224 protein-coding genes, 2 tRNA genes and 7 pseudogenes (2 of these 233 running past the window's edge) are annotated in these 224,071 nt (G+C 69.0%); 121 read left to right on the top strand and 112 right to left on the bottom strand.

The genetic code is table 11. The annotated features are described in order from the left end of the window. The 6 genes from ACQPZP_RS41660 to ACQPZP_RS41635 form a co-directional block, all read right to left on the bottom strand. Window positions 1-1,145: the 5' portion of a (d)CMP kinase gene (locus ACQPZP_RS41660; protein WP_433475109.1), read on the bottom strand. Its footprint begins 154 nt before the window's first position; only the first 1,145 of its 1,299 coding nucleotides appear in the window; it begins with the start codon at window positions 1,143-1,145; the stop codon falls past the left edge of the window. Continuing rightward, window positions 1,142-1,771 (bottom strand): dTMP kinase, encoded by a 630-nt coding sequence (locus tag ACQPZP_RS41655; RefSeq protein ID WP_433475108.1) that lies wholly within the window; start codon window positions 1,769-1,771, stop codon window positions 1,142-1,144. Before ACQPZP_RS41655 ends, ACQPZP_RS41660 begins: the two co-directional genes overlap by 4 nt. Next, window positions 1,768-2,544, bottom strand: a complete 777-nt coding sequence (locus tag ACQPZP_RS41650) for a hypothetical protein (protein WP_433475107.1) — start codon at window positions 2,542-2,544, stop codon at window positions 1,768-1,770. Before ACQPZP_RS41650 ends, ACQPZP_RS41655 begins: the two co-directional genes overlap by 4 nt. Next, on the bottom strand, window positions 2,538-3,461 hold the full coding sequence (locus ACQPZP_RS41645) for an N-acetyltransferase family protein (RefSeq protein ID WP_433475106.1): 924 nt from the start codon (window positions 3,459-3,461) through the stop codon (window positions 2,538-2,540). Before ACQPZP_RS41645 ends, ACQPZP_RS41650 begins: the two co-directional genes overlap by 7 nt. Next, a complete protein-coding gene (locus ACQPZP_RS41640; RefSeq protein WP_433475105.1) occupies window positions 3,458-4,687 on the bottom strand; it encodes a nucleotidyltransferase family protein in 1,230 nt (409 codons plus the stop codon). The genes ACQPZP_RS41645 and ACQPZP_RS41640 overlap by 4 nt, the downstream gene beginning before the upstream one ends. Window positions 4,688-4,757: 70 nt before the next feature. Further along, window positions 4,758-5,228, bottom strand: coding sequence for a hypothetical protein (locus ACQPZP_RS41635; RefSeq protein ID WP_433475104.1), 471 nt, complete (start codon window positions 5,226-5,228; stop codon window positions 4,758-4,760). Window positions 5,229-5,366: 138 nt separating this feature from the next. Between ACQPZP_RS41635 and ACQPZP_RS41630 the strand changes: the two genes are divergently transcribed. Continuing rightward, window positions 5,367-6,134 carry a histidine phosphatase family protein gene (locus ACQPZP_RS41630; RefSeq protein ID WP_433475103.1) on the top strand — a complete coding sequence of 256 codons (768 nt, stop codon included), beginning with the start codon at window positions 5,367-5,369 and terminating at the stop codon, window positions 6,132-6,134. Here the strand turns inward: ACQPZP_RS41630 and ACQPZP_RS41625 are convergent. Next, window positions 6,084-6,791, bottom strand: a complete 708-nt coding sequence (locus ACQPZP_RS41625) for a class I SAM-dependent methyltransferase (protein ID WP_433475102.1) — start codon at window positions 6,789-6,791, stop codon at window positions 6,084-6,086. The genes ACQPZP_RS41630 and ACQPZP_RS41625 overlap by 51 nt on opposite strands. Window positions 6,792-7,309: 518 nt before the next feature. Between ACQPZP_RS41625 and ACQPZP_RS41620 the strand changes: the two genes are divergently transcribed. Then, complete coding sequence (locus ACQPZP_RS41620) at window positions 7,310-8,383, top strand: hypothetical protein (protein ID WP_433475101.1); 1,074 nt, start codon at window positions 7,310-7,312, stop codon at window positions 8,381-8,383. A 149-nt stretch (window positions 8,384-8,532) separates the two neighbouring features. On the opposite strand, the gene ACQPZP_RS41615 is transcribed toward ACQPZP_RS41620, so the two are convergent. Beyond that, window positions 8,533-9,114 (bottom strand): O-methyltransferase, encoded by a 582-nt coding sequence (locus ACQPZP_RS41615; protein ID WP_433475100.1) that lies wholly within the window; start codon window positions 9,112-9,114, stop codon window positions 8,533-8,535. A gap of 117 nt (window positions 9,115-9,231) precedes the next feature. On the opposite strand from ACQPZP_RS41615, the gene ACQPZP_RS41610 reads away from it, so the two are divergent. From ACQPZP_RS41610 to ACQPZP_RS41570, 9 genes are all read left to right on the top strand, one after another. Further along, entirely contained in the window at window positions 9,232-10,116 is an 885-nt protein-coding gene (locus ACQPZP_RS41610; protein WP_433475099.1) for an ABC transporter permease, read from the top strand. A 304-nt stretch (window positions 10,117-10,420) separates the two neighbouring features. Then, the gene (locus tag ACQPZP_RS41605; RefSeq protein ID WP_433465011.1) at window positions 10,421-10,591 is read left to right on the top strand and encodes a hypothetical protein; all 171 of its coding nucleotides are present in this window, start codon (window positions 10,421-10,423) and stop codon (window positions 10,589-10,591) included. 324 nt (window positions 10,592-10,915) lie between these two features. Further along, complete coding sequence (locus ACQPZP_RS41600; protein WP_433475098.1) at window positions 10,916-12,106, top strand: lanthionine synthetase C family protein; 1,191 nt, start codon at window positions 10,916-10,918, stop codon at window positions 12,104-12,106. Beyond that, window positions 12,103-15,252 carry a lantibiotic dehydratase gene (locus ACQPZP_RS41595; RefSeq protein ID WP_433475097.1) on the top strand — a complete coding sequence of 1,050 codons (3,150 nt, stop codon included), beginning with the start codon at window positions 12,103-12,105 and terminating at the stop codon, window positions 15,250-15,252. The genes ACQPZP_RS41600 and ACQPZP_RS41595 overlap by 4 nt, the downstream gene beginning before the upstream one ends. A gap of 174 nt (window positions 15,253-15,426) precedes the next feature. Next, a complete protein-coding gene (locus ACQPZP_RS41590; protein WP_433475096.1) occupies window positions 15,427-16,167 on the top strand; it encodes an SDR family oxidoreductase in 741 nt (246 codons plus the stop codon). Window positions 16,168-16,338: 171 nt separating this feature from the next. Then, entirely contained in the window at window positions 16,339-17,475 is a 1,137-nt protein-coding gene (locus ACQPZP_RS41585; protein WP_433475095.1) for a CapA family protein, read from the top strand. Between the two features lie 94 nt (window positions 17,476-17,569). After that, window positions 17,570-17,956, top strand: a complete 387-nt coding sequence (locus ACQPZP_RS41580; protein ID WP_433475094.1) for a DUF6597 domain-containing transcriptional factor — start codon at window positions 17,570-17,572, stop codon at window positions 17,954-17,956. A gap of 29 nt (window positions 17,957-17,985) precedes the next feature. Then, window positions 17,986-18,408, top strand: a complete 423-nt coding sequence (locus ACQPZP_RS41575) for a helix-turn-helix domain-containing protein (protein ID WP_433475093.1) — start codon at window positions 17,986-17,988, stop codon at window positions 18,406-18,408. A gap of 68 nt (window positions 18,409-18,476) precedes the next feature. Further along, on the top strand, window positions 18,477-19,058 hold the full coding sequence (locus ACQPZP_RS41570; protein ID WP_433475092.1) for a dihydrofolate reductase family protein: 582 nt from the start codon (window positions 18,477-18,479) through the stop codon (window positions 19,056-19,058). A 181-nt stretch (window positions 19,059-19,239) separates the two neighbouring features. On the opposite strand, the gene ACQPZP_RS41565 is transcribed toward ACQPZP_RS41570, so the two are convergent. Together ACQPZP_RS41565 and ACQPZP_RS41560 are read right to left on the bottom strand one after the other, a co-directional pair. Then, window positions 19,240-19,665, bottom strand: a complete 426-nt coding sequence (locus tag ACQPZP_RS41565; protein WP_433475091.1) for a hypothetical protein — start codon at window positions 19,663-19,665, stop codon at window positions 19,240-19,242. Window positions 19,666-19,910: 245 nt separating this feature from the next. Further along, window positions 19,911-20,381 (bottom strand): hypothetical protein, encoded by a 471-nt coding sequence (locus ACQPZP_RS41560; protein ID WP_433475090.1) that lies wholly within the window; start codon window positions 20,379-20,381, stop codon window positions 19,911-19,913. Between the two features lie 248 nt (window positions 20,382-20,629). On the opposite strand from ACQPZP_RS41560, the pseudogene ACQPZP_RS41555 reads away from it, so the two are divergent. Then, window positions 20,630-20,743: pseudogene (locus tag ACQPZP_RS41555) on the top strand (DUF1707 domain-containing protein); the annotation flags it as partial. After that, window positions 20,740-21,072: a hypothetical protein gene (locus tag ACQPZP_RS41550; RefSeq protein ID WP_433475089.1), complete on the top strand. Its 333-nt coding sequence runs from the start codon at window positions 20,740-20,742 to the stop codon at window positions 21,070-21,072. The pseudogene ACQPZP_RS41555 and the gene ACQPZP_RS41550, both read left to right, overlap by 4 nt. A gap of 22 nt (window positions 21,073-21,094) precedes the next feature. Here the strand turns inward: ACQPZP_RS41550 and ACQPZP_RS41545 are convergent, their stop codons facing one another. Then, on the bottom strand, window positions 21,095-21,856 hold the full coding sequence (locus ACQPZP_RS41545; protein WP_433475088.1) for a helix-turn-helix domain-containing protein: 762 nt from the start codon (window positions 21,854-21,856) through the stop codon (window positions 21,095-21,097). A 265-nt stretch (window positions 21,857-22,121) separates the two neighbouring features. On the opposite strand from ACQPZP_RS41545, the gene ACQPZP_RS41540 reads away from it, so the two are divergent. Genes ACQPZP_RS41540 through ACQPZP_RS41530 form a run of 3 tightly spaced genes read left to right on the top strand, consistent with a single transcriptional unit; the run spans window position 22,122 to window position 24,629 of the window. After that, window positions 22,122-22,787, top strand: coding sequence for a DUF4097 family beta strand repeat-containing protein (locus ACQPZP_RS41540; protein WP_433475087.1), 666 nt, complete (start codon window positions 22,122-22,124; stop codon window positions 22,785-22,787). A gap of 40 nt (window positions 22,788-22,827) precedes the next feature. Continuing rightward, entirely contained in the window at window positions 22,828-23,856 is a 1,029-nt protein-coding gene (locus tag ACQPZP_RS41535) for an ATP-binding cassette domain-containing protein (protein ID WP_433475086.1), read from the top strand. After that, window positions 23,856-24,629 carry an ABC transporter permease gene (locus tag ACQPZP_RS41530; protein WP_433475085.1) on the top strand — a complete coding sequence of 258 codons (774 nt, stop codon included), beginning with the start codon at window positions 23,856-23,858 and terminating at the stop codon, window positions 24,627-24,629. Before ACQPZP_RS41535 ends, ACQPZP_RS41530 begins: the two co-directional genes overlap by 1 nt. 672 nt (window positions 24,630-25,301) lie before the next feature. Here the strand turns inward: ACQPZP_RS41530 and ACQPZP_RS41525 are convergent. Continuing rightward, entirely contained in the window at window positions 25,302-26,012 is a 711-nt protein-coding gene (locus tag ACQPZP_RS41525; RefSeq protein WP_433475084.1) for a hypothetical protein, read from the bottom strand. Window positions 26,013-26,422: 410 nt separating this feature from the next. Between ACQPZP_RS41525 and ACQPZP_RS41520 the strand changes: the two genes are divergently transcribed. The 12 genes from ACQPZP_RS41520 to ACQPZP_RS41465 all read left to right on the top strand — a co-directional run bounded on the left by ACQPZP_RS41520 (window position 26,423) and on the right by ACQPZP_RS41465 (window position 38,201). After that, window positions 26,423-27,004 (top strand): hypothetical protein, encoded by a 582-nt coding sequence (locus ACQPZP_RS41520; protein WP_433475083.1) that lies wholly within the window; start codon window positions 26,423-26,425, stop codon window positions 27,002-27,004. Between the two features lie 76 nt (window positions 27,005-27,080). Further along, entirely contained in the window at window positions 27,081-27,170 is a 90-nt protein-coding gene (gene kdpF / locus ACQPZP_RS41515) for a K(+)-transporting ATPase subunit F (RefSeq protein WP_433475082.1), read from the top strand. Beyond that, window positions 27,171-28,841, top strand: a complete 1,671-nt coding sequence (gene kdpA, locus ACQPZP_RS41510; RefSeq protein WP_433475081.1) for a potassium-transporting ATPase subunit KdpA — start codon at window positions 27,171-27,173, stop codon at window positions 28,839-28,841. Next, the gene (gene kdpB / locus ACQPZP_RS41505) at window positions 28,838-31,015 is read left to right on the top strand and encodes a potassium-transporting ATPase subunit KdpB (protein WP_433475080.1); all 2,178 of its coding nucleotides are present in this window, start codon (window positions 28,838-28,840) and stop codon (window positions 31,013-31,015) included. The genes kdpA and kdpB overlap by 4 nt, the downstream gene beginning before the upstream one ends. 1 nt (window position 31,016) lies before the next feature. After that, complete coding sequence (locus ACQPZP_RS41500; protein ID WP_433475079.1) at window positions 31,017-31,934, top strand: potassium-transporting ATPase subunit C; 918 nt, start codon at window positions 31,017-31,019, stop codon at window positions 31,932-31,934. A gap of 84 nt (window positions 31,935-32,018) precedes the next feature. Beyond that, window positions 32,019-34,781, top strand: a complete 2,763-nt coding sequence (locus tag ACQPZP_RS41495; protein WP_433475078.1) for an ATP-binding protein — start codon at window positions 32,019-32,021, stop codon at window positions 34,779-34,781. 79 nt (window positions 34,782-34,860) lie between these two features. Continuing rightward, entirely contained in the window at window positions 34,861-35,082 is a 222-nt protein-coding gene (locus ACQPZP_RS41490) for a cold-shock protein (protein WP_433475077.1), read from the top strand. Between the two features lie 437 nt (window positions 35,083-35,519). After that, entirely contained in the window at window positions 35,520-35,810 is a 291-nt protein-coding gene (locus ACQPZP_RS41485) for a serine/threonine protein kinase (RefSeq protein WP_433475076.1), read from the top strand. Between the two features lie 257 nt (window positions 35,811-36,067). Beyond that, window positions 36,068-36,661, top strand: coding sequence for a hypothetical protein (locus ACQPZP_RS41480; RefSeq protein ID WP_433475075.1), 594 nt, complete (start codon window positions 36,068-36,070; stop codon window positions 36,659-36,661). A gap of 59 nt (window positions 36,662-36,720) precedes the next feature. Continuing rightward, window positions 36,721-37,398, top strand: a complete 678-nt coding sequence (locus ACQPZP_RS41475; RefSeq protein ID WP_433475074.1) for a response regulator — start codon at window positions 36,721-36,723, stop codon at window positions 37,396-37,398. 42 nt (window positions 37,399-37,440) lie between these two features. Then, on the top strand, window positions 37,441-37,641 hold the full coding sequence (locus tag ACQPZP_RS41470; RefSeq protein ID WP_433475073.1) for a hypothetical protein: 201 nt from the start codon (window positions 37,441-37,443) through the stop codon (window positions 37,639-37,641). Window positions 37,642-37,901: 260 nt separating this feature from the next. Then, window positions 37,902-38,201 (top strand): hypothetical protein, encoded by a 300-nt coding sequence (locus tag ACQPZP_RS41465; protein ID WP_433475072.1) that lies wholly within the window; start codon window positions 37,902-37,904, stop codon window positions 38,199-38,201. A 23-nt stretch (window positions 38,202-38,224) separates the two neighbouring features. Here the strand turns inward: ACQPZP_RS41465 and ACQPZP_RS41460 are convergent, their stop codons facing one another. Further along, on the bottom strand, window positions 38,225-38,695 hold the full coding sequence (locus ACQPZP_RS41460; protein WP_433479765.1) for a KUP/HAK/KT family potassium transporter: 471 nt from the start codon (window positions 38,693-38,695) through the stop codon (window positions 38,225-38,227). Continuing rightward, window positions 38,675-39,825: pseudogene (locus ACQPZP_RS41455) on the bottom strand (KUP/HAK/KT family potassium transporter); the annotation flags it as partial. The pseudogene ACQPZP_RS41455 and the gene ACQPZP_RS41460, both read right to left, overlap by 21 nt. A 253-nt stretch (window positions 39,826-40,078) precedes the next feature. Between ACQPZP_RS41455 and ACQPZP_RS41450 the strand changes: the two are divergent. After that, on the top strand, window positions 40,079-41,047 hold the full coding sequence (locus tag ACQPZP_RS41450; RefSeq protein WP_433475071.1) for a magnesium and cobalt transport protein CorA: 969 nt from the start codon (window positions 40,079-40,081) through the stop codon (window positions 41,045-41,047). A gap of 21 nt (window positions 41,048-41,068) precedes the next feature. Here ACQPZP_RS41450 and ACQPZP_RS41445 read toward each other — a convergent pair whose 3' ends face one another. Continuing rightward, window positions 41,069-41,767, bottom strand: coding sequence for a FadR/GntR family transcriptional regulator (locus ACQPZP_RS41445; protein WP_433475070.1), 699 nt, complete (start codon window positions 41,765-41,767; stop codon window positions 41,069-41,071). Window positions 41,768-41,899: 132 nt separating this feature from the next. On the opposite strand from ACQPZP_RS41445, the gene ACQPZP_RS41440 reads away from it, so the two are divergent. From ACQPZP_RS41440 to ACQPZP_RS41415, 6 genes are all read left to right on the top strand, one after another. Then, window positions 41,900-42,073 carry a hypothetical protein gene (locus ACQPZP_RS41440; protein ID WP_433475069.1) on the top strand — a complete coding sequence of 58 codons (174 nt, stop codon included), beginning with the start codon at window positions 41,900-41,902 and terminating at the stop codon, window positions 42,071-42,073. Next, window positions 42,070-42,819, top strand: a complete 750-nt coding sequence (locus ACQPZP_RS41435; protein WP_433475068.1) for an SDR family NAD(P)-dependent oxidoreductase — start codon at window positions 42,070-42,072, stop codon at window positions 42,817-42,819. Before ACQPZP_RS41440 ends, ACQPZP_RS41435 begins: the two co-directional genes overlap by 4 nt. Beyond that, window positions 42,816-43,961, top strand: a complete 1,146-nt coding sequence (gene dgoD, locus ACQPZP_RS41430) for a galactonate dehydratase (RefSeq protein WP_433475067.1) — start codon at window positions 42,816-42,818, stop codon at window positions 43,959-43,961. Before ACQPZP_RS41435 ends, dgoD begins: the two co-directional genes overlap by 4 nt. After that, on the top strand, window positions 43,955-44,596 hold the full coding sequence (locus tag ACQPZP_RS41425; RefSeq protein ID WP_433475066.1) for a bifunctional 4-hydroxy-2-oxoglutarate aldolase/2-dehydro-3-deoxy-phosphogluconate aldolase: 642 nt from the start codon (window positions 43,955-43,957) through the stop codon (window positions 44,594-44,596). Before dgoD ends, ACQPZP_RS41425 begins: the two co-directional genes overlap by 7 nt. After that, entirely contained in the window at window positions 44,593-45,531 is a 939-nt protein-coding gene (locus tag ACQPZP_RS41420) for a sugar kinase (protein ID WP_433475065.1), read from the top strand. The genes ACQPZP_RS41425 and ACQPZP_RS41420 overlap by 4 nt, the downstream gene beginning before the upstream one ends. A gap of 159 nt (window positions 45,532-45,690) precedes the next feature. Further along, window positions 45,691-45,924, top strand: coding sequence for a hypothetical protein (locus ACQPZP_RS41415; RefSeq protein ID WP_433475064.1), 234 nt, complete (start codon window positions 45,691-45,693; stop codon window positions 45,922-45,924). Between the two features lie 407 nt (window positions 45,925-46,331). Here the strand turns inward: ACQPZP_RS41415 and ACQPZP_RS41410 are convergent, their stop codons facing one another. Then, complete coding sequence (locus ACQPZP_RS41410; protein WP_433475063.1) at window positions 46,332-47,522, bottom strand: sialidase family protein; 1,191 nt, start codon at window positions 47,520-47,522, stop codon at window positions 46,332-46,334. Window positions 47,523-47,660: 138 nt separating this feature from the next. Here ACQPZP_RS41410 and ACQPZP_RS41405 point away from each other — a divergent pair, with 138 nt between their 5' ends. The 5 genes and pseudogenes from ACQPZP_RS41405 (at window position 47,661) to ACQPZP_RS41385 (ending at window position 53,023) form a co-directional block, all read left to right on the top strand. Further along, on the top strand, window positions 47,661-49,571 hold the full coding sequence (locus ACQPZP_RS41405) for an exo-alpha-sialidase (protein WP_433475062.1): 1,911 nt from the start codon (window positions 47,661-47,663) through the stop codon (window positions 49,569-49,571). Between the two features lie 425 nt (window positions 49,572-49,996). Continuing rightward, entirely contained in the window at window positions 49,997-50,254 is a 258-nt protein-coding gene (locus ACQPZP_RS41400) for a hypothetical protein (RefSeq protein WP_433475061.1), read from the top strand. A 267-nt stretch (window positions 50,255-50,521) separates the two neighbouring features. After that, window positions 50,522-51,352: a DUF2637 domain-containing protein gene (locus tag ACQPZP_RS41395; protein ID WP_433475060.1), complete on the top strand. Its 831-nt coding sequence runs from the start codon at window positions 50,522-50,524 to the stop codon at window positions 51,350-51,352. Between the two features lie 859 nt (window positions 51,353-52,211). Further along, window positions 52,212-52,484, top strand: a pseudogene (locus ACQPZP_RS41390) (CorA family divalent cation transporter); the annotation flags it as partial. Between the two features lie 77 nt (window positions 52,485-52,561). Continuing rightward, entirely contained in the window at window positions 52,562-53,023 is a 462-nt protein-coding gene (locus tag ACQPZP_RS41385; RefSeq protein WP_433475059.1) for a CorA family divalent cation transporter, read from the top strand. 110 nt (window positions 53,024-53,133) lie between these two features. Here ACQPZP_RS41385 and ACQPZP_RS41380 read toward each other — a convergent pair whose 3' ends face one another. From ACQPZP_RS41380 to eno, 4 genes are all read right to left on the bottom strand, one after another. Further along, window positions 53,134-54,243 carry an alcohol dehydrogenase catalytic domain-containing protein gene (locus tag ACQPZP_RS41380; protein ID WP_433475058.1) on the bottom strand — a complete coding sequence of 370 codons (1,110 nt, stop codon included), beginning with the start codon at window positions 54,241-54,243 and terminating at the stop codon, window positions 53,134-53,136. 90 nt (window positions 54,244-54,333) lie between these two features. Beyond that, window positions 54,334-54,876, bottom strand: coding sequence for a carboxymuconolactone decarboxylase family protein (locus tag ACQPZP_RS41375; protein ID WP_433475057.1), 543 nt, complete (start codon window positions 54,874-54,876; stop codon window positions 54,334-54,336). Window positions 54,877-54,902: 26 nt separating this feature from the next. Continuing rightward, window positions 54,903-55,892: a VOC family protein gene (locus ACQPZP_RS41370; RefSeq protein ID WP_433475056.1), complete on the bottom strand. Its 990-nt coding sequence runs from the start codon at window positions 55,890-55,892 to the stop codon at window positions 54,903-54,905. Window positions 55,893-55,966: 74 nt separating this feature from the next. Further along, window positions 55,967-57,277 carry a phosphopyruvate hydratase gene (eno, locus tag ACQPZP_RS41365; RefSeq protein WP_433475055.1) on the bottom strand — a complete coding sequence of 437 codons (1,311 nt, stop codon included), beginning with the start codon at window positions 57,275-57,277 and terminating at the stop codon, window positions 55,967-55,969. A gap of 416 nt (window positions 57,278-57,693) precedes the next feature. Between eno and ACQPZP_RS41360 the strand changes: the two genes are divergently transcribed. After that, complete coding sequence (locus tag ACQPZP_RS41360) at window positions 57,694-58,272, top strand: NADPH-dependent FMN reductase (RefSeq protein WP_433475054.1); 579 nt, start codon at window positions 57,694-57,696, stop codon at window positions 58,270-58,272. Between the two features lie 61 nt (window positions 58,273-58,333). On the opposite strand, the gene ACQPZP_RS41355 is transcribed toward ACQPZP_RS41360, so the two are convergent. Continuing rightward, window positions 58,334-59,371, bottom strand: coding sequence for a LacI family DNA-binding transcriptional regulator (locus ACQPZP_RS41355; RefSeq protein ID WP_433475053.1), 1,038 nt, complete (start codon window positions 59,369-59,371; stop codon window positions 58,334-58,336). 107 nt (window positions 59,372-59,478) lie between these two features. Here ACQPZP_RS41355 and ACQPZP_RS41350 point away from each other — a divergent pair, with 107 nt between their 5' ends. Further along, the gene (locus ACQPZP_RS41350) at window positions 59,479-60,258 is read left to right on the top strand and encodes a fumarylacetoacetate hydrolase family protein (protein WP_433475052.1); all 780 of its coding nucleotides are present in this window, start codon (window positions 59,479-59,481) and stop codon (window positions 60,256-60,258) included. Window positions 60,259-60,428: 170 nt separating this feature from the next. Here ACQPZP_RS41350 and ACQPZP_RS41345 read toward each other — a convergent pair whose 3' ends face one another. Continuing rightward, entirely contained in the window at window positions 60,429-61,697 is a 1,269-nt protein-coding gene (locus ACQPZP_RS41345) for an MFS transporter (protein ID WP_433475051.1), read from the bottom strand. 539 nt (window positions 61,698-62,236) lie between these two features. On the opposite strand from ACQPZP_RS41345, the gene ACQPZP_RS41340 reads away from it, so the two are divergent. The 3 genes from ACQPZP_RS41340 to ACQPZP_RS41330 all read left to right on the top strand — a co-directional run bounded on the left by ACQPZP_RS41340 (window position 62,237) and on the right by ACQPZP_RS41330 (window position 64,910). Beyond that, entirely contained in the window at window positions 62,237-63,244 is a 1,008-nt protein-coding gene (locus tag ACQPZP_RS41340) for a C-terminal binding protein (protein WP_433475050.1), read from the top strand. Next, window positions 63,241-64,287, top strand: a complete 1,047-nt coding sequence (locus ACQPZP_RS41335) for a phosphotransferase family protein (RefSeq protein ID WP_433475049.1) — start codon at window positions 63,241-63,243, stop codon at window positions 64,285-64,287. The genes ACQPZP_RS41340 and ACQPZP_RS41335 overlap by 4 nt, the downstream gene beginning before the upstream one ends. Window positions 64,288-64,379: 92 nt before the next feature. After that, entirely contained in the window at window positions 64,380-64,910 is a 531-nt protein-coding gene (locus tag ACQPZP_RS41330) for a cupin domain-containing protein (protein ID WP_433475048.1), read from the top strand. A gap of 95 nt (window positions 64,911-65,005) precedes the next feature. Here ACQPZP_RS41330 and ACQPZP_RS41325 read toward each other — a convergent pair whose 3' ends face one another. After that, window positions 65,006-65,674: a GntR family transcriptional regulator gene (locus ACQPZP_RS41325; protein WP_433475047.1), complete on the bottom strand. Its 669-nt coding sequence runs from the start codon at window positions 65,672-65,674 to the stop codon at window positions 65,006-65,008. After that, window positions 65,671-66,831: a CaiB/BaiF CoA transferase family protein gene (locus ACQPZP_RS41320; RefSeq protein ID WP_433475046.1), complete on the bottom strand. Its 1,161-nt coding sequence runs from the start codon at window positions 66,829-66,831 to the stop codon at window positions 65,671-65,673. Before ACQPZP_RS41320 ends, ACQPZP_RS41325 begins: the two co-directional genes overlap by 4 nt. 73 nt (window positions 66,832-66,904) lie before the next feature. Between ACQPZP_RS41320 and ACQPZP_RS41315 the strand changes: the two genes are divergently transcribed. Then, complete coding sequence (locus tag ACQPZP_RS41315) at window positions 66,905-68,080, top strand: acyl-CoA dehydrogenase family protein (protein ID WP_433475045.1); 1,176 nt, start codon at window positions 66,905-66,907, stop codon at window positions 68,078-68,080. 247 nt (window positions 68,081-68,327) lie between these two features. Here the strand turns inward: ACQPZP_RS41315 and ACQPZP_RS41310 are convergent, their stop codons facing one another. The 4 genes from ACQPZP_RS41310 to ACQPZP_RS41295 all read right to left on the bottom strand — a co-directional run bounded on the left by ACQPZP_RS41310 (window position 68,328) and on the right by ACQPZP_RS41295 (window position 73,219). Then, the gene (locus ACQPZP_RS41310; protein ID WP_433475044.1) at window positions 68,328-69,779 is read right to left on the bottom strand and encodes an SLC13 family permease; all 1,452 of its coding nucleotides are present in this window, start codon (window positions 69,777-69,779) and stop codon (window positions 68,328-68,330) included. Then, window positions 69,776-70,774: an NAD(P)-dependent oxidoreductase gene (locus ACQPZP_RS41305; protein ID WP_433475043.1), complete on the bottom strand. Its 999-nt coding sequence runs from the start codon at window positions 70,772-70,774 to the stop codon at window positions 69,776-69,778. Before ACQPZP_RS41305 ends, ACQPZP_RS41310 begins: the two co-directional genes overlap by 4 nt. After that, complete coding sequence (locus ACQPZP_RS41300; protein WP_433475042.1) at window positions 70,774-72,315, bottom strand: four-carbon acid sugar kinase family protein; 1,542 nt, start codon at window positions 72,313-72,315, stop codon at window positions 70,774-70,776. The genes ACQPZP_RS41305 and ACQPZP_RS41300 overlap by 1 nt, the downstream gene beginning before the upstream one ends. A 169-nt stretch (window positions 72,316-72,484) precedes the next feature. After that, window positions 72,485-73,219, bottom strand: coding sequence for a FadR/GntR family transcriptional regulator (locus ACQPZP_RS41295; RefSeq protein WP_433475041.1), 735 nt, complete (start codon window positions 73,217-73,219; stop codon window positions 72,485-72,487). A gap of 231 nt (window positions 73,220-73,450) precedes the next feature. Between ACQPZP_RS41295 and ACQPZP_RS41290 the strand changes: the two genes are divergently transcribed. Then, window positions 73,451-73,663: an Hsp20 family protein gene (locus ACQPZP_RS41290; RefSeq protein WP_433475040.1), complete on the top strand. Its 213-nt coding sequence runs from the start codon at window positions 73,451-73,453 to the stop codon at window positions 73,661-73,663. Between the two features lie 1,312 nt (window positions 73,664-74,975). Here ACQPZP_RS41290 and ACQPZP_RS41285 read toward each other — a convergent pair. Continuing rightward, window positions 74,976-75,734, bottom strand: a complete 759-nt coding sequence (locus ACQPZP_RS41285) for an SDR family NAD(P)-dependent oxidoreductase (RefSeq protein WP_433475039.1) — start codon at window positions 75,732-75,734, stop codon at window positions 74,976-74,978. 61 nt (window positions 75,735-75,795) lie between these two features. On the opposite strand from ACQPZP_RS41285, the gene ACQPZP_RS41280 reads away from it, so the two are divergent. Then, complete coding sequence (locus tag ACQPZP_RS41280; RefSeq protein WP_433475038.1) at window positions 75,796-76,257, top strand: MarR family winged helix-turn-helix transcriptional regulator; 462 nt, start codon at window positions 75,796-75,798, stop codon at window positions 76,255-76,257. A 184-nt stretch (window positions 76,258-76,441) separates the two neighbouring features. Here the strand turns inward: ACQPZP_RS41280 and ACQPZP_RS41275 are convergent, their stop codons facing one another. From ACQPZP_RS41275 to ACQPZP_RS41235, 9 genes are all read right to left on the bottom strand, one after another. Continuing rightward, window positions 76,442-77,158, bottom strand: coding sequence for a cation transporter (locus ACQPZP_RS41275; protein ID WP_433475037.1), 717 nt, complete (start codon window positions 77,156-77,158; stop codon window positions 76,442-76,444). Next, a complete protein-coding gene (locus ACQPZP_RS41270; RefSeq protein WP_433475036.1) occupies window positions 77,155-77,556 on the bottom strand; it encodes an ArsR/SmtB family transcription factor in 402 nt (133 codons plus the stop codon). Before ACQPZP_RS41270 ends, ACQPZP_RS41275 begins: the two co-directional genes overlap by 4 nt. Window positions 77,557-77,664: 108 nt before the next feature. Further along, complete coding sequence (locus tag ACQPZP_RS41265; RefSeq protein ID WP_433475035.1) at window positions 77,665-77,796, bottom strand: hypothetical protein; 132 nt, start codon at window positions 77,794-77,796, stop codon at window positions 77,665-77,667. A gap of 82 nt (window positions 77,797-77,878) precedes the next feature. Beyond that, window positions 77,879-79,384 (bottom strand): ATP-binding cassette domain-containing protein, encoded by a 1,506-nt coding sequence (locus ACQPZP_RS41260; protein WP_433475034.1) that lies wholly within the window; start codon window positions 79,382-79,384, stop codon window positions 77,879-77,881. Between the two features lie 65 nt (window positions 79,385-79,449). After that, entirely contained in the window at window positions 79,450-81,162 is a 1,713-nt protein-coding gene (locus tag ACQPZP_RS41255; protein ID WP_433475033.1) for an ABC transporter ATP-binding protein/permease, read from the bottom strand. Next, on the bottom strand, window positions 81,149-81,421 hold the full coding sequence (locus tag ACQPZP_RS41250; protein ID WP_433475032.1) for a hypothetical protein: 273 nt from the start codon (window positions 81,419-81,421) through the stop codon (window positions 81,149-81,151). The genes ACQPZP_RS41255 and ACQPZP_RS41250 overlap by 14 nt, the downstream gene beginning before the upstream one ends. Further along, complete coding sequence (locus ACQPZP_RS41245) at window positions 81,418-82,464, bottom strand: cytochrome d ubiquinol oxidase subunit II (RefSeq protein WP_433475031.1); 1,047 nt, start codon at window positions 82,462-82,464, stop codon at window positions 81,418-81,420. The genes ACQPZP_RS41250 and ACQPZP_RS41245 overlap by 4 nt, the downstream gene beginning before the upstream one ends. Further along, the gene (locus ACQPZP_RS41240; protein WP_433475030.1) at window positions 82,461-83,885 is read right to left on the bottom strand and encodes a cytochrome ubiquinol oxidase subunit I; all 1,425 of its coding nucleotides are present in this window, start codon (window positions 83,883-83,885) and stop codon (window positions 82,461-82,463) included. Before ACQPZP_RS41240 ends, ACQPZP_RS41245 begins: the two co-directional genes overlap by 4 nt. Window positions 83,886-83,958: 73 nt before the next feature. Continuing rightward, the gene (locus tag ACQPZP_RS41235; RefSeq protein ID WP_433475029.1) at window positions 83,959-85,434 is read right to left on the bottom strand and encodes an MFS transporter; all 1,476 of its coding nucleotides are present in this window, start codon (window positions 85,432-85,434) and stop codon (window positions 83,959-83,961) included. A 98-nt stretch (window positions 85,435-85,532) separates the two neighbouring features. Here ACQPZP_RS41235 and ACQPZP_RS41230 point away from each other — a divergent pair, with 98 nt between their 5' ends. After that, on the top strand, window positions 85,533-86,030 hold the full coding sequence (locus tag ACQPZP_RS41230) for a MarR family winged helix-turn-helix transcriptional regulator (RefSeq protein WP_433475028.1): 498 nt from the start codon (window positions 85,533-85,535) through the stop codon (window positions 86,028-86,030). A gap of 639 nt (window positions 86,031-86,669) precedes the next feature. Continuing rightward, window positions 86,670-88,013, top strand: coding sequence for a recombinase family protein (locus ACQPZP_RS41225; RefSeq protein ID WP_433475027.1), 1,344 nt, complete (start codon window positions 86,670-86,672; stop codon window positions 88,011-88,013). 169 nt (window positions 88,014-88,182) lie between these two features. Here ACQPZP_RS41225 and ACQPZP_RS41220 read toward each other — a convergent pair. Then, window positions 88,183-88,268 (bottom strand) — tRNA-Leu (locus ACQPZP_RS41220). Window positions 88,269-88,385: 117 nt separating this feature from the next. Between ACQPZP_RS41220 and ACQPZP_RS41215 the strand changes: the two genes are divergently transcribed. The 3 genes from ACQPZP_RS41215 (at window position 88,386) to ACQPZP_RS41205 (ending at window position 92,708) form a co-directional block, all read left to right on the top strand. After that, window positions 88,386-89,693: a M20/M25/M40 family metallo-hydrolase gene (locus ACQPZP_RS41215; protein WP_433475026.1), complete on the top strand. Its 1,308-nt coding sequence runs from the start codon at window positions 88,386-88,388 to the stop codon at window positions 89,691-89,693. Between the two features lie 79 nt (window positions 89,694-89,772). Beyond that, window positions 89,773-90,444: a hypothetical protein gene (locus ACQPZP_RS41210; protein WP_433475025.1), complete on the top strand. Its 672-nt coding sequence runs from the start codon at window positions 89,773-89,775 to the stop codon at window positions 90,442-90,444. 131 nt (window positions 90,445-90,575) lie between these two features. After that, window positions 90,576-92,708: a chaplin family protein gene (locus ACQPZP_RS41205; protein ID WP_433475024.1), complete on the top strand. Its 2,133-nt coding sequence runs from the start codon at window positions 90,576-90,578 to the stop codon at window positions 92,706-92,708. A gap of 189 nt (window positions 92,709-92,897) precedes the next feature. Here the strand turns inward: ACQPZP_RS41205 and ACQPZP_RS41200 are convergent, their stop codons facing one another. Then, complete coding sequence (locus ACQPZP_RS41200) at window positions 92,898-93,083, bottom strand: DUF5703 family protein (protein WP_021596264.1); 186 nt, start codon at window positions 93,081-93,083, stop codon at window positions 92,898-92,900. Between the two features lie 255 nt (window positions 93,084-93,338). Between ACQPZP_RS41200 and topA the strand changes: the two genes are divergently transcribed. The 15 genes from topA to ACQPZP_RS41125 all read left to right on the top strand — a co-directional run bounded on the left by topA (window position 93,339) and on the right by ACQPZP_RS41125 (window position 113,782). Further along, window positions 93,339-96,029, top strand: a complete 2,691-nt coding sequence (gene topA / locus ACQPZP_RS41195) for a type I DNA topoisomerase (RefSeq protein WP_433475023.1) — start codon at window positions 93,339-93,341, stop codon at window positions 96,027-96,029. A gap of 127 nt (window positions 96,030-96,156) precedes the next feature. Then, a complete protein-coding gene (tmk, locus tag ACQPZP_RS41190; protein WP_433479764.1) occupies window positions 96,157-98,127 on the top strand; it encodes a dTMP kinase in 1,971 nt (656 codons plus the stop codon). A gap of 19 nt (window positions 98,128-98,146) precedes the next feature. Then, window positions 98,147-99,283 carry a DNA polymerase III subunit delta' gene (locus tag ACQPZP_RS41185; protein WP_433475022.1) on the top strand — a complete coding sequence of 379 codons (1,137 nt, stop codon included), beginning with the start codon at window positions 98,147-98,149 and terminating at the stop codon, window positions 99,281-99,283. A 150-nt stretch (window positions 99,284-99,433) separates the two neighbouring features. After that, the gene (locus ACQPZP_RS41180) at window positions 99,434-101,146 is read left to right on the top strand and encodes a S8 family peptidase (protein WP_433475021.1); all 1,713 of its coding nucleotides are present in this window, start codon (window positions 99,434-99,436) and stop codon (window positions 101,144-101,146) included. Between the two features lie 141 nt (window positions 101,147-101,287). Then, on the top strand, window positions 101,288-101,800 hold the full coding sequence (locus ACQPZP_RS41175) for a permease-like cell division protein FtsX (RefSeq protein ID WP_433475020.1): 513 nt from the start codon (window positions 101,288-101,290) through the stop codon (window positions 101,798-101,800). A 7-nt stretch (window positions 101,801-101,807) separates the two neighbouring features. Continuing rightward, window positions 101,808-102,287 (top strand): low molecular weight protein-tyrosine-phosphatase, encoded by a 480-nt coding sequence (locus ACQPZP_RS41170; RefSeq protein WP_433475019.1) that lies wholly within the window; start codon window positions 101,808-101,810, stop codon window positions 102,285-102,287. After that, window positions 102,284-103,129 carry a fructosamine kinase family protein gene (locus ACQPZP_RS41165; protein ID WP_433479763.1) on the top strand — a complete coding sequence of 282 codons (846 nt, stop codon included), beginning with the start codon at window positions 102,284-102,286 and terminating at the stop codon, window positions 103,127-103,129. Before ACQPZP_RS41170 ends, ACQPZP_RS41165 begins: the two co-directional genes overlap by 4 nt. Window positions 103,130-103,246: 117 nt before the next feature. Next, window positions 103,247-104,230 carry a TolB family protein gene (locus tag ACQPZP_RS41160; protein ID WP_433475018.1) on the top strand — a complete coding sequence of 328 codons (984 nt, stop codon included), beginning with the start codon at window positions 103,247-103,249 and terminating at the stop codon, window positions 104,228-104,230. Window positions 104,231-104,280: 50 nt separating this feature from the next. Further along, complete coding sequence (locus ACQPZP_RS41155) at window positions 104,281-105,117, top strand: PSP1 domain-containing protein (RefSeq protein ID WP_433479762.1); 837 nt, start codon at window positions 104,281-104,283, stop codon at window positions 105,115-105,117. A gap of 625 nt (window positions 105,118-105,742) precedes the next feature. Continuing rightward, entirely contained in the window at window positions 105,743-109,237 is a 3,495-nt protein-coding gene (locus ACQPZP_RS41150; RefSeq protein WP_433475017.1) for a hypothetical protein, read from the top strand. Between the two features lie 81 nt (window positions 109,238-109,318). Continuing rightward, window positions 109,319-110,275: a hypothetical protein gene (locus ACQPZP_RS41145; protein WP_433475016.1), complete on the top strand. Its 957-nt coding sequence runs from the start codon at window positions 109,319-109,321 to the stop codon at window positions 110,273-110,275. Between the two features lie 403 nt (window positions 110,276-110,678). Then, window positions 110,679-111,188, top strand: a complete 510-nt coding sequence (locus ACQPZP_RS41140; protein ID WP_433475015.1) for a TIR domain-containing protein — start codon at window positions 110,679-110,681, stop codon at window positions 111,186-111,188. A 210-nt stretch (window positions 111,189-111,398) separates the two neighbouring features. After that, window positions 111,399-112,058, top strand: a complete 660-nt coding sequence (locus ACQPZP_RS41135) for a macro domain-containing protein (RefSeq protein ID WP_433475014.1) — start codon at window positions 111,399-111,401, stop codon at window positions 112,056-112,058. Further along, a complete protein-coding gene (locus ACQPZP_RS41130) occupies window positions 112,055-112,492 on the top strand; it encodes an HIT family protein (protein ID WP_433475013.1) in 438 nt (145 codons plus the stop codon). Before ACQPZP_RS41135 ends, ACQPZP_RS41130 begins: the two co-directional genes overlap by 4 nt. A gap of 330 nt (window positions 112,493-112,822) precedes the next feature. Further along, a complete protein-coding gene (locus ACQPZP_RS41125) occupies window positions 112,823-113,782 on the top strand; it encodes an ATP-binding protein (RefSeq protein ID WP_433475012.1) in 960 nt (319 codons plus the stop codon). A 750-nt stretch (window positions 113,783-114,532) separates the two neighbouring features. Here the strand turns inward: ACQPZP_RS41125 and ACQPZP_RS41120 are convergent. Next, complete coding sequence (locus tag ACQPZP_RS41120; RefSeq protein WP_433475011.1) at window positions 114,533-114,928, bottom strand: ATP-binding protein; 396 nt, start codon at window positions 114,926-114,928, stop codon at window positions 114,533-114,535. A 228-nt stretch (window positions 114,929-115,156) separates the two neighbouring features. Between ACQPZP_RS41120 and ACQPZP_RS41115 the strand changes: the two genes are divergently transcribed. The 4 genes and pseudogenes from ACQPZP_RS41115 (at window position 115,157) to ACQPZP_RS41100 (ending at window position 117,033) form a co-directional block, all read left to right on the top strand. Continuing rightward, entirely contained in the window at window positions 115,157-115,981 is an 825-nt protein-coding gene (locus tag ACQPZP_RS41115; protein ID WP_433475010.1) for a helix-turn-helix domain-containing protein, read from the top strand. Continuing rightward, window positions 115,978-116,190: a DUF397 domain-containing protein gene (locus tag ACQPZP_RS41110; RefSeq protein WP_433475009.1), complete on the top strand. Its 213-nt coding sequence runs from the start codon at window positions 115,978-115,980 to the stop codon at window positions 116,188-116,190. The genes ACQPZP_RS41115 and ACQPZP_RS41110 overlap by 4 nt, the downstream gene beginning before the upstream one ends. Before the next feature lie 83 nt (window positions 116,191-116,273). Continuing rightward, window positions 116,274-116,480: pseudogene (locus ACQPZP_RS41105) on the top strand (GntR family transcriptional regulator); the annotation flags it as partial. 364 nt (window positions 116,481-116,844) lie between these two features. Further along, on the top strand, window positions 116,845-117,033 hold the full coding sequence (locus ACQPZP_RS41100) for a UTRA domain-containing protein (protein WP_433475008.1): 189 nt from the start codon (window positions 116,845-116,847) through the stop codon (window positions 117,031-117,033). A 175-nt stretch (window positions 117,034-117,208) separates the two neighbouring features. On the opposite strand, the gene ACQPZP_RS41095 is transcribed toward ACQPZP_RS41100, so the two are convergent. Next, a complete protein-coding gene (locus ACQPZP_RS41095) occupies window positions 117,209-118,030 on the bottom strand; it encodes a GntR family transcriptional regulator (protein ID WP_433475007.1) in 822 nt (273 codons plus the stop codon). Between the two features lie 213 nt (window positions 118,031-118,243). Here ACQPZP_RS41095 and ACQPZP_RS41090 point away from each other — a divergent pair, with 213 nt between their 5' ends. The 6 genes from ACQPZP_RS41090 to ACQPZP_RS41065 all read left to right on the top strand — a co-directional run bounded on the left by ACQPZP_RS41090 (window position 118,244) and on the right by ACQPZP_RS41065 (window position 122,134). Next, on the top strand, window positions 118,244-118,591 hold the full coding sequence (locus ACQPZP_RS41090) for a hypothetical protein (RefSeq protein ID WP_433475006.1): 348 nt from the start codon (window positions 118,244-118,246) through the stop codon (window positions 118,589-118,591). A 3-nt stretch (window positions 118,592-118,594) separates the two neighbouring features. Then, the gene (locus tag ACQPZP_RS41085; RefSeq protein WP_433475005.1) at window positions 118,595-118,819 is read left to right on the top strand and encodes a hypothetical protein; all 225 of its coding nucleotides are present in this window, start codon (window positions 118,595-118,597) and stop codon (window positions 118,817-118,819) included. A gap of 146 nt (window positions 118,820-118,965) precedes the next feature. Then, the gene (locus ACQPZP_RS41080) at window positions 118,966-119,688 is read left to right on the top strand and encodes a DUF2637 domain-containing protein (RefSeq protein ID WP_433475004.1); all 723 of its coding nucleotides are present in this window, start codon (window positions 118,966-118,968) and stop codon (window positions 119,686-119,688) included. 52 nt (window positions 119,689-119,740) lie between these two features. After that, window positions 119,741-119,935 carry a hypothetical protein gene (locus ACQPZP_RS41075; RefSeq protein WP_433464389.1) on the top strand — a complete coding sequence of 65 codons (195 nt, stop codon included), beginning with the start codon at window positions 119,741-119,743 and terminating at the stop codon, window positions 119,933-119,935. 49 nt (window positions 119,936-119,984) lie between these two features. After that, window positions 119,985-120,320, top strand: coding sequence for a hypothetical protein (locus ACQPZP_RS41070; RefSeq protein WP_433475003.1), 336 nt, complete (start codon window positions 119,985-119,987; stop codon window positions 120,318-120,320). After that, entirely contained in the window at window positions 120,317-122,134 is a 1,818-nt protein-coding gene (locus tag ACQPZP_RS41065; protein WP_433475002.1) for an FtsK/SpoIIIE domain-containing protein, read from the top strand. Before ACQPZP_RS41070 ends, ACQPZP_RS41065 begins: the two co-directional genes overlap by 4 nt. A 303-nt stretch (window positions 122,135-122,437) precedes the next feature. Here ACQPZP_RS41065 and ACQPZP_RS41060 read toward each other — a convergent pair. Next, a pseudogene (locus ACQPZP_RS41060) lies at window positions 122,438-122,551 on the bottom strand (IS630 family transposase); the annotation flags it as partial. A 472-nt stretch (window positions 122,552-123,023) separates the two neighbouring features. Between ACQPZP_RS41060 and ACQPZP_RS41055 the strand changes: the two are divergent. Continuing rightward, window positions 123,024-123,347 (top strand): hypothetical protein, encoded by a 324-nt coding sequence (locus tag ACQPZP_RS41055; protein ID WP_433475001.1) that lies wholly within the window; start codon window positions 123,024-123,026, stop codon window positions 123,345-123,347. A 128-nt stretch (window positions 123,348-123,475) separates the two neighbouring features. Here the strand turns inward: ACQPZP_RS41055 and ACQPZP_RS41050 are convergent, their stop codons facing one another. The 4 genes from ACQPZP_RS41050 to ACQPZP_RS41035 form a co-directional block, all read right to left on the bottom strand. Further along, window positions 123,476-125,113, bottom strand: coding sequence for a recombinase family protein (locus tag ACQPZP_RS41050; RefSeq protein ID WP_433475000.1), 1,638 nt, complete (start codon window positions 125,111-125,113; stop codon window positions 123,476-123,478). Between the two features lie 326 nt (window positions 125,114-125,439). Then, window positions 125,440-126,009, bottom strand: coding sequence for a hypothetical protein (locus ACQPZP_RS41045; protein ID WP_433474999.1), 570 nt, complete (start codon window positions 126,007-126,009; stop codon window positions 125,440-125,442). Continuing rightward, on the bottom strand, window positions 126,009-126,554 hold the full coding sequence (locus tag ACQPZP_RS41040) for an RNA polymerase sigma factor (protein WP_433474998.1): 546 nt from the start codon (window positions 126,552-126,554) through the stop codon (window positions 126,009-126,011). Before ACQPZP_RS41040 ends, ACQPZP_RS41045 begins: the two co-directional genes overlap by 1 nt. 254 nt (window positions 126,555-126,808) lie before the next feature. After that, a complete protein-coding gene (locus ACQPZP_RS41035; RefSeq protein WP_433474997.1) occupies window positions 126,809-127,426 on the bottom strand; it encodes a TetR/AcrR family transcriptional regulator in 618 nt (205 codons plus the stop codon). A gap of 97 nt (window positions 127,427-127,523) precedes the next feature. Here ACQPZP_RS41035 and ACQPZP_RS41030 point away from each other — a divergent pair, with 97 nt between their 5' ends. The 3 genes from ACQPZP_RS41030 to ACQPZP_RS41020 all read left to right on the top strand — a co-directional run bounded on the left by ACQPZP_RS41030 (window position 127,524) and on the right by ACQPZP_RS41020 (window position 130,098). Beyond that, a complete protein-coding gene (locus ACQPZP_RS41030) occupies window positions 127,524-128,666 on the top strand; it encodes an FAD-dependent monooxygenase (protein WP_433474996.1) in 1,143 nt (380 codons plus the stop codon). Continuing rightward, on the top strand, window positions 128,615-128,863 hold the full coding sequence (locus ACQPZP_RS41025; RefSeq protein WP_433479761.1) for a DUF4387 family protein: 249 nt from the start codon (window positions 128,615-128,617) through the stop codon (window positions 128,861-128,863). Before ACQPZP_RS41030 ends, ACQPZP_RS41025 begins: the two co-directional genes overlap by 52 nt. Before the next feature lie 170 nt (window positions 128,864-129,033). Beyond that, window positions 129,034-130,098 (top strand): acetamidase/formamidase family protein, encoded by a 1,065-nt coding sequence (locus tag ACQPZP_RS41020; protein WP_433474995.1) that lies wholly within the window; start codon window positions 129,034-129,036, stop codon window positions 130,096-130,098. A gap of 107 nt (window positions 130,099-130,205) precedes the next feature. On the opposite strand, the gene ACQPZP_RS41015 is transcribed toward ACQPZP_RS41020, so the two are convergent. From ACQPZP_RS41015 to ACQPZP_RS41005, 3 genes are all read right to left on the bottom strand, one after another. Beyond that, window positions 130,206-131,240 carry a hypothetical protein gene (locus ACQPZP_RS41015; RefSeq protein WP_433474994.1) on the bottom strand — a complete coding sequence of 345 codons (1,035 nt, stop codon included), beginning with the start codon at window positions 131,238-131,240 and terminating at the stop codon, window positions 130,206-130,208. A 364-nt stretch (window positions 131,241-131,604) separates the two neighbouring features. Then, entirely contained in the window at window positions 131,605-132,996 is a 1,392-nt protein-coding gene (locus tag ACQPZP_RS41010) for an MFS transporter (protein WP_433474993.1), read from the bottom strand. A gap of 8 nt (window positions 132,997-133,004) precedes the next feature. Further along, entirely contained in the window at window positions 133,005-133,166 is a 162-nt protein-coding gene (locus tag ACQPZP_RS41005; RefSeq protein WP_433474992.1) for a hypothetical protein, read from the bottom strand. 72 nt (window positions 133,167-133,238) lie between these two features. Between ACQPZP_RS41005 and ACQPZP_RS41000 the strand changes: the two genes are divergently transcribed. Then, a complete protein-coding gene (locus ACQPZP_RS41000) occupies window positions 133,239-134,075 on the top strand; it encodes a GNAT family N-acetyltransferase (protein ID WP_433474991.1) in 837 nt (278 codons plus the stop codon). A 168-nt stretch (window positions 134,076-134,243) separates the two neighbouring features. Continuing rightward, window positions 134,244-135,047: an aminotransferase class IV family protein gene (locus ACQPZP_RS40995; RefSeq protein WP_433474990.1), complete on the top strand. Its 804-nt coding sequence runs from the start codon at window positions 134,244-134,246 to the stop codon at window positions 135,045-135,047. 26 nt (window positions 135,048-135,073) lie between these two features. On the opposite strand, the gene ACQPZP_RS40990 is transcribed toward ACQPZP_RS40995, so the two are convergent. Together ACQPZP_RS40990 and ACQPZP_RS40985 are read right to left on the bottom strand one after the other, a co-directional pair. Next, the gene (locus ACQPZP_RS40990) at window positions 135,074-135,685 is read right to left on the bottom strand and encodes a hypothetical protein (protein ID WP_433474989.1); all 612 of its coding nucleotides are present in this window, start codon (window positions 135,683-135,685) and stop codon (window positions 135,074-135,076) included. Window positions 135,686-135,778: 93 nt separating this feature from the next. Continuing rightward, complete coding sequence (locus tag ACQPZP_RS40985) at window positions 135,779-136,513, bottom strand: DUF427 domain-containing protein (RefSeq protein ID WP_433464965.1); 735 nt, start codon at window positions 136,511-136,513, stop codon at window positions 135,779-135,781. 92 nt (window positions 136,514-136,605) lie between these two features. Here ACQPZP_RS40985 and ACQPZP_RS40980 point away from each other — a divergent pair, with 92 nt between their 5' ends. The 4 genes from ACQPZP_RS40980 to ACQPZP_RS40965 all read left to right on the top strand — a co-directional run bounded on the left by ACQPZP_RS40980 (window position 136,606) and on the right by ACQPZP_RS40965 (window position 141,880). Then, the gene (locus ACQPZP_RS40980) at window positions 136,606-137,790 is read left to right on the top strand and encodes an efflux RND transporter periplasmic adaptor subunit (RefSeq protein ID WP_433474988.1); all 1,185 of its coding nucleotides are present in this window, start codon (window positions 136,606-136,608) and stop codon (window positions 137,788-137,790) included. Between the two features lie 485 nt (window positions 137,791-138,275). Continuing rightward, window positions 138,276-139,004: an ABC transporter ATP-binding protein gene (locus ACQPZP_RS40975; RefSeq protein WP_433474987.1), complete on the top strand. Its 729-nt coding sequence runs from the start codon at window positions 138,276-138,278 to the stop codon at window positions 139,002-139,004. Next, a complete protein-coding gene (locus ACQPZP_RS40970; protein WP_433474986.1) occupies window positions 139,001-140,260 on the top strand; it encodes an ABC transporter permease in 1,260 nt (419 codons plus the stop codon). The genes ACQPZP_RS40975 and ACQPZP_RS40970 overlap by 4 nt, the downstream gene beginning before the upstream one ends. A 1,014-nt stretch (window positions 140,261-141,274) precedes the next feature. Continuing rightward, window positions 141,275-141,880, top strand: coding sequence for a hypothetical protein (locus ACQPZP_RS40965; RefSeq protein WP_433474985.1), 606 nt, complete (start codon window positions 141,275-141,277; stop codon window positions 141,878-141,880). Between the two features lie 671 nt (window positions 141,881-142,551). Here the strand turns inward: ACQPZP_RS40965 and ACQPZP_RS40960 are convergent. After that, entirely contained in the window at window positions 142,552-144,039 is a 1,488-nt protein-coding gene (locus ACQPZP_RS40960; RefSeq protein ID WP_433474984.1) for an MDR family MFS transporter, read from the bottom strand. Between the two features lie 103 nt (window positions 144,040-144,142). On the opposite strand from ACQPZP_RS40960, the gene ACQPZP_RS40955 reads away from it, so the two are divergent. The 3 genes from ACQPZP_RS40955 (at window position 144,143) to ACQPZP_RS40945 (ending at window position 146,546) form a co-directional block, all read left to right on the top strand. Continuing rightward, the gene (locus ACQPZP_RS40955) at window positions 144,143-144,835 is read left to right on the top strand and encodes a TetR/AcrR family transcriptional regulator (RefSeq protein WP_433474983.1); all 693 of its coding nucleotides are present in this window, start codon (window positions 144,143-144,145) and stop codon (window positions 144,833-144,835) included. 91 nt (window positions 144,836-144,926) lie between these two features. Then, window positions 144,927-146,405 carry an alpha/beta hydrolase gene (locus tag ACQPZP_RS40950; protein WP_433474982.1) on the top strand — a complete coding sequence of 493 codons (1,479 nt, stop codon included), beginning with the start codon at window positions 144,927-144,929 and terminating at the stop codon, window positions 146,403-146,405. Between the two features lie 65 nt (window positions 146,406-146,470). After that, window positions 146,471-146,546: transfer RNA gene (locus ACQPZP_RS40945), tRNA-Thr, on the top strand. A 65-nt stretch (window positions 146,547-146,611) separates the two neighbouring features. On the opposite strand, the gene ACQPZP_RS40940 is transcribed toward ACQPZP_RS40945, so the two are convergent. The 5 genes from ACQPZP_RS40940 to ACQPZP_RS40920 form a co-directional block, all read right to left on the bottom strand. Continuing rightward, the gene (locus tag ACQPZP_RS40940; RefSeq protein ID WP_433474981.1) at window positions 146,612-147,700 is read right to left on the bottom strand and encodes a tyrosine-type recombinase/integrase; all 1,089 of its coding nucleotides are present in this window, start codon (window positions 147,698-147,700) and stop codon (window positions 146,612-146,614) included. A 122-nt stretch (window positions 147,701-147,822) separates the two neighbouring features. After that, a complete protein-coding gene (locus tag ACQPZP_RS40935; RefSeq protein ID WP_433474980.1) occupies window positions 147,823-148,410 on the bottom strand; it encodes a hypothetical protein in 588 nt (195 codons plus the stop codon). A gap of 8 nt (window positions 148,411-148,418) precedes the next feature. Beyond that, on the bottom strand, window positions 148,419-148,643 hold the full coding sequence (locus ACQPZP_RS40930) for a helix-turn-helix domain-containing protein (protein ID WP_433474979.1): 225 nt from the start codon (window positions 148,641-148,643) through the stop codon (window positions 148,419-148,421). A 90-nt stretch (window positions 148,644-148,733) separates the two neighbouring features. Next, window positions 148,734-149,834 (bottom strand): bifunctional DNA primase/polymerase, encoded by a 1,101-nt coding sequence (locus tag ACQPZP_RS40925; protein WP_433474978.1) that lies wholly within the window; start codon window positions 149,832-149,834, stop codon window positions 148,734-148,736. Between the two features lie 344 nt (window positions 149,835-150,178). Continuing rightward, window positions 150,179-152,173 carry a DUF927 domain-containing protein gene (locus tag ACQPZP_RS40920; protein WP_433474977.1) on the bottom strand — a complete coding sequence of 665 codons (1,995 nt, stop codon included), beginning with the start codon at window positions 152,171-152,173 and terminating at the stop codon, window positions 150,179-150,181. A gap of 704 nt (window positions 152,174-152,877) precedes the next feature. Here ACQPZP_RS40920 and ACQPZP_RS40915 point away from each other — a divergent pair. Both ACQPZP_RS40915 and ACQPZP_RS40910 read left to right on the top strand, forming a co-directional pair. Continuing rightward, the gene (locus ACQPZP_RS40915; RefSeq protein WP_433474976.1) at window positions 152,878-153,321 is read left to right on the top strand and encodes a hypothetical protein; all 444 of its coding nucleotides are present in this window, start codon (window positions 152,878-152,880) and stop codon (window positions 153,319-153,321) included. An 11-nt stretch (window positions 153,322-153,332) separates the two neighbouring features. After that, entirely contained in the window at window positions 153,333-154,838 is a 1,506-nt protein-coding gene (locus ACQPZP_RS40910) for a relaxase/mobilization nuclease domain-containing protein (RefSeq protein WP_433474975.1), read from the top strand. A 14-nt stretch (window positions 154,839-154,852) separates the two neighbouring features. On the opposite strand, the gene ACQPZP_RS40905 is transcribed toward ACQPZP_RS40910, so the two are convergent. The 35 genes and pseudogenes from ACQPZP_RS40905 to ACQPZP_RS40735 form a co-directional block, all read right to left on the bottom strand. Continuing rightward, window positions 154,853-155,323, bottom strand: coding sequence for a hypothetical protein (locus ACQPZP_RS40905; protein ID WP_433474974.1), 471 nt, complete (start codon window positions 155,321-155,323; stop codon window positions 154,853-154,855). Further along, the gene (locus tag ACQPZP_RS40900; RefSeq protein ID WP_433474973.1) at window positions 155,320-155,670 is read right to left on the bottom strand and encodes a hypothetical protein; all 351 of its coding nucleotides are present in this window, start codon (window positions 155,668-155,670) and stop codon (window positions 155,320-155,322) included. Before ACQPZP_RS40900 ends, ACQPZP_RS40905 begins: the two co-directional genes overlap by 4 nt. A gap of 149 nt (window positions 155,671-155,819) precedes the next feature. Beyond that, complete coding sequence (locus ACQPZP_RS40895) at window positions 155,820-156,176, bottom strand: hypothetical protein (protein ID WP_433474972.1); 357 nt, start codon at window positions 156,174-156,176, stop codon at window positions 155,820-155,822. Further along, window positions 156,173-156,412 carry a hypothetical protein gene (locus ACQPZP_RS40890; RefSeq protein WP_433474971.1) on the bottom strand — a complete coding sequence of 80 codons (240 nt, stop codon included), beginning with the start codon at window positions 156,410-156,412 and terminating at the stop codon, window positions 156,173-156,175. The genes ACQPZP_RS40895 and ACQPZP_RS40890 overlap by 4 nt, the downstream gene beginning before the upstream one ends. Continuing rightward, the gene (locus ACQPZP_RS40885; RefSeq protein WP_433474970.1) at window positions 156,405-156,764 is read right to left on the bottom strand and encodes a hypothetical protein; all 360 of its coding nucleotides are present in this window, start codon (window positions 156,762-156,764) and stop codon (window positions 156,405-156,407) included. The genes ACQPZP_RS40890 and ACQPZP_RS40885 overlap by 8 nt, the downstream gene beginning before the upstream one ends. A gap of 165 nt (window positions 156,765-156,929) precedes the next feature. Then, window positions 156,930-158,183, bottom strand: coding sequence for a DNA polymerase III subunit beta (dnaN, locus tag ACQPZP_RS40880; RefSeq protein ID WP_433474969.1), 1,254 nt, complete (start codon window positions 158,181-158,183; stop codon window positions 156,930-156,932). Window positions 158,184-158,186: 3 nt separating this feature from the next. Continuing rightward, window positions 158,187-158,402 carry a hypothetical protein gene (locus ACQPZP_RS40875; RefSeq protein WP_433474968.1) on the bottom strand — a complete coding sequence of 72 codons (216 nt, stop codon included), beginning with the start codon at window positions 158,400-158,402 and terminating at the stop codon, window positions 158,187-158,189. Window positions 158,403-158,541: 139 nt separating this feature from the next. Further along, a complete protein-coding gene (locus ACQPZP_RS40870; RefSeq protein ID WP_433474967.1) occupies window positions 158,542-158,703 on the bottom strand; it encodes a hypothetical protein in 162 nt (53 codons plus the stop codon). 106 nt (window positions 158,704-158,809) lie between these two features. Further along, the gene (locus tag ACQPZP_RS40865) at window positions 158,810-159,370 is read right to left on the bottom strand and encodes a C40 family peptidase (RefSeq protein ID WP_433474966.1); all 561 of its coding nucleotides are present in this window, start codon (window positions 159,368-159,370) and stop codon (window positions 158,810-158,812) included. A gap of 99 nt (window positions 159,371-159,469) precedes the next feature. Continuing rightward, window positions 159,470-161,371 carry a DNA translocase FtsK gene (locus ACQPZP_RS40860; RefSeq protein WP_433474965.1) on the bottom strand — a complete coding sequence of 634 codons (1,902 nt, stop codon included), beginning with the start codon at window positions 161,369-161,371 and terminating at the stop codon, window positions 159,470-159,472. Window positions 161,372-161,469: 98 nt separating this feature from the next. After that, window positions 161,470-161,922 carry a hypothetical protein gene (locus tag ACQPZP_RS40855; RefSeq protein ID WP_433474964.1) on the bottom strand — a complete coding sequence of 151 codons (453 nt, stop codon included), beginning with the start codon at window positions 161,920-161,922 and terminating at the stop codon, window positions 161,470-161,472. A 74-nt stretch (window positions 161,923-161,996) separates the two neighbouring features. Next, window positions 161,997-162,587, bottom strand: a complete 591-nt coding sequence (locus ACQPZP_RS40850) for a lytic transglycosylase domain-containing protein (RefSeq protein ID WP_433474963.1) — start codon at window positions 162,585-162,587, stop codon at window positions 161,997-161,999. Beyond that, window positions 162,511-163,230 carry a hypothetical protein gene (locus ACQPZP_RS40845; RefSeq protein ID WP_433474962.1) on the bottom strand — a complete coding sequence of 240 codons (720 nt, stop codon included), beginning with the start codon at window positions 163,228-163,230 and terminating at the stop codon, window positions 162,511-162,513. Before ACQPZP_RS40845 ends, ACQPZP_RS40850 begins: the two co-directional genes overlap by 77 nt. Window positions 163,231-163,264: 34 nt before the next feature. Next, the gene (locus tag ACQPZP_RS40840; RefSeq protein ID WP_433474961.1) at window positions 163,265-163,687 is read right to left on the bottom strand and encodes a hypothetical protein; all 423 of its coding nucleotides are present in this window, start codon (window positions 163,685-163,687) and stop codon (window positions 163,265-163,267) included. 75 nt (window positions 163,688-163,762) lie between these two features. Further along, on the bottom strand, window positions 163,763-163,936 hold the full coding sequence (locus tag ACQPZP_RS40835; RefSeq protein ID WP_433474960.1) for a hypothetical protein: 174 nt from the start codon (window positions 163,934-163,936) through the stop codon (window positions 163,763-163,765). Between the two features lie 226 nt (window positions 163,937-164,162). After that, the gene (locus ACQPZP_RS40830) at window positions 164,163-164,351 is read right to left on the bottom strand and encodes a hypothetical protein (protein ID WP_433474959.1); all 189 of its coding nucleotides are present in this window, start codon (window positions 164,349-164,351) and stop codon (window positions 164,163-164,165) included. Between the two features lie 80 nt (window positions 164,352-164,431). Further along, window positions 164,432-165,670: a hypothetical protein gene (locus ACQPZP_RS40825; protein WP_433474958.1), complete on the bottom strand. Its 1,239-nt coding sequence runs from the start codon at window positions 165,668-165,670 to the stop codon at window positions 164,432-164,434. Next, window positions 165,654-165,938 (bottom strand): hypothetical protein, encoded by a 285-nt coding sequence (locus tag ACQPZP_RS40820; RefSeq protein ID WP_433474957.1) that lies wholly within the window; start codon window positions 165,936-165,938, stop codon window positions 165,654-165,656. Before ACQPZP_RS40820 ends, ACQPZP_RS40825 begins: the two co-directional genes overlap by 17 nt. Window positions 165,939-166,148: 210 nt before the next feature. Further along, a complete protein-coding gene (locus tag ACQPZP_RS40815) occupies window positions 166,149-166,472 on the bottom strand; it encodes a WhiB family transcriptional regulator (RefSeq protein ID WP_433474956.1) in 324 nt (107 codons plus the stop codon). 123 nt (window positions 166,473-166,595) lie between these two features. Further along, window positions 166,596-166,730 (bottom strand): hypothetical protein, encoded by a 135-nt coding sequence (locus tag ACQPZP_RS40810; RefSeq protein WP_433474955.1) that lies wholly within the window; start codon window positions 166,728-166,730, stop codon window positions 166,596-166,598. After that, on the bottom strand, window positions 166,730-166,966 hold the full coding sequence (locus ACQPZP_RS40805; RefSeq protein ID WP_433474954.1) for a hypothetical protein: 237 nt from the start codon (window positions 166,964-166,966) through the stop codon (window positions 166,730-166,732). The genes ACQPZP_RS40810 and ACQPZP_RS40805 overlap by 1 nt, the downstream gene beginning before the upstream one ends. After that, window positions 166,963-167,268 carry a hypothetical protein gene (locus ACQPZP_RS40800; RefSeq protein ID WP_433474953.1) on the bottom strand — a complete coding sequence of 102 codons (306 nt, stop codon included), beginning with the start codon at window positions 167,266-167,268 and terminating at the stop codon, window positions 166,963-166,965. Before ACQPZP_RS40800 ends, ACQPZP_RS40805 begins: the two co-directional genes overlap by 4 nt. Window positions 167,269-167,464: 196 nt before the next feature. Then, window positions 167,465-167,980, bottom strand: a complete 516-nt coding sequence (locus tag ACQPZP_RS40795) for a DUF7221 family queuine tRNA-ribosyltransferase-like protein (protein WP_433474952.1) — start codon at window positions 167,978-167,980, stop codon at window positions 167,465-167,467. Between the two features lie 16 nt (window positions 167,981-167,996). Continuing rightward, complete coding sequence (locus tag ACQPZP_RS40790; protein WP_433474951.1) at window positions 167,997-168,287, bottom strand: DUF7221 family queuine tRNA-ribosyltransferase-like protein; 291 nt, start codon at window positions 168,285-168,287, stop codon at window positions 167,997-167,999. 391 nt (window positions 168,288-168,678) lie between these two features. Beyond that, complete coding sequence (locus tag ACQPZP_RS40785) at window positions 168,679-168,981, bottom strand: hypothetical protein (RefSeq protein WP_433474950.1); 303 nt, start codon at window positions 168,979-168,981, stop codon at window positions 168,679-168,681. Between the two features lie 102 nt (window positions 168,982-169,083). Continuing rightward, on the bottom strand, window positions 169,084-169,341 hold the full coding sequence (locus ACQPZP_RS40780; RefSeq protein ID WP_433474949.1) for a hypothetical protein: 258 nt from the start codon (window positions 169,339-169,341) through the stop codon (window positions 169,084-169,086). A 143-nt stretch (window positions 169,342-169,484) separates the two neighbouring features. Next, window positions 169,485-169,802, bottom strand: a complete 318-nt coding sequence (locus tag ACQPZP_RS40775; RefSeq protein WP_433474948.1) for a hypothetical protein — start codon at window positions 169,800-169,802, stop codon at window positions 169,485-169,487. Next, the gene (locus tag ACQPZP_RS40770; RefSeq protein ID WP_433474947.1) at window positions 169,799-170,083 is read right to left on the bottom strand and encodes a hypothetical protein; all 285 of its coding nucleotides are present in this window, start codon (window positions 170,081-170,083) and stop codon (window positions 169,799-169,801) included. The genes ACQPZP_RS40775 and ACQPZP_RS40770 overlap by 4 nt, the downstream gene beginning before the upstream one ends. Window positions 170,084-170,247: 164 nt before the next feature. Next, window positions 170,248-170,673 carry a hypothetical protein gene (locus tag ACQPZP_RS40765; protein ID WP_433474946.1) on the bottom strand — a complete coding sequence of 142 codons (426 nt, stop codon included), beginning with the start codon at window positions 170,671-170,673 and terminating at the stop codon, window positions 170,248-170,250. 6 nt (window positions 170,674-170,679) lie between these two features. Continuing rightward, window positions 170,680-171,009, bottom strand: a complete 330-nt coding sequence (locus tag ACQPZP_RS40760) for a hypothetical protein (protein ID WP_433474945.1) — start codon at window positions 171,007-171,009, stop codon at window positions 170,680-170,682. Between the two features lie 2 nt (window positions 171,010-171,011). Then, window positions 171,012-171,134 carry a hypothetical protein gene (locus ACQPZP_RS40755; RefSeq protein ID WP_433474944.1) on the bottom strand — a complete coding sequence of 41 codons (123 nt, stop codon included), beginning with the start codon at window positions 171,132-171,134 and terminating at the stop codon, window positions 171,012-171,014. 89 nt (window positions 171,135-171,223) lie between these two features. Then, window positions 171,224-171,424: a hypothetical protein gene (locus ACQPZP_RS40750; protein WP_433474943.1), complete on the bottom strand. Its 201-nt coding sequence runs from the start codon at window positions 171,422-171,424 to the stop codon at window positions 171,224-171,226. Next, a pseudogene (locus ACQPZP_RS40745) lies at window positions 171,421-172,058 on the bottom strand (bifunctional DNA primase/polymerase). Before ACQPZP_RS40745 ends, ACQPZP_RS40750 begins: the two are co-directional and overlap by 4 nt. Beyond that, window positions 172,058-172,270: a hypothetical protein gene (locus tag ACQPZP_RS40740; protein WP_433474942.1), complete on the bottom strand. Its 213-nt coding sequence runs from the start codon at window positions 172,268-172,270 to the stop codon at window positions 172,058-172,060. Before ACQPZP_RS40740 ends, ACQPZP_RS40745 begins: the two are co-directional and overlap by 1 nt. A 102-nt stretch (window positions 172,271-172,372) precedes the next feature. Then, window positions 172,373-172,753 (bottom strand): hypothetical protein, encoded by a 381-nt coding sequence (locus tag ACQPZP_RS40735; protein ID WP_433474941.1) that lies wholly within the window; start codon window positions 172,751-172,753, stop codon window positions 172,373-172,375. 390 nt (window positions 172,754-173,143) lie between these two features. Between ACQPZP_RS40735 and ACQPZP_RS40730 the strand changes: the two genes are divergently transcribed. Genes ACQPZP_RS40730 through ACQPZP_RS40720 form a run of 3 tightly spaced genes read left to right on the top strand, consistent with a single transcriptional unit; the run spans window position 173,144 to window position 175,134 of the window. Then, entirely contained in the window at window positions 173,144-173,947 is an 804-nt protein-coding gene (locus ACQPZP_RS40730; RefSeq protein WP_433474940.1) for a GntR family transcriptional regulator, read from the top strand. Between the two features lie 6 nt (window positions 173,948-173,953). Continuing rightward, complete coding sequence (locus ACQPZP_RS40725; RefSeq protein ID WP_433474939.1) at window positions 173,954-174,670, top strand: PP2C family protein-serine/threonine phosphatase; 717 nt, start codon at window positions 173,954-173,956, stop codon at window positions 174,668-174,670. Window positions 174,671-174,699: 29 nt separating this feature from the next. Beyond that, window positions 174,700-175,134: an NUDIX domain-containing protein gene (locus ACQPZP_RS40720; protein WP_433474938.1), complete on the top strand. Its 435-nt coding sequence runs from the start codon at window positions 174,700-174,702 to the stop codon at window positions 175,132-175,134. Between the two features lie 10 nt (window positions 175,135-175,144). Here ACQPZP_RS40720 and ACQPZP_RS40715 read toward each other — a convergent pair whose 3' ends face one another. Next, window positions 175,145-175,441 carry a hypothetical protein gene (locus tag ACQPZP_RS40715; protein ID WP_433474937.1) on the bottom strand — a complete coding sequence of 99 codons (297 nt, stop codon included), beginning with the start codon at window positions 175,439-175,441 and terminating at the stop codon, window positions 175,145-175,147. Between the two features lie 433 nt (window positions 175,442-175,874). Between ACQPZP_RS40715 and ACQPZP_RS40710 the strand changes: the two genes are divergently transcribed. Beyond that, on the top strand, window positions 175,875-177,173 hold the full coding sequence (locus tag ACQPZP_RS40710; protein ID WP_433474936.1) for an AlbA family DNA-binding domain-containing protein: 1,299 nt from the start codon (window positions 175,875-175,877) through the stop codon (window positions 177,171-177,173). Window positions 177,174-177,398: 225 nt separating this feature from the next. Here ACQPZP_RS40710 and ACQPZP_RS40705 read toward each other — a convergent pair whose 3' ends face one another. Further along, the gene (locus ACQPZP_RS40705) at window positions 177,399-180,755 is read right to left on the bottom strand and encodes a hypothetical protein (RefSeq protein WP_433474935.1); all 3,357 of its coding nucleotides are present in this window, start codon (window positions 180,753-180,755) and stop codon (window positions 177,399-177,401) included. 263 nt (window positions 180,756-181,018) lie between these two features. Here ACQPZP_RS40705 and ACQPZP_RS40700 point away from each other — a divergent pair, with 263 nt between their 5' ends. From ACQPZP_RS40700 to ACQPZP_RS40690, 3 genes are all read left to right on the top strand, one after another. After that, complete coding sequence (locus tag ACQPZP_RS40700) at window positions 181,019-181,144, top strand: hypothetical protein (protein WP_433474934.1); 126 nt, start codon at window positions 181,019-181,021, stop codon at window positions 181,142-181,144. Window positions 181,145-181,417: 273 nt separating this feature from the next. Further along, a complete protein-coding gene (locus tag ACQPZP_RS40695) occupies window positions 181,418-182,002 on the top strand; it encodes a recombinase family protein (protein ID WP_433474933.1) in 585 nt (194 codons plus the stop codon). Continuing rightward, window positions 181,999-183,171 (top strand): hypothetical protein, encoded by a 1,173-nt coding sequence (locus tag ACQPZP_RS40690; protein WP_433474932.1) that lies wholly within the window; start codon window positions 181,999-182,001, stop codon window positions 183,169-183,171. The genes ACQPZP_RS40695 and ACQPZP_RS40690 overlap by 4 nt, the downstream gene beginning before the upstream one ends. 174 nt (window positions 183,172-183,345) lie before the next feature. Here the strand turns inward: ACQPZP_RS40690 and ACQPZP_RS40685 are convergent, their stop codons facing one another. Then, entirely contained in the window at window positions 183,346-183,714 is a 369-nt protein-coding gene (locus tag ACQPZP_RS40685; RefSeq protein ID WP_433474931.1) for a hypothetical protein, read from the bottom strand. Next, a complete protein-coding gene (locus ACQPZP_RS40680; protein ID WP_433474930.1) occupies window positions 183,711-184,241 on the bottom strand; it encodes a hypothetical protein in 531 nt (176 codons plus the stop codon). Before ACQPZP_RS40680 ends, ACQPZP_RS40685 begins: the two co-directional genes overlap by 4 nt. 573 nt (window positions 184,242-184,814) lie before the next feature. Between ACQPZP_RS40680 and tcmP the strand changes: the two genes are divergently transcribed. After that, window positions 184,815-185,987, top strand: coding sequence for a three-Cys-motif partner protein TcmP (gene tcmP / locus ACQPZP_RS40675; protein ID WP_433474929.1), 1,173 nt, complete (start codon window positions 184,815-184,817; stop codon window positions 185,985-185,987). Between the two features lie 38 nt (window positions 185,988-186,025). Here the strand turns inward: tcmP and ACQPZP_RS40670 are convergent, their stop codons facing one another. Both ACQPZP_RS40670 and ACQPZP_RS40665 read right to left on the bottom strand, forming a co-directional pair. After that, complete coding sequence (locus ACQPZP_RS40670) at window positions 186,026-186,775, bottom strand: DUF5131 family protein (RefSeq protein WP_433474928.1); 750 nt, start codon at window positions 186,773-186,775, stop codon at window positions 186,026-186,028. Window positions 186,776-187,192: 417 nt separating this feature from the next. After that, on the bottom strand, window positions 187,193-187,357 hold the full coding sequence (locus ACQPZP_RS40665) for a hypothetical protein (protein ID WP_433474927.1): 165 nt from the start codon (window positions 187,355-187,357) through the stop codon (window positions 187,193-187,195). Between the two features lie 71 nt (window positions 187,358-187,428). Here ACQPZP_RS40665 and ACQPZP_RS40660 point away from each other — a divergent pair, with 71 nt between their 5' ends. Together ACQPZP_RS40660 and ACQPZP_RS40655 are read left to right on the top strand one after the other, a co-directional pair. Continuing rightward, entirely contained in the window at window positions 187,429-188,316 is an 888-nt protein-coding gene (locus tag ACQPZP_RS40660; protein WP_433474926.1) for a hypothetical protein, read from the top strand. Continuing rightward, on the top strand, window positions 188,303-189,466 hold the full coding sequence (locus tag ACQPZP_RS40655) for a hypothetical protein (protein ID WP_433474925.1): 1,164 nt from the start codon (window positions 188,303-188,305) through the stop codon (window positions 189,464-189,466). Before ACQPZP_RS40660 ends, ACQPZP_RS40655 begins: the two co-directional genes overlap by 14 nt. A gap of 568 nt (window positions 189,467-190,034) precedes the next feature. Here ACQPZP_RS40655 and ACQPZP_RS40650 read toward each other — a convergent pair. From ACQPZP_RS40650 to ACQPZP_RS40630, 5 genes are all read right to left on the bottom strand, one after another. Further along, complete coding sequence (locus tag ACQPZP_RS40650; RefSeq protein ID WP_433474924.1) at window positions 190,035-190,595, bottom strand: hypothetical protein; 561 nt, start codon at window positions 190,593-190,595, stop codon at window positions 190,035-190,037. A gap of 1,062 nt (window positions 190,596-191,657) precedes the next feature. Further along, the gene (locus tag ACQPZP_RS40645; RefSeq protein WP_433474923.1) at window positions 191,658-192,974 is read right to left on the bottom strand and encodes an aspartyl protease family protein; all 1,317 of its coding nucleotides are present in this window, start codon (window positions 192,972-192,974) and stop codon (window positions 191,658-191,660) included. Window positions 192,975-193,933: 959 nt separating this feature from the next. Further along, window positions 193,934-194,356 carry a hypothetical protein gene (locus tag ACQPZP_RS40640; RefSeq protein ID WP_433474922.1) on the bottom strand — a complete coding sequence of 141 codons (423 nt, stop codon included), beginning with the start codon at window positions 194,354-194,356 and terminating at the stop codon, window positions 193,934-193,936. 957 nt (window positions 194,357-195,313) lie between these two features. Further along, entirely contained in the window at window positions 195,314-196,369 is a 1,056-nt protein-coding gene (locus tag ACQPZP_RS40635; RefSeq protein ID WP_433474921.1) for a CU044_5270 family protein, read from the bottom strand. Next, window positions 196,362-196,961, bottom strand: a complete 600-nt coding sequence (locus ACQPZP_RS40630) for an RNA polymerase sigma factor (protein ID WP_433474920.1) — start codon at window positions 196,959-196,961, stop codon at window positions 196,362-196,364. Before ACQPZP_RS40630 ends, ACQPZP_RS40635 begins: the two co-directional genes overlap by 8 nt. A 213-nt stretch (window positions 196,962-197,174) precedes the next feature. Between ACQPZP_RS40630 and ACQPZP_RS40625 the strand changes: the two genes are divergently transcribed. Beyond that, window positions 197,175-197,357 carry a hypothetical protein gene (locus ACQPZP_RS40625; protein WP_433474919.1) on the top strand — a complete coding sequence of 61 codons (183 nt, stop codon included), beginning with the start codon at window positions 197,175-197,177 and terminating at the stop codon, window positions 197,355-197,357. 630 nt (window positions 197,358-197,987) lie between these two features. Here ACQPZP_RS40625 and ACQPZP_RS40620 read toward each other — a convergent pair. The 3 genes and pseudogenes from ACQPZP_RS40620 to ACQPZP_RS40610 all read right to left on the bottom strand — a co-directional run bounded on the left by ACQPZP_RS40620 (window position 197,988) and on the right by ACQPZP_RS40610 (window position 199,708). After that, entirely contained in the window at window positions 197,988-198,170 is a 183-nt protein-coding gene (locus tag ACQPZP_RS40620; protein WP_433479783.1) for a hypothetical protein, read from the bottom strand. A gap of 204 nt (window positions 198,171-198,374) precedes the next feature. Next, window positions 198,375-198,661 (bottom strand): annotated as a pseudogene (locus ACQPZP_RS40615) (helix-turn-helix domain-containing protein); the annotation flags it as partial. Between the two features lie 672 nt (window positions 198,662-199,333). Then, complete coding sequence (locus tag ACQPZP_RS40610; RefSeq protein WP_433464948.1) at window positions 199,334-199,708, bottom strand: MarR family winged helix-turn-helix transcriptional regulator; 375 nt, start codon at window positions 199,706-199,708, stop codon at window positions 199,334-199,336. 102 nt (window positions 199,709-199,810) lie between these two features. Here ACQPZP_RS40610 and ACQPZP_RS40605 point away from each other — a divergent pair, with 102 nt between their 5' ends. Then, window positions 199,811-201,262, top strand: a complete 1,452-nt coding sequence (locus ACQPZP_RS40605; protein WP_433474918.1) for an MFS transporter — start codon at window positions 199,811-199,813, stop codon at window positions 201,260-201,262. 130 nt (window positions 201,263-201,392) lie between these two features. On the opposite strand, the gene ACQPZP_RS40600 is transcribed toward ACQPZP_RS40605, so the two are convergent. The 3 genes from ACQPZP_RS40600 to ACQPZP_RS40590 all read right to left on the bottom strand — a co-directional run bounded on the left by ACQPZP_RS40600 (window position 201,393) and on the right by ACQPZP_RS40590 (window position 205,474). Then, a complete protein-coding gene (locus tag ACQPZP_RS40600; protein WP_433474917.1) occupies window positions 201,393-201,527 on the bottom strand; it encodes a hypothetical protein in 135 nt (44 codons plus the stop codon). Between the two features lie 540 nt (window positions 201,528-202,067). After that, the gene (locus ACQPZP_RS40595) at window positions 202,068-204,479 is read right to left on the bottom strand and encodes a VIT domain-containing protein (RefSeq protein WP_433474916.1); all 2,412 of its coding nucleotides are present in this window, start codon (window positions 204,477-204,479) and stop codon (window positions 202,068-202,070) included. Continuing rightward, a complete protein-coding gene (locus ACQPZP_RS40590) occupies window positions 204,476-205,474 on the bottom strand; it encodes a MerR family transcriptional regulator (protein WP_433474915.1) in 999 nt (332 codons plus the stop codon). The genes ACQPZP_RS40595 and ACQPZP_RS40590 overlap by 4 nt, the downstream gene beginning before the upstream one ends. Before the next feature lie 36 nt (window positions 205,475-205,510). Here ACQPZP_RS40590 and ACQPZP_RS40585 point away from each other — a divergent pair, with 36 nt between their 5' ends. The 3 genes from ACQPZP_RS40585 to ACQPZP_RS40575 all read left to right on the top strand — a co-directional run bounded on the left by ACQPZP_RS40585 (window position 205,511) and on the right by ACQPZP_RS40575 (window position 209,711). Further along, on the top strand, window positions 205,511-206,371 hold the full coding sequence (locus ACQPZP_RS40585) for a nuclease-related domain-containing protein (protein WP_433474914.1): 861 nt from the start codon (window positions 205,511-205,513) through the stop codon (window positions 206,369-206,371). A gap of 231 nt (window positions 206,372-206,602) precedes the next feature. Continuing rightward, on the top strand, window positions 206,603-208,351 hold the full coding sequence (locus ACQPZP_RS40580; RefSeq protein WP_433474913.1) for an RNA polymerase sigma factor: 1,749 nt from the start codon (window positions 206,603-206,605) through the stop codon (window positions 208,349-208,351). Window positions 208,352-208,448: 97 nt separating this feature from the next. Beyond that, complete coding sequence (locus tag ACQPZP_RS40575) at window positions 208,449-209,711, top strand: NlpC/P60 family protein (RefSeq protein WP_433474912.1); 1,263 nt, start codon at window positions 208,449-208,451, stop codon at window positions 209,709-209,711. A gap of 166 nt (window positions 209,712-209,877) precedes the next feature. Here the strand turns inward: ACQPZP_RS40575 and ACQPZP_RS40570 are convergent, their stop codons facing one another. After that, window positions 209,878-210,369: an inorganic diphosphatase gene (locus ACQPZP_RS40570; protein WP_433464941.1), complete on the bottom strand. Its 492-nt coding sequence runs from the start codon at window positions 210,367-210,369 to the stop codon at window positions 209,878-209,880. Between the two features lie 218 nt (window positions 210,370-210,587). On the opposite strand from ACQPZP_RS40570, the gene dacB reads away from it, so the two are divergent. The 11 genes from dacB (at window position 210,588) to ACQPZP_RS40515 (ending at window position 220,855) form a co-directional block, all read left to right on the top strand. Next, entirely contained in the window at window positions 210,588-211,907 is a 1,320-nt protein-coding gene (dacB, locus tag ACQPZP_RS40565; RefSeq protein ID WP_433474911.1) for a D-alanyl-D-alanine carboxypeptidase/D-alanyl-D-alanine endopeptidase, read from the top strand. A 237-nt stretch (window positions 211,908-212,144) separates the two neighbouring features. Then, window positions 212,145-213,254 (top strand): zinc-dependent metalloprotease, encoded by a 1,110-nt coding sequence (locus ACQPZP_RS40560; RefSeq protein ID WP_433479760.1) that lies wholly within the window; start codon window positions 212,145-212,147, stop codon window positions 213,252-213,254. Window positions 213,255-213,296: 42 nt separating this feature from the next. Continuing rightward, on the top strand, window positions 213,297-214,295 hold the full coding sequence (tilS, locus tag ACQPZP_RS40555) for a tRNA lysidine(34) synthetase TilS (protein WP_433474910.1): 999 nt from the start codon (window positions 213,297-213,299) through the stop codon (window positions 214,293-214,295). A 43-nt stretch (window positions 214,296-214,338) separates the two neighbouring features. Next, a complete protein-coding gene (hpt, locus tag ACQPZP_RS40550) occupies window positions 214,339-214,902 on the top strand; it encodes a hypoxanthine phosphoribosyltransferase (protein WP_433474909.1) in 564 nt (187 codons plus the stop codon). Window positions 214,903-215,263: 361 nt separating this feature from the next. Further along, window positions 215,264-217,267 carry an ATP-dependent zinc metalloprotease FtsH gene (ftsH, locus tag ACQPZP_RS40545; protein ID WP_433464937.1) on the top strand — a complete coding sequence of 668 codons (2,004 nt, stop codon included), beginning with the start codon at window positions 215,264-215,266 and terminating at the stop codon, window positions 217,265-217,267. Window positions 217,268-217,326: 59 nt separating this feature from the next. After that, window positions 217,327-217,908 (top strand): GTP cyclohydrolase I FolE, encoded by a 582-nt coding sequence (gene folE / locus ACQPZP_RS40540; protein WP_433479759.1) that lies wholly within the window; start codon window positions 217,327-217,329, stop codon window positions 217,906-217,908. Between the two features lie 155 nt (window positions 217,909-218,063). Continuing rightward, complete coding sequence (folP, locus tag ACQPZP_RS40535; RefSeq protein ID WP_433474908.1) at window positions 218,064-218,960, top strand: dihydropteroate synthase; 897 nt, start codon at window positions 218,064-218,066, stop codon at window positions 218,958-218,960. Further along, on the top strand, window positions 218,957-219,394 hold the full coding sequence (locus ACQPZP_RS40530; protein ID WP_433464935.1) for a nuclear transport factor 2 family protein: 438 nt from the start codon (window positions 218,957-218,959) through the stop codon (window positions 219,392-219,394). Before folP ends, ACQPZP_RS40530 begins: the two co-directional genes overlap by 4 nt. Continuing rightward, on the top strand, window positions 219,391-219,756 hold the full coding sequence (gene folB, locus ACQPZP_RS40525; RefSeq protein ID WP_433464934.1) for a dihydroneopterin aldolase: 366 nt from the start codon (window positions 219,391-219,393) through the stop codon (window positions 219,754-219,756). The genes ACQPZP_RS40530 and folB overlap by 4 nt, the downstream gene beginning before the upstream one ends. Beyond that, on the top strand, window positions 219,753-220,340 hold the full coding sequence (folK, locus tag ACQPZP_RS40520; protein WP_433474907.1) for a 2-amino-4-hydroxy-6-hydroxymethyldihydropteridine diphosphokinase: 588 nt from the start codon (window positions 219,753-219,755) through the stop codon (window positions 220,338-220,340). The genes folB and folK overlap by 4 nt, the downstream gene beginning before the upstream one ends. After that, on the top strand, window positions 220,337-220,855 hold the full coding sequence (locus ACQPZP_RS40515) for a DUF3180 domain-containing protein (protein WP_433474906.1): 519 nt from the start codon (window positions 220,337-220,339) through the stop codon (window positions 220,853-220,855). Before folK ends, ACQPZP_RS40515 begins: the two co-directional genes overlap by 4 nt. A 33-nt stretch (window positions 220,856-220,888) precedes the next feature. On the opposite strand, the gene ACQPZP_RS40510 is transcribed toward ACQPZP_RS40515, so the two are convergent. Continuing rightward, a complete protein-coding gene (locus ACQPZP_RS40510) occupies window positions 220,889-222,037 on the bottom strand; it encodes an NADH-quinone oxidoreductase subunit D (RefSeq protein ID WP_433474905.1) in 1,149 nt (382 codons plus the stop codon). A 358-nt stretch (window positions 222,038-222,395) separates the two neighbouring features. Here ACQPZP_RS40510 and ACQPZP_RS40505 point away from each other — a divergent pair, with 358 nt between their 5' ends. Further along, window positions 222,396-222,776 (top strand): PH domain-containing protein, encoded by a 381-nt coding sequence (locus tag ACQPZP_RS40505; protein WP_433474904.1) that lies wholly within the window; start codon window positions 222,396-222,398, stop codon window positions 222,774-222,776. Between the two features lie 164 nt (window positions 222,777-222,940). Continuing rightward, window positions 222,941-224,071: the 5' portion of a PH domain-containing protein gene (locus ACQPZP_RS40500; protein WP_433474903.1), read on the top strand. 201 nt of this gene lie beyond the right edge of the window; only the first 1,131 of its 1,332 coding nucleotides appear in the window; its start codon is at window positions 222,941-222,943; its stop codon lies beyond the right edge, outside the window.

Here is a 224,071-nt window from a genome sequence, read left to right as displayed (position 1 = left end):
GCGTCAGGGGTCCGCACCGCGGCTAGCATCTCCGCCGGGCCGTCCCAGCACGGCACCGCCACGTGGGCACCGGGCAGGGAGACGGCGGCGGCCGTGTTCGGGACCCAGCGGGCACCCTCCAGCATCTCCATCTGCTCCAAGGTGAGCGAGTCCGGATCGAAACACCTGAGCTTCGCCGACCCGACCACGTCGCCCGCGATCGCGAGGTGGCCGTGCCGCCCGAGCCAGCCGACCCGCAGCCATCGGCCGAGCGGCCAGGGCGCGGCCTCCAGCATCCGCTGCGTGGCGGTGGGGGCGGCGCCGGTCTGGACCGACCCGATGCTGATGAGATCGTTCCCCGCAAGGAGCACCGGCAGATGCGCGCGGACCACCTGCCCGACCTGGCCGGCGGGGGTGCTCGGAGGCAGGACCACCAGAGCGTCCACCCGTTCGCCGGCAGACCGGTCGACCAGGCGCAGCCCGCTTTCCGCGATCGCCTTCGCGGCGTCCGGCGGCGGGCCCTCCACCGCGACGGCCACCGGCTCGTCGCCGTTGAGCAGCCGCAGCCGGCGCGTCAGCCCGGTGACCGTCTGCTCCATGGTGTGCCGCGTGGAGTTCCACACGACCGTGCCCGGATGGATGCGCAGAGGTTCGCTGCTCCGGTTCGCGTCGCCCCGTTCCCGGACGGGATCGAGCGTCTCGCCGGTGACCGCGGCGCTCCGCCGGGCCCGCTCGGCGGGATCGGCCCAGAGGTAGACCGCCATCACCGCGTCGGGAAAGATCTCCCGGGTCGCGCGGCCCTCGGCCACCAGCCCGCCACCGGCGTACGCGCGCAGCGCGGCGTTGACGACGGCCTGCCGGCCGCGATCCCCGGCCAGGCGGGCCGCCTCCCGGCCGTACCGTTCCCCTGCGAGTTCGGATTCGCCGAACGTCCGCCCTTCCACCTCGACGAGAGGGTCGGCCACGCCGTCGGCCGCCGCGGCGGCGATGACGCGCGGCGCCGTGCCCGGCGGGGCGCCCACGGCCGCCAGCGCGCGGTAGACCATTCCGACCGACAGCCAGCGCCATCCGAGGCGACGTGCCAGTTCGCGCGCCACCGCGGTCTTGCCCACACCGTTGGGACCGTCGATGCCGATCACCGGGCCGGCCCGGTCCGGTACCGTCACGTCGCCTCCCTGGCGGCGGTGGACAGGTCGAGCGCGGCCACCGCCGCGGACAGCACATCCTCCGGTGGCGCGGTCCCGTCGAGGACGGTCACGGTGGCCTCCGACGCCTCCGACCTCATCAGCCGCGCGCAGCGCGACAGGAACGCCTCGCCGGCGCCGACGCCCGGATCGGTGCTCCGGCGGGCGATCCGCTCCCCCGCGATCCCGGCCGGCACGTCGATCAGGAAATGGACGTCGGGCCGGGGGACGGACGGCAGCAGCGTCCGCCACGGTTCGAGGTCCACACCGAAGGCGCCCTGGTTGGCGATGTGATCGAGCACCCAGCGATCGGCGAGCACCCACGCTCCCGCCTCCAGCGCCGGCCGGACGACGGTCGCGGCGTTGTCCAGCAGCACGAGGGTGAAGTAGCCGGCGATCCACTGCTCGACGGGCCCGCGCGAATCCGGGCCGACCGGGATCTGCTTGAGCCAGGGCAGCGGGGACGTGGCCGCGGGCTTGAGCGCGGCGACCGTGACGACACGGTGCCCACGGCCGCGCAGCACCGCGGCCAGCCCGTCCAGCAGCGTGCTCTTGCCGCTGCCGTCGATTCCGCTGACGGCGACCAGGCGCCCCGCGTGAACGGTCACCGGCGGACCTCCGTGCTCGGCATGCGCAGATACCGGACGAGCAGGTACTCCAGCCCTCGGCGGTCGGACTCCAGGCGCGTCAGCGGTTCCCGGCCGCAGACCAGCGTGTTCGCGGCGGGTCCGCGATCGCGGCCGGCCACCACGGCGACGTCCCAGGCCACGCCGTCCCGAAGGCGCCCCACGAGGCCGTCGACGGCGGCGGCCGGGACCCGGAGGCCGCGGACGAGATCGGGCTCCGCCCCGCAGGCCTCCCAGAAGGCCCGCTCCGATGCGTCCAGCGGCGAGCCGATCTCGATGACACCGCTCGCGCGGTCCCGCGACCACCAGCGCAGGTCCGCCCCGCTGGGCGGGAAGAGGGCGATCCGAAGTCCGCCGGTACCGACCTCGGCGCCGGCGCCGGCGTCGGCGAGCAGGGCCGCGTGCAAGCCGCGGGCGACGACGTGCACGGGGTCCGCTCCGTGCTCGCGAGCGGTGGCGATCGCGTCGTTCACCTGCCGCGCCCAGGCGGCCGGATCCTTCTCGTCCAGACTCTCGCCGTACCCGCTGAGGTCGAACCGGACGGCCGTGAGACCGGCCGCCGCCAGCGCGGTCGCGGCCTGCGCCTGCCAGTAGTTGTTGCCGGTCCGGTTCTCGCCCGGAGCGTGCAGCATGATCACCCACGGCCGGGCGGCCGCGCCGTCCGCGTCCTGACCCGGCGGACGGTGGACGACGAGCGGTTCCCGCGGCTGGTCGAGCAGGACGACCGCGGGGCCGGACCCGGTGGTGGTCACCATCCACGGCTCCAGCGGACCCGGTCCTCCGTCCAGCCCGCGGCGCGCAGCCCGGTACGGAGCCGATCGCTCACCGGCCCGAGCACGACGTCGCTCTCGACGACGCCGTACCCCGCCTCGTCCGCCGCGGCCAACAGCGCCGCGGTCGTCGCTGTGGAAAGACCGTTCCCGTGGTGTTCGGGCAGGACGAACACGTCGACGAGATAAAGAACGCGGTCGATGCCGTACCGGTCGGTGCGCGCATGGCCGAACCCGTGGCATGCCCTCCGGCCGTCGACCTCACCGACCAGGCAGAGGACACCGTCCCCCGTCAGCGCGTAGCGCTCCCGGGCGAAGGCATCGAGGTCGACCGCCGGCGCCTCGCCCGAGAGCCCCCGGCGAAGCGCCGTGGTGAGGCAGTCCGCGACGAAGTCGGCATCGTCGGCGCGTGCCCGGCGCAGCCGCAACTCCGGATGACCCGGTGCGGCGGGGGCACGATCGGCGTTCCCCGTGCCGTGTCGTGCGGTCAGGACGCTCTCGGTGAAGCCGTGGTCGGCGAGCCCGCCGTGACGGCAGTCCCGCCGAGCCTCCACCTCGACCGTGCACCGGGCGAGCGCGTCTTCCCCGGCGAGGCCGTCGAGCAGCACGTCCACCGCGTCGGAGGCCGTGCCGACGAAGCGGGAAAGTGTCACCTCCGGCCGCCCGGTCAGCGGGTGGTCGGCGCGGCCGACGGCACAGTACGCCGTCCCCTGGCCCGTCCGAGCGACGGCGGCCGGGCGGGTCGCGAGCGCGGTCAGGAGCCGATCCCGTACGACGGCGGGATCGCCGGGTGCCCGCCCCCGGTTCCGCTGCCGGGTCCGGGCGAGTTCCGCCGCCCACGTCCCCACCCATTCCGGCGGGGCGGCCGGGTCCACGGTGACCATCTCGAACCGACCGGTCATCGCTCCTGTCCCACCTCCGTCAGCGGCGGCGTGAACACTGCCTTGGAATAGCCGCGCGGCACCAGCGGGTAGACGCGGCCCCGCAGACCGGACAGACCCGCGGTCTGCCGTCCCGTCCCGCCGCGGAAGACGCCCGGATGCACCTGCGGCGGCGGGACCGGCAGCAGATAGACCGGCAGGCCCGCGGCGAACCAGGCGCGCGCGGGAGCCCTCTCCACCAGGTGGCGCGCGGCGCGGGGCGACACCCGCCGGACGGCCCTGACCAGCGCGTCGCTCGCCTCGACGACGGCGTCACGCCAGTACGGGAGCCTGGACGGCGCCCCGGGCAGCGGCCACCGGCCGGCCGGCCGGGAGACGGGCGGATCCGTGCCCAGCCCGGCCGCCGGAAGGCTGGACCGGGCCAGTTCCGCCACCCGCCCCAGCGCCTCGGCGGCGTCCGGAGCGCTCCGCAGGCGTGCGGCGACCTCGGGCCAACGGGCACCGCCACGGTGGAGCATGACGAGGTCGAGGGCGTCGCGCGGCTGGTACGCCCCGTCCCGCTCCACCATCTCCCCGGCGAAGACGACCGCCTGCCAGGTCGGATCCAGCACCGGGATCGGCGTGCCCGCCACCGTGACCTGCTCGCGCCGGCGCCAGGCGTCCTCCGGAAGAGTGAGCGACCGGGCACGGCTCAGCGCCGGCCCGAGCGTCGTCAGGTCCAGGTACATGGGATGGCCGAGATCGGAGACCTGCCTGTTCAGCGCCAGGCCCAGCCAGAGTCCCGTCCCGCTTCTCCGGCTGGCGATCGGCCGGGCGAGGTAGTAGCCGAGGCCGCGCAGGCGATCCAGTGCGGCGGGCAGGGAACGGTCGTCGCGCAGCAGGATGTCGACATCGTTGTACTGCCGCACCCAGCCGTCCGGGTAGAACCGGCTCAGGCCCACGGCCCGCAGCAGGACGTAGTCGGCGCCGCCGCGGTTCAACGTGGCACCCACGGTCGCGAGCTCCCGCTCCAGGATCGCGGTGCGGCGCCGCAGCCGGGAAAGCTCGGCCGACTGCTCGGCCGTGAGCGTGACATCCCACCGTTCGGCGAAGTGAAGTGCCAGGTAGGAGAGCTTCGCCCTTTCGGCGTCGGCAAGATCAGGAAGAGCCAGCAGAGAATGGATTTCGGCAGGTGGAGACGGCCTTTCCAGGCCCGTCTCCAGGAGATCGTCCAGCAGACGGCACAGAAGTCGATTCTGATCGAGCAAAAGCCCCTCCTCGATCTCGCGACCTCAGTGGGGGTGATCTTAACCCGCGATCAGATCCTCCGTAAGGGCCTCATTCCGGCATGACCGCTTTCAGTCGCACCGGTTCGGCCGCCCACCTGGGGTAATGGTGTTCCGCGGAGAACAAGGGACGGATCTGCGGCGGGGGAAAGGGCGCGCCACGATGCAGGTAGCGGTCGAGGAACCGCTGGGCCCCGGTGAGCGTGCGCCGCAACCCCTCGGGGGTCTGCGCGCCGGAGGACAGCGCCGTCCCGGCCTCGTCCAGATCGAGGATCCGGTAGGTGGGCCCCATTCCCTCGACGACGATGTCGACATGGCGGTCCTCGATATGAAAGCAAAGCGGATCCGCGCTCTCATCGCGGCGAATCGAGACCAGGTCGATGTACCATTCGTCGCGCCAGCCGAACGGCTCGTACACGAGCTGGACGCCCTCGTCAAGGAGCCAGAAATACCGTCGGGGGCCGTCGTGGCGAAAGTACAGCTGGTCGCTGTAGAGGACTCGTCCCGCGAGCATCGCGGTCACCGGACGATCGTAGATGCGATGCGTGACCGTGACCGGTATCGGAGGATCCGTTTCATGGCCCACAGCGGGCATTCGCCATCCCCTTTCACTTCTTCTTCGCCGCGCCCGGAGCCGTTCTCGTCGGCCGGCGCACCGGACATGATCCTTCTTATCAGGCACGGCCAGAGCGAACAGAACGCCGCGGCCGAGACTCCTGGCGCAGCCCGCGCGCCGTCGGGCCGGCGGCGGGACTGGGCCCTCACGGAGCGCGGGCGGCGGCAGGCGGAGGCCCGGGGACGATGGCTGCGGGCGACGGCCGGTGACGCCGCGGTCCTGCACAGCTCGCCGTATGCCAGGGCGCTCGCCACCGCGGAGGCGTTCGGCCTCGGATGGCCGGACCGGATGGAGGAACTCGCCGACCGTGACTGGGCCGCCTGGTTCGAGGGGGGCGAGGGGCCCGAAGAACGCGGCGCGCTCGCCCGGCGCCTGGCCTCGGACGATCCGTGGGGGTGGCGGCCGCCGGGCGGGGAGAGCCTGCTCGATCTGCGCGCCAGGATGAGCGTCTACCTCCGGTCCCTTTCGGCCACCGGGAGGCCGGACCGTCCGCCCATCGTGATCGCGGTGTCGCACGGCGAGCCGATCCTCGCCATGCGGGCGGTCATGGAAGGGATACCGCTGCGCGGGACGCTGCGGCGCCGCCAGGGCAAGAGCGGTCACGGCCTCCCCAACTGCGGCGTGCTGGCCTACTCGCGCGTGGACCCGGAGACTCCCGGCCGGCGGCTGCCCGCCTACCGCTGGCGCGGACACCTCGTCGACCCTGACCATGCGGCCACCGGCTGGAACGCCCTGAGCTGGACCGACCTGGGGGAGACCGCTTCATCCTCCGATGCGGGCGCGGATGACGGCGGCGCGCCGGGTGACGCGTAGCCGGCCGTCGAACGTCTCCAGCCTGTCGGCGATGCTCCGCGGCCGCACCTGGTTGGCCACGAACGCGTGAGCTTGGTCGTATCCGGTGAAGTTGACCGTTCCGACGACCGGTGTGATCTCGGCCTGGGCGCCGAACCTGCCGAGCGCGGCGCCCGCGTTCTCTTCCGAGAAGCTCAGCCGGTAACGGGCTCCGGGCAGGCGGGACCACAGTTCCGCCATATGCCGATCCGAATTGGTCGCCAGCACGAGCCAGCCGCCCGGACGCAGCACTCTGCACATCTCTCCGAGACCGGACGCGACCCGTGCGTCGTCCAGGTAGTGCAGCACCCACGCACCGACGACGCAGTCGAAACTGGCGTCCCGGAACGGCAGCTCCGGGAGAGCGGCCAGGAGCGTCGGCACCCCGCGGGCGCGGGTCAGTTCGCACATGCGGGCCGAGGCGTCCGTCGCGCCGACACGCCAGCCGTCGCCGTTGAGCCGCTGGGCCAGGGCCCCTTCGCCGCAGCCGACCTCCAGCAGGTCACCGCGGGGGAGTCCGGTCACCGTCGTCTCGAGCACGTCCCGAGCGTCAGGACCCGTGCCGTCGCGGTACACCGCCTGCTGGGACCGGTAGGCGTGCTCTGTGGCGAAGGCCTCGCTCCCACGTCGCGGGGCCATGAAGTCGAACCTCCTCCCCGCGGCGGGGATGTCTCCCAGCGCGGTCGAACGGCGGTGAGGGCCGGCGCACTCGCCGGCACCGCGGCCCATCAATACCTCACGCGACACGAGGTGACAACCCCCGTGGCCGCACCCGGCTACCTCCTTTCTCGCCTCCATGGGCTTACCTATTGTGTAAAACATTACGTTGATCAACTTCAAAAAAGACCTGCGGCAGCGGAAAGACCGACTTTCGGTTGACCCACATACCCAGGACGCAGCCTGGGGCACGGCCCGCTCGCGAACAGGTGCGCTCGCGAGGACGACACCTCGCAAACACAGCGCATTCGCATCATCCGAGCCTTGCCAAGCACGACGCCAGGGGAGTTCGTGTGCCAAGTCCCGATGAACGCATGTCAGTGAACAAGAGCCTCCCACTGCTCTCCGGAGCGGATATCCCTTTCGGACAGCCAGAATCCTTCATGCTCGACCCGATGCAGACGGACGCGGGTGATCTGGCACCTGAGTGGACGCGCCGAATGCCGGTTTCGGTGAACGACACCTACGGCGACCCTTTCATCATCGAGCAGGTGGGCAACACCGTCACCAAACTCACGTCGCTGGACAGGCATCGCGCGCCGATCGCCATCTTCACCAAGGCGGGGTACAGCGAAGAGGTGCTGGCCCAGCTGGAGACGGTGCCCGCACAGGTGGCCGCCAATGTCGTGGTCTTCTATTCGCTCACCGGCCTGGACGAAGGAGGCATCTCCTTCGACGAGCGCGTCCGGTTCATCCAGGCGTTACGGGAGATTTTCACGAACACCCTGGTGTTCACCCGCCCGATCATCCGGAACCGCAACGACGACCCGGCCATGCTGCGCCGGCTCGCCGAGGTCGCCGCGGAGCACACCGGCTATCTGGTGCTCGGCGGCCTGCACGATGCGAAGAAGCGGAAGACGATCGAGACGCCGGTCGAAGACCAGCTGATCACCTTCTGCGACGAGCTCGGCGTCCCCACCTTCCACAAGACGAGCTGCGCGGCCTCGTGGCTCCACGGAACCGAGTGCTGGGTCCACGACCTGGGCGCACCGCGGGATCTCGACAGTCTCGTCTCTCTCGGCTACCGGTTCGGCATCCGCGACGACATGGTGGTCCTCGACCGCGGCACGACGGGCGACATCAACTTCATCCGCATGCTGACGCGATCCGAGGTCTACCTGCGCGAAGTGATCAGCAACTACAACCTGCTCACCCTGCCGTCCGGAGAGCGCAAGCTGGAGGCGACCTCCTCGTGGTTCGCCTGGTCGGAGAACATCGACACCTGCCTGGACTGCAATTACTGCATCATCAAGCAGATCGAGTACCTGAAGAAGATGCGGGTCCGGATCGGCGTCCATCCGAGCCGGCTTCCGGAGATCGTGGCGAGCACCGGCCCGTCGCAGGATTTCTCGGCGTTCCGTCTCACCAAACTGCCCAAGGACCATGCCGGCCGCAACGTCTACGCCGATGTGCGGACCGTCAAGCCGTGCCGTGCGCGCCTCTATCCGCGACCCCTCCGGGTTGAGAGGACCACTGGGCAGGGCGCCACCGATGCGAGTTCGTCGCATCGCTGATCCGCACCCCCGAACGGACCGAGAGGAGGTGAACCCGCTGATGGACATCGCGATTGTGGTTGCCGAGGAGGAAGACTAAGCGCTCCCTTGTGTCAGCCGGGGCCTCGGCCCCGGCTGACACGCGCCGAACGGCTTCGCCGCGGCCCGGCTCAGACCAGACGGGTCACGATGAGCGCGGCGGACTCCGGCGTCATCAGCACCTCTGTCCCGACGAATCCGGGGCGCCGCAGCCACGACTCGCGCACTTCGTCACGGCTCTTCCCTGCACGGTCCGCGGGGCGGGGCAGCCATTCGGGCGTGAGGTCGTCGATGAGCACGATTCCGCCGACCGCGATGGCGTCGGCGAGCTCGTCGCCCAGTTCCTTGGCGTCGGCGCAGTCCGGAAAGACCAGAGCGAAGGGGCCGCGGTGAAGTACGGAGGACCAATCGCCGGTGAGTATCTCGACACCCGGGACGTCGCCGAGGGCGTCGTGGGCGACGGCTCCGTACCGGGCGTCGGCCTCGACGGTGACCAGCCGGGTGCCAGGACGCATGCCCGCCGCCATCCACGCGGTCCCGACCCCGCAGCCCGTACCGAGTTCGGCGATGGGCCCGCCGCTTCCCGCCGCCAGGACCCGTAGCAACCGCCCGACCTCGTCGGTGCACGAACGGGTGAATCCAGCCGCCCCGGCGGCCTTCTTGGCGGCTGCGACGATCTGCGGAAGCGCGCCGGACGTCGAGCGCTCTGTCATTGCGTTCCTTCCGTGTCAGGCGTTCGTACCGGCGCGTCCGGCGCACCACGGGCATGGCGAATGAACATATCGAATCGACGGCCGAGTCGGCCGGTGGACAGCTGGGGACGGCCGTTGATGGATGTCATGGAGTTCGGCCCACGGGTCGTCAAAGTCAGCACCGTCAAGCGTGGCCTAGGGCATGAAATGCGAGCCGTCAAGGTGGTCATGCATCGGGACCTGCTGAAATATCGCACCGACACCTACCGTATGGTGTCCCTGCTCGTCCAGCCCGTGCTGTATCTCTTCGTTCTCGGCGCCGGCCTGTCGGCGGTGGTGTCCGGCGGCGCTGCCTCCTCCTCGCAGGATCAGGTCGACTTCAAAATCATCGTCTTTCCGGGGGCCATGGTCCTCTCGGTCATGTTCACCGCGATGTTCTCCGCGGGCGGGATCGTCTGGGATCGCGAGGTCGGATTCTTTCGCGAGATGCTCGTGGCGCCCGTCAGCCGTACCTCGATCGTCTGCGGCAAGATATTGGGCGGCGCCGTCGTGGCCGTCCTGCAAGGCGGCGTGGTCCTCGCGTGCGCGGGTCTGGCAGGTCTTCCCTATGACCCGGTGATGCTCGGCTCCCTTCTGGCCGAGCTGTCGATCGGCGCATTCGCCGTCAGCGCCTTCGGCACCATGCTCGCCGCGCACGTCAAGGGGACGCAGACCTTCTTTGGAATCGTCCAGCTCGTCATGATGCCCATGCTCTTTCTCTCGGGCGCCTGGTATCCGCTCGCCGGCCTGCCGGGTTGGCTGGCGGCCCTGGCCAGGCTCAGCCCTCTCACCTACGTGGTCGACCCGTTGCGCCAGACGGTCTTCGACCAGGTCACGATGACCGCCGCGCAAGAATCGCGACTCGACCCGGGGGTCACGTGGTTCGGCCGGCGGCTGCCGGTCGCGCTGGAGTTGGCGCTCGTGGGAACGGCCGGCCTTGTCATGCTGGCCATGGCCGTCCGGCGGTTCCGCCGCACGGACTAGGTCCAAAAGATTTTGGCGCGTTCCACAAGGTCGTCGCGTTGTGACTCGGGAAGCGCAGGTCGTTGGGCCCCCGATGCCGTTGACCCCCTAGATGATCTTAGATAGATTCCCCTGCAATGGTGCGCTCGGCGATATGGCGATAAGGGTTCGTGGCCGGACCACTCCGATCTGAAAGGGGTTGTTGCACCGCCTCCCCGGGGATATTTTCCGGGTGTTTCGCGCAATTAATGCGATCGTCGGCGGCCTATCGGGGTGGCGCCGGAGATCCGGTGCCGATTTCGCTCCCACAGTGATCGGAGAACCGATGACGATCTCGCTCACCGACCAGGCGGGCGTCGACTCCCAGGACGAGTTCGACCTCGACGTCCGGGTCTCGGAGCTGTCCACGTCCGCCGAGATCCTCAGCTGCACCGACTCCTGTCCATGCTTCACCGCCCCCTGCCAGTCCACGCCGACCTGCCTGGAAGGCATCTGATCGGCCCGGTGCGCGGCGCCTGGCAAGGGTGATCCGGAGTAACGGCACCGGATCCCGCGCTGGACGTTCCCGGCCCCGCGCCTTTGGCGGATGACCGTCCGGCCGGAGCACCGGACCATTTTCATCCGATCGTCCCAAGATGGGCGCAGAACGAAAATGGTTCGCCCGACAGGGACCGGAGCTCCGCCGGACGGGCATTTGAGAAACGGCAGGACGATCTTGGGCGTGGATGGCAGACAATTGACCCCCAAAGAGGTCGCCGAGCTCGCTCGCCAAGTGGCCGATCGATTGGCCACCGCCCCTGCGGCCGGCGGGTGGGAGAATTTGGGAAGCGGAGATCTCGGAATTGCGCTCGCCCTTCTCCATGCGAGCGAGGCACTGGATGACGAGCGTTATCTCAAGGCCGGTCAAGCCGTTCTTCGCCGCGCCGCCGAGGCCACCGCGCGGGAACCTCTGGTGGCGGCGGGCCTGTTCACCGGCACAGCGGGCTTCGCATGGGTGCTGGCCGAGTTCGCGCGCCGTGATCCGCGTTATGGAAGATCGCTGCGCTCGGTGACCGACCGTCTGGCCGAGCGGTCGCCGGATCTGCCGGAGCGCGGCGGTGTCGCCCTGGGCGACTACGACGTGATCAATGGCGCGGCAGGGCAACTGGCCGCCATGCTGAAGGCCGCGGAGACCTTGGGTGCGGCCTCGGACAGCAAGCCGCGGGACGCCGCCGACAGGCTCGTCGCCTACCTCCTCAAGGTCACGGACCTCGACGCGGACGGTGCGCCGAACTGGTTCTGCCCACCCCGGCTGTACCCCAAGGCGGCGCCCTGGTTCCATGACCAGTTTCCGGACGGGATGTACAACCTGGGCTTCTCCCATGGGCTGCCGGGAATGCTGGCCGCGCTGACGCTGGCGGCGCTCGCGGGGATCAGGCGGCGGCAGGTGGAGGACCGTGTCGCCGAGCTCGCGGACCGGCTGGCGGAATGGCGCCTGGACGACGGCGGTGGCCCGAGCTGGCCCGGCGCCCTGCGGGCCGCCCCCGGATCCCGGCTCCCCGTCCGTACCGAGGACGACGCCCCGGCCCGTACGGCGTGGTGCTACGGCGCCCCCGGCGTCGCGGCCTCGCTGCTGTCGGCCGCCACGATCAGCGGAGGCACGTCCCTCGCGGTCGCGGCCCTCACCCGTGTGCGCGCCACCCCGCAATCCGAGCGCCGGACGTTCGCCCCCACCCTCTGCCACGGTGTGGCCGGGCTGCTCAGCGTGTACACGCGGGCCTACGCGCAGACCGGCGACCCCGCCTTCGAGGAGATGCGGAACGACACTCGCGCGCGGTTGTGCGCCATGGCGTCGGACGAGCATCCCTTCGTGTTCGCCGACATGCCCGAGCCGGACAGGCCGTCGCACGACACCGGGCTGCTCGAGGGCGCGGCAGGAGTGCTGCTCGCCCTGCTCGGCACGGTCTCTCCCGAAGCCTCCCGATGGGACGAGGTGCTGTTCTTGACACCGACGGCCGTGAGCCTGGCATGAAGCACACCGGCCCCTACAAGGAGAGCGGATTCTTCCTGCTCAGAGCGCCGGCGCTGCCGGTCCGCCCGATGCTGGACATCCTGGGGTCGTTCCCGGCCGCGGCGGGTGACGCCGAGGACGGCTGGCGGGACGACTACGCCCAGGCTCTGCTCAAGCTGTGGGGCATGCCGGGAGTGTCGGCCGCGATCCGGTCCGCGACGTCCGATCTCGCCGATGCCGTCGACCGCCTCGATGACCTGTCCCCCAAGGATCGGCACCGGGCCGTGCTGAGCCTCGGCCGCTACCTCAACAGGATGAGCTTCCGCGCGACCCCGTTCGGGCTCGTCGCCGGGGTCGCCGGCGGCTTCTTCGGCCGCCCCGGCGACCCAGCACACGCGCGGCTCGGCGACACCGCCATCGGCAGGGCGCGGGCCAGAGCCGACATGGGCTGGGTGATGCACTTGGCGAAGCGCCTCGCCAAGGATGCGGGCTTCGCCCCTGAGCTGCTGGTACGCCACAACGATCTGCTCTACGCGGGACGCGGCAGGGTGTGGCTGCAGTCCGCCGACGGCTACGGGACGAAAGAGAACCGCGCGGTCAGTGTTCGCCTGAACGGACCTGTCCTCGCCGTCCTCGAACACACGACGACGCCGAGGACCCTCGGCGACATACGCGCCCGCCTGGTGGCCGGCTACCCCGGTGTCGCGGCGGAGAAGATCGACGGCCTGCTCCGGGAGCTGCTCGAACTCGACATCCTCGTCACCGCCGAACGTCCCGGAATGCTGGCCGGCAGCGAGGGCACGCCGCTCCGCTCCCTGCTCCCGGCCATCGCGGACCCGGTGATGGCACAGGCCCTCGACGACGTCGAGGACGCGATCCAGGCGTTCAACCGGAACCGCGACGTGCACGGCGACCTGCGCGCGCACATCGAGTCACGGGCCAAGGCCGCCGCCGGGGACTACGAAGGCCAGGTCCTGCAGATCGACTCCGCGCTGGGTTTCGCGTCGCCCCCCGTCCTTCCTCAGGAGGTGGCCCGACTGGCGGAGGACGCGGCGCGGGTGCTGTCCGTCGTGGGATCCGATCAGTACCCGCCGCCACTGCGGGAGTACGCCGACGCTTTCGTCGAGCGTTACGGGCTCGGCGCTGAGGTCCCTGTGCTGGAGCTCCTCTCCGAGGAGTCCGGGCTCGGGCCTCCGGCGGGCTACCTGTGCCCGGAGCGGTCGTATCCGCTCGCCGGTGAGGAGGCCGACCCGCCGGCCTGGACCGAACGTGAGGCGCTGCTCGTACGGCTGGTGTCCACCGCGCTGGCCCGGCGCAGCATCAAGGTCTCCCTCGACGACCACCTCCTCGCCGAGTTCACCGACGCCGCGCACCTCGCAGACGACGACCGGCCTCGATGGCCCTCGATCGACGTCCACCTGCAGCTCACGCCCCCCGGAACCGGTGGCGAGGGCTGGCGCGGCTTCGTCTCGGGGGTCGGCGTCACCCTCGGCGGCCGGACCTTCGGACGGTTCCACGACCTGCTCGCGCCCGAGGTCCAGTCCGCGCTGCGGGACCTGGCCGCCGCCGAGGAGGAGCTCATCGGTGACGCGCTGACCGTCGAGCTGACCTACCTGCCCTCGGACGCCCGGGCCGCGAACGTGTCGATACGGCCACTGCTGCACGAGTGGGAACTGCCGGTCAACGTGGCGACCGACCGGCCCGCCGACCGGCTGATCGAGCTCGCGGACGTCTACGCCGGCGTCGACGGCGGACGGCTGTACCTCCGCAGCCCGCGGCTGGACCGCCGCCTGCACGTGACCCAGCGTTCGATGCTGAACCTGGGAAAGGCGCCGAACGTCTGCCGTTTCCTCGTCGAGATCTCGACCGCCCAGGCGCGGCGGGTCTCGCCCTTCGAGTGGGAGCGCCTCGCCGAAGCCACCCCGTTCCTGCCGCGGATCGAACGGGCCGGCCTCGTGCTGCGGCGAGCACGCTGGAGGCTGCGCGAGGACTCCATCGCCCGGGAGGCGGGGTGGGGGCACGCGGATCCGCTGGCCCCCTTCGCAGATGCCATGCGGGCTTGGAGGGAGACGTGGATGGTGCCGCGCCTCGTCCACATGATCCAGGCCGACAACTCCATCCTGCTCGACCTCACCAGCGCGCCGTCCCTGGCCGAGTTGCGCGCCGCGATGGCGCGAGCACGGGCACAGGGCGGCGACGTCCTGCTGGAGGAGGCGCTGCCCGGCCCGGACGAGGGGTTCCTCACTGACGCCTCCGGGGAGCGGTACGTCTCGGAGGTCGTGGTCCCGCTCGTGCGCGTCGACCCTGGTTCCGCCGAGAAGACGGCACCGCGGAGATCCGGGACGCGGCGCGCACCGTTGACGGAGCGCGTCAAGCCGGTCGGCAGCGACTGGCTGTACGTCAAGCTCTACGCCGAACCGGACGCGCACGACGCCTTGGTGACCGGCGACCTGGCCGCGTTCGCCGAGCGGCTGACCGCGAGGTACGGCGTCGCGGAACCGTTCTTCATCCGCTATGGCGACCCCGCGCCTCACCTCCGCGTCCGGTTCCACGTTCCGGACGAGGCGGTCCGAGAGAAGATCCTCGGTGAGACCGCGCAATGGGCGCGCGCGCTCACCACCAACGGCCGGGTCGTCGAGTTCACGTTCGCCGCCTACCACCGCGAGATCGACCGCTACGGGGGCACCGACCTGATCGGACACGCCGAACGCTGGTTCCAGCGGGACAGCACCGCGGCCACGCTGCTGCTCGGGCACCTGCGCCAGGCGCCCGCCGAAGATCGTGTCGCGATGACCGCGCTCAGCCTGGAGCACATGGGCCGGATGCTGCTCCCCTCGCTCGACGACCGCCGCCGCCTCGCGCGGTCGGCCGCCCCCGGGCATGTCGGAGGTGCCGAATATCGCGAGGCGGGACGCGCGCTCTGGGCGGACCTCACCGGCGACGGTGCCGGCGCCCCCGCGCTCGCCAAGGCCGAGGAGATCTGGCGGCCTGCCGCGGCGGCGCTCACACGGCGCACCGACGAACTCGGGACGGGCCGCATGAACATCGCCGGGAGCCTGCTGCACCTGCACTGCAACCGGATGGGCCTGCCCCGCGACAAGGAGGAGATCACGTTCGGCGTCTGGCGGCGCCTACTGGACAGGATCGCCAACACCTCGAACCACTGAGGAGTGACTCCCGGGCGCAGTGGGCGGCGAGGTCATGCCATACCGCCGCCTCGACGGCGGGGAATATGTCGCGTTTGACCCGGGCATAGGCGGCCGTCCGGTCGAACTACGCTGCCAGGACAACCAGCGGCCGGTGGGTTGCGAGCCCGCCGCCGCGACGGGGAGGGGATCTTCATGAGCGTTCACGGCAAGGTCGTCGCGATCACCGGCGCCAGCAGCGGAATCGGTGAAGCGACGGCTCGCCACCTCGCCTCGCTCGGTGCGGCCGTCGTCCTCGGCGCGCGCCGCACCGACCGGCTGGACCGGCTGGTCGCCGAGATCCTCGCCGCGGGCGGCGAGGCGGCCGCCACGCGCGTGGACGTCACCGATCCCGCCGACCTCCAGTCGCTGGTCGCCGTCGCCGTTGAGCGCTTCGGCCGGCTGGACGTCCTGGTGAGCAACGCCGGGATCAGCAGGATCAGCCCCATGGCGGACCTGGACGTCGACGGCTGGTCGGCGATGGTCGACGTGAACCTCAAGGGGGTCCTGCACGGGATCGCCGCGGCTCTGCCGGTGTTCCGCCGTCAGGGCAGTGGTCACCTTGTCACCGTCGTCTCGACCTCCGGCCTGAAGATCGTGCCCACCCAGGCTGTGTACGCCGGGACGAAGAACGCGGTACGCACCCTCCTGGAGGGCCTGCGGCAGGAGAGCACCGACGGGGTCCTGCGGACGACGTCGATCTCCCCGGGCTACGTCCGCACCGAGCTCATCGACACGGCCGTCGACGATCCGGCCGTGCGCGAGCAGGCCAGGCGGAACATGGCCGATCTCGGTATCGACCCCGCGGCGGTGGCCCGGGCGATCGCCTTCGCGATCGACCAACCCGACGACGTCGAAATCGGGGACCTGACCATCCGGCCAACTCGCCAGGGCTGAGTGAGGCAGGGTCCCGACAAAAGTATTGCCAGTAATGATCAATGTTCAAGCAAATGACCGTTTCGGGTGACATGAACTGCTCATGTACCAGATATGCGGACCTCGGCTTCAACGCCAAGATTCCCGAACGGACAACGGCCCATCATCGGCAGGCTCGCGACAAGCGCCCTGTTGATCGGTGCGCTCGGACTCGTCGCACTTCCGGGATGCGACGACGATGACCACCGTTCCGCCACTCTGCAGCGGGCGACCAAACCGGACGGCCCTAAGGCGAAACGTTTCACCATTGCGGCGACCGGTGACTTCCTTCTGCACCGAATCGTGATGGATCAGGCGGCCTCCGACGCGCGTAACGAAAAGCGGGACGGGTACGACTTCATGCCGATGCTCACCCGGCTCAATCCCCTGATCGGCCAAGCGGATCTGGGGGTCTGCCACATCGAGACGCCATTGGCCTCGCGATCGGGACCCTTCATCGGCTACCCGGTGTTCAACTCGCCACCGCAAATCGTGGACGCGATCCGCGAACTGGGCTACGACACCTGCTCCACCGCCTCCAACCACGCCATCGACCAGGGAGAACCGGGCGTGCGCCGGACGCTCGACACCCTGGACAAGGCGGGCATCAGGCATGCCGGTACGGCGCGCACCGCGGAAGAGGCGAAGAAGATCAACCTCCTGGACGTCAAAGGGGTGAAGATCGCACAGCTTTCCTATACGTACGGCACCAATGGCATGACGAAGCCCCCAGGAAAGCAATGGCTCGTGAACGACGGGCTGAACCCCGACAAGATCCTCGCGGAGGCGTCCAGGGCCAAGGAATCCGGCGCCGGCATCGTGATAGTCAGCCTCCATTGGGGCCAGGAATACCAGCACGAGGCCACGCCCGAGCAGCGGCGCCTGGCGGCGACCCTGCTGCACTCCCGCAATGTCGACCTGATCCTCGGCAACCACGTACACGTCGTTCAGCCTTTCGAGCAGATCAACGGAAAGTGGGTCGCGTACGGAATGGGCAATCAGGTCGCCAATCCGACGGAGAACACCCAGGCCACCCGCAAAGGGCTCGTCGCCCGGTTCACCTTCACCTGGGATTCCCGCGGACGGCGCTGGAAAGAGCAGCCCTCCTTCGTCCCGACCCTCGTCGAGCCCGGCCCGCCCATCAGGGTCCGGACTCTGATCCGCGGCGATTCGGCGGACCAGGCGGCAATTGACGACACGACGCGAGTGGTACGAAGCCTCGGATACGACGTTCCCGACGCTTCGGACCAGGTCACCTCGATGAACCTTCAACGCCCTGCGGGAAACTGACACCGCGACCACGCCCACCGGCACTGCTTGAGGCCGACATGCCGTGTTACGACGACCTGGCGGTTCCGTCCGTGCGTCGGAGATGCTGTGTCGCGTGAAGTACGTGTCGAGAGTGCCGCGACCGCCGCTGGACGGGCTGATCGACGACATCTACTTCCTGGAGGGCGCGCCGCCGTACCCCCGGCTGACGCTGCCGCCGATGCCGTCGGCGGTGCTCATCTTCAACCTCGGGGCGCCATTCCGCATCCGCACCGGCACCGGTACCGAGACGGCCGAGTACGCCGACGGCTGCGTGGTCACCATGCCCACCCGCGCCTTCGAGTTCGGCTACCCACCGGGAACCCGGTCGGTCGGCGTCCACTTCAAGCCGTGGGGGCTGGCGCCGTTCCTGCCGATACCCGCGGCCGAGCTGTGCGACCGGCCGGTGACGGTGGAGCAGTTGTGGGGCCGCCCCGCCGTCGCCGAGCTGCAGACCGGCTGACCAGGGCGGCCGGGCCGCACGAGATGCTGGTGTCGCTCGAAGACGAGCTGATGCGACGGCTCCGCGAGACCGCCGGCCTGCGGCTGGTCCGCCACACGAGCGGCGTCATCGCGGCGGCCATGGGAGCGGTGGTGATCGGTGACCTGAGCGTGGCGACCGGCGTCAGCAGCACCCATCTGGCACAGCGGTTCAAGGAGCTCGTCGGCGTCACGCCGAAGCGGCTCGCCCGGACCTACCGCTTCGCCGCCGCCGTGCGCGCGATCGACCCCGCCGGACCGGTCGACTGGGTCGACCTCGCCGGTCGCGCCGGCTACTTCGACCAGGCGCACTTCGGCCACGAGTTCCGGACGTTCACGGGTCTTACACCGACCCGGTACGTCGAGGTCCGCCGGCGGTTCCTGCGCGAACATCCCGGCCATGCGCTCGACGTCGGGCCGCTGCCGGCCGATTGATTTCTTACAAGAGCCGACGACTCACGACACGCCAGTATGGGCACTTTCCCGAGCGGAGGAGAGAGCCCGTGGGCAAGGTGGTCATGTACGGCACGGTGTCGGTGGACGGCTTCATCGCGGACGAGAACGACCAGGTCGGACCGCTGTTCGACTGGATGTCCAGCGGTGACGTCCCGTTGGACGAGACCGGGGAGGCGAAGGTGTCGCAGGCGTCCTACGACTACACCCGGCCGTACTGGGACCAGATCGGAGTGACGATCGTCGGCCGCCACGTCTTCGACATGACGAACGGCTGGGGCGGCTCGCCACCGGCCGGGATCGACCACGTGGTGGTCGTGTCGCACCGGCCGATGCCCGAGGGCTGGAGCGCGGAGGCGCCGTTCCACTTCGTCGACGGCGTCAGGGCCGCCATGGCCAAGGCGCAGGGCCTTGCGGGCGACCGCGTGGTCGAGGTCGCCGCCGGCGACGTCGGCGGCCAGATGCTGGCCGCAGGGCTCGTCGACGAAGTCGCCATGGACGTCGCGCCCGTGGTGTTCGGGTCCGGCAAGCGCTACTTCGGGTCGGTCGACGCACAGCACCTGTTGGAGGATCCTGACGTGGTGAGCCAGGGCGACCGCGTGCTCCACCTGCGCTACCGGATCCGGCGGTGATACCGCCACCGAACTCGACGAGACCCTGCTCGTCGACGTGCGCCGTGAAGTAGGTGCCCATGCCCTTGGTGACGGTGAAATGGCTCGGCATGGGCAGTTCGCGGTCGATGCAGTGCTGCCGGGGGCTTCGGACCCAAGTGAGGCGGCCGTCTCCGGGAGAACGCCGGCGCCGCCGACGGGCCTACTGGGGCGGCAGATCGGTCCACCGGGCGGCGATCACGGCGCCACCCGGGGCCGAGACCGACGCACCGTCAGCGGAGACGAAGAAGTCGGTGTCGGTTATCCGAGAGGTCTTCGGATCGAGGACCAGGTTCGCCTCCTTCTCTCCGCCGAAAGAGATCGACAGGCCTTGCCCGCCCTTCACCGGACCGAGGCTCTTGACGTTCGGATGGGAGGCGATCGCGCGGAACGCGGCAGCGCGGACCTTCGGCGGGGAGGGCGGCTGGGACACCAGGGAGACCAGCCCGTCGAAGACCAGCCGCTCCTGCGTCCTCGCGTCAGGCCGGCCGGCGCTGGTCCTGACGTCACCGCGCTTGAGAGCGTCGGTGATCCATGCCTTCAGCGCCTCCGGCTCGGCCGGCGGCTTCTGGAGCTGCTCGAAGCTCACCGGGGGGCCGCCCAGCCGGAACGGTGCAGGCGCCGCCCTTCGGATTGGTGTACGTGGTCTTGACGTACCAGTAGGCGCCAGAACCCGCCTGCGTCCGTTCCGCAGTGGTCGCGGCCACGAGCAGGACCTGCCGGCCGGACGGCGAGGCCGGCTGGCTCTCATCGCCGACAGGATCCGTCCTCTCCGTTGAACAGCCTCGTGGGCTACTCGGAGCGACTGCCCGCGCCGCTCTTTCGTGGGGAATGTCAGGCGGGGGCGGGGAGGAGTTCGGCTAGTTGGCGTCCGCTTTTTTGCAGGCCTAGAGGGAAGGGGGCGAAGGTCAGGCGGATTGCCTGGTCGGAGCCTGCGATCTCCAGCCTGAGCTTGTAGGTGATGAGGGCTCGGAGGGGGGCCGCTGTTACGGCTTCTCGGGGGAGGTCGGCCAGCAGGTCGCGGGGACCGGGCCTGTTGCGGTCGCCGCCGAAGACCAGGACCCTGCGGTCGGTCACGGCTACGTACGCGCGGCCCTTGTCGAACACGGCCACCATGGCCATACCCCCGCCGGTGACGGCCGCGACCGCTGCGCTGGCCGCGACCGAGGCGGCGATCGAGCCCATGTTCTTCTTGATCGGGACGGTGCCCACCTTCGCGTACAGGGCGTGGACGATCTGCTCACCGGGCGCGATCTGCTCGACCTTGGCCGTCAGTTGTGAGTAGCTCTTGTTCGACACGCCCATGGGGGTCCTCCGAGGGTCCGCGCGTCGGAACGGCTTCGCGATCGTAGCAGGGGCTGGCGCGGGCACCTGGCTGGCGACGGCCGGGGAATAACAACGGCTGCACCGCGTTCTGCGGCTTGGCACACCTACGAACTACCGCCGCAATCGTGACGGCGTTCACCGCGCCGCCCGCGGCATCGTCCTCCTGCGGCTTGGCGATGGTCGGCTGACCCAGCGAACCGGCCCGGGTTCCCGGGGGTGACGGCCGGCTCAGCGCGGAGGAACTTGAGACCCGGGTGGAGAGCGCGCTGAATGCCCGGACGCTCGGCGAGCTGGCCGTGCTCACCGCCGACCTGCCGACCGAGGCCAAAAGGTACTCGTGATCAGGCAGGGGGGCGGCAAGTACGTACAGGAGGGGCGCTGGCTGGTGCTGGCGCGCATCGAGCTTCGCACGCAACTGTGCCGAGTCACCCTCGACTTCACCCACGCGGTGATCACCTCGAACGTCCTGCGGATCGACGCGGACATGGTGCACGGCAAGCTGGTCATCGTCAGCTCGCCGGGCATGGTGATCGACACCGGAGGGCTCAACCGCACCTACTCCAAGCTCAAGGTCCACTCCAAGGATTTCGCCGCCGATGCTCGTCTCCACGTCGAGCTTGCCGGCACGCTCCTGCACGCGAAGGTCATCGAGCGGCGGCCGCGACGCTGAGCGGCGGCGTGATGCGTATGTCTCATGCCTCTCCGCGATCTGCACTCGCGGTGGCGGTGGCGTCTGTGGTCGTGTCGGTCGTGGCGTAGAGCACCTCGCGGGCCTGTTCGGCGGCGCGGGTGATGCTCTCACCGACGAAGTCGAGGAAGCGGGCGGCGTTCTCCAGGCGGACGGCGGCCGGGGTGCCGGCGCCCAGAACGGCGACGCCCTGGCGCGCGGTCTCGACGAACTGGTCATTGTCCCGGGCGCTGCGGATCATCGACTGGTACCACAGGTCGTCGTCGACGACGTAGCGGTCGCGGCGGCGCACGTCGCTTTCCCGGCGGACCAGTTCCATGCTCTCCAGGAAGGTGATCGCTTTGGAGATGGACGCCGGGCTGACCTGGAGGCGGTGGGCGAGTTCGGATGCGGTGAGGCTGCCGCTGTCGGTGGTGTAGAGGCAGGCCAGCACCCGGGCCATCATCTTGGGCAGGCCCGAGGTCATGAGGACGGTGGTGAGCGTCTCCCCGTATTCGGCCACGGCCTGGGCGTCGCGCCCGTAGGGCTGCGCCGCCGCCTGTAGCCCCCCGGGAATGGGCTGCCTGCGCCGGTGGGTGCGCTGCTGGGTGGCGCGGTGGGCCAGCTCTGCCCGGTAGCCGGTGGGGCCGCCGTTGCGCATGACCTCACGCGTGATCGTCGAGGTCGGGCGGTCGAGACGCCTGGCGATCTCGGCGTAGGCCAGGCCGTCGGCGAGCCCTGCCGCGATCTGCTGGCGCTCCTGCTGGGTGAGCCTGCCTCCCGGCATCACGACCCCCTTCCTCATGCCCACGGGCGCCCCCGTGGGTGCTGCTCGGTGTTGCTCGACACCTCGACCATAGCGTTCACCTGCAATGTATTGCAACGGAAGATGGTCTCGTTGTTGCGTTAAACGGCAGGCCGTTGCAATGATTCTGATGCGTTCACCTGCATAGATAGAGTTCTAGAGCAAAGATCTCGTTGTGGGAATCGTGAAAGCAACGTAGCGTTCACGTTGTCAGAAACAACGAGCCGCAAGTGCAAGGAGAACCACGATGAACACCTTCGCCACCCCCGCCCCGATCTCCGCCGTCCTGGACATCCCCGCCGGGCGCGTCCAGGTCATCGCCGCCGACCGGACCGACACCGCGGTCGAGGTCCTGCCCGCCAACGCCTCCAAGAGCCGCGATGTGAAGGCGGCCGAGCAGACCACGGTCGACTACGCCGACGGCGTCCTGCGGATCGCGGCCCCGGTGGGGAAGAACCAGGCCTTCGGCCCGTCGGGGTCCGTCGAGGTGACGGTCAAGCTGCCCGCCGGTTCCCGGGTCGAGGCCAAGACGGGGGCCGCCGAACTGCGGGCCGTCGGCCGCCTCGGCGAGGTCGCCTTCGACGGCGCGTACCGCCAGATCAAGATCGACGAGGCCGCGAGCGTCCGTCTCACCGCGACCGACGGCGACGTCGAGGTCGGCCGGCTGCGCGGCCCCGCGGAGATCAGCACCGCACGGGGCGACATCCGCATCGCCGAGGCCATGGGCGGCACGGTGGTGCTGCGCACCCAGTCCGGCGATATCTCGGTCGCCGCCGCCACCGGAGTCTCCGCCTCCCTGGACGCCGGCACCAGCTACGGCCGCATCACCAACAGCTTGAAGAACGACGGCGCCGCTCAGCTGGACATCCGCGCCACCACCTCCCAGGGCGACATCACCGCCCGCAGCCTCTGACCAGCAGGCCCTGCCCCCAGCCCCCCGAGGAGCATCCATCATGACGAACCTGGCCATCGCGGCGAACGGACTGCGCAAGTCCTACCGCGACAAGAACGGCGAAAAGGTCGTGCTCGACGGCATCGACCTGGCCGTCCCCGAAGGCACCGTCTTCTCCCTGCTCGGCCCCAACGGCGCCGGCAAGACCACCACCGTGCAGATCCTGTCCACGCTGATCCGCCCGGACGGCGGCACCGTCCAGGTCGCGGGGTTCGATCTGGCCCGGCAGGCCGATGATGTGCGCGGCGCGATCGGTGTCACCGGGCAGTACTCGGCCGTCGACAAGCTGCTCACCGGCGAGGAGAACCTGCTGCTGATGGCCGACCTTCGGCACTTGTCTCGCCGAGACGGTAAGCGCAGGGCGGCCGAACTGCTGGAGCGGTTCGACCTGGTGGAGGCGGCCGGCAAGACCGCCTCCACCTACTCCGGCGGCATGCAGCGCCGCCTGGACCTGGCGATGACCCTGGTCGGCGACCCCCGCCTGATCTTCCTGGACGAGCCCACCACCGGCCTGGACCCGCGCAGCCGCCGCTCCATGTACCAGATCATCCGCGACCTGGTCGCCGACGGCGTCACCATCTTCCTGACCACCCAATACCTGGAAGAAGCCGACGAACTCGCCGACCACATCGCCCTGCTGGACCACGGCACGCTGATCGCCCAAGGCACCCCCGAAGAACTCAAACGCCTCATCCCCGGCGGCCACATATCACTGCGGTTCACCGACGACGACTCGCTCAAGACCGCCCTCGACACACTCGGCCAGGGCTTCGTGGACCCCTCCGACGACGACCGGCTCACCCTGCAGATCCCCTCCGACGGCGGCGTCGCCTCACTGCGCGAACTCCTCGCCCGGCTGGACACCGCCGACATCGAACCGGCCGACCTGAGCATCCACACCCCCGACCTCGACGACGTCTTCCTCACCCTCACCGGCCAGCACACCGGCCAGCACACCGACCAGCACACCGACCAGCACACCGACCAGCACACCGGCCAGCACACCGACCAGAACGCCGAGGCCCTCTGATGAGCACCCTCACCCTCGCCGCACGCGACTCCTCCACCATGGTCCGGCGCCAGCTCAAACGCCTGATCCGCTACCCCTCCATGACCATCCAGCTGGTCATCACACCCGTCATCCTGCTGCTGCTGTTCGTCTACGTCTTCGGCGGCACCCTGGGCGCCGGCCTGGGCGGCGGCCGCGGCACCTACGTCAACTACGTCCTGCCCGGCATCCTGCTCATGGCCGTGGCCACAGCCGCCACCGGAACCGCCGTCATGGTCGCCACCGACATGACCGAAGGCATCATCGCCCGCTTCCGCACCATGCGGATCTCCCGCGCCTCGGTCCTGACCGGCCACGTCGTCGGCGCCGTGATCCAGCAACTGCTCGGCATCGCCGTCCTGACCGGTGTCGCCCTGGCCATCGGGTTCCGCCCCAACGCCACCGCCGTCGAATGGCTCGCCGCCGCCGGCCTGCTCACCCTGTTCGCCCTGGCCATCACCTGGCTCGCGGTCGCCCTCGGCCTCAAGGCCCAGACCCCCGAGTCCGCCAGCAACGCCCCCATGCCCCTGATCCTGCTGCCCTTCCTGGGCAGCGGCTTCGTCCCCACCGACTCCATGCCCACCGTGCTGCGCTGGTTCGCCGAATACCAGCCCTTCACCCCGATCATGCAGACCATCCGCGGCCTCCTGCTCGGCAACCCCATCGACAACAACGCCGCAATCGCCACCGCCTGGTGCACCGGCATCGCCATCGTGTCCTACCTCTGGGCCAAGAACACCTTCAACAAGGCCTGACCATGCGCCGGCCGAACAGGGCCGTCAGACCAACAGGTCTGACGGCCCTGAGCCTTTTCCGCCCATCGCACCGAAGACGGACGGGCTCGCGGTCCGGCCGCCGAGCACCACACGCACAAGAAGCATTTCGACCGCAGCGGGTCCAGAATGTAGTCATTCGGGGCGCCGCCGAGGCCAAGGCCGCTGCACGTGCCGCATTCGCAGGCGCCGCGCGAAGGAGTGACCGCCAATGAGAAGTCGCCAGTGGATCCCTTTGGCGACGCGTTGGCTGGTGACCGCTGTGCTGTTCGTCGGGGCGGCGGCTTGCCTGTGGGGTGCCATCGCACAAGGCAGCGCCACCCGCAAGGCCGCCGTGGGGCATGGACGGCCGGGCACCTTCCTGGCTGAGAGTTGGCGGTGCTCGAAGACCTGCCCCTGGCACGGGACCTTCACCGCGGACAGCGGGGGCGAGAACCGAGACATCGAACTGCGGGCGCGGACGAGGAGTCGATCGAGTCCGGTCAGCGGGTGCGCGTGCGCGATGTCGGCCCATTCGGCCTCTGTGCATTTGTCCCGCCGGGCGTCCAGCAACGGATAGCCCGTGGCAAGGTGTGCGACCACCGACCACCGACCACCCTCAGCCACTGCCGATCTCCGAAGGTCTTGGCTCAGGATCGCCGAACCCATGCGCCGTCACGAAGCATTACGCGACGAGCTCTCGCTGTGTGGAAGCTGCGGGGAGGTCGTCCTCCCCGCCGCGGATCGGGACGTCGCCGCCGTCAGGGCGTAGCGCGACCCGTCTTGTCGTCCGAGCGGCAGTCGATCAGTTCGACCCAGGTCTTTCTCCCGGCCCGCTGCGGCGTTCTGGGTGAGAGCGGGGATGGCCACGACTAGCAGGCCGGTCAATGCGGCGGCGCCGCCCAGGCACGGGCTGTGCAGCCACTGGGGCAGCGAGGCCACCCCGTGTACGGCGAGCGCCGTGCAGGTGACGGCGACCGCTGCAAGGCAGTTGGCCATGGCCACGCCCGGACCGAGCAGCCGGCGCCCCCACGATGTCCTCCGGTAACGCCATACCGAGGTCAGACCTACCGCGAGTGAGCCGATGGCGACGGCGGTGGCAACGGTCCCCAGCGTCAGTTCCTGCGCCGCGTACCCGTAGGCCACGGCGATCAGCGCGTTGCCGAATGCGACGCGGAGGATCGCCCCCCACATCGCTCGTTTGAGGTGGCCGAGTTTCAGGCCCTCGGTGATCCCGACCCACGTCATCAAGGTGGCGGCTCCGATGACGCACATGGGGACCGCCGCCAGGAGCGCGTAACCGATCTGCAGGGCGGTCAGTGTGCCGATGATGAGCGCCCCGGCGGCGATGTGCTGGGCGCGTTCCGACTCCGGTGCATGCGTCACCTCTCTCGTTTGCGATGCCGCCCGGACGCTGCGTTCGGGCGGCCGACTGCTTGAGCTGAGCGACGTTGACCGTCCTGGCCACCTGAGAGATCAACGCGAAGATCACGTAAACGGTGAATAAGCAGGTGGCGCGCCTCGCGACTTGTTCGAAGTGATAAGAATCTGTAAAGAGAGGTCGGCGTCGCTCAGGCCAGGAAACACGGGCATACCGATGTAATGGTGGTTCCTGACACTCGGCTTGCCATCTTTGCCGTCTCGGACGGCCCCGAAGACCCTTCTGGTCCGTGCGGTCGCCGACCTGCGATGCCGTCGATCCATGGCATTGCGTTAGGAACGCGTTAAAACCGGTGGTAGGGGCGCTAAGGTCCCGTCAAGTTTTGCCGAATCTCCCCAATTAGGCGCTTTACTCCATGGTGCCCTGGAAGGAACCGGGGCGTGAGGAGCGCTGGGAGGCGGCGATGGAGCGGCTGGAGTCGGCCGCCTGGCCGCTGGCGGGGGGTGTGCTGTGCGCGTTCGTGATCGCGATCGCGCTCAAGGACGCGTCCTGGCCGGCGGGTCTGGCGGTGGTGACCGGGTCCGTGGTCGGCTGGTCGCTGGTGTCGGCGTCCCCTGCCGTCGGCGCTGTCATCGGCGTGGCGGCCTGGGCGTTCGTGACCGGATTCGACGTCGACCGGACGGGTGACCTAGTCGTCACCAGGCCGGGGGACGTCGGCCGGATCCTCGTGCTGGCCGGCGCCGGAGCGGCCGCCGGGGTGGCCGGTGCGCGGATGCGTCGCGTACCGCCCTCCCGTGCCGAGACCGGCTGGCCCGCTCCGCCCGAGGAGTGGTCCGGCGACGGCCTCGATGCCTATCGGTCCATGGCGAGCACGGACGACGAAACAGATCGTCCAGGTACCGCACGCCATGCCATTCCGCTCCAGCGGAACCGGCCGAACTCCCGGCGCGGAGGGCGTCCGAGGCGCCCGGAATTTCGAGAAGGAAAGCAATCATGAGCGACGTGGTGTTCGTTCTGCTGACAGTGGCGATTTTCGTCCTGCTCGGCTTTCTGGTGAAGGGCGTGGAGAAGCTGTGACCGTCGAGAACACGGTCGGGCTCGTGCTGGCCGCGATCCTGACCGTCTTTCTGATCGCCGCACTCTTGTTCCCGGAGCGCTTCTAGATGAATACGACCGTCGCGGGGATCATCTTCATCGGATCCCTCGTACTCGCCCTGGCGGTGGTGTACCGGCCACTGGGCGACTACATGTACCGCGTCTACAGCGGCACGAAGCACTCGCGGGTCGAGCGGGGGATCTACCGGCTGATCGGGGCCGCCCCGGACGCGGAGCAGACCTGGCCCGTCTACGCGCGCAGCGTGCTGTCCTTCTCGGTCATCAGCATCCTGTTCCTGTACGCGCTGCAGCGGCTGCAGAACCATTTGCTGCTGAGCCTGGGCTTCCCGCCGGTCAAGGCGGACCAGGCGTGGAACACCGCGGTCAGCTTCGTCACCAACACCAACTGGCAGTCGTACTCGGGCGAGTCGACGATGGGCCATCTGGTGCAGATGGCCGGTCTGGCGGTGCAGAACTTCGTCTCCGCCGCAGTCGGCATGGCGGTCGCCATCGCGCTGGTGCGGGGCTTCGCCCGCAAACGCACCGACCGGCTCGGCAACTTCTGGGTCGACCTGATCCGCGGCACCCTGCGGATCCTGCTGCCCATCGCGTTCGTGGCGGCCCTCGTCCTGATCGCCGGCGGGCTGGTGCAGAACTTCTGGAACGCCGACGACCATGTGGTCAACACGATCGCCGGCGGGCACCAGGCGCTCACCGGCGGGCCGGTGGCCGGCCAGGAGGCGATCAAGGAACTGGGCACCAACGGCGGCGGCTTCTACAACGCCAACTCCGCCCACCCGTTCGAGAACGCCACCGTCTGGACGAACTGGCTGGAGATCTTCCTGCTGCTGGTCATCTCGTTCTCGCTGCCGCGCACGTTCGGCCGGATGGTCGGCAGCGACAAGCAGGGATACGCGATCGTCTCGGTGATGGCCACGCTGGCGATCACCAGCACCGTGCTCATGCAGGTGTTCCAGCTCATGCACCACGGCACGGTCCCGACCGCCGTCGGCTCGTCGATGGAAGGCGTGGAGGCCCGGTTCGGGGTGTCGAACTCCGGGGCGTTCGCCGCCGGCACGACGCTGACGTCGACGGGCGCGGTGAACTCCTTCCACGACTCCTACACCAGCCTCGGCGGCATGATGACGATGTTCAACATGATGCTCGGCGAGGTCGCGCCCGGCGGCACCGGATCGGGCCTGTACGGGATGCTGATCCTGGCCGTCATCACGGTGTTCGTCGCCGGGCTGATGGTCGGCCGCACCCCCGAGTACCTGGGCAAGAAGATCGGGTCCCGGGAGATCAAGTTCGCCTCGATGTACTTCCTGATCACGCCGATCCTGGTGCTGGTGGGAACGGGCGCGGCGATGGCGGCCGACAGCGGCCGGGCCGGGATGCTGAACCGGGGGCCGCACGGGCTGTCGGAGGTGCTGTACGCGTTCACCTCGGCGTCCAACAACAACGGTTCGGCGTTCGCCGGCCTGACGGTCGACACCGTCTGGTACGACACGGCGCTCGGGCTGTGCATGGCCCTGGGACGGTTCCTGCCGATGATCTTCGTGCTGGCGCTGGCGGGGTCGCTGGCGAAGCAGGGCCGCGCACCCGAGTCCGACGGCACGCTGCCCACGCACCGGCCGCAGTTCGTCGGACTGGTCGTCGGCGTCACCGTCGTCCTCGTCGCGCTCACGTTCCTCCCCGCGCTGGCGCTGGGGCCGCTCGCCGAAGGAATCCATTCATGACAACGCAAACCCTCCAGTCTTCGAGTTCGGCGCCGCAGCCTCCGGAACGCAACGGCGAGAGCAGGGTCCAGGGCGGTCTGCTCGATCCGAAGCAGCTGGTGAAGTCGCTGCCGGATGCAGCGCGCAAGCTCGATCCGCGCACCCTGTGGCGCAACCCGGTGATGTTCATCGTGGAGATCGGCGCGGTGTGGACCACGGTCCTGGCCGGGCTGCATCCGAGCGTGTTCGCCTGGCTGATCGCGGTGTGGCTGTGGCTGACCGTGATCTTCGCCAACCTCGCGGAGGCGGTCGCCGAGGGCCGCGGCAAGGCGCAGGCGGATGCGCTGCGCAAGGCCAAGACCGACGCGGTGGCGCGCCGCCTGCTCGACTGGACGGCCGGGCAGAAGGAGGTCCGCGAGGAGGAGATCGCCGCCCCGGAACTGCGCCAGGGTGACCACGTCGTCGTGGAGGCCGGGCAGATCATTCCCGGTGACGGGGACGTCGTCGAGGGCATCGCCAGCGTGGACGAGTCGGCGATCACCGGCGAGTCCGCCCCGGTCATCCGGGAGTCGGGCGGGGACCGGTCCGCGGTGACCGGCGGGACGAAGGTGCTGTCGGACCGCATCGTCGTGAAGATCACCCAGAAGCCGGGCGAGTCGTTCATCGACCGGATGATCGCGCTGGTGGAGGGCTCCAGCCGGCAGAAGACGCCGAACGAGATCGCCCTCAACATCCTGCTCGCCGCACTCACGATCATCTTCCTGCTGGCCGTGGCGACACTCCAGCCACTGGCGATCTACTCCAAGGGCAACAATCCGGGCGTCGGCAACACCCTCGCGCTGGACACGCACGGCGTCACCGGGATCGTGCTGGTGTCGCTGCTGGTCTGCCTCATCCCCACCACGATCGGGGCACTGCTGTCGGCGATCGGCATCGCCGGCATGGACCGGCTCGTCCAGCGCAACGTCCTGGCGATGTCGGGTCGTGCCGTCGAGGCGGCCGGCGACGTCAACACTCTGCTGCTGGACAAGACCGGGACGATCACGCTCGGCAACCGGCAGGCGGCCGAGTTCCTGCCCATCCAGGACGTCGGCGAGGACGAGCTGGCCGACGCGTCCCAGCTGTCCAGCCTCGCCGACGAGACCCCTGAGGGCCGCTCGGTGGTGGTCCTGGCCAAGCAGCGGTACGGGCTGCGGGAACGTTCACCCGGCGAGCTGACCCACGCGACCTGGGTGCCGTTCTCCGCGCAGACCCGGATGAGCGGCGTCGACCTGGACGAGTCCGGGGACGGCAAGGCCGACCGGATGCTGCGCAAGGGCGCCGCCGGCGCGGTCGCCGACTGGGTCCGCGAGAAAGGCGGAACCGCACCGGCGGAGTTGAGCCGCCTCGTGGACGGCATCTCCGCCTCCGGCGGCACCCCGCTCGTCGTCGGCGAGGTCGCGGACGGCACGGCCAAGGTGCTGGGTGTCATCCACCTCAAGGACGTCGTCAAGGAGGGCATGCGGGAGCGGTTCGACGAGATGCGCCGGATGGGCATCCGCACCGTGATGATCACCGGTGACAACCCGCTGACCGCCAAGGCGATCGCCGACGAGGCGGGCGTGGACGACTTCCTCGCCGAGGCCAAGCCCGAGGACAAGCTCGCGCTGATCCGGCGCGAGCAGGACGGCGGCCGGCTCGTCGCGATGACCGGGGACGGCACCAACGACGCGCCCGCGCTCGCGCAGGCCGACGTCGGCGTCGCCATGAACACCGGCACCTCCGCCGCCAAGGAGGCCGGGAACATGGTCGACCTGGACTCCGACCCGACCAAGCTCATCGAGATCGTGGAGATCGGCAAGCAGTTGCTCATCACCCGCGGCGCCTTGACCACGTTCTCGATCGCCAACGACATCGCCAAGTACTTCGCGATCATCCCGGCGCTGTTCGCCGGCCTGTACCCGGGCCTGGACGCGCTGAACATCATGCGGCTGCACAGCCCGCAGTCGGCGATCCTGGCCGCCGTCGTGTTCAACGCGCTGGTCATCATCGCGCTGATCCCGCTCGCCCTGCGCGGCGTGCGCTACCGGCCCAGCAGCGCGGCCAAGCTGCTGTCGCGCAACCTCTACGTCTACGGGCTCGGCGGCATCGTCGCACCCTTCATCGGGATCAAGGTCATCGACCTGATCATTCGTTTCCTTCCGGGGATGTCCTGATATGCGTTATCCAGCCTGGATTCGGCAGCATCTGGCCGCGCTGCGGGCCCTGCTCGTGCTGACCGTGGTGCTCGGCGTCGTCTACCCGCTCGCCGTGTTCGCGGTCGCGCAGATCCCCGGCCTCAAGCATCGCGCCGACGGGTCGACCGTCTCCCTTCACGGCCGGACGGCCGGCAGCGCGATCATCGGCCAGTCGTTCACCGACAAGGACGGCGACCCGCTCAAGCAGTACTTCCAGAGCCGCCCGTCCAACGCCGGAGACGGCTACGACCCGACCGCCACCGCCGCGAGCAACCTGGGGCCCGAGGACATCGTCGACACGCTTCCCGACCCGAAACTCCTGGCGGCGGGCAAGGAGGACGAGAACGCCGCCCAGAGCCTGCTCACCCAGGTCTGCGAACGCAGCAAGGACGTCGGCGACCTGGAAGGCGTCAGCGGCGCACGTCCGTTCTGCACCCCGGGCGGTGTCGGCGCGGTGCTGGCGGTGTTCGGGCACCGCACAACGGACGGCACCGTCCCGCACCCGACCCGGGTGGTCAGCCTGAACGAGGAACAGGGCGTGGTGAAGGCGCCGTTCGTCGCCACCTACAAGGGCGTGCCGGTCGAGCTCGCCCGGTACGGTGAGGACTACGCCAAGGGCCTGGTCGTCCCCATCAAGGGAGACGCCCCCGCCAAACCGGCCGTCCCGGCCGACGCGGTCACCGCGAGCGGCAGCGGGCTCGACCCGCACATCTCGCCCGCCTACGCCGCGCTGCAGGTCAACCGGGTCGCAAAGGCCCGCGGCATCACCCCGGGCCAGGTGAAGCGGCTGGTCGAGGACAACACCGACGGCCGCGACCTCGGCTTCATGGGTGAACCGCGCGTCAACGTCCTCAAGCTCAACATCGCTCTGGACCGGAAGTATCCGGCCCGCGGCTGACCCCGCGAACGTCCGGCCCGTGGTGAACCGGTGGAGATCGCCTCCGCGGGTTCACCACGGCGGGACGTGGCAACTGGAGGTGTCATGGGGCGCGGCAGAATGCGCATCTATCTCGGTGCGGCGCCCGGCGTCGGCAAGACCTACGCGATGCTCGCCGAAGGCGGCCGCCGCGCCGGACGGGGCACCGACGTGGTGGTCGGCTTCGTGGAGACCCACGGCCGTCCCCGCACCGCCGCGCTCCTGGAAGGGATGGAGGCCGTCCAGCGCAAGACCCTCGCCTACCGCGGGACCACCTTCACCGAGCTGGACACCGATGCCGTCATCGCCCGGCACCCGCAGGTCGCACTGATCGACGAGCTCGCGCACACCAACGTCCCCGGCTCGCGCCACGGCAAGCGGTGGCAGGACGTCGAGCAGATCCTGGACGCCGGGATCGACGTCATCACCACGGTCAACATCCAGCACCTGGAATCGGTGAACGACGTCGTCGAGCAGATCACCGGGGTACCGCAGCGCGAGACCGTGCCGGACGAGGTGGTCCGGCGCGCCGACCAGGTCGAACTGGTCGACATGGCGCCGGAGGCGCTCCGCCGCCGTATGGCGCACGGCAACATCTACGCCCCGGAGAAGATCGACGCCGCGCTCGGCAACTACTTCCGCGTCGGCAACCTCACCGCGCTGCGGGAGCTGGCACTGCTGTGGCTGGCCGACAAGGTCGACGACCAGCTCGACCGCTACCGCGCCGACCACGGCATCGCCGGGACCTGGGAGGCGCGCGAGCGCGTGGTGGTCGCGCTCACCGGCGGGCCCGAGGGCGACACCCTGATCCGCCGCGCCGCCCGCATCGCCGACCGCACCAAGGGCGCCGACCTGCTCGCCGTCCACGTCACCCGCAGCGACGGGCTGACCGACGTGAGCCCGGCGGACCTGACCCGGCAGCGCGCCCTGGTGGAGAGCCTGGGCGGCAGCTACCACCAGGTCGTCGGCTCCAACGTGCCGGACGCGCTGCTGGACTTCGCCCGCGGCGTCAACGCCACCCAGATCGTCCTGGGCGCGTCCCGGCGCGGGCGCGTCGCCCAGCTCTTCTCCCGCGGCATCGGCGTCACCGCGACGGCGCAGTCGGGTCCCATCGACGTGCACCTCGTCACGCATGAGGAGATCGGTCAGGGGCGGCGCTGGGGGGCGCGGCGCGCGGCGGGGCCCCCGTCCGCCCGCCGCACCACGGGCTTCGCGCTGGCCGCGATCGGGCTGCCGCTGCTGACCGTCCTGCTGGTGCACCTGCGCGGGCAGGTGTCGCTGGCCAGCGACATCCTGATCTTCCAGGCCGCGGTGGTCGGGGTGGCACTGCTGGGCGGGCTGTATCCGGCGCTGTTCGCGGCGATCGGCGGCTCCCTGCTGCTCAACTACTACTTCACCCCGCCCATCGGGGAGTTCACCGTCCAGCAGCCCGAGGCGCTGCTCCAGCTAGTCATCTACGTCGTGGTGGGAGTGACGGTCAGCACGATCGTCGACATCACCGCCCACCGCAGCCGGGAGGCCGCGCGGGCCCGCACCGACGCCGAGGTCCTGTCCACCCTCGCCGGGGACATCCTGCGCGGCAAACACGCCTCGATCACCCCCGGACACCCCTACAGCGCCCTCGGCAACATCCTCGAACGGCTCCGCGAGACCTTCGCGCTGACCACCGTCACGCTGCTGGAACGCGCCCCGGACGCGCCGGTGACCCCCGACACCCTCCGCGACCCCGACTGCTGGGGCATCGTGGCCACCGCGGGCGGCGAGCCCTGCACCAGCCCGGACGCCGGTGAGGCCGACATCCTGGTCGAGGACGGCACTCTGTCCTTGGTTCTGCGAGGCCGGACGCTGCCGGCGTCGGACCGCCGGGTGCTGGAGGCGTTCGCCGCCCAGGCCGCCGTCGCGCTGCGCCACGAGCGGCTCGCCGAGACGGCCCGGCAGGTCCGTCCGCTGGAGGCCGCCGACAAGATGCGGACCGCGCTGCTCAACGCCGTCAGTCACGACCTGCGCACCCCCCTCGCCTCAGCCAAGGCCGCCGTCGAGAGCCTGCGCAGCCCCGACGTCGCATGGAGCATCGAGGACCAGGACGAGCTCGTCGCCACCGCCGCCGAATCCCTGGCCAGGCTTGAGCACCTTGTGGCCAACCTGCTGGACATGAGCCGCCTGCAGGCCGGATCGCTCGGCATCTCCCCGCGCCGGGTCGCCGCCGAGGACGTCGTCCCCCGCGCCATCACCGACAACGACCGGGACGCCGTCGAGATCCACATCCCCGAGGGCCTGCCGGAGATGGTCGCCGACCCGGCACTGCTGGAACGCGTCCTGGCCAACCTCATCGCCAACGCCGTCCGCTTCAACCCGCCGGGCGAACCCGCCGTCGTCACCGCCAGCGCCCACGGAGACCGGCTCGAACTGCGCGTCATCGACCGCGGCCCCGGCATCCCGGCCGCCGACCGCGACCGCGTCTTCCAGCCGTTCCAGCGCCTCGGCGACCGCGACAACGAAACCGGCGTCGGCCTCGGCCTGGCCCTCGCCCGCGGGCTCGCCGAGGCCATGGACGGCGACATCACCCCCGAGGAGACCCCGGGCGGCGGGCTCACCATGATCCTCACCATGCCGATCCGCCGCCCGCACACCCCGTCCGACGACCCCCCGGGGACGAGTGGCGCGCCCGCTGCCCTGACGCCCGACTTGGCGGAGGGTGCGGCCGCGGACGTCCCGGAATCCGATCTCGCCGACCCCCTGATCATCGACCGCGTCGCGGCATGGCGCGACCGCATCGGCCACGGCAACGACCGCCCACCCGCCGACCAGCAGAGACGCGACCGCGACTGAGCATCACCGGGCGCCGCGATCGCCGCCGCAGAGCAACAAGCCGGTTGCGGTCGGCGCCGAGACCGCCCAGGCTGCAGGCATGGCGCATGGCACGGTCAAGTTCTTCAAACCCGAGAAGGGCTGGGGGGCGATCTCGTCCCCGGAACTGCCCGAGGGGTTCGACGCATGGGTGCACTTCAGCGTGATCGAGATGGACGGCTTCCGGATCCTGGAGGCCGGTGACCGCGTCGAGTTCGACTACGAAGCCGCCCAGCAGGACAGCTTCCGATTCCGGGCGACCCGCGTCCGCGGACTCGTGTGATCGAGGCCCCACCGGAATGGTGGAAAGGCTGCTCTGGAATCGCCCCAATTCCCTTTCTGTGCTAAAAGCGTGTTAAGAAAGGAGCAATTCCCTCGTAACCGTCATTAGCACCTGGTTGTTCGGGGTTCGTGCGGTGAGGGTGAGGGGTCTTGGGGGACGTCGACCGTTGCGCCTGGCCGGGATGCACGGGGACCGTTCAGGACGGCTATTGCGACGCTTGCGGTGCGGCCCCGCGCAGCGCTCCGGCGGCGTCCGCGACCTCGTCCGGGGCGGCCGGTCGGACGGCAGGAAGGACCAGCGGGTCTTCGCGGTCGCGTCGTATCGGGTCGGGGCGGTCCCGGGGCCAGCGGGTCGAGCGGACGGTCGCGGCGCGGGATGCTGGGGGCCGGGCCGGTCGAGGTGCCGCCGTGCCGTACCGGGACCCGCCGTAGGCGATCATGGCGGACCCGCAGGTCCCCGAGCACAGGCGGTTCTGCAACGCCTGCGGTGAGCCGGTGGGGCGCGGCCGCAACGGGCGCCCCGGCCGCACCGAGGGCTTCCGCCCCAAATGCGGGGCCGCCTATTCCTGCCGCATCCGGGCACTGACCGGTGCGGGGCTCGTCCTCGTCCTGACGCTCGGCCTAGTCTCCGGCATCGCCGCCACCGGGCTGCGCGGCGGGCTGCACCGGATCGGACAGCAGGAGGGGCCACAGGTCGTGGCCACCTCCGACCTGTACTTCGACGGCTGAGCACGTCCAACCAGCGCGGCGCCGGTGGTCCTGGACGGGCTCGGCGAGCCACTGGACGCGCGGCATGGGGCGTCGAAGGGCCCGGCATTAGGAGGGCGTCAAGGTTCGCGGCGGAGGCGTCAATATCGCGTAGGTATCCGCGACTTCCGCCCGATCGCCTCGTAAGTTCGGCCGTGTGGACACCGTAGCAGCGAAAAGCCGCGCGTCCACCCCATCTGAAACCGCTGCAAACAGCCGACAAAGCGCGGAGGCCCGCGATGAATGATCGCCTGGAATCGGCCGCCTGGTCGCTGACCGGCGGCGCATTGTGCGCATTCTTGCTGTCCGTCGTCCTCAAGGACGCGGACTGGCGGATCGGCCTCACTGCCGTGGCGGTGTCGGTCGCCGGCTGGGCACTGCTGTCATCGCCTCTCGTCGGAGCGGTGCTCGGGTTGATCGGCTGGCTTTTCGTGACCGGCTTCGACATCGCCAAGGACGGCGATCTGGCCTTCAGCGGAATGGCCGACCTGGTCCGAGGCGGCGCGCTCATCGGCGCGGGCCTCGCCGCAGGCGCCATCGGACGGCTGGTCACGGCCGCCCGGGCAGCCGCGAACGCGGATCGCCGCGCCGGCTCGGGGAGCCGGTCGACCGTCCCACCACCCGAGCGCGCCATGCCCTCGGAAACCTTCTCCGTGCCGGACGACTGGCACGAGCCGTTCAGTGCAGCACCCCCGACGGTCGGTGACCGCTCGACGCCCGGCCCCGAGGACCGCCTGGACGGCCGCACCGAACGGCCGGCGGAGACGGTCCCGCGGCAGGGAAGCCGCCGGGTCGGCAAGGCCGAGCGTGGCCACGAGATTCACCAGAGGTGACAAATGCATCTGCCCATCCCCTCACCAGGCCCGACTGGGACACGCTGGGGTGAGTGCGCATGACACGCGTGCTGGTGGTCGACGACTCGCCGCAGATCCTGGCCACCCTGCGCCTCAACCTGCGGGCACGCCACTACGAGGTCCAGGTCGCCCCGAACGGCGCCGGCGCCCTCACCGGCACCGCGGAATGGCACCCCGACCTGGTCATCCTCGACCTCGGGCTGCCCGACCTTGACGGTGTCGAGGTCATCCGCGGACTGCGCGGCTGGACCGAGGTCCCGATCATCGTGCTGTCCGGCCGGGCCGGCAGCGCCGACAAGGTCGACGCCCTCGACGCCGGCGCCGACGACTACGTCACCAAGCCGTTCGGCGTCGACGAACTCCTGGCCCGCATCCGCGCGATCACCCGCCGCGTCCCCGCGGACGACGCCCCGTCCGTGGTGGAGGTGGGCCGCCACTCCGTCGACCTCGCCGGGAAGATCGTCTACGGGCCCGCCGAGACGCGGGTGCACCTCACACCCACCGAGTGGGGACTGCTGGAGATGCTGCTGCGCAACCCCGGCAAGCTGATCTCGCAGCGCCGGATCCTCGCCGAGGTGTGGAGTCCGAACCACGTCGCCGAGACGAACTACCTACGCGTCTACATGGCGGCCCTGCGCCGGAAGCTGGAAGACGACCCCTCACGTCCGCGGCACCTCATCACCGAGCCCGGCATGGGCTACCGCTTCGAACCCTGACACCCAAACCCAACCCGATCACGCCACCTAGCAGGAGAACACATGCCCGACCCCCTCGCCGGTGCCGTGACGGACGCGGCCGACGCCGCCGAGGAGCCTCCTGATCCCGGTGACCGGTATCGGCTGAGCGTCATCGGCGGCCTGGCCGCCCTGTCGCTGGACGCGATGGCGTCGGTGGCCAACGGCCCCGAGGCGATCGTGCTGGTCCTGGCGCTCGCCGGTGGAGCGGGCACCGCCAGATGATCGCCGCGTTCCCCGAGGGCGGCGTCGCCTCCGGCGTCGCCAAGAAGCATCTCGCCCGCCGCCCAAACGCACGGCCTGCAGACCATCGGCGCACTCCTCCTGCTCAAGGCCTTCGCCAACGGCCGCGCCGCACTCACCTCGCCGCGACATCGACGCCGTCGTCTGCCGCCTCCGCTTCCGCCTGGCGGCACTGCCCGAACGCGGCGCACCGCGCACGCCGGCCCGCACACCGACCGTGACCACCTGACCAGGGGGAGAAGATGAACCTGTTGATCGGCCTGCTCCTCGTCGTGACGGGCATCGCCCTTGCCCGATGGTCGCCGCACCTTCTGCGCGCGCGGACCGCCACGGCAGGACAAGACGAACCTGCGCATCCGAACCCGTCGGAGTCGTGGATGTTCGCCGCGGGTCTCGGCTTGGTCGCCGTCGGCTTGGCGGCCCTCAACATCGAACCCGCGGACGTACTGCTCGCGCTCGTCCTGCCTGGCGTGCTCCTGTGCACCGGCCTCGCCGCCATCGGACTCGTCCTCGACCGAGCCGGAAGGCGCCACGGCCGCTGATCTCGGGGCCGCGACCGCCGAACCTACACCTCGAAGTGCGAGCCCATGATGACCGTGCGGTCACGAGGAAGACCGAAGTGTTCGGCCGCGTCGGCGGTGATGTAGGAGGTGGCGATGAACAGCTGCTTGCGCCAGGGCATCATCGTCGGTGCCTTCCCGCGCCGGAGCTCGATCTTGGACAGGAAGTAGGACGCCTGGTCGAGCTGCAGATCCCCCTCGGTCGCGGCCGGGTCGAGCCCGGCCAGGGCGGCGGGCACATCGGGTGTCTCCATGTAGCCGAACCGGGCGGTGACGTGGATGATCCCGTCGTCGGCGTTGGCCCGCAGGGCCAGCGGGGCGGTCTGCTTGCCGCGGTTGAGGAAAACGGCAGTGCCGGGGACCTGCCGGAGCGACGACTTCCGGTCCCGCAGCTGGTCGACGAACTCTTGCAGCGATCCCTCACGCCGCTCACGCTCCGCGGTGACGATCTGACGGCCCCGTTGCCAGGTGGTCATGACGGTGAACGCGGTGAGCCCGATCAGCAGCGGCAGCCACGCGCCGTGGACCAGCTTGGTCAGGTTGGCCCCGACGAACAGCAGGTCCACCGCAGCAGCGTGCCCGCGCCAAGGCCGATCAGCCAGCGCGGCGTCCCCCATTTCCAACGGGCGATGAAGAAGAACAGCAGGGTGGTGATGGTGCCGGTGACGGCCATGCCGAACGCGAAGGCCAGCGCCGCCGAACTGCGGAAGGCGAAGACCAGGGTGAGCACCGAGACCATCAGCAGCCAGTTGATCCACGGGACGTAGATCTGGCCCATCGTGGACTCCGACGTGTGCGCGACCCGCAGCCTGGGCAGATAGCCGAGCCGGGCGGCCTGCGACGCGACCGGGTACGCGCCGGTGATCACCGCCTGGGACGCGATCACCGTCGCCGCCGTGGCCAGCAGGACCAAGTGACCCATGTCGGCGTACAGCGCCTCGGCGCCGGTGACCGCGAGCACGATCCCGGCCAGGGCGAAGAAGGCGGTACCGAAATGGCCGCCCAGGAACCCCAGCGCCTAGGTCGGCGACAACGCCTTGAGGATCTGCGGGTGGCCGGCGATGCCGACCACGCCGAACGCGCCGATGGCCAGGAACCAGGCGATCATCACCGGTCCGAACATCCGGCCGACGGCCGCGGTCCCCCTGCGCTGCACCAGGAACAGCACCACGATGATCACTGCGGTGATCGGCACGACCAGCTCGTCCAGCGACGGTTGCACGACCTTGAGCCCCTCGACCGCGGACAGCACCGAGATCGCCGGGGTGATCATGCTGTCGCCGAAGAACAGCGCGGCACCGAAGATGCCCAGCGCGGCAAGCACCAGGGCCGCCCGCCGGCCCGGCTGCGCGCTCCACCGCCGCAGCAGTGTGATCAGCGCCATGATGCCGCCCTCGCCGTCGTTGTCGGCGCGCATCGCCAACAGGACGTAGGTGACCGTGACGATGATCATCACCGACCAGAACACCAGCGACACCACCCCGAACACATTGTCCGCGCTGACCGGGACAGGATGCGGGTCGTCCGGGTTGAACACGGTCTGCAGCGTGTAGATCGGACTGGTCCCGATGTCGCCGAACACCACACCGAGCGCACCCACGACCATCGCCAACCGCACCGTGTCACCCGCACCCGGACCGTGAGCCCGACGCCGATGCGGATCCGGCGTCCGGCGGCTGCGCTCGCCGCTCATTCGGCACCGTGGCCCTCCTCCTCCGCACGGGTCCTGGGTGGTCCGGCCCCCTGCCGGACGATACCGGTCCCGCTACGCAGCCCTCGGCCCCGGTGCCTGCGCCAGCCGGGCCTTCGGCTGGAAGAGCTCAGTGCGGCGTCCCGGGAGATGCACCACTATGGCCTCCATGATTGTGGATAAGGCGATCTACCAGGGCGGTCGACGCCGGGACATCGACGGCGACATCAGTGACGCCTTCGATGAGGCACGCAAGAAGGACCACGACTGCTTTGTGTGGATCGGTCTTCACGAGCCCTCCGCCGAGGAGTTCAGCCTTATCCAGGACGAGTTGAAGCTGCACGCGCTGGCCGTCGAAGACGCGGTCGAGGCCCATCAGCGTCCCAAGCTGGAGCGCTACGACGACACCTTGTTCATCGTGCTCAAGACCCTGGACTATCACGACGAGAGCTCCGACATCGAGGTCGGCGAGATCATGCTGTTCCTGGGCATGGACTTCGTGGTCTCCGTCCGGCACGGCGCGGCCAACCCGCTGGCACCGGTCCGCAAGCGCTTGGAGACCGACCCCACGCTGCTGACGACCGGCCCGCCGGCCGTGCTGTATGCGATCTGCGATGAGGTCGTCGACCACTATGGGCGAGTCGCCCACGAGGTCGAAGTGGACATCATCGAGTTGGAGCGGGCCGTGTTCGATCCCGCCGCCGGCGACGTGATCGAGAACATCTACCGCCTCAAACGCGAGGTGCTGGAGTTCCGCGCCGCCGAGGACCCGCTCGTACCGGTCCTGCAGGAGATCGCCAAGGGCCGGGTCACCACTTTGAACGCCGAGTACTTCCGGGACGTCCTGGACCACCTGCTCCGCGTCGACGGCCTGGTCGACGCCCACAACGAACTGCTCAACAGCGTGCTCACCGCCCACCTCGCCCTGTTGGGCAAGCAGCAGAACAACGACATGCGCAAGATCTCCTCCTGGGCCGCCATCGTCGCCGTCCCGACCGCGCTCGCCGGGATCTACGGCATGAACTTCGACGACATGCCCGAACTGCGCTGGCTGCTCGGCTATCCGATCACCCTCACCGTGATGACCGCCACCATCGGCATCGTCTACTACAAACTCCGCAAGAGCGGCTGGCTCTGAGAGGGATCGGCCAAGGGGCCGTCAGTCGGCGGTGAGGATGTCGAGGTCGCGCACGGCCTTGGAGAGGAGGTCGTGCATGGCCTGTTCCGCGCGGTTCGGATCGGCGTCGCGGACCGCGTCGCGGACCGTGCGGTGGCTCGGGACCGGGTCGTCGTGGGGTCGGACGCCGTGTACGAGCCGGTCGCGTTCGGCGAGGCCGACTTCGATCACGACCTCCATCCGCTCAAGCAGTTCGTTGTGGGTCGCGGTGAGCAGGGCCCGGTGGAAGTCCAGGTCGGCTTGGACGGCGCGGGTCAGGTCGCCGTCGGCGGCCTTCATGGCGGCGAGGGCCTCGTCCAGGGCGGCGAGGTCGTCGGGGGTGCGGCGCAGGGCCGCGTAGCGGACCGCCTGGGGTTCGATGATGCCGCGCACCTCGGCCAGGTTCTGCAGGAACACCTGGTCGTCGCGGTTGGCGAACTGCCAGCGGATGACGTCGGGGTCGAGGAGGCTCCAGTCGGAGCGGGGGCGCACGAACGTGCCGCGCTTCTGCCGTGAGGCGACAAGGCCCTTCGCCGCCAGCACCTTCAGTGCCTCGCGCATCGCGGTCAGGCTGACGTTCAGCTCGTCGCCGAGCGCCGCCACGTCGATCGTGTCGCCGGGGTCCAGCCCCCCGCCGAGGATGCGTCGCGCGATCTCCTGCACCGTCTGGCCGTGCAGCCCGCGCTCCGAGTAGCGCACCACGAAAGCCCCCTCCTTCGTCCGCCGAGTACCCTAGCTCTCGCAGAGTAATAATAAATTATGAATTAATATTGACAGTGTCGAATCGAGGGCATTAGACAAGCTCAGCAGGTCGCCGGAACGAGGAGCACGTCGATGAAGCACTGCGCCGGGAAGTCCACCGCCGACACCGTGGAGATCGCCGGCGCCCCGCTCGGCGGCGGCGTCCGGCGCGCGAACCGGCACGGGGTGCGGACCGTCCACCAGGAACTCGGCCCGAGGCCTGGGATGACGGCGGAGCGGACCGGCGAGGCCGGGGGGATGCCGTGACCGCCACGCGCCCGGTCGCCGTCATCACCGGTGCCGCGCAGGGAATCGGCGCGGCCACCGCCCGCCGTCTCGCCGCCGATGGATACGCGGTCGCGCTCCTCGACGTGTCCGCGCAGGTGGACGACGTGGCCGCCGCGCTGTCGGCGGACGGTGCGGCGGCGCTCGGGCTGCGTTGCGACGTGAGCGACCCCGCCGACTGGGAACGCGCCGTCCGCGCCTGCCGCGCCGAACTCGGCCCGGTGAACGTCCTGGTGTCGAACGCCCTGCGCTACGACCCGGGCGCGGCGGACGAGATCTCGCTGGAGTCCTGGCGGGCCCAGCTCGACGTCACCCTCACTGGCACGTTCCTCGGCGTCCGCGCGACCCTGGACGACCTGCGCGCCGGTGACAACGCCGCCGTCGTGATCGTGTCGTCCGTGCACGCCTCGTTCGGGCTGCCGGCGCGGCCGGCGTACGCCGCGGCCAAGGCGGGACTGACCGGGCTGACCCGGCAGCTCGCCGTCGAGTACGGGCCACGCGTCCGGGTGAACGCCGTGCTGCCCGGCCCGGTCCTCACCGCGCAGTGGGACGGGATCAGCGAGGAGGACCGGCGCCGCAGCGCCGCCGAGACCGCGGCAGGACGCCTCGGCCGCCCGGACGAGGTCGCGGCGGCGATCGCCTTCCTCGCCGGCCCGGACGCCTCGTTCGTCACCGGCGTCTCGCTGCCGGTGGACGGCGGCTGGAGCATCACCAAGGGATCCGCATGAAGATCACAAGGGTGGAGACGTTCCTCGTCCCGCCGCGCTGGCTGTTCTGCCGGGTGGAGACCGACGACGGCCTCGCCGGCTGGGGCGAGCCGGTCGTGGAGGGCCGGGCCGAGACGACCCGCGCCGCCGTGCACGAGCTGGCGGACCTGCTGCTCGGCGCGGACCCCCGCCGCGTCGAGGACCTGTGGCAGACCATGACCAAGGCGGCGTTCTACCGGGGCGGCCCGGTGCTGTCCAGCGCCGTGGCCGGACTCGACCAGGCGCTGTGGGACATCCTCGGCCGCTCGCTCGGCGTCCCGGTGCACCAGTTGCTCGGCGGCGCGGTCCGCGACCGGGTCCGGGTGTACGGCTGGATCGGCGGGGACGAGCCCGGCGAGGTCGGTGAGGAGGCCGCCGCGCAGATCGCCGCCGGGCTGACCGCCGTGAAGATCAACGCCTCCGGGCGGGCCGCGGCGCTGCCGCCGCCCGCGCAGATCGATGCGATCGTGCGGCGGGCCGCGGCCGTGCGGGAGGCGATCGGGGACGGCGCCGACTTCGCCGTCGACTTCCACGGCCGGATCACGGTGCCCGCCGCGCGGCGGCTCATCCCGCTGCTGGAGCCGTACCGTCCGCTGTTCGTGGAGGAGCCGGTGCTGCCGGAGCACACGCACCGGCTCGGCGACGTCGTCGCGTCCACCACCACCCCGATCGCGTGCGGCGAGCGGCTGTTCTCCCGTGCCGAGTTCCTGCCCGCGCTGCAGGCCGGGGTCGCGGTCGTCCAGCCCGACCTGTCCCACGCCGGGGGGATCTCCGAGGTGCGGCGGATCGCATCGCTCGCCGAGGTGTACGGGGCGCTGTTCGCCCCGCACTGCCCGCTCGGCCCGCTGTCGCTCGCCGCGAGCCTGCAGGTGGCGTTCGCGACCCCGAACTTCCTGATCCAGGAGCAGAGCATCGGCATCCACTACAACACCGGCGCCGACGTGCTCGACTACCTGGCCGACCGGTCGCCGTTCGCGTTCGTGGACGGCTCGATCGAGTGCTGGGACGCGCCGGGCCTGGGCATAGAGATCGACGAGGACGAGGTGCGCCGCGCCGACGGGGTCGGGCACCGGTGGCGCCCACCGGTCTGGCGGCACCCGGACGGAGGATTCGCGGAATGGTGAACACGATCGCCGGGGAACTGCGGCGACGCCGGCTGCTCGCCGTCGTCCGGGGCCCGGACCCGGCGGCGGCCGCCCGCACCGTCCTCACCCTCGCCGAGGAAGGTGTCACGCTGATCGAGGTGTCGCTGAGCGGCGCCGACGCCCTGCGCGTCATCGAGGAGGTCGCGGGCAAGGCCGTCGGCACCGCGCGGATCGGCGCGGGCACGGTGCTGACCGCGGACGACGCGCGCCGTGCCCGGGACGCGGGCGCCGAGTACGCCGTCACGCCGTCGCTCGGTGCGGGTGTCGACGAGGCGCTGCGGCTCGGCCTTCCCGTGCTCGCCGGGGCGCTGACCCCGACCGAGGTGGCCGCGGCCGCCGCCGCCGGCGCGACCGCGGTCAAGCTGTTCCCGGCCTCCGCGCACGGGCCCGGCTATCTCACCGCGCTGCGCGATCCGTTCCCGGACGTCCCGTTCGTCCCGGTCGGCGGCGTCGGGGAGGCCGAGGCCGCCGAGTACCTGCGGCGCGGCGCCGTCGCGGTCGGCGTCGGCTCGCCGCTGTGCGGGGACGCACCGCGCGGCGGCGACCTCGTCGGCCTGCGCCGGCGCGCCCGCGCATTCCTCGCCGCAGTCGCCGCGCCAGGCGGGCCGGCATGACCCGGGTGGACGTCCTCACCGCCGGAGAGACGATGATGGCCCTGCGCGCCACCGGCCCGGTGCGGCTCGGCTCCGGCTTCACCACCAGCATCGCCGGTGCCGAGAGCAACGTCGCGATCGGCCTCAGCCGCCTCGGCCACACCGCCGCCTGGGCCGGACGCGTCGGATCCGACGAGGCAGGGCACCTCATCACCCGCACGCTGCGCGCCGAGGGGGTCGACGCCTCGGCCGTCCGCCGCGACGACACCGCGCCCACCGGCCTGATCATGTTGGAGCAGCGGCTGCCGGACGTCACCCGCGTCCACTACCTGCGCGCCGGGTCCGCCGGATCCCGGCTGTGTCAGGAGGACGTCGAGGCCCTGCCGTTCGAGCCGCGGATCGTGCACATCACCGGGATCACCCCTGCTCTCGGTACGTCCTGCCGGAACGCCGCGACCGCGCTGTGCCGCCTCGCCCGAGCCCGGAACGCGCAGATCAGCCTCGACCTCAACCACCGGCCGCGGCTGTGGAGCCGGGCTGCGGCCGCCGAGGCGCTCACCCCGCTCGCCGCCGCCGCGGACCGCATCGTCGCGTCCCCCGACGAACTGACCCTGCTCGGCGACGGCGCACCAGACGGCATCGCCGCCCGGCTATTGGACGGCGGCGCCGCCGAGGTCGTCGTCAAGAACGGCGACGAGGCCCGCTCCTACGCCGCGGACGGCGCGCACGCCGTGCCCGCCTATCGCGTCAGCCCCGTCGACTCGATCGGCGCCGGCGACGCGTTCACCGCCGGGTACCTGTCCGGCCTGCTGGACGGCCTGGACGTCGAAGCCCGGCTACGCCGCGCCCACAGCGCCGGCGCGTTCGCGGTACTGACCCATGGCGACTGGGAAGGCCTGCCCTACCGCGACGAGCTCGACCTCATCGGCCTCCCCGAAGGAACCGCACTGCGATGACCTGGACCATCCCGGAGAACACCGGCCCGTGGGAACTCGGCGAAGGAAAGGCCGTACCGCCTGGAACCCACGACGCTCCTGGCATCCGTGCCGTTCCCCCTGGGCGCGGTCGCCCCGATCCAGGACTCGGACGCGTAGATCGCCGCCGCCGACACCAGCATGGCCGTTCTGAACCACGGCACCGTGGACTGTCTGGCGCGCCCGGAGGACGACGCCCCCACGCTCATGCGCCGTCGGTGTGGGGGAGCCCCCGGAGCGGGAGACCTGGCGAAGCCGGTCATCAACGCGAAGCCCGAAGACCAGGCCGACCTGTACCGGCAGCTGGGCCTGACGATGTCGAACAGATCGCACTCGGTGAAGGTCTCGCCGTCGCGCAGGTGGCGCGCCCCATGAGGATGGCGCTCTCTCCGAGGTAGGAGCGTGTTCGGGGAGCGATGGACACGAATTGACTTTCTCCCCCGGCTGAAGCATGGGGATTCCCGACCGCCCTTGCGGGTGATTATCCCTTGCGGAGCGCACCCCACGGTGCGGGGCTCCTGTTTCGACGACCACCGCACCCGACCGTATTCCGGCCGAAAATGTGTGGCCGGGGCTGGTGAGGTTCGCTCACCGATCCGGCACGCTACCGCGAACCGCCTGACGGCGGTTCGCAGATCCCGCCCCCACTCCGCAGGAGTCCGACTTATCCCCGCTTTTCGATCAACAGGAGCAGTGCGCATGTTGCGCCGAGTGTGATGAGCCAGCGGCTGGCCCCGGATTTGCTGTTCGGGACGCCCGCTACGGCCGTGCGGTCGGACCTGTCAGCGCAGGGTGCGCAGGGGAACCCGGCGGAAGGTGATCGTCTCGTACGGGCCGGCGTTGCCTGTTTCGTAGAGGACGCCGACGGTCCTGGCGTCGAGCTGGACCAGGTCCGAGTAGGCGGCCGGCAGACCTGAGAGGGCGAGTGCGGATCGCCAGGTGGACCCTTGGTCGGTGCTGACGCGGAGGGTCAGGGCGGCGCGGCTGTTCGGGTCGGCTGGGCCGGAGTAGAGCAGCGGCGCCTGGGGGCCGGACGGCTGGAGGACGCTTCCCTGGACGACCGGGCCGGTCAGTGTGGCCTGCGGACGGAAGGGTGTTTGCAGCGTTTGGCCGCCGTCCAGGCTGAGGGCGTCGGCGCGGGTGCCCGGGGCAGTGCCGTTGTGCTCGCGGGTGTTGAAGTAGACGCGGCCGTCGGGTAGCTGCGCGGCCGTCGTCTCGTTGACGTTGACATAGCCGTCGGGATTGTCGTCCACGTAGCCGATGTGCCAGGTCTGGCCGTCGTCGTCGCTGTAGAGGGAGTGCCCGCCGTAGTACCTGGCCTCGGTGCCGGTGTCGGTGGAGCCGGCGGGTGGCGCGATCGAGTGGTTGGCCGGGACCAGGAGGCGACCGGTGTGGGCGCCGCGGGTCAGCCGGATCGCGTGGCCGGGACCCGTGGCGTACCAGCGCCAGTTGCCGAGTTTGGTGGACGTGGTGATCTCGCGGGGGCTGGACCAGGTGGCGCCCTCGTCGTCGCTGGACTGGACGAAGACGCGACGGCTCTCGTCGGCCGTGACCTCGCCCCGCATGATCGCCGCCTCGCCGGCGGTGCCCGCGTTGTAGGTGGTGAGCAGGACGATGCGGCCGCTCTCGCTGACGACGGGCGCCGGGTTTCCGGACGTGTTGGGTCCGCTGTCCTGGACGACCTGGAGCGGTCCCCAGGTGCACCCGCCGTCGGTGGACCGCTTGACGACGGTGTCGATGTTGCCGGCGTCGCCCAGCCCGGCGGACCGTCCTTCGGCAAAGGCCAGCAGGTCTCCGGACTTCGTGCCGATCACCGCCGGGATGCGGAAGGCGCTGTAGCCCTCGGTGCCCGTCCTGTAGGGGACGGACGTCTCGCAGCGTGCGGCCTGTGCGCCCCAGGCGGGGGTAACGGCGGTGGTGAGGACGGTCGCGAATCCGGCGGCAAGGGCCGCGCTGCGAGTGAGGGACGGCATGCTCTCCTCCAAATCGCAGGACGTCCGATGTCCTACGTCCTAGGGAAGGTAAGGGTGCGCCCCGGGAACGTCAACCCTAGAGGACATCCGACGTCGGACGTAGGATGTCCCACGCCCACCCCCACTGGAAGGCTCGATATGCACGAGGCACCTGAGAAACCACCGCCGATCCGTCACCGTCCCTTCACCTGGCGACGAGCCGCTCTGACGTTCGCGGTCCTGCTCGTCGGGTCGCTGGTCAACCCCATGGCCGCCCGGTCGGACACCGCGGCCGCCCCCTTCTTCGATGAGCAGGTGCTGTTCAAGCAGCGCGACTTCGGTTACGCGTGCTTCCGCATCCCGGCCGTCGTCCGGGCGAACGACGGCACGCTGCTGGCCTTCGCCGAGGGACGCGTCAAGGACTGCGGCGACGACGAGGACATCGACCTGGTGCTGCGCCGCTCGTCCAACGGCGGGCAGACTTGGGGGCCGCTGCAGGTGGTCTCCAAGGGCAACGGCGAGACGCACGGCAACCCGGTGCCGATCGTGGACAAGCGCACCGGACGGATCGTCCTGGTGACCACGCACAACGGCCCCGCGCCCTGCCCGAACGGCTGCGACCGCGACCCGTACGTGCAGGTCAGCGACGACAACGGGGCGACCTGGTCGGCGCCCCGGGAGATGACCGAGGGCAAGCGGCCCGAGTGGAATTTCTGGTATGCGACGGGTCCGATGCACGGCATCCAGCTCACCCACGGGCCGCACGCCGGACGCCTCGTCGTCGGCGCCAACTACGAGATCAACGACGGCGTGAAGCCGCACGTCTACGGCACGCACCTGCTCTACAGCGACGATGCGGGCGCGACCTGGCACATCGGCGCGGAGGGCTCGTTCGACGACGGCTCGATCATCGCGCAGGAGGTCACGGTCGTGGAGCTGTCGGACGGCCGGGTCTACGCGCTCGCCCGCGAGCGGGGCACCGATCCGGGGCACCGCGCGTACGCGATCAGCAGTGACGGCGGCGAGACGTTCGACAAGCCGTTCCGGACCCTCGACCTGGCAATGCCGGACGTCCAGGCATCGACGCTGCGACTGCGCTCGACCAGCGAAGGGGACGCGGGAAATCGCATTCTCCTGTCGGCGCCGGCACATCCCGTCGCGCGGGAGGCGATGGCGGTGCGCTCGTCATTCGACGAGGGCCGTACCTGGCAGCCCTGGGACAAGGGCAAGGTCTTCTGGTGGGGACCGTCGGCGTATTCCGACATGGTCAAGATCGACGATGACCAGGTCGGGCTCTATTACGAGGCGGGAGTGTCCACGCCTTACGAGTCGATCCGCTGGGCACGTTTCAACGAGGCATATCTCGCCACGCCCAACGGCACACCGCCGGGGATTCCCGGGCCTCCCGCCCCCGGCCCGACGACTCCGGACCGTTCGGAGAATCACAATGACGCCTATGTCCGGGGCGGGGCGCAGCCAGTGCCCGGACGTTTCGGCAACGGTCTTGGCCTGGACGGCGTGGACGACCGCGTCGAGGTGCCTTTCGACAAGTCGATCGACGTCGGCGGCGGCGACTTTTCGATGATGACCTGGTTCCGGTATTCGGACACCACCGGGTCGCATGCGCTCTTCTGGGCGTACCGGGTAGGCAGCGGCACCACGCCGCAACTGTGGCTGCGCGCGGAACCGGCCTCGAATCGGATCCGGGCGCTGATCATGGTGGATCGGTTCAACATCAGCGTCCAGTCGGCGAGCGCCTACAACGACGGCCAGTGGCACCACGCGGTGCTGCAACGCGTTCGCGGACGGTTCGCGCTGAGCATCGATGGTGTGGAAGTCGCCTCGACGACCGTCCCGCCGGGTTCGGTCACGGAGGGCAAGGAATTCGGCGTCAACGGAATCCACATCGGGCAGCGGCTGGACGGCGTCGACCGTTTCCGCGGCACGCTCGATGACGTTCGCGTCTACCGGCGGGCGCTGAGCCCCACCGAACTGGATCTGATCCGGACGCGCAACGCACCGATCGGTGGAGAGCTCGGGCTCTCCCTCCCCTTGGAAAAGGTCGGCTGACCCGGAGCTATCGGGGCTTCCCGCGCCGCGGCGCGGGAAGCCCCGATACACGAGAACGATGAGCGTGTCCCGTACTGATGGTCAGGCCGAGCGTGCGCGAGAGCGCACCGAGTGAAGGTCGCACCAGTCCTCCTGCCGGTGAGTGATCACGTCATCTGGAGTTGCGTTGTCCACAAGATGGGCCTCGCCTGGGGAAAGAGACTCGGCCATGACAGCGGTGGCGCTCGCGGCGTCCAGGACTTCGGCCGGAACTGTGAGCGCGGCCAGGGCTTGCACGGCCGCGGCGGCGCGCCGCGATGCGACCGCAGCCGCCGTGTTGCGCCCCGCCCGCCGGCGTTTGTGCTGCCGCCACGGGAGGCCGGGGCCGGGGGCGAGGATGGGATCTGGCCGGTGATGACGATGAGGATCTGCCGGATGAGCAGGTCGTGCGCGCCACCGAGGTCGGTCAGGAACGCGGCGTGCTCACGCGCGGCCTGCTCCAGCGCCGGGTCGGGCAGCGCGGGAGTGTGCTGGGTGATGTGGTCGGCCAGCCCGGTCAAGTCGACGGGGCGGGCCTGGACGAGGAGCCGAAGCCGGCGCCGACCCGGCGACCATCACCAAGTGGATCGCCGAGACCAACGCCGAACGAGCCGCCGCCGAAGCACAACTCCAGGCAGCCGAAGGCAAGCATCCGCACATCATGACGTCCGGGATGCGGCTCACCTACCACCCGGACAAACAAGAAATCCGAGCCGAGGTGAACCTCGACCCGGATCGGATTGTTACTCCCGAACGTCACTTGGGGGTAACCGCTGGTGTCCGAGGCCGGAGTTGGACCTTCTGCCTATATCGTCCTTCCTTTGGGCGAAGTATCACTAAACGCCGCAGCCCTGGTCGACGAGGCTGGGGACTGATCGGCCGTGGCGAACGCAGAGCCTTCTCTGGCAGATCGGGTGATCTGCTGGGCCTCCATGGTCAGTGTCATCGTGTTGGCCGGAATCGCTGCGGTGATCAGCTATAAGCACATGTACCAGCTGGTGCTGCGGTATGGGGAAACGTCGTGGACGGCCATGCTGTTGCCGGTGAGCGTGGACGGGATGATCGTGGTGGCTTCGATGTCGCTGCTGGTCGATTCTCGGCAGGGTCGGCGCAGCGGGATGCTGCCGTGGACATTGCTGGTGCTTGGTAGTGCCGCGAGCTTGGCCGCCAACATCGCTGTCGCCGAACCATCGGTGGTCGGTCGGCTCATCGCAGCGTGGCCGAGTTGCGCGCTGATCGGCGCCTATGAGCTGCTGATGAGGCAGATCAGGCGTACCGCGGCGGAGAACCCCGCCGAGCGCGATAGCACCGACTCAGAAGTCACCTCAGAGATAGCACATAGGACCTCTGAGACCGTTCATAGGGTCTCCGCGGCAACTGATAGGTCTTCTGAGAACTCTCATCAGGGTCCCCGCTTGGCCTCGGCGCTCTCAGGGGAGTCTGTGAGGAAGTCGGCCGCCCGCCCCAAGCTCCCAGAGAAGCCTCATAAAAACCGCACGATTGACCTCATTCGCTCCTCAGAGCCGTCCCAGGGCCGTGATGCAGTTGATGGAGCGCCAGTACGGCGCCCATCAAGTGCAGCAGAAACGGGCGATATGGACATCCAGTGGCGCGCGTGGCGGTGGGCGGTGGCCAACCGCACGCCGGAGGGGGATCTGCCGCCGGGGAAGGTGATCGGCAGCCAGTTCGGGCGCAGCGAGCGGTGGGGACGACTGGTGAAGCAAGCCGGCCGTGCTGGCCGGCTTGGTGCCGCCGCATCATGAGCTTGGATTGTGCTTCGCGTGTGTTCCCTCGCGTGCGCCGGTCGGTTCGTGTTCCGTCGACGCCCCGGCTCCAGGTGCGTCGGTGGAACAGGGTGTTTCTGGCTGGTCTTGGTCATTCCGGCGGTACGGGCCGCAGCCGCCGGGGGGTGCCGCCCGTAGGACCGGCCGTCCAGCGGGAGCCGCAGCCGGGCTGGGGACCACCGCTCGGACCACCGCTCGGACCACCGCGGCCGCCGTCGCGGCTGCGGCGGCGGCTGATCGGCCTGCTTCTCGTCGTGACGGGAATCGCCCTCGCCCGATGGTCACCGCGCCTCCTTCGCCCGCAGACCGCCACGGCAGGACAAGAAGAACATGCGAATCCGGACGCGTCGGAGCCGTGGCTGTTCGCCGCGGGCCTCGGCTTGGTGGCCGTCGGCTTGGCAGCCCTCAACATCGAACCCGCCGGCGGCTGCTCGCGCTCGTACTACCCGGCGTGCTCCTGTGCACCGGCCTCGCCACCATCGGACTCGTCCTCGACCGAGCCAGAAGGCGGCACCGCCGCTGACGACGCGCTGATGTGGGAACGTCGATCGGGTTTCGGACCGAACAACGCGAGGTGAGATCACAGTTCGTTCTGGTGGCGTTTCTGCCGTCCGCTGTGGCGGCGGGGCTTCACCGGCGTGGTTCGGCCGGTGGCCCTGAGTTGTTCCCCAGCCCCTACGGTTGCGGGATCGACCAAGTGCCTGGGCATATGGACGTGATGTCGCGGTGTTGCGGCCGACCCGTCGCCGGAGCCGTTCTGGCAGCAGACAGGATGTGATCTCGTGATCGTGGACAAGGCCATCTACCACGGTGGGAAGCGCCGAGAGATCGACGGGGCATCAGCGACGCCTTCGACGAGGCCCGCCGTGACGATCACAGCTGTTTCGTCTGGATCGGGCTGCACGAGCCGAACCCGGACGAATTCGCCCTCATCGAGGAGGAACTGAAGCTGCACCCGCTGGCCGTGGAGGACGCGGTCGACGCGCACCAGCGCTCCAAGCTGGAACACTACGACGACACCCTGTTCATCGTGCTGAAGACCCTCGACTACCACGAAGAGGATTCCAGCATCGACGTCGGCGAGATCATGGTGTTCGTCGGCGAGAACTTCGTGGTGACCGTGCGGCACGGCCCCGCCAACCGCTGGCCCCAGTACGCAAACGGCTGGAGGTCGCACTGGAACGGGCGGTGTTCGACCCGGCCGCGGCGGACGTCACCGAGGCCATCTACAAGCTCAAACGCGAGGTGCTGGAGTTCCGCGCCGCGGAAGACCCACTGGTCCCGGTCCTGCAGGAAATCGTCCGTGGACGGATGGCGATGTTCGGGCCCACCCGCGAATATTTCCGTGACGTCCTGGACCACCTCCTGCGCGTCGACGGGCAGGTAGAGGCCCACAATGAACTGCTCACCAGCGCACTCACGGCCCACGTCGCCCTGCTAGGCAACCAGCAGAACAACGACATGCGCAAGATCTCCTCCTGGGCGGCCATCATCGTCGCCGTGCCGACCGCCATCGCCGGCATCTACGGCATGAACTTCGTCCACATGCCCGAACTCCGCTGGCTGTACGGGTACCCGCTGGCGGTGGCAGTGATGGCCGTGGTGATGGGACTGGTCTACTACCGGCTCCGCAAGAGCGGCTGGCTATGATCTCCGATCGTGGCCAGCACGGCGGCCGGGTCGGAGTCTCCGATGCTGGCGTTCCCGGGCCCGGTCCGGTCCGCCGTGACGTCGCACAGGTGACCGAGGGCCCAGCCTGCCTAGGGAATGACCACGTAGTTGCTGAATCCGCCGCTCCGGTGCCGGAGCCCCGAGATCGCCTCGTTGACCTCCGACAGCGGGAAGCGTTGCGGTTCGAGGTAGCCCAGATCCAGCGCCCCCGTTCGCACCATGTCCGCGATCTCCTGGCCCTGCGCGGTGCTGAACCAGTTCGAGCCGATCAGTTGTACCTGCTCGTCCATGAGCCACTTGACGTCCAGCGGCAGCCGGTCGGCGACCCCGCCGACGTTGACGACCCTGCCGCCCCTGCGGACGCCCTGGAGGGAGTCCAGCATCGTCTCCACGGGTGCCTTGGCTCCCAGCGCACTGATGACGAAGTCGGCGCCCTCGCCCTCGGTCATGGACCGGGCCCAATCGCCAGAGGAGCCTTCGCCCAGCTTGAACACTTCGACCCTGTCCGGGGCCAGGGCCTTGACACGCTTCAGCAGCTTCTCGTCGCGTCCGGTCCCCAGGACCCGCGAGACTCCCATGGCCAGGGAGAGCGCGGTGGCCGCGACCCCCAGCGTTCCGGTGGCGCCGTCGATGAGCCCGACCTGACCGGGACCGGCCTGGGCGTGCCGCAGAGCCTCGTAGGAGGTGCCGATGTAACCGAGCTTCCCGGCCTGTTCGAACGACATGTTGTCCGGAAGGTTGACGATCGAGTACTCCGGTGCCGTCATGTACTCGCAGAAGCCGCCGTAGGGGTAGAGGTCGAAAATCCGCTGACCGTCGCGGGAGGTGCTGAAGTAGCCGTTCAGCGTGAAGTAGCGGCACCGGCTGCGTTCGCCGCCGCGGCATACTTGGCAGCTTCCGCAGGAGCGCAGCGGGTTCACGTACACCCGGTCGCCGGGCCTGGTGTTGATCACCGCCTCGCCGACCTCCTCGACGACGCCGGCGGCGTCCAGCCCGAAGACGGCGGGCAGTTCGGGCAGCGGCTGGTGGGGGAACCACTTCGGCCAGTTGGCGAGCACATTGGCCATGTTGGGCACGATTCCGCAGGCTCTGACCCTGACCAGCACGTCGTTCGGCCGCGGGCTGGGCGCCTCGACCGTGTCGATCGACATGGGCTCGCCGAGCACATGCAGGCGAGCGGCGAGCATCTTCGCCACCATTGAGAACACTCCTTCAAGTTGATCCGTCCCAGCCGGGCGGCGGCCCGGTGCGAGGTGGGGGACCGGTCACGAGACGAGTCCGCGGGGAAGCTACGGCTTGGCGTAACCGCTCTCGAGCTCGATGTCGAGCATTCCCATGATGCGAACGCCGGAGTTGTACCAGGCGATCGTCAGCGTCAGTTCCACCATCTGCCGGTCCGTCAGGTGGGCGGAGGCCGCCTTCCACACGTCGGCCGGCACGTCGACCTGCAGGGTGGACTCCCTGGCGAGGCGCATGACCGCTCGCTCGCTCTCGTCGAAGACGTCGGCCGACTCGAAGGTGGGCACCTCGGCCAGTTGTTCGGGGGTGACACCGGCCTTGAGCGCGTGCGACCGGTGATGGGCGATCTCGTACGTGGAACCGGTCGCGTACCCCACGGTCAGGATCGCCAGCTCGCGAAGGGCCGGACTGAGCTCGGAGGCGTCTCGCAGCGCGTTGGCGTACGACAGGAATGCGTCGAGCTGGGCGGGGGCGTGCGCGAGTGCCAGGAAGATGTTCGCCGTAGGCACCTTGCGCTCGGCCTCAAGGCGGTCGTAGAGCGGCTGCACCTCGGATCCCGCGTCCTGCCGGTAGAGGTAGGGAACTCGTGCCATGTCATTTTCTCCTTGGTGGCGGACGGTCAGAGCGAGGACCGCTCGAGCAGGAACCGTTCGAGCGTCATCGGCCGCTGCGGTTCCGCCGGCTCGATCTGTGGCACGCCGATGAACGGTGACGCCTCGAAGTACCATTTCTCCAGCGCCGGAAGCCCCCATCGGGCGTTGGTGCTCAGCGACGCCGCGTCCCAGCGCACGGGCTCGATCTCCGCGTCGATCGTCTGGTAGTGGCTGTTGAAGACCTCAACCCGGTGCCCGTCCGGGTCGCGGAGGTAGGCGAAGAGCATCCCGCCGGGCCCGTGCCTGCCCGGTCCGCGTTCCACCGCGTCGCCGTAGCCCAGATTGCCGGCGACGTCACAGGCGGTGAAGATGTTGTGGCTTTCGGGGACGGTGTAGGCGAAGTGATGCAGGCGCGGGCCGGCGCCCGTGACGATCGCCAGGTCCAGGCAGGTGCCCTTCCGGTACATGAAGGCCCCGAGCAGCGTGTCACCGTGGGCCAGATATTCGGAATTCCGGAATCCCAGCGTGCTGTAGAACTCGCACAGCGCGTAGGTGTCCGGGGCGAGGATCTGGTAATGGTCGAGCCGCTGTGCGTGCGCGCCCTTGAAGATCTCGAACTGGATGTGCATGCGCGGCCGGGTCTCCATGGTCGCGCACAGTTCGAGTGGGGTGCCGACGGGGTCGCTGACATGAAGGGTGCGGCCCTGGTGCGGAACCTCCACCCATTCGGCCGGCAGACCCCGGTCACGGAAATACCGGTACGCGATGTCGAGATCTTCGTCGAAAAAGACCCGGAACCCGATTCTTCTGCACGTCCCGCCGTCCTGGGCCTGTTCCAGAACCAGGCTGTGGTGGCAGGCCTCCTGCAGTCCGCGCAGGTAGCAGACCCGCTTGTTCTCCTCGGTGACGACGAGCCCCAGGACCTGCGCGTAGAAGTCGGTGCTCTCCGCGAGGTCGGAAACGGTGAGACGGACGTGACTGGAGCGAGTGATGTTGAACGGGGGACGGAGATCCACTGGTGGAAGCATGATTGGTCGCAGCGCTCCGATCGGTGGTCTGGGATTGGGTGGGTTCGGTGTTCCGGTGCCCGCTACGGCCGGACGGCGGCGGACTCGGTCGTCGCAAAGGGAAGAGCCGACCATCCGCTGAATTCCGCGGATTCGCCGAGGGCTTCTTCGATGCGCAGGACCTCGTTCCACTTGGCCATTCGCTCGGACCGGGAAAAGGAGCCTACCTTGAGCTGCCCGGCGTCCCAGCCGACGCTGAGATGGGCGATCGTGACATCTTCCGACTCCCCCGACCGCGCCGAGACGATGGTGGAGAATCCCGCCTGCCTCCCGGCCCGCAGCGCCGCCAGCGCCTCGGTGACGGTCCCGGCCTGGTTCGGTTTGATCAGCACGGCGTTCGCCTCGCCGGCGGCGGCCGCGGCGTGCACGCGCCGGGCGTCGGTCACCAGGAAGTCGTCACCGATCACCTGGCAGAGATGTCCGTACCGGCGGGTGAACTCGGCGTGCCCCGCATGGTCGTCCTCGGCCAGCGGGTCCTCGACCGACAGGATGGGGTACTGCTCGATCCAGCTTCCGAGCATCTCGATCAAGGCGCCCGAGTCGAGTGTGCGGTCGTCGAGGGCCAGCGTGTACACCCCGCTCTTGCCGAACTGTGACGCCGCCACGTCCAGGGAGATGGCGACCTGGGTCCCCGGCCGCAGTCCGGCGGCCTCGATGGCCCGGGTCAGGGTCTCCAGCGCCTCCTCGTTGGAGTCGAAGGCCGGCCAGTAGCCCCCCTCGTCGGCCACGCCCTGCAGCTTCCCGGCCTTGCGCAGCAGTTCACCCGCGGTCCGGTAGATCTCCGCCGTCCAGTCCAGGGCCTCGGAGAAGCTTGACGCTGCAGGACACATCACCATGAAGTCCTGCACGTCCACCCGGCGGTCCGCGTGCGCGCCGCCGCCGAAGATCTGTATCTCGGGCAGCGGCGTGCGGACCGGGCGTCCGCGCGACAGATGGAGCCACAGCGGCTCCCCCCGAGCCGCCGCCGCGGCATGCAGCACCGCCATGGACGTGGCGACGATCGCGTTGCCGCCAAGGCGGCTCCGGTCCGCCGTTCCGTCCAAGCCGATCAGCAACCGGTCGACGGCCTCCTGGTCGGTCGCCTCCAGCCCGGCGAGGGCGGGCGCGATCGTGGTGTTGACCGCGTTCAGGGCGAGCCGGACGTCGAGGCCGCCGAAGCGGGCACCGCCGTCGCGGAGGTCGAGTGCCTCGCCCCGGCCGGTCGATGCCCCGGCCGGCGCGATCGCACGTCCGACCGCGCCCCCGGCGAGATGGGCTTCGACCTCGATGGTCGGCCGGCCACGTGAATCCCACACTCTTCGGCCGTGCAATCTGGCGATTCGAGCATCTGTCATCGCGGTGCGACCCTTCGGAGTTTGCGGTCGGGATGTGGGGCCGGGGAACCGGACCTGCCGCGGATCCGGGATGGATGGCTCCGGGTGCGCTGCGGCGAATGCGGGTCGCTTCGCCGCGGCGCACCACGGCACCGGGCGTAGTGCTATCGATAGCGCAATGGTGAATGGATCGGGAGCCTATGTCAAGAGCCCGGCCCCGACCCGCCTGCACCGCGGGTCCGGTACGCGCACGTCCTCCTCGGGCCCGTTCGATGCCGCAAGAGCTCCATGGTTGACCGCTGGACAGATAGTGCTATCGTTTGCACAAATCTCTGCGCAATCGAAGTGAGGCACGGGCGAAGCCCCGCACGGACGCCGGACGCAGAGCCGGCCGCGCTCCCGCGGCCCGGAATCAGCTGACGGAAGGCGGAACCGACATGGAACCCGTGACTTTGACCACCGTCGTGGCCAGCACCCGCCCCGGTCGTCTGGGCAAGCCCATCGCGGACTGGTTCGGCGCCAAGGCGGCCGGCCACGACCTCGTCACGGCGCGGACGGTGGACCTGGGCGAGCTCGCCCTGCCGTTCCTCGACGAGCCCGACCACCCGGTGCTCAGGAACTACACCAAGAGCCACACCCGGGAATGGAGCCGGATCGTCGAAGAGTCGGACGCCTTCGTCTTCGTCACCCCGGAGTACAACGGCGGTTTCCCTGCGCCCCTGAAGAACGCGCTGGACTACCTGGTCGTGGAGTGGCGGTACAAGCCGGTCGGTTTCGTGAGCTACGGGGGCGTCTCGGCCGGCACCCGAGCGGTGCAGATGGTCAAGCAGGTCGTCGCCAATCTCAGGATGCTGCCGGTCGGCGCCACGGTCAGCATCCCCTTCGCCAGCGAGCTGGTCGACAACGGCTCACTGCGGGCCAACAAGATCCTTGACGATGCCGCCGAGCAGATGCTCGACGAACTGGAGCGGGCCGCCCGGGTCCTGCGCGGCCTCCGTGTCGAGTCTGTGACCTGAGCCGTGTGCGCGGGGAGGAGCGGGCCGCCCACGCCTCGGGCGACGTGTGCGGCCGGACCGCTCAGCCGGAGCGGGAGCCGGACGTGTGCCCGCTCGGCGGGGGCGCCGTGCTACCCCGCACTATCAGCGTCCCCGACGACACCGAGGCGTAGGTGTTGTCGTTGTCGGGCTGCGTGGCGAGGCGGCGCATCAGCCACAACGCGCATCCGGTGGCCATTTCCTGGATCGGGAAGGCGACCGACGTCAGTCCGGGGCCCCACCAGGAGAACCCGGGCTCGTCTCCGAAGCCCACGATGGACAGATCTTCGGGCACCTTGATGTCCGTCTGGCGCAGCTCCTCCAGAACCCCCAGCGTGAGCTGGACCGAGCCGAGCACGATCGCGGTCGACGCGGGCCTGTCCGCCAAGATCCGCCGTACGGCCCGGCGGCCGTGGTCGACGGAGGACGGCGGGCCCAGTTCTGTCCGGCCCGCGCTTTCCGGCAGGCCGCCCTCCCGCAGGGCGCTGCGGAAGCCCTCAAGCCGCTCGGCGCCGGTCGGCAACTCGACCGGGCCGCCCACGTAGCAGATCTCGGTATGGCCCTGTTCCACCAGGTGAGCAGTGGCCAGCCGGAGCGCCTCGTGGTCGTCCACACCGAACCACTGCGAACTCAGCGACCGATGTTTGCGCAGCAGTTGCAGGTGCGGAATCGTCCGCAGCAGTTTGACCGATTCGCGGTGGGGACGTGCGGTGGGGACGATGATGACGCCGGCCACCCGGTTCGCCGACAGCTCACGGAGGTGGCGCAGTTCCACCATCCTGTCCTCGTCGGTCTCCGACAGCATGAGCTGAAAGCCCTGGGCCTCCATGTTCTTGGACAGCTCGTGGGCGATGGTGGAGTAGAAGCTGTTGCGGATGTCCGGAATCACCAGCCCCACCACGTTGCTGGAGGCGCCGCGCATCATTCGCGCGGCGCGGTTGGCCACGTAGCCCATGTCGGAGGCGGCCTGGCGGACACGGAATTTCGTCCCCTCGCTGATGCGGGGATCGTCGGCGAGTGCCCGGCCCACGGTCGAGACGGACAGTCCCAGACGGTCCGCGATATCCCTCGTGGTGATCACGTGGTCACAGGTCCCATCGAGTGCGTGGCAAGGGCTGCCAACGATAGTGCCCTCACCGGGAATATGAAGTCATGCTAACGTTAGCACAGCCAAACTCGGGAGGTAACATGCGGATCGCCAGATACGCCGTCGGCGGCCAGGTTCACTACGGCGAGCTGAGTGACGACGACAGTAAGATCGCGCGGTTGGAGGGCAGCCCGTTCATCGATGAAGTGCGCCTTTCGGGGGACGTCGACGAGGTCGGCGACGCACGGATTCTGGCGCCCGTGGAACGGCCGCGGGTCTTCGGTCTCGCCTACAATTACGCTTCTCATGTCACTGAAACGGCCAAGGAGAAGCCGGAGATTCCGGTGCTCTTCATGAAGCCGAGCACGGCCGTGATAGGCACGGGTGAACCGATCGTCTATCCGTCCGGCGGCGAACTGGTGCATTTCGAGGGTGAACTGGTGGTGGTCGTCGGGTGGCGCGCCAGGCATGTCGCGGCAGCCGACGCCCATGCGTACATCCTCGGCTACACCTGCGGAAACGACGTCAGTGACCGGATCCTCCAGCGGAAGGAGGCCAGGTTCGGGACCCTGCTGGCCGGCAAGGGGTACGACACCTTTGCGCCTCTCGGCCCCGTGATCGCGACCGGGGTCGATCCGTCGGGGCTCGCGCTGGAGACCCGTGTCAACGGAACCGTGCGCCAGGCGGCGGGTACCGCGGACCTGCTCTTCTCCGTCCCCGACATCATCGAGTATCTGACCCGCCACATCACCCTGCTGCCGGGCGATGTGATCATGACCGGGACGCCCTCCGGGGTCGGGCCGATCCAGCCCGGCGACGACATCGAGGTTGAGATCGAGGGCATCGGCGTTCTCCGCAACACGGTCGTGGCGGAGGACTGACCGCAGCCTCCGCCGTGCGCCGGACGTCCGGTTCGTTCCCGTCCGGGCTCCCGCAGGGGTCCGCGCCGGCCTGCCGCCCGGACATGGTGGTCTCGCCGGGCCGAGGACGCGGCCGACCCTGCCGCCGGTGAACGGTCGGCAGGGTCGGCGCGGTGCGGACGAGAGGCGGCCTACCGGACGGCGTTGCTGAACTCGGAGGTCCGGACGAAGGTCAGTGCCGCGACGGCGATCAGCGGCAGCAGGGTGATCTGCCACAGCCCGGCCAGGTGCCAGCCGAAGCCGTCCACCAGGGCGGCGAAGATGAGGCCGGAGAAGGCGGCCGTCACGTAGTAGCTGCTGATGAAGAGCCCGGCGCCCCGTCCCACCTGCGAGGGGCGGACCGCCCGCTGCATCGCGCTGTTGGTGTTGGGGAAGAGGAAGCCGGTGCCGAAGGCGCCCATGAGGAAGGCGAACAGGCATTGCCAGCCGATCGTCAGATGCGTCTGGTAGACGAGCAGGCTGCTGGCGGCCAGGGCCAGATGGCTCACGATCAGCAGGTTGCGCTGGTCGACGCGGTCACCCAGCCAGCCGCCGACGATCCCGGTCATGCCGCCGAAGCCGACGAAGCTCATGGCGAGCGCGGCCTGGGCGGACGTGAAGTGCAGGTTGCTGATGAGGAACGTCGGATACAGGCCGATGAAGCCGTACAGGACAACGCCGCTGATCGCCGAACTGACGGCCAGCGCGATGGTGTTGCGGTTGTACGGCGACGCGGGCATGTGGTCGTACTCCTGGGCCGCCGTCGTCCTCTCGACGGAGCGCTCGGTCAGGCCCCGGCGCACCGTCAGGGCGGCGATGGCGGCCATCAGCAGGCCGGCCGTGCCGAACACGATGAACGGCGCGCGCCAGGTGCCGTGTGCGCTCGCCAGGTTGACGCCGATCAGCGGACCGAGGAAGACCCCTACCCCGAAGGCCACGCCGAGCGCGCCGAGGGCCAGACCGCGGCGGTGGTGGAAGTACGCGCCGATGGCCGTGAAGAGGGCCGCAGCCTGCATGCCTTCACCGAGGCCCGAGACGATGCGGTAGACCGCCATGTCGGCGAAGCCGGACGCCAGTGGTGTGGCCAGCGTGCCGAGGGAGTAGATCACGATGCTGACCAGCAGCACCGTCTTGCGCGAGAACCGGTCGACCAGATACCCCGACGGCAGTCCGGCGAAGGCCATTCCGAGGGTGAAGCCGGTGGCCAGCAGCCCGCCCGCCTGCAGCGAGAACCCGTATTCGGCGCGGATGCCCGGGAGCAGTGGAGGGAACACCTGCCGGTCCATGGCATTGACCATGAACGACAGGGCCAGCACCAGAAAACCTGCCCCGGCGAGCACGCCGGGCACGGCGCGGTGGTGAGTGTCCGACGTGGCCCTGCCGGACGTCTTGCGGGCGTCCAAGGGCGCTGCATGGGTCATGAGCGTCTCCTGTCAGGGAGCGGCCACTGTGGACCGCAGTGAATTGCCGACCGCATGGGCCGATACCGAGAAGGAATGACGGAACACGGTTTCTCTGTCATGACCGTGTCGAGGGGCCGTGGTGGATTGGCCGTCGCGTGAATGTCTGTCACCAACCGACGTCCGCGGTTTGGGGTGACTTCACCGCCGAGATTTCGTAAGGCGATCATCTGAATCTCACGGCCGTGAGATTCGGCCATCATGAGGTCCTGGATTCTGGCTCGTCAAGACGTGATGACCGCTGTTCTTCTCCGGTGTCGGTCGGTTCGGGCGGACCCCTGGGGTGCGGGGTCGTGCCTGTTCGGCACCTGGTGGTGGCAGGTGGCCGATGACTCTTGACCGGCTGGCTACGGGGAATGCTATCGTTAGCACACGGTCGCCGCAATGGTATCCAGTGATTCGCGCCACACGGCGTGGATCGCCGGGGCCTCCGACCGCGACGCCATCATCGACCCGCCCGGATCGTCGCGGGCCATCCGATTCTTCGAGGACGACCTGCCATGACTGCACCGAGCGCCGGCACCGTGCTACTCACCGACCATGCCTGGCCCGACGACACCGTGGAGCGCTCCATCATCGAGACCGCCGGGTTCACCCTGGTGACCGGCCCCGCCGATGCCGCACCCCGCGAGGTGATCGAGGAACTCGTCGCCGCACACCGCCCCATGGGGGTCCTCACCTGCTGGGCGCCCGTCTCGGCGGCCGCCATCGGCGCGTCGGCGGGGTTGCGGATCGTGGCCCGGCTCGGAGTCGGCTTGGACAACATCGACGTGGACGCCGCCACCGAACGCGGGATCTGGGTCACCAACGTGCCGGACTACTGCGTCGAGGAGGTCTCCGATCACGCCGTGGGCATGGTGCTGGACTGGACCCGGGGGCTCGCCGCATGCGACCGCGAGGTCCGTGCCGGTGTGTGGGACCCGGCCGGGATCCGGCTGCGCAGACTGTCGGCGCTGACCTGCGGCGTCGTCGGATATGGCCGGATCGGCCGGGCCACCGTGCGCAAACTGCGGGCCTTCGGCTGCCGGATCCTTGTCAGCGACCCGTCTTCCCGGGCGGAGGCCCCGCTGGTCGAGATGGTTCAGCTGGAGGAACTGCTGCGCCGCAGTGACGTGGTGATCCTTCACCTGCCGCTGACGGAGCGCACCCACCACCTCATCGGCGGAGAACAGCTGGCCCTGATGCCACCGGGTGGTCTGCTGGTCAACGTCAGCCGGGGAGGCCTGGTGGACACCGACGCGGTCGTGGATGCGCTGGACGACGGGAGGCTCGGCGGTGCCGCCCTCGACGTGCTGGAGACCGAACCCCATGTCCCCGGAGCCCTGCTGACCCGACCGGGAGCCCTGCTGACCCCACATGTCGCCTTCTCCTCCGACGCGTCGGTGGAGGAGCTGCGACGCCGGGCCGCCGAGGAGGTGGTCCGGGTGCTGAGGGGCCGGTCCCCGGTCAACCCCTGCAACCGTCCCCGTGACTCCTTGTCCACGACGGCCACGGCGGTGGACGCATGACCTTCCCGCCTGAGCCGGCGCTGACCGATTTCCTGCTGGACCACAAGCTCGCCGAGCCGGGCGAGGCCGCACGATGGACGCTGATGGCAGGTGGTGTCTCGTCCGATCTGTGGCGGGTCGACCTGCCAGGGCGCTCCCTGTGCGTCAAGCGGGCGCTGGCCAGGCTCCGTGTCGCGGCCGACTGGTGGGCGCCGGTGTCGCGCAACGCCTGTGAATGGGCGTGGATGCGGTTCGCAGCCGGACACCTGCCCGACAGCGTGCCCGAACTCCTTGCGCACGACGCCAAGGCCGGCGTGTTCGCGATGGCGTACCTGCCGCCGGAGCGGTACCCCGTGTGGAAGGCGCAACTGCTGGACGGCGAAGTGTGTGTGGACACCGCGGCCGCCGTCGGGGACGTGCTCGGCGCCCTGCACGCCGCCGGCGCCGGTGATGGCGGGCTCGCCGAGGAGTTCGCCACCGACGACAACTTTCACATACTGCGCATCGAGCCGTACCTGCTCGCCACCGCGGCCGCGCACCCCGGCCTGCGCGACGTTCTCCGACACCTCGCCGACCGCACCGCGGCCACGCGCCTGGCCCTCGTCCACGGCGACGTCAGTCCCAAGAACATCCTCGTCGGCGCCGCGGGTCCGGTGCTGCTGGACGCCGAATGCGCCTGGTATGGAGACCCGGCTTTCGACCTGGCCTTCTGCGTCAACCATCTGCTTCTGAAGACCCTGGTGTTGCCCGGACGCCGCGCCGAACTCCTGCGGTCCGGCCAGGCCCTGGCCGAGGCCTACTTCCGGCGGTCCGGCTGGGAGCCGCGGCCCGCGCTGGAGGGACGGGCGGCCTCACTTCTGCCGGCGCTGATGCTCGCGCGCGTGGACGGCAAGTCTCCCGTGGAGTACCTCACCGACGAGCGGCAAAGGGTGTTCGTCCGGACCGTGGCATCGGCTCTGCTGCGCACACCTGGACGCACGATCGGGGACGTTCTGGACGCCTGGCAGGAGGCACTCTCCGGACACGCCGTGGAGACCTGGACGGCCGCCGACCGGAGGACGTAACCCACATGGTGCGGGCGGCGGTTGCCTGCGCGGCGAGGCCACCCCTCCGATCCGAGTTCCCATGACCACATGTGCAGCTGAGGAGGCACACGATGCGCAGAGTCGTCACCGGCCATGACGAGAACGGAAGATCGGTCGTCGTCAGCGACGGCCCGATTCCCCGCGCCCGCGAGTTTGCCAGCCTGCCGGGCTGGGTGTCGGCCCTGCCTTGGGCGACCGAGCCGGACGAGCCGATCAGCCGGACCGGGGAGGACCCCACGCCGAAGGTCTCCAGCCTGCTCCCGGCGCCTGGCGGCACCCGCTTCATCGTCCTGATCTTCCCACCGGACACCGCGATGGCCGACCCGGCGTTCGACCCCATCGCCTTCGCCCGGGAACAGCGGGCCGACTCGCCGGGCCTCGCCGAGTTGATGGAGGTGGACGGCAGGCACACCACGCCGACCGTCGACTACGGAATCGTGCTGCAGGGCGAGATCGTCCTCGAACTCGACGACGGACGTTCGGTCCCGCTCTCGGCGGGCGACATCGTGATCCAGAACGGCACCCGGCACGGCTGGAGCAACCGCGGTGACCGTCCGGCCACCATGGCCTTCGTGTTGATCGGAGCCGAGACCGGCGCCTGACCGGCGACGGCGGGCTCGGCGCCATCGCTTCCCCGGCGCAGGGCCCGCCGCGATACGACCTCCGCCGGCGAACCCGCGCACCGATGGCCCGCCCGTCAGGTCTCGGGATACGTGAGTTCTTCCAGGGCGGTGACGGCGTGGGCGCGGTGCTCGTCGAGAATGCGCACCGCCCGGTCGGCGTCGCGGGCGTGCAGTGCTTCCAGCACGGCCCGGTGCTCGCCGATGACGCGTTCCCGGTTGACGCCGTGCCCGTAGTAGATGGAGCGATACGCGTCGGTGGCGTCCCAGAGCGAGCCGATCAGGCGGTTCAGGCGAGGCATGCGCGCGCACTCGTACAGAGCCATATGGAAGGTGCGGTTGGCCGCGGCCATGTCCAGCACGTCACCGGCGGCGCCGGCGCGTTCGACGTCCTGCTGCGCCTTCTCCAGCGCCGTCAGGTCCTCGTCGGTCAGCTGCGAGACGGCTTGGTGCACCGCCTCGGCCTCGAGGATCTTCCGGATGCGGTACACCTCGCGCAGATCGTCCAGCGACAGTTCCTCGACGAGGTAGCCGCGATGAGCCCGGTAGCCGACCAGCCCTTCGCCCTGCAGGGTCTTCAGCGCCTCGCGGAGCGGGACACGGCTGACGCCCAGCTCCTCGGCGAGCGCGTCCTGCCGGATCGGCGCACCCGGGCGCAGGCGGCCGGTGGTGATGGCGCGGCGGAGTTCCCCGAGGACGAACTGCTGGGCCGTCGGCGGCCGACCGCGTCCCTCAAGCGAACTCATCGCCCCAATATCTCACGGACCCATGCGTCGTCCCCGCCGAGCTGCGGAGGCGGCAGCCGATAGCTCGGCGGAGTCACGCCGAGCCGGATGGGGTTGGCGACCTGGCCCACGCCGTCCACCTCGACGGCCGGGGAAAGCCCCAGGTCGGCGGAGAGCTCGAAGGCGGCGGCGAGATCGTTGATCGGGCCGCAGGGCACGCCCGCCTCGGTGAGCAAAGCGAACCACTCGTCAGCGGTCCGGCGGGCCAGCGCCTTCGACAGCTCGGTGACCAGGGCCTCGCGGCCGGCGACCCGCCCGGCGTTGGCGGCGAACCGGGCGTCGTCCGCCAGGTCGGGGCGCTCCAGGACGGCGCACAGGATGCGGAACTGCCGGTCGTTCCCGGCTGCGATCACCATCGGGCGGTCGGCGGTGCCGAACACCTCGTACGGCACGATGCTGGGATGCCGGTTGCCCATGGCCCGCGGCACGACTCCCGCTGCCACGTACGCCGACGCCTGGTTGGTCAGCGCCGACAGCAGTGAGCCCAGCAGCGACACCTCGACCAGCTGCCCCTCGCCGGTGCGGTCGCGGTGCCGCAGCGCGGCCAGCACGCCCAGCGCCGCGTGCAGCCCGGTGACCACGTCGACGAGGGCGACCCCGGCCTTGGTGGACCCGTCGCCCGTGACGCTCATCAGGCCGCCCATCGCCTGTGCGATGAGGTCGTACCCGGGAAGGCCGGCGCCCTTGCCCGCGCCGAAGCCGGTGATGGAGCAGTACACCAGCCCCGGGTTGAGCTCCCTCGCCTGCTTGTGGCCGAGGCCGAGGCGGTCCATGGTGCCGGGACGGAAGTTCTCCACGAGCACGTCGGCGCGGGCGGCCAGCCCCCGGGCGAGGTCGAGATCGTCCGGATCGCGGAGGTCGAGCGCGATCGACCGCTTGTTGCGGTTGACGGCCAGGAAGTAGGTGGCCTCGCCGTCGGCGTGCGGGGGACCCCACGAGCGGGTGTCGTCGCCGTCCCCGGGACGTTCCACCTTGACCACGGTGGCGCCGAGGTCGGCCAGCAGCATCGTCGCGTAAGGCCCGGCCAGCACCCGGCTGAAGTCGGCGACCAGCAGACCGGACAGGGCGCCGTCCACGCGGGTGCGCAGGAGGCCGTCGGCCGGATTCGGGATGTCCACCCTCAGGACGCTAGCCAAAGGGCTCTGGATAATCAATACTGGATCCAAAATCCGATCTGAGGAGGATGGGCCCGTGACGAAGTCCCCCACCCACCCGGCCGCGCTGTTCGCCGTGGACGGGCTGCTGACCGACGAGGAACGTGAGATCAGGACGGCCGTGCGGCGACTGCGCGACCGCGAGCTCAGCCCGCATCTGGCCGAGTGGTTCGAGGAGGGCCGCATCCCCGCCCGCGACCTGGCCCGGCAGTTCGGATCCCTGGGTGTGCTCGGCATGCACCTGCGGGGCTACGGCTGCGCCGGGCTGGGCGCCGTCGCCTACGGCGTGGCCTGCCTGGAGCTGGAGGCCGCCGACTCCGGGTTGCGGAGCCTGGTCTCCGTGCAGGGCTCCCTCGCCATGTACGCGATCTGGAAATACGGGAGCGAAGAGCAGAAGCAGGAGTGGCTGCCCGCGATGGCGACGGGTGAACGCATCGGCTGCTTCGGCCTGACCGAGCCCGACTTCGGCTCCGACCCGGCCCGGATGCGCACCCGCGCCCGCCGCGACGGCGATGACTGGGTACTCGACGGTACAAAGATGTGGATCACCAACGGGTCGGTGGCCGACGTCGCCGTGGTGTGGGCGCAGACCGACGAGGGCATCCGGGGCTTCGTCGTCCCGGCCGGGACGCCCGGGTTCACCGCGCACGACATCAAGCGCAAGCTGTCGCTGCGCGCGAGCGTGACCAGCGAGCTCGTACTGGACGGCGTACGGCTGCCAGGCAGCGCCCTGCTACCCGGCGCACGCGGCCTGTCCGGTCCGCTGGGGTGCCTGAACGAGGCCCGCTTCGGCATCGTCTTCGGAGTGATGGGCGCCGCACTGGACTGCCTGGAGACCACGATCGCGTACGCGGCCGAACGTGAGGTGTTCGCCCGGCCGCTGGCGTCCTTCCAGCTCACGCAGCAGAAACTGGCGGACATGACGCTGGAGCTCGGCAAGGGCCTACTGCTGGCGATCCACCTGGGACGCCTCAAGGAGGCGGGCACCCTGACGTCCGAACAGGTCAGCGTGGGCAAGCTCAACAACGTGCGGGAGGCCCTGGACATAGCCCGCACCTGCCGCACCATCCTGGGCGCGAGCGGCGTCACCCTGGAGTATCCGATGATCAGACATGCGGCCAACCTGGAGTCGGTGCTGACCTACGAGGGCACGTCCGAGATCCACACCCTGGTGATCGGCCGCGCCCTCTCCGGCCACAGCGCCTTCGCCTGATCCGCCCGGCGGCCCTGCCAGGGAGAAGACGGAGATCTGGCAGGGCCCGCCACGACCGGTTGAACGGCGGTGCCCGCAGGCTGTGGGTCTGTGGACATTCGGCGTCCGTGCAGGGCCCGGCGTCGGCGGCGCCATGCGGCGAGTCGTCGGCTCAACTCGTTCACTGGGCCGGGCCTCGCGGGCGTCGGCCGAGCGCTTCGTCCCGCCTCGGGATGCGCAGGCGGGACGAAGGCCGGGGAACGGGTGGTCAGGTCAGCGGCCAGACCAGCCCGGTGAGGACGAAGCCGATCAGGCCCATGACGGTGGTGAGCACGGTCCAGGTGCGCAGGGCCGCGCCGACGTCCAGGCCGACCAGGCGGGAGAACATCCAGTAGCCGGCGTCGTTGATGTGCGAGAGGGCGAGCGCCCCCGCGCCCATGGCGACGGCGATGAGCGCGGTCTGGGCGGGCGAGAGGGCGGCCGTCTTGACCAGGGGGGCGATCAGGCCCGCCACGGTGACCAGGGCCACCGTCGCCGAACCCTGGACCGCGCGCATCAGCAGGGTCATCAGGAAGGCGAGCACCAGGACCGGTAGGCCGGTGGAGCGCAACAGGTCGGCGACGGCGCCGCCGATGCCGCTGGCGACCAGGACCTTGCCGAACACGCCGCCCGCGCCGGCGACGAGGATGACCGCGGCCACCGGCGGCATTGCCGAGGTCATCACTTCGGAGATGTGACGGCTCGACCAGCCCCGGCGCACCCCGAGCAGGTAGGCGCACAGCCCCAGCGCGATGATCAGGGCCACCAGCGGCGCGCCCACGACGTCGAGGACGGCGCGGAGCAAGGAGCCGTCCTCCAGGGTGTTCTCGCCCACCGCCCCGAGCAGGATCAGCGCGATCGGGGTCACGATCATGGCGAGCACCAGCCCGAAGGACGGCGGCGCCTCGGCGGGGGCGGCGGTGACGGGCGGCGTTTCCGGCTTGGTGCGGACGGCCGTGAGGCTCCCGCCGGACGTGCCCGTGGCGGGAGCCACCGGGGCACTGCCGTCCGGGCCCTCCGGTCCGGCATTGCCGAACACCTCGGCCTCGATCTCGGGGGCCATCGGGTAGCTGTGCCGGGTCATCCGCGCGGCGATCAGGTATCCGGCGAAGGTCACGACCGCGACGATCGGGAGGCCGTAGAGGAGCACCTCGCCCTGGCTCGCGCCGAGCAGCTGCGCGGCGGCGACCGGTCCGGGGTGCGGCGGCAGGAAGGCGTGCACGGCGAGCATCGCCGCCCCCATCGGCAGCGCGTACACCAGCAGCGGCCGGCGGGATCCGCGCGCCACCCCGTAGGCCAGCGGCATCAGGATGATCAGGCCGACCTCGAAGAAGACCGGGATGCCGAGCAGGAACCCGGCCACGGTGAGCGCCAACGGGGTGCGGCGCTCGCCGAACCGCCGCATGAGGGAGTGGGCGAGGGCGGCGGCGCCGCCGGACAGTTCGACGATCCGGCCGATCATCGCGCCGAGCGCGATGATGAGGGAGATATGGCCGAGCGTGGAGCCCATCCCGTCCTCGATCGTCTTCACCAGTTCGCCGGCGGGCACCCCGGCGGCCAGCGCGACGCCGATGCTCACAACGAGCAGGGCGACGAACGGCTGGATCTTGAACTTGAGCACCAGCACCAGCAGCAGGGCGACCCCCGCCGCGGCGATGAGCAGCAGCGTGCCGTGGCTCATCTCGACTCCTTGGAGGTCTGCAGAGGGGACAGGACGGTGACGATGCTGGAATCGTCCTGGGCGGCGAGGCCGGCGCGCTCGCCCATCAGGTACAGCTGCTCGGCCGCGGCGGCGAGCGGGACGGGCACGTGGGCGGCCCCGGCGATGCCGGTGACGATCCCCATGTCCTTGACGAAGATGTCCAGACGTGAACGGACCTCCGCTCCCTCCTCCTCGTAGGCCTGCACCATCCGGGGGCCGCGGTCGGAGAGCATGAAGGAGCCCGCGGCGCCGCGGCTCAGGCTGTCGATCACCGTCCGCGGATCGAGTCCGAGTCCGCGGGCCAGCGCGACCGCCTCGGCCGCGGCGGCGATGTGCACCCCGGCCAGCAGCTGGTTGATCGCCTTGAGCGCCTGCCCGTCGCCCGGGTTCGGCCCCACGACGGTCAGGGTCGACGCGAGCAGGTCCAGGACCGGCCGTGCCAGGGCGAGGGCGGCCTCCCCGGCGCCCGCCACGATGAGCAGGTCCCCGTCGCCGGCCCGGGCCGGGCCGCCGCTGACCGGCGCGTCCACGATGAGCAGGTCGTGCTCGGCGAGGCGGGCCGCCGCGGCGCGGACGACGTCGGGACCGACGGTGCTGGTGAACAGGACGACCGCGCCGGGACGCATCGTCGTGGTCACCCCGTCCGGGCCGAACAGCGCCTCGTCGGCCTGGGTCTGGTCGCGGACGGCGAGCACGGCGACGTCGGCGGTGCGAACCGCGTCGGCCGGGGTCTCGGCCGGCGTGATCGACCCTGCGCCGACGACGCCGGTGCCGGCGGCGAGCGCGCGGCGCGCGCGATCGACATCGAACACGGACACGGGCAGGGCCGAGGCGAGGCGACGGGCCATCGGCAGGCCCATCGCGCCCAGGCCGATCACGGCGACACAGAGGGCGCGGGCGGCCGGATCGGGAGCGCGTCCCGAAGCAGGACGGGCGAGGGGGCGGGCCCCGTTACGGACTGAGGTGTCGGCCATCAGGCCTCCTTCGGAGTGGTGGGACGGGCGGTGACGGCGTGCTCTGACAGGGCGGAGCCGCGGAGGAGGTCGAGGACGTCGGCGAGGGCCTCGTCGCCGCCGACGTTCCCGGGGAAGACGACGTAGGGGACGCCCATGCAGGGGCCGGAGTCCGGGTCCCACAGCGAGACGATCCCGGGGAGGAGCGTGCCGCGGACCCACGCGCGGCGGACGTCCAGCGCGCCGGTGGCGATGTCGCTGGAGGTGATGCCGCCCTTGGCCAGGACGAAGCGGGGGCGGCGCACGGCGGTGACGGCGCGCACCGTCTGCACCAGGGCCGCGGACACCTGCCGGGCGATGGCCAGGCTGGTGTCGGCATCGTCCCCCGCCACGACGGTCCGGGAGGTGCGGACGACGACGTCCGCGCGGTCGAGGGCGGCCGCGCAGGCCGCGGCCGTCTCGGCGATGTGGCGCTCGCGCCGCCGGGGATCCAGGAGGGTGTGGACGTCCAGCTCGAATTCGGCCGGGGCGAAGCCGGAGCCGCCGCGGGCGCGCACCCGGGCCAGTTGGCGCGTGGTCAGGCCCACGTGCGAGCCGACGGTCACCAGGCCGTGGGGCGCGGTCCCGCCGGGGGAGCGCGGGATCTCGGCCGGGGTGAGCGGGGCACGGGCGGTCTGCCCGGTCCGGGCCCGGACGAACGACGGGCCCACCCGGTAGAGCAGCCGCTTGCCGCGCTCATGGGCCTCGGCGAGGGCGAGCGCGAGCACCCGGAGATCGTCGTCGCAGACGGCGTCGACGACCGCTGGACGGCCGTCCCGGAGCCCGCCGAGCAGCGCCGCGACGTGCGGGGGGCCGCCGACGCGCAGATCGGTCAGGGTGATGGGCAGGACGGCGTCGGCGGGAACGCGGCCGCCGGTCTTCTCCGCGACCCATTCGCGCAGGTCGGAGCTGCGGTAGCCGAACGTCGCGTCGCGGGCGAACTCGCTGTGGCCGACCGGCGTGAGGCCGCCGGCCGTGTGCAGCCAGTGCACCGAGTCGACGGTGAGCCGCCCCGCCTCGATGAACGCGGGCGCGACGACGACGCCGTCGACCGGGCCGGTGCCGACGGCCGCGAGTTCCTCCGCGAGCACGTCGGTCTCCAGCGGGAAGTGCCCGCGCAAGGTGGAGTCGCCGCGGCTGGCGACCACGTAGCCGACTCTTTCGGCGCGGGCGGCCTTGTGCAGGGCACGGACGACGTCCCGGTTGCGCGCGGCGGTGTCCGCGGGGCCGAGGCTGCGGGTGTTGGTGAGCACGAAGAGGGCGGCGGCGTCCTGGCGCAGGCCCCAGCGCAGGTCGTCGACGGTCCAGCCGGTCAGCACCGGGACGCCCGCCACGGCCTGGGTGCCGGTCGGGTCGTCGTCGAGGACGACGAGCCGCGGGCCGTCGGCGATGCGGGCCGCGACTTCGCCGACGGTGACCGGCCGTACGGGTGGCAGGCCGCCGAGCACCCGGTCGGGCGGGACCGGTGCAGCAGATGTCGGAGTGTGCGGGGTCGCAGGCACAGCGTGAGCGATTTCGGGCATGGGGTACTCCCTGCGGAGGTGATGGACGTGAGCGCCCAGGGGAGGGTCAGGACCGGGCTTCGTACCCCAGCGCGGGCCTACTGGATGGCGGCGCCGGGGCGTTCATCTGCGGCGGTGTCTGCGGGGTGATACGAGGTCAGACGGCGCGACCTCGTCAGGATGGATGTGCTCAAACAGAGCCGTGCGAGGATTCCGGATCGGCGACATTCGGGGCGGAAAGGACGTGGACGCGCAGGTCGTCGACCGTCTGCGCCATGTGGGCGTCCATCGCCTGGCGCGCCTGGCGGGCGTCGCCGGTGATGAGCGCTTCGAGGATCAGCGCGTGATGGGCGATGGCGTTCTCGCGGATCGCGGGCACCGCGGAGGTCTCCCGGCGGCCCTCCTCAAGGAGCCGCCCGAAGGGTTCGAACAGCAGCGGGATGAAGGCGTTCCCGGCGGCCCGCATCACGCAGTCGTGAAAGGCGATGTCGGCGGACACGAACAGGTCGGTGTCCTGGGCGGCGGCCGCGTCCCTCATGTCGTCGAGAAGGGACCGGAGCTGCTCCAGGTCCTCCTTCGACCGCCGGACGGCGGCCAGCTCGACCGCGCCGATCTCGATCATCCGGCGGGCCTCGATGAGGCGCTCGGAGACGACCCCGCCGGAGCGGGAGGCCCCGGCCGCGGCCCGGATCACCGGCTCCAGCGCCGTCCACCGGTCGGGTGGATTGACATAGGTGCCGCGTCCCCGATGGATGCGGACCACGTTCTGCGCGCGGAGCACCTTGACCGCCTCCCGGACGGTGAGCCTGCTGGCCGCGTACCGCTCGGCCAGTTCCCCCTCGGGCGGCAGCATCGAACCGGCCGGGAAGTCGCCGTTGATGATCGCGGTGAGGAGCCGCTCGGCGATCTCGTCCGAAAGGGACATGGCGCTGTCTCCTTGCCGTAACAACCATGACATCAGACGTCTGATGTCAAAAAGGTAGATGCCGGGCGAGGGCACGTCAAGACTCCGCCCCAGGTGAGGCCCGGTATCCAGCAAGCGCGGCCGCAGGCCCCAGAGCGCGGGGACCGGGCGATCGCGAAACCGAGGTCGAGGTCGCCCTCCCAGACGGCCTCGTCCGCCCAAACCGCGATGACATCCAGGTGAAACTCAGCGGTGACCAGCTGTGAATCGTCGGCGAGATCGACCAGGAGGAAAACGGCAAGGCCTGCGCCGTCGTGTCGGCAAGTTCGTCTACAGACCGGTTTGCCCGGGGACGCCGACGCCACAGCCGGCGCCGTCGACGCTGAACTGGCCGAGGGCGTATTGACCGTACGGGTTCCCAAGTCCGAAAGGGCCCGGTCCCGGCGGATCGAGGTCAAGACCTGACGAGGGCGCCTCTCTCTGACGTTCCGTGCGAGTGGAGTCTGTGCTCAGGGCTTGTTCACCAGCTGTGCCGGGACGGGTGAACGAGCCCTGACGCGCCTCTGGGCCTGGGATGAGCCGGACGTGGTCTCGGCTGCGGTGGGCTTGAATTTGGTGGGGTCGGTGGGGTCGCCGTGAGGGCAATGTGTCGATGCGGCGGGTCGGCATATCCAGCGCTTGCAGGACGGTACGCAGCTCGTCGCGTTCGGCGGGTGTGACCGGCGCGTCGCGGATGTACAGGGCCATCACCAATTGATCGATCGCCGTCTCCCATCTGCCGCTGGCCGCCGAGCCGGTGACGCGCTGCAGCACCTTGCGAGGCAGCCGGTCGTTGTAGCGGCCGGGCAAGCACCGCAGGAACTGGGCAAGCTCTCGACGCTCCAGGGCGGTGGACGGCGCAACGCAAGGCCGAGGAGCGTCGGCCCAGCCGAACAGTTGCAGTACCTGGTCCATCACACCCACGGCGTCCCCTTCACATTCGCCTGACCGGTCTCTTCGGCCCGCGATGGGGCGACAGGTGCGGGTGGCGAGCCTGATAAGCGCTACCGGCCGGGGAGGTTGACCCACCCCCGCCGGGGCAAGAAAACGATCACGCCAGCAGGTCGTCCACGAGGCTGCAGCGGGTTGAGGTATCAGGGTGCCTAGCGGGCATGAGTAAGACCTGTGAGGCGTTCTCCCTTCGCCGGCATTGTCCGGATCAGGTGGCTAGGGGTCGCCGTACCGCCTACACGGCGTTCCGGCCTCTCAGCCCTTCCGTCGTTCCCCTGCTGGATTGCTCCTTCAGAGGTTCTCTGGCCGGGCTCCCTCGCTCGTCCCACAGGCCCATATTCAGTTTCCCGCGGCGGCTGCCACAGCACCAGGGTGACGGCCCACCTTTGCCTGGGTGTGGGGCACTTTTTGCTGTAGTCGATGGCACTTCGTCTTGTCTGGTGCCCGATCTGCTGCAGCGAACCGTTGCGCTTTCGGCCCGCGTGCCGCTGACCCGATGATCTTGCTGTGGAGCAGGTGATCAGTGCGGACCGGGTCGAGTGGGTGCCGGTGTTCACCGGCTTGTCGGTGCGCCGGTTCCGCAAGCTGGTGCGGATGCTCGGCCCGGCCGAGCTCGCGACCTTGCGACGCGCCGTCCACCGCCCGCACCCTCGAGATCGGACGATCCACCGCCTACGCCGCTCTCGCCGACCCGCGCTAAGGCGCCCCGCGACACTCGACGTACCCATCGGCCTTTGTCTGCTGTCAGACTTCGGCGCTCACTAACGATTGCCGGGCGCTCAAGGTGTTAGCGGGTCAGGTGCCGGCCGCCCGCCACGGAAAGAACTTCACCGTTGACGTGCCCGTTCGCGGCCGAGCCGAGATAGGCGACCGCGGATGCGACGTCCTCGGGAGTGCAGATGCGGCGGGTCGGTGTCTTGGCGGCCTCGGCGTCGACGACTCCCTGCCCGAGCCCGGGTGTGGTCAATGCCCGCTCGGTCAGGGTGAAGCCGGGGCGGACGACGTTGGTGAGGATGCCGTGCTCAGCCTCTCGGGCGGCGAGTACCTTCGCGGCCGTCTCCAGCGCGCCCTTGGCTGCGGGGTAGGCGACGGCGGCGGGCATCGGCTGGTCGACCACGTCGGAGGAGATCAGCACCAGCCGCCCCCATCCCGTACTCCTCATCCCGGCAAGGACGGCGTCGATCACCGCCAGCGTCCCGATCGCGTTCGCGGTGAAGCCGTCGGTCAGGGTGTCCCACGTCTCTGGACCCCTCGCCGGCCAGGAGACGGCGTTGGCGACCAGGACCGCGATGTCACCGAGCTCGCGCTCGACCTGGTGCACCGCCGCCTGGATCGACCCCTGTTCGCGCTGGTCGATTCGGATCGTCGCCCCCTTCCCGCCCGCCTGGATGATCGAGTCGATGAGGGTGCGAGCCTTGTCCTCGCTGCGGTGCCAGCCTGCGGCTACCAGGGCGCCTTCCTGTGCGAACGCCCTGGCGACCGCGCCGCCGATTTCACCGGATGCCCCCGTGACCAGGACGACTCGACCGTTGAGTCCGAGATCCATTGCCCCTCCAGTATTTAGCCGACTACCTATTAGCCGACTATATACATAGTATGATCAGTGCGTGGATGCAAGCGAGGCGATGCGCGTCAACCGGACGCTGAACAAGATGAGCAAGCTCTACCGCGCCGTGAAGGCGCGCAAGCTCGCCGCACTCGGGCTGCACCCCGGGCAGGATGTGCTGCTGTGGGTCCTGGCGCAGGAACCCGAAGGGATGACGGTCTCGGAACTGGCGGCACGGCTCGGCATCGAGCCACCGACCGCGACCCGCAGCCTGGCCCGGCTGGAGGGTGGCGGATGGTTCCGGCGCGAGACGGTCCCCACCGATCGCCGCCAGGTCCGCATCGTGGTCACAGACGCAGGACACAAGCTCGTGCCCGGCATCGAACGTGCATGGGCAGAGCTCGCCGAACAAGCTATGGGAGAGGCGAGCATGGAACAGCGTGAAATCGCGCTCACCGCCCTTGAGGGCGCCAACGACCGACTACAGGGTCTCGTTGGAGAAGGCGTCCTCGCAGAGGAATGATCAGGCGGCGAGACCGAGGTCGAGGTGGTGGTCTATGCCGATCTCGATGGTCCCGTAGAGGTTGTTCTCCACCACCTGCGGGCCTTCGTGGATCTCCCGGAGTAGCTCTTCGGAGGCCACGTATTTGGCGATGCGCGGTGATCACCGCGAGGTCCTCCTCGGCTCGGAGGGCGGATCGGGGTGTTCAGGACATGCAGACGCAGGCGGAGCCGCACGCCTGGCAAGTGTCACCGTTCTTCGCCCCGGCGGGGTCGGCATGGGTGGGAAGGGTGCAGCAGGTGTCGCCGTGCCAGGCCTCGCGGCCTTCCTTGGCCGCCACGGCCGCGATGACCAGTGCGGCGATCGGGTCGGCCCAGGCCCAGCCGAACAGGCTGTTGACCGCCAGCCCGGCCAGCAGCACGCCCGAAAGGTAGGTGCACAGCAGCGTCTGCTTGGAGTCGGCCACCGTGCTCGCGGAGCCGAGTTCGCGGCCGGTGCGCCGCTGGGCGTACGACAGGAACGGCATGATCGCCAGCGACAGCGCCGCCAGCACCAGACCGGCGGTGGAGTGTTCGGCCGTGCCGCCGCCGCCCATCAGCGCGTGGACTGAGTCGGCGGCCACATAGGCGGCCAGTATGAAGAACGAGAGCGCAATGATCCGCAGTGCGCGCCGCTCCCGGCGTTCGATGGCCTCGGGCGTGCGGGCGGAGAACTGCCAGGCGATCGCCGCAGCGGAGGAGACCTCGATCACCGAGTCTAGTCCGAATGCCACCAGGGCTCCGGACGACGCCAGGCTTCCAGCGGTGACCGCGACAACCGCCTCGATCACGTTGTAGGTGATGGTGGCGGCCACCAGCAGCCGCACCCGCCGAGCGAGCACCGCGCGGCGCCGCGGGGACGGGCTCAAGGGCAACGCCGTCACGCCGGCGCCTGCTCATCAGGTCTGCATGCCCCCACCTGCTCGCCCTCCGTATCGACGCCGTAAGTGGGGCAGAGCACCACGGCGCGGTCGGTGGCGGCCAGCAAGAGCTCCGCCGAACGCAGCAGGTCCAGCAATTCCGGGACGGCGATGAAGTAGAACGATTGGCGGCCCTCGGCGCGGTAGTCCACCAGCTTGCACCCGCGCAGGCAGCCCAGGTGCTTGGACACCGTCGACTGCGCCATCCCCAGTTCCCGGGTCATATCCACCACCCGCGCCTCGCCTCGCGCCAGCCGCTGCGCGATCGACAACCGCACCGGGTCGGCCAGCGAATGGAACAGCGCCGCGGCCGGCGCCAGCCCGTCCCGCGAAATCATTCCAAAATCAGAATCAATCGCCATATCGTGATGATATGAGGGATCTGTGAACAGTCAACAACGTCCGCTGCATCCGTTCCGCCCGTCGGCCGTGCCTCCTTCAGCCGCCTGGTCGGCTGGCGAGGTACTTTCCTAAAGCTGGTCGGTGCCCGGTCCGGTGATGCCCGCGGCGGAGCGGCGCTGATCCGGCCGCTGGACAGATCGGCTGAAGGCCGGGGCGGCGCCGACCTGTTCGGCGGTGTCCTCTTCATCTTCATCCGTCATCAGCGTGCCGGTCGCTCCAGATACTGGAGGACCGCACTGCTTTCGGTGCAGGATACGCAATCACGCCACTTCGAGGCACGATCTAGTCGAGCGGCAGTGTCGTGATGTGGTGGAGAGACCGGAGGGCCGCTGGGAGTTCGTGCGTCGCGATGACGACGGTGGTGTCCGGCAGGTCCGCCAGGAGGCCGAGTATGTGCTGGGCGGTCTGGTCGTCCAGCCCGGTCGTCGGTTCGTCGACGATCAGCACGTGAGGCCGGGTGGCCAGGGCCCGGCCGAGGTAGAGCCGGCGGAGTTCACCGCCCGAGAGGTCTCTGCCGCCGGGGCCGACGCATGTCCCGGGGGTGAGGCCGCTGCGATCTAGCCATAGATCGGCGAGGCGCGTGTTGATGTCGGTGTCGGTCAGCGCCGGATCGGCGAGCCGCCAGTTCGACCCGAGTGTTCCGGTGAAGAGGTGGTCGTCGGCGGCGACCGCGGTGACGGCGGGTCGGTCGCCGGGGACGGCGAGCGATCGTCGTAGTGAGGAGGCGAGGGCGCGCAGCAGGGTGCTCTTGCCGCTGCCAGAGCGCCCGGTGATGACGAGGACTCCGTTGCGTTCGGCGTGTGCGCCGATGACGCGCCCAAGCCGCAGGGCGGTCGGAGGAAGAACGTACTCACCGAAGCCGATGCCGTGCTCGGTCACCCACGACCGCATCGCCGGAACGGGCCCGTCGTCCGGAGCGCGCGAGTCCGCGACCGCCGTGAGGCGGTGGCGTGCTCCCAGGGCGGCAACTCGCGCTTCGGCGGTGGCCGCCAGCTGTTCGGTCTGTGCCACCACGCCGACTGCCATCAGCGCGACGAACACGAACGTGGCGGTGCCGGTGCCGATCGCGCAGACGATCGTCGCCGTCACGGTGGCGGCGCCCGCCAGCCCGCTGATCAGGTCGGTGCGGAGCCGGTGGCGATCGACCGCGTCACGTGCGGCGCCGAGTTCGGAGAACTTCGCCGTCGTACGTGTCGCCAGCTGCTCGGCGGCGCCGAGCGACGCCATCTCCGCCCATGCTTCGGCGGCCGTGACCGACTCCGCGCGCAGGGCCTTGCGGGTGTTCTGCTCGGCGGTGTGCACGCTGGTCGACGGGCGGTGCGCCGCCAGTGCGGTGAGTGCGACGCCGGCGGCGAGCGCTGCCGCCGGCGCGGCGGACGCGGCCAGCGCGATGGTGAGGACGCCGGTGGCCGTCGTCGCGGCGGCCACCACGGCGGGCGCGGTGCACTGGATCAGTGCCATTCCGGAGGTGTCGGCGTCGGCCATGGCGCGGTCGAGCAGGTCACCGGACCACAGCCGGTCCAGTTCACCCCGGTCGGCGGCCGCGGCCCTGCGGAAGAGGTCGGCCCGGTCGGCGGCGACGCGGTGGAGGGCGGCGGCGTGCAGCACCAGGCGCCTGCTGTAGTTGCCGGTGATGCGGGCCAGGGCGAAGGCCCGCACACCGCCGCTGGGGGCGATGTAGGAGAACGAGCTGAAGGTGGCCGCGCCGGCGACGGCGCACGCGCTGATGAACCAGCCGGACAGGCCGAGCAGGCCTGTGGAGGACAGTTCGGCGAGGACGGCGAGCACGAGTCCGATGCCAGACAGCGCACGGGCTCGTCGGTGAGGGCTGCGGGGAAGGAGGCGATCCGTCCTCATCGTGCGCCCACGGGGGTCGCGTGATGAACACGGCAGTCGTCGATGACCAGGACGGTGTCGGCCGCGGCGGCCAGGGCGAAGGAGTGGGTGGCGAAGACGACCGTGCACCCGTGGGCGGCTCGCAGCAAGGCTTCGATGACGTCGTGTTCACTGTCGGTATCGAGGTGGGCCGTCGGCTCGTCCAGCAGCCAGAGCCGGGCTCCGCGCAGGAGGGCGCGGGCGATCGCGATCCGGCGGGCCTCGCCGGTCGACACGCCCCGGCCGCCTTCGCCGAGCCTGGTGCCGAGCCCGTCGGGCAGGCGGTCGATCACGGAGCGCAGACCGGCGGCATCGGCAGCCTGCTGGATCTGTCGTTCGGTGGCGTCCGGCCGGCCGAGGCGGATGTTGTCGCGGACCGTCGCGTCGAGCAGCACGGTCCGCTGCCCGATCCACGCGGCTTCGCCCAGTACCGGCGCCTGCCGTCCTGAGGCGGTCTGCCACCGGATCTCCCCGGCCGACGGAGGCCGCATGCCGGCGATCAGTGACAGCAGAGTGCTCTTGCCCGCTCCGGAGGGCCCGGTGATCGCGGTCCGGCTCCCGGGCGCGATGGTCAGGTCGGCCTCGATGGTGTCGTGGTCGGTGCCCGCGTAACGGAACCGGACGGCGCTGAGGGACACCCCGGGTGGTCCGCCGAGCCGTGGACGCGCCGCCCGGGTCGCTTCTCCGGAGGGCGTGTCCTCGACGAGGTCGCCGACGGCTTCCGCCGCGGCAGCGGCGCGTTCCCGCTGGTGGAACGCGGCGGCCAGCGCGCGTATCGGGGCGAAGTACAGCGGGCACACCAGCAGGATCAAAAGGCCGCTGAACAGGCTGAGTCCGGGGGCGTGCGGCAGGCGGACGTAGCCGAGCAGCGACAAGCCGATGTAGGTCGCGTTCACCGCGATGGAGAACGTGATGACGACATCCATGATCATTCCGGAGATGAACGCGCGGCGCAGCACGCTCATGGTGGCCGCGTTCAGTTCCTCGGCGGCTTCGGTCAGGGTCCGGCCGCGCCGGCCGGCGGCGCCGAGTTCCCGCAGGGTCGGCAGGCCGCGGAAGCTGTCGAGCACGACGGCGTTGAGCCGTCGGGTCGCGGCCCACTGGCGGTCCGCGCCGTGCCGGGCGAACAGGCCCGCCAACCGCATGTTGATGGGGATGAGGGCGCTGGTCAGGATGAGGATGATCGCCGCGGGCCAGTGCAGCACGGTGACGATCGCCAGAACGGCGAGCATGGACAGCGGGGCGGACCGGCGCAGCGGCGCGATCTCGGCGTGATAGCCGGCGAGGTCGTCCGCGAGGTCGACCATCGCCAGCCCGGCCTCGGCGGGACCGATGTCGTGGCCGCGCCGGGTGGCTGGCAGCAGTGCCGCGGCGAGCCGTTGCCGTATATTGCCCGCCACCTCTCGGGCGCCGCGCCGGCGGAACCTTCCCGAAGCCCACCCGGCCGTCGGCGCGGCCGCGCCCGCCGAGGCGAAGAGCAACACGCCTTGTGCGTCCTGTGGTGCGCTGTGGTGGAGCACGCCCTGAGCGGTCCACGCCAGGCCACCCCAGCGGGCGATGGTGAACACCGTCTCGAGTGTCAGGAGAGCGCCGGACAAGCCGAACCAGCGCCGCGCGGGAGCGGCGAACACGGCGAGCCATGCATCGGCCGTCCGTCGCTGGGCAGGGGCGATGCACTCATTCGTCGTCATGAGGACGCCGCTCGTCAACGATCCAGGTGATGCCTCCGGTCAGTGCGATGGCGACCATGCCGAGCGTGGTCAGCAGCGCCGAGTGGACCTGCGGGTAGCCGCCGAACATGCCCTGGCACACGAGGTAGGCGACCGTTCCGAGGGCGGTCCAGGCCGTGGTGGTGGACAGGCGCCGAGCGAGGCGCACTGGCGCCGGCCGGGCGGTCGGGCACTCGGCGGCTTCGTTGCCGGTGAGGTGGTCGGTACGGCGGGCTGTCATTTGTGTGCTCCTGTGATGCCGGGACGGTCGGCGGTGGAGGGCTCGCCGGGAGGCGGTCCGGTGTCGAGCTTGCCCGCGAACGCCCGGTGGGCGAACACGTTGTAGGCCAGCACCAGCGGCATGTTCAGTCCGATGCCGACGAGGATGAAGACCATGGTGTTGTGGGGGGCGGCGGCGCCGTCGACGGTGAGGTCCGGTGGCATGAGGACCGGATAGCGCGCCACGCCGATGGCGAGGAACAGTGCGACGACCGTGGCGATGAGCCCGCTGATGGGCATGGTGTCCGCCGCATCGGTCTGTTGCCTCCACGGGAACGTGGTCAGCGAGGTGGCCGCTCCCGCGGCGGCGAACAGCAGGAGGCCGCCGAAGGCGAACGCGCGTCCCGGGCTGGTCAGGTTCAGCGGCGTCGAGGTGGTTTCGATGGCGAACAGCGCCGCTGTCGACAACCCGATGGTCACCGCCGTGGCGATCAGGCCGTTGTGGGCCGCTGACGCGCGCAGGCGCCCCGATGACTTCTGTTTGGTGTAGGCGTAGCCGAGTGCGGTGTAAGCGGCGGTGACGGTGACGCCGGTCAGAGCCGAGAACCAGCTGAAGGCGCCGAACGCCGTGCCGGCGGAAGCGCCGTCGTGCGGGTTCAGGGCGCAGGTCAGCGTGCCCAGTGTGAACCCCTGCGCAAAGGAGGCCAGCAACGATGCCACGCCGAAGGCCGTGGTCCAGTGGCGTGCGGGCGGCGCCTGGGACGCCATTTCGACGCTGACGCCTCGCACGATGAGCGCGAACAGCATGACGATCACGGGCAGGTAGGCGTGCGGGAGGATCGTGCCGAATGCCTGCGGGAACCCCGACCACAGGGCCACGCCGAGCAGGATGAGCCATGTCTCGTTGCCGTCCCAGCCCACCGCGACCGACTCCAGCAAGTGCCGCCGGTGGGCGGCGTCGCGTTCCAGAAGGGTGGCCACGCCGACACCGAGGTCGTAGCCGTCCAACACGACGTACATCAGCAGGCACAGCACCACGACAGCGAGCCACAGGGTAGTGATCACGGGGCCACCGCCTCTGCGGAGCCGGGCCGTTCGGGAAGCCGCCCCGGGAAGGGGCCTCCTGGGCGGGAGGTCGCGGTCGTGTCCGTCGGGCCGGGCCGGGGCTCATGTCGAGGATCGTCACGCTCCGGTCCGAGGCGCACCGTGTGGACGATGTAGGCGATGTAGGCGACGAGCATGATGAGGTAGAGCACCGAGAATCCGATCACCGAGAACAGGACCTCGCCGGGCGCCAGCCTGGAGACCGCGTCGGAGGTGCGCAGCCGCCCGAACACGATCCACGGCTGCCGCCCTGCTTCGGCGGTGACCCAGCCGCCGAGGATGGCCAGGATGCCGGACGGGGTCGTCCAGAGGACGAACTGGTGGAAACGTCGCGCGGTCCACAGCCGGTTGCGCATGCGTAGGATCGTGGCGGCGAAGGCTGTGCCGAACATCAGCACGCCTGCCAGGAACATGATGCGAAAGCCCCAGAACGTCGCGGCCATGTTCGGCCGATCGGCGACGGGTGTGAGTTTCAGGCCGGGCATGGGCGTGGCACAGCCGAGGTCCTTGGCGATGGCACTACCGAGGCACGGGACGTCGAGCTCGGCGATGTTGCGCGCGGCCAGCTGGTCCGGGATCTCGAACAGGACAAAGCCGGTGTCACCGTTGTTCCAGTTGCCTTCGATCGCTTCGAACTTGGAGGCCTGGTGGGGCAGTTCGTGGCCGGCGACGTTGTCACCGAGATAGAGCTGGACGGGCATCAGCAGTGCGGCGACGCCCAGGGCGATCGACATCGACCGTCGCGCGAAGGCTTGCGCGCGTCCCTTGACCAGGTACCAGGCCGAGATTCCGGCGACGAAGAACGCGGCTGAGATCAGCACGGCGGCGACCATGTGCGGCCAGCGCCAGATGAAGGACGGGTTGAAGATGACGCGCGTCCAGTCCGTGGGCTCGAACCGGCCGTCGACGATGGTGAAGCCGGCCGGTGTCTGCATCCACGAGTTCGCCGCGATGATCCATGTGGATGACAGGAGGGTGCCCAGCGCCACCATGACGGTGGAGGCGAACATGGTGCTCTTGCGGACGCGGCCGTCCCCGTAGAGCAGGACGCCGATGAACCCGGCCTCGACGAAGAAGGCGGTCACGACCTCCATGCCGATGATCGGCCCGATGACCGCGCCCGTCCTCGCGCCGTAGACGCCCCAGTTCAGACCCATCTGGAAGGTGATGACGGCTCCGGCGACCACGCCGATCGCGAAGCCCACGGCGAAGATGCGCCGCCAGAACCGGAACATCTGCAGATAGACCGGCCGCCCCGTCCGCCAGTGCATGCCGTAGACGACCGCCAGGAATATCGAGAGTCCCACGGTGATCGCTGGGAAGGTCATGTGGAACATGACGGTGATGGCGAACTGCCACCGGGACAGGTCCAGAAGACTCATTGCTGCTCCTTCACGAGCATCGGCCCGTCGCAGGGCGGGGGATGCCGGCCCTGCCCTGCGACGGGCCGGATCATCAGCCATCGATCACGGGGGTGGCGGCGGAGGGCTGAGCGAAGCGGGGCAGGGCCGCGGCGCCGACCGCGAGGAGGGCGACGATGCCCATCTGTACGTATTCGACGGTGGCGAAGGCGTGCGAGGCACTGCCCGGCTCCAGAGCCAGGTAGAGGGTGCCCAGGGCGGCGACACCGAGGGCGAGGCCGCTCTGCTGCAGGGTGATCAGCACGCCGCTGCCGACACCGCCGAGGTGGGCGGGAACGTCGGCGAGCACGCTGCGGAACAGCCCGGTGAACAGCATCGACTGCCCTGCGCCGACCAGGGCGAGCGGCAGGGCCATGGCCCACAGGCTCACGTGCGGCCACTTCGTTACGACGACCATGACCAGCGTGGCCAGGCCCGCGAGCTGGATCACGGCGCCGGTGGACAGGGCCGCGCGGCCGAAGCGGCTGATCAGGCGGGGCGCGAACAGGGAGCCGGCGAGGAACAGCAGGGCCATCGGCAGGATCGCCAGGCCGCCGTGCAGCGCGTTCTCGTGCAGGCCGTTCTGCACGGTGAGGGCGAAGACGAACATGAACGCGCCGAAGCCGATGCTGAAGACCAGGACCATCCCCAGGCCGCGGGACATGGACGGCAAGCGCAGCAGGGACGGCGGCAGCAGCGGGACCTCGCCCCGCCGCTCGGCACGCTTCTCCACGCGGTAGGTGACGGCGGCGAGGACGGCGGCGACGCCGATCAGCAGCCACGTCCACCACGGCCAGCCCAGCGAGTGCCCCTCGGTCAGCGGGACGAGGAGGGTGGTGAGGGTGGCGGCGAACAGCACGGTGCCGGGCAGGTCGATGCCGAGGGGATGCGGTGAGCGGGTGGCCGGCACGATCCGCGCCGCCACCAGCAGCACGACCACTCCGATCGGCACGTTGACCAGGAAGATCGGCCGCCACGACGTGTCGGCGACGTCGGCGGACACCAGCAGGCCTCCCACCAGCTGCCCCACCACGGCCGCGATGCCGGAGGTCGCCCCGTACAGGGCCACCGCGCGAGCCTTGCGCTCCCCGTCCAGAGTGTGGTGGAACGTCGCGAGGACCTGCGGGATCAGCAGCGCCGCGGTGCCGCCCTGCACGATACGAGCCCCGATCAGCACCCCCACGGTGGGTGCGATGCCGCACGCCAGGGAGGCGATGACGAAGCCCACCAGCGCGCCGAGGAAGATCCGGTGCCTGCCGTAGCGGTCACCCAACCGGCCGCCCAGCACCAGCAGGGACGCGTAGGCCACGCCGTACCCGGCGATCACCAGCTCCAGCGACGACGCCGAGGCGTGCAGCGAGGCATCGATGCTCGGCAGGGCGACGTTGGTGATGAAGAAGTCCATGATCGGCAGGAACGCGCCCGCCAGCAGGATGAACACCCCGAACGGGTGCAGCCCGCCTGCCTGCGCCACGGCGCGCGGGGACGCCGGCGCGGCATCAGGGGACCGGGTGGACAGGGAGGTCTTCATGACGCTTCCTCCAGAAAGTTATGAATGCATAACTATATGGTCACTGCTACTATGACCTCATAACTATCCTTTTGGCAACCGCCCACCCTGGAGATGTGATGCACGACCGAGCGCGGCAGCCGGACGACGAACAGGACCCAGAGGCGGGCTGGGCCGACCTGGCGGACCTGGTGCTGATCATCGCCCGGGAGATCCAGTTCCGCGGCTACACCGACGAGCGGGCCGTCCCGCTCTCCCCGTCGGAGGGCATGGTGATGCGTCACCTCCAAGACGACCCCGCCGCCCCACCCAGCCGGATCGCCGATGCCACCGGACTGCAGCGCACCAACCTCTCCACCGTCCTGCGCGGCCTGGAGACCAAAGGCCTCATCGAACGGCGAACCTGCCCGGACGATCGCCGCGGGGTGACCGTCCACGTGACCGAGCGCGGCACGACCAACTACGCCCTCGTCCGCCAAGAATGGGCCAGAGCCGTCTCGGCGGCCGCCACTCACGACACCACCGGCCTCGACACGGCGCTCACGCTGCTCGGCACCGTGGAAGCCGGCCTCGTAGCGGCCCGATCGGGAACCCCGCCCTCGAAACCCGCGGTGTGAGCCCCCATCTGCACCGGACGGAGGCGACGGTGACCACGACCGTCAGCAGCAGTCCGAGGGTGTCGACCACGCAGCCTGGACAGCTGACGGAAGACCTGGGCGTCGCATCAGAGGCGGAGGTAGCCGTAGATCGTCTGCTACGGCGGGTAGTCGTGCGGCAGGTGGCGCGAGGGGATGCCCGTGCGGTCCGCATACAGGATCGCGTCCGGGACGGTGCGCAGCGCAACCCGTCCACGCCGCCGCGGAGGTCGGGGGGACGTGCAGGGCGCCGCACCAGGCAGGGCGCCCTAGGAGCTACAGGGCTCGGTCGTGGTGGCGCGGTCGGTGCGGACGGTGGCGCGGTGGTCGATCGGCTCGGGTGAGGGGCGACTGCCGGGCCGCCAGATCCGGATGCGCCGTCCTCGCGCCCATCGAAATCGCGTGCCTGCCGTCTGCCGTCCAGTACCTGACACTTCGCATAAACGATCTCAGGGCCTCATGCCGTGCTTACGAAGAGGTTCTTCGTCCGAGTCTGGAGGAAGCGTCGCCGTCACAAGGAGCGGCAGGCAGAGCCCGTATCACCCCACCGGTCACTGACCGTTGTGTGGAGCAGCCTGAAGGAACAGGGGTAGTACGCGGTGCGCGGTTCAGGAGGTCGTGATGGTCAGGTTCGCGTTCTTGGGGCGGGTGTCGAGAGAGGATCTTCAGGATCCGGTGGCGTCACGTCAGTGGCAGCTGGCTCGTGTTGAGGCGCTGGTGGCCGGTCATGGCCGGATCGTGGCGGAGTTCTTCGATGTGGGGCAGTCACGGGCAGTGTCGTGGCTGCGGCGGCCGGAGTCGGCGCGGCTGCTGGAAGCGCTGGAGCACCGCGGGCGTGAGTTCGACGCGGTGGTGATCGGAGAACCACAGAGGGTGTTCTACGACAACCAGTTCGGCTTGGTCTTCCCGCTGTTCGTTCACTTCAAGGTGGCGCTGTGGGTTCCGGAGGTCGGCGGTGCGCTTGATCCGGACTCTGAAGCGCACTGTCTGATCATGTCGATGTATGCCGGGATGTCCAAGGCCGAGCGGCGGCGCATCCAGGTCCGGGTCCGCGCGGCGATGGCGGCACAGGCGGAGCGCGAAGGACGCTACTTGGGTGGACGGCCGCCCTACGGCTACCGGTTGGCCGACGCGGGACCCCACCACAACCCGGTGCTGGCGGCGCTGGGTGCTCGGTGCCATCGGCTGGAGCTCGACCTGCAAGTGGCACCGGTCGTGGAGCGGATCTTCGCGTTGCGGCTTGATGGTTGGGGCGGCAAGCGCATCGCTGGTGCGTTGAATGCTGACGGTGTCTCCTGCCCGTCCGCCCATGACCGGTGTCGTAACCGGCATCGGTCCGGTGCTGGATGGACGGCCGGGACCGTGCTCTCGATTCTGGGCAATCCTCGCTACACCGGTCACCAGGTGTGGAACAAGCAGAGCCGCACCGACGTTCTGGTCGACCCGCACAATGTGGGTCTGGGGACTCGGACTCTGATGCGCTGGAACCGCCGTGAGGACTGGGTGACCTCACGCCGGATCGCTCACCCCGCCATCGTCAGCGTCGAGGACTTCGAACTGGCCCAGGACACCCGCGTCGCAGGTGCTTCCACCCGGCGGAGCTACCTGCTGCGCGGCCTTCTGCGGTGCGGGTTGTGCGGTCGCCGGATGCAGGGCGCCTGGAACAACGGCCGCGCGAACTACCGCTGCCATCACCGACACGGAGGACGGGAGGATTGGCCTGCCAGCGTGTCGGTCCGCGAAGACGCGATCACCAGTCACCTGGGCGCTGTGCTGATTCGCGCGATCGCCGAGAGAAGCCAGGCCGAGGCCGCCATCGCGTTCGAGAACGTCGACATCCCCCGCGGTGAGGCTGACCAGGCTGCGCTGTGCCGTCGGCTCAGCCTCGAACTGACCTACGACCACCACGGGCAAAGCATCATCGCTCAGGGCGGTAGGGGACCGATCGTGCTCAGCCTTCGCTGACTCAGAGCGTGTCCCCTCGGACACTAACCTATGGATTGTTATGCAATCTGACGTGCAACGCTGAGCCGCCGGCTCGGTGAACCAACTAAGAAAGCCCAGCTTCGGAAGATATCTGAAGCTAGGCTATTCACTCATCATGCATAGATTTTCGGAACCATGCATAATCATGTGTCCGAGGGGGGACTTGAACCCCCATGCCCCGTAAAGGGCACTAGCACCTCAAGCTAGCGCGTCTGCCTATTCCGCCACCCGGACCGGTCGCAGGCCGCAGCGGGGCTGCGGCGGGCTTCACCATACCAAAGGAGACGAGTCGCGGCGAAGTCGATCGGCGGGGCACCATGGGACGGTACGCGAGGACGCGAGGAGATCACTGTGGTTCAGCCGACCGCTGAGGACGAGGTCGTCCGGCTCTGCCAGGAACTGATCCGGATCGACACCAGCAACCCGGGCGATCATTCGGGGCCGGGGGAGCGGGCGGCGGCGGAGTACGTCGCGGAGAGGCTCGACGAGGTCGGGCTGGAGTCGCGGATCTTCGAGTCGCATCCGGGGCGGGCCAGTCTCGTGGCGCGCATCGAGGGGGAGGACCCGGGGCGGGACGCGTTGCTGCTGCACGGGCACCTCGACGTCGTGCCGGCGCGCAGGGAGGACTGGACGCGGGATCCGTTCGGCGGGGAGATCGCGGACGGGTGCGTCTGGGGCCGCGGGGCCGTGGACATGAAGGACATGGACGCGATGATCCTCGCCGTCGTCCGGCAGCGGCTCAGGGAGGGGCGGAAGCCTCCGCGTGACGTGGTGCTCGCCTTCCTGGCGGACGAGGAGGCCGGGGGCAAATGGGGTGCGCAGTGGCTCGTCCGGGAGCATCCGGAGCTGTTCGAGGGGTGCACCGAGGCCGTGGGGGAGGTCGGCGGGTTCAGCCTGACGGTGCCCGGGGACCGGCGGATGTACCTCATCGAGACGGCGGAGAAGGGCATCGGGTGGATGAACCTGACCGCCACCGGGACGGCCGGGCACGGGTCGATGGTGCATCCGGACAACGCGGTCACGGCGGTGGCGGCGGCGGTCGCGCGGCTGGGGTCGCACGAGTTCCCGGTGCGGCTGACGAAGTCGGTGCGGGCGTTCCTGGAGCGGGCGTGCATGGCGTACGGGGTGGAGTTCGATCCGGAACATCCCGGAAAGTGCCTTGACGAGATCGGGCCGCTGGCGCGAATGATCGGGGCGACGCTCAGGAACACCCTCAATCCCACGCGGCTGGATGCCGGATATAAGACGAATGTCATTCCGCAAAGCGCTACGGCTCAGGTGGATGGACGGTTTTTGCCCGGATATGAGGAGGAGTTCTTCGCGGTAGTGGACGAACTTCTCGGGCCGGACGTCCAGCGCGATTTCGTCCACTATGACCATGCGGTCGAGACGGACTACGAGGGGGCGCTCGTCGCCGCGATGGAGGCGGCTCTGACCTCGGAGGACGCGGGAGCGCTGCCGGTGCCGTACTGCCTCAGCGGCGGGACGGACGCCAAGTCGTTCGCCCGGCTGGGCATGCGGTGCTTCGGTTTCGCGCCGCTGAAACTGCCCCCAGAGTTGGACTTTTCCGGAATGTTCCATGGGGTCGACGAACGCGTTCCGGTGGACGGGCTGCGTTTCGGCGCCAGGGTCCTCGACAAATTCCTTGATCGCTCCTGAATTTGCCATCACCAATGCGTTCCGTGGTGCTATCGTCGCCATTCGTTGAGGGCGGGTTTGTCGCAACGGAAGGTGTCCGGTGGCAGGTGGCGCGGCGCGGATTCGGACGGTTCCCGTCCGGCTGACCCGCGTCGCCGTCCGGCGGCTGCTCGTCCTCGGCGGGCTGCTGGTAGCGGGCTGGCTGCTCGGGTGCGCCGGGCATTCGGCCCACGCGGAAGAGGTGCCGCCCGTGCCGCGGCCGGCGGGGGTCGTCGCGAAGACGCCCCTGCTGAAGGACGCGGTCACCACCGTCCATGAACGCGAACCGGTGCGCCGGGTCGTGCGTGCGGTGGCGCAGAAGGCGAAACCCGGCACGCACGTGCGGGACGCGTCGCCGTCGAAGCCGGCGGTGCCGGCGGCACCGGTGGCGGGTCATGAGGTCGCGCCGCCCTCCCCGAAGAGCGTCCCGGCGGTGAAGATCCACCGGCGGCCGGTGCGACCCGTCGTTTCCGCGGTTTCCCGAGTGCGCACGAGCATCGGGCATGGGGCGCGCCATGCCGTCCGGCACCACCGGGCGCCGCTGCCGGCGCCCGAGCGGCCCGGCACGCATTCGGCGGCCGGCGCCGTCGTCGTCCCAGGCGCGACCGCGGGCTTCCCGGTCACCGGGACGTGGGCTCCCGCCCCGCCTCGCGCGGCGCGACCGCGCGTCTCCGGCGCGCTGCCCCCGGCCGTCCGCACCGCCGCGGACGAGCCGTCCTTCGCGCCCGACTAATCCCGATCACAGGCTCCGGACGGGCGCCCGTGCGGCTCGGGCGCGCCGATCCGGTCATTCGCCGTGCCCTTTTTGCGCGCGGCATTTCCCGAGACACGTGTGTCTCTCACCATCTCCCCGAACGGAGCATCATGCGAACGTGGGCAAAAGGCACATCCCGTGCCGCGCTGCTCACCGCGGGCTTTGTCGCTCTCGGTGTCAGCGCCATCCCCGGCACCGCCCTCGCCGACATCACGAACGGCAACGGCGGCGTCCTGAGCGGCAACCAGGTGGACGTGCCGATCTCCGCGCCCGTCGACGTCAGCGGCAACGGCGTCACCCTGCTCGGCAACGGCTACGCCACCTCGCACGGCGGCGTCAAGATCCACAAGCGCGACGGCGGCCGGCGGACGTCCGGCGCGCACGGCATCGCGTCCGAAAACCAGGTCAACGCCCCCATCTCGGTCCCGGTGAACGTCTGCGGCAACGCCGCCGCCGTCCTCGGCGAGGCGGACGCGGGCTGCAAGGGCGGCGCGACGGTCAACGACGGCGGCACCGGCGGTCAGCGTACGAACGGGACCAACGGTGTCCTCGCCGGAAACCAGGTGAACGCGCCCATCTCCATCCCCGTCAACGTGTGCGGCAACGCGGTCGCGGCCGTCGGCGACGCGGTCGCGGGCTGCGAGGGCGGGTCGCTCGTGAAGAGCGGCGGAAACACCGGTTCCGGGCAGAAGACGTCCGGCATCTTCGGTGTAGGCGCCGGCAACCAGGCCAACATCCCGATCAGCGTGCCCGTCGACATCTGCGGCAACGCCGTCGGGCAGGCGGCGGCGTCCTGCGAGGGCGGCGCGTCCGTCCGCAACGGCGGCCACCGGACGGGACGGCAGACCACCGACGGCGCCTTCGGCGTGCTCTCCGGAAACCAGGGCAACGCCCCGGTCAGCGTCCCGCTGACCGCCTGCGGCAACGCCGCGGCACTGGTCGGACAGGCCGGCGCGTTCTGTGAGGGCGGCGCGCACGCGCGCAGCAGTTCCGGCGGCGGCCAGCACACGTCCGGCGTGGGCGGAATCCTCTCCGGAAACCAGGGCAACGCTCCGATCTCCCTCCCCGCCGAGGTCTGCGGCAACGCCGCTGCCGTCGTCGGCCTGGCCGCCGCGAGCTGCAACGGCCAGACCCTGGTCGAGGGGCCCCACGGGTCCGGCGCCCAGACATCCGGCGACCACGGCGTCGGCTCGGGCAACCAGGGAAACGCGCCGGTCGAGAACCCCGCCGAGGCGTGCGGTAACGCGGCCGCCGTCCTCGGCCTCGCCTCGGGCCTGTGCGAGGAGGGCCCGGGCCACGGCGGCTACCACCCCTACTCCCGCACGACCGGCGCGGCCATCCCGGCGCGGCCCGCGACCACGCCCGGCGTGAACGGGCTTGCCAAGCTCGTCGCGTTGCCGAAGCCGAACGGTCTGCCGAAGACCGCCGGTCTGCCGAAGACGAGCGGTCTGCCGAAGACCAGCGGCCTGCCGAAGACCAGCGGCCTCCCCAAGACGAGCGGTCTGCCCAAGACGAGCGGTCTGCCGAAGGTCAAGGGGCTGTCGGCGGTCGGTTCCGCGGCCCGGCCTGGTGGGCTGCCCAACGCGAACGGCCGCCGTGCGACGGGTGGGGTTCTGCCGCGACTGGACGGGGTGACCAATGCCGGGTCCACCGGAAAGCAGCTGGTCAAGGGCAAGGGGCCGGCGCTCGGCGACGGCGGTGCGCCGATTCCGGTGTCGCTGCTCGACACGCAGGCCCTGCCGGGTGGCGCCGGCCTGCCCAAGATCAACGGCAGGCGCGCGGCGCACGGTGTGCCCGTGGCCGGGGGCCTGCCCCGGGTGGACGGGCCGGCGAAGCCGGTCGCGCTGCCCAAGGTGCACGGGCTGCCGTCGGCCGGCGGCCTGACCAACGTGCCGGGCGCCCGCCTGCCGGTGGGGAAGGCTCTGCCCGGGACCCCCGCGCTCAACGGCGTGAAGCACGTGACCGGTCAGCGCGGTGACGTCCTCACGAGGACGCACGGACGGGCGCTGCCCGCCACGCCGGTCGTGCCGGTCGCGGGCCACCGGCTGCCGAAGGTGGATGGGCCGGCGGTCGGCCACGTCCCCGCGACGGACGGGATCGGGCAGGTCAGGAAGGTCGCGGCCGAGCAGACGATCACGTCCGGGGCGCAGGGCTCGCTGCGGGCGCCGCTGGCGGCCGGGGTGCTGGCCGCGGTGGCCGGCGCGCTGGCGCTGACCCGCCGCGTCCGGACGGCCCGCCGCTAGCCCCCGCGGAGGAGGCCGGCGTGGCGGTGCGGCCACGGTCCGGCGAGCCGCGGAAGATCTTCGCCCGTCCCGGAAGGCGCGGTCCGGGGCGGGCGAAGCCATGCCCAGAGGCCGATCCCGGCCGGATCGGTAACGATACGTCAGGGGGTCCGTACGTGGTGCTACGCTCCGGACGGACCGCAGGGACGGTCAGAACGTGCGGACGGCACGGATGACCTTGCGGCGGAGTTGAATACGACGGCGTCCGTCCGGGTACAGGCGCAACCGATCGATCTCCCAGCCGCCGCGTTCCGCGTGCTCGGTGAGGATCTGCCGGGCGGTATCACGCGTGGTGCCGCGGGGCAGTGACAGGACGAGGTAGGTGTACTCCGCCATTGCGACCATTATTACTTGGTCTAACGGCCGCCCGGCACCGTACCGTGGCGTCCCGGTCCGCGCGGAGTCCGGCGGCATGTCATCCTGTCGGAGGCGCGCGGCGGTGGAAATCCCGTCCCCCGCAAGGGGCGGCACGATGATCGCGGGACGGCGGCGGGAGCGCCCGGGCATGAACGCGCCGTCATGCGGCGTTGTAGGAAGCCGGTAAGAAAGAGCCTGTGTAAGAGGAACCGAGACTGCGAGGTTGGAGCGACTGTGCCAGCCAAGAACGGCACCGCGAACAGTGGCCGGGGCAACGGTGCGGCGACGCGCCTGGTGATCGTCGAGTCGCCCGCGAAGGCGAAGACGATCGCCGGGTACCTGGGCCGCGGCTACATCGTGGAGTCCAGTATCGGCCATATCCGGGATCTCCCGGGGAGCGCCTCGGAGGTGCCGGCCAAGTACAAGGGCGAGCCGTGGGCGAAGCTCGGCGTGAACGTCGAGCAGGACTTCGAACCGCTCTACGTGGTCAACACCGACAAGCGGCAGCAGGTCCAGAAGCTCAAGAAGCTGCTCGCCGAGGCGGACGAGCTGTTCCTCGCGACGGACGAGGACCGGGAGGGCGAGGCGATCGCCTGGCACCTCCAGGACGTCCTGAAGCCGAAGGTCCCCGTGCACCGGATGGTCTTCAACGAGATCACCAAGGACGCGATCCAGCGCGCCGCCGCGAACCCGCGCCAGCTGAACATGCGCCTGGTGGACGCGCAGGAGACGCGCCGCATCCTGGACCGCCTCTACGGGTACGAGGTCAGTCCCGTCCTGTGGAAGAAGGTCATGCCGAAGCTGTCGGCGGGCCGTGTGCAGTCGGTGGCGACGCGGCTGGTGGTCGAGCGGGAGCGGGAGCGGATCGCGTTCGTCCCCGCCCACTACTGGGACATCGCGGCGCAGTTCGACACGCACAAGGACGAAGAGCCCACGGTGTTCAAGGCCGGGCTCATCTCCGTGGACGACAGGCGGGTCGCACAGGGGCGTGACTTCGCGGCCGACGGCACGCTGAAGACGCGGGACGTGCTGCACCTGGACGAGCCGGCGGCGCGTGCGCTGGCGGAGCGGCTCCGGGGCCGCCCGTACGAGGTCAAGTCGGTCGAGCGCAAGCCGTACACGCGCAAGCCGTACCCCCCGTTCCGGACGACGACGCTTCAGCAGGAGGCCAGCCGCAAGCTGAGCTTCTCCGCGAAGTACACTATGTCGGTCGCGCAGAAGCTGTACGAGAACGGCTTCATCACCTACATGCGGACCGACTCGATCACGCTGTCGGAGACGGCGATCACGGCGGCGCGGCGGCAGGCGGCGTCGCTGTTCGGCGGCGAGTACGTCCCGGACAAGCCGCGCGTCTACGCGTCGAAGGTGAAGAACGCGCAGGAGGCGCACGAGGCGATCCGCCCGGCGGGCGACACGTTCCGGACGCCGGCGGAGACGGGCCTGTCCGGCGACCAGTTCCGCCTCTACGAGCTGATCTGGAAGCGGACGATCGCGTCCCAGATGAAGGACGCCGCTGGCCAGTCGGTGTCGATCCGGGTCACGGGCGTCTCGACCCGGAACGAGCGGGCCGAGTTCGGCGCGACCGGTAAGACGATCACCTTCCACGGCTTCCTCAAGGCGTACGTGGAGAGCGCGGACGACCCGTCGACCGACCGCGACGACCAGGAGCGGCGGCTGCCGAACCTGGCGGAGGGCGACCCGCTGACCGCGAACGCGGTGGACGCGGAGGGCCACTCGACCCGCCCGCCCGCCCGCTACACCGAGGCCAGCCTGGTCAAGGAGCTGGAAGAGCGGGAGATCGGCCGCCCGTCCACCTACGCCTCGATCATCGGGACGATCCTGGCCCGCGAGTACGTGTTCAAGAAGGGCACGGCGCTCGTCCCGTCGTTCCTGGCGTTCGCCGTGGTCAACCTGCTGGAGCAGCACTTCGGCAACCTGGTCGACTACGACTTCACCGCGAACATGGAGGACGGTCTCGACGAGATCGCGCGCGGCGAGGCCGAGCGCGTCCGCTGGCTGACCCGGTTCTACTTCGGCGACAGCGGTGAGGAGGGGCTGAAGGAGCTGGTCGGCGACATCGGCGACATCGACGCCAAGGGGATCAGCTCGTTCCCGATCAAGGACACCGACATCGTGGTCCGGGTCGGCCGGTACGGGTCCTACCTCGACCGCGACGGCGAGCGGGTCAACATCCCCGACGACATCGCGCCGGACGAGCTGACCGCCGAGAAGGCCGAGGAGCTGATGGCGCAGCCGTCCGGCGACCGGGAGCTCGGCACCGACCCGGAGACGGGCCACACGATCGTCGCCAAGTCGGGGCGGTTCGGCCCCTATGTCACCGAGATCCTGCCCGAGCCGGCGCCGCCCGCCGACGGGAAGAAGCGGACGAAGAAGGCCGACACCCCCAAGCCGCGCACCGGTTCCCTCTTCAAGTCGATGTCGCTCGACTCGATCACGCTCGACGACGCGCTGAAGCTGCTGTCGCTGCCGCGCACGCTCGGTGAGCTGGACGGCGAGCCGGTGACCGCGCAGAACGGCCGTTTCGGTCCCTACATCAAGCGGGGCACCGACAGCCGTTCGCTCGGCTCGGAGGAGGAGCTGTTCACCGTCACGCTGGAGCAGGCGAAGGAGCTGCTGGCGCAGCCCAAGCAGCGCGGCCGCCGGGCCGCGGCCGCCGCTCCGCTGCGTGAGCTGGGCAAGGACCCGGCGAGCGGGGAGCCGGTCGTGGTGAAGGAGGGGCGCTTCGGCCCCTATGTCACCGACGGTGAGACGAACGCGTCCCTGCGCAAGGGCGACGAGGTCGAGTCGATCACGATCCAGCGCGCCGCCGAGCTGCTCGCGGAGCGCCGGGAGAAGGTGGCCGCGGGCGGCGGGAAGAAGAAGACGGCAACCCGGCGCCGAACCTCCGCAAAGTCCGGCTCCTAGGGACATCTACGCCGATACCCTGACCGACATGACCAGAACGGGCGCACCTCGGCCGCACCCCGCAGCTTCACCGCCGCCGGGCGTTTCGTCGCTTACCTCGGCCGTGCCGTTCCAGCGGCTACGGATCGTGTTGTCGTTGTCCAGCGTCGCCCAGTGGCTCAGCGTCCCCGCGCTGACCGCGATGGCCGCGACGCTGACCCGCGACGACGACCCCGCCACCACCGCGCAGGCGGTCGGTGGCACGCTCGCGCTGATGCTGCTGCCGGCGGTGGTGCTCGCACCGCTCGGGGGCATGCTCGCCGCCCGCGTCGACCGCCGGCTGATGCTGATGATCGCCGACGTGCTGCGGCTGGTGGTCGTCCTGACGGTGCCGCTCGTGGACATGCTGCCGTGGACGCTCGCGGCGGCGTTCCTCGTCTCCTGCCTGAGCCTGCTGTGGGTTCCGGCGGCGCGCGCGGCCCTGCCCGCCCTGGCCCCGGACGAGGAGCTGCGTCCCGCCGCCCGCCGCACCGCGACCCGCGTGCTGCACGGCCCGGCCCCGGCCGCCGCGCTGCTGTTCGCCGTCCTCGCCCTCATCGCGGGCGGGACGCTCGGCGAGGGCTCCCGCGCCGACCTCGCGCTCTACGTGACGGCGGGCCTCTTCCTCGTCGCGACCGCCGCCGTCGCCACGATCCGCGAGATCCCGGTGACCGAGCACGCCGCGGTCCCCTCGCCGCTGAAGCTGATCTTCCAGGGGCCGGGGACGGCCGCCGCGCGCGGTCTCGGCCTCGCGATCGCCGGCGCGTCCGTCACGGCGGCCGCGGTCGTGGCCGTGGCTCGCGTCCACACCGGTGAGCTGGGCGGCGGCGACGCCGGGTACGGCACCGTCCTGACCGGGCTCACCGTGGGGTTCGGTTTCGGGTTGTTCCTCGGGCCGCGCGCCCTCGTCCCGTTCAGCCGCCGCAGGCTCCTCGGCCTCGCCGTGATCGCCGCCGCGCTGGCGCTGGTCGTGCTCGCCCTCGTCCAGAACCTTGTCGTCGTCGTGTTCATGACGGCGTTCCTGGGTGTGTTCGCCGGGGCCGCCTGGTCGAACGCCGACGCCGCGGTGAACGACCCCGACGCGTCCGAGGACAGCCGCCCGTCCGCCTATCTGCGGTCGGTCGCGCTCGTCACCGTGCTGGTCGCGTTCGCCGCCGTCCCGCTGATCGCCGGGGCGCTCGGCTCCCACCGGATCGACATCGGCGGCGGCTACGACTTCCACGGGGCGAACGCCGCGCTGCTGATCGCCGCCGTCGTCGCCCTGCTGTCCGGGCTCCTCGCGTACCGGAGGCTGGACGACCGGCGCGGCATCCCGCTCGTCGCCGATCTGCGCGCGGCCCTGCGCGGCGAGATCTACACGCCGCCGGAGCAGGCCGTCGCCGCGCCCCAGCAGCCCGTCCGCCGCAACCGCGGCGTGTTCGTCGCGTTCGAGGGCGGCGAGGGCGCGGGCAAGACCACCCAGGCGCGGCTCGCCGCGATCTGGCTCCGCGACCACGGCTACGACGTCGTCACGACGCACGAGCCGGGCGCCACCAAGATCGGCATGCGGCTGCGCGCGATGCTCCTCGACCGCGACACGACCGGCCTGTCCGTCCGCGCGGAGACGCTGCTGTACGCCGCCGACCGGGCCGACCACGTCGCCAACGTGATCAGGCCGGCGATGGACCGGGGCGCGATCGTGGTCAGCGACCGCTACGTCGACTCGTCCCTCGCCTACCAGGGCTTCGGACGGCAGCAGCCCGTCGAGGACATCGCGCGGGTCAACGCGTGGGCGACCGGCGGGCTCGTCCCGGACCTGACCGTCCTGCTGGAGATCCCCCCGCAGGCGGGACTGAACCGGCTGTCCGCGCCCGCCGACCGCATCGAGTCGGAGTCGGCGGACTTCCACGAGCGCGTCCGCGCGGGCTTCCACGCCCTCGCCGAGGCCGACCCTGACCGGTACCTGATCCTGGACGCGAGCCGACCGCAGGGCGAACTGAGCCGCGAGATCCAGTACCGCATCCGCGAGATCCTGCCCGACCCCGTCCCGGCCGGCACCGAGGACGTCACGAGCACGTTCCCGGTCATCACGGACTACTGATCCGGCTAGCCTCTTTCCCATGAGCGTGTGGGACGACCTGGTCGGGCAGGAACCCGTCATCGCGCAGCTGTCATCGGCCGCCGGGGGAACGGGCCCGGCGCACGCGTGGCTGTTCACCGGGCCTCCCGGCTCCGGACGCGTCGCCGCGGCGCGGGCGTTCGCGGCGGCGCTGCAGTGCACGGAGACGCCGCGGGGATGCGGGCACTGCGCGTCCTGCCACCAGGTCCTCCAGGGCACGCACGCGGACGTGGAGGTCGTCCGCCCGCAGGGGCTGTCGTTCGGCATCAAGGACGCCCGCGCGCTGGTGCTGCGGGCCTCGTCCTCGCCGAGCGGGCACGGCTGGCAGATCGTGCTGTTCGAGGACGCCGACCGGGCCACCGAGGGCGCCGCGAACGCGCTGCTGAAGTCGATCGAGGAGCCGCCGGCGCGGACGATCTGGCTGCTGTGCACGCCGTCGCCGGAGGACCTGCTCGTCACGATCAGGTCGCGCTGCCGGCTGGTGACGCTGCAGACCCCGCCGATCGGGGCCATCGCCGACTTCCTCGTCCAGCGGGACGGCGTCGAGCGGGAGACCGCCGAGGTGGTGGCGCGGGCCGCGCAGGGGCACATCAGCCGGGCACGTCGGCTGGCCTCGGACCCCCGGATGCGCCGGGTGCGCGACGACGTGGTGGCGATCCCGCGCCGGCTGACCGGGGTGAGCCCGGCGGTGGCGGCGGCGGAGATCCTCGTGAAGGCGGCCGAGGCGGAGCGGGACTCGCAGACGGGTGAGCTGAACGAGACGGAGACGTCCGCCCTGCGCAAGGCGCTCGGCGAGAGCGAGAAGGGGCGGATGCCGCGCGGCACCGCGGGCGCGCTCAAGGAGCTCGAAGGCCGGCAGAAGTCGCGGGCGACGCGCGTGCTGCGCGACGCGCTGGACCGGACGCTGCTCGATCTCGCGTCCTACTACCGCGACGTGCTGACGCTGCAGCTGGGGGCGGGCAGCGAGCTGGTCAACATCGAACTCGGCCCCGAACTGCGCACGGCGGCGGGGACGGGACGCCCGGAGGACACCCTCCGCCGCCTCGATGCGATCATGGACTGCAGGGAGAGGCTGGCGGCGAACGTCAACCCGCAGCTGGCGTTCGAGGCGCTCGCCCTCGCCCTGCGTACCGGCTGACATCGCATCGCGTGACACTTGCGTACGGCTTACAAGAGATGTCCCTATTCGTTACATTTCCGTACGCGTCTCTCAACAAGCGCACAAGTAGCGTCTGCTGGCTGATCAACAGAAAAGCGGGCTAGTCACCCCACGGCCAGGAGGTCTGCTTTGCGGCGAGCCTTGATTTCCGCCGCGTGCGCCGTCACCACCATGGCGGCCCTCGCGTTCCCAGCGTCAGCGGCTCCGAACCCGACGCAGGCGAAGGGTGCGGAGTCGGAGTACGTCGTCCTCTACAAGGAGGGCGTTTCTCTCGGTTGGGCCCACCAGGCCGTCAAGGCCGCCGGTGGCAAGGTCGTCCACGAGAACCGTGACGTGGGCGTCGCGACCGTCCGTTCGGACAACCCGGAGTTCATCCACGCCGTGATGAACCAGCGGGCGCTGGAGGGCGTCGCGCACAACCGGGTCATCGGCGAGGCGCCGAAGACGAAGAAGAAGGCCGCCAAGGTCGAGCGGCTGGTCGGCGTCAAGGGCGTGAAGAACAAGGTCGCCCTGACCGGCAAGCCGTCCAAGGACACCGAGCCGCTCGCGGATCTGCAGTGGGACATGAAGCAGATGCACGCGACGGCGGACGGCTCGTACAAGAAGGAGCCGGGAGACAAGCGCGTGCTGGTCGGCGTCCTCGACACCGGTGTCGACGGTGACCACCCGGACATCGCGCCGAACTTCAACCGGAAGCTCAGCCGGAACTTCACGCACGACATCCCGACCGACGCCAACGGCAACGAGGTCGACGGTCCCTGCGAGTTCAAGTCGTGCGTCGACCCCAACAACTGGGACGACAACGACCACGGCACGCACGTCGCGTCCACGATCGCCTCGCCCCGCAACGGCCTCGGCATGGCGGGCGTCGCGCCGGACGTGTCGATCGTCAACCTGCGGGTCGGCCAGGACTCCGGCTACTTCTTCCTCCAGCCGACCGTCGACGGCCTGACCTACGCGGCCAAGAACGGCATCGACGTCGTCAACATGTCGTACTACATCGACCCGTGGCTGTGGAACTGCGGCAACAACCCCGCCGACAGCCCCGAGGACCAGCTGGAGCAGCGGACGATCATCAAGGCCGCCCAGCGGGCCCTCGACTTCGCGCACAGGCGGGGCGTCACGCTGATCTCCGCCGCCGGCAACGACTTCGTCGACTACACGAAGACGAACGACGACGCGACCAGCCCGGACTTCCCGTCGGTGCCGGGTGAGGAGCCGCACGACCGGACGGTCCCGGCGAGCTGCGTGTCGATGCCGTCCGAGGGCGAGCACGTCATCCCGATCTCGGCGACCGGCCCGAGCGGCCGCAAGTCGTACTACAGCAGCTTCGGCAACGGCTACGTCGCGGTGGCCGCGCCCGGCGGCGACAAGGTCGACAACGCGGACCAGCGTCCGGACGACAAGGGCGGCATCTGGGCGGCCTACCCCGAGCGGCTCGCGAAGGCGCGCGGCGAGCTGAACGCCGACGGGACGCCGAACGTGCCGTACATCATCCGCAGCTGCAAGGGCGACAAGTGCGCCTACTACCAGTCGCTGCAGGGCACGTCGATGGCCTCGCCGCACGCCGTGGGCGTCGCCGCGCTCATCGTCAGCAAGTACGGGCACCGGGACGGCCAGGGCGGCCTCACCCTGGACCCGGGCTTCGTCGAGAAGATCCTGCGCGGCACCGCGACCGCCAAGGCATGCCCGAGCCCCCGCACGACCGAGTACGTCTGGTACACGACGTCGGGCGACGAGTGGGTGAAGCACACCTCGACGCAGACATGTGAGGGCTCGAAGGGGCAGAACGGCTTCTTCGGCAACGGCATCGTGGACGCGCTGAACGCCGTCTCAAGCTGACCCTGTATCAGGCCACCCCAGGACACGGCCCCCGGCGACTCTGCCGGGGGCCGTGTTCTTTTCACCGAGGGACGATCCGGTGCGCCCTGTGGCAAGGTGAACACCGACCGTGTCTCGGACGTGGCGGGCGAAGGAGCGACGATGACCGAGCCGGAGGAGCGGCCCGAGGACACCGGCGAGCCCCCGGCCCGGCGGCCCCGAACGTGGATGATCGTCGGCGCGGCGGTGGTGGCCGTCCTGCTGACGGGAGGCGCGCTCGCCGCGAGCTTCTACGCGATGCACGACGAGAGCGACGCTTCTCAGCCCGGCGAGCGTCAGGTGTCGGTGTACTTCTGCATCCGCTCGTCGACCGCTCCCAGTTGCCGGGGTAGGGAGGCGACGGATCTGATGCGGCAGACGGTCACCCAGCGCGTCAAGGCCATGCCCAAGGTGCGCAGCGTGGTGTACGAGTCGCAGCAGCAGGCGTACGAGAGGGCCAAGAAGCTCTTCAAGGACCGCAAGGACCTGCTCGACGCACTGAGTCCCGGCGACGTCCCCGATTCGCTGCGGCTGCGCGTCGCCGACACCGCGGGCGCCGAGGCTGTCAAGGCGGCGTTGGCCGGCGCCGCGGGCGTGGAGGACGTCGTGATCCAGCCGCTTCGCCCTCGGGCATGATGGAGGGATGCCGTACCGAGTCACCTTCGTCTGCACGGGCAACATCTGCCGCTCCCCGATGGCCGAATGGGTGCTGCGCCACCACGTCGAGGAGGAGCGGCTGGACGTCGACGTCGACAGCTCGGGCACCGGCAACTGGCACGTGGGCGACGAGGCCGACGACCGGACGATCGCGGCGCTGGAGCGGGCCGGGTACCGGTCGGCGCACATGGCGCGGCAGTTCGAACCCGGCTGGTTCGGCCGCTACGACCTGATCCTGGCGCTGGACAAGGGGCATCTGCGGGCGCTGCAGTCGATGGCGCCGGACGCGGAGGCGCGCGGCAAGGTCCGGCTGCTGCGCGAGTTCGACCCGGACGCGGGCGGGGACCTGGACGTCCCCGACCCGTACTACGGAGGCCGCGCCGACTTCGACATGGTCTTGGAGCAGGTCGAGGCGGCGATGCCGGGCCTCCTGGAGGAGATCCGCACAGCGCTCAAGGAGAGCTGAGAAGAGTGCGGCTCGAACGCCTGCTGGGAACCGGGGTCGATGATGTACACGACCTCGGTTCCAGTCATTCCTGGACGTTGCACAAGGCCTCCCTGGCCGACGGCCGCGAGGTGTTCGTGAAGGCGGCCTCCGGTGGGGCCGGCGTGTTCGCGGCCGAGGCGGCCGGACTGCGCTGGCTGGCGGAGGCGGGCCCCGGGACGCCCGTCCCCGAGGTCGTCGCGGCGGACGACCACATGCTCGTCCTGCCGTGGCTCCCGTCGTCGTCGCCGTCCCCGGCGGCCGCCGAACGGCTGGGGCGGGAACTCGCCGCCCTGCACACCGGCAACCGCCCGGCCGCCTACGGCGCGCCCTGGGACGGCTACATCGCCGACCTACCGCTCGACAACACGCCCGACGACCGCGCCTGGCCCCGCTGGTACGCCGAACGCCGCCTCGAACCGTTCCTCCGGCTCGGCGCGCGGCACCTCTCGTCCGGTGACGTCCGTCTTGTCGAGCGGGTGATGGCGGACGTCGAGACGCTCGCCGGGCCGCCGGAGCCGCCGTCCCGCATCCACGGCGACCTGTGGTCGGGGAACATCCTCTGGACGGACGAGCGGGCGCTGCTCATCGACCCGGCCGCGCACGGCGGCCACCGTGAGACCGACCTGGCCATGATGGCGCTTTTCGGGACATCGCACCTCGAACGCGTCTTTGCCGCCTACGATGAGGCCGCGCCGCCTGCGGACGGATGGCGCTCCCGCATCCCGTTGCACCAACTGCACCCGCTGCTCGTCCATGTGGCGCTGTTCGGCGGGTCGTACCGGGCCTCCCTGGTCGACGCGGCCCGTGCGTCGCTAGGCTGACGCGGCTTGCGACTTCGCTTCGATGTGGTAACTCCACCTTCATGGGTGTTTGTCGCGATGTACATGAGATAGAAACGACGGGCGATCCGGCAAGAGAGGCAGGTGCGAGGAACACCCATGGACGAAGGCAGGCGCGAGGATCCGGGAACCCGCCTCGGCTCGTGGAAGGGTCTCGTCCCTCTCGGGGTGGCCGCCGCGGCCGCGCTGTTCATCGGTGGCGGCGTGGACGTGGTGCACCGTCACCAGCGTGCCGCCGATGATGAGCACGACGCCAAGCCCGCCGCGAAGGCAGAGAAGACGGAACCGGTGTTCGTTGTCGGCATCACCAAGCCGGGTACGGCGTTGGTGGTCCGGGACGTCCACACGGGCGCGAACGTAGGTCTGCCCGTGGCCGCGCCAGAAGGCCGTCGCTTCCACCGTGTCGCCGCGGCCAAGGACGGCTCCTACGTCGTCGCCTCCTACGGCGCCCAGAAGGTCACCTTCCAACGCCTCCGCCTGGACGGCCGTGGACGTCCCAAGGACCTCAAGGACATCCCGAACGCCACCGTCCCTGGCGTCTCCACAGCCTGGTCGGACCTCGCCCTAAGCCCGGACGGCGACCACATCGCCTACGTCACCTACAGAGGCGTACGCAGCCGCGTGGACGTGGTCTCACCCAAGACCGGCACCCACAAGGTGTGGACGACGAAGCTGCGCGCTCGCGTTGGAAGCCTCTCCTGGTCCGGCTCCACACTCTCTTTCGTCTGGAGTTCGGCCGGCTCGGCCAGACACCAGGTCCGCGCACTCGACACCAACGGCGCCGCCGGCGACCTCAGGGTCAGCAAGGCCGTCATGCTCCTGCCAAGGGGCAGCTCCAACGCCGTCCTAAGCCGGGACGGCAACTCCCTCATCGTGGCCGCAGCGAAGAAATCCGAACTGACGCTCCAGACCTACACACTGCAGGGAAAACCCATCAAGGCCCTGTGGGCCCAGAAGGTCAAGGGTGAGCTCACCGGCCTCGACGTGGGCCACACCGGCGGCGTCATCGCGACCGCAGGCGACCTGTACGCGCAGGGCGTCCCGGCCGTCCCAGGAGAGGATCTCGCCGACGCCGCCTGGTGAGACCTAGAGTGGGTCCCACGGAATCGGGCGAATGGAGCGAAACTGTGGGCATGGTGATGGCCGTCAGCTTCACCCGTTACGGTCGGCTCTATTACCTCGACCCCGGCCCGCACAGCCCCAAGGTCGGCGACAGGGTCCTCGTCCCGACCGACTCCGGGCCCGAGGTCGCCGAGTGCGTGTGGGCGCCGCAGTGGGTCTCCGACGACATCGGCGGCCTCCCCGAATGCGCCGGCCCCGCCACCGACGAGCACCTCGCCCGCGACGAGGCCAACCGCCGCCGCCGCGCCGAGGGCCGCTCCATCGCCAAGCGCCTGATCCGCAAGCACGAGCTCCCGATGAAGGTCATCGGCGTCGACTACCTCGACGCCGACAACGTCTTCAAGATCTACTTCACCGCCCCGCACCGGGTCGACTTCCGCGCCCTCGTCCGCGACCTGGCCCGCGGCATCAAGGCCCGCGTCGAACTCCGCCAGGTCGGCCCCCGCGACGAGGCCCGCCTCCAGGGCGGCATAGGCCCCTGCGGCCGGGACCTGTGCTGCGCCACCTTCCTGAAGGACTTCGAGCCCGTCTCCGTCCGCATGGCGAAGGAACAGGACCTCCCAGTCAACCCCCTCCGCATAGCAGGCGCCTGCGGCCGCCTGATGTGCTGCCTCAAGTACGAGCACCCGTTGTATGTCAAGGCGCACGACAGCATGCCGAAGCTGGGATCCCGCGTGGACACCCCGAACGGCCCAGGCCAGGTGGTAGGACGCAACGTCCCCGCGGACAAGGTCACAGTCCGCCTCAACAGCGGCGGCCGCTGCTCCTGCCCCTCAGCCTCAGTCTGCTCCCCCCGCCAACAACACGAAGCTACGTACAACCGTGCCTCCGACGAGACCGCTACCTGACCTTTCTGCTAATCGTCGACAGGGACCAGTGGACAGCGCGACGATGATCGGGCTGCGCACGGTGAACTCCGTGTCACCGATCGCCCCAATACCTGAGCTGACTTCAGTCAGGCAACGGCGATCGCAGGCCCAACTGCCGAGCAACCTGGACAGATCTCATGGGAGGATCCAGGCGCCGACCGTCCGTCGGAGATCGCTTCTTGTCACTGCTGAGACCGTTGACCTAGTTCGGTCTTATGTTCCAGCCCTCGGCAATATTGGTGATCTTGAGGGAAGATGTCGGAATGCATGGTGGGCGGGTCGCGCTGGTTGTGTCGGGTGTCGTGGTAGCGGTGTTGGTGGTGTTGTTCCTGGTGTTGAAATGGGACGACGCCAACAAGATTGCGACTAGTGCCTCGGCCTTGGCGGGGGTTGCTGCGGTGGGGGTGGCGGTGTGGGCGGCCTGGCCGGTGGTCGCGGGAGGCCTCTCAAGTGTGCGTGTGTCTCGGACGGGGAAGGCGACGGCGGGGCCTGGGGGGAGGGCGAACACAGGGCTCTCGGTGGGTGGTTCGGTGCCCGATGGCGTCCGGGTGGATCGCACGGGCGATGCTGAGGGCGGGGATGCCAATAGCGGGGTGGAGTCGCGTTGACGAGTCGACCTTGGTGGGGTTGGGTTCGCCGGTCGGGGCGCGCGTCGGGTGGTGATGGCGCGAATGTTAATACTGGCATTCAGAACAATTATTACGGAATGCGAGCGACAGGTCCTTTCCGCTCGGCGTATGCGCGGCAGGTTGAGCAGATTTTCTCCGGTGAGCTGAAGGATCGCCGGGCGGAGCTTGAAGAGTTGGCAGAGTTCTGCACATGCCCGGAAGGTCCGGATTATGTGTGGTGGCAAGCTCCGGCATGGGCTGGCAAGTCGGCGTTGATGGCGTCTTTTGTGCAGAATCCGCCGGCAAGGGTCCGTGTGGTGTCCTTTTTTATCACTGCGCGGCTTGCGGGCCAGAGCGACCGGTCCGCATTTTTGGCAGCGGTGTTGGAGCAATTGGCGGAACTAACAGGTCAAGCGCTGCCGGATGTGTTGACTGAGTCGAATCGCCAGCAGTGGTTCTTGCAACTGCTGGAGGAGGCTGCGGGCAAGTGCGCGGCGGACGGATACCGGCTGGTGCTCGTGGTCGATGGATTGGACGAGGACCGGGGCGTGCGACGTAGCAGGGATGCTCACAGCATCGCCGCTTTGTTGCCCGGTCGGCCCCCTGAAGGGGTGCGCGTCGTGGTGTCAGGCCGTCCGAACCCGCCTGTACCGGGGGACGTGCCGGACTGGCATCCGCTCCAGAAGCAGGGAATCGTCCGTGCATTGCGGCCTTCTGATTGGGCGGTGGCGTTCCGAGCCGCAGCCGAGCGCGAGTTGTCAGACCTCTTGGATGGCGGCGGGGTAGGGCGTGACCTGCTTGGCCTGCTGGTAACGGCGGGAGGTGGCCTATCAGGCCGGGACTTGGCGGAGTTGACAGGTGAGCCGGTGGGGGAGGTGGAACGGATCCTTCATGCCGTCACGGGCCGATCATTTACTTGCCGTGCCCCACGGTGGGCCGACAATGGCGATGAACTCCTCGTGCTGGCTCATGAGGAACTCGTGCAGAGTGTTTTGCGATCCCTCCGCCAAGTGGAGACCCAAGCATGGTGGGAGCGGATCCATGCCTGGGCAGAGCGCTATCGAGGTTCTGGCTGGCCCAAAGGTACACCGGAATATTTGCTCCGCGGATACCTTCAACAGCTTCACAAAATCGGTGACTTGTCGCGCATGCGGGCACTGGTTGCAGATCAAGAACGCTTAGACCGCATGCTGGATGTAAGCAAAGGAGACGGTGCGGCAATAGCTGACATTATCACCGTTCTGGAGCACATTCGTGACCAACCTAGCCCTGACTTAGTCTCGGCTCTCCACGTTGCTTTGACCCGGCAACGCCTTATCCAACGCAACAGCAACATCCCCGTAGGACTTCCGGCTGCCTGGGCACGTCTAGGAAATCTTAATCGTGCCCTCGCATTGGCCCATTCTCTCAGCGATCCTCCGGACCAGGTAGTGGCGCTGGGCAAAGTGGTCGACGCGTTGGTGGACGCGGGTGGGGTTGAGCGGGCTGCTGAGTTGGCGACGGAAGCGGAGAACATCGCCAATTCCGTTCCAAATCTCTTGAGTCAGGCCTATGCGCTGAGCATCGTGGTCGACGCGCTGGTGACCATCGGGAGTCTAGAACGGGCTGAAGCCGTCGCCCGCACCATCACCGACCCTCGAAACCAGGCAGACGCGCTGAGCAGCGTGGCCGATGCGTTGGTGAAGGTGGGGCGGACCGAGCCAGCCGCTGAGTTGGCCACCGAAGCCGAGACCCTTGCCCGCACTATCACCGACTCTCAGAGTCGGGTTTACGCGCTGAGCAGGATAGCCCGCGCGTTGGTGAAGGCGGGTGGGGTTGAGCGGGCTGCTGAGTTGGCTACCGAAGCGGAGAACGTCGCCCGGACTATCACCGACCCTCGAAACCAGGTGTATGCGCTGAGCAGTGTGGTCGACGCGTTGGTGGACGTGGGTGGGGTTGAGCGGGCTGCTGAGTTGGCTACCGAAGCCGAGACCCTTGCCCGGATCATCACCGACCCCCGAAACCAAGCGTTCGCGCTGAAGCACATTGTTTGGGCGCTGGTGAGCTTGGGGAGTCTAGAACGGGCTGAAGCCGTCGCCCGGACCATCACCGACCCCCAGAACCAGGCAGACGCGCTGAGCAGTGTGGTCGATGCGTTGGTGGACGTGGGTGGGGTTGAGCGGGCTGCTGAGTTGGCCACGGAAGCCGAGAACGTCGCCAATTCCGTTCCCGATCTTTTGGGCCAGGCTTATGCGTGGAGCAGTGTGGTCGACGCGCTCGTGAGCATGGGGAGCCTGGTACGGGCTGAAGCTGTCGCCCGGACCATCACCGACCCCCAGAACCAGGCTTACGCGCTGAGCAGGGTAGCCCGCGCGTTGGTGGACGTGGGTGGGGTTGAGCGGGCTGCTGAGTTGGCTACCGAAGCGGAGAACGTTGCCCGCACCATCACCGACCCCCATAGTCAGGCCTATGCGCTGAGCAATCTGGTCGACGCGTTGGTGAAGGCGGGTCGGGCCGAGCCAGCCGCTGAGTTGGCTATCGAAGCGGAAAACGTTGCCCGCACCATCACCGACCCCCAGAACCGGGCCTACGCGCTGAGCAGAGTGGTTGACACAGTGGCGAGCATGGGGAGCCTAGAACGGGCTGAAGCCGTTGCCCGGACCATCACCGATCCCCAGAACCAGGCAAACGCGCTGAGCAGTGTGGTCGAAGCGCTGGTGGAGGTAGGTGGGGGTGAGCGGGCTGCTGAGTTGGCCAACGAAGCCGAGACCGTTGCCCGCGCCATAACCGACCTGCTGAACCAGGTGTATGCGATGAGCAGAGTGGCCGGCACCCTGGCGGAGGTAGGTGAGGTTGAGCAGGCTGCCGAGTTAGCCAACGAAGCCGAGACCCTTGCCCGCGCTATCGCCGACCCCCGAAGTAAGGGGTCCGCGCTGAGTAACGTTGTTTGGGCGCTGGTGAGCATGGGGAGTCTTGGACGGGCTGAAGCTGTCGCCCGGACCATCACCGACCTCCAGAACCAGGCAAACGCGCTGAGCACTGTGGTCCACGCGTTGGTGAAGGCGGGTCAGGTTGAGCAGGCTGCTGAGTTGGCTACCGAAGCCGAGAATGTTGCCCGCGCTATCACTGACCCCCAGAATCGGGCCTATGCGTTGAGCAGCGTGGTCGACGCGCTGGCGAGAATTGGGAGTCTAGTACGGGCTGAAGCCGTCGCCCGTACTATCACCAGCCCCCAGAGTCAGGCTTCCGCGTTGAGCAGCGTGGTCGACGCCTTGGTGGAAGCTGGACAAGTTGAGCGCGCTGAAGCCATCGTTGGATCCATTGTCAACCCTCCGGCGGCTGCATATGCCCTCGAAGCCATCGCCAGAACAACTGATGCGGCCCGCGCTCGGCAGCTGATCTCATCGGCAATGGTATACGCGACGGCTACGGACCTCCTCACAGCAGTTGGCATCGCCTCTCCTGACGCGCTTGTTGAGGCCATTACATATGTGAGAGGGCTCAGTTGCTGACTAATGTTTCTTCGAGGGTTTACTGGTTAACATGAGTGATGTCGTGGCAGGGACCACCCCAGTAACGAGCGGGAGACCATAATGGTTCGTGAGCACTTCAACATAGATTGGTGTTTTGGATTCAGGGATTGGATGCGTCGAATAGTCGAAGAAGACCGCAGGGCGGATCTGTATCGCTGGCCCATCCAGAGTTTCGACGGCAAAGTTTATCGCGCCTCTGACTCCGTGCGGCTGTTCGTATTGCGCGACAAGGGATCGGCTGACGTAATTTCGTCGGTCAATGGGGTCAACTTGCTATCGTTGCCAGAAAACGTTCAACCGATTGACGAGGTCTCTCTCGAATCAGACGCCATCCTCAATCTTCTCGATTCATTGTATCGAGACTTTGAATTGAGGCAGCAGGACTGCCTCTTCTTCCTTCCTGAGGTTGAAGGTCGAAATATCGAAGAGGATTGGGGATTGCTGCCCTCTCAGGTGCAAGCTATATTGCGCTTGCAGGTCGATTATGCCATTAGATGGCAATCGCATTACGTTAGAGGGTTCGATACAATGGGAAACTTCTCTCTCCCTCCAGGCTACGACTTCCTTGCGAAAGAGTGCGAACGTTTCTTTAAGGATCACCCGAGATACGAGCGCAACGTCTTCCTAATGACACGCTTTGATGCTGGGAGCAAGTTCCTTGTCACGCTAGATCAAGAAATTCGAAAAGCTTTGCGCGAACACGGTTATAATCCGGTCAGGGCGGACGATAAGGTTTACATGCCAGATCGAAATCTCTGGAATAATGTCTGCGTATACATGCTCTGCTGTAGCCGTGGAGTTGCCATCCTGGAAGACAGGGCGGCTAACGAATTTAATCCAAACGTTGCTCTTGAATACGGATTCATGCGAGCGCTCAACAAGCCAGCTCTCCTACTAGCCGATAACGCATTTAGTAATCTCCGGGCAGATATATTGGGCACCCTGCGGGAGACATTCGATCTCACCGATATTGAAGCCACTGTTCCTGTAGCCATTGAACGCTGGCTAAGAGATTAGGCGTTCCTTCTGATATCGGGCGGGAGCCTCCGCCGAAGAACTAAAAGAGCTAGTTCACGCAGCGCTAGAAGAGCGTTTGTGGCCTTCGCCCCGACAGCCGTGGCCATATCCTGGGCGATTGAGCCGGAGTCAAGAACGAAGTCCGTTGGATTGTGGATCAACACCTATTGTCGGTGGTGGGCGCCGGCCTCGAAGGAGTACCCGCTGGCACCCGCGCTTAGCTTCAATGCGGCTTGCCAGTGCAAGTAGGCGGTCGATGGGCCACATATGGTCACACGGCGTTGTGACCCGCCCGTAGCGGCAACGCGTACCTACACTTGAGAACGGGCAGACCCTGATGTAGGGGCTGGCATCCCGATGCGACTACTTTCGCACATCGCGTCTTTAAGTACTGGAGGACGATATGAGTTATCGCAATAAGACCTACGTAGCCTTCGCCAGTGAAGACATTAACTACTACAGACTCATGACAGCCTGGCGCGATAACGAGCACATCGATTTCAACTTCCTAGACGCACACGATCTTGCACAGGCAAGGGATACTAGTCTGCCAGAGACCATCCGGCGAAGCCTTCGTCTGCGGCTGGCTAACACGAAACAAGCCATCATACTGGGCAGTGCGAAGGGGAAGAAGAAGGCGGGAGACGGAAAGTCGTTTCTCTATTATGAGGTCGAGGTTATTTCGAAGCTCGACCTGCCAGTAATTATTGCCAACCTGGATGGGGATCGTTTCATTGATGAAAACTTCATTCCTCAACGGTTTATTGATGACGACTACTACACGCTATCAGTTTCGTTCCAGCCTAGGATAATTCGATACGCTCTAGACAATTACGCTCCTGCGTATGCTGTATCCAATAAGAAGGGGGCTCACTACTATAAGGCTGAAACATATCGAAAGATTGGTCTCTAATAAGTGGCTATTGTAAGGGACCTGACAAAAAAGCGCTTCTGGGCAAGGTTTTCGACTCAGACTTTGTCCTGCGTCGGCTTCTTTGCCGTGGTTGCGGGCATAGTTTCTGCACTGTTCCCAAAAGCGCTTCCTCCAATGGGAGTGTTTTTTGTAGGCACAGTCCTCCTGATATCACCTACATATGGTCTTTATAGATCTTGGCCTAGACCTGTGCGGCAACAGTATAAGTCTCCCAACACCGAAATTCATATTGTCGAAGGAGATCTATTTGAACAGGAAGGAAACATAGTCATCGGTATGACGGACACCTTTGACACCGAGATCCCACATATCATCGATGAAAAAGGTGTGCAGGCGCAGCTTCTGACGCGAGTCTACCGCAATGATATTCGTGCGCTTGATAGGGCTTTAGAGCAGGGGCTCGCCCCTTACAACGAAAGCCATCGGTTCACGCCTCAAGATGCTAAGCCAGGCAAGCAGGTGGCCTATCCTGTCGGGACAGTCGTTGCGATTTCGCCCTCGATTCGCCGCCTGTACTTCTGTGTAGCTTACACGGAGATGAATAAACGAAATGAGGTACGCGGGAGCGTCGACCGTGTCTGGCGTAGCCTGAATAATCTGTGGGATGAGGTTCGGGCGAAGGGTAATGGGGACCCTATCTCGGTCGCAGTAATCGGGGGCGGGCAAGCTCGCATCTCTCAATATTTCCCTGCTCAGGACTCTATTCGCTTCATTGCTTTGTCATATATTTTTGCCTCCCGCAAAGAGAAGGTCGCCGATCGGCTAAATATTGTGGTCAGGAGTTCGGATGTCGACAATCTCGATATGCTGGAATTGCAAGCCTTCTTAAGGTCGCTTAAGCCGTCATGAATGCATCGCTGGACGTCCCCAAGATATGGCCTTGCCCATTTTGTGAATACTTGGCAGGGGTTCGACCGTTTACCATTCTCACAAGAACTGAGGCCGTAGCTACTTTGGTGACGCGAGAGCAGCGCGGTGTAGGACATCTACTGGTAATGCCAATAAGACATAGGCCTACCCTAATCGATCTGACAAAAGATGAAGCTACGGCTATCATGCCTGCTATTATCTCGGCCGCCAAAGCAGTCAGCAATGCCTATAAAGTCCGAGGCGTAGCTGTTTGGCAGAACAATGGTATCCCTGCACATCAAACGATTCCTCACGTTCATTTCCATGTTGCCGGGACGTTGCCCGATGGTGGGACGGAGTGGGAGCATGTAGAGGAGTCGTCGATCGCTGATACTGATGCAATTGCAGCCCGTCTAAGAGATCATCTAGACTGAATTTTGATCTAGTACTGAATTTGCCCTCTGTCGATCAGATCGGCCGCTCGTCTGTGGCGGTCAGTGAATCGCCTCGGGTAGTAGAAGTTTCCATCTGCATGGCTGAGCAAAAACCCCTTTTCTGGTTTGATGCTCGAATCTCCATCACTTTGAGGGCTATTCGTCAGCTAAAGCGTCTTCTCGCCTATCGCTTTTGCGCAAATGCTTACAAATTGCCTGCGGTGGGAGGCTCTGTCGACACGGACAGTGATGAACCGCTTGCGACGTGCTTTGCTTCCGAGGACACTTGGAGCAACGACAACGGTTTTCATCGTCTCTTTGGGAGGGTTCGTGAAGGTTGCGTTCGTGGGTAAGGGCGGTAGCGGGAAGACCACTACGTCGTCGCTGTTCATCCGTCATCTGGATGCGGAGGGGGTGCCGGTTGTCTCGATCGACGCGGACATCAATCAGCACCTCGGCGCGGCCTTGGGGCTCAGTGATGAGGAGGTCGCCAGCGTGCCGGCGCTGGGAGCGCACCTCGACGTCATCAAGGAGTACCTCAGGGGCGATAACCCTCGTATCGCGTCCGCGGCTCAAATGGTGAAGACGACGCCACCAGGGCGCGGCTCGAAGCTCCTGCGGATCGGGGGTGACGACCCGATCCATGCCATGTCTCGTCGGTTCGGTGGCGTGACCTTCATGGCGGCCGGCCAGTTCGACGACAAGGACCTTGGGGTGTCCTGCTATCACGGGAAGACGGGAGCGGTTGAGATGTACCTCAACCACCTCGTTGACGGTCCCGGAGAGTACGTCGTCGTGGACATGACGGCGGGGGCGGACACGTTCGCCTCTGGGCTGTTCACGCGGTTCGACGTGATGTTCCTCGTCGTCGAGCCGACGAGGAAGGGCGTAGCCGTCTACCAGCAGTACACCGACCACGCGCGGGACTTCGGGGTGAAGATCGCGGTCGTGGGCAACAAGGTCCAGACCAGCGACGACGAGGCGTTCCTACGCTCGCAGGTGGGGGATGACCTGCTGACGTGCATGGGGCACCAACCGGCCGTTCGGGCCATGGAGCAAGGTCGTCCCTTCGACCTCAGCGCGCTCGACGGTCCTGGGCGGGAGGTGCTGCGACGCCTTCAGGCCGAGGTGGACGCGCAGCCGAAGGACTGGGAGAAGTTCTCTCGGCAGGGTGCGGAGTTCCACGTCAAGAACGCTGAGAGTTGGGCCAACAAGTCTGTGGGGGTCGATCTCACGACTCAGATCGATCCGGAGTTCAGCATGGCCCTCGAAGCGTCGGTGTTGGGATAGCGGCTCTGGGATGCCGGACGGCTCACGAAGTCGGATCTGAGCTGTCCGGCGTCTCCTCGATGAACACTCGTACTGCGGAAAGCTGGGTGGGAGGGGTAGGGGCCGGCTGATCAGTCGACAGGGTCTCGGCAGCCATCCTGAAGGTTTCGGCTTTGTCCCAGTGAACTTGTGCCTCGTGATTTTCCCGGAGCAGGATGCAGCGGAATGAGGATTCCATGTGCATCTCGCTCTGTTGGGTCAGATAGAAGCGCAGTAGGGGGCGGAGGGGGCACAGCAGGGCGTAGCGGACGCGAGGCATTCGATTACTCCGGTAATCCGGAACCCCCGACTCTGCGCGCCTTCTTGGCGGAAGTCGGGGGTTCGTCTCGGGGTTTCAGCAGAGGTACATTCGGGCTCTGAGTCTGTGCTCGACGTTTTCGGCGGCTCCCTTCGCGTCTCCGCAGAGGTAGATGTGGCCGCCGGTTCCGTGTCCTTGTCGAGCTTCGTAGTAGCTCCATCGGCCGTCGGGTTCTGCTCGGACGTGAACCCAGACCTCGACGTCTTCCGCACCAGGGGCGTACACCCGCAGGACTGGCAGCGAGATCGGGAACCCATCGGGGCGGTAGAGGCGGACGCATCGCCAGCCGGACGCTTCGAGCACTACGGCGAGCCCATCCAGGTACCGCAACGCGGTGTTGTGGCTGATGCGGGTACGGCATCGAAGGGTGTGGCGCTCGACGAGGGCACGCGCGCGGGTGACCAGCTCCCGCCCTAAGAAGCGACGCGCGCCCAAACGATCTTGCCTCCTTCGGTGATCGGTCGCGTGCCCCACTTGAGCGCGATGCCCTCGACGGTCAGGAGTCCTCGGCCGTTGAGCTGGGTGTCGCTTTCCGGACGGACTACCGGCGCGCCGTCGCCCTGGTCCCACACCTCGATTACGGGGATGCCGTCGCTCTCGTCTCGGTAGACGCGGACGACGATCTGTCCGGCGCCGTGGAGAAGGGCGTTCGTGACCAGCTCCGAGACGACCAGACGGCCGTCGGAGTCGTCCTCGATGCCCCACTCGCGGAAGCGTTCGGCGAGAAAGCGGCGCGCCAGGGCCGGCGCGTTCACGGTGGGATCGAGGACGAGGGGCGGGGTTTCGGGGGCGAGAAGGGTTGCGTGCATCGATACGACCTTTGGAGTGTCTCCGGATGTCGGATGGAACCGGTGATGATCACCGGGCGGTGGGCGGGTGTTCGCCATGGGGAACTGTCGCCTCCGGTTTCCTGTTGAAATGCCGTGACCAGAGTCGCAAGCGTGAGTTACTCTCGGCTACGAACCCCGAAACGGGTCCGGTAAACCTCCGCCCCGGACCACGAAACCTCCCACCGGGGTTTGGTAGAGGAGTCGGCAATGGGATCACGGCGTGAAGCGTACGAAGATCCGGCTATCCAGACATTTGCGGCAGAGGTCACGGCGTGGCGCTCGGAAGCGCAGCTGAGCAAGCAAGACTTGGCCGAGAAGCTCGGATACACGCCGCAATGGCTCGGCCAGATCGAAGCCGGCAAGAACATTCCTTCAGAGAAGTTCGCCCAGGACCTCGACACCTTTTTCAGGACGAACGGTCTATTCTCGCGCCTTTGGAAGCGCATCATCGACACACGTCACCGGACGATCCGGCCTCCCGGGTTCGACCAGTACCTCGAAATGGAAGCGGAAGCGGCTACCATTCGGGCGTTCGACGTTGCCATGGTCAATGGGCTGTTGCAGACGGAGAGCTACATTCGAACCGTGCTTGGACGTAATCAGAGACCGGATATGGTGGATCAACTCGTGAAGGACCGTTTGAAGCGGCAAGAGTTGTTCACTGCTGAGGACGCACCTCAAGCATGGTTCACGATCGACGAGTTCGCTTTGCGGCGTGTGATCGGTGGCCCTACGGTGGTACGTGAGCAACTTCAGCATCTGCTCTCCATTAGCGAGTTGCCCAACGTGTGGATCGATGTCGTCCCGCAGGATGCCGGGTACTACCCCGGGTTGGGTGGGAGCTTCATCATGCTCAGTTTTGCGGACTCGACCGATGTCGCCTACATCGAAGCTGGTGGGCAAGGGATGCTTCTCCAGGAGAAGAAATCCGTTGCAGAGTGTGCGGTGTTGTACAACTTGCTTCGAGGTGACGCGCTCCGAATTGATGAGTCCCGTCGCCTGATCGAAAGTTTGATGGAGGAACTCGGATGATGAACTTGCCGAACCCCACGGGTCTCCGGTGGCGTAAGGCGAGCCGTAGCGACCACCACGGAGGAGCATGCGTTGAGGTGGCGAGCGCGGCACCTGCGGTCGGTGTGCGTGACTCGAAGGACCCGGACGGACCAATATTGATCTTCGCGGCGACCGAATGGCGAGCGTTCGTGCGTCGCGTCAAGGATCGTGAGCACGACTTGATCTGACCTGGCATTGCGTGCACGAACAGGTTGGAACCGGCCACAGTGCGGCGCCCCGTACCGCACTCCGTCTATGAGAGAATCCGTCCATGGTCGACCGTGATCAGCAAAGCTCCCCGTATCAGGCCATCGCCGACGACCTTCAGTCGCAGATCAAGAGCGGAGACTTGACTCCTGATTCGCCGTTGCCAAGCGCTCAGGAGCTGGCCCAGCGGTGGGATTGTGAGTTGAGCGCGGCGCGTCGAGCGCTCATCGCACTGAGGAACGTTGGCGCAATCTACTTCCTGGCAGGTCAGGGCGCCTTTGTTGCGAAGAGCCCGCCCCTCGTCAGAACCCATTGGGACCGGTTCCAGCGTCCGCATGCCAAGCCCGCGTATCGACAGGAGTCGGACCGCGCGGGTATGGAACTCCACATGGAGCATTCCACGGAGCGCGCAGAGGCTCCCGCCGGCGTTGCGGAACGTCTCGGCATCGACGAGGGCGACCCTGTTACCGAGACCTCGTATGCAATCAGCATGGGCGGGAGCCCTGTCTCTTTCAGCGTGGCATGGGAGCCTCTCGCGATCACGGCTGGCACTGAGATCGAGTCGCCCCACGAAGGGCCGTACGGCGGACAGGGAATTGTCCCGCGATTCGACGCGATCGGCTACTTCGGTAGATGTGGAAGAAGAGGTTCTGCAAGTCCGCATGCCCGAACCACACGAAGAGGCGCAGCTCGACATTCCGGCGGGTGTCCCCGTGATCCAGATATGGCAAACGTTCTGGGCGGGAGACACACCGGTCGAGGTCGCGAAGATCATTTACCGTGCTGATCGGTACGAATTCCAATACCGGACGACGATCGACTAGGAATCGTCGCGCTTCTGATCAGCCGACGGAAGTCCGTGGTCGTACTCGTTGCCACAGTTCCGGCAGGCTCGATATAGAACTTCCTCACCAAACGCGAGGTCGATTTTCGTCTTGACCTCGATGTCACTTGAGCTGCAATGCGGACATGGCTGAGCGTTGGTGTCCCCTGCGGTCATCACTCGCTCCCCAGGTTGAGGCGTGTGCTTTCGGCGGGCCATACCGTGACTGTGTGGTCGATCGGGCGTCCGCTCTGGTCCTGCGTGGTCTCTGTACGGACGAGCACACAGGCCGTGGGGCGGAGTCCGAGCATGGCCGATTCCGTGTCGGTTGGGTGACGTGCTGAGACGTGGCGCTGTGCCGCTCCCAACGACTTGCCGTCTGCGGAGGCAAGGGCATCTACCCATGAGCCAGTAATGGGTTCGGGTTCGGCAAGCGCGGTGCCCTGGGCGAAGTCGTGATCCAGGTAGCTGGCTCGAAGCTCTACCGGTGTCCCGTGCTCGTCAGTCGTGAGGCGCCTACGGACCACTACGGGCGAGGTCGCGTCGTTGAGGTCCAGCGCAATGGCGACCTCGGCAGGTGCCGGTTCGGAGCGCACGTCGATCGTTGTCCGGTCCGTCTCGGATCCTGCGAATCCGTCTGACGCGATGGTCACGGATGGCCGGATGATCAAGCCTGCGGGACGGTCCCCCGCCGCATCTTCGGTCGGCTGGCGAGCGTCCTCGGCGGTGTGCTGGGCACGGGAACCGGTCGAGACGTGCCCACGCGTCCCCTCTGGGCGCGCGTAGCCGGCCGCGACCACCTCAGCGAGCGCCTTACGGGCCGTGGTGGTGCTGATGGCCATCTTCGCCGTGAGCTCCCGGACCGACGGGAGCAGAGCGCCGGACGGGTATCGGCCCGACTCGATCTCGCCTATCAGTTGGTCCCGAATCACCTCGTACAGATTCGGCTTGGAACCCCCTGCACGCGCGCCCGCTGGTAGCGATGTCGTGCCAGCCATGATCGATCGGTTCCTCTCACCTGCGTCGATGCTTGGTCCCCCGTCACTCTAGCGCGCACGCCTGTATGCGTCCAACTGTCCGCGCACATCATGACGCGCGAAGCTGTTGACGCGAAAGTGTGCGCTAACGTCTTGACGCGCACGACTGTGCGCGCACAGTATGAATGTGCTCGCGCTTCCCAAGAGCGCGACAGGACGAGAGGGGTGATCCACATGCCGTACGCGGACATGAACCAGCGACCGCGACTCATCGCCGGTCTTCGCGCCCTTGCCGCCTTCCTCGAAGCGCATCCCGAGGTGCCGGCGCCCCACAGCACGGAACTCATGGTCTTCGCCCAGGGCAGCGACCGGGCCCAGCAAACCGAGATCCACCGCATCGCGGCCCTCGTCGGGGCGGAGGTCTTCACCCCGGACCCGTACAGCCGCCACTACCGCGCCATGCGGGACTTCGGTCCCGTGACCTACAGCGCGATCGCGATCCCCAACGCCGTACACGCCCGCCACAACGCCCTGATGACCTACGACGGCGCCGTCATCGCGGACGCCCCCGAGGAGATGTGACCGATGACCTCCGCGATCTTCATGCTTCTGCTCGCCGTGTTCCTGACCGGTGGTGCTCTCGGCGTCTTCCTGTTCCTGCTCGTCGGCATCCACACCGAAGAGCGCCACATGAGCCTCACCGGCACGGCCAACTCCCGGACGACGGCCTCAACGCGCCGGTTCCTCGGCGTCACGGTCCGATGCCAGACCTCCCAGACGACCCGTCAGACCACCGGCCTCAAGAGGTGAATGTGCGAACCCCCAACGTCCCCGGACGTTCCTGCCCCTGCGGTGCCCGTACCGAGATCGGCAACCGGCGGTGCCTCAAGTGCCGGTCCCGCTCCCGCTGGCGTCGCCGCAAGTCCCGCCACGACGGAATCTGAAAGGACGGTCCCATGTCCGCGACCGATGCGCACCCGACCCTCGTACCGGAATCCGTCCCCGACGAGGACGATCCGGTACGGGACTGGTGGGTGATGATCGGTATGACGATCGCGGCCGTCTCGGCTGCGGTCGCCAGCTTCACCGGTCTGTACGGGCTGGCCACCGTTGCCGGCTGGCCCGTACGGCTGGCGTGGCTCTTGCCGATCACCATCGACGCGCACGCCATGACCTCGGCGCGCGTGTGGCTGGCCAGCACAACCCGTTCGGCCGCCGCGCGCCGATTCGCCCGGACGAACGCTCTCGGCGCGATCGCGATGAGCATCACCGGCAACGCCGCGTACCACGCGATAGGGGCCGGACTGCTCGACCTCTCATGGCCGATCGTCGTCCTCGTCGGTGCCGTACCCGCTGCCGTCCTCGGACTCACCGCACACCTTCACGCCCTCCGCAGCCGGATCGACGCGCCGCCGCTTGCTGAGGACGAACCGAAGAGCGGCAGGGACGACGCCTCCTCCCCTCATCCGAAGCGACGGGTACGGCGTCCGCCTCGCCGTACCGACGAGGAACTGATGGATGCGGCCCGGTTCGCCGATGCCCAGTACCGACAGATGCACGGTCGTCCCATCACCCGTGACGCGCTCCGGACGTCGCTGAGGATCAGCACCCCCAAGGCGACCGAACTACGCCGGCAACTCAACGACCCGGACGAGTCCGAAGACACCGACCCCTCGTAACGGCGTGACCTGAGATCCCCGCTCGCGAGCAAGGAAGGGAGGTGATGCACGTATGAACGTTTCGATCCCGCTCGTCGCCATCCTCGGCGCGGTCGCGTACGTCGCGTGGCGCTACATGGGCTTGCGCGTCTGGCACGCGGTCATCTGCCTGTTGTTCGGGTTCTTCCTTGCCGCCACCAGCGCCGCGCCGGAAATCCGCCACCTGGTGGCCGCGATCGTCGAGTGGCTCAGCACCGACCAGCACTGACGACCCTCCCAAACGTCTCAACGCCCCCAACCGAAGGAGGGGATGCCTAGTGACCAACTCCCCGTACCACCCGAGGATTGACCTTCAGGAGGCCATCAACCGCAGCCGCACAGCACGCCGCATCATCGCCAACACATGGCCCGACGCATCGCTCCCCACCATCCTCCGCAGGAACCTCGACAACGCCCTCGACACCATCCCCGCACTGGCCGCAGAGATCGCGCGTCTCAGCACCGAATTGCGCGACAACCGCATACACCGCGCCAACCTCGCAGCCGCCGCACGCGCCACCCTCAACGCGCACAGCGACGGGGAACGCGACCCCCACTGGTACCTGCGCGACGAGCTACACGCCCAGGGATACGACACTGAGGGGCGCGCATGAAGAACCAGCAGATGAAGCGCCACGCCCGCCGCATGCGCCGCAACGGGCTACAGCCCATGGTCGTCATCGACTCCAACGGACCGGTTCCCGATCTCGCAGCCGTCATCATCGCCCGAGGACTCTGGCGCTACCGCTCCGAAATCGGGCCGATCGCACTGGCCCTCGTCCTCGTCGCCGCATCGCTGACCCTCCACCTGTCGCATCCCGGATGGTGGATCGGCATCCTCGGCACGGCCATCGTGTCCGCGTCGGCTCTGGGCCTCGTCGGTGACCGCATCGGCCTGTCACTCCGGATCGAGCGTCTGTACGCGGCAACCGTCGCGCTGAGCGCCGGAGGATGGCTTGCCGCAGCAACAGCACTCGGCGTGGCCTACCGGCCGCTACCGCAAATCATCCTCGTCGGTACGCCCATCCTGTCCGTGCCCTGGTGGGTACACCGACGCCGGCGCGCCCGAGTCCGCGTCGAGCGCACGCTTGCCGCGTGGCCCGAGATCTCCCAATCGGTCGGGCTGGCAGGCTCCCGCGTCATGTCCGCCGTGGTGGACGTATGGGGATGGCGCGCCCGCTTCGGCCTGGCACGCGGCCAGACGATCCAAGACGCGATCGGCAAGATTCCGGCGCTCGAATCCGCACTCGGGACGTTCAGAGGTGCCGTCCGCGTCTACCCGACCCGTGACGACAGGGCGAACCGCTTCGAGTTGCGGGTACTCAACATCGACCCGCACGCCAACGCCATTGCGTGGCCTGGACCATCCGTCACGACAATCACGGAACCGATCGACCTCGGCCCATTCGAGGATGCCGCACCCGCACGTGTCCTCCTCCTGCGTCGGCATGCCCTCATCGGAGGCATCGCGGGATCGGGCAAGAGCGGCGGCATCAACGTCCTCATGGGCAACCTGTCCGCCTGCGGAGACGTAGTCATCTGGGCCATCGACCTCAAGCGCGGCATGGAACTCCAGCCGTGGGCAGAGTGCATCGATCGACTCGCGACTACTCCGGAAGAAGCACGCCGCCTTCTCCGTGACGCTGTGGTCGTCCTGGAGGCGCGTGCCGCCACTCTCGCCGAGACTGGGAAACGAGTATGGGAGCCGACACGCGACAACCCTGCACTCGTGATCATCATCGACGAGTACGCCGAACTGGCAGAGGAAGCCGCAGACGCGACGTCGTACAGCGATTCCATCGCTCGTCGCGGACGTGCCGTCGCGGTGCAACTCATCGCGGCCACTCAGCGCCCAACTCAGAAAGCAATGGGAAAGGGCGCCGTCCGATCGCAAATGGACGTCCGCCTAGGTTTCCGCGTCCGCGAGCGTAAGGACGTGGATCTCATCCTTGGGCAGGGAATGCTCAACGCCGGCTGGCACGCCCAGACCCTCAACGCACCCGGCAAGTTTCTTGTCTCGGCACCCGAGCATGACACGCCTCGTCGCGCTCGCGCGTACCTGCTGACGGACGAGACTGTGAGGGCGACCGCCGAAAAGCACACCGGCTCCCGTCCGCCCCTCGACGAGGTCTCCCGACGAGCAATCGACGAGGCGACCATTCTGAGCGACCCAGAGCCACGCGACGCGCCCCCGCAGGGGAAGGGGACCGCAACGACTCCGAGAGCCGACGCAACAGGGCCTCAGGACGGCCCTGAGGTCGTCCTTTGGCAGATGCTGAGCCAAGCGCCCGACGAGGGAACACCCATCGTCCACCTCATGAACGGGACTGGCATGGGCCGCTCATGGATCTACTACCGCCTTCAAGATCTCTCGAAGACTGGCCGCGCCACCCAGACCACCCGTGGCCGCTGGCGCGCCACCTCGTAGCCCCTTCCGTAACAAGCCGTAATCGTCCACGTCCACACGTGCGCGTCTGCACGTAAGGGCGCATGGACATCCATGGACGCGGACGTAGACGATTACCCAACGTGATGGATGGGGGTGATGCGCATCTCCAAGAAGGCGTCAGGCCGTGGGCGACCTCGAAGCTGTGGGAAGAGGCGTAGTCCGCCACCCACCCCAGAGGAGTGGGCCGCCGCCGAGGTAGCCAAGTCTCCGGAACTCAGCGAACGCCAGACACGAGACATCCTCCGCATCCTCGGATTCGACGACGCGATCACTTGACCTAGGGGCGTTCTCGGGCGGGCTCAGGTACAGGCCGACCACGTCACGGACCTTGAAGGCGAAGTACGGGTCAGCGGACAGCTTCGAGGTCTGCACGGTGTGCGGCTGAAGGCCGAAGGCCAACGTCCGCGAGGGGCCCTCCGGCCGGTGTGCCCGCCCGATCAGAACCGGCATTTCCTCACGGGACAACACCACCGGATCAAAAGAGGGGGGTTCGGCATCCCATCAGCGTACCGAATAATAACCAAGTTTTGACGGTACATTAGATCGTTGAAAAAAGGGCGGCCGTGAAACGCCCACCACCCCGAGGAAGGTCGACAAGCGTCGCTTGACGAGACATGCGGGTGGCGTATACTGAATTTCACCAGCATAAACAACTATGGCAAGACGGGGAAGCCATGGAAGTTTAACTCAAAAATGGCCACTATTTGCGCGCCGAGGAATCTTTCCCGTGATCGACTCTGCGAGATCGCTGCTGGTAGGCGAGCGCGGTGGCGTGCAATCTTTTAGATTAATCTGACGCCTGCGATGCTATCTCAGGAAAAGGCTTTATGGGTTGGCTGGTGTCGATAGATCTCCCGTGGGGGATAGGATGACTGAAGCAATCACGCTAGATGAATACGAAATCTTAGTAATGGAAACGGCTCTAAACATGGCACATTCAGCCGCGCTACCCGTCGGGGGGGAAGTCATAAAAACGTTGCTGGCCAGAATTCAGGCGGCAAATATACAACGCATTATTCACGAGCAAGACACAATCGCATTTACCGTCGACGAGATGGAGCATGCGACGATCGAGGTCTTGCTAAAAGGAATGCTCTCATCGATTACTCAACAACTCGATTATGAATCAAAATCAGAAGAGTACGCGAAGATAAAGAAATCTGCTGAAGGTATCGTACAGCGCATTACCTAACGAAGTTTGGCCTTCTCGTCCGCTCAGCAGAACGAGAAGGGAAGCCCTAACGTAGCGATGGATCTCGATGTTCGTAAGCTCGTCGTCACAATCTTCCGGTCCTTCCGCTACTAACATGGAGTGAACCGCTACGGAACATTGCCGCTTCTTTCGCGCCAGATGGGGCGGAGTTTGGTGGGGTCGAAGGGGCCTCGTCGCCATGCGCCCTCTTCTAGCGGGGAGACGATGACCGCTCGGAGTACGCGGCCGATGGCTGCGCGCTTCTGTGCTAGGTCCATGCCTTCCCACTCCTCGCGGATGTCCGCGGTTAGCGACTGGCTCTGTTGCTCAGCGAGGGTGTGGCGTTCCTGTTCTGTCCGCAACTTTCGAAGCTTTCCTTCGAGCGGAGGTAGTTCGGCGTAGAAGAAATCGTCTGTCACGACGTCGTCTCGCCACTGCTGACGTAGGTTGGCTACTTTCTTCTCCAGTCGTTCTAGTTCGGCTTCCCCGTCCCATGGCCTCGACTGCCGTCGGGTGCGGTTCTTGAGTTCCTTCTCAAGCTTCTGAAGAACCAGTTCTTTGAGGTAGCGATCGACCTCTGCGCCGTTGCGGGAGATTCGGCCGCATGCGCCCTTGCCGTCGGCGACACAGCGATAGTGGTAGCCGTAGGTTCCATCGCGGTTCTTGCGGCGGGTGCCGCCCATGCGCCCGTTGCACATGGTGCCGTCTTCGAGAGTGTTGCCGCAGCGAAGGAAGCCCGAGAAGAGGTAAACACGGCTGCGGTCCGAAGGCCCACCGGGGGAGTGGTCCAGGCTATCCACAGCTAGACCTTTCTGGGCTCCCGACTGGCGAGAGCGTTCGCACATGGCGCGCCACTGTGCTGGGGTGGCTGGGGCGTCCCACTCTCCCACCTTGATGTTGCCCTCGTCGTCGCGAACGAGGTCACCGTTCAGTTTGCGGTAGCCGCAGATGAACGGATTCGTGAGCAGAGCGCGGACGCTTGTTTGACTCCACTTCCCGCCCTTCGAGGTGAGGATGCCGCGCTTGTTGAGGCCGTTGGCAATGGTCATCCAGGACTTGCCGGCTACCCCGTCCCGGATCATCTGCTTCAGGATCGGCCACTCTTCGGGGTTCTTCTCCATGTTCGCGGGACGCTCGGTCTTCTTGTCTGCGCCCAGCCAGCCGAACCTACGCGGGCCACCCGTGAACTTGCCGCGTTGGGCGCGGGAGACATGAGAGCGCTTCGTCCGCTGGCGAATCTTGCGGATCTCTTTCATGGACTGGGCGACGCCGACGAGGCCGATCATCTCTGCGCCGTCCCCGTAGAGGTCGAAGTGCTTCCCGTCTTCGACGAGGAGGCCGTCATCGTCGACCGTCAGGGCGTTGATGATCCGCTCGTAGTCGCCCGGACGGCGGTAGAGCCGTTCCCGTTCGGTGCACAGGACGCCGAGGACGCGGAAGCCTTCGCTCGTCCGGCGGCGGTTGATCTCCTTGACGAGGAGATCGAAGGCGTCCCGGATCACCTCGTCCTTGGCTGCCGTCTTGTCGTTGTCCTCGTAGTACTTGACGATCGCGAGTCCGAGGTTGCCTGCGTGACGTCCGTTCGATGCGTGCTGGTCCTCTACCCCGTGCTCGTCGCGCGTGATGTCCGCTGAGATGCGTGCGTACGATGCCACTGGGATGCGTCCTGCAAGCCAGTCTGCGAAGGTCTCGCCGCGTTCAAGCGCCTCCGCAAGGTCCGGCGCGATCCACCAGCGGGACTTGGCCATGTCCGCCTCCGAAGCCATAGATTCAGTATGCACTTCAGAGGTACAACGAGCACCCGCTCTACATGGAGTTCAAGGAGAAGGCGCCGCGGTTGGGGTCGCGGGTCAGTACGCCGGAAGGGGACGGGCAGGTGATCGGCTACAACGTCCCCGCCGACAGGGTGACGGTGAAGGTGGGCTCCCGCCGCTGCTCCTGCCCCTCCGCCTCAGTCTGCTCCCCCCGCCAACAACACGACGCCCACTACGGTCCCAGCGCTGACGATGGCCCGGCCTGATAATCAACCTGCGGCCCACGGAGAGCCGCAGGTTCGGCAACGTCCTGCCGCCCTACGAGCCCGCCTGACTCGTCACCAGGTCGGCCATGGGCTCGGGATGAGGACGCAGGGGGCCACGGGGCCTTGCATGAGAAGGGTCTGGGTGGCATTGCCTCCATCGGGGAGTACCGTCATGGTCCAGACGAAGGTCTGGCCGGGTTTGAACAGGCGGGTGTCGATGCGCATCCGCCAGCCAGGGCCCTCCTTGGGGAGATAGGTGTAAAGACCCTCCGGGACGTCGTCGACATAAGCGCCGCGGGGATCTTTGCACTCCGTGTTGAAAGGGACGTAGTCGACGATGGCCGGCACACCGAGTTCGCGCAGCCGCTTGCTCACGGCGGGGGCGTCGCGGAAGTCGGAGACGCTGATGGAAACGACCCCTCGGGAGTCCTTGTCGACGGCGTAGGCGGGCTCGGCGCCGCCCTGGAAGATCACCACCGTTGCGGCGCAGGCGCCCGCGGTCGCGGCGGCGGCCATAGCGAGACGGCGACGCGGCGTCCAGGCCCGGTGGGCCCGCTTGGCTCCGGCGCGGGCGGCGATGTGCTCCTTGAGCTCGGCGAGGCGCCGCTCCTCGAAGCCGGCCAAGGGTTCGGTGCTGGTCATCAGGGCGTTCCTCCCGTGCTGGTGACGGCTTCGGTACGGGTTTCAGGCGCGTCTCTTAACAGGCGGTGGGCACGATGCAGCCGGACCCGTGCGGTGCCGAGGCGGATGCGAAGCGCGGCCGCGGCCTCGACGACCGGGAGCCCGTCGACGTCCACCAGTTCGGCGACCGCCCGCAGCTTCGCGGGCAGAGCGGCGATGGCCGATTGCACGTGTCGGGCGTCCCGCTCGGCGTCGATGCGTTCTTCCAGACGGGCGATGTCGTCGGCGTCCAGGTCGCGGCGGCCCGCCGCGCGGCCGCTCTTGTGCGCCTCCCGGGCCGCTCTGCGCTGCTCGGCCGCCACCACGTTGCGGGCTATCCCGAACAGCCAGGCCACCTGGCTGCCTCGCTCGGGCCGGTAGCTCCCGGCGCCGTCGATGGCGGCGAGGAACACGTCGGTGGTCAGGTCGTCCACGGTGTGCGGATCGCTCATCCGCCGTGCCACGAACCGGCTGACCGTCGCCGCGTGTTTCCGGTAGAAGTCCTCGAAGGCCGCCGGGTCCCGCATGACCCGCCGGAGATCCCCGTCTTGTGAGGGACCTTGTGAGGGGGCATCCGACAATGCTCTCCACCTCCTGCTCGCCGGTGTTTCCCCTTCTTGGTCAAAAGCCGGGCAGGTATTACATACTGCGCTGATTCCACCAGTGCCTGGCGGCCTGGCGGCGACCGCCGCCACCCGACCTGCGCGTTGTGGTGCGCGTCGATCCCGGCCGGTGCGTCAAGGCAGGGACACTCCCTGCTCGACGCCGTGCCGTCTTGCGGTCATGCCGGTGCGGAGCCCGGACCCGCGAGGCCGTGCAGCAGGAGCCGGGTGAGGGTGTCGATCACCTCGTCGTCGGAGCGACCTGACTCCGGGTCGTCGTCCAACAGTGCGTAGGCGAGCATCGACAGCAGCCCGCCCATCGCCGCGGCGACCAGTTCCGGGTCGCCGGGGAGCGAGTGCCCCGTCTCCCGTAGGTGCTCCAGGTGCTCGCGGAGCACCCGGGTGTCCTCGATCAGGCGCCGCCAGAGCTCGCCCGCACCGGGACCGGCGGCCATCGCCTGCTCGAACAGGGCGATCATGATGGGCCGGTTGCCGCGCATCAGGTGCCAGGCCACCGCCAGATGCTCGCGGAGCTGGTCCCGGTCCGTCAGGTCGTGCGGCGGGTGATCCTCTCCGGCGAGCCGGTCGTGCGCATGGCCGTGCAGGTCGGCGAGCAGGGCCTGGAGCAGGTCCTCCTTGCTCGCGAAGTGGTCGTAGAAGGACCCCGTGGCCCGGCCGGCCGCAGCGGTGATGTCCGTGATCTTCGTGTTGAGGTAGCCGCGCTCCACGAACTGCCGCCGGGCGGCCTCTTTCAGCGCCGCCGCGGTCTCCTCCGCCTTGGCCTTTCGTACTCCCATGGGGCCTCCCCTTGACGTCGTCATCGACGCGCAAGCATACTGAAGGCGTTTTCACCGAATATAGATTCAGTGAACGAGAATTCAGGAGGCTCTGTCCATGCGGGTAGCGGTGGTGGGCGGCGGGGTCGCCGGGTCGGCGAGCGCGATCGCGCTGGCACGGATCGGCGCTGAGGTCACGCTCTACGAGGCCTACGAGGACCCCGCCGGTCCGGTCGGGTCGTTCGTCAGCCTGTCCGTCAACGGGCTGCGCGCCCTGGAGGCGCTCGGGTGCATGGAGGCGGTTCAGCGGGCGGGCTTCCCGGTGGACAGGCAGCGCATGTGGTCCGGGAGAGACAGGCCGCTGGGCGACGTACCCCGCGGACGACGGGCCGACGATCGGCTGCACAGCGTGACACTGATGCGCGCCGACCTGGTCGGTGCGCTTCGGGAGGAGGCGATGCGAGCCGGTGCCCGGATCGCGGTCGGCACGAGGATCACCACCGGTGACTCACACGATCCGCTGACCGCCGGCGCCGATCTGGTCGTCGGAGCGGACGGCATCTGGTCGGCCGTCCGCCGGACGCTGAACCCCAAGGCGCTCGAGCCACGCTACGCGGGCCTGTACTCGGTCTCCGGCGTCACCGACGGGCCCGTACGTCTGCCCGGAGTTCGGCCGCAGGGATTCAACATGGTCTTCGCGCGCCGAGGGGCCTTCATCTACCTGCCCGCTCCGGACGGCACCGTCTGGTGGTCGGCTCAGGTCGCCGCTGCGGACCCGCCGCCGGACCCGGCCGCCGTCGGCCTGACGGAGCTGACCGAGACGTTTCGTACCGAGCAGACGCCGCTCGCCGTGCTCCGCGCTTCCTCGGCGGTGAACGCCGCGACTCTGTTGCACGTGCTCCCCCCGGTGGCACGCCGTCACGACGGCTGCACGGTACTGGTCGGCGACGCGGCCCACCCGGTCGGCGCCGGGCAGGGCGCTTCGATCGCGATCGAGGACGCCGTCGCACTCGCCCGTGAACTGGCGGCGGCGGACGGCGTCCCCGCGGCCTTGGCCGCGTTCGACCGGATACGTCACGACCGCACGGGAAAGCTGGCCAAGACGGCGGCCGCCAACCGGGACGCCAAGACGGCGGGGCCGGTGGCTGCCCGGCTCCGCGAAATCATGATGCCGTTCTTCTTCAACCGCTTCTACGAGAAGGCCACCGGCTGGCTATACGACCACGACCCGGGGCAACTGCCCGTGGCTCGCACATTCTGACCCGCCCCAGTCCCAGAGAGGATCTCGTCGCGCGGCTGTATGGACTCGACCCGGCCGGCATCCAGATCTTCCATGTCCCCGCCCTCAACGTCGTGAAGATCTCGCCTCCCCGTCCGATGGCCCAGGGCAGCCCGCGTGATCGGGATGTCCACGCGGGCCAGCACCACGTCCCTTTGGCATCGCTCGTACCCCCATGAGCGGTCAGGCAGAGCCGTAGACAGCGGGCGGTTCCCCAGTTTCCGCATGCGGCCGGGCGGCACTGGTGGTCCGGACTTGAAAGGGGCGAGGGGGGACGGACTGTCTTCGCTGCAAGGCCGCACAAGGCGGCAAGGCCAAAGGCCTAAAACTAGAGAAAGAGAGGTCTGGCATGAGTGAGATGCCCGACAGGCTCCGAGACGGGCTGGCGAAGCCAGTCGTACTGGAGACCAGTCCAGAGACCGCGGGCTGGGGTCTCTTCACCCCCGACCCGGAAGCCGTACTGACCGTGAAGTCCGGCGCGTGCGTCACCATCAACACCCTCAGCTGGGTCGGGGCAACCGCCCCCGAAGGTCCGGTCGCCTGCTTCGAGGCACTGGGTGTGCCCGCCGGCCAGGTGCTGCCCGAGCTGATGGAAATGGCGGAGGTGCCGCGCCCGAAGGGATCCAGTGGCCACATCCTCACCGGGCCGATCGGCGTCGAGGGCGCTGAACCGGGTGACGTGCTGCAGATCCGCATCCTGGATGTCTCGCCGCGCGTTCCATACGGCGTGAACAGCACCGGCCCGGGCTGCGGGGTCCTTGACGATCTGCTGGACAGGCGAACTCGCCGTCTGTTCCAGCTCGATCCCGATCGGCGCTTCTACCCCTTCGTGGGCGGCATCGAGATTCCCTTCAGACCGTTCGCGGGGATCATGGCGGTCGCGCCGCCCTCCCGGGTCGGTGCCGTGTCCGCCAACCCACCTGACAGGTGGGGCGGCAACATGGACTTTCGTGATCTCGTCGCGGGTTCGACGCTGTACCTGCCGGTCTTCCAGCCGGGAGGCATGTTCTACACGGGCGACACCCACGGCGCGCAGGGTCACGGCGAGGTCAACCAGACCGCCATCGAGCACTCGATGGCGGTGACCGTACAGCTCATCGTGCGCAAGGGTGGCGTCCTGACGTTTCCGCGCGCGGAAAACGAGGAGCACGTCTGGTTCATGGGGATCCACGCGGATCTCTACAAGGCCATGAAGATCGCCAACCGGGAGGTCGTCGACTACCTCGTCAACGTCATGGCGATGAGTGATGTGAAGGCCTACGGGTTCTCCAGCATTCTGGTCGACTTCAAGGTCGCCGAGGCGGTGAACGGCAACAAGGTCGTCGTCGCCGAGGTCCACAAGGACCGGCTGCGTCCTCTGGTGGGCGGGGCCGGCGTTCCCGTGGTGGGTGGCGGACTCCACTCGCCTGCCTGAGGTCCACTGAGCTCTAGCTCCGTGGGTCTGTAGTACAAGGCGTCCCGGCGGAAAGGCGGCATCGAGCCGCCCGATGCCGGGACGCTTCTCTTTCTACGGTCGCCCGTCTACTGCTCGGTGAGAGCGACCGCGCGGGTCAGGGCGCGTTCGGCGGCTTCTGGGGTTCGTCGGCCCAAACCGCATGCCGGGGACACGTCGACGGTGCGGCCGAGAGCGGTCTCGACCGTGCGCAGTACCTGCCGCTGCTCGTCCAGGCCCTGCTCCTCGTGCACCAGGCCGGCGATGAGGCGGACGTCCTGCGGCATTCGGGCGAGCCGCCCGAGATCTCGGTAGAAGCCGGGCTCCGGCACCGGCGGCTCGTCACCGGCGGCCAGCGGGACGTGCACGTATTCCAGGACTCGGCCCTCCGGCCACGCTCGAAGAAGTGCCTCGGTCAGGGCGACCAGGGGCGCGGTGGACTTCATGCGCTTCAGCGCCTTGTGGTTGAGGTCGCCGACGCACAGGTGGACGCCGAACCGGGTGCCGGGCGGCGCCGCGGCGGCCAGCCGGGTCATGCCGCGCGCGAGGAGCCGCGCCACCAGTCCGCGCAGCGGCGCGGGGGCCGTGGTCACCATGACCAGTTCCACCGGGAACTCGAGCTGGAAGAGCACGTCGTTCCCGCACTGCTCGGCGATCTCGTTGATCTCCCGGATGAGCGCCTGCCTGAACGGTGCGCGGCGGGTGAAGGCGCCGGCGGGTCCGAAGGTGAAGAGGGCGAGATCGAGGTCGCCCGGGATGCCGACCTGGAAGGACAGGCCGTCCAGCCCGTGTTCGGTGCGGATCTCTTTGAAAACGGCGTAGCTCTCCTCGGCGTCCCTGACATGGCCGAGGTCGAGGGAGTCGGCGGTGAGTCGGTGCCCCCTCTTCATCTTGAATACCGGTGCGTCGTCGTATCCCGACCAGTGGCCGTCCTTGCGGAGGACGACGTCGGGACGGTTTCTGAAGGCCTCGATGATGTGGACGACCCAGTTGCGCCGCTCGCCCACCTCACCGTCCGCCAGCGTTTTCAGGTGCTGGCCGGTCTTCTGGACGGTGGCGGTCATCGCCTCGCGCACGGTTTCGGCCGGATAGCTGCCGACGAGATGGATAGAGCGTTCCTGCACGAGGTCACCTCTAGAACGGGGGGCCGGCACCGAGGGCCCCGCAAGAGTAAGTGCTCGTGAGCGCGCTGTAAACGACGGTTTGGCGCGTGCCATCTGCAGGACATCACCGCCGCGGGCAGGCAGGTGGTCGGGCAGCGGGTCTGCCGCAGCGGCCCCATCACCGGCCTGGCGAGCACGAACATCTGCACCGAACCCGGAGACTCCCCGGGGGCGCCCTACTTCGCCGGCGGCACCGCGGTCGGGATCGCGATCGGCGGCGTCGGCGATTGCAGCAGCGGCGGGTCGTCCTTCTTCCAGCCGATCGTCGACGTGCTCAGCGCCTTCGGTGGACTGAGCCGTCCAGGCGGTGACCGGGCGAATGCATTTAGCGCTTCGGGAGGAACTGGGCCAGGGCCGCGGTGACGGCGCAGAAGGCCATGACCGGCAGGAGGGACGTCCTGAAGGCGTCCGCGACGCTGCCCAGGGCTCCGTAGAACACGATGCCGACCAGGGCCACGCCGAGGGCGTTGCCCACCTGCTGCGCGGTCGACAGGACTCCGGCGGCCGATGCGGCGTGGCGGTCCGTCACGCCCGACAGGACGATCGCGGAGAGCGGCGCCAGGACGAAGCCCATACCCGCTCCCGCTAGCGCCAGGCCCGGGATGAGCCAGCCGATGGGGTGCCCGATCGCGGCGAGCAGCAGCAGGCACCCGGCCGCTTGCACGGCGGCGCCCAGGGCCAGGACCTGCCGTCCGAGGCGGGCGGCGACGGCCGTTGCGCGGGTGGATGCGGCGAAGTAGCCGGCGCCGAGGGCGACGAACAGCAGGCCCGATTCCAGGGCGCTGAGGCCGCGTCCCTGCTGGAGATACAGGGCGAGGTAGAGGAAGAAGGACGCCAGCGCCAGGGTGTAGACGAGCGCCAGGCCGCTGCCGACGCGGAACGCGGCCTCGCGGAACAGTGAGGGGGCGACGAGCGGAGCCTCGCCACGGCGCTGCGACAGGGCGAACACGGTCAGCAGGACGGCCGATGCCGCGAGCGACGCCCACGTCCAGACCGGCCAGCCGAGGCGGCGCCCCTCGATCAGCGGCAGGACGAGCGCGATGAGGCCGAGCGTGACCAGGACGGTTCCGGCGGCGTCCAGCCGGGTGTCCGAGGTGCGAGGCTGGGACGGGACGGTCCTGCGGATCAGCGCCAGCGTGACCACGCCAACCGGGACGTTGATCAGGAAGATGCTGCGCCAGCCGGTGCCGAACAGGTCGGCCTGGATCAGCGCGCCCCCGATGAGCTGCCCGAACACGCCCCCCAGACCGAGCGCCAGGCCGTAGGCGGTGAACGCGCGGGCGCGGCGCTCGCCGGTGTAGACGCCGTTGATGATGCCGAGGACCTGCGGCATCAGCAGCGCGGCGGCGACCCCCTGCACCGCCCTTGAGGCGATCAGCGCGCCGGGGGACGGGGCGAGCCCGCACGCGAGCGACGCGGCGGTGAACAGGGCGAGGCCGAGCGCGTACATCCGGCGGCGCCCGAACAGGTCACCGAGCCGCCCGCCGGTGATCAGCCCGCCGCCGAGCGCCAGCCCGAAGCCGGCGACCACCCACTGGATCGCGGTCGCGCCGGCATGGAGATCCGCCTGGATGTCGGGGATCGCCACGTTCACGATGAAGAAGTCGAGCGTCGTGATGAAGATGCCGGTGAGCAGGACGAGCAGGCTGGCGGTCGACGCGCCGTGCGCGGGCGCCGCCTCCTGCCGCCTCACTTCCGGAGTCGCCGTGTGCGACATGTTTCTCCTCAGGTCGTCGTGTACGTCTCGACGATCGCGCCGGAGGGGTCGTCAAGGCGATGACGTGAGGGGTAATGCAGGGTGGTTTGGCCGCACGCCCGCAGTCCTGATCCCGCACGGCGGCCCGGCATCCCCGCGATGCCGGGCTTGCCGATGCGCGCATCGTCCATGCAGTCGAGCGGATCATGTAACTCGCGTAATTCGGTTGTTCGGTTCGCCGGGGCTATCTAGCGTCCCGTGGCATGAGTTCACCGGTGCCGGACGGGCCTGTAAGGCTGCTTGGAATCGACGACCTGGCCGCCTGCCAGCGCCTGGCTGAAGACCGCGAGTGGGGACGCGAAGACCACAAGTGGCGTTTCCTATTCTCGGTCGGCGATGTCTACGGCATCGATGACGGGAACGGTGAACTCGCCGCGACAGTGGTGTCGACCCCATACGGCAAGGACGTCGCGGCCATCAGCATGGTGCTGGTCGCCAAACGCTTCGAACGCCGTGGTCTGGGCGGCCGCATCATGCGCTACGTGATGGACAACGCCGGCACGTCAAGCCTCTGCCTGACCGCGACCGAGTACGGGCGCCCGCTGTACGAGCGTCTGGGATTCCGCTCCGTGGGGTTGTGCACGACCTATATGGGGACGGCTGAGGAGACGTCCGAGCGAAGCGTGTCCGTGCCGGTTGAGACTACGGATATGGCTGCGGTCCACGCGCTCGACACCGAGGTCTTCGGCGCCGAGCGTGCGCGGCTGGTCGAGGGTCTGCCGTCGTTCTGCGCGACATTCCGCGTCGTCCGGGACGAGACCGGCATAGCGGGGTTCGGGGGCGCGTGGTGGAACGACGGACGGGCCGTGATCGGTCCCGTCATCGCCCGGGACACCGAGACCGCCCTCACCCTCGTGGACGAGGTCGTCCCGCACGGCCCGATCCGCCTGGACATCGATCACCGTCACCCGGAACTGATCGCCTGGTCCGAGCGGCACGGCCTCAGCCCCGCCTTCACCACCACGATCATGGAATACGGTGACGCGATCGAGAACGACCCGTCCCGGCTCTACCTCCCCGTGGCCCAGGCCCTCGGCTGAGATGGCGGCCTCCCGGCCGGGCACATCTACCGCAGCAGCCGCGAGCTGACCCTGGTACGCCGGGACAACTCCCCGATCAGCTGCCACCGTCCCCGCTTGACCTTCTCACCGATGTGAATGCCTAACGTCGTTCCGTAAGCGATCACTCCGATCTGCTGGGGGACACGCATGACCTCTCTTGTCGTTCAACGCAATGGCCGCGCGGCGACCGTCGAAGAACTGGGGCCGCTTGCCTTCGCGGGCTATGCCCACTTCACCGCGATGCAGGTGCGCGGAGGCCAGGTCCGGGGCCTCGACCTTCATCTGGAACGGCTGAGGTTCGCCTCGATGGAGCTGTTCGGCCGGGCGGTACCCGATGATCGGGTGCGGTCCTGTTTGCGGGCGGCGCTAGAGGCGGGGCCGGCAGACGTCTCCCTGACGGCAACCATGTACTCGCCGCCCGGGGAGTTCACGACGGGCGGGAGTGATCGGGAGCCCGACGTCCTGGTCCGCAGCGGGCCGCCCGCGTCCGGCCCGTCGGGACCGCTGGCGCTGGCGACGGTCGAGTACGAACGGGTCCTGCCTGCGGTGAAGCACGTCGGTGAGGTGGCCAAGACCTATTACCTACGTCGGGCCGACCGGGACGGCTTCGACGACGCCGCCTTCGTCGACCGCCGGGGCCGGCTGAGCGAGGGAACGATCTGGAACCTGGCCTTCTGGGACGGCGACGCCGTGGTGTGGCCCGACGCGGAGATGCTGGTCGGGACCACGATGGGCATCGTCCGCCGGCAACTGGACCGCTCGGGCGTCCCCCAGCGCGTCCAAGAGATCACAGCCGCCGACCTGCCGGCGCTGGCCGGTGCAGTGGTCATGAACTCCTGGACGCCGGGTGTCGCCGTTCACCGGATCGGCTCCGCGCCCATACCCGAAGCACCGCGCTTCCTGGAACTGCTTCACCAGGCCTACCAGGCCGAACCGCTCACCGAGTTCTGACGGGCGTGAGCCCTGCCCGCTGCGGGTCAGGCTCGCGGGGCCAACCGCCGCAGGGCGTTCGCCGCGAGTTCCGCAAGGTGCTTGGGGCAGTCCCAGCCCGCGACCGTCGGGCGAGGGTTGTCCAGGTCGTACTCCTCCATGTCCTCGCCGTCCTCCTCGGCGAAGGCGCGGTCCTCCAGCCAGTCGTCCAGCTCATCCCAGCCGTCCTCGCCGTATGCGACGGCTTCGATGACGGACGGCCAGCGCTCGAAGGACGGTTCGCCGGGATGCCCGGATTCGTCATGCGGGCAGGGCGTGTTCAGCGCAGCGTCGTCGATCGCAGCGAACGCCTCGCGGCACAGCGTGACGATCTCCGGCCCCATCCACTGTTGCTCGCCCTCACCGAACGGGGTCATCACGTAGAGCGCGAGCACCAGCGCCGCGTCGTCGTTCGCTGATCCGGCAAGGAGCCGCCGTGCCAGCCAGACGACGGTGAGCCGGTTGTCGTCGACGACGGGCAGATGGGAGAACTCGTCGGCCCGGGCGCGCAGATCACGCTTGAGCGCGCCGGAGAAGTCGATTCCGCCGTCCTCGTCCAGGTAGAGCCCGTCCAGCCGACCGACGTCCGGCAGCCCGCCCCGGCCTGGTTCCTCAGCCAAGATCACAGCCGTTGGGACGCTTCAGCCGCTCACAACGTTCCAGCGCCGCCGTCGCGGGCCGGGGCGCGTCCCGGAAGCTCGTCCTCGTTAACCTCAGAACTTCGTCTTCGGCCGCTCCTGAAGGACGCCGTCGACGAAGATGTCGACCTTCTCGCTGTAGAAGCAGACCAGACCGGCGACCTTGCGGCTCTCGTCCAATGGAGTCGGATACGACCAGGCCAGATCCGGGTGGAGTTCGCCGCCCGCGCGGACCGACCAGTACTCCGCGGTGCCCTTGTACGGGCAGTGGGTCACGTTGTCGGTGTGTTCGAGCAGGTCCATCCGGACATGCGGCTTCGGCAGGTAGTACCGGACCGGCAGGCCCGTCTCGAACAGCAGGCGCGGGCTCGACGACTCCGCGACCGTCACCCCGTCCACCTCGACCCGGACATGGCGGGACGCCGCGAGGACGTCCACGCGCGTGTGCGGATCACGGGGGTGGACGAAGACCTCCTCGTCCTCCTCGAACCACGCGTCCATCGCGTTCCAGTCAAGCCGGACGAGCCCCGGAAGTTCGGTGTGGCGGAGCGCCGCGCCGGGGGCCTGCGCCCCGTCCACCTTCACCGTGTAGGCGGTGGATTCGCCCCGGCTCGGCGAACGCTTGCCGGGGCCGTCCTCGACGAGTTCGGCCCGGACGTCCTCTTCGGGGAAGTAGTAGGTCGGGTAGTAGGGGATCTCCCAGACGAGCGACGGCCGTGTGGTGTCGGCCACGAGACGGCCGCCGAGATACGTCCGGACGCGCTTGCCGCTTTCCTCGATCCGGAGGCTGGTCTTCCGCGATGTGCCCATGCCTGGGCAACCAACCGCGTGGAGGACCTATTTCATTTAATTCTCACACTCGCCTCACGAGAGGCACATGCGCGCCCAACAACCTCATCCGCATGAATCGGACTCTCCTGGTCAACGGTGCGCTGGGCGCGCTGCTCGTCGCCGGGGCCGGCACCGCATATCTGACCCTCGGCGACGGAGGCGGCGACGCCGTCGCGTCCACCAGGCTCTCGTCCGTCTCGCGCGGGACGGTGGTCTCGTCGGTGTCGGCGTCCGGCTCGGTGGAAAGCGCCCGGAGCCGTTCCCTGTCGTTCGGCGCCTCGGGGACGGTCGCCAAGATCTACATCAAGGCGGGCCAGAAGGTGGCGGCGGGCGACGTCCTCGCCCGCCTCGACCAGACCGAGGCGATCGAGAACGTGAACGCCGCGAAGGCGAACCTGGCCGTCGCCGCCGAGGGGGACACCTCGTCCGACAAGGGTTACGCCAGCTACGTCCAGGCGCAGAACTCCTACAACTCCGCTTTGCGCGCGTATCAGGGGACGGTCCTGAAGGCGCCGTTCGCCGGGACGGTGACCGCCGTCAACGGGACGGTGGGCGGTAGTTCCAGCGGCTCGTCGTCCTCTTCTACGTCCTCGTCCTCTTCCTCGGGGGCGGGTTCGGGGGCCGGGGCGGGAGCCGGGGGCTCGTCGTCCTCCACCTCCTCGTCCTCTTCGGGATCGGGTTTCGTCGAGCTGGCCGACACCGCGCATCTCCAGATCGAGGGCGACTTCACCGAGGCGGACACCACCAAGCTGAAGACCGGCCAGTCCGCGACGATCTCGTTCGACGCGCTGACCGGCAAGACCGCCACCGGCAAGATCACCGCGGTGGGGCTGTCGCCGACGACCACCGACAACGTCGTGAAGTTCCCCGCAACGATCTCGCTGAGCGACGTCCCGTCCGGTGTCCGGCTTGGACAGACCGCCACGGTCGAGATCACGGTCGCGAGGGCGGAGAACGTCCTCTACGTGCCGAGCGCCGCTGTGAAGACGGCCGGCGGGCAGAGCACGGTTACCGTCGTCCGGAACGGTCAACAGATCCCCACCACGGTCGTGACCGGCGTAAAAGGCGACCAGGGCACTGAGATCAAGTCGGGCCTGAATGAGGGCGACCAGGTCGCGGTGACCTCCACCACCGGCTCCGGGACGACGGGGACCAACGGCCGCCAGGGCATCCCGGGCGGAGGCGGCGGTCTCGGGGGCGGCCCCGGCGGCGGAGCCCCGGGCGGCGGGGCACCGGCCGGCGGAGGCCGCCGATGAACGCGCCCGAGCCCTTTCTCCGATCCCAGGCCCCGACTCCGCCAGCGGGGTCCGGCAGGGCCGAGGCTTGGCCGGGCCGATCCGACAGAGCCCGCACTTGGCCGACCGATCCCGACAGATCCCCGCCTTCGCCGAGCGAGCCACCCGATTCGTCCGGGCGACCCGACGAGGCAGGCGCTCCGTCGGTGATGTCCGGCGGGACGCCGACTTGGCCCGGGGAAGCGCGCGGCGACTCGGCTTGGTCCAGGGGAGCGGGCGGCGACTCGGCTTGGTCCGGGCAACCGGGCGGGGCCGAGTCTTCGCCGGGGATGCCGAGCGGAGTGCCGGCTTCATCAGGGGAATCCGGCAAGGGGCCGGCTTCACCTGCGGAGACGGGAAGGAGGCCGGTTTCGTCGGGGATGCCGAGCGCGGGGCCGGATCATCGTGGTGCCGGGTATCCGGCGACGCGCGTTTCGCGGGGGCGCCGGCCGGCGGGTCCGCCATTGGTGCTCGACGTGCGCGATGTGACCAAGGTGTACGGGACGGGTGACACGGCCGTCCATGCCCTGCAAGGCGTCTCGCTGACGGTGGAACGCGGCGACTACGTGGCGATCATGGGCGCGTCCGGCTCCGGAAAGTCGACGCTGATGAACATCATCGGCTGCCTGGACGTGCCGAGCGGCGGCCGCTACCTCCTCGACGGCATCGACGTCGTCGGCCTGGACGAGCGGAACCTCTCGATCCTGCGCAACCGGCGCATCGGATTCATCTTCCAGTCGTTCAACCTCATCCCGAGGATGACCGCGCAGGCCAACGTCGAACTGCCGCTCGCCTACGGCGGGATCAAGGGCGCCGAGCGCCGGCGCCGCGCCCTGGCCGCACTCCGCGAGGTCGGTCTCGCCGATCGCACCCGGCACGAGCCGAACGAGCTCTCCGGCGGCCAGCAGCAGCGCGTCGCCGTCGCCCGCGCCCTGGTCACCGCGCCGACGCTGCTCCTCGCCGACGAGCCGACCGGTGCCCTCGACAGCGGCTCCACTGCCGACGTCCTCGGCGTCTTCGACCGGCTCAGCCTCGCCGGCCGCACCATCGTCGTGATCACCCACGAGGACGACGTCGCCGCGCACGCCAAGCGGATCGTCCGGCTCGTGGACGGCCGCGTCGTCGAGGACGTCCGGCGCGCACCCGTCGCCGCACCGCCGCCCACCGTGTCCTGGACGACGGAGGGCGCTCGGTGAGCCCTTTCGAAATCCTGCGGTTCGCCCTGCGCGGACTGTCGGCCAACAAGCTGCGCAGCTCCCTCACCACGCTCGGCATCCTGATCGGCGTCGGCGCGGTGATCCTGCTCGTCGCGGTCGGCAACGGCTCGTCCGAGCAGATCAAGAAGAGCATCCAGCGCCTCGGCGCCGACTCGCTGACCGTCACCCCGTCGACGACGGGCGGCGGCCGCGGCTTCGGCGGCTTCCCCGGCGGACCGGCGCAGAGCGGGACCGACTTCGGCCCCCGAACCCAGGCCCGCGACCTCACGGCGCAGGACGCCGAGGCCCTCACGGCCGCGACGTCCGTCAAGAGCGCCTCACCGGTCGTGACCAGCCAATCGGTCACCGCCGGCTACGAGGGGACGAGCGCCACCATCAACCAGTTCGTCGGGACGACCCCGTCCTACTTCGCCGCCGCGAACAAGACGGTCGCGTCCGGCACCGCGTTCACCGACGCCGACGCGACCGCCGCGCGCAAGACGGTCGTGATCGGCAGCACGGTGGCGTCCGACCTGTTCGGACGCGTGAACCCGATCGGCAAGAAGATCGACGTCGGCGGGATACGGTTCACGGTCGCGGGCGTCCTCAAGGCGACCGGCTCGTCCTCGTCCACCTTCTCCGATCCGGACAGCATCGCCGTCGCGCCACTCGCCGCCGTCCAGGAGACCCTCACCGGCTACGGCGCGCTGGACCAGATCATCGTCCAGGCGAAGGACAGCGACGCCGTCGACACGGCCCAGGCCGAGATCACCGAGATCCTCGGCCAACGGCACGACACCGATTCTTCGGGCGCCGCGGACTTCACTGTGTCCAGCCAGGCGAGCGTCCAGTCGGCGGTCAGTGAGTCGAGCCGGACCTTCACCGTCCTGCTCGGCGCCGTCGCCGCCATCAGCCTCCTCGTCGGCGGCATCGGCATCACCAACATCATGCTGGTCACCGTCACCGAACGGACCCGCGAGATCGGCATCCGCAAGGCCATCGGCGCGCCACGCGGCGCGATCCTCGGCCAGTTCATCGCGGAGGCCACCGTCCTCAGCCTCATCGGCGGCCTGCTCGGCGTCCTCGCCGGCGTGGTCGGCAGCCTCTTCACCATCGTCGGCGTCAAACCCGTCCTGGTGCCGTCGTCGATCGTCCTGGCCCTCGGCGTCTCGGTGGCGATCGGCCTGTTCTTCGGCAGCTACCCCGCCAACCGCGCCGCCAAGCTCCGCCCCATCGAAGCACTCCGCCACGACTGACCCACAAAGGACCACCATGCCCCTCCCACCACCCCCACCCGGAACCACCACCCTCAACACAAACGCCCCCACCCCAACCACCGCCGAGCGAACCGCCGCCGATCCAACCGCCGCCGATCCAACCGCCGCCGAGCGAACCGCCGCCGAGCGAACCGCCGCCGAGCGAACCGCCGCCGAGCGAACCGCCGCGGGTCCAACCGCCGTTGAGTACCACGAGACTCCGCCCGACACTCCGGTGTCGGGTGAGCCCCGTCGCCGGACCACCCCTGAGGCCCTCGTCGAGAACCCACCCGATGACGCGCCCCGCGACGCTACGGCCGTCCTAAGCCCGCGGACCGCTCTCCTCAGGGATCTTGTGATGGACGGACGGCAGCCATCCGCGGTCGACCTGGCCACGGGCAGGTCGACCGCCCCGGGTACCGCCGTCCCAACTGCCGCCGAGCGAACCGCTGCGGTTCCCGTTGAGTACTACGAGACTTCGCCCGACGTCCGAACGTCGGCTGAACCCCGTCACCGGACCACCTCTGAGGCGTTTGCCGGCAGCCCGCTCGATGGCGCTCCCCGCGACACCTCAGCCGTTCCAGGCCGACGGGCCGTTGTCCTCGCGGGTCTTGTGATGGACGGACAGCAGCCATCCGCGATCGACCTCGCCGTGGGCGGGGCGACCGCCGCCAACCCGCGGGGCACGCTCTGGCATCGAACGCCCGCACGGAACCCTTTCCAACTCCGCCTGATGATGAGGCCGGTGTGAGCAAGCGTTTCAGGGGGCGTGGATCGGCCGCCCCAGACGAGCAACTCGAACCCGCTGGTCCGTCCCTCACAGGCCGAGTAGCCACGCCGGGAGCGCAGACCACGCCGGGAGCTCAGAGCCTGCCCGGAGCGCAGAGCCTGCCCGGAGCGCAGAGCACTGCGGGAGCGCAGGCAACGCCGGGAGCGCAGCGCTCGCTGGGAGCGCTGTGTTCGCCGGGGGCGCAAGGTACGGCCGGAGCGGAGGGTTCGCCGGGGGCACAAGGCATGGCGGGAGTGCAGGGGAGGGCGGACGGGTCGGCGACGGATGCCGAGCTGCTGGCAAGTTCGCCGTTCGATGAAGATCTTGACGCCGAGTTGGCGGCACGGCCGCAGCGGCGGTCGCTGCCAGGGCCGACGCTCTACCTCGCGGCGGGAATCGTGCTGGTCGCCGGGTTCCTCGGCGGTGTCCAGGCACAGAAGTGGTCGTCGGACGGCTCACGTCCGTCCGGCGCTGGAGGGCTGGCGGCCGGGCCTGAAGGCGGACGTGCCAGATCCGGCTACGGCGGCGCGCCGGGCTACGGCGGAGCGGCGCCCGGCTTCGGCGGCCAACCCGGCGGAGCGATGCCCGGAGGCGGCCAAGGAGCCGCACCGGGCGGCGGCGGAACGGGGACCGTTGGAACCGTCACCAAGATCGTCGGCGACACCCTCTACCTGCGCACATCGTCCGGCAAGACCGTAAAGGTCAAGACGAGCGGCACGACCAAGGTCCGCATCACCAAGGACGGCGAGCTGCAGGACCTCGGCAAGGGCTCGACCGTCGTCGTGCGCGGCTCCACGGGCACGGACGGCACGGTCACCGCGTCCGCCGTCACCGAGGGCTCGGCCCGCTGACAGGGCCCAACACCGAACAAGGAGAACCATGGCGATCAACAACGCGAACGCACGCCGGATATTCGGCGCCTTGGCCGTCGGCGGTGTGCTGTTGCTGAGCACAGCGTGTGGCGGCGGCGACAAGGCGGACTCGGGTTCCGGTAGGGCAGCCGGCGCCGACCCGATGGCGTCGTTTCGTGCCTGCCTGGAGAAGCAGGGCGTCAAGATGCCGGAGGGTGGCAACGGCCCCGGCGGTGGTGCGCCACCGTCCGGCCGCCCGACCGGCCGTCCGAGCGGGGCCCCGACCGGGCGTCCGAATGGCACTTCGACCGCGCGTCCGAGCGGAAGGCCGACCGGCCGTCCGACGGGTGCTCCGTCCGGTCGGCCGACGAGATCGGCGGCCGAGCAGAAGGCGATGCAGGCGTGCGCCTCCCTCGCCCCGCAGCGCGGGACCGGCGGTGGCCAAGGCGGCCCGCCCGGGGGCGCCACGCAACAAGGCGCACCCCCGGCCTCCTGACAGAAGCGCCGGCTGCCCGCGCCGCGGATGCGGCAGACCCGCGCCGCGCCGCGGACGGGACAGGCCCACGCTGCGGACGGGGCAGACCACGCCGCAGACGGGACAGACCACGTCGCTGACCGTCAGTCTTGTGGCGGTCCTCCCCGAGGATGGGCGGTCTCCCCGGGTGCACATCTCACGGCTTGGTGAGCGGGGTCTGCTTCGGTCTGCGGGGGACGGCAAGGATCGGGATCAAGCAGAGGAGCAGGATCGCCGCCGCCCACCAGAAGGTTTCGGTGAAGGCATTCGTCAAGAGAGCCGGCGTGTCCGCCGTGCGGTGGGCGGCGGCCTCGTCCAGGTTGCCGGACGCGCCGGGGATCTCGTCGCGAATTCCGATCTGCAGGACGACCGCCGTCAGCGCCGTGCCGAAGGAACTGCCGACGCGGATCAGGATGTTCGCTCCGGTGGTGGCCCCGGGTACCGCCTCCCGGGGCAGACCTTGGTAGACCATCGCCATCAGGCACGGGGCGATCATGCCGTGGCCGAGCCCGATGACGAACATCGCGCCCATGATCAGGCCGCGCCCGGTGTCCGGGGAGAGAGCGGTGAGGGCGACGGTTCCGGCGAGCACGCAGAGGATGCCGCCGATGGCGAACCAGCGTCCGCCGAAATGGTCGGCCAGCCGCCCCGACACCGCCATGGTGATCATCGCGCCGATCCCCATCGGAGCGAGCAGCCAGCCCGCGTCCAGGGCGGACTCCCCCCGCACGATGCCCGCGAACAGCGGGATGAGGATCATGACCCCGAACACCGCGGCGCTGTAGAGGAAGAACCCGCCGGTCGCGGCGGTGAAGGCCCGAGTGCCGAGACGGCGTAGCGCGATGAGCGCGTCGTCGCCCTTGCGGAACGCGTGCACGGCGAACGCCACGACGAGGACGCCACCAGCGATCGCCGCGGAGAGGAAACGTCCGCCCGTCAGGCTCTCCCCGTTCCCGGCCGCCGACAGGGCGTACACGAGAGCGGCCAGACCGGGGGAGAGCAGCAGCATCCCGACCACGTCCAGCCGGGCGTCCGCGCTGCGCTCGCCGTCGCGCGGCAGCATCCGCAGCGCGGCCAGCAGCGCCACCGCGCAGAACGGGACGTTGACGAAGAACATCCAGCGCCAGCTCAGATTGTCGACGATCACGCCGCCGAGCAGCGGGCCGAGAACCGGCGCGAGCATCGCGGGCACCGAGATGATGCTCATCACCCGCCCCATCCGGTCGGGGCCGGCCTCCTGGACGAGCATGGTCTGCCCGACGGGCATCAGCATCCCGCCGCCGAGCCCTTGCAGGACGCGGAACGCGATCAGCGCGGGCACCGACCACGCGAGCCCGCACAGCAGCGACCCGCTGATGAACAGTGCGAGCGAGACGAGCCACATCGTCCGGGTGCCGAACCGCCGCACCGACCACGCGGTCATCGGAATCGCCATCGACAGGGCGAGTGTGTAGCCGGTCACGACCCACTGGATGGTCGAGAGCGAGGTCCCGAAGTCCTGGCCGAGGGACGTGATCGCGACGTTGACGATGGTGCTGTCGAGCACGGTCATGATCGCGCCGAGCACCACGACGACCGCGAGGTTGCGCAGGCGCGGGTCGATCCCCTCCCCGCGCGTCGGCGGTGCGGTTCCTGTGGTGGTCATCCGGGCGCCCCCTCGGTTTCCGTACGCTGTATCGGTCACACCATACACCGTATCCGTGAATCCGTACACCGTATCGATACGCCGTATCGCGTACGATCCAGTTGTGACGGAAACACCAAGGTCAGGCGATGTGTGGACGCGTCCGCGCGGCGGGCGGCGCCCGAAACTGACGCGGGAGGCGATCGTCGAGACGGCGATCAAGGTGGCCGACGCCGAGGGCCTGGACGCGGTGTCCATCCGCCGCATCGCCGGAGATCTGGGCGTCCGCGCGATGAGCCTCTACACGCACATCGACGCGAAGGAAGACCTCCTCGACCTCATGTACGACGAGGTCGCAGCGGAGGTGCTGGTCAAAGGCGAACTGCCGGACACCTGGCGGGAGGCGCTGTTCGAGATCGCCGACGGGGAGCGCCAGGCGGGCCTCAGGCACCCGTGGATGCTGGAACTCGCCGGGCGCTCACCGCGCATGGGGCCTAACGGGCTGCGTCATTTCGAGCAGTCCCTGGCGGCGGCCGGCCGGCTCACCGACGACCCGGAGAGCATGCTGGCGATCGTCAAGACGATCGACCACTACATGTTGGGCTTCATCACGATGGAGCGGCATCTCGGTGAGGACGGTCTGCGGGGCGCCAACACGAGCCCCTTGGAGCAGGACTACGTCCGGCGCCTCTTGGAGCGCGGTGAGCTTCCCCACCTCAAACCCTTCTTGGATAAGGCCCTCCACCGTCGTGACACTTTCGAGCAGGGGCTCAACTGGCTGCTCGACGGCATCGAACACGAATACCGACGGAAGTAGCCTCAGGCACCGTGCCGACGTAGCGTAGGCGACGGCGTACGTGCCGCTACGACGAGACGGGGACCAGGTGCGGGCAACGAGGTTCATCAGCGTGGCCGCCGTGCTGGCACTGGCGACGGCCACCGGTTGCGATGGCGCCCACAAGGGAGAGGCGTCGTCGCCGGCACCTGCGGGCCTTGCGTCCTTCTACAGCCAGAAACCTTCCTGGAAGGACTGCGGGGGCGGTTTCGAGTGCGCAACCGTCCAGGTTCCGCTGGACTACTCCAAGCCGTCGGGCGAAAAGGTCGGCATCTCGGTCGTCCGGCTCCCTGCCGAGGACAAGTCCGCCCGGATCGGTTCGCTGCTCACGAATCCCGGCGGCCCCGGCGGTTCCGGTGTCGACTTCATCAAGCAGTCAGCCAGTGGCTTCGGGGACGAACTTCGCCGCCGCTTCGACATCGTCGGCTTCGACCCGCGCGGTGTGGCGGCTAGTGACCCCCTTCGCTGCAACACCGGCCCCCAGCTGGACGAGTTCTTCGCCACCGACGCCTCCCCAGACGACCAGAAGGAGACCAGCACACTCGGCGGCGAAAGCAAGGCGTTCGCCGAGCGCTGCAAGACCAAGGCCGGATCGGAACTCCCCCATGTCGGGACCGCCGACGCCGCCCGCGACATGGACGTCCTGCGCGCGGCCCTGGGCGACAGCAAGCTCACCTACTACGGCGCCTCCTACGGCACCTACCTGGGCGCCTCCTACGCCGAACAGTTCCCCAAGAACATCCGTGCCTTCGTCCTGGACGGCGCCGTCGATCCCAAACTCTCGTCCACCGAACTGCTGATCGAGCAGGCGAAGGGCTTCGAGACCGCCCTCCGCGCTTTCGCCGACGACTGTGTGAAGTCGGGCGGCTGCCCCTTCGGCACCACGGCGGACGCGGTCATCAACAAGATCGCATCGTTCCTCACCGCCACGGACAAGAAGCCCCTCTCCAACACCCGCGACTCCCGCAAGGTCACCGAATCCCTGGCCGTGATGGGCATCGCCAGGGCCCTGTACGTCAAGCAGTACTGGCCCGTCCTGCGCCAGTCCCTCATCCAGGCGATGGAGAAGTCCGACGGCACCTACCTCCTAGCCCTCGCGGACGAGATGGTCGAGCGCAAGGCCAACGGCTCATACAGCAACCAGACCGACGCCAACATGGCCGTCAACTGCGTCGACAAACCCAACCCCCCGAACCTCGCCACCTACGGCAAGGCCGCCACCGAAGCCAAGAAGGTCGCTCCCCGATTCGGCACCTTCGTTGTCTGGGGTGGCCTCCCATGCGTCTACTGGCCCGTCCAGACCAAACAGGAGCCGAAGCCAATCACCGCCAAGGGCGCCGCTCCCATCGTCGTCATCGGAACCATCCGCGACCCCGCCACGCCGTACAAGTGGGCGCAGAGCCTCGCCGGCCAGCTCTCCAGCGGCGTCCTCCTCACCTTCGACGGCGACGGGCACACCGCCTACCTGCAGGGCAACTCGTGCATCACCAAGGCGACCGACGACTACCTGACCACGGCCAACCCGCCCAAGGACGGGACCACCTGCCGCTGAATAACCAGGGCGCACCCACCCCCGAAGACCCGGTAGACTGCTTCCCGCCGTGCCCCGCACGGCACGCCGCCTTAGCTCAGTCGGCAGAGCGATTCACTCGTAATGAATAGGTCATCGGTTCGATTCCGATAGGCGGCTCCAGGTCAAGGGCCCGTTCCGAAGATCGGAACGGGCCCTTGCTAACGACTGCCTGACATATTGCCTGACTAGTCGTCCTCGGTCTGGGCGGGGAACACATCGTCCATCGCCTCCGCTCCGGCCAGCAACGCGGGCCGGATCTGGTGCCAATACACCGTCTCCGTGACCTCCGTGCTCTTGTGACCGGCCAGCCGGGAGATGTCCTCGATCGGGACGCCAGCGTCCGACAGCACCGACACGAAGCTGTGGCGCAGCTCGCGCGGCGTCCACTCGTCCGGATCGAGGTCGGTTTTGGCCAGGATGGCCCGGAAGGACCGCAGGACGTTGTTGGCGTTCCGCTTGGTGCCCACGGTGGAGGCGAAGACCAGGTCGTGCTCCTGCCACGCCTTTCCGGCCGCCGCGCGTTGCTCGTCCTGCAACTCGCGCTGGAGGCGGAGGGCGTCCACGCACCGTTTCGGTAGGGCCAGTGTGCGCCGGGACTTCTTGGTCTTGGTCTTCCCACCGGCTCGCACCGAGCGCCAGACACGGATGTGCGGGGGAACCGGCGGCTGGGCGTCCGGACACCCGTCCAGGTCCACGTGCGCCCAGGTGAGCGCGCGCAGTTCCTCCGTGCGAGCGCCGATCAGCAGGGACAGCACGATGTAGGCGTACATCGCGGTGCCCTCGGCCGCCGCGAGCACGGCGAACGCCTGGGCAAGTGTAAGCGACTTGGACGGGCGGCCGTCTTGTCCGCGCGGTACCTCGCACAGCAGGACGACGTTCCGCTTCACCTTGTCGCGGGCCTGGGCTCGCGCCACCGCCCGTTTGAGGATCGACCGCAGCTGTCGGAGGGTGTCGGTGCTCAGTTTCTTGGCCTTGCGGGCGAGCCACGCGTCGACATCGTCGGCCGACAGCTCACGCAGCTTCCGCGCACCCAGGTCCGGGATGATGTGGTTGTTGGTCAGGCTCCGGCACTTGACGCGCGTCTCCTCGTCCCGGTTAGCCAGGCCATACTCCAGCCAGTCCTCGACGGCGTCTCGGACGCGGTACTTCGTGTCTTCGCTTGGTAGACCGTCGTCACGGTCCCGCAGCTTCTCGTGGAGCTTCTTGAGCGCCTTGCGTTTGTTCCGGTCGCTGGCCGACCGGACGATGCGCTTGCCCGCGGGCGTGTACCCCACGGTGATCTCCGCGATCCACCGCTGACGACTCTCACTCCAACGCAGGCCGCCGTCCCCCTGGGGACGGCGGTTCCCGGGTTTCCCCTTCTCCTCCGGCCCTGCTGGTGTGCTGGCCTCGGGGGTCACGAGACGTCCAGGATGGGGGCGACGACGATGTTGAGCGCTTCAACCAGGGCCTCAATCGTGTCCCTGCCGACGTAGACGGCGCCGCGTGAGGTCGGCGTGGCCGGCGGCGGCGGCAGCATCACGTCGTGGAGGCCGAACTCGAGGCTCACGGTGGTGAGCGCGTACCCGGTCTGGTAATCGGAGCGATGGCCGATCTGCTGCTCGTACGGGCCGACGGGGACGTAGTGTTCGCCGCGCAGCTCGGTCGGCCAGTCGGCCCACTGGCGCATCCGGGCCAGGCCCGCCGGCGGCGATGTGGCCAACTGGACCGACGCCAGGAGGGCGCCGTCCCAGCTCGACCGGTACACCTCGGCGCCCAGGATCAGGTGGTGGTAGCGGACGTAGCCCGGTGCCATCACCGGACCGGTGGCGGTCCGCCAGGCCAGCGCGGCGAAGGCATGCTGGCGGTCGGTCTCGTCCTCGAAGCCCCAGACGAGGCCGTGGTCGGCGGCGACCGCCTCGCGGAGGTAGTGACCGTAGCGGCTCACGCCATCGCTGGCCCGTGCGCGGTCGTAGGCGTGGTCGACGGTGAAGGGAACGGGCATGCCAGTCATCACGCGACCCCCTCGTTGTCGGCCTCGCGCTCCAGGAGCTGGGCGTACTCGGTGAGGGCGGTGGCGGGGACGAGACGGGTCCGGCCGCGGGTCACGCTGCGGAGGCGGCCGCTGCGGATCTCCTCGTAGATGACGCTGCGGCTCAGGGACAGCAGGGCCATGGCTTCGGTCACCCGGTAAAGGATCTTCTGCTGAAGCTGCGGCTTGGTGTTGGCGGCGTTCATGATGGGCGGTGCCTCTCTTCTCGGGAGGTGGCGGCCCCGGCGCGGTGTTCGTGGTGGTTCACCGCCGGGGCCGTCCACGTCTTCGGGGAGTCAGGGTGTGGTGCTGGTGTGTCGGTCGTGGGGCGCGGGGAGCGGCCGGGCGAGGCCGTTGGTCAGCGCGCGGTGGACGATGCGGCGGGCGAGTCGTTCGGGCAGCCCACTGGCAATGCCGGCTTGGACAAGCCGGTCCTGGACGTCGGTGCGCGACTGGCCAGCCCAGGCGAGGAGACCGCCGGTCTTGTACGCCAGGGCGGACAGGGCGGCCTTGCGGCCGTCAGTGAGCGGCGCCAGCTCGGCGGCGCCGTCCTCGATGACGGCGTGCAGATACGCGACGGCCCGTCCCCGGTCCTGCCCCGCGGGGCGGGACGGCGGAGGTGGCGGTTCGCGGCGGGGTGCGGTCACGCGAAGGACTTCGCGGGTGAGCCAGCCGGGCATCTGACCGACGGTGGCCAGGGCTCCGGCGCGGATGGTGTATGTGCCGGCACGGGTGGTGGCACCGGGTGCGATGCCGTAGCTCCAGGCGGCTTTGATGTCGATCTGCCAGCCGAGTTCGCCCAGGGCCTGGCGTAGCCGCCGGTGGTTTGTTTTGTCTGTGGGGATGGCTGGCGCGCGGTACCAGAGGTGGCGGCCGCCGGACGGGGTGGCAACGGAGACGGGCTGGTACGCGGGGTCGGCGGGCCAGGGGTTCGGGCCGCCGCGCAGGCGGGCGAGCAGCCGCAGCACGTCGGCGCCGTCGCGGACCGCGGCGAAGCCACCGGGGATCTGGTTTTCGGTGAGGGTGAGGCCGGGCAGCAGCCGAGCGGCGGGATCGGCGGGCGGCTGGTCGGTGTGGTGGTCGAGGTCGATCAGGACCAGGCCGGACGGCCCGGCGGCGACGGCGGGGATCGCGGCAGGCACGCGACGCCACCAGGTGGTGATGCGGCCGGGGTCGGTGGTGGCGGCGCGGACGCCGTGGCACCACTGCCCGCCGCCGATGCATCGGCATCGGGTGTACTCGTCGGCGGGGCAATCGGGGTTGTCGCGGCAGTCGAGGCAGTTGGCCAGGGGCCGCTTGTCGCGGGGGGTGAGGGGGAACACGTGCCAGCCGGCCGCGGCCAGATCCAGGGCGAGGCTGACCGGTGAGGCAGTGGCGGTTGGAGCGGTGCTGGGCATGACGACTCCGTCCCGAAGGGGGTGGGGATGTCTCGGCGGACGGCTTGCCGGGGGTGGAGGAACGAGACATCCCCCACCCCCACGCGTTTTGAGGGGGGTGTGTTTCGGCTAGGTGCGTACCGCCCTGAAACGCGAGCTGGCCTGCGGAGACACGGGTACGCACAACTGCGTACCGTCCGGACTCCCGAGGGCGGCCGGTACGCAGTTGCAGTAGGTGCGTACTGTTTGCGTACCGTGCTGCGTACAGTCCCGATAGGTGCTCTGACCTGTATGAGCATTGATCATTTTCATGATCGGTACGCAGGTACGCAGGCTCGGTGGTCTTCGTGCGCGCATGGGGGGACTCACTCGGCATTCCCGCCGTCGTCGGCATAGTTGTCGTGGCCCATGGCTGCGCCGGTGAAGACGTAGCACTTGGTTTGGCGGCCGTCGATGCTCCGCTTGATCAGGTACTGGGGCCGCTGGCTCTCCTGCATGTGCAGCGCCCTCATTTCCAGCCAGCCCTGGCGGACGGCGTCCAGTTCGTAGCCGGCGCGGTCGAGGGCCTCGCGTAGCTTCTCGGGCACAAGCGCGACGGCCGCCAGGTCGTCACCGACTTTGGTGTCCACGCCGATCCAGCCGGAGGCGGGGGCGCGGTCGTTGTGCGGGGTCCACAGCTTGTCGGCATTGACCGCGACGTACTCGCGGACGACGTCCAGAGCCATCTCCGCGCGGTTGTCGCGGGGGTCGTTGGCGGCGAACAGGCTCGACCACACCTCGGGTGGGGGCGGCGGGAAGGGGACGATGCTCCAGGCGTCGGCCAGTTCGGCGGCGAGCCGCAGGACCGCGACCAGCGGGGCGCGCCGGCGGGCCAGGTCGGAGGCGCCGTGTCGGTGCAGTTCGGTGAGTTCGCCGTGGCGTTCTTCCAACCGGGTGGTGCCGTGCTCGTCGAGCTCGGCGCGCAACCGTTCGATGAACGCGGGCCCGGCGTGCCCGTAGTTGTCCAGCAGTCCCTGCCGGAAGGTTTGGGCGTCGCTGCCGGAGTCAGGGGAGCGGCCGAACGGGGAGCCTTGCAGATCCAGGACGCGAGCGCTGATGCCCTGGTGGGTGGCGAACGACAGGGCGGAGCGTTCACCGGTGGACAGCACGATGGTGCGCCACCGGTAGGTCTTCCAGTCCCCCATCCGGCCTTTCCCCTGGTTCTGGGTGATCTGGTAGAGCGCGGCGGAGACGAACTCGGGGTTCTTGGCGGTCTGGGTGTCGTCGAGCAGGATCGGGATTCCGTTGCCTGCCAGGCCGAGGCGGGCTTGGTAGTAGGTGGCGGTGGTGGCCCAGGATGTGACGGCGGCGCCGGCGTCGTCGGGGTCGCACCAGGCTGACAGGCCGCCTTGGGCGGCGGTGGTTTTGCCGCCGGTGGAGCGGCCGCCCCAGTTGACCGTGAACGACGACACCCCAAGCACCTGCAGCAGGGGGGCGGCGAGGCCGGCGTATACCCCGACGGCGACGGTCGGGTACTTCTCGGCGATCTTCACTGCGGTCTGCCAGCCGGAGAGGGTGCCGCGCTGCCGGTGCGCCTCCAGGGGCCGGGTCATCTGGGGGTCGACGCCTTGTAGCTGGTAGGGGTGGCCATCGGCGATGACGAAGGCGCCGTCGCGCTGCCAGCCCAGATGCCGTGCGATCTTCACCTCGGGGATCACCTCCTGGTTGGCGACCTCGACGGCGGCCAGCCAGCGTTCGGCGGCCTTGGCGTCGGCTTCGGTGGCCGGCAGGCCGAGGTCACCGAGCTGCTTGACGAGCTGGCGGCCGGACTTGGCGACCGAGCGCGGCACGATGTGGCTGCGCCAGCGGCCGCGGTCCAGCCAGGACAGTTCGCTCATCTGTGCTCCTTCGGGATCGATGAACACCCGCAGCACGGTCAGCGCGGCCCAGGCGACGCGTTCGGCGCCGCCGTGGGTGGTGTGCAGCCAGACCGCGTCGGGCGCGACTGTGTAGGGCTCGGGGATCTGGTAGCCCGCTGGCAGCGGGCAACCTGGCAGCGCGGTGAGCGACGACAGGCCGCGGTCGGCGGCCTGGCCCGCTGGTGCACTGGTAGGGATGCCTCGTTCGGTCAGCCACGCGGTTGCGGCGGGGTCGTCTAGTTCGGCCTCCTCCGCTATGCGCTGCAGGTCGGCCACGACGCTGCGGAGGGTGCGGTCATCCGGCGGAGGATCCTCCTGGGTACCGCGCCACTGGTACCGGATCTCGGCAGCCAGTGAGGCCCGGCCGGACCGGTCGAACCGGAAGACCCGACTGCTCAGCCGCACGTACGGCCATCCCTGCTCGGCCCGGCGCAGCTCGGACCGGTCGGTGACCAGAGCCAAGGCGCGGTCCCGCTTGGGCGGGCGACGCTGCCCCGGCGTGGTGGTATCGGCAGAGTCAGGTCCATCGACTGATCCGCTGGCTTGGTTCGGCTCGTCGTGGTGCGGCTGATCAGGGTCGGCGTCGTTGTCCTGGCGTGCGTCCATATGCGACCCTCGATGTCGAGTATGTGTGTTGACGAAGGCCCTGGCCCCTACACCAGGGCCTTCGCGTTGTCGTGGGGTCTTGCAGCGGTGTCGTTCCGCCCTCCCCGGCTAGTCAGGCGCCCCGATGTCCGCCGGAACGTGGGCGCCGGCGACGTCTTGCGCGGCGAGTCGTTGGATGGCGGAGCTGCGGCGCGGCCGGATGCCGGCGCCCGAATTCCAGTGGTCCCGGCAGGGGAAGCTCTGATTCGCCGCATCGCCGATTCCTCTCTTGAGGCTGTTTTGAAGAGGGACTCTACGCCTAGCTTTGTCAGTGGAAGTGTCAGCCGATGTGTCGATTTGAGATTTGCCTGAGGAAAATGCTTGTGGTCACGCTTCCGGGCATTCGCTGTGGGCGCCTACGGGGCGGACTGTGCAGGGCGGAAGGTGGCGGGCAAGATGGGCCGAGTGGTCCTTCTATGCCTGGACAAGGGGGGTACGGTCGGCGAAACTCGTGCCTTAGCAGGGCTCCCCGGGCCGGGGACCGAGCGCGGTCCCAGCAAAAAAGGAGATCAGGTTACCTGATGGTCGATGCAGGCATTGGAATGGCGGGGGCGGTGGACGGGGAACGGCCACGGCTGCGGCATCGGCGGCGCGGGCAAGTGCGTCGGGCCCGGCAGATGAAATTGACCCTGAGCGAGGCCGAATGGGCTGAGGTGCGGGCGGCGGCGGTCGCACGGCGGATCACGCCGGCGCGATTCGCGGCCGAGGCTGTGCTGGCCGTGGCCCGCTGCCAGACGGCGCCGGTGGGTGAGACGGTGCAGCGCGCCCTGCAGGAGGTGCTGGATGCCCAGACCCAGGCACGCCGGATCGGGATCAACCTCAACCAGGCCGTCCGCGCCTTCAACACCACTGGCGTCGCGCCGGACGGAATGCAGCAGAGCGCGGCGGAGAGCATCCGGATCGTGCGGAGACTGGACCGCGCGACGGAACGGATCGCCCGGATGCTCCGCGGAACGCTCCGTTGATCATCCGGGAGTTGGGGCGCGGCAAGGGGACGACGCGGCTGCTGTCCTACCTGTACGGGCCGGGCCGTTCCGGCGAGCATGTCAATCCGCATCTGGTCGCCGGATTCACTGACACGGCGTTCCTGGAACCGGAACGCGGTCCGCAGGGACGGCGGAGCGTGCGGCATCTGGCCGGGGTGCTGATGGCCCCGGTGCACGCTCGGCCGGGTGAGGTTCCGACCGATCCGGTGTGGCACTGCATCGCCCGCGCCGCGCCGCAGGACCCGATCCTGTCCGATGCGCAGTGGGCGGCGATCGCTGAAACCATCATGGACCGGGTCGGGCTCGCGCCGGCAGGGGAAGCCGATGCGGCGGTGCGGTGGGTGGCGGTGCGGCACGCCGACGACCACGTGCACCTGGTGGCCACGCTGGCCCGGCAGGACGGCGGCCGGATCTCCCTGTGGCGCAGCCGCTACCGGCTGCAGGCCGCCCGCTCCGACATCGAGCACGCCTATGGGCTGCGGATCGTCGGGCCCGGAGACCGCACCGCGGCGCTGCGGCCCACCCGCGCCGAGATCGAACTGGCCCGCCGCCGCGGGGTCCGTGTTCCGCCGCGCATCCGGCTGCGGAACACGGTCGCCGCCGCCGCGGCCGCGGCGGAAGATGAAGCCGGATTTTTCGCAGCCCTCGCAGAAGAGGGGATCCGGGTGCGGTTGCGGCGCAGCGAGCGCGATCCCGGACAGGTCACTGGGTACGCGGTCGCGCTCTCCGGCCACCGCAACGCCGCCGGAGAGCCGGTGTGGTTCGGCGGCGGGAAGCTGGCCAGCGACCTGTCACTGCCCAAACTCCGATGCCGCTGGCAGGCGCCCACGACCGGCCCGCTCCAGCCTGGCAGCGTCTTCCTAGGCAGCACGCGACCGGACACAGCCGCAGCGCGCGCACATCGAGCTACCGGACACGCCACCGACCATCTGCGCCAGATCCTCACCGACAACGGGACAAGCTTGAACAGCGGCGATGACATCGCCTGGGCCGCCGGAGACCTGCTGCAGATCGCCGCCACCATCCACCCAAACGCCCGGCTACGGCAGGCGGCTGACCTGTATGACCGAGCTGCCCGCCGCCCGTACGCACGGGTCCCGCCGCCTTCTACGGCCGGGGTGCGGCTCCGGCGCGCGGCGCGCCTGCTGGCCGCCGCCGGGCCACAGCAGCGAGACAACGCCGCGTGGCTGCGGCTGCTCGGCAGCCTGATGCAGCTGGCTGACGCCGTGGCGAGGTTGCGTCACGCCCAACACCGGGAGGCGCAGGCCGCCGCCGCGCAAGCGGGGGCCCGCCATCTTCAGCGGCTCGCCGCCGGGGGGCAGGCCGGCCCGCACGGTTGCGACGGCCAGGATCCCGGTCAGCTGCGGCAGGTCCTTCGAGCCGAATTCTCCGGGCCGACGCCGGGACCACGCCGCCGCCCGGCGCAGCCGTCGCCCTGGCTGGATCGGCCGCCTCGGCGCGCTGGGCCCCACCGGCCATCCGCGCCCGGGCGGTGATCGGGCATGGCCGGTCAGGCGTTCTGGGTGGCGCGGGCGACGCGGGGATGAACTCCGCACATGGGGCACGCGCGGGAGGCACCGCCCTGGCGTTTGATGGCGCGTTCACGGTGCCGGTCGCCGGGCCATAGGCGGGCCAGGCGCCATTCGATCCCGGCGTCGGCGACGACCTGCAGCAGCCGGGCGCCGGTGCCGATGTGGTGGGCGGCCAGGCGGCCGGGCAGGTCACGGGTCCAGCCGAGGTAGTGCCGGGCGTGCTTGTAGGGCTGGGTGAAGTGCAGCAGATAGATCACGCCCACCCGCCGGCAGGCACGGCACAGTGGGAACGGGTCGGGGCAGTGCCCGGCCAGGACCGTCAGCGCGGCGTCACAGCCGAGCATGACCAGCGCAGGGTCGCAGGCCAGGCACACCGGCGGGAGAGGACTGCCGTCGTGGCGCCTCTCGGCGGGGCGACCGGGAGGGGCGACCGGGAGGGGGGAGTTCATCCCGCCTCCTCAGGGAGGATGATCAGCCCCTCCGGGGTGAGGACGAACTCATGGCCGTTGTCGCAGGTCCACAGGTCGCCGGGGACGTCGGGGGCGTGTGCGGCCCAGCAGGTGTCCTTGGTGAGGCAGTACGGGCAGTCGGGGCCGTTCAGGACCGGCCAGTGACGGGTGGGGATGTGCCAGTCGTGGCGGCAGGCGCGGCAGCGCCAGACGTTGACCTCGGTGCCGTCCTGGTAGGTGGCGGGCCCGATCCACACCGCGTCAGCGGGGCGCTGGCACAGAGGGCAGTCGGGCGGGGTGACCGTCGGCCATTGCTCGACGGGCGGAAAGTTCTGCGGGTTGGACATGACGGTGCTTCCCTGAGTCGGGGGGACGGAGCGCGCCGCGGCAGGCTGCGGCGGCTCGTCAGGGGCTGGTGGGACGTGGCGGGCATAAGAAGACCCGGACCAGCGGGTGGCTGGTCCGGGTTCTGGCGCTGGTCAGGCCCGTTGGCTGGTCAGGTGCCCGGGGCGGTGGCGCGGTTGCGGAGGTCGGCGAGGTGGGCGTGCACGCCTTCGTAGAGGGTTGCGGCCTGCTGGTAGGCGGTCAGGGCGCGCCGGACCCGGTGGCTGTCGGTGGCCTTGTGCTCGGCGTCGGTCAGGACGAATTCGATCGGTGCGGCGTTCGGGCGGCCGGTGGCGCTGCGCAGTCCGGCGGCGGCATGGCGGAGCCCGGCGACGGCGCACCACTCGTCGACCTTCGCGGCCTTCCACTCCTCCTCCAAGGCGGCCATGGTCGCTATGTCCACCAGGCCGTGCAGGGCGTGGTCGTCGGGAATGAGCGGTTCGTCGAGGTCGAAGCGCATGCCGCTCATCGGCGGGGGGTCCCGTCCGGCCAGTGGCACTCCAGCAGCACTTCCTCGTGGTGGGCACAGTGCCCGAACGACGCGCCCGGCTTCGACTTTGCGCCGCACAGGTGATCGGTCTGCCCGAAGTACTGCACACCCACATCCCAGGAGCACAGGCCCCGGTCGAAGAAGTCCTTCTCCTCGTCGGTCCACCGGTCGGGGTCGGTGGACGGGGTGACGATCCGGTTTCTCAGGTCAGGCATTCCGGCCCCCGTCCTGGGGCTCCTGGCCGCGCAGCCGCGCGATCAGCGCTTCGATGTCCGCATCGTCTGCGGGCTCAGGCGGCGGGGCATTCCGGGTAGCGCGGATCTTTTCCCGCAGACCCGGGGTGGCGTCGATCCGGATCATCGCCTCGTAGCTCCTGACCAACTCGGTGAGGTGCCTCCCCTCGCTGGTGCGGCGGAAGGCGGTCATCGCCTGGATCGTGGAGCGGTAGGCGTTGCGGCGCTCGATGTCGTCGAGGCGGTCGTAGACCTCCATCGCGCGTACGACGGCCGGGTCGTCCACCTTGACGCCGGTGGACTCCTCCATGAAGTTGACCCGTTTGAAGGCCATGGTTCTCCCTGTTTCTCTGGGTGTGGTTCTGGTGTTGCGTGAGGCGGCCCCGCCACGGGGCAACGGGGCCGCCAGGACGCCGCACCGGGATCAGTCCCTATCTGCCAGGCGTCGCGATTTCGCGCAGATGCACCTGGGGGTTGGCGGGTTGACGGCGCCGCTCGGTCAGCTGGTCAGCCGGACCGGCATCAGGTAGTGCCGGTAGATGACAGCGTTGAGGTTTTTGGCGTTGTCTGGGACGGTGCCGGTGATCAGAGCCGAGGTGGTGTCTTTGTCCCCGATGAACAGGTGCGCGGTGTCGGAGTCCAGTGCGTTCAGCGCGTCGGTCAGGTAGCCGGGGTTGAACGCGACGGTCGGCGGGGTGCCGTGCACGCGGGCGGGTAGAACGTCGCGGCCGTTGGCCTCATCGCCCGTACCGGCCTGCAGCGTCATCTCACTCTGGCCGTCGGGTCCGTCTTGGACGGTGGTGAAGGAGAGCCGGACTGGGGTGTTGCGTTCGGCGACGACCGCGACGCGCTGGACCGCTTCGATGAATTCGCGGGTGCCGATCTCGACGCGGTGCGGGCGCTGTTTGTTTTCCAGCATGGACGCGTAGTCCAGGACGGCGCCGTCCATGAGGCGCGTGGTGATGGTGCGGCCGGGGACCTGCAGGCCGATCAGATGGGGGGCCTGGTTGTGATCGGCTGCCAGCCCGACGGTGACCGGGAGGTCCCCGGTCAGGGCCTTGGCGATCCGCGTCATTGTCGCCGCGTACACGAACACCTTCACCGGGTCGCCGCCGAGACCGGAGGCCGGTGCTTCCCCGTCCTCTCGGTCGTTTTCGGGTCGGCCGTGGGCGGCGGTGTTGCCGGTCGGGGTGATGGTGGGCTGCCAGCCGGTGAGGCGACGCAGCGCGACTCGGTACCGATCCGTGCCCGACAGCATGGGCGGCCCTTGCGGGGCCAGGTCCAGGCGCAGCGAGCACAGGGTCGGGACGGTGTGGTCGTGGGCCGCGGCGATGCCGGTCTGTGTGATCGCGCGGGTCAGGACGCTGGCGTCGACCTGGCCGACGGTGGGAGGCATGGCCGGGATGGTGGGGTAGTCCTCGACCGGCATCGTCAGCAGGCCGAAGGATGCCGGGCCTGATCGCAGGGTCATGGTGGCGCCGTCGAGGGCGACCTCGACGGCGCCGGCCCGCAGGCGCTTGGCGATCTCGGTCAGGACGCGGCCGGAGACCAGTGCGGTTCCGGGGTCGCTGACCTCGGCGGGCACCTGGGCGTAGGCGGACACCTCGTAGTCGAACACGCTCACGGCCAGCTGCTGGTCGGTGGCCTCCAGTCGGATCCCGGCCAGCACCGGCATCGTCGGCACGAACGGCAAGAACCGTGCGGCCCAGCTGATCGCGTCGGCGAACGCCTCGGCATCGATGGTGAACTTCACCGGTCAGTCCTCCTGGTCTTGGTCGTCTTCGGCGCCGCGGTAGGGGTCGGCCGAAGTGCCGGCCAGATCGGGGTGGGCGAACTCCCACAACGCCGCGTCCAGGCGCTCGCGGTCGTCGTTCAGCCAGGTCGACAGGCCGTTCCGGTCGCACACGGCGGCCACCTCATCGGCCAGGGCGTGGAACTCGCGGTCCCGCATCGGCGGTTTGGGAGGGTTCATCGCGGAACTCCTTCGTGGTGGGGGCGGGGATGTCTCGGCAGGTGCGCGGCCAGCACGGTCAGCGCCGCATCACAGCCCGAGCCGTCGGTGACGGGCCAGCGGGTGACCATCCGGGGTTTCTCCCTTTGTGGCGCGGCGGCTAGTTCTTCCATCGGCCGACTACGAGGGGCTGGGCCCACGGGAGCGTCTTGCGGCGGTCGATGACGATGTCGCCGTTGGGCTTGAGGACGATCTCGTCCTCGCGGATGTTGTCGGAGGCGAAGTGTTCGGCGACTTGCGCCTTGATCTGCTTCTCGTCCATGACGGGGCCGTCTCCCTTGGGCAGTAGGAAGCCCCGGGGACCGGTTGAACGGTTCCCGGGGCGGCGGATCGAGGTAGGCGGTCGCAGGTGATGGCCGGTGGGCTGGTCATTGGAGTCTGCGGATGGTCCACCGCTGGTCATTGCGGGGTGCCAGGGGCGAGATTTTGACGACGTCGCCGGTTTGGGGGGCCTGCACCATGCGGCCGTCGCCGACGTATATGCCGATGTGGGTGATGCCCTGGCCGTGGTCGAAACCGATCAGGTCGCCGGGCCGCATCGCCGACCGGGAGACGGGTTTGCCGCGCCGGACCTGGTCGGCGGCGACGCGGGGCAGGGTGATCCGGCCGCGGGATGCCTGGTACACGGCGAACTGCACCAGGCCCGAGCAGTCGAACCCGACCGTTTCGCGGCCGTCGTATCCGCCGGGTGAGCAGCAGATCCCGCGGCTTTTGCCGCGGGTGCCGCCGCCGCCCCAGGAGTAGGGGACGCCGCGCTGGGTCTTGGCTGCGGCGACGATGCGCCGGCCGAGGTCGGTCCCGGCCGCGGCGTGGGGGCGGGTGCTTTTGGTGTCGTCGCCTTTGGCGTCGTCGCGGGCGATGGTGCTGATGTGGTAGGCCAGCGCGCCGACCAGGGCGATGCGGACGAGCCGGCCTGCGGCCTGGGCCACCGGGTACCTCCTGAGCAGATTGGGGGGCGTGTATTCGCGCACGGCGAGACCGGGGGCGCGCGTGTTGCTGTGCGCGCCCTCGGTCAGGTGTCGCCCGGGTTAGGGGATCTCGTAGTGGTCTGCGGGTTTGACCAGGTAGCCGAACCGGGTGAGGTGGCTCAGCAGTTCATCGACCTGGTGTTCAGGCAGCCCGGTGCGGGTCTGGATCTGGCCGGTGGTCGCCGGTCCCGCCCGGACCACTTGCATGACCTGTTCGTGGGATGCGGTCAGCGGGTCGGTAGCGGTCTGCGGGGTGGCCGGGTGCTGGGATTTGGCGTGTTCGACGACCTGGATGATCTGGTCGCTGGTGATGAGTGCGCCTTGCAGGCGGATGTGCTGGCCGGCGCCGGCCGGTGCCAGCAGCGCGTCCCCGGCGCCCAGCAGCTTTTCGGCGCCCGGCTGGTCGAGGATGACGCGGCTGTCGGCCAGTGAGGAGACCGCGAACGCCAGCCGGGACGGGACGTTGGCCTTGATCAGACCGGTGACCACGTCCACGCTGGGCCGCTGGGTGGCCAGAACCAGGTGAATGCCGGCGGCGCGGGCGAGCTGGGTGATGCGCACGACCGAGTCCTCCACGTCGCGCGGCGCGATCATCATCAGGTCGGCCAGCTCGTCCACGATGACCAGCATGTACGGGTACGGGGTGTACACGCGTTCGCTGCCGGGCGGCGCGGTCAGCCTGCCCGCCTCCACCGCCTGGTTGAAGTCGTCGATGTGCCGGTATCCGGAGGCGGCCAGGTCGTCGTAGCGGCGGTCCATCTCACCGACGACCCACGTCAGGGCCTCGGCGGCCTTCTTCGGGCTGGTGATGATCGGCGTGAGCAGGTGCGGGATGCCGGTGTAGGCGGCCAGTTCGACCCGTTTGGGGTCGATGAGCACCATGCGGACCTGCGCGGGGGCGGCGCGGACCAGGACCGAGGCGATGATGGCGTTCAGCGCGGTGGATTTGCCCGCGCCGGTCGCGCCCGCGATCAGGATGTGCGGCATCTTGGCCAGGTTGACCACCACCGGGCGGCCCTCGACGTCCTCCCCCAGGCCGACGATCAGCGGATGGTCCTCGCCGGTGGCGGCCGGTGAGCGCAGCACATCGGCCAGGTGCACGGGTCGCCGGTCGGGGTTGGGCACCTCCAGGCCGACCAGGCCCGGTTGTCCGGGGATGGGCGCGATGAGCCGCACCCGGTCGCGCCCGAGCGCGACACCGAGGTTCTCCACCAGGGCACGGACCTTGGAGATCTTGACACCGTTGCCCAGTGCGAGGCTGTAGCGGATCACCTGCGGGCCTGCCGTCGCCCCCACCACGGTGGCGTGCACACCGTGTCGGCGCAGCTCGTCGGCGATCACCCGGGCAGCGGCGTCATCCGCGCCCCCGCCATCGGCGGGCCCATCGGCGGGGCTGCCAGCGGGCTCGGACAGGGCCGTGTCGAGGTCGACGGTGGTACTCGCCTGCTGGATGGGCGGCGCGGCCGGACCGGGCGCCGGACCGGGCGCCGGACCGGGCTCCTGGTCCCGCTCGCCGATGCGGTCGCCAGCGTGATGGGCGGTGCGGTGGGAGGTGGGCGGCCGGGGCGGGTCGGGGTATCCGGGGCGGCAGTGCTGCCACCACCGGGCGGCCAGCATGATCTCTGCGGCGACCAGCACAGCGACCAGGACCGGGCCCAGGCCGGTCAGCGCGGTGGCCGTCAGCCACCCGGCCACCACAGCACCGGCGATGGCCACGCGCGTGGTCCACGCCCGCCATCCGGTCCGGCGCATCCGCCACATGAGCACCGCTGTTGTTGCCGCGGTCAGGCCTACGGCACCCAGCGCCGTGGCGGTGGCCGACACCTGCGCCGGCCAGTTGGCCACGGTGATGCCGACCGCCAGCACCGCGGCCGTGAAGTAGTGCGGCAGCATCTGACGGCGCAGCCGCCCCTCCACGGCTGCCTGCAGCTCAAACCCCAGCCGCTGGACGCGTTGGTTCACCTGGGTCCTCCTCGGGCCGCTCCCCGGGGCGGGTGAAGGTTCGGCGGGGGCGGTGAGTCCCTGGCGGCGGTCGGCACCGGCGACCCGGACTGAGTTGCTCATCGGCCGGCCACCCCCTTGCGGACAGGCAGAGCGGTTACCGCGAGCGTCCCAGCGCGCATCGCGCCCTCGACGTCGGGAGAGTGGTCCTGCACCTCGATCACGCCGCCGTAGGCCAGGACCACGCCGTTGAGGCGCACGGTCTCACGCCAGGCGAATGGGACGTCGTCGGTACCCACCCGCAGGCGCAGCCCGCCCGGGCCGCACAGGACCGCTCCCGGCTCATCGTCTAGCTCAACGCTCCAGGTCTCGGATATGGGCATCGCAAACGGCCCGGCGCCGCGAAGGAACTCCCAACCGCTGGCCAGCAGTGCGGTCATCAGGACCGACGCGCCGTCCTCAACCTCTTGGTCCGGGTCCTGCAGGAACAGCAGCGGGATCATCTGCATCTGGTCGTCCAGGCGGCCGCCAAGGCCGACCATGAGGCGCTGGGGCAGGTTCTCGACATGCATGATGTAGATCAGGTCCTTTCCAGGCCGCGGCCAGCTCGGTGATCGCCGGAGCCTCTGTGCCGATCGAGCGGCGGTCAGCGCAGCCGGTCGGCCACGACCAGGACGTGGTCGACGTAGCGCGTGGAGTGGTTGTAGTGCCACAGAGCGCCGCGCAGGTTGGTCGCGGCGCCGTGCGCGCACAGGTAGCCGGCGGCGGCCGGGATTGCGTCGGCGGGGTCGTGGACGTCCTTGCGGCCGTCGCCGTTGCCGTCGCGGCCGTAGTCCCGCCAGGTGTCCGGTATGAACTGCATCGGTCCCAGCGCCCCCGCCGAGCTGGGGCCGGTGTTGGCTCCGTGCCGGGATTCGACGTAGCCGATCGCGGCCAGCACCTGCCAGTCCACGCACGAATCGGCGGCAGCCCGCTTGTACAGGGCGCGGTAGGCCGCCGGGATGCCGTCGCGGTCACTGCCGGCGGCGCCGTCCGGTGCGTCCTTGCCCTCCGGTGCGTGCTTGCCGTCCGCACCGGGCTTGCCCCCGCCGCCGCTGCCGTCACCGGAGGTGTCGGTGACGGCAGCGACAGCGGTGACCAACTCGCCCAGCATCGGGACGTCACGGAACACACCGGGGTTGATGCAGGCCACGCCGAGCGCGCCCGCTACCGCGGCGGCGGCGGCGACCCTGCTCATCGGCCCTTCTCACCAGTGTCCGCGCCGCCCTCCTTGCCGGGCTTGCCGGACTGTCACCGGAGGGGTGCTCGGCGTCGCGGTTACGCACGTCCGCCTTGGCCTGGTCCACGACCATCCGGACGGTCTGACCGGCCTGATCGGTGATCTGGTCGACGACCACCGGCGCGACCCAGACCAGCAGCGCCAGCAGCGGCACCGGCGCCAGCCACAGGTACGGCCGATCGACCTTGCCGTCCATCAGGTCGCGGGCCATCACCAGCCCCTTGACCAGCAGCACCGCCACCACGACGACGCCGACCACCGCGGGGGCCGCCTCATGGACACCGGCGAGCAGTTCGTAACCCGCCCGGGCCAGCGGGACCAGGCCGAGCCCGCCCGTCAGCACAGCCACGATGGTCACGAAGGAGGCGAGCTGCCCGCCCGCCCGCCGCAGGTGCGCCTTCACCTGCCCGCCACCTGCGCCGTCCCCCGTCTGGCCGGGGAAGGCGCCGGGTACCTGACCGGGGGCGCCGCCAGAGACGCGGAATCGTTTCAGACCCTTGGCCAGGGCCAGCCCGGGAACCGTCAGGAACACCAGGTTGAGCACGATGCCCTTCAGGTCCACCCCGCCGAGCCCGGCCACCAGATCGGCGACAGCATCCATGGATCGACTCCTTTCTGTTCTTGTCGGGGGTGCTTCACAGCAGGTGGAAGAAGGCGGCGATGTTGAGCAGCAACCACCAGACCTGGACGATCAGGAACGGCACGCCGCGCAAGGGGCGCTCCAGCGCCCACGCCTTCCAGTAGGCCCACGCGGTGATCGGCAGGCACACCAGCCGGAACCACCAGATCTGCCCGGTGCGCAGCGGCCCGGTCTCGGGTGTGCCGGCGCCCTGACGGGCGTAGGCGGCCAGCTTGGCCAGCCCGGGCCGGTCACCCCAGATGTCGGGCGGGTGAGCGCCGGCCAGCAGCCGGGAGCACAACCTCCCGATCCGGCCACCGGCACCCGCGTCCGGGGGCGTCTCGGCGGCACCGCACGCGGGCGCATCCGGCGCGTCACCGGAGGGCATGCCACCGGTGGGCACGCGGCGGGTGTCACCGGCGCGATTGGGGGCGTCCACGGCAGGCTGGGGCGGGCCGTCCACAGGATCTGCGGTCCGGTCCGCCCCAGGCGCCATGTAGGGCTCGGCCGCCACCTACTCGCCGCTTTCCTTGCTGTCGCCGCCGCTGGTGACCCAGAGCGCGGCGGCGGTGCCGGCGGCCAGCGCCACGACCAGGAAGACGCCGTTGAAGTTCCACTCGTAGGCGACGATGGCGGCGATGAACCAGAACACCGGCATCCAGAGCACCAGCTTGAACATCTTGGGCATGACAAGATCCCCTTTTCGGGTTGATGGAAGAGAGAACTTCGTTTTCTGTGCAGCACGAAATGACCGGGCGGGCTACGAACACCCGCCCGGTCATTCCCGGGATACGAATCAAGGCCGGGTCGCCCCGGGCCTTCTGGTCGGCCTGGCCGGTTTGGTCGGCGGCTGCAGCGCCTGGACGCTGGGGGCTTGAGGTGCCCGTCGCCGGTTTTGCGGCGCTGCCGGGTACTCAGCGCGGTGGTCTGGGGAGCCGAACTCGCCAGGTCTGCCCGTCGGCGTAGCCGCAGTTCCCGTGGAAGGTCTCGATCCAGGTGCCTTCCGAGTCGTGGTGGACGTCGATGACCTCATCGCCGGAGGCGAGAACGTCACCTCGGCGGAGATCCTGGCCGCTGATGAGTTTGGTCTTGATCTTCTCCATAGGCCTCCAAGTGGATTGGGGGGAAGGTGGCAGGTTCGCGGTTCACCCGGTTCCACGCCCGCTGTGGCTTGGCGGGGGGCTTACCGGTGTCGTCCGGTGCCGTTCTGCTTGACTTTCGGTGTGATATTCCGGATCGCTGTTGCCCTGGCATTGCTGATGCTCAGCGCGTACGCGATCTCAGAGATCGTCAGGGATTTCCCGGTGCTTTCTTCGATGGTGGCGACGATTTGCGACATGCGGTCTTCGCTGAGATTGTGGCCGCGTTCCAGCACCTTTCCAGTGCTTCCCGGGATCTTTCCCAGATCTTCCCCGCCCTGGGCATCGCCCCAGCTCTGTCCCACTGCGCCGCTTCCCCGGATCTTCCTCAGATCTTCCCCGTCGTGCCCGCCGAGGAGTTCGGCCAGGGGGTCTTTCCCGGAAATGGCGTCGGTCGCGGTGCTGGCCATCATCGCCTTGGCGGCGTCCACCAGAAGGCGGCGGGAGGCGTCCTCGTTCAGGCCGGTTTCGCAGGCCCGTTCGATCGCCTCGACGGGCAGGGTGCCGTCCCGGCACGCCCGCATGATCGCTGCCCGCACTTTCTTGGCCTTGGCGCCCTTGTAACCGGCGTCGTCCTGGGCGGCTTCCACTACCCGGGAAACCGCCTTGATCTTCTCGTCCCGCAAAACCAGGGCTGAAGAAACGGGGGAGCGGTGCCGCAGCCGGTACAGGGTCGCCTCCCGCCACGCGCCGGGATTGGTCAGGCACAGCACCATCGGGACGCGTTCCACGCCGATGGCGGCGTCGATCCGGGCCCGTAGCAGCCAGGCCACCGACTCGGCGAACACCGCGAGGGTGACCGCCATCAGCGCGTGCGCGGCCACGAACCAGGTGATCCAGCCGCCGCCCACCTTGTGCCCGTACCAGGCGCCGATCCCGGCGCTGGTGGCCACCAGCACCACCCCGTACACCCGGGTGACCAACTGCCCGCGGGACTCCTTGACGGCCAGCACCAGCGACAACGCCACCAGCACCGTGCCCGCCACATCGAACCCCAGCGGCAGCATCCGCGCCAGCTCCTGGGTCTCCCCGGCCTCCAGCAGCGCCGTGCGGGCGTTGGTGTAGGACACCACCATCAGCACCACGTACAAGGCGCCCACCAGCACCAGCACGGCCTTGCAGGCCAACTCGCCCTTTTTACTCAAGGCGATGCGCCCGACGCCGGGCAGCCCGGCGGCCCCGCGGTCGGAGTCGCCCGGTCGGGGATCGCCGAGGCTCTCATCACCAGGGCCGTCATCGCCGGGCCTGGTCGGCCAGCCGGCCGTCTCATCCATGTTGTCCATCGGGGTCCGGTGCTCCTTCCGCGAGGAATCCGGGGCTGCAGGGGTGTGCGGTGCGGGGTGCGGTCCGCGCTGCGTCACGGGCTGCGTTGCGGGCTGCGCAGACCCGATTGGCCAGGGCGCGGTACCGGCGTGCGGCCCGGGCTGCGATCTCGTAGTCGGGCACCGTGACCGCCACCCCCGCCACCCGGGTGTAGATGTCGGCCCGCGCATTCAGAGCCCGCGCAATCAGGTCCAGATCGGCGGTGGTGAACGCGGAATTGATCGTCATGGTCGTCTCCCTGGGGGGAAGGTTCTCGGCCCAGAAGAAAAGCAATGGGGAACTTGTCCGGCTGGTCTCAGTGCGGGGTGCGGACCCGGCCGCCGCGGGAGTCGGCCGGGATGCGCAACCGGCCGGGGCCGATCCTGTTCGGGTCGGGTGATTCCGGATGCCCGCCGTTGTGGGTCTTGGTGGTCACCCTTGCCGGCGCCACGGCGGCGGTCAGGTCTCCTGCCGCTCGCGCTCACGGCGAAGGGCGCGGCGCTGCCTGGGGCTGGCGCCGCCGAAGACCCCGTACCGGTCGTTGCGCTGGCTGAAGCTCAGCGCCCACTCCAGGCACTGGCCTCGCACCGGGCACGCCCGGCAGACCCGCTTGGCCTGGGCGAGCGTGTCGGTCTCGGTGGGGTCGCTGAAGAACACCTCGACACCGACCTGGGCGCACAGCGCGTCCTTGGTCCAGGCGGGGATTTCCAGGCGCAGGTCAACCCGGCCGGGGCCATCCCACGGGCTACGGCCATGCCTTTGGCGCTGGCGCAGGGCAGGCATCGGTCACCTCCTCAACACGGGGGAGTTCTAGGCCCGGCGGCGGGCGGCGGTCGATCGGCGGATTCGGGTACCGGGGCTTGGGTGGTCTGGGCTGCGGCCGCCTGGACATCAGCCATCTGGACATCAGCCGCCCCCTCTCATACGCCGCTCCTGCTCGCCGATCCGGGCGAGTTCACGGGCCGCGGCGAGACGGGACTGGTGGCTGTGGCCGTTGCGGACCTGCCACGCGAGCTGCTTCTTGCGGGCTTTGGAGGTCATTACCGTCTCCACCGGTTGTGGATCTCGGCGATGAGGCTGGCCGGGAGCTTTCTGCCGCCGCTGTGCACGACGCCGATGCCCGGCTCGACAACGGCGGTCAGGCCGGACGGGCTGTGGTAGACGCGGGCGTAGCCGTTCTGCAGCAGCTCGACCCTGTAGTCGGCGGGCCGATCGGTGACCACGTGACCGGCGCCTCGCGAATCGATCTCGTAACCGAAACCGGCGGTGCGGGTCATGAGATCCGCTCCATCGCCTCGGAAAGCGCGGACTCGATCGTGTCGTGGAACCTGACGTTGGCCGGGGCGTCGGTCGGGGCGGCGTGCGGGCCGCGGACGTAGAACCGGCGGTCCCGCAGGGGCGTACAGACCTGCCCGTACTCGCCGTCCACGGTGATGTACTCGGCGTGCAGAAAGTCCCGGCCCTCGATGTTGAAGCACGGGCGCCGCAGAACGCTCAACACGCCGGCGTCGTCGTCCCGCAACGCCTCGGACGAATCGCGGACAGTGCGCGTGATCTTGCCGTTGAAACTGGTCCCCACGGCAGTCCTCCTTTGACATGTGCCTGGAGTGGTGTCGGACGTGTGGCCGGACGCTCAACGGCAGCCCAGCCGCGGCTCCCCCTCTTCGTTGAGGTGAGGAGCGTGGTCACCGGTCCCGCCCGGACGGTCCGAATCCGCTCGGAGATCTCCGGCCAGTCGTCGGGGTAGCGGTCGGCGTTCTCGGGACGGATCGGCATCACGCCGCTTCCGTGAACAGGTCGAGTTGCACCGGGGAAGTCGTGGCGGCGAGGACACGGTCACGCCAGACGAGCGCGTAGTCCGGGCAGTTGTTGCAGCACTTGTGAGCGCAGCCGGGAAGGCGGACGTGTTCGCGGCGCGCAGTGTCGGACCAGGCCAGCGAATCGGACGACGTGAGGAGATAGGCGACGCGGCGGAGAGCGCGGATGTTCATCCCGAACCCGTGGAGCCGTAGCCTTCGGCCGTACCGCTGCCGTGCGTAGGACTGGACGGCCGTGACGATCTCGACGATGGGCTTCTCCGACCCGCGGCGGCACACTGACCCAAGGCCGACCGTCTCGGCGTGGGCGAGGTTGATTCCGCGGGCCTCGTACATCCGCAGATGGGCGATGTAGTCGCCGGTTTCCCAGCCCTGTAGCACGGGCGCCCACGGCACGAAGTAGAACTCCTCGGCCAGGTAGACGTAGCTGTCGAGGGTGAGTTCCTGGTGGTCTTCCGTGGTCAGGCCGGTCACGGCGCGGACGTCCGGCTCACATGGCGGCGAACGCCGGCGGGCATCCCACCTCATAGATGACGCGGGTGACCATGCCGCCGAACTCGTCCGGGGCGAGATGCCAGGGATGAGCGGGGTTGCCGCCCGTCCGCGGGTTGTTCGCCGTGTAGGCGCCAGAGTCGAACGCCCAGTCGCCGCACCCGTGGGTGTTGCGGGCGCGGCGTTCGCGGACGATGCGGTGCACGGTCGCGGCGCTGATGAACAGCGGCACGTCCATGAACGTCAGCCAGCCCGGCCGGTGGGTGCCGAGGTAGAAGGTGAACTTCATGTGCCCTCGATCCGCCGTGAGCGGTCGCCCGGCCGAACCGGGGTCGAGGGCTGGGGGCGCTAGGCATGCCAGAGGTCGACGACGGCGCCCGTCCCGTCGGCGAAGTCGATGCGGAAGATGCCGGCGGCGGCGTCGGATGCCTCGACGTGCTTGAGGTCGGGCATCCGCGGCGGCCTGGAGGACGGCGTCAGGGCGGCATCTCCTGCCGCTCGGGATGGACTTACTGGTTGCGCTTGGCCTTCTCGCCGCAGTTCGCATCCATCGCGCGATGCGATGCGTCGGGCACGGCCGCGTTCAACGCCTCCGTTGACGGGCGGTGGCCTGGGCGTCGGCGGTCACCCGGCGTCGCGCTCCCGGTGGTGTTTCCCCGGCCGTGTGCGCAGCCTTCGGCCTACAGCCACAGGCCAGACCAGCCGCGTACCGGGCCGCGCCTGCCTGCGCGGGTCAGGTAGGTGCCCATCATGTCCATGACGAGCTTCTCGTCTCGTGAGGCACCGGAGTACAGCGCGCCGAACATTTCTCGCCACACCTGTTCCGGGTGATCGGTGATGGCCCCCGTACTCGCAAACGAGTACGCAAGTGACCATTGCCCATCGTGGTAGAGAGACGCGATCACACGGGCACACGCGTCGCTGATCTCCTGGACACCGCGCTTCGCACGGCACTCTGCAACGACCTTTTCCATGTCGCCCATGGGGCGCGCTCGCTTTCCCGACGAATGGCTGTCGGCTTCGGGTGGGGTGGTTGAGGGGTGGGCCAGCGGCCTATGCGGCGGTGGTCCCAGAACCGCGTGGAGCTACGGCGTGTCATCGGCGCCGTGCCCGGTGGGGTACCGGGCCGTGCGCCGGGCGGTGGGGGTCCAGCGGTGTCCGCAGTCGCAGCGGTGTCGTCCGTCGGGCAGCACCCGCACACTGCGCACGCTTCCGCAGTTGCCGCATCCGCCCGCCGCTACGCCGGTTGCGGCGGCGGCCGGGGTGACGAGAGCGTCCGGGACGGGGTAGGGGCCGGTCACCGCGACCGGCATCGTCATCGGGTTCGTCGTCGGGTTCGTCATCGCGCACGCGCTCCCTTCTCCCGCGTCGCGGGAATCGGATGACGAAGGGTCCGGGCGTCTGGCACCGGGTGAGACGGCCCCGCCCCGCGCGAACATCTGTCGCAGCGGGGCGGGGCCGCCCGGACTCGGGGTCAGCAGTCCGTTTAGGCGGCCAGCCCGTCACCGGCCGCGGGAATGAGGTCGTTCAACGTCCCCGCCGGCAGCGCCCGGCCCGGCGGTGCGGTCACCCGGGCAGCCGAGAACCGCCACCACTCCCCGCCCCGGTGCCGGGCCGCCACGAACGCCCGCACCAGCGGCACATGGGCGTGTGCGGTGTCACGGTCTGGGAACGGCCCCAGCACCAGCGACGATTCGCCCATACGGGCACTGGTGCGCACTGAGACGTAGAACCCGGCCACGGGCCTTGTGGCGGGCATGCGGTCGGTGAGATCACAGGGCAGTCGGGCAGGCATACCGTTCATCGGCACGGTCCTGCGCCCTGCTTGTCCTCAGTGATGGGCCATCCCGGCCAGTCGGCGGGCTCGTCCGCGCCGCGGATCTCCCAGCCGAAGCCGAGCATCCGACCGGACTGCTCCAGGTCGGTCAGCCACTCGTGGAGGTCCTGGTGGCGGGCGATGGACTTGCCGACCGGCTGCCCGTGCTCGTAGTGGTACAGCTCCCACATCGGGGAGCGGCCGATCTGCACGCCCGGCTCGACGACAGTGGCCTTCGGCGCCGCCTGCAGCTCCTTGGAGGTCGGCATCACACGCCTCCGGCAGGGACGTAGCGGGCGCCCAGGGCGCGGAGTGCGGAGATCTTCACGAAGGGGTTCCTTCCAGGAAAGCGGCCCCGTCCGAGGCCGCGAGCGGGGATGCGGCCCCGGCCCGGGGATGGTTGGCGGGTCGTCAGGACCGGCCGTCGTGCCGGTCAGTCGTGCGCGGCCTCCAGGCCGCGGACGGTCGACTGGGCCTCGCCGAGCAGACGGCCCAGCCCGGCCGCGGCGGTCGACGCCTCTCGCGTCACGCTGGCCAGTGCCCGGGCGGCGGCGTCGGCGTCGCCGCCGTACCGGCCGTAGGACGGGTGCTCACGGGCCTGGCCGCTGGTCACCTGGTCGGTGATGAACTGGGCCATCTGCGCCAGGGCCTGCGGCAGCTTGGCCGCGGCGGCCGACAGCTCCCCCAGCACGCTGTAGACGTCGCTGGGGTAGGCCAGCCCGTTCGGGCTCATGGTCGCGTAGTTGAGCAGCCGGAACGTGGCATCGATCCCGGCCGCGACCGCGCGTGTCCCCTCGGGGTCGTGCGGTCCGTCGGCGGTGACCGGCCGATCGTGCTCGGCCGCCCTGATCTCGATCATCGGTGGTCATGGTCCTTTCAGACGGGGGGCGCGGCGCGGCCGGTAGGTGAGGCGGTGCAGGGCCGTCCGCAGCCGCGCCACGGCGATGCGCGCACCACCGTGCCGGCGCGGGCGGGCGTGCCGGGGGCCGGCCGGGAACACCTCGGCGACCAGCCGCTCGGCGGCGCGGCGGGCGCAGCCCGGGCAGTAGACCCGGCCGCTGGTGGTACGGGAGACCAGCCAGTCGTCCACGGCCGACAGCAGGGTCCGCGCGCAGCAGGTGTCGCACAACGCGAACCATTCGCCAAGGCGGGAGTAGTCCAGCTTCCCGTCGGGGAACCGCAGCGGGATGATCACGGCTACTTCTTCTTCCCGGCCTCGTAGGCATCCCGCACGCTCTTGCCTCGCTCGGCGTCGCGGACGCTCTTGGGCTCGCCGTTGGGCCACGTCGAGGACTTGCCCTTGGTGGGCTTGTCGGCCATCGTTTGGGCCTCCTTTCCTGTTGGGAGGGGCCCGGGACGTCACTGTTTGGAGGTGGGGCGTCCCGGGTCTGGGGGAACTCTGCGGGGCCCTAGCCGTCGGCCGGGCCGGTCAACACCACGTCGAGGTAGCCGCGCACGCCGCTACCGCGCCGGTTGGAGTATTGGGCCGAGACCTCACCGACCGCGCACCGGTCGCCGGGCAGCTCGGTCAGCAGCTCGGCCAGCGCCGCCACGTCGGCGGCCTCGCCCGACAGCCGCACCTTGACCAGCCGGGGCCGCGGGGCGCTCACCGGCCGCCCCCGGTCCCGTCTTCACAGGGACTGGTGCCGGCGGCCTGGGCGGCTTGCTTGCCGGTGACAGTCCGGTGGGTGACGACGAACCGGGCCAGCAGGGCGGTGACCCAGACGGGCAGTGGCGCCATGGGGCCGTCCTGGACGACCCGGTAGGTACGCCCGTCGACGACGCTGCCGGGCCCGACGACGTAGCCGCCGCGGCCGCCAGCGCCGGGCCCACGCGTGTCGATCCCGGCACCGAGCGGTGTGGCGCCGCCAGATACCGATCCGATCACCACATCCTGAGGCGCTCGGTAGTACAGGTGGCGGCCGCCGGACGGGGTGGCGACGGTGAACGTGGCCGGCCAGGGCCCCCGTGCTCACGGCAGGCGGCGGCGAGGCTGTCGACGCCGCGCACCCTCGTGCGGTGGCCGGGGCCGGGGACGTCCAGATCCAGGACCACGATGCGCGAGCGCCAGCAGCCGATGCCGATGTTGGCGCCGGGCGGCCAGGTGGCGCGGATCTGGTCGGGGTCGGTGGTCGCGGCGCGTGCCCAGCCGGTCGGGGCAGGGCGCTTGGCGCCGGGCGGGAGCGGGAAGACGGCCAGGCCGCGCGCGGCCACGTCCAGCGGGTCGGGAGCCGGCGCGGCCATCAGCAGTCGCAGCGGTAGCCGTCGGAGCCGGTCGCGCCGCACTCACCGCAGCGGTCGCCGTCATCGTCGTCGGGCAGCTCGAAGTCGACCGATCCCCAGTGCCGCCACCCGGTGCACCGGCCGTTCCAGCACGCGCATCCGGGGCACTCGGGGCAGATGATCGGGCCTCCGCAGTCCGGGCAAATCTCCGGGCCGTCGTCGAAGGTGAACATCACCTGTTGATCACTCCGTTCGGTCGAATCGGGCACAGGCAAACGCCCCAGCCCAATTGGGCCGGGGCGCTCGTGAGGGGTGAGGCGAAGAAGAGGGCCTCGTCAGGGGCGCGCGGTCGCCAGCCGTCCCGACATGCGACGGGCAGCGATCTGATGGACCGATGGAGCGGCCGGCGGGGACTGCTGGTACCCATCGCGCGGGCTGCGGGCGATGGCGCGGGCGTGAGCGGCTGCACCGGCCCGCAACTCTCGAAGCTGATCGGACGTGAGGTCGACCAACACCCGCTGGTGGGAGCCTGGGCACTTGGGGGAGATGGCCTCATCCGGGCAAAGCGCATGCGCCTTGACCAGCCCGCGCTTCCAGATCTGCCAGGTCCCGCAGTCCGGGCACACCAGCCGAGGGCTACGCCCCTCCGGCATCAAGATCTGGTCCAGAGGGATCCGGCTGGCCAGCAGCGTGCGACGGCCGTTGCTCGACGTCATGAACGCCTCCAAGGTGGCGAGAGGACGAAACAGGGCGTGTGTTCTCCGCCCGCCACGGCACACCTGGCACAACCAGGGCGAAAGGTCCGCAGCGGACAGACAGCACAGGCGCTGCCTGGGAAGACGGGGCGCTGCCGCGACCAACGCTGATCCGGGGACTGAATCGACCCGGACACCTACCGGTTCCGCACTTGGCCGCCAACGCCATGTGAAGTTGTGTGGTGCCCTTCCTCGTTCCGGCAAGAGCGGCGGGACAGCGTCCATCCACGTCCACCAAGCTCCGCTCAGTACCGGTACTGCAGCCGGATGAGTACCGGTACTGATGATGGGCCTTGCGAGGGGATGTGTCAACAGTCCCGGTACAGATAACCTTCTGTGAGGGAGGTCCTTGTGACTGCGAGATACCGCGAGATCGCCGCTGAGCTACGGGAAAAGGTCGAGAGCGGCGAGTACCCGCCGGGCAGCAACATGCCCGGCTATGACGAGTTGACCAGCGCGTACGGTGTCGGACGTGGTGTGATCCGGTCCGCGTTGTCCTTGCTCGAAGCAGACGGTCTGATCCAGGTGATCAAGAAGCGCGGCATCATCGTCCGGCACGGCACCATGCGGTTGCGAAGGCCAAGGGGAAATTTGGTCAAGCGGAACGTCGCCACCGGCAGTCCCGGGTATTCCTTCCCATCCGCGTCCGGCCAGGAGGTGTGGACCCACCACGTCAAGCCCCAGGCATCCTTCGAGCCGCTGACCGACCCACGTATCGCCGGTCTTCTAGGCGTCCCGGTCGGTACCAAGGTCATGCGGCGCTTTCGAGTCACCGGGCCAGTAGCTGAGCCCCCGTTCCAGATCAACATCTCCTGGATTCATCCGCGCGGAGTCGAGGACACCCCCGAGGTGGCCTCGCAGGCCGAGGGGCCGGGGGACTGGCTCTACCGTCTGGAGCGCGCAGGCCATTGGCCTATCTCCTGGATGGAGATCCATCGCGCCCGCATGCCGACCCCTGAAGAGGCGACGCTGCTGCAGATACCGGGCATCCTGCCCGTGCTGGAAATCGTGCGAGTTGGCACGTCCGGCGGGGACGGCAAGCCAATCGAGGTGACCGAGTACATCGTGGCTAGCGACCGTGTCGAAACGGTGCACGTCCTGCACCGTGATGAATCTGCTCAGGATCCATGGCCCGACGACGAAACGAACGAGTGATCAATCGTGAGCCTCGCTATCGAAGCCGCCCTCGGCACCCATGTCGGCCTCGTACGCAAGCGCAACGAGGACAGCGGCTACATCGGCCGTCGACTGCTGGCTGTTGCTGACGGCCTCGGCGGGCACGCCGCCGGCGACGTAGCCAGCACCACCGTGATCGAAACCCTCAAACCGTACGACCGAGAGGTCGCCCCCGAAGATTTGGCCACAACACTTGGCCATGCGATCTTCGAGGCCAGCGATGCCCTTCGCGCCCGAGCTGCAGGGGATCCAAGCGTGACCGGCATGGGAACGACCCTGGTAGCCGTGCTGTGGTCCGGAAGATTCGCCGTATTCGCCAACGTCGGCGACTCCCGCATCTACCAGCTGCGCGACGGCCAGCTCGTGGCGTTCAGCGAAGACCACGTCTACGATCGGCTGGTCTTCGACGCTGCGACCGTCCCAGACCTCCCGCCAAAGCTCGCCCGGTTCCTCGACGGACGAGCCGATGGCCGATCCCCCGATCTGACTGTCCGTGAGCTCAAAACCGGTGACCGCCTCCTGCTCTGCTCTGACGGCCTCAGCGGCGTCGTCGACCAGGAGGACATCCGCCACACCTTGGCGTCCGTCACCGACCCAAACGAGACTGTCAAGCGCCTGATCCAAGCGACTCTCGCTCGGGGCGCCCCCGATAATGTGACGGCCATAGTTGCCGACGTCCAGTCAATCCCGAACCAATTGTAGAAGCTAACTTTCGAATGGACGGCCGACGAATGAAGCCGGACGAGGACCTGCCTCGCCACGCGGTCAGCGTCTCGGGGATTGTGGTTCGGGACGACGGACGCATCCTCGCCATCAAACGCGCTGACGACGGCCGGTGGGTACCACCCGGCGGTGTTCTGGAGCTGGACGAGGCACCGTTCGAGGGCGTCGTCCGCGAGGTGTTCGAGGAAACCGGTGTGAAGGTCGAGCCAGAGCGGCTGACCGGCGTCTACAAGAACATGGACCAGGGCGTCGTCTCCCTGGCCATCCTCTGCAGGCCGGTCAGCGGGGAGCCACACCCGTCTGACGAAGCCACATCAGTCGCCTGGCTTCTGCCGGCTGGAGCGACCGAGGCGATGCCCGAGGCCCGCGCAGTCCGTGTGACGGACGCACTCAGAGCCGACGGCCCATTCGTGCGCATCCACAACGGAACCTCGCTCCTTTGAGTCGTCCTACCTACCGGGATTGTTGTCGGTCCGAGTCGCGTTGCTGGACGCGCTGACGCAGGCGTTGCCCGTGCTGACGTGCGGCCTGCCGTGATCCCAGCCCAAGAACAGCTGCGATCTGGGTCCAGGTTCCTCCGGAGGTCATGATGGCGTCGATGGCGGCCAGTTCATCCCTTTCGAGGTCGGCATAGCGGGACCGGAGTGAAACAAGGGCAGCGAGCGCGGCCGCGGCACCTGGCGGCACGGGCTGGCGTGGGCGGAGACTACGACGGGCGACGTCAACGGGATTCGTGGACAGCTCGGTCATGGCGATGAGCATCGCCGCTGAGCGGTGTCAAGGACAACAAGATGTTGTCGAGAAAACTGCCGATACCTGAGCCCACGCAGCCAAGATCACGGCAACATCTGGTTGTCGACAATGGTCCGATCTTCGCGAGGTGCAGTGTTGAGCGACAGGTTTTCGTCAGCGAGCGCGACGAGCGGGCCACGTCGGGACATCGTGTCCTCCTGGAGTTGGACAGACCACCACCTGATGATCCCGGACGGTAGCAACGCAATCACGGACCGTTCGTCAGATTCCGGATGCTGGCACGGACCGGCCAACCCGCCGGCTGCCTGTCCACAGCGGAGTCAGATGCCTACGCGCGTGCCTGAAAACTGTGAGCGGTACCGCTCGGCGATCCACGATGATGAATCTTGTGTCCTTGGCCCAGACTCTGCTGCATAGCGCCCCTTCCCAGGTGACGATCGATCAGATTCGCCGCCTGGTGGCGATGGTCGGCCCCGAGAGCCCCACCCTGGAGTACAAGGCCGACATGAGCACCAGCATCGCCAAGGCCGTGGCTGCGTTGGCCAACACCTATGGCGGTCTGGTCCTGGTCGGTGTCACCGATGACCGCAAGGTCACCGGCGTCAAAGAGAAGACGCTCGAACGCGTGTCCGAGCACTGCCACAGCGCCATTGAGCCCCCATGGGTGCCCGAGATCGTCCCGGTCCCGATGGACGACGACTCAGGCAAGTACGTCCTGGTCATTCGCGTGGTCCCCGGCGTCGGACCGCGGCCGCTGCTCATCGAGGGGGCGGCGCCCGTCCGGCACCACAACACCACTCACCCGGCCAGCTGGCAGCAGCTCGCCGCGTTGTTCGCCGAAAGCGACACGCAAGTGCAATCCGACCCGTGGGCCATCCGCCCCCCGAATGCACCGCGTGATTCATTCGGCGACGCCGACGAGCATGTGGATCTCAGCATCCGCTCCGGCCTCAACATCGCCATCGATCCCCGGGCCGCCTGGCTCCCCCTGCGCGAGCAAGACGTCAACCAGTTGGCCGACGCCCTGAACGGCTCGGACCTGGTTGGCCAGCTCACTGACTTGATCTCAGGTGGTGGCGGCTGCAGCATTCGCAAGTTCCACCGCCGCGGACACAACCGGTCCCGCACAATCAGGCTCCAGTGGCAGGGACTCCCACCGGGCTGGACCTCAAGCCACCCGGTTCCCGTCGAAGCGCTGCTGTCAGCCGAGGTGCCGGGCGGCTACGGCCAGACCGCCACCCACCTGCTGGTGCACCTGGACGTCACCATCCGCATAGCCAACTGGCTCAGGATGCAGGAGACCCACTGGGTTCCCGCCAACGGCAGCCAGCAAGATCGACCCGAGCCCGACTGGCAGATAAACGTCGAGGAGCTCGGGGGCCTCATGGACGCGCTGGTCGCCGCGCTCGTCGACCAACACGTCGTCAGCTCGCTCGCTGAGCTGGCGCAGATCGACTCACTGGCCGTCCCCCAACCACGCGTCCTGCACATGGTCACCGCGCGGCGTCCGATCCCGCAGATCCTGGATACCGGCAGGCTCACCGCGATTCCGGAGGCAGGCAACTCCCACGGCGCGCATTTGCTGGCGGATCCTGGGCTCGATCTCACCGATCCCGGCAGCCGGCACGACCAAGTGGACGCCTGGTTGGTGCAGACGGCATTGGATGCTGGTCTGCTCGGCATGGAGGAACTCCTGACAAGCCGTCCTCCACCACGCGCGACCAACTGAGACGAGACCTCACCCATGGACTGCGAGGCGGTGGAGGCCGTATGAGCCGCGGTGTGGAGGAGCAGCCGGCGGCACCGCGACATCGTAGGCGGCGCCCTCATGCTCCCGCTCGCCACGGCGCGCCTCGTAAATCGTCCCGGAACTCAGCGCGCGACCCTGTGTGTATCGGTATGGGTTTCCGGGACACCTCGACCTGAGTGTTCGTATCGCGACCAGGACCGTCCGCTATCGAGAGTTTCCGGGGATGGCGGCTACTCCAAGGTCATCCCACGCCCAGCGATCAGCGGCGTGCCCGTTGGTTTCACGCCCGAACCGAAAGCGTGCGTCTTGACCGGCGAGTTTGAGGAACCGGTTGAACTGGCCCGAAGCCGGGAGTCGGTCGGCGAGCGTGGTGGCCTGTTCCCGCGCCCCCACTTCCCACAGCGCTCCTACCAGGGCGGCCGCATCGCGCGGGCTGTCGAGGGCGGCGGCCCGGCCGGCCAGCGTGATGACCTGTTCGCCCGCCCCCACCCGCTGCAGCACCTTGAGTAGTTCCGCCACGCTGTGCGGGTTGTCGAGGGCGGCGTGAGCAGCGGCCCGGTCGGCCAGCGGGGCAACTTGTTCCAGCCCCCCCACCCCGTGCAGCGCGTTCAACAGATTCGCTACGCCTTGCGGGTCGTCGAGGGCGACGTGAGCAGCGGGGCCACGCGCCACCAGCGCGGAGATCAGTTCCCGCGCCCCCACCCGCTGCAGCGCGTACAACAGATTCGCCACGCCTTGCGGGTTGTCGAGGGCTGCCCGATCGGCCAGCGCAGTGGCCTGTTCCCGCGCTCCCGCCTCCCACAGCCTCTCCACCAGGGCGGCCATGTCGCGCGGGTTGTCGAGGGCGGCCCGGTCGGCGAGCATGGTGACTTGTTCCCGCGCCCCCACCTCCCACAGCACCTTGAGGAGATACGCCACGCTGTGCGGGTTGTCCAAGGCAACGCGAGCGGCGGGGCCACGCTCCACCAGCGCGGAGACCTGCTCCCGCGCACCCACCCCCCACAGAATCTTGAGCAGATAGGCCACGCCGGAGGGGGCGTCGAGGGCGGCGTGAGCAGCGGGGCCACGCTCCACCAGCGCGGAGACCTGCTCCCGCGCACCCACCCCCCACAGCGTCTCCGCCAGGGCCGCCACGTCGGACGGGTCGTCGAGGGCTGCCCGATCGGCCAGCGCGGTGATCTGTTCCCACGCTCCCACCCCCCACAGGACCCTGAGCAGATCCGCCACGTCGTGCGGGTTGTCGAGGGCGGCGTGCGCGGCGGCCCGGTCGGCCAGCGCGGTGGCCTGTTCCCGCGCCCCTACCGTCCACAGCATCCAGAGCAGATCCGCCACGTCGCGCGGGTTGTCGAGGGCTGCTCGGTCGCCCAGCGCGGAGACCTGTTCCCGCGCACCCACCTCCCACAGCGTCTCCGCCAGGGCCGCCACGCTGTGCGGGTTGTCGAGGGCGGCGTGCGCGGCGGGGCCACGCGCCACCAGCGCGGAGACCTGTTCCCGCGCCCCCACCTCCCACAGCACCTTGAGCAGATTCGCCACGCTGTGCGGGTTGTCCAAGGCCACGCGAGCGGCGGGGCCACGCGCTACCAGCGCGGAGACCTGTTCCCGTGCACCCACCTCCCACAGCGTCTCCGCCAGGGCCGCCACGCTGTGCGGGTTGTCGAGGGCGGCGTGCGCGGCGGGGCCACGCGCTACCAGCGCGGAGACCTGCTCTCGCGCCCCCACTCCCCGCAGCACGTTCAGCAGATAGGCCACGCTGTGCGGGTTGTCGAGGGCGGTGTGAGCGGCGGCGCGGTCGGCCAGCGCGGTGATCTGTTCCCGCGGCGCCCCCACCGTGTGCAGCACGTGCAGGAGATAGGCCACGCACCGCGGATCATTAAGCACGGCGGCCCGATTGGCCAGCGTGGTGACCTGTTCCCGCGTTCCCACCTCCCACAGCACCTTGACCAGATCCGCCACGCTGTGCGGGTTGTCGAGGGCGGCGTGCGCGGCGGCCCGGTCGGCCAGCGTGATGGCTTGTTCCCGCGCCCCCACCCGCTGCAGCACCTTGAGCAGTTTCGCCACGTCGCGCGGGTTGTCGAGGGCGGCGTGGATGGCCGCGAAGTGTGCAGGGCGATGGTCTGTGGGGTGCAGGGTGTGCAGGGTGGTGATGAGGGCGGCTGCGGCGTGGGTGTCGCCGCGGCTGGTGGCGTTCTTGTGGAGTTGGGCGGCAGCCCGGTATAGGCCGCGAGCTTGGGCGGCGTTCCCGAGCACGGCGTGGTCGCCGGGGTGCGCATGCGCGGCTGCGGCCCAGAAGCCGGGCGGTGGGATCTGGTCGGCGCGGTGACGGCGGCCGTGCTGGTCGAGGTAGTCGGCCAGCCGGTACACCGGCCCTGTGTCGCTGGCCGACGTACGGTTGGGATCGGGGCGGACGCGGGTGACCGGGCCGCGGGCGCCCTTGCAGGACAGTCCGGTGTAGGCCAGGGCCTGCTCCAGCCAGTCCTCGCCGAGCTGATCCCATTGGGTGTCGGTGAGGTAGGCCGGGGCGGCCGCCTCCAGGAACGCCAGCGGCAGGGCGTTGCGGTGCCCCAGGCGGCGGGCGTCCATGGCCGCCCACATGACCGCCTTGGCCGCTGCGGGCGCCGTCTGGTAGCGGGTCAGGAGTTCGGGTGCTCCGGCCAGGTACTGGGTGATGTGTCCATCGTCGGCGTGCTTTAGCGCGGCGGCGAGCCGCGCATCGGTGCCGGCGGCCATGCTGAGGGCGGCCAGGTCGGAGCCGGTGAAGGTCTCCGGCAGTTCGATGACGGTGCCGTCCAGCACCTTGGCCACTTGCGAGGTGGAGTCTTGGGTGAGGTCGGCGTGGTGCTCGCGCCACAGGGTGCCCAGCACCAGCACCGGAGCGCGGGACGGGTCGTCCAGCAGGGTCCGCAGCTTGGCCGCTACCTCCCCGCCGTCACCTGGCGCGCCCAGATACTGCTGGGTCTCGTTCAGCCACACCACGGTGCGCTTCTCGACCCGGTCCAGCGCTTGAAGCGCCGCGTCCGGACGGGTCGGATCATAGGGGTGCCACAACCGCCACCCACCCGCCGCGCGCAGCGGCTCCAGCGCCTGCCACAAGGCCCGGGTCTTACCCGCTGACGACCCCGCCACCAGCACCACCATCCGGCTGGCCCCGGCCGCCGCCTCAGCGACCACCGCGGCCAGCCGCTCGTCATGGGCCCGCCGTACATACGACGGCAGCGCGGGCAGCCCGCCCGCCCCGTCCACCGCGATGGGCCGGTGCACCTCCAGCGTGAACGGGTCGGCCACCTCGCCCAACGGAGTCCCCACCGGCCTGCCCAGGCGGGCGGCGACCCACAGATCCCGGGCCCGCCGCACGGCGTCTTCGGAGTCCCACCTGGCGGCGCGGGCCAGCACGGTGACCACCGCCACCACATCAGCCTGGGACGGCGGCATCCCGTCGTCATGGACGATCCGATGGATGGAATCGCGTTCTGGAGCTCCCGGCAGATCGTCATCGGTGGCGACCCAGTCGGTCATCTCCTCCAGCGACGGCGCACCGGCCTCCAGATACAACCGATAGACCAACGCCTTGAGATCACAAAGCGGCCCCGGCGGCACCTCGGGGGGTGTGATCAGACGCGGCCGCCTCCGGCCCCGCCCGGCCCTGTCGTCGCCACTCATAGCGCACCATCATCGCGGCGTACCTCAGCGAAGCGGGCTGAAATGCCCGCAATCGCGCACCTGGCAGCGGACTCATCGCGACTCGTCGACGACCCATCCGGCAACCGCACCCTGGACACCAACCGGCCGGCACATCACCCACCCAACCGGATACCTGGGAGACCGCGATGGCACGCACCACCGACTTGACCCGAACCGAACGGCTCCACCTGGCCGCAGCCGCCCTCCGCGGCACCCTCGCCGGCGCCACCCACGCCATCGTCACCCTGCTGCTCGACCACCTCACCCACTGATCCAACAGGAGCGGGTCCGGCCTCCACGATCGCCGGCCAAGCCGGACCCCAGCCACCCGCATCGGAACGGCCAGTCACGGCAAGACGAGCCCGCCGGGCTCCTAACGTGACTGGCCGAGTGGTTGCTGCTCAAACCCCGTGTCCGTTAGGGGAACGCCCACCGGACAACAACGACGAGCGGTCGGACGCGAACGCGACGTGCGGAGACGTTGTCTCACATAGGTAGTCCGCGAATCTGTCCGGTGAAGGGGGGCTAAACGGTACGCTGCGCGGGTGGGAGAACTCATCGGCTACGCCCGTTGCTCAACCGTCCTGCAAGACCTCACTGCCCAGACCGAGATCCTTCTCGGATTCGGCGTGCCCGAAGACCGCATCTATCTCGACAAGGGACTCACCGGCACCAACCGGGAACGGCCCGGCCTCGACCAGGCTCTCGCAGCCGTCCGCGCCGGCGACACCCTGGTCGTCCCCAAACTCGATCGGCTCGCCCGGTCGGTCCCCGACGCCCGCGACATCGGCGACGCCCTGGTCGCCCGCGGTGTCCGGCTGTCGCTCGGCGGCAGCATCTACGACCCGGCCGACCCCATGTCCAAGATGTTCTTCAACATGCTGGCGGTGTTCGCCGAGTTCGAAGCCGACTTGCTGAAGATGCGCACCCGCGAGGGCATGGCCATCGCCCGCTCCCGCGGCAAGTTGAAAGGCCGCGCACCGAAGCTGACCAGCCGGCAGCAGGCCGAGCTGGTGCGCATGCACGCCACCGGCGAGTACACCATCGCCGAGCTGATGGAAGTCTTCTCCGTCGGGCGGGCGACGGTGTACCGGGTCCTCGACCGCGCCGCCACCGCGACCACCCGATGACCACCGCCCCCAAACCCAACCCGGCTGCGTCGGGTCGCATCACCGACGTCACCCGCCGTCGCCTCCTTGAAGGCCTGAGCCGGGTGTGCGGGCCCGTGCCGGACGGCCGGCGAGAATTCCTGGAACCACAGCGCACCTTCTGGAGCGGCGCCTTACCCGAACCCGATTTCCTGGCCCGGCTCTATCCCCTGGAGGAGCTGCCCAGCACCGACTCCCGGTTCACCACGGCCCTCCAGGACATCTTCCAGCACCGCGTGATGAACGACGACTGGGACGAGGACTGGATCTTCCACGACTCACGGTTCGGCCTGGCCGACGACGACGGGGCGCTGCTGGCCTTCCTCGCCGAGATGCTGCATCCGGCGGTGCGGACCGACCCCGCCGAGGTCGAGCAACTCCGGAACTTCCTCAACTCCGTGCTGACCCACGATGGCTACGAACTCGTCCAGGTCGACGCCATCAGCGGCGCGCCGGTCTTCGACCACCGCCTCATCGGATCCGGGGTGCCCGGGGCGCTGAAGAACCTCATCTTCGCCGCCATCGGCCCCAAGCCCGAGATCGTCCTCGACGACGCCGTCAACAACGACCTGCGCATCGTCCGCAACGAGCACAACTGCCTGGTCTACGACCGAGCGCTGGCCGCGCACGGGTTAACCTGGGCCGAACTGACCGACTGGTGGGCCGACCGGCAGCAGATGACCGGCGAGCCCGCCGCCGACATCTCCCGCAGCCTGTACCGGAGGCTGGACCGCTCGCTCGGCGACAACGACGCCGAACGCCGGATCCTTCGCGCCTACGCCGACCGCTACGTCCGGCTCGGCCCCAACATTCCCGCGCTGATCCCGCAGGTCTACCTGCACTACGACCCCTACACCGCGGCCGAGCAGCGCGCGCCCGGCCCGCTCGCGCGCCAGCGCATGGACTTCCTGCTGCTCCTGCCGCACCGCGCCCGCGTCGTCATCGAGTGCGACGGCAAGCAGCACTACGCCGGCGACGACGGCCACGCCGACCCCCGCCGGTACGCCGCGATGATGGCCGAAGACCGCGACCTACGTCTGAAGGGCTACGAGATGTACCGGTTCGGCGGCGCCGAGCTCACCGACCCCCAGGCAGCGCACCGCATGCTCAGCGCGTTCTTCGACCGCCTGCACCAGCACTACCACACATGAACAACCTGCGACGTCATGCTCAAGTCCGCACGGTCGCATCGTCGAGGCGACGGTGCACCAGCGACAGCATCGAGCGAAACCCATACCCCATGCCGACACACCACTGACATTTCATTTGGCGTACGGCACTGACAACATTTCGCCGCTCAACACGCCAACCCCGGCGAGGCCATCTCAGCCCGCTGCCTCGCGCAGCACACCGAGCAGTTTGCCCAAGGTGCCTGGGCGGGCGGTGCACAGACGGCGCGCTGCGGCGAACGGCAGGTCGCTGGCCAGAAGCACAACCGGTGGCTGCCACACCCACCCGCACGCGACCACGTTGCCGTGCAAATGGTCGAAGGTCTCGTCATGAGCGAACCCGTGCGGGAGGTAGAGCACACGCAACGGCCCTTGGCCGGCCTCCGGATCGATGTCGTTCTCTATGCCCTGGGTGTCTCCGAGATACTCCAACGGCCACGGATTCCGTTCCGTGTCGTATCGGAACGGCTCGGGCACTGCGGCGTTATATGCGTTCCACGAGGTGAAGATGTGGGTCGGCTTCACTCGGCCTCTCCTTCGATCACTTTGTGGATGAGTTCGGTCAGGTCCCTGAGCGCCGCACCCTTCTCCTCCTTCAGGAAGTCGATGAAGTTGACCATGGCCCAGGTTGCGTAAATCCAGGCCAGAGACTCCTCCGGCGGGACGGATCCGTATCTCTCCCGCCACTCCCTTGGCTCTTGTTGGAGGAAGGTTGCGGTAAGCCCTCCGGCGATCATCGGAAGGACATCGGTCGAGACACCTTGAATCTCACCGAGCTTCCGAACCACCGCTGGGACGAAGTTGAGTGGCGCCTCGTCGAGGCCCATCGAGTTGAACAAGAAGTAGATCAAGGTCATGCACCCTGTCCGCAGGTCGTCGACGCCCTGATCCGTGGCTAGGAACGGCTGGAACTCCCGCAGAAACTCATCCATCGAGGGTGGTTCTTCGACCTCCTCGTTGAGGACCCTCACCATCTCGATCGCGCTGTCAAGATCGCCGAACTCGTCCAGGAAGCTGCGGTCTGGGCGCTGAGGCTCAGCATGTGTCTCCATGTACCTGGACGCTAACCGGGTCCCCGTCCGAACGCTGAGCTTCGCCAAAAGTAGGAGCCTTGGGACGTTGGCGGACGGCCGAAGCACAGCCGTATCAACCGCTACTCGCTGCGGCGCCTGGGGGCGTGCAGGTCTGATGCCTGTCTGCCGATGACTTGGCCGTTGATCGTTTCCCGTGCCACCCGTTGTTCACCATGGCGTGGACTGCCGTGGCGGCGTGGGGGGCACACACGGGGCGGCCGCGGGCCGCCCCTCCCCAACGGAGGGCGGCCGTGGCCTGGGAGGGGCCGAGGGAGGGGGCGGCACTTGCCCGGCGGTCAGTTGGTGGTGTGGGCCGCCAGGCTTGGGAGACGCTCTCGTACATGGGCGACGGGGCCGTACAGGCGGTGCCGGCCGGGGTCCGGGTCGGGTCGTTCCCTCTTGCGTAGCGGTCGCCACCCGAGCTGGGCCCGGCTCAGGGACGGTAAGGGTGGAATATGCCGACGAGTAAGCCTTTGACGGGAATGATTGACTCTCGGCCAGGGCGGGCGTAGATCTCGTGGGAGGGCTGGCGTTCTCGGCCGGGAGGTGCGGGTGGCGACGGGCACCAAGGGCGGGCTGCTGGAAGACGGCGACCGGCATGCTCAGTCGGTCTTCAAACACCAGGTGCTGAGCCAGTACCTGAAGATGTTCATGGCGATGACCGGCAGTACCGCCCCGGACAAGCGTGTGGTGGTGCTGGACGGGTTCGCTGGGCGGGGCCGTTATCTGAACGGGCGCCCGGCCTCAGGCGAACTGATCCTGCAGGCGATCTCGGAGCTCAAGGCGTCCCGCCAAGTGGCCGCCTTCTTCGTCGAGAAGGACCGCGCCGACCATCGGGACCTGGCTGGCGTGGTGGCCGAGTACGCCGCCCGGGGACTGGACGCCCAGGCACTGCCCGGCCTGGTAGAGGACCACCTCGACCAGGTGGTGGCCAAGGCGGCGGAGGTGCCGCTGTTCTTGTTCCTGGACCCTTGCGGAGCCGGTGTCAGCTACGAGCGGCTGGTTGGGCTGCTGACGGGACCGCGACGGCGTCAGCCGCCACCGACCGAGGTGCTGCTGAACTTCAGCGCCGACCTGTCCCGCCGGATCGCCGGCGCGCTGGCCCGCGGGCGCATCGACCAGCGGGCGATGGACTCCGCCTGTGGCGGAGACTGGTGGCGGCAGGTGGCCGAACAGGCACGCCAGACCTCCACAGACGACACCTTTGAGCCGGTGGTGCATGCGGTGGCGGCCGAGTACGCGCGGCGGGTCGGCGCCGCCTGCCGCATGATGCCGGTGACGATCCCGGTGTACCGCAAACTCGGCCACCAGCCCATCTATCACCTGGTGTTCTTCACCCGCAGCCAGTACGGGTTGTGGGTGTTCGGGGACGCGGTGGGTGCCGCCCGCAAAGAATGGCTCCGGCACCAGGGCCGGATACGCGATGCCCAGGCTGGGCCGACGCTGTGGCCACACCTGCAGGACATGGAGGAACGCATCGAGCAGGAGGCCAAGCGGGCCCTGGATCATGCGATCGTGAACCTGCGTCGGCAACTGGCGGCCGGGCGGGCGTTCCAGCTGGTGCACCGTCCCCGGGAGCTGTTCGGGAAGGCCTACGGGGTGGCCACCGAGGCCACCATCATCCAAGCCATGCGCGCGCTGCACGACGCTGGTGAGCTGGAGATCCTCTCCAACGGTGCCAGGCCCCGCAACACGGTCGTACGCGCTGCCCGCCCGGGCACCTGATCAAGCAGCCAGTCCCAGAGCGCGGCAGCGGGCACGGCTCAACTCGTGGTGACCAGCGCAGGCATCTGGTCCCAGAGCTGCCCGTCCAGCTCGCGGCCGCGGGCTTTGGGGGTGGCGCCGCCCCACTGCTTGAAAAAGAACGGCACACCCGCGTCGGTGCACTGGTCACGGATCTCGCGGACCCAGCCAGGGTCCATCGGCCGATGGCCAGGCCCACTCTCACCTCCGGCAATGACCCAGCCGACCTCGTTCAGATCCAGCCCAGGCAGCGGACCCAGCAGCGGTTCCAGCGACAGGAACCGAACCGCCGCTGGGACCGCACGCAGGTCGTCGATGCGGTGCACCTGGCTGCGGTCTTCTACCGACACCCCCATCCACACATTCGCCGGCCAGGGCAGGTCACCAGCCAGCAGCCGGAGCCTCCGAGCCCGCTTGGTCAGCACCTGGTAGGTGTGCCGTGGCGTGTCTGCCATGACGGCGAACACCTCGTGGATGAAGGTCTTTGGAACCTGGGCGTGGAACAGGTCGGACATGGAGTTCACGAACACGGTGCGGGGGGCCCGCCAGCGGTAGGGCAAGCGGAGTGCATCAGGGTGAGTCGTCAGCGCGAATCCCGGCCCGGATGTGCGGGGGTCCCCGTCGGCTTGGTACTTGGGGTGGCCCATGGCCTTGAGGCGCTTGGCCAAGGTCAGGGCATAGCAGTGATCACATCCGGCAGAGATCCGATCACATCCGGTCGTGGGGTTCCAGGTGGCCTCGGTCCACTCGATGGCGCTGCGGTCAGCCATGGCCGAATGCTCCTTTCCGTGGTGAAGAGCGCACGTTGCTTTGGATGGGCACCTGCTCATCTGGTCATACAGGCCGCCCCGGACTTTCCAAAGGGGACATGCCCTGCGAGTAGGGCACGATCAGATGACGGCCCGCGTGTGATCGGCTGGGGCTGCAGTCCGCGGGGGCCGAAACTTCCGGGTCATTAGCGGCGTGCGGAAGCCTGACTAACTGACTGACTACGCCGATGGACGTGGGCGGACGCCGAGCTACTCAAGAGGACCTTTGAGCACGTCAGATACATAGGTCCTCGGAAGTTGATCTTCGCTCGTAATGAATAGGTCATCGGTTCGATTCCGATAGGCGGCTCCCACGTCAAAGGCCCCTTCCGATCATGGAAGGGGCCGTTTTGCTAACAGGCTTGCTAACAGCAGCGTCTACGCCGCTTCGTTCATGACCCTGGCGAACACGTCCGCCGCAGCCACCTCGGCCGACCGGATCACATGCGCGTAGACCCGCAGCGTGATGGCTGGGTCAGCGTGCCCGAGCCGCGCGGCCACCACGTGGACGGGAACGCCCGCCAGGAGCAGAGTCCCGGGCACAGTTCCACCGCTGGCTGAGCGGCGAACTAAAGGGGCTCCCGTACCCGCATCACTGTCGCGTTCTGGAGACGATGCTCCCCGGCTGGACGGCAGAACAGCTCTTCGAGCCATGCCCACCCAAGGAGTCCAACCAGCCGCAGAGCAACCCCGACGAGCCCATGGCCCCAGACGTCGCCGAACTACTCGCCACCCTTGAGCACCACATCGACACCCCTGAGACCGGCGAGATCAGTTGGGGTGCCACTGCTCGGACCATCCCAGCCGCTAAGGCCCGGCTTTCAGGGACGAGGGAGACCGCCAGCGGCCACGCTCAGGACCTCGGCCGCAGACTCCTCCAACTCCAGCACGAACGCCGCCTGAACGACGCCGACATCACCGAGCTTGCCGGCCTGTCCGGTCACGTCGTCGAGCTGGCGAAGACGATCAACATTGAGATCGCCGAAGACGGCAGCGCACGGCTGGAATACCGATTCGACATGCTGAACCTCGGCGACAAGTCGCAGGCCCGCGTGTCCCGTGAAGTCTGGTTCGAGCACACCAGCGGCCCCCTCGTCATCAAGCCGGTCCCCGATATTGACCGGCGCATCGCCATCCAGCGCATTCACGACACGACCAACCTCGCCAAGTTCGCCTTTCAAATCTCGCCCCCACTACGGCCGGGGGAGTGGGCACGGGTTGGCTATGTCTGCGAGGCCGGGAAGTTCGACCTGAACCACTACTGGCGCGAATCGATGCCCCGCTACTGCCGCCGCTACGAGATCAACGTCCGGCAACGCAACATCGACATCGCGGGCTGTACCGCCACCGAGGAACACCCAGACGGTTCGGAGAACTCCTCCACAGATAGCCTCGTTTGGGACATCGACGGCAAGGACGCCGTCATGACCCTGACCCGTGACCATCTGCGCCCGAACCAGGCCGTGACGCTGCGCTGGGAAGTGATCCGTGAACCTGCGTGACGAGATCGAAACGACCCTACGATCCTGGCACGCCTACGAAACCGGCCGCGGAGCCGTAGCCGTCATCGACTTCGATTGCGCCCCCACCACCGAGGCCACCACACCAGCTACCAGCCGCCTAGCGGTCTACCAGCGCCTCACCGACCTCTACGCCCAGGCCACCGAAGCCGGAGCCGACCGCCTCACCGCCCGCCTGACCGCCGATCTCGCCTACCTCGGCGCCCTCCTGGGCGAACACCCACCCCTGAACGACTACGTCCAGGCCACCCAGGGATGCCCCGCCGCCGGATGGCAGGACGGCTACATCACCCACCGAGGCGACCAGGCCCGCCAGGCACTCGCCGCGCTGGGCATCCAGTGGGGACCCGACACCGCCCGCGACCTCACCGGCGTCGAAGGCCCCATTGAGACCGACGAGGCGCCCGACGCGATCCGCCAGGCCGCCGCCGACTACGAGACCGCCGTCCGCCAGATCACCGGCAGCACGGCCCCGTTCAACCTGACCATCGAGGCCACCGAGGTCGATGCCTACTGGTCGTACTGGCTGGACGGCGCCGGCGACAAGGTCCGGCTACGTCTCAACCTCCGCCGCGCCAGCTTCACCAAGGTCGCCGCCCGCCAATTCGCCCTGCACGAGGTCCTCGGCCACGGCCTCCAGGGCGCGAGCTGGTCAGCCCGAGCCGCCGCCGAAGAGGTCCCCTGGGTCCGCCTGATGTCAGTGCACGCCCCGCAACAGGTCCTCCTCGAAGGACTCGCCCAAGCGCTCCCCCTGTTCGTTGCCCCCGATGACGAGCTGCTAGCCACGCGCACCAAGTTCGACCACTACACCCAACTCGTCCGCGCCGAGCTGCACATAGCTCTCAACCACGGCGCGAGCATCACCGAACTGGCCGATCACGCCCGATTTCGCATGCCCTGGACCGCAGACGCAGCAATCGCCGACGTCCTCACCGACCGCGGAGCCAACCCCCAACTCCGCTCATACCTGTGGGCCTACCCCGCCGGAATCGACTGGTTCGCCAACCTCGCCGAGGCCGACAGCGCAACCAGAACGACCGTCCTCCAGGCCGCCTACCGAGACCCGCTAACACCCACGGACCTAGCAGCCCTCTGGCCAACAGGCCCCACAATCGGCGGCCAAGGCACCTAAAACCTAGGGTCACGAGGGCGCCCGTCCTGCGGATGAGAACTTTCTTTACGTCTTTAAAGGCGCCCCGCTGGTGCGGGGCGCCGGGCGGCCGCATGCCCGGCTCTACGAGCCGGGCATGCGGCCTGTTCCGTCCGGTCCCGTCTCGCGCCGCCGTGCACGGCCGCCCCACCCAGCAGCGGAACGCCATGACCGCGCAAGCCAGCCCGCACCGGCCAAGCGCCCTCGTCTGTCGAGATGCACGGCCCCGATTGCCGTGCGGGTCTCTGCGAAGGTCGGTTGAGCTTCCTGGTACCAGGGGGCTCCCGCCCCCTGGACCCCCGGAGCCGGAGCACTCATTCGCGCGAATCGGTCCTGCCCACACCGGCCCGTTCGCGCGAATAAGCACTCCGGACCGATGTGCGTCTGCGCAGGGATTGCGGGATCGAGTTGTAACAAGAGAACCGCCGGGACTTGCGTCCCGGCGGTTGGAAGGCATATCAGGCCCTCCGTGCGATCCAGTGCTCGAAAGCAGTGGACTTTTACCGGACTCCCCTGCCCGAAGGCAGTGAATTAGGCCGCGGCCGGTGATCTACTTATCGACCGCGGTCCAGGAGTGCACGATCACGTTCTCGACGAAGAACCCCTTGGGGTCCTCGCCGAAGTCGTAGCCGTGCCCGTGTCCGGTCCAGTCGGCGCACCTCTTGACGGCGCCTTCGTCCCTGATCTGGATGGAGAACACCTCGGCGGTCGGGAACGCTTCGGCTCCTTCTCGGTGCGCCGCCGTCTTGATGCTCTCCCAGTTGTCACCCCGTACCACGCGAAGGTGCAGGTTGCGTACCTGACTCTTGGCCTTGGCCTTGGCCTTGGCTTCGGGCTCGGGCTCCTCCTCGTCCCATGAGGCGTGCACGGTCAGCTCCGGGAAGAAGTACTTCTTGGGGTTCTCGCCGAAGGGGTGGCCGTGTCCGGTCCAGTCGGCGCACCTCTTGAGGTCGCCGGTGACATGGACGGTGAGCTTCGCGTCGGACGGGAACACGTCCGTGCCCACCTGGAGAGCGGTCTCCTCGACGTCGTCCCAGTTGTGGCCTTGGACGTTGAGGAGCGTGAGGTTGTGCTCCTTGCGGACGCTGCGGAAGTTCGTCTTCTGCTGCATCGAAATCTCCCTGAATCTGGGGTCTTTGTTGCTTCTTGTGGAAGGTCTCCCCGAGGAAGAACCTGCTCGTCCACGACCGTCCCGAGGAAGCTCGATCATGCAACAGCGCCGTCGAAGCCCGTCAGCTGATGCGACAGAGCGGCTTCTACCGGGAGTGACCCTTGAGATGGAATCGCCTACACGGCGCGGGATGGTTCCCTCTTGTCGCCCTACGGGGTGGCCTACGGCCATAGGCTGGCCCCAGACCTTGCGGGCGGTCCGGCCGGTCACGATGGTTGCTACTCCCTGAGAAACGGACGCTCGCTTGTTTCTGGTCTCTTGCTTGCCGCGGTGACTACCCAGGTCAACGCTAGGGTGCCGTGCCATTAGGGGCAGTCATCAAGGGGCACTCACGGTCACTCGCGGAACGGACGAACGTCAGGTCAGCAACGGCGACGGCCGAGATCGCAATGGTCCCCAAGCTGACAGCGCGAGTCTGGTCCGTCACTCGCTCCAGGCGCTCGGGTTGCTAACGCGGGTGCTAACAGCAGTCCTGGACGATCTTGGACGGTTGTCGACCCCGAGGCCCGTGGGGGAGTGCTGCGGAGCAGGTCGGCGGACAGATTCGGACGGATGTGGATCTTGTTCGTCAGACTCGTAATGAATAGGTCATCGGTTCGATTCCGATAGGCGGCTCCCAGCCCAGAGGCTCATCACGATCACTCGCGATGGGCCTTTCGCATGACCGCCTGAAACACTGCCTGACTAGGCGTCCTCGACAGCGGCGGGGAACACGTCATCCCTGGCCTCCGCACCGGCCAGCAGAGCAGGCCGGATCTGGTGCCAGTAGACCGTCTCGGTGACCTCCGTGCTCTTGTGGCCGGCCAGCCGTGACCGATCGCCACACCCTGATGGACGGCGGGACCGGCGGCTCGGCGATCGACCGCGGCCGGCCCGGACGCCGGGCGTGCGGCCTCTTCGGTCCACTCCCGTCGCCCGGGCGGCCCTTGCCCGCGGGACGCCATGAAGCCGAGAAAGTTCCCTGTGCCTCGGCAGCTCCCATGACGCCCGTGCCGGCAGTGATCAGGTGGCCTTGCCGGGGGCGATGTAGAGGTTCATGTCGGTGAAGTCGAGGGTGATGTTGTACGGCTTGAAGAAGCAGTGGGCGAAGTGGCCGATCGCGTCGAACCCCGGCCCGTAGGGCCAGGGGACGTTCACCGGCATGTTCGGGTCCGTTTCGCAGTAGACCTCGTTGGCGACGGCGTCGCCGAGGCGGATCTCCTTCGGGTAGCAGGGGTAGGCGATGGTCGGGTGGCTGTGGGCGAAGGTCTCGATCGGGCGGTCGTGGTCGGTGCGGACGCCCAACTGCTTGGTCACTTCCCCAGGCATGCCCGCGGCGGTCGCGCCGCTGCTCCCACCGAAGTTCACGCCCATCACCCGTGGGCCAGAGCCGGCGATGCTGCCCAGGCTGTGCACATCGTGGTCCCGTGACAGCCACAGCGGTAGAGGCTTGGCGCCCGCGCGTGCGGCGTCGGCGCGCACGTCGCCGACCATTTCGGGGGTCGGGCGGCGCAGGATCAGTGACCGGCCCGCGTAGTCGAAGGTGGTCAGCAGGTGGTAGAAGACCCATGTGCCGATCAGGCCGTCGTTGCCGGTGCCGACATCTTCGCCCGACTCCGTCGACGACCAGCCCACGGGGACGTTGCGCAGTTCTATGCCGCCCAGCTTGAAGGAATCCAGTATCCCGTAGTACACCCAGATGGCGGTGCCTTCGAAGTCGGTCTTCTCCTTGTAGACGGGGGTCAGCCCGGCTTCCTTGGCTACCGTCGCGGTCACCTGCAGATTCGGGGCGCCGGTGTAGAACGTGAAGCGCTTGGACGGCCCGTTGTTGACCGAGGCCTCTACCAGCGGTTCCGGGTCCATCTGCAGCCATGGCACACGGCCAATGTCGCCGTGGATCTGATACGGCTTGCCGCGGATTGCCGCAAACCATTTCGCGTAGCCTTCCTCGCCGGCCGCTTGCCAGCGCGCCACGGATAGGGAGAACTTGTCCTGTCGGATGTAGCAGTCGCCCAGCAGTTGGTTGGTCTCCTTGTCGCCGGGCGCTAGTTCGAGGGCCATCGTGAGGTACTTCTCCGCGTCGGGGAATTTGTTGGCCAGTAGCCCGACATAGCCGCGCTGGCGCGCCGCGTGCAGGTTCGTGGGGTCTGCTTTCAGGATCTCCTCATACGCGCGCCCGGCCCGCTCGAACTTCCCGGCCTTGAACAACGCATCCGCGTCACTGTCGTCGGCGTGTGCCGCAGCCGCCTTGCCCAGCAGTGGTGTGGCCGCGACCGCACCGGCCACCACGGCCGCGCCCCGCAACAGCGAACGCCGGTCCCATTTCCCGTCATCAGCCACCGGCCTTCCCCTCTTCCATGATCACCCTCCGAAGCCGGGGCGCCATGCCCCCGGCACGGACCGCTGTGGTCCATGGCCCCCAATGAAGACCGAAGAGTGTTGCGGCGGCGTATGCGATTTTCGGTACGCCCGCGATACAACCGATCCCCGGCCCCAAGGAACCGGCGCACACCGGCAGCGAGAAGATCCCGCCACCGGTCACCGCGACAGCCCAGCTATTGCACACGTCGCGAACTGGGTGGGGCCGTGACGAGCGGGGCGTCGATGATTCGGGACGATGAGGTGCGGTGTACGCGGCCAGGGTGGGTTGGGTGTGCTCGATGCGGAGGCTCGCAGCCCCCAGCCCCGCGGGATGGAGCACACGATCACGCGAGACGGTCTGTCACACCTTGCGGGCCGTTCGCGCGAACGTGCACTTCGGATCGTGGCGGAGGCGTGCGGGGGAGTGCTGACGGGGGCTTGGCAACGGCCCCGGACGATCCTCGACGCGGGGGATCGGGAGGGGACGCGACGCGCTCCCGGTCAGGTCATGGAACGGATCTGAACGGATGTGGATCTTGCTCGTGAGACTCGTGATGAACAGGCATCGGTTCGATTTCGATAGGCGGCTCCCGCATCGAAGGCCCCTTCCGATCTTGGAAGGGACCTCTTCGCCGACCTGACAGCAGCGGTCTTATGCCGCCTCGTTCGACCCGCGCAGACGTCCGCCGCAGCCACTTCCGGTGACCAGGTCACCCTGCGCGCAGCCGCTCAGCGTGATGGCCGAGCCATCGCGCCCCAGCCGAGCGGCCGCGCGAGGTGCACGTGGTCGCCCGCCGGGAGGCGAGTCGTCACGTGGGTGTGGTGCAGGTGGTGGACCCGAGCATGGGGGAGCCGCTCAGCCGGACCAGACGCCGATGAGGCGTGCGGTGGTCAAGTGGCCTATGTGCGGCCTGATCACCTGACGGGCGTGATCGGAATCAGCCCCAGTCGTACGCCACATAGTCCGCGTAGATCCAGCCCTTCGTGCTGGGCCAGTCCGTGTGGTACCACAGGTTTCCGTAATTGTTTATGCATGACTTGTCGACATGGATGAGCTTGCCGTAGCTGAACCTTGCGAGAATGCTCGATGACCCGTAGTAGTTCGAATGCACCGGAGCGCTGCTGACGACGACTTCCATAATCAGGTCGCGGCCGGAGCATGAAGCCGCGGCGGCACTGGGCGTAGTAGCCAGAGCAGGCGCAGAAATCATCGACGCAACCACCATGGACACGACTCGCTTGCGCATTGTTCCTCCTTCAGTCGAGGTCGCCGGTTCGGGAATGAGGCCACGGCGCGGGCGATTGCCGTTGGCGGCCAGAGGACCTTTCATGCGAGTTGCGATCATGGTGATCTCACCCATATTCGGTGTCAAGAGTCGACGGCTCTCATTTTTGGCGTCAGGTGGCTGCCCGGCGGCTTGGGCTGCTTTTCGTAGCAGGGACGACACTAGGTGCGACAGGCCGGCCGTGGGCGATCGACGGTTTCAGTTCGTTTTTGGCTGCCCGAATCTGCGAATAGAAGCGCCTTGACAAAGTGTTCCACTTAGCGCAAGGATCGCGTCCCCTAACGGGCGCCTGGTCAACTGCACGAGCCCGTGGCAAACCGACATCCCAGCCCACCGGAACGCCCCGGTATGCCCAGGCTCGTTGGATTGGCTGCCGGACGTCTGAAGGTTGGCCTGGACTTGCTTGCGCGCTCCCGGCCAATCTCCACCCCAACGGAGGGCGGAGTGCGGGTCGACGACGGCGCGCCCTTGAGCTCGACAACGCCTTCTTGGAGGTTTGGGTGAGGCCCCTCGCCGCCCTCATCACCAAGATGGAAGGCTTCGGCCGTCATGCTGCCGCGAGCCCACCGGTCGCCTGGCAGAGGTCAAACTGCACCGACAGCCCGACGTGCCCGAAGAGGGGCTGAGGGCTTCGCAGCCTTCAGCCTTCGGGCCGTGCTCCAAATTAGGGGAATGCACAGGCAAGGCCGACCACCACCAGCGTGCCACCGGGACGCGTAGCTTGCGGATTCGGGGCAGGGCCGCCTCAAAGTCCATGTGGTGAATCGCGGACACCAGCAGATGAAGTCGTAGCCTTCGGCCGGGAGATCGACAGCGCGGAAATCGCCTTCGATGTTTTCTGCAGGCGCTACACCTGAATTGCTGTGCCGGCGCGATCGGCGTGGCCGCTGGCATGGCCTTGGTGTAGTGAAAGTCGCTCTGGTTCAGCTGGCTGGGTGTGCGCAGATGTGCACAGGTCCGGCGTCCGGCGGTCGCGTTCGACGCCGGAGTGCCGGGGCCGGTCTGGATCGCCGGCCCCGGCCGCACCGCGGCTCAGTCCACCGCCGGGGCATGGTCGGCGACGGAGACCTTCAGTTGCGCCGAGTTGGTCAGGACGCTCCCGATCGGCGCTCCGGCCTGCTCGGCGTCCGTGACGACGCTGCGCTGGCCGAGATACCGGTAGGTCTTCTGGTCGAAGATGTACTCCTCGCGGACTCCGCTGCCTGGCGTGGTCAGTGCCACGGCGACACCGGTCCGGCCCGCCGCGTCCACTGCGCGGCCGACGGTGGTGACGCCGCGGATCGCGGCCGCCGCCCGGAACAGCGCGGCCCGTTGCAGGGCCGGCATGTAGGCCTCGCTGAGCATGCCGCCGACGTTCTGCCACGCCTGCGCGTCGGCTTCGGGACCGTTGCCGAGGCCGGTGTACAGGTGCTGGTACATCTTGGCCGGGTCGGCCGGCAGGCGGCTCAGGTAAGCATAGTCATTGCGCAGGTGCTCGGCCCGGTCGTCGAAGTCCGCGGCCTTGGAGAGAGAGCCGTGGCCGACGTCCTGGCGGGCCTCCGGCGGGATGGGCCAACCCGGGTACGGCTTGGGCGGCAACGTCTTGGACCACAGGACACCGTGGGTGGCGTCACCTTCCACAGGCAGCCAGATCTTGCGTTCCTGGCACGCCAGGTATCGAGCCTGCCGATCGTGGGAGTTGCTGTCGACGGGGTCCATGGTCTGCGACTCGAAGACCATGAACTGGCCCGGGCGGGGGCGCAGCTCCGGGGTGGCGGCGGCGTGGTCCGCGGCCCGCTTGAGGACCTGCACCGACGCCACGGGCATCGTGTGGACGACCGGGGGCGCGCCGGGTTCCCCGTCCGCGGTGACCGTGACCACGGCGGCCGTGACGGCGGCGGCGACCCCCAGCCCGGCTCCCACCAGGCCGACCCGCAGCCGCAGTGCCCGGCGCGGGCGCCCGGGGACACGCCGTCCTGCGGGACGCTCGGGGCTCGGCGCCGCGTCCCGCAGGACGCTCAGCAGGCGGTGCTCCTCGGCCCGCACACCGGTCAGGTCGAAGGCGGGGACTTCCGAGCGGAACCGCTCAAGTTCGGTCATCTCATTCATGGACGGGTTCCTCACTGACGTAGATCACGGAGTCGGTCGCACCGAGGTGCCTGCGAAGCCTGTGCCTGGCCCGGTTGATGCGGGACCGCACCGTCCCGATGCGCACGTTCAGCGCCTGCGCGGCCTCCGCGTAACTGAGATCGCCCCAGGCCACCAGCAGCAGCGCGTCGCGGTGCCCCTTCGGCAGCGCGGCCAGCGCGCCGGCCAGCGCCCGCCTGGACGCGCCCGCGCTGAGCCGCTCGTCACTGCGCTCGGTGAACGGCGCCATGACCGGGTCGGTGCCCATCCGCTCCAGGACGCGCAGCTGCCGTACCTCCGCCCGCACATGCCGGCCCATCAGATTGGTGGCGATCCCGTACAGCCAGGGCCGCGCGTTCGGGCGAGCCAGGTCGTACCGGTCGCGCTGACGGAACGCCGTCAGGAACGTCTCGGCGACCACGTCCTCGGCGGCGTCGGCGCCCAGCCGGCGGATCACGTACCGCTTGATGTCGGGGGCGTACCGGCGGAACACCTCGGCGAACGCCTCGGGCTCCCGCCGGGACCGCCTGATGACGGACGCATCGTCGGCGTCCGCTTCACTCGTCTCACTCATACTCGGCCTCTCGGCATCGGAACGGGACACCCGTTGTTGCCGAGCGGCCCGCGACCGGTTCCCGCCTTCGGAGCCTGCCCGCCCAATTGGCCCAGCCCGATGACTTCGACGCCTGGATCCGGGCTCACCGGACGATCGAAGCACTCCACCACATCCGCGACGCCATCGCCGCGAAGACCGATGTCAGATCCGCACCGGTACGGTCCCGCCGTCATGGCCGCCTTGCGCGACCCCGCCATCGGCCCCTCGGGACTCTGCGGCTGGAGCAACAACGCTGCCGCCATCCAGCACCACCACCGTGACGCCACCCGCCTCCTGGCCACCCCCGCCCTCACCCTGGCAATCAGCCAGGATGCCGAAGCACTGGGCCGCTTTAGGTGCGCTCATCGCGAGTGAGCCTTTTGCAGCATGGCCGCCGGGTTCGGTGTCTCTACCGCCGCTGTGTGCCAGTACGTCATCGAGGCAGTAATGGTGCCGGCCGAGCGCAGGCCCAAGCTCGGCCGGGATTTGGCCAGGCCGCTGCTGATGGGCTGGCTTACCTCGTTTGGACGGCACCCTCACTGCGATCGAACGAGTGGCCGCCGACTTTTCTGGAAGACGGCGCAGGGGCGAATGAACCGGCAGGTCATCGCCAATCCGACCAGTGAGGTCGGGTGGGCGTCGAGCGCGCTTCCCGGCGCCGTCCACGACCTGGCTGCTGCCACGGAATTTGAGGAGTATGCGCACACTCTGAAGGCCGCCGGGCTGGTGGTGCTGGCCGAGGAGGGGGACCGTGGCGCGTGCGAACGCTGCTCGCTCCCTGGAAACACCAGGGCAGACTCCAGCTGCTCAGGAACGCCGATCGGGCGCACGCCCGCCTGCGCGGTCTCTGGTGAACGCCCAGCTCATGAGGCGGCGGGACCCTCCGCTACCTTTGCTGCTGCCCACGCTTGCCAGTCATGCGGGCAAAGCCCTCCACGTTTCTGTGGAACCGGGGGACCACCTCACGCTGAGAAGGCTCGGCGCTTCTGGGGCGCGGTTCGAGGGTCAGACGGCGGCTGCTTCGAGTTTCGCGGCCAGGCGCTTGTTGCCGCCGAGCACCCCCGCCCAGCCGAGCATGCCACCGTCCATGAAGTATGCGTCGGTCGCCTGCCCGTCCGTTTCGTAGCGGACGTGCACCCACCTGTTGGTGCCCATCTGGGTGCGTCCGATCGCCAGGATCGAGCCCACGACATCTCTGCTCCTGCCAGAGAAATGGAACCTCCCGTGTTGGAAGGTCAGCGAGCCTCGGTCCTCCCAGGCGGGAACGTTCACGGCCGCGGTCGAGCGATACCAGATGTTGTTCACGGGTCCTCCTCGTTGACTCGCGTTCCATCTGATAAGAGCCCGTGCGGAGAGCCCAGGTTCATGGCGACTTGCGCAAGCCCCTCTGGTGGGACAAAGCCCTAGGCGTGGCAGGATCCGGACCCAGTCCTTGAGCACCGTGAGTGAGTTCGTCCAGTCGATCCGCTCGGCGATGACCGCGGCCGGCGTATCCGGAAACTGCTCCAGTAGCTCACGGATCTGCGGCTCCACCGCGTCCACGATCGACCCCCTGCTCGCTCGCCGGTAACCAGCGCCCGCTTGCCGGTGTTCTTCGAGATGCCCATCCGCCGAGCGATCGCCTTGATTGGCACGCCCTCGGCCCGGTGCAACCGGCGGATCTCCGCCCAGCCCTCCACCTAGATCACCCTCCACAGTGACAGCGGAGGGGGTCAGATTTCGCCCGTCTCGTCCAGGGGTCAGGTTTTCACGCGCCGCCGACACCGTGCTCACGTGCCGTGCTCACGTGCCGTGCTCACGTGCCGTGCTCACGTGCCGTGCTCACGTGCCGTGCTCACGTGCCGTGCTCACGTGCCGTGCTCACGTGCCGTGCTCACGTGCCGTGCTCACGTGCCGTGCTCACGTGCCGTGCTCACGTGCCGTGCTCACGTGCCGTGCTCACGTGCCGTGCTCACGTGCCGTGCTCACGTGCCGTGCTCACGTGCCGCGCTCATGGGCCCGTGCTCGTGGGTGCGTGCTGCGAGTTTGTTCGTGTGTTGCAGTTGCCTTGGTGTCCGGTCGCATTGGCCTGCTCGTAGGTATATGCGCGGTACTGCACGTGGTCCGCCGCGGCAGGGCCAAGCTCGCGAATGTGATCTTCGAAGGAACTGGACCGGCGCGTCCCTGGGCTGACCGGCTGCGCCGTGCACCCCGGCTGCGCCGTGCACCCCGGCTGCGCTGCAGCGGACGGGGCCTGCGCTCTGGAGGGCGGCTGGCGAGCGGAGTCGCGTGGGGCCGTTGCGAGCTTGTCCCGGGGCGTCCGGTAGTGATCCGCAGTTGCGTGCCGGCGGTGAAGCCGGGGTGCCCGAGGGTCAGTCGGTCAGGTGCTCCGCGAGGATCTTCAGGTGGGTGTCGCGGGCCTCGGCGTGGCAGCGGCGGCCGGCCTCGGTGATCTCGACGAATACGCCGCGCCGGTCGTCCTGGCAGAGTCCGCGCTGGACGTAGCCGTGCTTCTCCAAGCGGGCGACCGTGCGGGACAGGGCGCTCTGGCTCAGGTACATCGCAGCGGCGATCTCCTGCATGCGGCGCTTCTCACAATGGAGGTCGACGAGGCGATCGAGCGTCTCGTACTCACTCATGCTCAGGCCGTGGTCGTCCTGCAGGGCGCGATCCAGGGCGCACGCCACCGTGTTGTAGCAGGTCGCGAGCTCGCGCCAGCGGCCGACCAGAGTTGTCTCCGCCTCCATGCCGCGCATCTTACCATGCACATGCATGAGATGCACCTGCATTAAATTCGTACGAATTTTGTGCGTGGACATTTGATGCACGTGCATGTATCGTCCTCCGACGTGACTATCACCGACACCTCACCCGACTCCACCGTCCGTGCGCCGGCCGCAGCGAACGCGTCGGCCGAACAGACCTGGACTCCCCGGCTGTGGGGAGTCCTCGCGGTCCTGTGCGCCGTGCTGTTCCTCGACGGACTCGACGTCTCCATGGTGGGCGTCGCGCTGCCGTCGATCGGCACCGAGCTGGGCCTTTCCACCACGTCACTGCAGTGGATCGTCAACGGTTACGTCCTCGGCTACGGTGGGCTGCTCCTGCTCGGCGGGCGGACCGCCGACCTGCTCGGCCGCCGCCGGGTCTTCCTCGCCGCGCTGGCCGTGTTCGCCATCGCGTCGCTCGTGGGCGGCCTCGTCAACGACGGCACGTTGCTGATCGCCACCCGTTTCGTGAAGGGCCTGGCCGCCGCGTTCACCGCGCCGACCGCCCTGTCCATCCTGACCACCACCTTCCATGAGGGGCCCGCGCGCAACCGGGCGCTGTCGGTCTTCTCCGTCTTCGGCGCCAGCGGCTACTCGTCCGGGCTCATCCTCGGCGGGCTGCTGACCAGCTTCGGGTGGCGCTGGACGTTCCTGACGCCCGTGCCGCTCGCGGTCCTCGCCCTCGTCGCGGGCCTTGCGCTGATTCCGCGGGACAAGCCGGCGGCCGGTGGCGGTCACGACCTGCTCGGTGCCGTGACGCTCACCGGCGGCATGCTGATCGCGGTCTACACGGTGGTCTCCGCACCCGACCGCGGCTGGCTGGATCCGGTCACCCTGGGCTCCGTCGTCCTCGCGGCGGCCCTCCTGACCGCCTTCTTCGTCACCGAGAACAAGGTGCGGCACCCGCTGATCCGGCTCGGCATCCTGCGGATCGGCTCGATCGTCCGGGCCAACCTGAGCATCGTCGCGCTCTTCGGCTCATACCTGAGCTTCCAGTTCATGATGACGCTCTACCTGCAGGACGTGCTGCGCTGGTCGCCGCTGAAGATGGCCATGGCGCTGCTGCCGGCCGGCCTCATCGTGGCGTTCGGCTCCCCGTTCGTCGGCCGGCTGATCGACCGGTACGGGACGCCACGGCTGATCATCAGCTCCATGACGTCCCTCAGCCTCGGCTACGGCTGGTTCCTCGCCACGGCCGGGAACGCCCCGCACTACGCGTTCACGATCCTGCCGACGATGCTGCTGCTGGGCGGCGGGTTCGCGTTCGGGTTCAGCTCGATCATGGCTCAGGCCACCGACGGGATCGACGACTCCGAGCAGGGACTGGCGTCCGGCCTCGTCCAGACCTCGGGCCAGGTCGGCGCCGCCCTGGTGCTGGCCGTCGTCACCGCCCTGGTCGCGGGCGGCACGGCGGCCGGTGGTGACGGCTTCGGCGAGTTCCACCCGGGCGTCAACCTGGTCAGTGCCGTCGCCGTGGTCGGCTTGGTTCTGAACCTGATTCCCCTGCTCAACCGATACCGCTCCAAGCACGCCTGACCCTTCAACCCCCGGCCACCACGGTCGGCCGCTCGGACTCCTCAAGCGCTGAGTCCGAGCGGCCGACCTGGTGGCCGCTCAGGTTCACGACTGGTCCCCGAGTCGAGTCCCGCGCCGCAGGTCGCGCCCCTCACCGCCAGGCCCGTAGGCCGGGCGGCTGCTCATGGCGGAGGCCACGGGTCGCGCGCACGACCACCGCGTCCGCCTTGTCGACCAGCAGCGGCAGAAAGGCGTGTGGCGCGGGGTGCTGCAGGTCGAGCGTCATCCACGCCGGGCAGGCTTACGGCGGCCGTGCGCAGGACTGGCCTTAGCGGGACTGGCCTTAGCGGGGACAGGTCGGCGGGCGAGGTCGATGCCATTGCCACCGTGAGCGGGCCGCTAGAACGCTCGGTCAAAGGCTCCGATTTGGAGCTCTGGAACCCGGCCCCTGGAACCCGGCCCCTGGGCGGCCCCTGGAATTGGCCTCTGGGAACGGTGCCCCTGGAATTGGGTCCTGGGAGCGCGCCCGTGGGAGCGGGCCCCTGGAACCGCGGCTGGAACGGGCCCTCGGGACGGGCCCCTCGGAACTGGGGGCTCCAGGACCGATCCTCGGAACTGGGGCTCCGGGAGCGGGCCTCGGAACCGGGGCCCTGGTTCGGACCCCGAGTTGGGGTGCTGGGTTTGTGGCCCCTGGTTCCGGGCCCTGGTTCGGGGCCCGGATTCGGCCCCTGGTAGGGGGCTGGGTTGGGCCGGGGGCGGGGTGGTGGGTTGAGTCTCGTGGAGGGCGGGTGCGGGGGCGTCCATTTTGGGACGCCCCCGCGTTGGGCTATTTGGGGCGTTTCCAGAAGGGGCGGCGCGGTTGGGGAGCGCCGGTGAAGTCGGCGAGGACCTGCAGGGCGCGGGTCCAGTGGGCGTTGATGATCGCCTCGTCCGCGGTTGGTGGCATCCGGCGGAGATCGTCGCAGAGGGCTGCCAGGAATGTGGTGTCCAGGCCCTGCTCCTCCATCCGCAGGACGACCGACCCCAGGATCGGGAGGAGATCCCTCAGTAGGTGGCGGACTCGTTCGTCCCGCGCTTCCGGCACCTGGCGGAGGCGGTCCAGCACGTTGGTCAACTCCTGCTGGAAGCCGGTGAGGGCGGGGACGCCGCGGGTCTGCTCCGGCACCGGCCGGCTCGGCGCCTTGCGCTTGGCGCGGGGACGGCCGGCGCCAGGACGCGGCGCGCCGTAGGACGGTGGCGCGGCCCCTCCCATGGGCTGCGGCGGGCCGCCGGGTGCTGCGGGCATGGGGGGGCCGCCGGGCGGTGGCGCGCCGAAGAAGTCCGCGGGGTCCTCGTCGGCCATGAAGGCGGCATGCGCCACCCGCGGAGCGGCCATCGGGGCGCCCCAGCCCTGGGGCATCTCGACCGGCTGGACGACCTGGTGCGGGGTGCCGCCATCGGTCGACACCCGGCTGTCCACGGCCACGAAGGCGGTGAAGCGGCACAGCACGCCGAACCGGAGCGAGGTCGCGACGATGCGTTGCTCCAGGTCATCGGGGCCGCCGACCGTGTAGCGGTCCTCCAGGTCGCGGAGGTGGGCGCGGGCCCAGATGGACGCGGCGGCCGCGTCCTTGGCGACGACGCCGGAGGCGTGCTGCTCCCAAGGCGTCCCGTCGGACGCGGTGCCCCGGACGGACAGTGATCCGGAAGGCGTGCCGCTGAACCGGCCCGCGATCACGAGCGGCACACCGGGGAACAGGGCGCCCAGCCGCGCGGGGGCCACCGTCTCGGAGGCGATCGCCAGGCCGTCGGCATGCAGGGTGAGGCCGGTCGCGATCGGGGCGGTGATCCGGTGATGGATGTGTTCCATCGCCTCGTCGAGGCGGTCCTCGGACTCCACCAGCTCGCAACGGCCCCCGCCGATCGCGGCGAGACGGTTCAGGAAGCCGGCGTTGACCGCCTGGTCGATCCCGACGGTGTGCACGCGGACGTTGTGGAGTCGCGGTTCCAGGTGCGCGAGGAGCTGGTCTTCGTTGCCGACCTGCCCGTCGGTGATGAGGACGAGCACGCGGTCGCGGGTTGAATCGGCGAGCAGCCGGCAGCCCTCGTCGAGCGGGGCGAGCATCTCCGTGCCGCCGCGCGCTCCCAGGGAGGCCAGGTGCTCTACGGCACGGAACCGGTTGCGGTCCGTGCCGTCGACGAGGCCGGTCCCGAGGTCGCGCGGGCGTTCGATGACGGTGTCGAAGGACAGGACGGCGAACCGGTCCTCGACGCGGAGCGTGTCGACGATGCGTGCCGCGGCGCGGCGTGCGGCGACCATCTTCCAGCCGTGCATGCTGCCGGAACGGTCGAGAACGAGGACCACGTCGCGTGGGCTGGGCCTTGCCTCGCCGGACGGCAGCACGGTGAGGCTGAACGTTCCCTCTTCGCCGGATTCGTCCGGGATGAGGGTGAGGGCGGCACTCTCCTGCGGAGCGAAGTCCAGGCGGAGGATGAAGTCGCGGTCGAGGCGCTCGCCCGGTTGCAGGCGCAGGGTCGTCCGGTCGCCGTCACCGTCCTCGGCGACCACGTGCAGCGCCGACCGGACCTGGGTCAGCGGCAGCCCGGCCGGGTCGATGTCGACGGTGACGGCCAGGCGGACGGGGTTCGGAAAGCCCGGCAGCAGGACGGGCGGGCTGATCCGGGACGCGTCCGGCACGGCGTGGGTGTCGTCGGCCACGCCGGATCCGGCGCGGTCGCCGCCCAGGGGCGCGCCCGGTATGTAGCGGGGCGCGACGACGAGCGGGAAGCGGAACGTCGCGCTGGACGCCGACTCGTGCGGCAGCGGCTGGTGGAGCGTCAGCCTGATCGTCACGCGTTCGCCGGGGAGGATGTTGCCCACCCGCATGGTGAAGACGTCCGGGCGGTCTTCTTCGGCGATGGCCGCGCGCTGCCCGGCGGCTATCGCGGTGTCGTAGTCCTGCCGTGCCTGGCCGCGCTCCTTCAGTTCTCCTTCGATGACCCGGTCGGCGGCCTCCATGCGCAGCGCGGTGACCGCGGCGCGGTCGGGCAGGGGGAAGATGTAGGTGGCCTCCAACGGCGTGTCGAACGGGTTGCGGAAGCCTTGGACGACGTCGATGCCGGCGGCCAGGCCGGTGATCGACGCGTGCACGTCGACCGAGTCGAGCGGCAGGTTCCCCTTGTCGGTGCTGAGCGCGCCGAATCCGCGGTCGGGGACCGGTGGCGCGGTCTCGGGTAGTGGCAGGATGCGCACGGTCACTGGATCCTCCGGGATTCATCGGCGGGCGGGAACGCGGGGGTTTCGGCGGGGGAGAGAAGACCGAGCCGGCGCAGCTCGTCGAGCAGCGGACGGGCGGCGGTCTCGATCGCGGCGAGATCGTCGCCGCTCAGGGTCGGTGCGTCCAGAAGGACGGTGAGGCCCGGCGCGAGCCGAACCCCTTGAACGACTGCGGGACGGGACGCGCCGTACCCGTCGGCGACGGCGGCCTGGCTGAAGGACACATCCGGCCGGGCACTCCAGAAGGCACCCCGCTCGCGTCCCCTCTCCTCAGCCGCAGGGCTTTCGGCGGGATGCGCGGCCTCGGCATCCGCTTCGACCGGCAGAGTGCCTTCCCTGGCGGCCGTCCGGCTTCTCCTCCTGTGAGCCGGGGCCGGTGCGGAGGTGCTCCTGCCGGGAAGGCCTGAGCGGGGCACCTGTTCTCCGTCCTGAGCGGCCGGGGTTCGGGAAGCGGCGGGTTCCGGCGCTCCATCACTCGAATCGGTGGGCCGTGCGTGCAGACCGTGCAGGCCAGGGGGCCGCGCCGGGGTCGCGCGGCGGTCCGCCGGCTCTCCGGATGCTGCTGTGGCTTCGGCGTCAATGCCCGGCTTCCCTTGTCCCGTGGCGGGAGGCGGCCGGTCGGCCGGGGTGGCGGGCCCGTGCCGGGGAGCCGGGCTGGACGCGGCGGGGAGGGCGGCGATCTCGGAGAGGGTCGCGTCGGTGGCGGCTGCGAGCTCGACCTGGATCTCGGCGATGGAGCGGCCCTCGGCCTGGCGGCGCTTCACCGCCACGAGCTGGAGGAGATGGCGGGGGCCGTACAGCGCGGTACGGCCGCGGCGGCCGAGGGGCGGGTCGACCAGGCCGATCGTCGTGTACCAGCGGATCAGCCGCTCGTTGGGCAGATCACGGACCCGGCCGCTGACCTGCGCGGATCCATCCGCGGCCAGGGCTGCTGCGGCGTGTTCCGCCAGCTCGCCGATCGTCCAGGTGCCGTCCATGGCCTCATAGTGACACTGTCATGATGACAGTGTCAAATGGTTCTGGAGATCGACTTCGGAAAATCCTTGATGGAACCGCCGGGCTGCCGCACGCTTGTGCCTCCAGGTGCGGCTCGGGGGCGGCGGAAACGAGGCCTTGAGGTGCGCAGCAGCGGTGTCGGCGTGTCGAGCGCGGGGGCCTCGGCCCGGCACCGCTACCGCCTGCTCGCCGCACGGCATCGCTGGGAAAGACGTGCGGTACGGGCGCTCATGGCCTGTGCTGCCGGGATCGTCGCGGCGGGCGTGAGCACCTGGTGGGTGGGCGTCGCTGTCGCCGTTCTCGTCTTCGCGATGCATGCGGGCTATTCGAGATTCCGGTCTGGCGTCGTGACCGGCTGGCGCCGGGGAGCCCAGGCCGAGCGCCGTACAGGACGCCGGCTGGCGCGCCTCGATCCGGCGGGCTTCCACGTTCTGCACGACCGGGCCCTTCCGGGCCGTTCTACGCCCACCGCCAACCTGGACCATCTGGTGGTCGGTCTCACCGGCGTCTACGCGATCGCGAGCCGGAGATTTCGGTGGGGTGCCCGGTTGCATGCCGATCAGCGCCGCCTCTGGGTGGGGCGCGGCCAGGTCGGCGGGGTGACCGTTCTCGCCATGCGGGCCGCCGAGACGGTCGCCGAGCTGCTCTCCGGAGAGCTGGGCTATGACGTACCCGTCACGCCGATGGTCGTAGTCCACGGGGCACGGGTCACCCGAGAAGGCGTCCAGCACGGGGAGGTGCTCTATCGCGCCACGAGGGCGATCCCACGCGCCATGGCCTCGGAACCCGTCATCTATACGAGCGCGCAGGTCGCCACCATCGCTGCCGCTGCCGAGTACCTGCTTCCGCCGATGATGGAAATGCTGCCGCCCGACTGATCATCAATATCAGAGCCATTCACTCTGGGTATCTACTTGACCGCATACGGACATGACGACCTGGTCATCTGAATCATGCGAACCTTGCAGGATGTCGGTCATTTCGCCCATAGCGCTCAAATCTGACACTTCGCAAAGGTATTACGGAACGCACAAGAATGGTGTTCGGTATCTAAGTCTGATCTCTTGAATTTGCCAGTAAAGAGCGCCCGAAGCCTTTACCTTTCTGGCATGAACGACCATCTCCTGGTCGAGGCGCTGCGCGAGCGCGATCCCGGTGCCACGGCCGCCGTGTACGACGCCCATGCCGGCAGGCTCTTCGCGTACTGCTGGTTCCAGTTGCGATGCCGTGACGCTGCGCAGGTCGCCTTACGCGACACGTTCATCGTGGCCGAAGCGCACATCGGCAAGCTCCGCGATCCCGACCGGTTCGGTCCGTGGCTCTATGCCCTCGCCCGCCTCGAGTGCGCCCGGCGTCTGCCTCCCAGGCACCAGGCACCTGACGTGCCGGTCGCCAGCCACGACCAGGAGGACGTGGACCAGCGCATCACGGCCTGGCATGCGGTACTGGCGCTACGGCCCCTCTCGCGGGAGATCCTGGAGCTGCGGGTCAGGCACCAGTTGTCCGTCCCCGATCTCGCCGCCGTGTTCGGTATGTCGCTGAAGGACGCGCAGGCCGCGCTCGACCGCGCGCACGGCGAGCTGGACGAGGCCTTGACCGCGGAGATACTCGCGGACAAGGGACCCTACGGTTGCCCACAACGCGCTCTACTCCTGCGTGAGCGGCGTGGAGACCTCACCAACGACCTCAGTAAGCGGCTTATGGAGCACGCGGAGGGCTGCTCAGTCTGCGGAGCCTTCCATCCCCGAACCGTGTCCGCCGCCAAGGTCTACGGGCTGCTGCCGGACGCGACTCCGGCGGCAGAGCTGCGCCTTCGGGTGATGAGCTGCTTCCTGGACCCGGAACTGGTGGGCTACAGGCTCTTCGTGGCCACCCGGGTCATGGAGTTCACGCCCGAGGGCTTTCCTGTCCAGTCTCCTGGGGAGGGGCGTCCGGCCAAGACGTCACGCGCAACTGGATGCTGGATACTCGGCCGTTCGCGCAGGACGTCCCCCGAGGGAACGGCGGCCAACCTCTACGCGCAGGCCATCCGCGCTGCCGCAGTGCTCGCGGTGGTCGCGCTCCTATCCGCAGGTGGGGTCGCCTCCATGTACGGGCTCATCGGCGGCGGACGGAAGGGGGCGGGAGGGGTCGCGGGCCCGCATCCGACAGCGGTTCCAGGCTTCTCTCAGGTACCCGAGTCCGTGCGACGACCAGCCGGGCACACCAACGGCCCCGGAAACCTCGACGCCGCCCCCGTATCGGCCACGTTCCCGCTGGGCGCACGTGTGTCGTCCGCACCACCAACGGCCTTTCCGGCACCGTCCTCTGCACTGGTCTCCTCACAGGAGCCGTCCGGGCCCGCGGCCACGGGTGCACTAGCGGTCTCCCCCCTCTTCCTGGATCTGGCAGGGGGTTCAGAGGGCTTCGTGGAACTGCGCGCAGAAGGTGGACCAGTGACCTGGCAAGCAAAGAGTCATGGACCACTACTGGTCAGCCCGCCCTCTGGGCACCTCAAAGCTGGGCAGAGCGTGACCGTGCGTATCCATGTCACGCGTAAGCAGAACTCGCGCGGGGATGGAACCATCACCTTCCAGCCGGGAGGGAGTCAGGTACACGTCACCTGGCGTCCTGATGCTCCCGGCCCGGATCCGACGCCGACGCCGACGCCTACGCCGTCAGGTTCCGGGTCGGCGACCCCATCCACGCCACCCGAGACTCACCGGCCGGGTACTCCGCCACCGCCGACCCCGGAGCCGAAACCATCCGGCTCACCGGCGGCCGAAAGCGAACCGGATCCCTCGCCGCCGCCGTCACCCTCGTCCGAGCCGTCCTCGGGGACGGCCTCGTCTGGTGCGAGTCCCACGCCGAGCGCCTGACAGGGAGTGGCGCTCGTACCCGCCATTGCCAGAGTCAACTACTCTTCGTAGGTGATCGTTTGCGCTAAGCAATACATCACTGGGGGAGGACGTGATCATGGCATCTGGCGCAGCACGGCACCGTCGCGCGATCCCGTCCCCGGCCCGCAGCAACGCGCTGCGGCTGGTCGCCTTCACCGCTGGCCTGTCGATGTGCATGAGCCTGTTCGTCCCGGCCGCGTCCGCCCGTCCCTCCGCCGACCCCAGTCCCAGCGCGAAGGACATCGAGCAGAGCAAACAGCAGGTCAGGGATCGGGCCGCCGAGGTCGGACGGACGAAGGCCATGCTCGTACTGGCGGACGGTGAACTCGACAGGCTCGCCATCGCCGCGGAGGCGGCGGTGGAGCGGTACAACGGCGAGCAGCTGAAACTGCAACGCTCACAGCAGGCGTACTGGGACACCCAGGCACGGCTGGCCGAGGCGAACCGGAGAGTTGAGGAATCCAGGGCCGGACTGGCGTCGTTCGCTGCGCAGGTCTACCGGGACAACACCGGATACGACGAGATGTCATCGGCGGTCGCCGGCAACGGCGGGCCGCAGGGCTTCATGGACCGTGCCGGCATGGTCAAGATGCTTGCAGAACGGCGAGCGGCCATGGTCCACCAGGTCGAAGCGTCCAAAACCGTCGCGGATGTGTTCCGGCGTCAGGCGAAGGTGGCGCTGGACGAGCAAGGAGCGGCCACCAGAAGCGCCGACGAGGCCAAACGGCTCGCCCAGGACGCGGTGTCCAAGCAGCAGGGGTCCATTCAACGCATTGAGGCCGACAAGCGTCGGCTAGAGCGCCGACTTGGCAAGGCCCAAGCACACGCCTCCGAGGTCAAGCGCGCGCGGGAACGGGCCCTGGAGAAGGCGAAGATACGCAAGGCGCGATCTGATTTCTCCGACTCTGTGGCGGGGCCGACCCTAGCGGCGGCACGCGGTGCCATCGCTGTCCAGGCGGCGCTGAAGTGGCTTGGCACGCCCTACTCCTGGGGCGGGGGCGACATGGACGGTCCCAGCTACGGCGTAGCGCAAGGTGCCGGGATCGTGGGCTTCGACTGTTCAGGTCTCACCATGTACGCGTGGGGCAAGGCCGGCGTACGTCTCGACCATTGGACGGGCACCCAATGGACATCCGGCCCGCACATCCCCATCAGCGATCTGCGCCCCGGTGACCTTGTCTTCTTCGCTACCGACAAGTCCGATCCCGCCACCATTCACCATGTCGGCCTCTACATCAGCGGCGACCGCATGGTGGAGGCGCCCTACACCGGTGAACGGGTGCGCATCTCAAGCATCCACAGAAGCGACCTGATCGGGGCCACACGTCCTGCCGCTTGACGAGACCGCCCTTGGAAAGGCGGGAACCCTTCCGTAGGACCTGCGTACGGAAGGGTTCCTCGCGAGGCGTGTCGCATGGCGGCGGGAAGCGGATCAACGCCGTCCGCGACTCCCTCTCCCGGCCCCGGAACGGCCCGGCCTGCGGTCGGCGGGGCCGGACGGCGCGTCAGTGGCCGCCCTGGTCCGCGGCGCGCTTGAAGGAACGCTCGATCTCCTGCTCGGCCTCGACACGGCCCACCCAGCTGGCGCCCTCGACGGACTTGCCGGGCTCCAGGTCCTTGTAGACCTCGAAGAAGTGCTGGATCTCGAGGCGGTCGAACTCCGCGACGTGGTGGATGTCGCGCAGGTGCTCCATACGGGGGTCCGTGGCGGGGACGCACAGGACCTTGTCGTCGCCGCCTGCCTCGTCCGTCATCCGGAACATGCCCACGGTGCGGCAGCGGATGAGGCAGCCCGGGAAGGTCGGCTCCTGCAGCAGGACCAGCGCGTCCAGCGGGTCGCCGTCCTCACCGAGGGTGTTCTCGATGAACCCGTAGTCGGCCGGGTACTGCGTCGAGGTGAACAGCATGCGGTCGAGCCGGATGCGCCCGGTCTCGTGGTCCACCTCGTACTTGTTCCGCTGGCCCTTGGGGATCTCAATGGTGACGTCGAAATTCAAGATGTCCTCCGCTCCCTGCGCGCTCGCAGTGAATAGTCTTTCGGGAACCTGTGGGTGAGGCCGGCCCCACAGGACGAGTGTTCCCTGTATAAGGATGTCGCACGTTGGTGAGTGCTGAGTGGGAGAGGGGCGGTCACGTGCCTGGACGGGGCCGAGCCCTCGTGGTCCTGTCGCTGTCTCTCCTTAACGTTTTCGCCCTCGCCGCAGGGGTGGCAGTGGTGAAACTCACACCGGAGCGGCACTTGTCGCCGCAACCGCCCAGCGTGGCGGCGCGTGAGGTCGTGCAGGTCCCGGCCTCAGCGGCCGCGATCCCCGCCGCCGACCCCGGATCGGGACGGCCGCCGAACCCGTCCACTCTGGCGGGACGGCTTTCGGCGCTGATCGGCGGCCCGCAGGCGAAGATCAACGCGGTGGTCGTCGACGCCGAAACCCGCCGGCCCCTGTACGAACTGCGCGCCGACCGTCCCGCCACACCGGCCTCGACGACGAAGCTGGCGACGTCGGTCGCGGCACTGGCCGAGGTCGGCCCCGCGCACCGGATCACCACCCGGGTCGTACGCGGGACGGGAGGCGGGATCGTGCTGGTCGGAGGCGGGGATCCTACCCTGACGGCCCTTCCCGCGCGTCCTGAAGCCGACCATCCGCCGTATGCGTCCCTGTCGGACCTCGCCCGTCAGACCGCCACGGCGCTGAAGGCGTCCGGGCTTCGCAAGGTGCGCGTGGACTACGACTCGTCCGCGTACCAGGGCTCTCCTACGGCCGCCGGGTGGAAGCCCAATTACCTGCCGGACGGTGAGGTGGCGCCTGTCTCGGCCCTGACCGTAGACGAAGGGCGGATCGCGCCCATGGACCCGTCCAAGAAGGCGCGGGTCTCTGATCCACCTGCCGCTGCGGCGGGGCAGTTCGCGCGTCTGCTGTCCAAGAACGGACTCAAGGCGAGCGCCGGGCGAAGGACGGTCGCACAGAAGGGGGCCGCGCAGCTCGGCGCCGTTCAGTCACCGCCCTTGTCCGCGCTGGTGGAGCATTTGCTGACCGATAGCGACAACGACGTGGCCGAGGCGATGGCGCGCCAGGTCGCCATCAAGCTGGGCCGTCCGGCGACGTTCGCGGACGCTGCTCAGGCCGTCCGGCAGGTTCTGGCCAGGTTGGGTGTCGCGGAGGGCGTTTCCGTCAATGACGGCAGTGGGTTGTCGCCTCGCAACCGCATCTCGCCTGTCGCGCTGGCCCGGATCGTTTCGCTCGCCGCTGGTCAGGACCACCCGGAGTTGCGTCCGGTCATCACTGGCATGCCGATCGCCGGATTCTCGGGGACGCTGAGTCCGCCGCGGTACACGGTCGCGTCCAGCCAGGCGGGGGCGGGGATGGTTCGCGCGAAGACCGGCACCCTGGCGGGTGTCAGCACGCTGGCCGGGCTCGCCTATGACGCCGACGGCCGGCTGCTGGCGTTCGCCTTCATGGCGGGGGACGGGAAGGGCCCGGTCGATCCGGGGAAGCTCGACCAGCTGGCGGCGGCCGTCGCGACCTGCGGGTGCGGCTGATCTTCCGGTTATCCACAGATGCTTGTTCTGCTGCGTTCCGGTGGTGGGAGAGGCAAGGGTGGAGGGGTACGGTCCGCCCCCGGGTGGGTGGGGCATGTTTTTCGTGGAATGCGGGATATGCGGCTGCGTGTGGGGTCCGCCGTACGGGAGATAACCAGAACGGTTGTTCGTTGAACGACCATGCAGGGCGCTCCGGCGCCACGTCCGAAACGTACGGTGGAGTACATGAGCGCCTCAATGATCGACTGGAACGTGGCGGTTCAAGCGGGGACCCGGCTCGTCAGGCCGGGACCGCAGGTCACCCATACCGAGGCCCGTGAAGTCGTGAAGGAGTTGCGCGAGCTTTCGAAGATCGCCCACGGGCATGTGCGGGACTTCACCGGCATGGCCTCCGAGCTCGACCCCGACCCGGCGACGGTCGTGGACAGGCCCGGGTGGATCCGCGCCAACGTGGACGGTTTCCGCGTGGTGCTGGAACCGCTCATGGACCAGATGTCCGAGCGGCGCGGCCCCAGCCCTCTCGGAGGTGCGGGCAACGTTGTCGTCCAAGCCGTTGGTTCCCGCGTCACCGGCATGCAGGTGGGCGCGATCCTTGCGTACATGGCCAGCCGTGTCCTGGGGCAGTATGAGCTGTTCCTGCCGCCGGACCCCTCAGGCCGTGCACCCACAGGACGTTTGACCTTGGTCGCGCCCAACATCGTCCATGTCGAGCAAGAGCTCGGTGTGGAGCCGCATGACTTCCGCCTCTGGGTGTGCCTCCATGAGGAGACGCACCGCGCCCAGTTCACCGGGGTGCCTTGGCTGCGCGAATACGTGCAGGATCAGATGACCAAGTTCCTCCTCGCGTCGGACCTCGACCCAGGCGTGATGCTGGACCGCATCCGGGACGCGGCCGAGGCCGTCGCGGACGCGGTGCGCGGCGGAGACGCCAACCTCATCGACGCGATCCAGAGTCCGGAGCAGCGCGAGATCCTCGACCGCCTCACCGCGGTGATGACGCTGGTCGAGGGGCACGGCGACTACGTCATGGACGCGGTCGGCCCGGAGGTCGTGCCGTCCGTCCAGCAGATCAGGTCCCGCTTCCAGGGGCGGCGTACCGGCGGCTCCAAGCTCGACAAGACGATCCGGCGCCTGCTCGGCATCGACCTCAAGATGAAGCAGTACGCGGAGGGGTCGCGGTTCGTCCGGCGGGTCGTCACCGAGGTCGGCATGAGCGGGTTCAACCAGGTCTGGCAGTCGCCGGAGACGCTCCCGACCCACGACGAGATCAAGGAGCCGGCCCTGTGGATGGACCGGGTCGTCGGGCCGCGCGCCATCGACGCCCCGCCCAAGGCCAACGAGGCTTGAGGGCCGCCGGTGCGCGGCGCCATGTGGTGGTAGACGTTTCCCATGGGCCCTGATCCGGCGGTGGCGGCGGTACGCCTCGCGGTGCGCCGGGTTCTTGTCGACCTTCCACAGGGCGAGATGGTTCTCGTCGCCTGCAGCGGAGGCGCTGACTCTCTGGCGCTCGCAGGTGCGCTGGCCTTCGAGGCGCCTAGAGGAGGGCGCCCCGCCGGCGGGATCACGATCGACCATGGTCTCCAGGACGGTTCGGACGACCGTGCGGACGCGGTGGTCCGAACCATGGCCGGGCTTGGCCTCGACCCCGCGGGTTCGGTCGCGGTCACCGTCGATGGGCCCGGTGGACCGGAGAACGCGGCCCGTGACGCCCGGTACGCGGCGCTCGAGAGTGCGGCCGCCCGATTGGGTGCCGTGGCCGTCCTCCTCGGCCACACCCAAGACGACCAGGCTGAGACGGTGCTGCTGGGGCTGGCACGTGGTTCCGGGGCCCGATCCCTGGCCGGCATGCCGCCCAGGTTCAAGCGCTCCCACGACGTCCTCTACGCGAGGCCCCTTCTGGAACTGGACCGTGCGACCACACGCCGGGCCTGTAGGGCGATGGGGCTGGACCCTTGGGACGACCCCCACAACATCGATCCCGCCTACGCGCGCGTGCGGGTCCGGCACGAGGCTCTCCCTGCCATGGAGAAGGCTCTCGGGCCCGGGATAGCCGAAGCCTTGGCCCGGACGGCCAGGATGCTGCGCGACGACGCCGACGCCCTGGACGAGCTAGCCGCCCGCGCCTACGCCGACCTGGGGACCGTTGAGGACGGCCACAGCGTGGCAGTCCGCCTGGAAGGGCTTGAAGAGCTGCCCAGAGCCGTCCGTACCCGGGTCCTCAGGAAGGCGGCGGTCATGGCCGGAAGCCCACCGGGTACGCTCGCGGCGGTCCATGTTGACGCAGTGGATCGGCTGGTCACGGCCTGGCACGGCCAGCGGCACGTGGATCTGCCCGGGGGGCTCCGAGCCGTCCGGCGGTCTGGAAAGCTCCTGTTCGGCCCGGTTTGACATCGTGGCGTGCGGGCGAGTTCCGAGCGATGAGGGTGGGGTTGTGGACGAGAAGGACCTGGGCAACGACCTGGCGAAGGTACTGATCCCCGAGGCCGACCTGCAGGCCAAGGTGCGGGCGCTCGCCGCGCAGATCGACGCGGACTACGCGGGCAGGGACCTGCTGCTCGTCGGTGTCCTCAAGGGCGCTGTCATGATCATGGCTGACCTGGCGCGGGCACTGCACTCGCCTGCGTCGATGGATTGGATGGCCGTCTCGTCCTACGGCTCGGGGACCAAGTCGTCCGGCGTCGTCCGCATCCTCAAGGACCTCGACACCGACATCATCGACCGCGATGTCCTGATCGTGGAGGACATCGTCGACTCGGGCCTGACACTGTCATGGCTGGTGAGCAACCTGCGTTCGCGTGGCCCCGCCTCGTTGGAGATCTGCGCGCTGCTGCGCAAACCGGAGGCGGTCAAGACCGAAATCGACGTGAAGTACATCGGGTTCGACATCCCGAACGAGTTCGTCATCGGCTATGGGCTCGACTACGCGGAGAAGTACCGGAACCTGCCGTTCGTGGGCACGCTGGCCCCGCACGTCTACGGCGGCGACGGGGCCTGATCGCCCTGGACAGAGCCACACTGGTCGTCCGGATGGGGCGGCACCGGTCAGAGGCACGCGAACGGCCCCAGGGAACAAGGGACCGTGACGAATCGTTGCAAGGGTCGTTGACGGGTATATGGATGGGATGCGGGAGAACGGCGTCGGCTGCGTCTCCTGCGCCTGCGGTGTACCGTCGATGTCCCGGACCCTGGGTCCGGGAGCACGTGAGGGAAGCCGCCACGGCGGGTCCGGAGCCTCGGGCGACGGGCCTTCGCCGGACGCATTGCTGGTCGCAGTGGCGTTCGTCCCCCGGGACGGGCGAGGATCACACACAGACGTTGGTCAGGAGGGACGGGCCCCCACAGGGGTAACCGGATAAATGGACGTGAAGCGCTACTTTCGCGGGCCGCTGCTGTGGATCCTGCTGTTCGGCCTTTTGGTCGCCCTCGTCATGTGGGGCGTCAACCCCGGCCGTTCGTTCGAGAAGGTCGACACCTCCAAGGTGGTCCAGGAGATCAACGCGGGCCAGGTGAAGTCCGCCAAGATCGTTGACAAGGACCAGCGGATCGAGCTCACCCTCAGGAACGGCAAGCAGCAGCAGGCCTCCTGGGTCGACGGCCAGGGGCTCCAGCTGCAGCAGCAGCTGCAGAAGCAGGCCGACGCGGGCAAGCTGCCGGGCGGCTACAACGTCGATGTCCCGAAGCAGAGTTTCTTCCTGAACCTGCTGTTCAGCCTGCTGCCCATCGTGGTCATCGTGCTGATCTTCCTGTTCATCATGAACCAGATGCAGGGCGGCGGCTCGCGGGTGATGAACTTCGGCAAGTCCAAGGCCAAGCTCATCACCAAGGACACCCCGAAGACCACCTTCGCCGACGTGGCCGGGGCCGATGAGGCCCTGGAAGAGCTGGAAGAGATCAAGGACTTCCTGCAGAACCCGGCGAAGTTCCAGTCGATCGGCGCCAAGATCCCCAAGGGCGTGCTGCTGTACGGCCCGCCCGGCACCGGTAAGACGCTGCTGGCGCGCGCCGTGGCCGGCGAGGCGGGCGTGCCGTTCTACTCGATCTCCGGCTCCGACTTCGTCGAGATGTTCGTCGGTGTGGGCGCGTCCCGTGTCCGAGACCTGTTCGAGCAGGCCAAGACCAACGCCCCCTCGATCATCTTCATCGACGAGATCGACGCCGTCGGCCGGCACCGCGGCGCGGGCCTCGGCGGCGGTCACGACGAGCGTGAGCAGACCCTGAACCAGCTGCTGGTCGAGATGGACGGGTTCGACGTCAAGGGCGGCGTGATCCTGATCGCCGCGACGAACCGTCCCGACATCCTCGACCCGGCGCTGCTGCGTCCGGGCCGCTTCGACCGCCAGGTCACCGTCGACCGTCCCGACCTGGAGGGCCGCAAGGGCATCCTGCGGGTGCACGGCCGCGGCAAGCCGTTCGCGCAGGACGTCGACCTGGACGTCATCGCGCGCCGCACCCCCGGCTTCACCGGCGCCGACCTGGCCAACGTCATCAACGAGGCGGCCCTGCTCACCGCGCGCTTCGACCGCAAGCTGATCGACATGGACACCCTGGAGGAGTCCATCGACCGCGTCATGGCCGGGCCGGAGCGCAAGACCCGGGTGATGTCGGAGAAGGAAAAGAAGATCATCGCCTACCACGAGGGCGGGCACGCTCTGGTGGCGCACGCGCTGCCGAACTCCGACCCGGTGCACAAGGTGACGATCCTTCCGCGCGGCAGGGCCCTGGGCTACACCATGACCCTCCCGATGGAGGACAAGTTCCTCACCACGCGCTCCGAGATGACCGACCAGCTCGCCATGCTGCTCGGTGGGCGCACCGCCGAGGAACTCGTGTTCCACGAGCCGACGACGGGTGCGGCCAACGACATCGAGAAGGCCAGCTCCATCGCCCGCAATATGGTGACCGAATACGGCATGAGCGAGCGCCTGGGCGCCCGTAAGTTCGGCACCGGGCAGGGCGAGGTCTTCCTCGGCCGCGACATGGGCCACGAGCGCGACTACTCCGAGGACATCGCGTCCGCGATCGATGACGAGGTCCGCCGCTACATCGAGGCGGCCCACGACACGGCGTGGGAGATCCTCGTCGAGTACCGGGACGTCCTGGACGAGCTCGTCGTCAACCTGATGGAGAAGGAGACCCTGTCGAAGGACATGGTGCTGGAGATCTTCGCGCCGATCCAGAAGCGGCCGCACCAGAACTCCTACACCGGCTACGGCAAGCGCCTCCCGTCGGACCGTCCGCCGGTGCTCTCGCCCAAGGAACTGGCCCTGCTCGGCCCGCAGGACGTCGCCGACCTGACCAAGAACAACGGCCAGGGCGGCGTCACCTCCGAGGCCGTCGACCCGGCCCCGGGCGAAAGCTGACCGTCTTGGCGATTCCGTACGACGAGGCGCCTCTCGAAGAGGACCCGCAAGAGGAGACTCTGCACGGCGGGCACTTCGACCATGCGCGCATCGAGAAGGCCGTCCGGGAGATCCTGATCGGCATCGGGGAGGACCCCGACCGTGACGGGCTCCGTGAAACGCCCGCGCGGGTGGCGCGGGCGTACGCGGAGCAGTTCGCCGGCCTGCGCCAGACGCCCGAGGACGCGCTGACCACGGTGTTCGACGCCGACCACGAGGAAATGGTCCTGGTGAAGGACATCGAGGTGTACTCCGTGTGCGAGCACCACCTGGTGCCCTTCCACGGCGTAGCGCATGTGGGGTACACGCCCAACAAGAAGGGGCAGATCACCGGTCTGTCGAAGCTGGCCAGGCTGGTGGACGTGTACGCCCGCCGCCCGCAGGTACAGGAACGCCTCACCAGCCAGGTCGCGGACGCGCTGATGAAGGTCCTGGAGCCGCGCGGGGCGATCGTGGTGATCGAGGCCGAACACCTGTGCATGACAATGCGCGGTGTGCGGAAGCCCGGCGCGAAGACGGTGACGTCGGCGGTGCGCGGAGACTTCCGGGATCATGCCGAGACGCGTTCCGAGGCGATGAGCCTGATTCTCGGCCGCTCCTGATCGTCCGGCCCTCTCGGGGCCACCGAACCGCCCGAACGGGCCTCAGCGTCGCGCTGAGGCCCGTTCCGCTGTTTCGGGAGGGGGTATGCCGGACGCACCGGGGCGGCGAAGGCGCCGCTCCGGGGGAGGGATTCCAAGGCATAGGGTTGGGTGACATGACCAGTGCCGCCGTTCCGGGGCTGCCCGCGCCAGGGCGCTGCCTCGTCATGGGCGTGGTCAATGTGACCCCGGACTCGTTCTCGGACGGCGGTGCCTGGTTCGACCCGGAGAAGGCCATCCGGCATGGGCTCGATCTTGTCGCGGAGGGCGCCGACATCGTTGACGTCGGCGGTGAGTCCACGCGACCTGGCGCACAGCGTGTGTCGCAGGACGAGGAACTGCGCCGCGTGCTTCCCGTCATCAAGGCGCTCACCGCTGAGAACGTTCCGGTCAGTGTCGACACCATGCGCGCCGAGGTCGCCGAGGCCGCGGTCGGTGTGGGCGCCCGCCTGGTGAACGATGTCAGCGGTGGCCTGGCCGACCCGGACATGCCGCGGGTGGTGGCCGCGGCGGGTGTCCCGTACGTCGTGATGCATTGGCGAGGCCACAGTCACGACATGCAGACCCGCGCCATCTATTCGGACGTTGTCCGTGAGGTACGCGACGAGCTGCAGCACAGGGTCGACGCCGTGCTGAACGAGGGCGTCGATCCGTCGCTGATCGTGCTCGACCCAGGGCTGGGCTTCGCCAAGAACCCGGAGACTGGGCATAACTGGTCGCTGCTCGCCCATCTGGACGCGTTCACCGGTCTCGGCTATCCCGTCCTGGTAGGGGCGTCCCGCAAAGGGTTCCTGACCCGGCTCCTGGCCGAACCGGACGGGACGCGCCGCCCGTTCGCCGAATGCGACGACGCGACCGTGGCCGTCACGGCGCTCGTGGCGGCCGCCGGGGCATGGTGCGTGAGGGTGCACAGGGTCCGGCCCAACGCGGACGCGGTGCGAGTGGCGGCCGCCATGCGCGCGGCCCGTCCAGCCATTGAAGACCGTTCCGACGACGGAGGTCCCCGCCTGTGAGCCGTGCCGTGAACCGCGCCGACGTGGACGAGGTCCACGCCGAGTTCTATGCCGCGTTCGAGGAAGGCGACTTCGACCGGATGTCGGCGGTGTGGGCGGACGGCTCCTACGCCGAAGGCGTCTCCTGCGTGCATCCCGGCTGGACGATGCTGCGGGGACGTGAGGCGGTGCTGCGCTCGTGGGCGCTCATCATGGCCAACACGACCTACATCCAGTTCGTGCTGACCGATGTCGAAACCGATGTATACGGCGATCACGCCGTCGTGACGTGCAAGGAGAACATCCTCACGGCCGACGAGGACACCGAGGCCGGGTTCCTCGCCGGGGGAAGCATCGTCGCGACGAACGTGTTCGTGCGGGTGGACGGGGAGTGGCGGCTTCTGCTGCACCATGGTTCGCCCGTCCTCAACGTCGTGGATGCAGAGGAAGAATGACTCTCGACCGCATCGAGCTGCGCGGGCTCCGCGCGCGGGGGCGGCACGGATGCCTGCCCGCCGAGCGTGAGCTGGGCCAGGAGTTCGTCGTGGACGCCGTCCTCGGCCTCGACACCCGCCCGGCGGCGGCGGGCGATGACCTCTCGCGTACCGTCGACTACGGAACGCTCGCCGGCCGGCTGGTCGCCGTCGTCGAGGGGGAGCCCGTCGACCTCCTCGAAACGTTGGCCGACCGGTTGGCGAAGATATGTCTGGAAGACCGGACGGTGTCCGAGGTCGAGATCACCGTCCACAAGCCGAGCGCCCCGATCCCGCACCCCTTCACGGACGTCGCCGTGAAGATCACGAGGAGTCGCCCATGACAGCGTCCGACCGCATGCCCGACCGCACCGCCACCGGTGGACACATGCTGGTCCAGCACCGTGTCGTGTTCTCGATCGGCAGCAACCTCGGGGACCGGCTGGACAACATCCAGGGGGCGGTCGACGCGCTGTTCGACGCTCCGGGGCTGCACTTCGTGGCGTTCTCCCCCGTCTACGAGACCGCGCCCTACGCGCCGCCGGGGGAGAGCATCCCCGAGCAGGGCGACTTCCTGAACATCGTGCTGGTCGCCGACACGCGGCTGCCACCGGAGAACCTGCTCGAGCGCGTCCTCAACATCGAGAACTCGATGCGCCGGGAACGTGTGGTCCGCTGGGGCCCTCGGACCCTCGACATCGACATCGTGGTGTTCGGGGACATTTCGATGAACGACCCCGCTCTGACGCTCCCGCACCCGCGCGCGCACGAGCGCGCCTTCGTTCTCGTCCCGTGGGCCGACATCGAGCCGGACGTTCTCCTGCCGGGGCACGGCCGCGTCGGTGACCTGGCCCAGGCCAAGCAGTCCGAGGGTGGTCCGTCGGCCGTCCGGCGGCGCGACGACCTGGCGTTGCAGCAGCCTGCATGAAACCGTCCCGTCCGCTGTTCCTCATCGCCCTCGTGGTCGTCATCGGAGTGATCACGTGGGCGGTGCTGCGTTCTGCCTACGTCTCGCTGCCGCCGCTGCCATGGACGGCGGTGCCGACGCTGCTGCTCCTCGCCCTCGGCGAGGGCTTCAGCGGGCTGAACGTGCTGCTCCGCATCCGCCGCGCACCGGGCCGGAGGCGGGGGCCTGACGCGGGACGCAAGCCGGCGCAGAAGCGGCAGAAGCCGCTAGACCCGATGGCGGTGGCGCGCCTGGCCGCCCTGGGGAAGGCCAGCGCGCACTCCGCCGCGGTCATCGCGGGGGTGTTCGCCGGTTTCGCCGCGAGCCTGGCGTCCTCCCTCGACAAGCCGACGCCCCGGCACGACTTCTTCGTGAGCGGCGGCACGTTCCTCGCGGCGTGCGTGCTGGTGGCTGCGGCGTTCTTCCTGGAGTACGCGTGCCGGGTGCCCAAGGACCCGGACGAGGAGGAACGCGACCGCCGCGCATCACGCGCCTGAGCGCGTGTGAGGGTCCGGACGCGTGGTGCGGGGCTACTTGTCGATGTCGCCGACGACGAAGAACATCGAGCCGAGGATGGCGATCATGTCCGCGACCAGGTTGCCGGGCAGCAGTTCCGTGAGCACCTGGATGTTGTTGAACGACGCCGACCGAAGCTTCAGGCGCCACGGTGTCTTCTCGCCGTGCGACACGAGGTAGTACCCGTTGATGCCCAGCGGGTTCTCCGTCCAGGCGTAGGTGTGGCCCTCCGGAACCTTCAGCACCTTCGGAAGCCGCTGGTTGATGGGGCCGGGCGGGAGGTCCACCAAGCGGTCGAGGCAGGCGTCGGCGAGGTCGAGGGACGCGTGCACCTGGTCCAGCAGGCACTCGAACCGGGCCAGGCAGTCGCCCTCCGACCGGGTGACCACGCGGACGTCCAGGTCGCCATAGGCGAGGTAGGGCTCATCCCGGCGGAGGTCGAAGTCCAGGCCGGACGCACGCGCGATAGGGCCGGACACCCCGTACTGCAGGATCTGCTCCTGGGTGAGGACACCGACGCCTCTGGTGCGGGCACGGAAGATCTCGTTGCCCATGATGAGGTCGTCGATGTCGCCCATGCGGCCACGGACCTCGGACACCGCCGTCCGCGCGCGCGCCGTCCAGCCGGCCGGCAACTCGTCCTTCAGCCCGCCGACCCGGTTGAACATGTAGTGCATGCGTCCGCCGGAGATCTCCTCCATCACCCGCTGCAGCGCCTCACGCTCACGGAACGCGTAGAAGATCGGGGTGATGGCGCCCACTTCGAGCGGATAGGAGCCGAGGAACATCAGGTGGTTGAGGATCCTGTTGAGCTCCGCCAGCAGCGTCCTCGCCCAAACGGCGCGCGCCGGGACCTCCATGCCGAGCATGCGTTCGACGGCGAGAACGACACCGAGCTCGCTGGAGAACGCCGACAGCCAGTCGTGCCGGTTCGCCAGGACGATGATCTGGCGGAAGTCGCGGACCTCGAAGAGCTTCTCCGCGCCCCGGTGCATGTACCCGACGATGGGCTCCGCGGCCGAGATGCGTTCGCCGTCCAAGGTCAGCTTCAGCCGGAGCACCCCGTGCGTGGACGGGTGCTGGGGGCCGATGTTCAGGGTCATGTCCTCGGTGGCGAGCTCCTTGGCGCCCGCACCGATCCCGACGATCCGTTCGGTGGTCATGGTCGCGTCTCCGCCGCTCCGGTCACCGCTTCATGGTCCCATGGCGAGCGGTGCTCGTTATCCGGTTGACTAGGGGGCAATGAACGCGAGCCACGGCGAACCGCCATACGAGCCCGTCGCGCAGCCTGGAACCCAGGGCGCGGCGCACCAGCCCGCGCCGGCCGGCCCGGGCCCAGGCGGTCAACCGCCTGGTCAGGGGCAGGTACAGGCACCATACCCGCCGCCGCAAGGCCCGCCCGTCTATCAGGCGGACCAGGCGTTCGCGCCTGGGGGCGGCCTCCACTGGTCGCCCATCTCCAAGCGCCATGCCTTGCACAGGCTTCTCACAGCCGTCCTGTGGGCGATTCCGGTCGGTGGCGTGGGGGCGTTCATCGTTTGGAGGAACGGCGGCGTCATAGCGGCCGCCATGTGGATCGCCGCCACCTTCCTTGGGGTCGTGCTCACCTCGCTGGTCGCGGAACTGGATCGCCGGGCGTACGGCTATGTCGAGCGTGGCGACGACCTCATCGTGACCCATGGCGTGTTCGTGCGGCGCCTCATCGTCGTCCCGTACGGGCGTATGCAGTTCGTGGACGTCACTGCGGGGCTTCTTGAGCGGTGGATGGGCATCGCCACCGTCCGGATGCACACCGCCGCGGCCGCGACGGACGCGACCATCCCGGGGCTGCCCGCCGCTGAGGCCGCGCTGCTGCGCGACCGTCTGGCGCAAAAGGGCGAAGAACGGAGCATGGGCCTATGAGCGGCCCCTACGGCCCATACGGTCCGCCAGGGCCACCGAGACCACCCGGCCCACCGGGACGCCCTGGCCCTTACGGTCCCCAAGGGCGGCCAGGGCCGCCATACGGCCCGCCAAGTCCTTCATATGGCCCGCCTCGTCCTCCGTATGGCTATGGCCCCCCGCAGGTGCAGCGTCCGCAGATCCCGTTCTCCGCGGGCACGCACAGGCTCCACTGGGCGACGGCCCCGCTGCGCGCGTTCATCTTTCTCATCATCTACTTCGTCCTTCTCGGCTTCCCGCTGCTGCTGACCCAGACGAACAGCGGTGTCACCCTGGCCTTCACCGCGGAGGTGATTGTCAGGTTCATCCTGGTGACCGTCCCCATGGGAGTGGTCGCGGTGGTCACAGGCCTCTGGACGTGGCTGGCCCTCCGCTTCCGCATCGAAAACGACGATCTCGTCGTCGAGACCGGCATCCTCCGCAAGAACGTGCGCCGCATGCCGCTTTCGCGCATCCAGGCCATCGACCTCGTCCGTCCGCTGGTGACGCGGGTGTTCGCGCTGGCGGAAGTGCGGGTGGAACTCGCCGGCGGTGAGCAGAGCGAGATCGCGCTCCGGTACCTGGGACGGCAATCGGCGCAGCGACTGCGCGCCGAACTCCTGGCCCGCGCGGCGGGGCTCCCGGGCCAAACGCCGGAAGCGCCCGAACGGCACCTGTGGCGGGTCCCGTTCGGGTCCCTGCTCGGCTCACTGGTCGTGCGGCTGCCCGTCCTCGGGACGGCGCTGCTCTTCCTCGCGTCCCTGATCTTCTTCGTGATGTACGCGGAGGGCGGTATCCTCGCGGTCACCGTCCCCGTCCTGCTCGGGCTCATCCGGGCGGTGGTCGCGCCTCTGGTGATGTACGCGAACTTCACCGTCGCGATGTCGCCGGACGGGATCCGGCTGCGCTACGGGCTGCTGGAGACCCGGATGCAGACGCTGCCTCCAGGCCGGGTCCAGGCCGTCAGCATCGTGGAACCGGTGATCTGGCGGAGTCTCGGCTGGGCCCGCGTCGAGGTCACCGTCGCCGGATACGCGGGCGAGCGCCAGGCCCTGTCCTCGACCTTGCTGCCCGTCGCGCCCCGTCACGTCGCCATGCACCTCGTCTCGCAGGTCTTTCCTGGGACGAACGTCGATGCCGTGGCCCTCGTCCCAGCGTCGTCCAAGGCCGTGGCGGTCGACCACGCCGATGGTGCCGGCACTGACGACGTCGTCTTCGTGACCCGGCACGGGTGGCCGTGCCGCCGCACGGACGTCATCGCTCACGCGCGCGCGCAG

Origin of the sequence: Spirillospora sp. CA-142024, from assembly GCF_050942325.1 — a bacterium.
In the GTDB taxonomy this organism is placed as follows: domain Bacteria; phylum Actinomycetota; class Actinomycetes; order Streptosporangiales; family Streptosporangiaceae; genus Spirillospora.
Note: the sequence above shows the minus strand (reverse complement) of the source record. Positions and strands in the feature narration are given on the sequence as shown.

Coding starts and splice junctions, on each gene's coding strand:
- ACQPZP_RS41650 (WP_433475107.1), bottom strand. CDS start 2,544: ATGGTGACCACCACCGGGTCCGGCCCCGCGGTCGTCCTGCTCGACCAG.
- ACQPZP_RS41645 (WP_433475106.1), bottom strand. CDS start 3,461: ATGACCGGTCGGTTCGAGATGGTCACCGTGGACCCGGCCGCCCCGCCG.
- ACQPZP_RS41630 (WP_433475103.1), top strand. CDS start 5,367: ATGATCCTTCTTATCAGGCACGGCCAGAGCGAACAGAACGCCGCGGCC.
- ACQPZP_RS41625 (WP_433475102.1), bottom strand. CDS start 6,791: ATGGCCCCGCGACGTGGGAGCGAGGCCTTCGCCACAGAGCACGCCTAC.
- ACQPZP_RS41620 (WP_433475101.1), top strand. CDS start 7,310: ATGCCGGTTTCGGTGAACGACACCTACGGCGACCCTTTCATCATCGAG.
- ACQPZP_RS41615 (WP_433475100.1), bottom strand. CDS start 9,114: ATGACAGAGCGCTCGACGTCCGGCGCGCTTCCGCAGATCGTCGCAGCC.
- ACQPZP_RS41610 (WP_433475099.1), top strand. CDS start 9,232: ATGGATGTCATGGAGTTCGGCCCACGGGTCGTCAAAGTCAGCACCGTC.
- ACQPZP_RS41605 (WP_433465011.1), top strand. CDS start 10,421: ATGACGATCTCGCTCACCGACCAGGCGGGCGTCGACTCCCAGGACGAG.
- ACQPZP_RS41595 (WP_433475097.1), top strand. CDS start 12,103: ATGAAGCACACCGGCCCCTACAAGGAGAGCGGATTCTTCCTGCTCAGA.
- ACQPZP_RS41590 (WP_433475096.1), top strand. CDS start 15,427: ATGAGCGTTCACGGCAAGGTCGTCGCGATCACCGGCGCCAGCAGCGGA.
- ACQPZP_RS41560 (WP_433475090.1), bottom strand. CDS start 20,381: ATGGGCGTGTCGAACAAGAGCTACTCACAACTGACGGCCAAGGTCGAG.
- ACQPZP_RS41545 (WP_433475088.1), bottom strand. CDS start 21,856: ATGCCGGGAGGCAGGCTCACCCAGCAGGAGCGCCAGCAGATCGCGGCA.
- ACQPZP_RS41540 (WP_433475087.1), top strand. CDS start 22,122: ATGAACACCTTCGCCACCCCCGCCCCGATCTCCGCCGTCCTGGACATC.
- ACQPZP_RS41535 (WP_433475086.1), top strand. CDS start 22,828: ATGACGAACCTGGCCATCGCGGCGAACGGACTGCGCAAGTCCTACCGC.
- ACQPZP_RS41530 (WP_433475085.1), top strand. CDS start 23,856: ATGAGCACCCTCACCCTCGCCGCACGCGACTCCTCCACCATGGTCCGG.
- ACQPZP_RS41520 (WP_433475083.1), top strand. CDS start 26,423: ATGGTGCCCTGGAAGGAACCGGGGCGTGAGGAGCGCTGGGAGGCGGCG.
- kdpA (WP_433475081.1), top strand. CDS start 27,171: ATGAATACGACCGTCGCGGGGATCATCTTCATCGGATCCCTCGTACTC.
- kdpB (WP_433475080.1), top strand. CDS start 28,838: ATGACAACGCAAACCCTCCAGTCTTCGAGTTCGGCGCCGCAGCCTCCG.
- ACQPZP_RS41500 (WP_433475079.1), top strand. CDS start 31,017: ATGCGTTATCCAGCCTGGATTCGGCAGCATCTGGCCGCGCTGCGGGCC.
- ACQPZP_RS41495 (WP_433475078.1), top strand. CDS start 32,019: ATGGGGCGCGGCAGAATGCGCATCTATCTCGGTGCGGCGCCCGGCGTC.
- ACQPZP_RS41490 (WP_433475077.1), top strand. CDS start 34,861: ATGGCGCATGGCACGGTCAAGTTCTTCAAACCCGAGAAGGGCTGGGGG.
- ACQPZP_RS41485 (WP_433475076.1), top strand. CDS start 35,520: ATGGCGGACCCGCAGGTCCCCGAGCACAGGCGGTTCTGCAACGCCTGC.
- ACQPZP_RS41480 (WP_433475075.1), top strand. CDS start 36,068: ATGAATGATCGCCTGGAATCGGCCGCCTGGTCGCTGACCGGCGGCGCA.
- ACQPZP_RS41475 (WP_433475074.1), top strand. CDS start 36,721: ATGACACGCGTGCTGGTGGTCGACGACTCGCCGCAGATCCTGGCCACC.
- ACQPZP_RS41470 (WP_433475073.1), top strand. CDS start 37,441: ATGCCCGACCCCCTCGCCGGTGCCGTGACGGACGCGGCCGACGCCGCC.
- ACQPZP_RS41465 (WP_433475072.1), top strand. CDS start 37,902: ATGAACCTGTTGATCGGCCTGCTCCTCGTCGTGACGGGCATCGCCCTT.
- ACQPZP_RS41460 (WP_433479765.1), bottom strand. CDS start 38,695: ATGACCACCTGGCAACGGGGCCGTCAGATCGTCACCGCGGAGCGTGAG.
- ACQPZP_RS41450 (WP_433475071.1), top strand. CDS start 40,079: ATGATTGTGGATAAGGCGATCTACCAGGGCGGTCGACGCCGGGACATC.
- ACQPZP_RS41440 (WP_433475069.1), top strand. CDS start 41,900: ATGAAGCACTGCGCCGGGAAGTCCACCGCCGACACCGTGGAGATCGCC.
- dgoD (WP_433475067.1), top strand. CDS start 42,816: ATGAAGATCACAAGGGTGGAGACGTTCCTCGTCCCGCCGCGCTGGCTG.
- ACQPZP_RS41425 (WP_433475066.1), top strand. CDS start 43,955: ATGGTGAACACGATCGCCGGGGAACTGCGGCGACGCCGGCTGCTCGCC.
- ACQPZP_RS41420 (WP_433475065.1), top strand. CDS start 44,593: ATGACCCGGGTGGACGTCCTCACCGCCGGAGAGACGATGATGGCCCTG.
- ACQPZP_RS41415 (WP_433475064.1), top strand. CDS start 45,691: ATGGCCGTTCTGAACCACGGCACCGTGGACTGTCTGGCGCGCCCGGAG.
- ACQPZP_RS41410 (WP_433475063.1), bottom strand. CDS start 47,522: ATGCCGTCCCTCACTCGCAGCGCGGCCCTTGCCGCCGGATTCGCGACC.
- ACQPZP_RS41405 (WP_433475062.1), top strand. CDS start 47,661: ATGCACGAGGCACCTGAGAAACCACCGCCGATCCGTCACCGTCCCTTC.
- ACQPZP_RS41395 (WP_433475060.1), top strand. CDS start 50,522: ATGGTCAGTGTCATCGTGTTGGCCGGAATCGCTGCGGTGATCAGCTAT.
- ACQPZP_RS41380 (WP_433475058.1), bottom strand. CDS start 54,243: ATGGTGGCGAAGATGCTCGCCGCTCGCCTGCATGTGCTCGGCGAGCCC.
- ACQPZP_RS41375 (WP_433475057.1), bottom strand. CDS start 54,876: ATGGCACGAGTTCCCTACCTCTACCGGCAGGACGCGGGATCCGAGGTG.
- eno (WP_433475055.1), bottom strand. CDS start 57,277: ATGACAGATGCTCGAATCGCCAGATTGCACGGCCGAAGAGTGTGGGAT.
- ACQPZP_RS41360 (WP_433475054.1), top strand. CDS start 57,694: ATGGAACCCGTGACTTTGACCACCGTCGTGGCCAGCACCCGCCCCGGT.
- ACQPZP_RS41350 (WP_433475052.1), top strand. CDS start 59,479: ATGCGGATCGCCAGATACGCCGTCGGCGGCCAGGTTCACTACGGCGAG.
- ACQPZP_RS41345 (WP_433475051.1), bottom strand. CDS start 61,697: ATGACCCATGCAGCGCCCTTGGACGCCCGCAAGACGTCCGGCAGGGCC.
- ACQPZP_RS41340 (WP_433475050.1), top strand. CDS start 62,237: ATGACTGCACCGAGCGCCGGCACCGTGCTACTCACCGACCATGCCTGG.
- ACQPZP_RS41335 (WP_433475049.1), top strand. CDS start 63,241: ATGACCTTCCCGCCTGAGCCGGCGCTGACCGATTTCCTGCTGGACCAC.
- ACQPZP_RS41330 (WP_433475048.1), top strand. CDS start 64,380: ATGCGCAGAGTCGTCACCGGCCATGACGAGAACGGAAGATCGGTCGTC.
- ACQPZP_RS41325 (WP_433475047.1), bottom strand. CDS start 65,674: ATGAGTTCGCTTGAGGGACGCGGTCGGCCGCCGACGGCCCAGCAGTTC.
- ACQPZP_RS41310 (WP_433475044.1), bottom strand. CDS start 69,779: ATGAGCCACGGCACGCTGCTGCTCATCGCCGCGGCGGGGGTCGCCCTG.
- ACQPZP_RS41305 (WP_433475043.1), bottom strand. CDS start 70,774: ATGGCCGACACCTCAGTCCGTAACGGGGCCCGCCCCCTCGCCCGTCCT.
- ACQPZP_RS41300 (WP_433475042.1), bottom strand. CDS start 72,315: ATGCCCGAAATCGCTCACGCTGTGCCTGCGACCCCGCACACTCCGACA.
- ACQPZP_RS41295 (WP_433475041.1), bottom strand. CDS start 73,219: ATGTCCCTTTCGGACGAGATCGCCGAGCGGCTCCTCACCGCGATCATC.
- ACQPZP_RS41285 (WP_433475039.1), bottom strand. CDS start 75,734: ATGGATCTCGGACTCAACGGTCGAGTCGTCCTGGTCACGGGGGCATCC.
- ACQPZP_RS41270 (WP_433475036.1), bottom strand. CDS start 77,556: ATGGCGATTGATTCTGATTTTGGAATGATTTCGCGGGACGGGCTGGCG.
- ACQPZP_RS41265 (WP_433475035.1), bottom strand. CDS start 77,796: ATGACGGATGAAGATGAAGAGGACACCGCCGAACAGGTCGGCGCCGCC.
- ACQPZP_RS41255 (WP_433475033.1), bottom strand. CDS start 81,162: ATGACGACGAATGAGTGCATCGCCCCTGCCCAGCGACGGACGGCCGAT.
- ACQPZP_RS41250 (WP_433475032.1), bottom strand. CDS start 81,421: ATGACAGCCCGCCGTACCGACCACCTCACCGGCAACGAAGCCGCCGAG.
- ACQPZP_RS41240 (WP_433475030.1), bottom strand. CDS start 83,885: ATGAGTCTTCTGGACCTGTCCCGGTGGCAGTTCGCCATCACCGTCATG.
- ACQPZP_RS41235 (WP_433475029.1), bottom strand. CDS start 85,434: ATGAAGACCTCCCTGTCCACCCGGTCCCCTGATGCCGCGCCGGCGTCC.
- ACQPZP_RS41230 (WP_433475028.1), top strand. CDS start 85,533: ATGCACGACCGAGCGCGGCAGCCGGACGACGAACAGGACCCAGAGGCG.
- ACQPZP_RS41225 (WP_433475027.1), top strand. CDS start 86,670: ATGGTCAGGTTCGCGTTCTTGGGGCGGGTGTCGAGAGAGGATCTTCAG.
- ACQPZP_RS41205 (WP_433475024.1), top strand. CDS start 90,576: ATGCGAACGTGGGCAAAAGGCACATCCCGTGCCGCGCTGCTCACCGCG.
- ACQPZP_RS41200 (WP_021596264.1), bottom strand. CDS start 93,083: ATGGCGGAGTACACCTACCTCGTCCTGTCACTGCCCCGCGGCACCACG.
- ACQPZP_RS41185 (WP_433475022.1), top strand. CDS start 98,147: ATGAGCGTGTGGGACGACCTGGTCGGGCAGGAACCCGTCATCGCGCAG.
- ACQPZP_RS41175 (WP_433475020.1), top strand. CDS start 101,288: ATGACCGAGCCGGAGGAGCGGCCCGAGGACACCGGCGAGCCCCCGGCC.
- ACQPZP_RS41170 (WP_433475019.1), top strand. CDS start 101,808: ATGCCGTACCGAGTCACCTTCGTCTGCACGGGCAACATCTGCCGCTCC.
- ACQPZP_RS41160 (WP_433475018.1), top strand. CDS start 103,247: ATGGACGAAGGCAGGCGCGAGGATCCGGGAACCCGCCTCGGCTCGTGG.
- ACQPZP_RS41155 (WP_433479762.1), top strand. CDS start 104,281: ATGGTGATGGCCGTCAGCTTCACCCGTTACGGTCGGCTCTATTACCTC.
- ACQPZP_RS41145 (WP_433475016.1), top strand. CDS start 109,319: ATGGTTCGTGAGCACTTCAACATAGATTGGTGTTTTGGATTCAGGGAT.
- ACQPZP_RS41140 (WP_433475015.1), top strand. CDS start 110,679: ATGAGTTATCGCAATAAGACCTACGTAGCCTTCGCCAGTGAAGACATT.
- ACQPZP_RS41130 (WP_433475013.1), top strand. CDS start 112,055: ATGAATGCATCGCTGGACGTCCCCAAGATATGGCCTTGCCCATTTTGT.
- ACQPZP_RS41120 (WP_433475011.1), bottom strand. CDS start 114,928: ATGCACGCAACCCTTCTCGCCCCCGAAACCCCGCCCCTCGTCCTCGAT.
- ACQPZP_RS41115 (WP_433475010.1), top strand. CDS start 115,157: ATGGGATCACGGCGTGAAGCGTACGAAGATCCGGCTATCCAGACATTT.
- ACQPZP_RS41110 (WP_433475009.1), top strand. CDS start 115,978: ATGATGAACTTGCCGAACCCCACGGGTCTCCGGTGGCGTAAGGCGAGC.
- ACQPZP_RS41095 (WP_433475007.1), bottom strand. CDS start 118,030: ATGGCTGGCACGACATCGCTACCAGCGGGCGCGCGTGCAGGGGGTTCC.
- ACQPZP_RS41090 (WP_433475006.1), top strand. CDS start 118,244: ATGCCGTACGCGGACATGAACCAGCGACCGCGACTCATCGCCGGTCTT.
- ACQPZP_RS41085 (WP_433475005.1), top strand. CDS start 118,595: ATGACCTCCGCGATCTTCATGCTTCTGCTCGCCGTGTTCCTGACCGGT.
- ACQPZP_RS41080 (WP_433475004.1), top strand. CDS start 118,966: ATGTCCGCGACCGATGCGCACCCGACCCTCGTACCGGAATCCGTCCCC.
- ACQPZP_RS41075 (WP_433464389.1), top strand. CDS start 119,741: ATGAACGTTTCGATCCCGCTCGTCGCCATCCTCGGCGCGGTCGCGTAC.
- ACQPZP_RS41065 (WP_433475002.1), top strand. CDS start 120,317: ATGAAGAACCAGCAGATGAAGCGCCACGCCCGCCGCATGCGCCGCAAC.
- ACQPZP_RS41055 (WP_433475001.1), top strand. CDS start 123,024: ATGACTGAAGCAATCACGCTAGATGAATACGAAATCTTAGTAATGGAA.
- ACQPZP_RS41050 (WP_433475000.1), bottom strand. CDS start 125,113: ATGGCTTCGGAGGCGGACATGGCCAAGTCCCGCTGGTGGATCGCGCCG.
- ACQPZP_RS41045 (WP_433474999.1), bottom strand. CDS start 126,009: ATGACCAGCACCGAACCCTTGGCCGGCTTCGAGGAGCGGCGCCTCGCC.
- ACQPZP_RS41040 (WP_433474998.1), bottom strand. CDS start 126,554: ATGCGGGACCCGGCGGCCTTCGAGGACTTCTACCGGAAACACGCGGCG.
- ACQPZP_RS41035 (WP_433474997.1), bottom strand. CDS start 127,426: ATGGGAGTACGAAAGGCCAAGGCGGAGGAGACCGCGGCGGCGCTGAAA.
- ACQPZP_RS41030 (WP_433474996.1), top strand. CDS start 127,524: ATGCGGGTAGCGGTGGTGGGCGGCGGGGTCGCCGGGTCGGCGAGCGCG.
- ACQPZP_RS41020 (WP_433474995.1), top strand. CDS start 129,034: ATGAGTGAGATGCCCGACAGGCTCCGAGACGGGCTGGCGAAGCCAGTC.
- ACQPZP_RS41010 (WP_433474993.1), bottom strand. CDS start 132,996: ATGTCGCACACGGCGACTCCGGAAGTGAGGCGGCAGGAGGCGGCGCCC.
- ACQPZP_RS41005 (WP_433474992.1), bottom strand. CDS start 133,166: ATGGACGATGCGCGCATCGGCAAGCCCGGCATCGCGGGGATGCCGGGC.
- ACQPZP_RS41000 (WP_433474991.1), top strand. CDS start 133,239: ATGAGTTCACCGGTGCCGGACGGGCCTGTAAGGCTGCTTGGAATCGAC.
- ACQPZP_RS40995 (WP_433474990.1), top strand. CDS start 134,244: ATGACCTCTCTTGTCGTTCAACGCAATGGCCGCGCGGCGACCGTCGAA.
- ACQPZP_RS40985 (WP_433464965.1), bottom strand. CDS start 136,513: ATGGGCACATCGCGGAAGACCAGCCTCCGGATCGAGGAAAGCGGCAAG.
- ACQPZP_RS40980 (WP_433474988.1), top strand. CDS start 136,606: ATGAATCGGACTCTCCTGGTCAACGGTGCGCTGGGCGCGCTGCTCGTC.
- ACQPZP_RS40965 (WP_433474985.1), top strand. CDS start 141,275: ATGGCGGGAGTGCAGGGGAGGGCGGACGGGTCGGCGACGGATGCCGAG.
- ACQPZP_RS40960 (WP_433474984.1), bottom strand. CDS start 144,039: ATGACCACCACAGGAACCGCACCGCCGACGCGCGGGGAGGGGATCGAC.
- ACQPZP_RS40935 (WP_433474980.1), bottom strand. CDS start 148,410: ATGCCCGTTCCCTTCACCGTCGACCACGCCTACGACCGCGCACGGGCC.
- ACQPZP_RS40930 (WP_433474979.1), bottom strand. CDS start 148,643: ATGAACGCCGCCAACACCAAGCCGCAGCTTCAGCAGAAGATCCTTTAC.
- ACQPZP_RS40925 (WP_433474978.1), bottom strand. CDS start 149,834: ATGCCCAGCACCGCTCCAACCGCCACTGCCTCACCGGTCAGCCTCGCC.
- ACQPZP_RS40915 (WP_433474976.1), top strand. CDS start 152,878: ATGGTCGATGCAGGCATTGGAATGGCGGGGGCGGTGGACGGGGAACGG.
- ACQPZP_RS40905 (WP_433474974.1), bottom strand. CDS start 155,323: ATGAACTCCCCCCTCCCGGTCGCCCCTCCCGGTCGCCCCGCCGAGAGG.
- ACQPZP_RS40900 (WP_433474973.1), bottom strand. CDS start 155,670: ATGTCCAACCCGCAGAACTTTCCGCCCGTCGAGCAATGGCCGACGGTC.
- ACQPZP_RS40895 (WP_433474972.1), bottom strand. CDS start 156,176: ATGAGCGGCATGCGCTTCGACCTCGACGAACCGCTCATTCCCGACGAC.
- ACQPZP_RS40890 (WP_433474971.1), bottom strand. CDS start 156,412: ATGCCTGACCTGAGAAACCGGATCGTCACCCCGTCCACCGACCCCGAC.
- ACQPZP_RS40885 (WP_433474970.1), bottom strand. CDS start 156,764: ATGGCCTTCAAACGGGTCAACTTCATGGAGGAGTCCACCGGCGTCAAG.
- ACQPZP_RS40875 (WP_433474968.1), bottom strand. CDS start 158,402: ATGAACCCTCCCAAACCGCCGATGCGGGACCGCGAGTTCCACGCCCTG.
- ACQPZP_RS40870 (WP_433474967.1), bottom strand. CDS start 158,703: ATGGACGAGAAGCAGATCAAGGCGCAAGTCGCCGAACACTTCGCCTCC.
- ACQPZP_RS40855 (WP_433474964.1), bottom strand. CDS start 161,922: ATGCATGTCGAGAACCTGCCCCAGCGCCTCATGGTCGGCCTTGGCGGC.
- ACQPZP_RS40850 (WP_433474963.1), bottom strand. CDS start 162,587: ATGAGCAGGGTCGCCGCCGCCGCCGCGGTAGCGGGCGCGCTCGGCGTG.
- ACQPZP_RS40845 (WP_433474962.1), bottom strand. CDS start 163,230: ATGGATGCTGTCGCCGATCTGGTGGCCGGGCTCGGCGGGGTGGACCTG.
- ACQPZP_RS40835 (WP_433474960.1), bottom strand. CDS start 163,936: ATGCCCAAGATGTTCAAGCTGGTGCTCTGGATGCCGGTGTTCTGGTTC.
- ACQPZP_RS40830 (WP_433474959.1), bottom strand. CDS start 164,351: ATGGAGAAGATCAAGACCAAACTCATCAGCGGCCAGGATCTCCGCCGA.
- ACQPZP_RS40825 (WP_433474958.1), bottom strand. CDS start 165,670: ATGGACAACATGGATGAGACGGCCGGCTGGCCGACCAGGCCCGGCGAT.
- ACQPZP_RS40820 (WP_433474957.1), bottom strand. CDS start 165,938: ATGACGATCAATTCCGCGTTCACCACCGCCGATCTGGACCTGATTGCG.
- ACQPZP_RS40815 (WP_433474956.1), bottom strand. CDS start 166,472: ATGCCTGCCCTGCGCCAGCGCCAAAGGCATGGCCGTAGCCCGTGGGAT.
- ACQPZP_RS40810 (WP_433474955.1), bottom strand. CDS start 166,730: ATGACCTCCAAAGCCCGCAAGAAGCAGCTCGCGTGGCAGGTCCGCAAC.
- ACQPZP_RS40805 (WP_433474954.1), bottom strand. CDS start 166,966: ATGACCCGCACCGCCGGTTTCGGTTACGAGATCGATTCGCGAGGCGCC.
- ACQPZP_RS40790 (WP_433474951.1), bottom strand. CDS start 168,287: ATGAAGTTCACCTTCTACCTCGGCACCCACCGGCCGGGCTGGCTGACG.
- ACQPZP_RS40785 (WP_433474950.1), bottom strand. CDS start 168,981: ATGGGCGACATGGAAAAGGTCGTTGCAGAGTGCCGTGCGAAGCGCGGT.
- ACQPZP_RS40780 (WP_433474949.1), bottom strand. CDS start 169,341: ATGACGAACCCGACGACGAACCCGATGACGATGCCGGTCGCGGTGACC.
- ACQPZP_RS40775 (WP_433474948.1), bottom strand. CDS start 169,802: ATGAACGGTATGCCTGCCCGACTGCCCTGTGATCTCACCGACCGCATG.
- ACQPZP_RS40770 (WP_433474947.1), bottom strand. CDS start 170,083: ATGCCGACCTCCAAGGAGCTGCAGGCGGCGCCGAAGGCCACTGTCGTC.
- ACQPZP_RS40765 (WP_433474946.1), bottom strand. CDS start 170,673: ATGATCGAGATCAGGGCGGCCGAGCACGATCGGCCGGTCACCGCCGAC.
- ACQPZP_RS40755 (WP_433474944.1), bottom strand. CDS start 171,134: ATGGCCGACAAGCCCACCAAGGGCAAGTCCTCGACGTGGCCCAACGGC.
- ACQPZP_RS40740 (WP_433474942.1), bottom strand. CDS start 172,270: ATGTTCACCTTCGACGACGGCCCGGAGATTTGCCCGGACTGCGGAGGC.
- ACQPZP_RS40735 (WP_433474941.1), bottom strand. CDS start 172,753: ATGACGTCGAGCAACGGCCGTCGCACGCTGCTGGCCAGCCGGATCCCT.
- ACQPZP_RS40720 (WP_433474938.1), top strand. CDS start 174,700: ATGAAGCCGGACGAGGACCTGCCTCGCCACGCGGTCAGCGTCTCGGGG.
- ACQPZP_RS40715 (WP_433474937.1), bottom strand. CDS start 175,441: ATGACCGAGCTGTCCACGAATCCCGTTGACGTCGCCCGTCGTAGTCTC.
- ACQPZP_RS40700 (WP_433474934.1), top strand. CDS start 181,019: ATGGCACGCACCACCGACTTGACCCGAACCGAACGGCTCCACCTGGCC.
- ACQPZP_RS40690 (WP_433474932.1), top strand. CDS start 181,999: ATGACCACCGCCCCCAAACCCAACCCGGCTGCGTCGGGTCGCATCACC.
- ACQPZP_RS40680 (WP_433474930.1), bottom strand. CDS start 184,241: ATGGAGACACATGCTGAGCCTCAGCGCCCAGACCGCAGCTTCCTGGAC.
- ACQPZP_RS40670 (WP_433474928.1), bottom strand. CDS start 186,775: ATGGCTGACCGCAGCGCCATCGAGTGGACCGAGGCCACCTGGAACCCC.
- ACQPZP_RS40660 (WP_433474926.1), top strand. CDS start 187,429: ATGCTCCCCGGCTGGACGGCAGAACAGCTCTTCGAGCCATGCCCACCC.
- ACQPZP_RS40650 (WP_433474924.1), bottom strand. CDS start 190,595: ATGCAGCAGAAGACGAACTTCCGCAGCGTCCGCAAGGAGCACAACCTC.
- ACQPZP_RS40640 (WP_433474922.1), bottom strand. CDS start 194,356: ATGGGTGAGATCACCATGATCGCAACTCGCATGAAAGGTCCTCTGGCC.
- ACQPZP_RS40635 (WP_433474921.1), bottom strand. CDS start 196,369: ATGAATGAGATGACCGAACTTGAGCGGTTCCGCTCGGAAGTCCCCGCC.
- ACQPZP_RS40630 (WP_433474920.1), bottom strand. CDS start 196,961: ATGAGTGAGACGAGTGAAGCGGACGCCGACGATGCGTCCGTCATCAGG.
- ACQPZP_RS40625 (WP_433474919.1), top strand. CDS start 197,175: ATGGCCGCCTTGCGCGACCCCGCCATCGGCCCCTCGGGACTCTGCGGC.
- ACQPZP_RS40610 (WP_433464948.1), bottom strand. CDS start 199,708: ATGGAGGCGGAGACAACTCTGGTCGGCCGCTGGCGCGAGCTCGCGACC.
- ACQPZP_RS40600 (WP_433474917.1), bottom strand. CDS start 201,527: ATGACGCTCGACCTGCAGCACCCCGCGCCACACGCCTTTCTGCCGCTG.
- ACQPZP_RS40590 (WP_433474915.1), bottom strand. CDS start 205,474: ATGGACGGCACCTGGACGATCGGCGAGCTGGCGGAACACGCCGCAGCA.
- ACQPZP_RS40585 (WP_433474914.1), top strand. CDS start 205,511: ATGGTTCTGGAGATCGACTTCGGAAAATCCTTGATGGAACCGCCGGGC.
- ACQPZP_RS40580 (WP_433474913.1), top strand. CDS start 206,603: ATGAACGACCATCTCCTGGTCGAGGCGCTGCGCGAGCGCGATCCCGGT.
- ACQPZP_RS40575 (WP_433474912.1), top strand. CDS start 208,449: ATGGCATCTGGCGCAGCACGGCACCGTCGCGCGATCCCGTCCCCGGCC.
- ACQPZP_RS40560 (WP_433479760.1), top strand. CDS start 212,145: ATGATCGACTGGAACGTGGCGGTTCAAGCGGGGACCCGGCTCGTCAGG.
- tilS (WP_433474910.1), top strand. CDS start 213,297: ATGGGCCCTGATCCGGCGGTGGCGGCGGTACGCCTCGCGGTGCGCCGG.
- ftsH (WP_433464937.1), top strand. CDS start 215,264: ATGGACGTGAAGCGCTACTTTCGCGGGCCGCTGCTGTGGATCCTGCTG.
- folP (WP_433474908.1), top strand. CDS start 218,064: ATGACCAGTGCCGCCGTTCCGGGGCTGCCCGCGCCAGGGCGCTGCCTC.
- folB (WP_433464934.1), top strand. CDS start 219,391: ATGACTCTCGACCGCATCGAGCTGCGCGGGCTCCGCGCGCGGGGGCGG.
- folK (WP_433474907.1), top strand. CDS start 219,753: ATGACAGCGTCCGACCGCATGCCCGACCGCACCGCCACCGGTGGACAC.
- ACQPZP_RS40515 (WP_433474906.1), top strand. CDS start 220,337: ATGAAACCGTCCCGTCCGCTGTTCCTCATCGCCCTCGTGGTCGTCATC.
- ACQPZP_RS40510 (WP_433474905.1), bottom strand. CDS start 222,037: ATGACCACCGAACGGATCGTCGGGATCGGTGCGGGCGCCAAGGAGCTC.